The sequence below is a fragment of the Sorangium sp. So ce363 genome, assembly GCF_051520435.1.
Taxonomy (GTDB): Bacteria; Myxococcota_A; Polyangia; order Polyangiales; family Polyangiaceae; genus Sorangium; species Sorangium cellulosum_B.
In genome coordinates this window covers 922,747-1,153,432 of the sequence record NZ_CP150333.1, presented here as the reverse complement: position 1 = coordinate 1,153,432, position 230,686 = coordinate 922,747, and the positions used below count along the sequence as shown (strand labels likewise).

Below are 230,686 nucleotides of genomic sequence, written 5' to 3'. Positions count from 1 at the left end.
GCACAAGGGGAACCCGCTGAGCCCGGCGCTGATGGGGATGTGCCGCGTGCTGGTCTATGTGACCTCGGCGTTCGCGGCGGGGGGGCAGCTCGGAAGCGCGGTGATCGCCGGGGGCGTGGCGCTGCTGTTCTATTTGATCGGGCTGACCGCGATCGCGAAGCAGGAGAACCTGCTGGCGGTGCGCAGCCTGTGGGCGCTCGGCTTCATGGCGGTCCCGTTCCTGGCGACGCTCGGCGCGCCGCTCACAGGGATGATGGGGACGATCGCGTACGGGGCGCTCGCTGGCTGCGTGATCCACGCGGTGAGGTTGCTGCGGGGGACGCGAAAGGACCGGATCCCGCGCGCCGTGGTGACGCTCATCGCAGGGATATCGCTGCTGGATGCGGTGCTCATCGCGAGGAGCGGCGCGCCGGGCGCCGGCGGCGCGGCGGCGCTGGCCATGCTGGGATTTCCGCTGACGCTGGCGATGCAGCGGGTGGTGAGGGGGACGTGAGGGAGACGTGAGAAGGGCCGCGCGCACCTTCACCTTTTCCGGCGAAGAAGCATTCCGGGATTCGGGAGAATACGTCAAGTCATCGGAGACACACGCACATGACATTATACGTTAGAATGGCACGCGCCGGAGTTCTGGCGCTCCTCTTTGCCGGTTCTGGATGCGGACTGATCCTCGGACTTGACGACTTCGAAGACGCATCTCCTTCAGGAGGCCAGACCTCAGGCGACAGCGGCGGTACGGACACATGCCCTCCTGCCATATCGGAGCGATGCTACAGCGGCCCGCCCGGCACTAAGGACGTCGGGCTCTGTAGATCCGGGATGCGGACATGCGACAGCAGCGGTGAGATGTCGGGAACCTGCCAAGACGAGGTGCTGCCGCAGCAAGAGAGCTGCGCCTCTACCGAAGACGAGAACTGCGACGGATTCGACTGCACGATATGGTCCAGAGTAGTCCACGCAACCAACAACGCATCACGCATCACATCGATATCCATCAACAAAGATAACAACATTTTTTCAGCAGGAGAATTCAAAGACACTGTACAATTCGGAACCGAGCCACTCATCAGCGCAAACCGAATCGAAGAATCCAACCTCGACGCATTCATCGCCTCATTCGACAGCACCGGGAATCACCGCTGGAGCCGTCAATTTGGTGACCAAATGAATCAATCATCAACCTCTACATGCGTCGATGGATCGGGCAGCATCATCCTCGCCGGAATCAACAGCGGGACCATAAACCTTGGCGACCGCGACATCGGCCCCGGTATATTCGTCGCGAAGTTCGACGCCAATGGCGTCCATGTATGGAGCCGAGGCGTTCACGGAGCTCCGGAAAGCGAACCCAGCCTTCTTGCAGGGATTCCGAAGGTAAATTGCACCCCGGACGGCGACGTGTTCCTCGCTGGAGGCTTCGCTGGGACCATCCAGTTCGACGACGTTACCTTCAGCACGTACCCCACGGACACATACGACATTTACATCGCGCGGATCGACGGGAGCACTGGCTCCTGGAGCGCAGCAGATGGCGGCTGGTCACGACAATTCGGAGGTCCAGGAGACGAAAGCGTAACTGACTTTGCCGTCCACTCAAGCAAAGGTGCCATCATCACAGGGAATTTCACGCAAGGAATAGAATTTGGCAACTTCTCGTCAACCATCGACAGTGGAATGTACCTCGCCAGTATCGATAACACCGGAAAGCCTACCTGGGTACGCAGCTTCACCAACGCTCGCCCATCTTCTCTGAGCATCGACGCGCTCGGCAATAGCTCGATAACAGGAACTTACGAACATCCTGTCGACTTTGGAGGCGGCGAGCTTCCAGAGTGGAACCGGAATCAGATGACCTTCGCGGCGCAGTTCGACATCTCAGGGATTCACAGATGGAGCCGGGGGCTCCTCGGACAGATCACGATATCAAGCATCAGCGTCGATCCGCTCAACAATGTCACGCTCTTCGGCAATGCGAGTTACAGCTTACGCATCGACGACAACGAGATATTGACCGTACGAGACTTTCCCTCTGCGCTGGCCATCAAGCTGAACCCCGAAGGGAAGACGCTCTGGAAACGGTGGTTTCCGACCGCATCAAGCCACGCAATAACGTCGGTGATCGCAGAAACAGATCTCAGAGGCGAAAACATCATATCAGGACGAGCCATTAACACGGGTAGCTCAACCGCAACAACCATCGACCTCGGAACCGGTCCACAGCGCACAGGCGAATATTCATTATTTATTACAAAGCTCGGAAACTGAGCACAACGTCTCAGCCAAAGACGTGACTCAAAACTATCCCAGCAACATTCGCAGCGTGGACCGTTTCACCCAACACGACTGAGTCAAAACTGGACATGAACACTGGCCCCCGATCGAGGGATTCAAGTAACCGCCCATGAGACCCGCGCACCAACACAGGATCGAGCGGGATCACGTCCATGAGATAGCGAAAACCTAGCTTCTTCTTAAGCAGTCTCCAGGCGATGCGAGCCGTCAGGACGCGTAGCTTGGGGTCAGCGAACAGCTCCACTGGATCGTATCCTGGCTTACGATGAATGTCGACCGTCCTGGCGAACTCTGGCGCTTTTTCGTCATCGAGCCAGTAATAGTAGCTAAACCACCGATCCTCTCGTGACACCGCGACGAGCTCTCCCGATCTAGCATGATCCAGCCCGGCAGAACGCTTGCCTTCACCGTCGAGAACGAAGTCCACTCCAGGCAGCCCTTCGAGCAGCGCCTTCACCGCCCCGACACGCTCCGGACGACGCACGTAGACATGCGCCACCTGGTGGTCCGCCACGGCGAATGCCTCGGACGCGCCGGCGTCGAGCTTCTCAAGCCCACGCTCAACGCGAACGCGCAGGAGGCCCTGCTCTCGGAGCGCCCGGTTGATGTGGACTGCCCCGGACACCCGCGTGATGCCGTACTCGGACAGGACGATCACGCGCGCCCCGTCCTTCCGTACATGCTCGATGAGCTCGCCGCAAACGGCGTCCACAGCGCGGAGGTCATCCGCGATCGCCGGATGATCCGGCCCTAGCCGTTGCAGGTTGTAGTCGAGATGCGGGAGGTAAACCAACGTCAACGTTGGCCGTCGCGTGTCGTATACGTGGCGGGCGCACCGCGCGATCCACTCCGTCGATCGTATATCCGCGTTCGGTCCCCAGAAGTTGAACAGAGGGAACTCACCCAGCCGAAAGACGAGCTCATCGCGCAGCGATGCCGGCTCCGTGTAGATGTCCGGCAGCTTGAGCCCGTCCGCCCAGTAGATCGGCCTCGGCGTCACCGCGTAGTCCGCCGAGCTGTACATGTTGTACCACCAGAACAGCTTGGCACAGGTGAACGTGGGGTCGCGCCGACGCGCAGCCTCCCAGATCTTCTCCCCCGTCACCAGCTGGTTCGCCTGGCGCCACAAGTTCACCTCGGCGATATCGCGAAAGTACCAGCCGTTCGCGACGCAGCCGTGCCCGCTCGGGAGGAGGCCTGTCGTGAACGTCGACTGGACGGTGCATGTGACCGCCGGCAGCACGGTCTGAAGAGGGCGCATCACGCCCTCCTGAGCGAGCCGCTTCAGGTTCGGCGTCGCATCGCCCAGGAGTTCGCCGGTAAGCCCGACGACATTGAGAACGACAGTGCGGTGCATACCTGTTCTATCAGCTCTTCACGACGGGAGCCTGCCCGCGCAAGACCGAGTTGCCCTCGAACAGGGCGCGCTGATCCACCGCCGGCGCCTCGCCGAACTCCGCGAGATCGAGCCGGCCGCTCTGGGAGAAGAAGGTGAGGGGGTTCTTCCACACGATCCGCTCGATCGCCTCGTCCGCGATCCCGTTCTCGCGCATCCGCGCCGCCGTCTTCGGCACCTTGAGCGGATCGCTCACGCCCCAGTCCGCCGCGCTGTTGATGAGGATCCGTTCGGCACCGAACGTCTTGACCAGCGCGACCATCCGGTCCTCGTCCATCTTGGTATTGGGGTAGATGGAGTGGCCGGCCCAGCAGCCGGTCGCGAGCACGAGCGGCAGCGTCTCCTCGTTGTTATGATCGACGAGCACACGCTCTTCAGGGAACCGAAGCTCCCGCACTAGGGCGAGCGTCCGCTCCGTACCCCGCTTTTTGTCGCGGTGCGGCGTATGCACCAGAATCGGAAGATCGTGCTCTCGGGCGAGCTCGACCTGCTGGGCGAAATACTTCTCTTCCTCCGGTGTCATGTCATCGAACCCGATCTCCCCGACCGCGACCACGCCTTCCTTGTCGAGATAGCGCGGCAAGAGATCGATGACGCCTTGCGCTACGCGAGGGTTGTTGGCTTCCTTCGGGTTGAGCCCCAGCGTGCAAAGGTGACGAATGCCGAACTGACTGGCCCGGAAACGCTCCCAGCCGAGCAGGGACGTGAAGTAGTCCTCGAACGTGCCGACATGGGTCCTCGGTTGACCGAGCCAGAACGCCGGCTCGAGGATGGCCACGATGCCGGCCGCGGCCATCGCCTGGTAGTCGTCCGTGGTCCGCGATGTCATGTGGATGTGGGGATCGAATAACTTCAAGAGTCCCTCCGCAGCGCGCCGCTTCACTCGGGGATCCGCGTCGCGCGCTCACGCTCGTGGTCCAGGGAGAGCAAGCCTATGTCGGCCGGGACGCTCCGGCCAGCCGCCCTCCGTTCGCTCGCGAAGTCCTCCGCCATCCTGGCGAGCTCGCCCGATCGCCGTCGGTCGAGCCCGATGATCCGGGCGAGCGCCACGCCCATAAACATGGCCTTGAGGACCAACTGGTTGAAGTTGAGATCGGGAAAATAGGCAGCCGGGTAGGGATTCTCGCAGGCGATCGCTTCGAAGATGGGCAGCTCATTCGTTCGGCACGCCTCGACCGCGAGTGGAACGAAGCGCTCTGCCTCGGTCAAGAACGGCAGTGCCCGCAAGAGCGCCTGCCGCTCCCGGCCATCTCCCTGCTCATAACAAACACGGAGCAGCGATTCGAGCTCCGGTGCGGGCAGGCGCCTCGAAACCTGCGCCAGCATCGTTACCCGGCCGAGCTCATCCAGCGCCCGGCCATCGACCACCCCGGCGACACGGGCAGCCTCCAGGGCATCCCGCTCGTCGGGGTGAAGCCCGAGCTGCCCCCTACCGAGCACGCGTACCGCCGCAGTGAACGTCGCGAGGAAGCGGTCGAGATCGAACCACGTCGACGACTCGCTCTCCCGCGCGTCGGGCGTGCCGCCGAGACCCGCACCGGTCCCGGTCACCCGTTCGACGCGATCCAGCCAGGAGCGCGCCGCCGACGGAATCCGGCGCGATAGAATTCCAAACAGCAGTAGGGAAGCGTCTTGCATTGTAGTCATGCCCGCCGGTTCGGGCGCCTGCCGCAAGATGCCGACGTCGCCAAGCGGTGGAAAGTTATACCAGGGGGCGCGCTGTTCGGATAGTGTCCTACTGCATGATGGACCAGAAGCGTTTCCTTTTTCCTTTTATGCCCATCGCAGCCGCCCTTTTCGGGCTCGGCTTCACCCTGAATGGCTGCGGCGGTAGCGAGAGCGGCGCAGGCGGAGGAGGCGGGGGAGGATCCGGTCCCGGTCCAACGGGCTCCGGCGGCGGCACCTCGACCGGCGCCCCCACAAGCAGCGGAACCGGCTCGGACACCAGCACCAGCACCAGCACCAGCAGCAGTGGCAGCGGCAGCACCAGCGGCCCGGGCACGACCACGAGCAGCGGAGCCGGCGCCGGCCCTGCGACCAGCGCCGGCTCCGGCGCCGGCGGGAGCGGGACGATCGAGTGCGACGAGCCGGGTGGGACGGTGCCGCCGCTCAAACTCACGGAAGTAGCAGGCGGCCTGACTCAGCCGGTGTTCGTGACGAGCGAACCGGAAGATGCCAGTCGGCTCTACGTCGTGGGGCAGCGTGGAACCATTCGCCTCATCAAGGACGGTGAACTGCAGAGCGCTCCGTTCCTCGACATCACCGCAGAGGTCTATCAACCTGACAGCGACAAGGAAGAGCGAGGCCTCCTCGGACTCGCCTTTCACCCGCAGTACGCGACCAACGGAAGATTCTTCGTCTACTACAACACAAGGTCACGAACGATCGCTCTCCGAGAGTTCAGGCGTTCAGAGTCCAATCCGGACCAGGCGCAGCCGCAGGCGGGGCAGGCGGAGCAGCAACGAAACACGCTGTTCTCGTTTCCGGTGCTGGTCGGCAACCACAACGGCGGGATGCTCGCGTTCGGCCCCGATGGAATGCTTTTCGTCGGCGTCGGCGACGGCGGTGGGAGCACCTCCGACCCCGATCCGGACAACAATGGACAAAACATTGAGGTGAAGTACGCCAAGATACTTCGTGTAGACGTCAACAATCACCCGACGGCGCCGGCGGGCAACGTCCCTGGTGGCGACCCGTACGTGTGGGACTACGGCCTGCGCAACCCCTGGCGTTTCAGCTTCGATCGCTGCAGGGGTGATCTCTACATCGGCGATGTCGGTGGGCGCCTCTTCGAGGAAATTAACATCGAGCCGCGCGGCCAGGGCAACAAGAACTACGGGTGGAGCGTCACCGAGGGGGGCACGTGCCTCAAGGATGACCAGCCAACCAGCTGCGACTCGCCGGAGATCACCCGCCCCGTCGTGGCGTACGACCATGACAGCGGCGACGGCTCGGTGACAGGCGGCTATGTCTATCGTGGGAGCAGGATCCCCGCGCTTCGTGGGAAGTACCTGTTCGGCGACTTTGAAACGGACCGAGTCTGGATGCTCACCTGGAAGGACGGTGTCGCCACGCCCAGGAGCTCCCTCAGCCAAGACCTCCAATCTGAGAGCACCATCCAAGGCCTGGCTTCGTTCGGCGAGGATGCGGCGGGCGAGCTGTACATCGTATCCTATGGAGGCAGCATCTTCCGGATCGATCCGGAATAGCTTGGCCCGCAGTCCACAGGGACCAGCGTGGGCGTCCATCGCTGGTCCCTGATTTCCGTAGAGAGCAGCTTACCAGATCTGGGTTCGAGCTATGCAGAAGACGCTGAGACTGGCGGTGGGTTGGGTGCTGGCGCTCGGGCTGCTGAGTCATGATGCGGCGGCCGGGATCGATGACCTCAAGGGCACGACGCCAGACGACATGCCACAACCGAACAACTTGGGCACGGCCGAGCGCTGCGCCGGCTGCCATCGAGCAGAGTTGGAGGATCATCAGGACTACATGCCCACGGACACGTGGGCGGGCACCATGATGGCCAACGCATGGCGCGACCCTGTCTTCAAAGCCGCTCTTGCGATCGCCAACCAGGACGCGCCAGGGGTCGGGACCTTCTGCCTGCGATGCCACTCTCCCGTCGGGTTCCTGAACGGGAGAGCGACGCCCCCGGATGGCTCTGGATTCGACCCCGAGGCGTCGGTAGATGGGAAGATCGTCGATGGTCAGGGTATCAGCTGCAGCGTTTGTCATCGCGCGATGACGACGTCAGACCCTGAAACCACAACATCGTACATCATCGGCAACGCTCAGCTCGTGTTCGACCACACCCCCGCGGCTGCTGGGTTCACAGCTACGCCCTTGGTATATGGACCATATCCGGACGTCGAGTCTGAATCTCACATTGGAGATGCTGCGCCCGCGCTGGGCGAATCGGAATTTTGCGGCCAATGTCATCAAGTCACCAATCCGGAGGTCATGCTGAGGGACGCGAGCGGAACCCCCACCACCATCGAGTTTCCGCTCGACACAACCTACGAAGAGTGGGCCTCCAGTGACTTCCGCAATGGCGGTTCGAGCGCTCAGAAGAGCTGCGTCGATTGCCATATGCAGAGGAGGATCGGCGAGCTGCCTGTCGGCGAGCGCGGACCGCTTCGAACCAATCCGCGCGCCCACCTCCTCGTCGGCGGCAACCACTGGGGCATCCAGGCCGTCATGGCGGCTGACAAGGCCCGCGCCGCGGAGTATCCCGACTCCTTCCAGCTCGCGCTCGACGGTACGCTCAAGAGCCTCACCTCGGCCGCCTCGGTCACCCTCGTCGACGCCCCGCAGGAGGCCGCGCCTGGAGAGGAGATCGCCGTCACCGTCCGGGTCGAGAACCTCACCGGTCACAAGTTCCCGACGGGCTACGCGGAGAGCCGGCGCGCCTGGATCGCCGTGTTCCTCGTCGACGAGAGCGGCGTCGAACGGCCGCTGCTCGGCGGCTACGACGCCGACACCGGCGAGATCCAGCACGAGCCGCCCACCCACGAGTACCGGGCCGTGCACGGGCGATGGGACGGCGAGGCTGGCGTGGGTGAGAAGGAGGAGCACCTCGCGCTCCACGACATGATCATCTCCGATACGCGCATCCCGCCGAAGGGCTTCGTCCCGTCGCGGACCACCCAGCCGACCCAGGAGATCGACTTCGCCGATGGGAACGGCGGATACCGCAACTACGACGAGGCGCGCTTCACGCTCACCGTCCCGGCCGACGCCTTCGGCAGGCAGACGCTCTCGGCGCGCGTGTACTACCAGTCGATGACGAAGGAGTACATCGAGTTCCTGCAGTCCGAGAACCGCACGGACAGCACGGGAGACGACCTCCGGGCCATCTACGAGGAGACCGGCGAGGCGCCGCCCATCCTCGTCGCGGCCGATGACGCGGAAGCTCCGCTCGATCTCGGAGAGCCGCCCGCCAACGCCAGCAGCGGCAACGGCACCGGCGGCGAGAGCTCGACCGGCGGCAACGGTACCGGCGGCGAGAGCTCGACCGGCGGCAGCGTCAGCCGCTCCAGCGACGACGGCGGCTGCGGCTGCCGGATGCCCGGCAACGCCCCCAACGGGTGGCTCCCCGCGGGCCTCGCGGGGCTCGCCCTCGCCGCCGCAGCCAGGCGCCGGCGCACACACCGGCGGCATTGAGCCCAGCCCCACCACGAACCGCCGCAAACGCGCGTCGCAGCGGGCGGACGATCCCCGATCGGCTCCGTCCCGCCGTTTCACCTGGAGACGGCCCCTTTTTCGCTCGCATCGCCCCCCCGGCGCCTTCATAGAGTGAGCCCACCCAGCGCCTCACGGCGAGCCTCGCCTTGCCCATCTCCCGCCTCGTCGATCCCCTGCTCGTGCTCCTCATCGCCGCGGGCGTCGGCCTCGCGCTCTCCGGCGGCGACTGGAGCTTCCGGACACGCGGGGCGAAGTTCGGGCGGGCGCTCGCGTGGAGCGCCTGGCTCGCGCTGTGGCTCCTCTCCACGCCCTGGCTCTCCAGCGCGCTCGTACGCCGGATCAGCACGGTGCCGAGGGACCTGCACGCGGAGCTCGCCGGAAGCTCACCCGAGCGGCGGGTCCTCGTCATCCTCACCGCCGGCATCGACGCCGACGAGTTCGGCGAGCCAGCCATGGAACGGCAGTCGGCGGCAGGCCTCGAGCGCGGCCTCGCCGCCGTGCGGGTCTACCGCGAGCACGGCTTCGGCCACGTCATCGTCTCGGGGAAGGACGTCCGAGGCGCGCCCACCCAGCTCGCCAGCGCCATGGCCGATCTCCTCGTGGAGCTCGGCGTTCCCAGGAAGAAGATCATCCTGGAGACCGAGTCGCGCGATACCCGAGAAAACGCCCTCCACTCCACGCGGATCGCCCGCGGCCTGTCGGCCGACGCCGTCGTGGTCGTGACCAGCGCGCTCCACATGCCGCGCTCCCTCCGCATGTTCGAGCGCGCAGGGCTCGACGTCCTCCCCGCGCCGGTCAGGTTCCAGTCGCTGCCGCCCGAGGGGCCTGAGCGGCTGCTGCCGGAGTCGCTCTCCCTCAGACGGTCGCAGCGCGCCGTTCACGAGCTCGTGGGTCTACTGGAGCCGTAGCCCCGGCGCGCCCCGCGCTACCAGGTGACCTTCTGCGAGCCGCGGAGGTATCGCCAGAGGCCGACCACCGCCGCCGCGTTCAGGACCACGAACGTCCGCGCGAGCGCGCCGAGCTTGCCCGCAGCGCCCCCGAGCGCCGCGAGCAGGTAGAAGGCCACCTGCCCGCCGAACAGCGCGCGCGCCGCGTAGAGCGTCCACGAGGCGTCGCCGCTCATCTCGGCGCCCATCCACGCGACCGTCGACGTGATCAGCAGCGCGACGAGCGCCCAGGGGCACACGAGGCGGAGCAGCTTGTGCGAGAAGATCTCGAACCAGGACGGGTTCCTGAACGGGACGAGGAGCGCCGGGAGCAGCGAAAAGAGCTGATAATTGCCGGCCAGCGTGCGCACCTTGCGGCCGAACTCGCGCTCGTCGCCGAAGGCGTCGTCGTAAGCGATCGCGTCGGGAGCAAACAGGATCGAACGCCCCTCGAGGCGGAGCCGCATCGGCACCCACATGTCGTCGAGGATGACGCCCTCCGGGAGATGGCTCATGTCGGCGCGGCGGATCGCATAGATGGGACCGGTCACGCCCACCATGCTCCTGAACCGCCCCTCCTGGAGGCGGATCCAGTTCTCGTAACGCCAGTAAGCCCCCGACCCCGCCGATCCCTTCAGCACCAGGTTGCCAGAGACACAGCCCGCGTTCGGATCGGCCAGGAGCCGCACGAGCGCGCGCAGCGCCCCAGGCACGAGCGGCTGGCGGATGTCCGTCATCAACAGCACCTCGCCCGTCGCGACCCCGAGCATCGTGTTCACGCCGATTGGCTTGCCACGACGCGCCTCGCTGACGATCACCTTCACCCGAGGATCGCGCTCGGCCAGCTGTCGCGCCACGAGCACGGTGTCGTCCGTCGAGCCGTCCGAGAAGAGCAGGACCTCCAGCTTGTCCTTCGGATAGTCGAGCGCGAGGAGGCTCTCGACCTTCGCCGGGAGATACGACGCCGCGTTGAAGACGGGAATGCACGCCGTCACCGTGGGGACGTAGTCCGGATCCTCCTTCCGCTGCGCAGGCCGGAGGCGCGCCAGGACGCCGATAACGATCGGGTACCCGAAGTAGGTGTACACGAGCACCGCGACGGCCAGAAAGGAGGCAATGACCACGCTAAACTGTAGAGCGCCGGTCGGGGGCGGTTGTCAACCGACATGGATGGGCCACGCCGCGACACCGCCGTTCAAGTTGCATGCGCACGCGCACGCGCGTCACGCGCCGCACAGGAACGATGCGTGGCGCATGTCGCACACTCCGTGAAGCGCGCCGCGTGACGCGCGTCGTGCGCCGCGCGCGCACGCGCGTCACGCGGCGCGCGCAGCGCGCCTCAGGTCGTCACGGGACGCGCACGCCGCGCGCCGCCCGCGATCAGTTCTGCACCTTCACGCTCCGGATGACGTCCCCATCCGCGAGCGCAGCCCACGGCCCGGCGGCGACGCCGACGGCCGCGTACTGGCCGTCGAGATGCGGCGCGCGCGCGTGCATCACGAAGAGCTGGCTCGATCCGGTGTCGCGGCCGGCGAGCGCGACGCCGACCCGCAGCGGCTCGAACGCGACCGGCGACGTCTCGCAGCGCAGCGCCGGCCTGCCGGGCGGACCTCCTGCGCCGTCGCCGAACGGCGCGCCGAACTGGGTGACGAAGCCGGGCACCACGCGATGGACAAGCTTGCCGTCGTAATAGCCGGAGCGCGCGAGATCGACGAAGCGGGTCACCGCGACGGGCGCGAGCGCAGGGTCGAGCGTCATCGTGAGCTCGCCGGCGTCCGTGTCGAAGATCAGCACCGCCGGCGCGCGCACGAGCGCGGAGGCCTCGGCCGGCACCTCGCCGACCGGCGGCGCGACGGCCGGCCGCCCCGCCGCGCCCGCGTCCCCCGGCAGACCGGCGTCGCACGCGATCTTGCGGCCCCTGAGCACGCCGAGCGCCGTCCCGGCGCGCGCCCGCGTCGTGGGGTGGCTCGACCGGCAGAGCTGCTCCAGGCGAGCCTCCGCCGGCTTGAGCGCCAGCGCGCCCACCGCGTCGACGACCGCGCCGATCAGCTCCGGATCGTCGCGCGCACCTGGGCGGTCGAGGATCGCGAGCAGCGCGGCCTCGATCGCCGGCGACGTGACCGCTGCGGGAGCGTCCTTCTCGTCGCTCCGCTTCCTGCGCTTCCGCTTCCCCGGCGCCTCCGACGCGCGCTGGGGCTGCCGCGCGATGACCTCCGCCGCGGCGGCGACGAGGCCCGGCTCCTCCGCGGCGAGCGCCTTCGCGAGCAGGTCGGGCGCGCCGGCGATCTCCTCGTGCGCGGCGATGAGCTCGATCGCGGCCTCCCGCGCGCGTAGATCGCCCGACGCGGCGTACGCGCGGAACGCGGCGAGCCGCGCGCCCGTGATGGCGTCGCGGCCGATCACCTCGACGACCGCCCGGGCGCCGATCGAGCCGCGCACCGGCGCGCCTGCGTCCGGCTTGCTCCCCGGCTCCGCCGGCGCCGTGACGTCACAGCCGAGCAGCAGCGGATCGCGGTAGTCCCCGCCCGCGAGGAGCCGGGCCGCGCCGCAGCGGAGCCACGCGACGCGGCGAAGGATCGCCGCGGGCGCGCTCGGCGGCGGCGGCAGGGCGGCGAGATCGCGGAGCGCCTTGCGCGCGGCGCCCGCAGATCCGAGCGCGTCGAGCGCGGTGAGCAGCACGCCGAAGTCCTCGCTCACGAGGCCCGTGAGCGCGATCGGGTCCGCGCTCGGGGCGAGCGCGGCGACCGCGTCGGCGAGGGCGCGCTGGCCGGGCGGGCCGAGCCGCTTGAGCGCGCGCGCGGCCTCGGCGCGCTCGCTCGCGGTGAACACGCCCTTCGCGGAGAGCACGCGCGCGAGCTCGGAGGCAGCCGCCTCCCCTGCCCGGCCGAGCGCGCGCACCGCGAAGAGCCGCGCGTCGGAGGCCTCCGCGAGCCGCGCGGTCGCGACGTCGCGGATGCGGGGGATGACCGTGAGCGGGACGTGCTCGAGGCGCCCGATCGGGTAGAGCGCCTCGGGGACCGGCGGGCTCGCCGCGCTCCCCGAGGCGAGGTTGAGCAGCGCGACGAGCGTCTCCTCGCGCAGCTTGAGCTTGATCGCGGCGAGATCGCCGAGCGCATAAGCCGCGTGGATCGCGCGCTCGCGCGGGCCGTCGAGCCACGCGACCAGCGTCGGCTCCGACGCCTCCGCGCCGCACCGCCCGATGGCGCGGGCGAGCGCGCCGCCCGCGTCGAGCGGCGGCGCACCCGCAGCGGCGCCGCCGCTCGACGCCGCCGCGGACGCAGCGGCGCTCGCCGCGCCCGCGGGGCTCGGGCGGGCGTCGCGGGCGAGGGCGCGCGCGACGAGCGCCGAGACCGCCTCGACCTCGCGCTCCTTGCACGAGAACCCGAGGCCGTAGGCGGCCCACGCGACCACCTCGTCGTCCTCGTCGGCAAGCGCCCGCGCGAGCCCAGGCCACGCCGCGTCTCCGCCGATGCGCGCGAGGGCCCGCGCGGCGGCGCGCCGCACGCCGACGTCGCGGCTCTGCTGGTCCGCGGGGCTCACCTCCAGGGCGGCGCGGCGCTGCTCGGCCGCGAGGAGGGCATCGAGCCGCCCCGCCGCCCCGGCGCTGGCGGCCGGCGCCGCCGCGGAGCTCCCGGCGTCGGGCGCAGGGCCCGGCGCCGGCTGCCCGGTGCAGGCGGAGAGGGAGAGGAGCAGCGCGAGGACGAGGAGCGGAGAGGAGCGCCTTCTCGGCATGATCACGGTTCACCCTGACGAGCGGTGTCGAGCAGCCAGGCGGCGCTCTCGCTGAGGATCCGCCTGCGGCGCATCGCGCGCGCGTCGAGCCACATCGAGATCACCTCGTGACCGCGCTGCCATGCGCGCGCAACCACCGGCTCGCCCACGCGCGACGCCGGCAGCCCGCAAGCGTCGATCCCGACGTCGTGGAAGTTCTGGAGAGCCCTGGCCATGTGCCAGGAGCAGGTGACGATCGCCGCGCGCCGCGCGCCCACGCGGCGCAGGAGGGCCGCGCTGAAGATCGCGTTCTCGTGCGTCGTCAGCGACCAGAGATCCTGCAGGATCGCGTGCGCCGGCACGCCGGCGCGCCGCAGCTCGGCGGCGAGCACGCGCGCCTCGACCTGCGCGCCCCAGCGGCGCCCGCCGCTGGCGATCACCCACGGCGCGACCCCGGCGCGGTAGGCCTCCGCGGCGCGCGCCGCGCGGCGCGCACCGGGGGCCGCCGGGCGCCCGGAGGGAAACACCCTGCAGCCGAGGACGACGATGGCGTCCGCGTGGAGCGGCATGCGACCGACCATAGCCCATCGGCCGCGACCTTCGCGTGCCCGCTGCGCGCGATCGTCCTGCCCTCCCGCTGCCGCCCGCGGGCCGTGCCGCTCCGATGCCTGCGCCGCCCGCAGGCCGACCTGTGGCCGCCACCTGCGCCCCCCGCCGCCCGCGCCTCTGCCCCGCCTCCGCCCCGCCGCCGCGCGCTCCCGCCCCCCAGCGGCAGGCCGCGCCCGCCGCTGGGCCCGCAACCTATCCCCTGACTACATTGGCGCCTTGGCCCTGCTCCCCCGGCCAGGTCTCCACGTCTGCGACCTTCCTTGCTCCCGGTGCACCAGGCGGCTTGACGCTGCCCGCGCTCGGAATCTAATAGCTCTACCTTGAAACGGGCGGGGTTCAGCGAGCGAGGCAGGATGCGGATCAAGATGTGGGGGGTTCGCGGAAGCATCCCCACGCCCGGTGCAGGCACGGTCGAAGTAGGCGGCAACACGAGCTGCTATGAGATTCGTGCCGGCGAAACGCTGGTCATCCTCGATGGAGGGACGGGGCTCCGTCTCCTCGGCCAGGAGCTGGTCAAGGAGATGCCCTTCGAAGCCTGGATGTTCTTCAGTCATGTGCACTGGGATCACATCCAGGGCTTCCCGTTCTTCACGCCCGCGTTCGTGCGCGGGAACAAGATCCATCTCTACGGTGGCCTCAACGTCTCCCGGACGCTCGAGGAGACGCTGGCCGGGCAGATGGACTACCCGAGCTTCCCGGTGCACCTCACGGAGATGGGCGCGGCGATGACCTTCCGCGACCTCTACGAGGGCGAGGTGGTCACGATCGGCCCGAACGACGATGTGCGCGTGACCAACGCGCGCGGCAACCACCCGAACGGCGTGTACGCGTACCGCGTCGAGCACGAGGGCAAGGTGGTCGTGTACATCACCGACTCCGAGCACTACGCGATCGTGGATCCGAAGCTGAAGAAGCTCGCGATGGGCGCCGACGTGCTGATCTTCGACGCCATGTACACGCCCGAAGAGTACGCGGGCGAGGTCGGCGGCGGCCCGAAGACGGGCTGGGGTCACGCCACGTTCGTCGCGGGCTGCGAGCTCGCGAAGGCGGCGGGCGCCAAGCAGCTCGTCCTGCACCACCACGATCCCAACCAGACCGACGCGATGGTGCGCGAGAAGGAGATGCGCGCCCGCGAGCTCTTCCCGAACACCATCGCCGCGCGCGAAGGCACGGTCATCGAGATCTAGCGCGACGCCTCGCCAGGCTCGAGGCGGCAAGGAGCCGCGCGCGGCCAGACGCGGCGCGCTCCAGCGCCGCGTCTCGCTGCCACAGGCGCCTTAAGCGCTCTTCGCCATCGGCTCTCGGGTGATCTCCTCGATGCGCGCGCGCATCCGCTTCTTGGCGCGCTCCTCGATCTGCCGCACGCGCTCCTTGCTGACGCCGAAGTCGGCGCCGAGCTGCTCGAGCGTCACGGGGCTGTCCGTCAGCCAGCGCTGGTTCATGATGGAGCGCTCGCGGGGCGACAGCTCGTTCACGACCTGGAGCAGCGCGCGCGAGAGCTGCGCGCGCTCATCGGCGTCGCAGGCCTCGTCCTCCGGCGTGTGCGCGCTCGACGCGAGCCGCTCCACCGGAGCTACGCCGTCCTCGGTCGGAGAGCGCTCCAGGCTGACGTCGCGCGCCATGAGCAGCGGCAGCAGCTCGGCCGCCCGTTCCTCCGACAGGCCGCTCAGCTCCGCGAGCACCGCCGGGTCCTTCTCGTGCGTCTTGCGGTAGATGCGCAGCGCGCGCCGCTCGCTCTTCGACGACCCGAGGCGCACGATCCGGTACCCCCGCGCCACGTGCTCGCGGATCTCCGCCCGGATCCAGTAGGCCGCGTACGTCGCCAGGCGGCAGCCGCGGTCCGGATCGAAGCGCTCCGCGGCCTTCAGGAGGCCGATGTTCCCCTCCTGCACGATGTCCTCCATCGGCAGCCCCCAGCGGCGGTACTCGAGAGCGATCGTCATCACGAAGGGCAGACACGCCTCGATGAGGCGCCGGCCAGCGTCCTGGTCACCAGCTCGCCAGCGGAGCGCGAGCTCCCGCTCGGCGTCCGGGCTCAGGGTGGCGTAGTTCGCGAGCTCTGTACGATAAGCCGAGAATGCCGCACGATCCCAGGTGGCGCTCATGATCTCTCCGCTCTCCCACCGCGCGCGCCGATCAAGGAGGGTTGGTTTGCGAGCCCCTACGAGCCGGCGGGCGGCACAGACGCAGATGCAGGCGCGATGCCGGGATAAACCCTAGGAAATCGCCTTTTTTTGCGCTGGAATGCGCAACGTGTTCGGATCCCTCGACGGAAGCGAAAGCTTTGCGGGAAAGCCGAGGAGCACGAATGCGCAGCGCTGAGCCCAGATCCACAGCGCACGAGCGGCGAATGAGGCGGACGATGTGCGCGCCGAGGCCCCAGGCCGCGGGCGACGGCGCCGCCCGAGCGGCGCGCGCGCTCGCTCGCCGCGCGGCCGCCGCCGCGGTCGCCCCTGCCCCCGCGCGCCGCATCGTGATATCCGGGGAGCAGTGAGGACGCGCGTCGCGGGCTCCGTCGCGTGCATCGCCGCAAGCCTGGCGACGCTCGCCTTGCTCTCGCGCGAGGCGGAGATCCCCCTCGCGAGGGCGCGGCGCGGGATCGCGCGGCCCTTGCTCCACACCGTCGCGCCAGACGACGAGGAGATCGACGGCGTCGGCTGTGACCCGAACGCCCTCGACCGCGGCATCGCGGTGCCGACCGGGGCGCCGACGTCGCTCGGCTGCGAGCAGGCCCGCGCCATCGTGGCCCAGGCCCGCACCACGCTGGCCGCTCCGCCGCTCCGCGTCGATCCCGCAAAGTTTGCCGAAGCGACCTCCGACTGGCTGGATCCGCACGGGCTGTGGTCGGTCGCCCCCGACACGCCCGTGGGCGCCTCGCTGCAGCGGGAAGCCGCCGCGCTCCTGGACGAGCTGCAGGCGCCCGTGGGCAGCGGGCCGTGCGCGGCGGCGCTGCGCGTCGGGCAGGAGCTCGCCCGGTGGTCGCGCGAGCTCGATAGGCTCTTCGATGACGGCTACCGGCGCGGCCTGGCCAGCCCGCCCGCGACCCACGCCGCGGCGTGGGAGCTGGTGTCGTCGGCGCCGTTCGAGGACGGCGAGGTGACGCGCAGCGCCCGGGACCTCGCGCGCAAGCTCGGCCGGGAGGTCGGCGGGCTGCGCGCGCATGTCGGGGAGCCGCTCGCCCGGTACGCCGACGCCGTGCGCGAGCGGGCGGCGCCCTCGATGAGCGAGGACGGCTGGGCGCGCACGGTGATCGCCGCCGCGGTGCGCGCCTATGTGCCCCAGCTGGACGCGCACGGCGCCTGGGCGCCGCTCGAGGAGGAGGTCTCCATCTACGATCTCGACCTCGAGGCGCACCCGCCGGCCCGGCTCTGGCAAGAGATGACGCGCACCGCGATCGGGGTGCGCATCGACCGCGGCGCGCTCGCGCCGCTCGAGGACGGGGACGTGGTGATCCGGATCCAGGATCTGCCGATCTCCGGCATGAGCGTCGAGCAGGCCGAGCAGCTCGCCGTGCTGTCCGACGTGCACCCCGGGACGACCGCTCGCGTGGCGCTGCTGCGGCGCGGGGTCGCGGCGCCCCTCGAGCTGACCGTGGCGCCGCACCCGGTCGGACCGCAGCCGGCCGAGGCGGCGCCCTCGGAGCTGCCGCTCGATCTGGTGCGCTACGGGGACGGCAAGGTCGCGGTGATCGCCATCCCCGACGTGCCCGACGACCTCGGGGATCGGGTCGCGGCGGCGCTCCTCCGCGCGCGCGCGCAGGGCGACACGCGGGGCGTGATGCTGGACGTGCGCGCGAACGGAGGCGGCTCGACCGACGGCGCGATCGCCGCGCTAGGGCTGTTCCTGCCGGGCGTACCGCTGTTCCCGATGCGGCGCCGCGACGGCGGCGTCGAGGTGGAGCGCTCGCCCGACGTCCCGGAGGAGCGCGGGTGGAGCGGGCCGCTCGCGGTGCTCGTCGACGGCGACTCCGCGAGCGCGGCGGAGATGATCGCCGGCGCGATCGCCAGCTACCGGCGCGGCGTGATCATCGGCGATCGGACGTACGGCAAGGGGTGCGCTCAGGAATACCTCGACGACGACGCCCACGTCGGCGTGCTGCGGCTCACGACGCTCCTCTACGCGCTCCCCGACGGCGCGCCGGTGCAGAAGGTGGGCATCGTGCCGCAGGTGCAGCTGTCGCTGCCGGCGACGAGCGAGCGAGAGGCGCGCGTGGACCGGGCGCTCGGCCCGTGGCGAGGCCCCGACGTGCGCGATCTGCACCGCGTGCGCGACGTGCCCTGGCCGGCGCACGCAGGGCGGATAGGGCCCTGCCGTGACGAGACGGTCTGCCGCGCGCTGCGGTCGCTCGGCGCGGTGCCCGCGGCAGCGCGCTGACGCGCTGACGCGCGTGCGCTGACGCGCGTCAGCGCTTCCAGAACTTGCCGAGGAGACCGCCCGCGGGCGTCGTATCGCTCGTCGTGCGGCTCCGCATCTCCTGCAGGCGGACCTCGCGGATGGCGTCGAGGTTCTTCGGGTTGAGCTCTGCCGCCAGGCGGAAATCGCCGATCGCCTTGTCGATCCTCCCCGAGCGCTTGAGGAGCATGCCGCGGTAGAAGAGCGCCCGCTCGTAGCGAGGCTCCTTCTCCAGGACGGCATCCAGCGTCTGGATCAGATCGTCGTAGTGCGCGCTCGTGGCCCCCTCCGCGAGCACGGGCGGATCGCCGCGCCGCTGCGCCTGGATCCAGACGAGCAACGTCATGTACTCGGGCTGCTCCGGGTCGGCGTTGAGCGCGCGCCGCGCGCGGGCCTCGGCGCCCGCGAGGTCGTTCTTCTTGAGCAGGATCTCGGCCTTCTGGAACTCGAGCGCGGCGTCGACGGCGCGGGCGATCCGCTGCTCGTCCTCGGCGGGGGGCGGGGCCTCCTTCGGCGCGCTCTGGTACTCGGCGCGCCGCTTCGGATCGCTCAGCGTCTGGTAGGCCTCGCTGATGCGGGCGAACACGCGCGCGACGAGCGGCTTGACGTCCTGGAGCTCCGCCGGCGTCCGGTCGGGGTGCCACCGCTTGGCGAGCGCGAAATAGGCGCTCTGCACGCGCTCCGGAGGGGCGTCCTCCGCGACGCCGAGCATCTCGAAGAAGCTCTCACCGTCGATCGACGCAGCGCGCGCCTCGATCTCCGCGCGGCGCGCGGCGAGCTCGGGGTTCGGCGCGGCGCGCGGCAGCGGGGGGAGATCGGGCGCGAGCGCCGCCGGTCCCTGCGGCTTCGCTGGCTCCGCGGCGCGCGCCGGCGGCACAGGCGACGGCGCCTCGGCGCGCCCCGCCCCTCGCGCAGCCCTGCTGCCCTCCGGGCCGACCGCCGCCATCTTGACGGTGGGCGCCTGCTGGGGCGGCGGCGCAACGCGGGCGCCGGCGAAGGTCGGCGCAGGAGGCGGCCTCAGCGCCTTCGGATCCACGCCGCGGTAACCGCCGCCCGGATCACCGCCGGACGCGCGCGCGTCGAAGGGCGCCGCCGGGCTCGGGGTGGGCGCGCCGCTCCACGACGCCGCCTCCGGCGCCGCGGCCGGGGGTGGCGCCGTGGAGCGGCGCGGGGCGACCGGGACCCCGGCGCGCCTGCTGGACGGCGCGGCGACGTCGTCGGGCTGCCGCTGCGGTGCGCGGCCTTCGGCCTCGCCGCGCGCCGGGCGTGGACCGGGCATCGTCGAGCCCGCGGTGGGGCGCGGCGAGCGCGCCGCCGCGCCGGAGGGCTCGCGCTGGGGCGCTGGCCCCGCCTCGGCCGGGGGCGCGCCAGCGGCCCGCTCCCGGCCGGGCCCGGCGGGACCGCCGACCCCGACAGGGCGCCGGCCCGGCGCGCCGAGATCGAGGTGCCGCGTGATCGCGAGCGCATAGATCATCAGCCGCACGACGCGCTCCTGCGCGACGCCGGCGGCGAGCAGCTCGGCCAGCGTCATGCGCCGCATCCGCAGGAGATCCACGATGGCCGCCTCGTCGCGATGGAGCTGGAACCGCTTCATCTCGGCCTCGACGTGGAGCCCGAGCTGCCGGTTCTGGATCCGGTCCAGGGTCGTGTCGATCAGCGGATCGTCGGCGTGGAGCCGGACGCCCGCCATGATCACCGCGAGGGGCTCGCACCCGATGAGCTCCGGACCGCCGTAGGACGACAGCAGGTTCTGGGCGTCGTAGTAGGCGTAACGCGTCCCGGGCGGGAGATCGTAGAGCGCGACCAGCTTGCGCACGAGCTGCTCGCGCAGCACGCCGAACACCGTCTCCCTGTCGAGCAGGCCCCGGGAGACGAGCAGCCGGCCATGCAGCACCCGTCGCTTGGTGATGTCCCGGAGCGTCTCCCGGAGCGTCGCCTCGTCCAGGAGGCCGAGATCGAGGATCACCCGATCGAGCGGGGCGATGATCGTCCCGGTCCAGATCTTGGCCGGCACGCCTTCGCTGAAGAAGATGCCGTGGCGGACGCCGTCGGGGTCGATGAAGCACGTCGTGCCGGTGAGGCGCCGGTCGAGCATGTACACGAGCAGGTGGACGAGCGGCGTGCGCGCGAGCGTGCCCTCCGCGGTCGGCGGGTCGCCCGGCAACGACAGCACGGCGATCGGACCGGCCATCGCCGACGGAGGCAGATCAGACACGGGGTTGCGCTCGCGCCGCTGCGGCGGATCTCCCCAGCCGCGGGTGCGCACCGACGGCGGCCGCGCGCTCTCCTCGGGGACCTCGTCCGGATCGCTGTCTGTCTGCACCGACCACGACTCCTCTCCATGAGCGCCCGGGGCGGGCGAGGTTGGGTCCGCCACCGCGGCGGGCTCCAGATGCGGTGGATCTGGCCAGCGCGCCGTCGTGCGCCCTGACCGCAAGGGCGGAGACAGCCTGCCGGACGGCGCAGGCGGCAGATCCGCGAGCATCCTGGCGTCCGCGCCGTCGTCCGGCAGCCCCCCGAACGTGGCCTCGGGCGGCGAGGCGGGCCCGCGGGCGGCGTCGCTGGCCCGCGGCTGCGTCCTCCGGCTCGCCGGCGCGTTGGTCATGGGCAGCGTGGGCGACGAGGGCCGCGTGATCTGCTGCTGCGGCGGCATGCGCAGGTTTCCGAGCGGCGACGCCGGCGCGTTGCGGATCGGCGGCGGCTCCGCCGCGAGCACCGGCGAGCGGAGCGACACCTGCGGCGCCTCCTGGATCGCCGCGTGGGCGCGCATCGACGCGGCGGCGGGGTCGTCGCTCGTCGCGACGATCCGGCGGATGTGCCGAGGCGGCTCGCCCTGGCGAGGCCGCTCGGCGAGATCGACCTCGAGCGCGCGCGGGATGGGACCGCCGGCGGCGTCGAGGACCAGCCGGACGCGCGGCTGCGAGTACCGGGCCGGGTGCGTCGGCGTCTGCACGACGAGCGCGACCTCCCCGGTCGAGAGCTCCACGAGCGTGCCGGTCGGAAAGATGCCGAGCGCGCCCACGAGCAGCCGCAGCACCGCGCGGTCCGCCGGATCGGCCGCCTCCTGCTCGAGCTTGGCGATGGCCTCGTCGGCGGAGAGCGGCGCCTCGCCCGGGGCCGGCGTCAGGAGGTCGTTGAAGGCGCGGGCGGTCGCGAGGATCCGCGCCTGGAGCGTCGGCTGGCGGAGGCCGCGGTAGACCGGGCCGAGCGCCGGCTGGCGGCGCACCCAGTGCGCCTCGTAGGCCACGACGGTGCGCATCACGCTCGGCTCGTTGACGAGGCCGAGCGCGGTCAGCACGACCGCCGTGCCCGCCGGGACGTCCGCCTCCTGCTGCTCGCTCAGCTGCGGGACGAGCCCGCCCGAGCCGCTCGTCGCGGCGCCCGTGAGGCGCGGCCGGGCGATGTCGAAGAGCAGCGCCGCCATCGAGAGCCGCTGGAGAAGGACGACGTCGCTCGTGATCTGCCGCGCCATCGCGAGGCTCAGGATCGCGGTGTTCACGGCGCGCCCGGCGTCGTCGTGGTTCTGGTTGCGCAGCGCGGTGACGCCCAGGAAGGCCGGCGTCTCGTTCGCGGAGAGGTCGACGAGGCGCTGCGTGATGCGCTTGACGCCCTGCCGCAGCGTGTACCGGCCGTGCCGCAGGTCGTCGTAGAACCGGCGGATGATCACGATCGCCGTCGCGTAGGTGCGCACGATCGCGGAGGTCTCGTCGCCCTCGCGATCGATCGCCACCTCGCGGCGGAGCACGGCCTCGTCCACGGCGCGCAGGCGGATGCGCGGCGCCGGGCGGTCGGCGAGCGCCGGCTTGCTGCTGCGGAGGGCCTCGGCGAGCGCGGAGGCGAGGGCGTAGAGATCGCTCGCGCGGACGTCCTTGGCGACGCCGATCTCGGAGTAGCCGCAGCGGCTCAGGACGTCGCCGAGCTCGAGCGCGCCCTCGTAGACGGCGCGGTTCGCCTTGAGGAGCTGCCCGGAGACGAACACCGAGCCGCGGGTGAACAGGATCGAGACGTTGTGACCGGAGCGCTGGCCGAAGTCCTGGACCAGCGAGACCGTCTCCTCGACCTGCCGCACCATGGCCTGGTTGTCGATCGCGTGCAGCGTCGAGAGCTTCACCAGCCGGAAGAGGGCCTGCACCACGCTGGCGGCGAGATCGCGCGCCTGCTCGCGGCGGATGTTCTCCGACACGTTCTGGCTGATGACGTCGACCTGGGGCGCCATCACGGGACCTCCCCGGCGGTCGAGATCCGCTTGCCGAGGCGCGCGGCGATGGCCTCGGCGGCGGCGCCCGCGGCGTCGCGCAGCGCCTGGCTGTTCCAGGGCCGCCGCTTCGTGGCGGCGAGCGCGGCGTCGAGCGCCTCCTGCGAGCGCGCCTCGCGGCCGAGCAGCTCCGCCGAGAGGCAGCGGGTCTGCTCCGCCGCGTCGTCCGCGAGGAGGCCGTGCCGCTGGAGCAGCTCGACGGCGACCGACTCGCCGCGCGCCGGGTTGAGCGTGTAGAGCGCGCCGAGGAACTCGCGCCGCTCGTCGAGCGTGAGCTGGTGGAACGAGCTGTCCTGCACGCGGCGGACGAGCAGCGGGCCGGCCGCGCGGACCTGGTGGTGCGCCAGCGTGCGGAGCGCCGCGACGCGCACGTCGGGCGGCGCCGACTCGGCGAGCGAGAGCAGCTCGTCCCGGATCTGCTCGGGGCTCGTCGCGAGGTGCGCGATCGCCTCGCAGCGGAGCGCCGCGTTCGCGCACCCGGAGAGCCGCTTCAGCGCGCCCAGGGCGCCCGGCGTCCGCGACGCGGCGAACATCTTGAGGATCGGGCGGGCCACGTCGAGATCCAGCGTCATGAGCGCGTCCACGACCCCCTCCTCGTGCCCGGGCAGCGTCCGCTCGACGTGGCCGAGCAGCGCGCGGCGCAGCGCCTCGTGGCCGGTGTGCCCCACGACCTCCATCGCGACGGGCAGGGTTTCGCTGCCGAGCTTGTGCAGGATGGGCGCGAGCCGCTGCGCGACCAGATCGAGGTCCACGGGGGCGGGCTGCGCCGCGCCGCCGGGGGCGGCCGTCATGACGACGCGCGTCGCTTCGCGGAGGAGCAGCCGCATCGTGTCGGGCGGGAACATCCCCCGGGCGAGCTCCGTCGCGAGCGCGCCCCCCTGCTGCCTGGGCGCGAGCGCGTCGAGGGCCTTCTCGATGGCGTCGTGCATCCCGAAGAGCACCTCGAAGCGGCGCGCGAGGATGAGATCGCGCGCCGAGGCGGCCATCGGCTCGGTCACGAGCTCGACGTCCTTGTACCGCCTGGCGTTCAGGAAGGCGTCGGCCACGACCTCGACGAAGCGCTCGCTCCAGCGGTCCGGGCTCATGACCAGCTGCGTGCCGAGCGCGCGCTGCGCGACCGGGTCGAGCGCGAGCGCGCTCGCGGCGCGGCGCGCGGCCCGCAGCGCGGCGGCGTCGGTGTCGATGACCATCGCCGCCGCCTCGGCGCGGTTCGCCTTCTCCTCGGCGGCGCGCCGGGCCATGCCCTCGAGGTCGTCGGCCTCGTGCCAGAACTGCTCGCGATCGGCCGCGTCCCCCTCGACGAAGACGCTCACCACGTCGTAGCGCACGTGCTCGAGGCGGCGCTCCCACAGGGCGGCCGCGACGTCGTCCTCGGGGGCGAGGTCGCGCAGCGGATCGAGCAGCAGCACCTCGCAGAGCGCGCGCAGCTCGTCCTCCGTGATGCCAGGGAGCAGCTGGACGCGCCGCACGCCGGCCGCGAAGAGGTTGTACGGGACGAGGTCGAGCGGGTGCGACGGCTCCCACACCGTCCGCCGGCGATGCTCGAAGGCGTACGGCGTCAGCGTCCAGTGGACGAGGCTCCCGTCCGCGCGCAGCGCCTCCACGATCGCCTGGAAGGTCGCGCGGAGCTTGTTGTCCGCGTCCGGATGGGTCCAGCCGTAGTGACGCACCGCCGGGAGCAGCCGCTCCATGCGGCGGAACACCTCGGTGAGCCGCGTGACCGCGGGGTCGTCCGGCTCCGCCTCGCCCGGCTCGTCGTGAGGCGCGGGCTCCTCCGCCGCCCGCATCCCGACGGCCGTGGGCGAGTCGTCCGGCGGGGGGCGCCTCGTGCTCTGCGGCGAGGAGCGGCGGGGCACGGACGCGCCGACCTCCTCGAGGACGCGCAGCACCTCCTGCCGCATGTGCGCGGCCGACTCGAAGCGGTTGCGCTTGTCCCAGGCGAGCGCCTTGTCGACGAGGCCGATGACCGAGGCGGGCAGCTCGGGCGCGATCCGCGCGAGCGACGGCGCCGGCGTCGTCGCCGCGAGGATGAACGCCTCGTTGTCCGAGCGCCCCTGGTGGAGGCGCTGCCCGCTGAGCACGGCGTACAGGGTCGCGCCGATCGAGAAGAGATCCGCCCGCCCGTCGACCCCCTCGGTCAGCCCCATCGCCTGCTCGGGCGCCATGAACGAGGGGGTCCCGAGCGCCGTGCCCGCCTTGGTCTTGTCGCCGGGCGCGCCGCGCATCCTCGCCACGCCGAAGTCGAGCAGCTTCACCACGTTGTCCTTCGTGATGAAGATGTTCGCGGGCTTCAGGTCGCGGTGGACGATGCCCTCCGCGTGGAAGCTCTCGAGCGTGAGGAGCACCTCCCCCGCGATCCAGAGCGCCTCGGCGACGGGGAGCTTCCGGCTCTTGCGCTTCCAGAGCTGCTGGACGGTCTCGCCGTCGAGCAGCTCCATCACGAGGAACGGCTCGTCCTGCTCGGTGATGTCGTCGTCGAGGATCGCGACCCGGCCGGGGTGATCGATCTTGTTGGCGACGTAGCCCTCGCGCAGGAACCGCTCGCGGATGCCGACGTCGCGCGCGAACTCGGCGTGCAGGATCTTCAGCGCGGCGCGCGAGCCGTTCCGGTGGTGGGTGGCGGCGTACACGGAGGCCATGCCGCCCACGCCGAGGAGCGAGTCGATCCGCCACTTGTTCTTGACGGTCATCCCGAGGCGGGCGCGCGCCCGCTGCTTCTCGTCCGGCGTGTCCGTGACTTCCGAGGGCGGAGGGATGACGGACTCGGGGATGACGCCACGTGAGGTCATTCGGCCACCGGAAGGCGGGAAATCGTATCACCTCCCCGCCCGCGCCAGGTTCCGGATTTCACGCGGGAGGGCGGCCGGCCTTACGGTCCCTCGCGCTCCCCCCGCGGGCGCCCCCGGCGACGCCGCGGGAGACTGCGCTCAGGAGGCCCCCCGCGCGGCGAAGATCGCGCGACAGCGCGCGTCGTCGAGCACGGGGCGCACGCCGCGGTTCGACGGAAAGAGCGCGTTGAGGCGCGCGGTGACCGCAGGATCGCCGGTGAAGACGTCGATCTGCCGTCCGACGACCTTGATGCCGCGATCCTCGGCGACGAAGCACCCGTCGTGTCGGCCCCCGCCCGGCAGCGGCAGCCCGACGAGCTCGGGCACGAAGAGGGACGTGCCGAGCGGAATGACGCTCGAGTCGACCGCGACCGTGCGCAGCGGGGTGATCGGGCGCCCGGTCGCGCCGCGGCCATACGGGAACCGCCGCGGATCGAGCCGCTCGAAGCAGACCTGCTGGCCGGTGCGCGGGCAGACATCGGCGCACGCGCAGCCGCGTCGCGCGAAGCTTACCGTGTCACCCGAAGCGAGCCGGCCGCTGCCCTGGACGCAGACCTGGTCGTGGAACGCGCGCGGAACGCTCGCGAGCGGCGCGCAGGCAGCGTCGTAGAGGACCGCATCCTTCGGCCCTCCGCCCTCGCTCGGGAAGTCGTAGTAGGTGTTCCGGAACATCCCGGGTGCGAGCCCCGGCGCCGCCTGTGACGCCGGCGTCGCGCGCGCGGGCCGGCCGTGCTCTCGCACGAGGATCGCGGGGTCGCCCTGCGCGGAGGCCGCGCCCGCGGCGCCGCCCAGATCGGCCTGCGCCGCGCCGGGCGCCTCGCCCGGCGCGCCGTCGACAGCGGCGCTGGCGCGCCGGTCGCGATCGCCGTCGTCCGGGGAGGACTCGTGGAGCCAGCCGCCGCCTCCGCGCGCGATCTGCGGCTCGCTCGAGCCGTCGTGGACCCAGTCGGCGCCCCCCTTGGTCGCGCACCCCGCGGGGAGCGCGAGCAGGAACGCATGGATCCCGCGAAGGACGAGCGCTCGCGCGCGGGCCGCGCTCGTCAAAAGGCGCCTCCGAGCCGGGCGAGCTCCCGGATCGCCGCGGCGGCGACGTCGGCGCGCGCCCAGAACGCGGCGGGTGAGCCGGCGCTCTCGGGCGCGGCGCCGGCCGCGATCACCACGGGCGCGGTGTCGCCCGCGCCCGGCTGGCCAAGGCGGCTCGCGACGAGCCGCAGCGGCTCGACCACCAGCGCGAACGCGATGTCCGAGCCGAGCGGCGCCAGCGCGGTCTTCATGGACGGGACCTCGCCGAGGCGCTCTCCCTGGAGCGCGCCGACCACGCTGCGGAGCCCCGCGCCCGGATCGTTGCCGACGGACGCGAAGAGGCCGTCGTCGCGGACCAGGTAGAGCAGCTCGATCGACGACGGCGGAAGCGACGCTCCCTGCGCGGCGGGCCCGCCCTTTCCGCCCTGCGGCCCCTTGCGCGCCGGCGCCCCTCCCGCGCCAGCGGGCGCGCTCGCCCCCGCGGTCCGCTCGAACCGCACCCGCCGCACGTCGCCGTCGAGCAGCGGAAGCGCCGCCTTGCCCGCGGAGACCCGGAGCCCCTCGCGCTGCAGCGCGGCCTTGAACGGCGGGAGCTCCGCGGTCCCGAGGAGATCCTGGATGGAGGTCTCGAGCTTGGCCCGGTCGCCCACGGCGGCGCGCACGAACGCCGTGGGACCCGCGCCGTCGAAGCGGAGCCCGCCGGCGAACCAGTCGCCGCGCGCGTCCGACGCCGCGCGGATCGCGGCGCCGAGCCGCTCCCGCTCCGCGGCCGGGAGGTCGCCCTCGACGAGCCCAGCGAGGGCGTCGACGAGCCTGGGCACGTTCTCGGCGCGCGTCGCGGCCCGATCGCGGACGAGGATCCCGACGAGCGAGTCGGCTGGCAGATCGAGCAGCGGCTTCACGTCGCCGACGGCGAGATCGGCCGACGCCTTCGACGCCGGGCCACCCCCTGCCTTCGGCGTTCCGGAGACGCGCAGGTGCGCGTTCTCGTCCAGCACCAGCGTGAGGCGCGCTCGCTCGAGATCGCCGAGCATCGCGAGCGCGCTCTCGATCATCGGACCGAGCGGCACCGCGGTGGCGCGCGGCGCGCCGTCGGGCCCGCGCGCCTTGTCCCAGGCGCTCCGAGCCGCCTTGAGCACCGGGCCCTCGAGCGCGGCCCTCGGGATCTCGACCGCGAGATCCTCCTTCGGCACCTGCGCTTGAGGCATCGTCCGCGCGACGTAGGGGCCCAGGGAGATCAGGTCGCCCGGCGTCTCCGCGACGAGCAGGTAGTTGCCGAGGACGCCGAGGGCCACCGGGCTCGCGCCATGGAGCGGCTCGAGCAGCGCGATCGCGGTCGCCGCGTCGGGCTTCGCGCGGAAGCGCGCCCCCTCGCCTCGCGTGAGCTGGTCGACGAAGCGTCCCCCGTCCTTCACGTGGATGCCGAGCGCGGCCCGCGGGCGCGCCCCATCCGCGGCCTCCACGGCCGCGCCGAGCACCGGCACCCCGCCGTCGATCTCGGACGCGACGGTGATGGGCAGGCCGAGCAGCGACGCCGCGAGGGCGCCGGCGCTGCTCGGGAGGAGCGCCGCCGAGCCGCCGACGAGGGCGCGCGCCTTGGCCCACGTGGCGTCTGGCGTCGGGAGGAACGCCTCGGCGACGAGCCCCGCCGGCGCGGGCACGGGGCTCAGGGCCGCGGCGCCGGCGTCGGACGGCGCGCCAGGCGATTTGCAGCCCAGAGCGCCCGCGCTCAGGCCGAGGACGATGGCCAGGAGCACCGCAGCGCCGCGGCGCACGGCAGAGGTCGATCGCACGATCACGACCCGAACGGTAGCGCCTTCCCGCCGCGATCGACCACGAACCTGCAAAATCGCCGCGCGCGCCGGGCGACGCACGTGAGGTCCTCGTCGCCGAGCGACTCGTGCGCGAGGAGGCGCGAGGAGGCGCGAGGAGGCGCGAGGAGGCGCGAGGAGGCGACTCCCGGGCACATCGCATCGACCGAGCGAGGAACCGTCGGGCCGCGGTCGCCGATGGTGAAAGCGCTTGGCTGCAGCCGCGGGTGCACGCCCCGGCCGGACAGCGGCGCGCAGCGTGGCAGCTGCCCCCATCACCCCTGCGCTGGTCCGAGGCGGCCTCAGCGGAAAGCTGCGGAGCAGGCGCACCGCTGCGGTAAGCTCCAGCCGATGCCTCGCCCCGGCTACGACAGCGTGGTGCTCATCACCGGCTTCCCCAAGTTCATCGCGCGGAAGATGCTGCAGCACATCCTCGCGTCGGAGCCGCGCACGCTCGTGTACGCCGTCGTGATCGCGAAGTCGTCGGCGCAGGCCAGCGCGGAGCGGGACGCGCTCCCGGCGGCGGACCGCGAGCGCCTCGTGCTGCTCGAGGGGGACGTCGCGGCGATGGATCTCGGGCTGTCGGGCGCCGAGTTCCGGCAGCTGGCCCGCGAGGTCGACCGGATCCATCACCTCGCGCACGTGGGCCACGCCGGGGCCGCTCCTAGCACCGCGCACGCCGTGAACGTCGTCGGGACGGCCGAGGTGATCGAGCTCGCCCGCGCCTGCACCTCGCTCCAGTGCCTCGTCCATCAATCGACCGCGTTCGTCGCGGGGGACCGGACGGGGATGGTGTACGAGGACGATCTCGAGGCCGGCCAGGCGTTCCGCAACCCCGTGGAGGAGACGCGGATGCGCGCGGAGGTGCTCGTGCGGCGGGCGATGCGCCACGTGCCGGCGGCGGTCGTCCGGCCGACGACGGTGGTGGGCGACGCGACGACCGGGGAGATCGACCGGCTCGACGGCCTGTACCTCCTGGTGCTGCTCATCATGGCAGCGCCGGCCGACATGGCGATCCCGATGCCCGGCCGCGGCGACGTGCCGCTCAACATCGTCCCGATCGACCACGTCGTCCGCGCGACGCACGCGATCGGCCTGAACCGCCTCGCGCCGGGTCGCACGCTCCACGTCACCGATCCGCACCCGCTGTCGGCGCGGCGGGTCTTCGATCTCATCGCGCGGGCGAGCGGCCGCCGCGCCGCGCGCGGTCACATCCCGTCGAACCTCGCCAAGGCGCTGCTCCGTACGCCCGGGATCGAGCGCTTCGTCCGCAGCCCGCGCGCGTTCGTCGAGCAGCTGATGACCCCGGTGCGCTACGACGCCCGGAACGCGGATCTCGTGCTCACGGCCGCGGGGATCGCGTGCCCGCCCTTCGAGTCGTACGTCGACGTGCTCGTCGGCGCCGTCCAGGAGCGCGTCCGCGAGCGGCGCGAGCGCCAGGAGATCGAGGTCAGCGCGGACGCCGAGCCCGACATCGAGGATCCGCTGTCGTGAGGGGCGCAGCCCGCCCCGCAGCCCGCGCGCAGATCCCGGAGCGCCGCGCGGCGTCCTGCCGCGCCCCGCGGCGGCGAGCGCCGGCGCGGCCCCTCTCCGCCGCGTCGCGGCGCGCCCTCGCGGCGCTGCTCGCGGCGCTGCTCGAGGCCGCAGCGCTCGGCTGCAGCGCGACGCGCGAGCACGTCGCGCCGCCCGCGCCCGAGGTGGGATCCGCGCCGCCCGCGCCTTCGCCCCCGCCGCGCCTCGCAGAGGCCTCCGCCCCGGAAACAGCCGCGCCGAGCCCCGCGGAGCCCGCGCCGGCGCGCCCGCCAGAGCTGGATCTGCTGCGCCCCGAGGACGGGGCTTACGCCCACTTCTTCGCGGCGCTCCGCGCGCTCGAGCAGGGTCGCCGCCGGGATCACGTGCGCATCGCCTGGCTCGGTGACTCGCACGCCGCGGCGGACTTCTGGAGCGGCGCGGTCCGCGCCGCGCTGCAGCGGCGCTTCGGCGACGGCGGGCTCGGCTTCGTGCACCTCGGCTATGCCGTCTACCGCCACAACGGCGCGCGGCTCACGGCCGACGGCAAGTGGCGGACCCGCCCGAAATCTCCGGGCGGCTCCACGCCGGCCGACGACGGCGTCTTCGGGCTCGGGGGCATCCTCTTCGGCGCGCAGACGGCGCCGGTGCGCGCGGAGATCTCGCTCACCTCGGCGGCGCCTTCCGCGCGGCTGATCTGGGACGTGTGCTTCCGCCCGAGCGCGCCGACCGACGAGGTCGCGGTGACGATCGAGGGCGGCCCCAGCGAGGTGCTCCGCGCGGCCGCGGGCGAGGCGCCCGGCGCGCTGCAGCACACGCGGCTGGCGAGCGTGGGCGCGGTGAAGCTCGGCGTCGCGCCGTCGGGCGGGGCCGAGCTCTGCGGGCTGGTCGTCGAGCGCGATCCGGAGGCCGGGGCCGGGGTGGTGCTCGACACGCTCGGCATCAACGGCGCCCGCCTGGCGACGCCGCTCCGGTGGAGCGAGCTCGGCTGGGCCGCCGAGTTCGCGCGGCGCTCGCCGGAGCTCGTCGTGATCGAGTACGGCACGAACGAAGCGGGCGACGTCACCACGGATCCCTCCCTCTACGCGAAGCAGCTCGCCGAGCTGCTCGCCCGCGCCCGCAGGGTGGAGCCCGACGTCGACTGCCTGGTGCTCGCGCCGACGGACCGGAGGGACGCGCCGGAGCGCACGCCCGTCGTCCGAGACGTCCTGCGCGACGCCGCGCGGGAGGGCGGCTGCGCGTTCTGGGACACGTACCAGGCGATGGGCGGAAGGGGCTCGATCGAGACCTGGTACCGCGAGCGCCCGCCGCGCGCGTCGCGCGACGGCGTCCACCTGACCTTCCGCGGCTACCAGGAGCTCGGCGTGAAGCTCTCGAACGACATCCTGGAGCGCTATCGCCCCTGACGAGCGTCGCCGCCTCCGGGGTCGGTTCGACGCCGACGGCGGGCGGCCGGCCCGGTGGCCTTGCTCGTGCTTTCCGCTGTCGTTGCTCGATCGGCGTGAAGGCTTCTCACGCGCGATGGGCGAAGGGGGCACATGCTTCATGCCGGGGACGTTGCAGGAGGTCGCTTCCGGCTGATCCGGCAGATCGGCGCGGGTGGGATGTCGAGCGTGTGGTGGGCGCGCCATGAGCTCATCGGCCGGGACGTGGCGCTCAAGCTGTCCCCGGCGCTCCGGGACGAGCAGGTCGTCGGGCGCTTCATCCGGGAGGCGAAGATCATCGGCAAGTTCCAGCACCGGAACATCGTCGGCGTCGTCGACGCCGGCGAGCTACAGGACGAGGGTTACCTGTTCCTGGCCCTGGAGCTCCTGCGGGGCTCGCCGTTCGCTGACCGCCTCCAGCCGAACCGGCCGCTGCCGCCCGAGGAGGTGGTGCCCGTCCTCATCGAGGTGTGCTGCGGGCTCTCGGCCGCTCACGCCGAGGGCGTCGTACACCGCGACATCAAGCCGGAGAACATCATGATGGCGACGGTCCCCGGCGAGGGGATCGTGCCGAAAATCGTCGACTTCGGCATCAGCCAGCTCACGGGCGCGGGCGACGCCATCACCATCGACGGGCAGCTGCTCGGGACGCCCTCGTACATGAGCCCGGAGCAGGTGCTCGGCAAGCGCACCATCGACGCGCGCGCCGATCTCTGGGCGGTCGGCGTCATGCTCTACGAGGCGCTCAGCGGCGCGCAGCCGTTCACGGGAGGCAACCACCACGCGGTCCTCCGGCGCATCCTCGAGACCGAGCCCGCGCCCCTGCCGAGCTCGATCCCGCCGCGCCTCCGGAAGATCGCCGGCCGGTGTCTCGAGAAGGACCCAGCGCGGCGCTACCCGGACGCGGCCTCGCTGCGCGCGGATCTCCAGGCCGCGCTCGACGATCTCGGCGCGAGCGCGCCCGCGCCGATCGTGGTCCTCTCGCCGCCGGCCGCAGGCTCGCGGCCCGGGGAGGTGACGCGAGCCCGCGGCGCGCTCGCCGCGCCCCCGAGGCTCGCCGTTCGCGCCCTCGAGCGGCTCTGGACCCGGGTGCCGCGGGCGCCTCGATGGCGGGAGGCGACGACGATCGGGCGCACGCAGGGCGCCGCCGCCCCGCAGGGCGCGGCGCGCCGCGCGAGGACGATCCTGGCGATCCGTCTCGCGGGCGCCGCGGCGCTCGCGGCGGCGCTCAGCTCGGCCGCGCTGCGGGAGCAGGCGGACGCGGGGCCCGGGAGCGCGGCGCGCGAGAGCCTCCGCCCCGTGCTGGCCACGGCCTTCGCCGGCAGCGGCGCCGCCTGGCGGCGCGGCGCCAGCGCGCCCGAGGCGACGAGAAGCGACGCACCGCCACGGAACGCGGCGAGCCGCGGCGGCGCGCCGGGCTCGCCCGAGCGCGCCGCGAGGGACCCGGGCAGCGACGACGTCTCGTCGGCCTACGAGGACAAGCCCCCGCGCTGGCAAGCGCCGCGCGGGCCATCTCGACCCCGCATCACGAGCCCCGGGTTCTGATGACCAGCGCCGCACCGATCACCGCTCCTCGCCGACGCCGCTGGCGGCGCGCCGCTGCGCTCGGGCTCGTTTGCTGGGCGCTGCTCTCGCCCTCCTGGCTGCATGCGCAGGACGACAGCGCGACGCGCGCGCTGAGGCTCCAGTTCGCGCAGGGGCTGACGCTCGAGATCGCGGGGCGCTGGGCCGACGCGCTGGACAGGTTCGAGGCGATCGCCCGCCGGCGGCCGACGGCGAACGTGACGTACCACATCGGCCTCTGTCACGAGCGGCTCGGCCGGCTGCGCACGGCCGAGCGGACGTACCACAACGCGCGCGCGATCGCAGACGCGGACGCGGACGCGCGGAAGGCGTCGCCGGGGGTGCTCGCCGAGATCGACGCGCGCCTCGAGGACCTCGACGGACGGATGCCGAGGATCGTGCTGAACCTCGCCGGCGCGACCGACGGCGTGACCCTGCTGCTCGACGGCGAGGTGACGCAGCCGTCGCGGGCAATCCGGGTCGATCCGGGCCCCCACGTCGCCGTGGCGCTCCGGCACGGGATCCCCGTCGCCGCGAGCGCCTTCTCGAGCCACGAGCGCCGAACCAGGTTCGTGACGCTGACCGTTCACCCCAGTGCGCTCCGCGTGTCCAGCGTGTCGCGCCCCTGAGCTCGCTGACCTGGACGGCCCACACCGAGCTCCCCACACCCGAGCACCTGTGTGTGAACAGAGGGGCCCGCGCCCCTCGCTCCAGACATGATCGCGCAGCGGTGGCGCGCCTTCGAGGAGCGCCCTCGCCGCGCGGCCCTGCGGCTCGTCGCGGGCGTGTGCCCGGCCGCGCGCGCAGCGCCCACACGCCGGCGAGATCTCGCGAGCACGTGGCATTTCGCCGCACGCGCGGCGCTGGCCCGACCGTCCAGCGCCGGCTTGAATCCCATGCGAGGCCCACCTGACAGGGCGCTCCGGATACGCCCAAACTCGCCGAGTCGTCGGCCGTGAACGCTGGATCCAGCTTCTGACGTCCTGATAGCATGCGAATCCCATGGCGCTCGACAGGCCGCCCGGTGCGGGCTCTGCTTCGCGACTCGGCAACTATGAGCTGCTGAGAGAGCTCTCCGGCGGCGGCATCGGCTCCACGTGGCTGGCGCGGGCGTCCTCCGACGAGGGCGAGGCGAAGAGCGCGCCGCCCGTCACGATCCTGCGCATCTACCGGCACCTCACGAAGAAGGCCGAGACCGCCGACAGCATCCTCCGCGAAGCCGGGATGGCGCAGCAGGTCCGCTTCCCCAACGTGCTCTCGGTGCTCGACGCCCGCATCGCGGACGGCGAGGTCTTCATCGTCTCGGAGTACGTGGAGGGCGAGCCGCTGGGCGCGCTGGTGTCGGCGGCCGGCGCCGAGGGGCTGCCGCCGCCGGTGTCCCTCCGGATCGCGATCGACGTGCTGCGCGCGCTCGCGTCCGCGCACACGGCGCAGGCGGCGCCGCTCGTTCACGGCGAGCTGAACCCGACCCACGTCTCCGTCGGCATCGACGGCGTCACCCGGGTCGGCGGGCTCGGCGTCGCGCGGGCCATCGCCGGGCTCGCGCCCATGGGGACGAGGAACCCCGATCGGCTGGCCTATGCCGCGCCCGAGCGGGTCAAGGCGATGGCAGCGCACGCGGAAGCCCCGCTCGATCCGCGCGCGGATCTCTTCTCGGTCGGCGTGGTCCTCTGGGAGCTGCTCGCGCGGCAGCGGCTGTTCTCGTCGAAGCTGGAGGCTGCGGTCATCCAGAAGGTGCAGTCGGCGCCGATCCCGCAGCTCGCGGGGCTCGCCGGGAGCGCCGTCCCGGCCGAGGTCGTCGATGTCGTCCAGACGGCGCTCGAGCGCGATCCGGCGCGCCGCTTCGAGAGCGCCTCGGCGATGCTCGCGGCGCTGGAGGCCGCGGGAGCAGGGCGGATCGCCGGGGATGAGGACGTGGCCGCGGCGGTAAGCAGGCTGGCCGGCAAGACGATCGAGCCGCGCAGGACGATGATCGCGGCGGCCATGGCGAGCCCCGCTGGCGCGGACGAGCCGCGGCCGCCGCCGCGCGCGCGGGGGATGACGCTGGTGGGCGTGGCGATCCCCGCGGCCGACGGCGCGCTCTCCCCCCGCGGCGACAGCCCGCGTCAGGCGATCACCGCGCCGTCGCCGCGCGCGCGCGCGAACCCGGCGACGCCTGGCGCGCCGCCGGTGGCCGCGGGCGGCGCGATCGCCGCGAGCCAGGTTCGCCCGACGAGCGGCGCGACGGCGACGAAGGACGCCGCCGCGCCAAAGAACGGTCTGGGGGCCAAGCCAGCGGCCGGCGCAGGCGCGTCGAACGGCGCGGGACCCGCGGGCACCGATGCGGTGCACGCCAGCGTCGACACCGGGTGGGGCTCGGTGGACGAGGTCCCCGCCCGCGACCTGCCCGGGCCGCGGCGTCCCGCGCAGACCCTTCCGCGGATCGAGCTGTCGGGCCAGGGGACCGAGGATCGCGCCGCCGCCGGGGCGAGCACCGAGCGCGCCGCAGCGACGGGGGCGGCCACGGCGAAGGAGCAGCCGCCCGCGCGGCCCGCCGCGCCGCGCCCGGGCGATCTGGGCGACCCCCTCGTGGCGGCGCGGGCGACGCCGACACCGGCCGAAGGGACGGCGCCGAAGCCGGCCCCGGGAGGGCCGGCCCCGAGGCCACCTCGCCCGCCGCCGCCGGCTCGCGCGGCATCGCCGGCGCAGCCCGAGACGCACGGCAAGGTCGCCGCTGCAGCGCCTGCCGCCGTCGTGCCAGCGCTCACGCCGAGCCCTCCGACGCCTCGGGTACCTGTGCCGCCACCGGCCGCTGCGACGCGCCGCACGCCCGTGGTGCCCGCCGTGACGCCGGCGCCACGCGCGGCCGCCACGCCCGCGCCGCCGCTGGCGACGGCCACGAGCCGCGCGCCGGCGACACCGGCGGTGCCCCTCCCGCCGGCTGCGCCCGCGTCGGCCGAGCCCTCTCAGCCGCTGCCCCCCGTCGCGCCCGCGTCGGCCACCGCGCCTGCCATCCCTGTCGCAGCGAAGACCCCGCCGCCCCCGCCGGCGGCGGCCGCGCCTCCGGGGGGGGCGCATGCGGTGGCTGCGACGCAGGAGGGCGCGCGCGGCAACGGTCCGGCATCGACCTCCAGCAGGACGGTCGCCACGCCGACCGGGATGCAGGGCCCGAACAAGCTCTGGGGTCGCGCGGCGTCGGCCGTGGACCAGCTGGGCCCGGGGAGCACCCTCGGCCGCTACGAGATCCTCATGCCGGTCGCCAAGGGCGGCATGGCGGCCGTCTGGGCCGCGCGCCTCCAGGGCACCCGCGGCTTCAGGAAGATCGTCGCCATCAAGACGATGCTGCCCGACGTCTCCGACGACCCCGACTTCGAGTCGATGTTCCTCGACGAGGCGCGGGTCGCGGCGCGGATCCGGCACCCCAACGTGGTCGAGATCCTCGACCTCGGCGAGGAGGACGATGTCCTCTACATCGTGATGGAGTGGGTCGACGGCGAGACGGCCGGCACGCTGCAGAAGGCCGCGAAGCGGCTCGGGGGCATCCCGCAGCGGATCGTGCTCCGCATCGCCTCGCAGATCTGCGCGGGGCTCCACAACGCGCACGAGCTCCGCGACGACAGCGGCGTGCTGCTCGACCTCGTCCACCGGGACATCTCGCCGGCGAACGTGCTCATCTCGACCGCCGGGTTCGTGAAGATCGTCGACTTCGGCGTGGCGAAGTCGAAGGGGCGCCTGCACGTCACGCGCGCTGGCGGCATCGTCAAGGGGAAGACGCCGTACCTCTCGCCGGAGCAGCTCGGCGGGCTCCCCATCGATCGCCGGAGCGACATCTTCTCGCTCGGCGCGCTGCTGTACGTGCTCACGACGGGGCTGCACCCCTTCCGCGCCGAGACCGAGCTCGCGACCATCGAGAACATCACCATCAAGAACCCGCTCCCCCCGCGCGAGCTGAACGGAGCGATCCACCCCGAGCTCGACAGGATCATCCTCAAGGCGCTCGAGAAGGACCCCGAGAGCCGCTTCTCGACGTGCGCGGAGATGCAGCGGGCCATCGATCAGGTCGCGTCGACGCTCGGCGAGCCCACGACCGACGAGGACGTGGCGGCCTTCGTGCGGCAGGCGATCGGCGAGATCCAGTCGAAGCGCGCGCAGGAGCTCCGCGACGCGATCGCGGCCGTCGACGCAGGCGCGGCCGTGAACTCGGAGCGTCGGCCCGGGGCCTCTCTGGAGGGCCACGCTGCGCTGGCCGACGTCGGCGCGGGCTCGCGCGAGGGCGCTCCCGCCGCCGCGGCGGGGTCTCCCCCTGCGGCAGCGGCGCCAGCCGGCGCCGGCCCGGCGTCCAGCAGAGGGGCCGCATCACCGACCGCGGAGAAGGACGAGGAGCCGCCGGTCAGCCTGGAGCCGATCTCGTTCGAAGAGATCGCCGTGCCGGCGCAGCCTGCCGGGGTGCCGCCGCGGCTCATCATCGCGCCCGCCCTGCAGGCCGACGTCGCGCCCGGCGAGCCGGCCGAGCCGGCGAGCCCGCGGCCCGCCGCCCGCGAGGGCAAGCCGCTCGGCCCGTCCGCCAAGCGGATCCTCCCGGCGGCCGGCGTGCCCGCCACGAAGGTGCTCGCGGCGGCGGATCCGCCCGCGTCCCGGGCCGCGGCGCTCAGCGAACGCCTCGCGAGGCGCGGCTCGCGGAGCCTCGCCAACGACGTCGGCGAGGTCACGGCGGTCGACCGATCGTTCGAGACCGGGGAGCGGCGCAAGCGGCTCCAGCTGATCGTGGCTGGCGCGGCGATGTTCTGCGTGGCGCTCGGGGCCGTCGCGCTGGTCGTGCGCGGCGGCGACGAGCGCTCGCGTCCGGAGATCGGCAAGGCGCGCGTCGATGCGTTGCCCGCGGCCGCGGCGGCCGACACCACCGCCACCGCGGCTGCAGCGGAGGCCGTCCCGGCTGCGCCCGTTTCGCCGGCGGAGCCTCAGGCGGCGGAGCCGGCGTCGCCGCCCGCTCCCGAGGCGTCGTCGACGCCTCCCGAGGCGGCGCCAGCGCCCTCGCCGACGCCTTCCGCGGCGGAGCCGGCGCCTTCGCAGACGGCCAAGGCGCCCGCGGCAGCGACGGCGCAGCCCATCGCCGCGCCGCAGGCGTCGCGCCCACCGTCGACCGCGCGCCCCCGGACGACGTCCACGCCGGCGAAGCCTGCGCCCAAGCCGGCAACGACCGGCAAACCCACCCCCAAGAAGAAGTACAACCCATCGGGTATCTGAACACCGTGCGATCTCGACCCTGGCTCCGTGCGCTGCTCTTCGGTGCGGCATCTTGCCTGTGCTTGTGCACGCTCCCCGGGCCCGCAGCCGGCGCGGACGGCGCCGCGGCGACGCCCGCGCCGGACGCGGTGGAGAAGGCGCAGAACCACTTCAAGAAGGGCGCTGCCCTCTACGAGAGCAAGCGCCACGCGCTTGCGCTGGAGCAGTTCCGGGCCTCGTACGCCACCGTGCCGAGCCCGAACTCCCGCCTCTACATCGCGCGCTGCCTCGCGGATCTGGGCGATCACATCGAGGCGTACCTCGAGTTCGATCAGGTCGCGGCGGAGGCCGCGTCCCGGGCGAAGGACGAGCCGCGCTATGCCCAGACGGAGCAGACGGCGCAGCTGGAGCGCGACGAGCTCGCGCGCAAGATCGCCCTCGTCACGGTCACGGTCGCGCACCCGGACGCGGCGACTTCGCTCGCGGTGGCCGGCAAGGACGTCCCGCGCGAGCGGTGGGGCAAGCCGTTCCCGGTCAAGCCCGGCAAGACCGAGATCGTCCTGCGCACCAAGCTCACCTCGACGCCGCAGACCGTCGATCTCTCGGCGGGCGAAGCGAAGACCGTCGCGCTCGACGCCGAGCCGAGCGGCCCGACCGAGGCCGGCTCCGGCGCTCCGGCGCTCCTCGACGAGGGCCCGAGCCCGCCCTTCTCGGAAGCGCCCTCGCCGCGTGCGTACCTGCGGCCTTACGCCTACGCCGCTGGCGGCGTGGGTGTTGCGGGGCTCGCGATGTTCACCGTCGCCGGGCTGATGGCGAACAGCACCTACAGCGATCTCGCCGAGACCTGCGGGGGCCCCTGCCCCGCCGATCGCCAGGACGACATCGACGCCGGCAAGACCCAGAAGACGGTCGCGAACATCGGCGTCGTGGTCGGCGCGCTCGGGCTCGTCACGGGCACGACCCTGCTCATCCTGAGCTTCACCGGAGGCGGCGCTGGCGGCTCGCAGAGCGCCACGGCCTCGACGCAGCTGCTCGTCGGCCCCAGCTTCGCCGGTCTACGCGGCACCTTCTAGGCGCGGGGCTCACCCGCTGCGGATACGAGCCCATCTCGACGTTTTCGGTGCTCGGCGTACAGGAGTACGCCTCCGTGCCGAAAACGCCGATCTGGACCCGTCTCCTGTGCGGGTGAGCCCCGCGCGGCGACGGAGACGCCCGTGCTGGCGGCGCTCAGATCGTAGCCACTCAAAAAAAACGGGCAGGGCCGCTGCTGCGACCCTGCCCGCTTCATGTCGATGCGCTCGCGGTTGACGCGGAGCGATCAGCGACCGCCCGGGCCGCCCTTGGCGACCTTGGCCTTCTTGTCCCCGGAGTGGCCGTGGAACGTGCGCGTCGGGGCGAACTCACCCAGCTTGTGGCCGACCATGTTCTCCGTCACGAACACGGGAACGAACTTCCTCCCGTTGTGCACGGCGAAGGTCAGGCCGACCGACTCGGGCAGGATCGTCGAGCGGCGCGACCACGTCTTGATCACCTTCTTGGCATTGGTCGCCTGGGCCGCCTGGATCTTCTCCAGCAGGTGACCGTCAATGAAGGGCCCTTTCTTGATGCTCCTCGGCATGACTAACCCTTGGTCCCGCGCCGCCGGACGATCATCCCGTCGGTGCGCTTGTTGTTCCGCGTCTTGAGGCCCTTCGAGAGCTGACCCCACGGCGAGCACGGATGGCGCCCGCCGCTCGTCCGGCCCTCACCACCGCCCATCGGATGATCGACGGGGTTCATCGTGACACCGCGGTTGTGCGGCCGGCGCCCGAGCCAGCGCGAGCGCCCCGCCTTGCCGAGGCTGATGTTCGCGTGCTCGGAGTTCGACACCTGCCCGATCGTGGCGCGGCAATCGAGGTGCACCTTGCGGATCTCACCGCTCGGGAGGCGGACCTGCGCATAGTCGCCGTCCTTCGCCATGAGCTGCGCAGCCACGCCGGCCGAGCGCACGAGCTGACCGCCCTTGCCCTTCTTGACCTCGACGTTGTGGATCGAGGTGCCGGGCGGGATGAAGCGGAGCGTCAGGCTGTTGCCAGGCTTGATGTCCGCGTTCCGGCTCGCGAGCAGCGTCGCCCCCACCGCGAGGCCGTCGGGCGCCAGGATGTAGCGCTTCTCGCCGTCCACGTAGTGCAGGAGCGCGATGCGCGCCGTCCGGTTCGGGTCGTACTCGATCGCGGCGACCTTCGCCGGGACGCCGATCTTGTCGCGCCGGAAATCGATGATCCGGTAGCGCTGCTTGTGACCACCGCCGCGGAACCGCGACGTGATCCGGCCGTTGTTGTTCCGGCCGCCGGTGGACGTCTGCTGCTCCAGCAGCGACCGCTCGGGCTCGACCTTCGTGATCTCCTTGAAGTCGCTGACCGAGTAGTAACGCCGCGCCGGCGAGGTCGGCTTGAAGGATCTGATTCCCATCGCTATTCCGCCTTCTCGTCGAAGAACTGGATCTCGTCACCCTCCTTGAGGGTGACGATCGCCTTCTTCCAATTGCGCAGCTTCGCGTAGCCGCGCCCCATGCGCTTGTCCTTGCCGCGCATGATCAGCGTGTTGACGTCCACGACGCCCACCTTGAAGAGCGTCTGGATGGCGTCCTTGATCTGGATCTTGTTCGCCTCGCGGCGGACCTCAAAGATGACCTTGTTGCCTTGGTCGCGGAGCCGGCTCGACTTCTCCGTGAGGATGATTGGCCGGCGGATGATCTGCTCGGGCTGCATGTCGGACTCCCCTGACTAGCGAAGGCAACGCGCCTCGAGCGCCTTGGCGGCGTCCCTCGAGACGATGAGGTGGTCGTGCCTGAGGAGGTCGTAGACGTTGACCCCTTCCGGCGGCAGGTACTGGTGGTTCTCCAGGTTGCGGAGGCTCTTCACCAGCTTCTCGTTGCCGGCCGTGTCGACGACCAGCGACTTCCGATCCGCCTGCAGCGTCGTCAGCGTGGCAGAGATCGCCTTGGTCTTGATCTCGGAGACCTCCAGGCTGTCGAGCACGATGAGCCGCCCCTCCTTCGCGAAGAGCGAGAGCGCGCTCTTCAGGGCGCCGATCCGCACCTTGCGGGGCGGACGGTACGACCAGTCCTTCGGCTCCAGGGCGTGCGCCATGCCGCCGCCCGCGTGGTGCGGCGCGCGGATCGAGCCCTGGCGAGCGCGGCCGGTGCCCTTCTGGCGATAGAGCTTCTTCGTGGAGCCGGCGACCGCGCTCCGCTCCTTGGTGGCCTTGGTGCCCGAGCGGCGAGACGCGAGCTGCGCCTTCACGACCTCGTAGAAGAGGTGCTCCTTCACCTCGGTCCCGAAGACCTCGTCCGAGAGGTCGAGTTCGCCGACCTGCTCCCGCTTGAGGTTGTAAACGGTAACCTTCATGGTACCTGGACTCCTAGCTCTTGATCTCAACGTCGACGCCGGCCGAGAGGTCGAGCTTCATCAGCGCGTCGAGGGTCTGCTGTGTCGGCTCGATGATGTCGAGAAGCCGCTTGTGCGTCCGGATCTCGAACTGCTCGCGCGACTTCTTGTCGACGTGGGGCCCCCGCAGGACCGTGTAACGGCGGATCTCGGTGGGCAGCGGGATAGGACCCGCGACGTGCGCCCCGGTCCGCTTCGCCGTCTCGACGATGTCGCTCGTCGACTTGTCGAGCAGCTGGTGGTCGAAGGCCTTGAGGCGAATCCGGATCTTGGTTGTATCAGGCATGGTGCTCTTCCTACGCGAGGATCTTGGTGACGACGCCGGCGCCCACCGTCTTGCCGCCCTCGCGGATGGCGAAGCGCATCTGCTCCTCCAGCGCGACCGGGGCGATGAGCTCGATCGTCATCGTGATGTTGTCGCCCGGCATCACCATCTTCACCCCCTCGGGGAGGTTCACCGTGCCGGTCACGTCCGTCGTCCGGATGTAGAACTGCGGCCGGTAGTTGGTGAAGAACGGCGTGTGGCGCCCGCCCTCCTCCTTCTTGAGGACGTACACCTCACCGGTGAACTTCGTGTGCGGCGTGATCGACCCGGGCTTCGCCAGCACCTGGCCGCGCTCGATCTCTTCCTTCTCCACGCCGCGGAGCAGACACCCGACGTTGTCGCCCGCCTGCCCCTGATCGAGCAGCTTGCGGAACATCTCGACGCCGGTCACGACCGACTTCTTCGTGTCCTTGAAGCCGATGATCTGCACCTCGTCGCCGACCTTGATCACGCCGCGCTCGATGCGGCCCGTGGCCACCGTGCCGCGGCCCTTGATCGAGAACACGTCCTCGATCGCCATCAGGAACGGCTTGTCGATGTCGCGCACCGGCTCGGGGATGTAGCTGTCCAGCGCGCTGAGGAGCTGCTGGATCGTCTCCTCCCACTTCGGGTCGCCCTGAAGCGCCGGCAGCGACGCGCCACGGACCACCGGCGCGTTGTCCCCGTCGAACTTGTACTTCGACAGGAGCTCGCGGACCTCCATCTCGACCAGGTCGAGCATCTCCGGGTCGTCCACCGCGTCGCACTTGTTGAGGAACACGACGATGTGGTTCAGGCCGACCTGCCGGGCGAGCAGCACGTGCTCGCGCGTCTGCGGCATCACGCTGTCGAGCGACGACACGACGAGGATCGCCCCGTCCATCTGCGCCGCGCCGGTGATCATGTTCTTGATGTAGTCGGCGTGCCCGGGGCAGTCGACGTGCGCGTAGTGGCGGTTCGCCGACTCGTACTCCACGTGCGCCGCCGCGATGGTCACCGTCTTGGTCTCGTCACGGACCGTCCCGCCCTTCGCGATGTCGGCGTACGAGATCGCCTTCGCCAGGTTGCGCTTCGACTGCACCTTGACGAGCGCCGCCGTGAGCGTGGTCTTGCCGTGGTCGATGTGACCGATGGTGCCCACGTTCACGTGCGGCTTCGTACGAGTGAATTTCTCCTTGGCCATGGCGTCTTTTTAACCTCGCTGCTTGGCGACGATCTCTTCCTGGATCGCTGCTGGAACCGGTGCGTAATGAGAAAACTGCATCGAATGGGTCGCGCGGCCTTGCGTCTTGGAACGGACGTCGGTCGCGTAACCGAACATGGTGGCGAGCGGGACCTCCGCGCGGATCACCCGGGTGTTCGCGCGCTGCCCCATATCGAGGATGCGGCCGCGCCGCGAGTTGAGGTCTCCGATGACGTCCCCGAGGTAGTTCTCGGGCGACACGACCTCGACGGCCATCATCGGCTCCAGGAGCACGAGCCCCGCCTTCTTGGCGCCGTCCTGGAAGGCCATCGACGCGGCGACCTCGAACGCGGGCCCGGAGGAGTCGACCTCGTGGTAGCTGCCGAAGTGGAGCCGCACCTTGATGTCGACGACGGGGTAGCCCGCGAGCACGCCGCGGCCCATCGCGTCCCGGATGCCCTTCTCGATCGAGGGGATGAACTCCTTCGGGATGATGCCGCCGACGATGTCGTTCTCGAACACGAAGCCCGCGCCGCGCTCCGCCGGCTCGATGTCGATCCTCACGTGACCGAACTGGCCGTGTCCGCCCGACTGCCGGACGAAGCGCCCCTCCACGTCGGTCGCCTTCTTCGAGATGGTCTCGCGGTAGGCGACCTCGGGCTTGCCGACGTTGGCGTCGACCTTGAACTCGCGCTTCAGGCGGTCGACGATGATCTCGAGGTGAAGCTCGCCCATCCCGGCGATGATCGTCTGGCCCGTGTCCTCGTTCGTGTACGTGCGGAACGAGGGGTCCTCGTAGGCGAGCTTCTGCAGGCTGAGCCCGAGCTTGTCGAGATCGACCTTGGTCTTCGGCTCGATGGCGATCGAGATCACCGGGTCGGGGAACTCCATCCGCTCCAGCACGATCGGGTGCTTCTCGTCGCAGAGCGTGTCCCCGGTGCGGGTGTCGCGCAGCCCGACGGCAGCGTAGATGTTGCCCGCGTAGCAGACGTCGATCTCCTCGCGCTTGTTCGCGTGCATGCGGAGGATGCGCCCGAAGCGCTCCCGCTTGCCGCGCGTCGAGTTGAGCACGCTGACGCCGCTCTTCGTCGTCCCGGAGTAGACGCGGAAGAAGGTGAGGTTGCCGAACTGGTCGTTCATGATCTTGAACGCCAGCGCCGAGAACGGCTCGTCGTCGCCCGCCTTGCGCGAGACGACCTTGTCCTTCTTGTCGGGCAGCGTCCCCTCGACGGCCGGGATCTCGACCGGCGACGGCAGGTAGTTCACCACGCTGTCGAGCAGGAGCTGGACCCCCTTGTTCTTGAACGCCGAGCCGCACAGGACCGGGACGATCTTGAAGCCGAGGGTGCCCGCGCGGATGGCCGCGTGGATCTCCTGCTCGGTGATCTGGTCGATCTCACCGGCGATGAACTTCTCCATCACCTTGTCGCTCGCGTCGGCGCACGCCTCGATGAGCTTCTCGCGGAGCTCCTTGCACCGCGGCAGGAGGTCGGCCGGGATCTCCTGCCAGTCGTAGCGCTGGCCCTTCGTCTCCTCGTCGAACACGGCGGCCCGGAGGGTCACGAGGTCGATCACGCCGCGGAACGAGTCCTCCGCGCCGAGCGGGTAGTGGATCGCCACCGGGTTCGCGCCGAGGCGCTCGCGGATGGAGTCGACGCACATGTCGAAGTCGGCGCCGACCTTGTCCATCTTGTTGATGAACGCGATGCGCGGGACGCCGTACTTGTCCGCCTGCCGCCACACCGTCTCGCTCTGCGGCTCGACGCCGTTGCCGCCGTCGAACACCGCCACCGCGCCGTCGAGCACGCGGAGGCTCCGCTCGACCTCGATGGTGAAGTCGACGTGACCGGGCGTGTCGATGATGTTGATCCGGTGAGAGACGCCCTTCTCGGGGCCCTGCTCCGGCGCCCAGAAGCAGTTCGTCGCGGCGGACGTGATGGTGATGCCGCGCTCCTGCTCCTGGACCATCCAGTCCATCGTGGCTGCGCCCTCGTGGACCTCGCCGATCTTGTAGTTGACACCCGAGTAATAAAGGATGCGCTCGGTGACCGTGGTCTTGCCCGCATCGATGTGGGCCATGATCCCGATGTTGCGCGTCCGTTCCAGGCTGTACTCGCGTGCCACTTTTCCTTCTCCGTCGTGTGATGCGTGGGGTGAGGGTTCCGGACTCAGGATGCAAAACACCCTCTCCAGCCCGGCCCGCCTCCGTTATGGCGGGCACTTGAACCTGGAGAGGGTGTCGGGGTACAGCAGCAGCTTTTCTAGGTCCCGCGAGGGCGAGCGCTGTCGCGCTCCCTCGAGAGGACCGGCTCTGTAACCCGATCCTTATGTCAGCCGTGCCATCTCGCTCTACGCGTCTCCTCGCCTGGGGATGGGACCTGAAATGACGAACCAGCGCAGATCCGGGATCTGCGCTGGCCTCGCTGACCTACCAGCGGTAGTGGGCGAACGCCTTGTTGGCCTCCGCCATCTTGTGCGTGTCGTCGCGCTTCTTGACCGCGTTGCCGCGGTTCTGCGCCGCGTCGACGAGCTCGGCGGCGAGCCGCTCGCGCATCGTCTTCTCGCCGCGGCCGCGCGAGTAGGTCACGAGCCACCGCATCGCCAGCGCGACGCGACGCTCGGGGCGGACCTCGACGGGGACCTGGTAGGTCGCGCCGCCGACGCGCCGGCTCTTCACCTCGAGCTTCGGCTTCACGTTGTCGAGCGCCTTGCGGAAGACGTCGATCGGCTCCTCCTTGAAGCGGTCGCGCACGATGTCGAACGCGCCGTAGAGGATCCCCTCGGCGGTCGCCTTCTTGCCCGACTGCATCAGGGAGTTCGTGAACTTGGCGACGAGCTTGTCCTTGTACTTCGGGTCCGGAATGATCTTCCGCTTCGGGACTTCGCGACGACGGGGCATCTTCGTTCCTCTGCTCGGCTTTCGCGCGTTGAGGCTGTCAGGCCTTCGGGCGCTTCACGCCGTACTTCGAGCGCTTGCGGTTGCGGGTCGCTTTGTTGGTGGAGCTAGGCCCGGCAGCGCCGGACGCGTCGAGCGTGCCGCGGACGACGTGGTAGCGCACGCCCGGCAGGTCCTTGACACGGCCGCCGCGGATGAGGACGACCGAGTGCTCCTGCAGGTTGTGGCCTTCGCCCGGGATGTAGCTCGTCACTTCCATCTGGTTGCTCAGCCTGACGCGGCAGACTTTGCGGAGCGCCGAGTTGGGCTTCTTCGGCGTCGTGGTGTAAACACGTACGCACACGCCTCGCCGCTGCGGGCAGGACTTGAGCGCAGGAGAGGCCGTCTTGTAACGAGCGGCCTCGCGGCCTTGGCGGATGAGCTGGCTGATGGTCGGCATAGTGACGCGGATTTCCACCTGAGGGATGGGGACGCGCAGGATACCCAGGAGGCGACCCATGTCAAGCGGGACGACACCCGTTCGTGTTGGATGCGCCAGCGTGCCGTTCGTTCGCGTCGATCCCGTGCGTCGCGCCCGCTGCGTCGGTCGCATCGTTCACGTCGCTGGCGTCGGTCGCGTCGGTCGCGTCGGTCGCGTCGGTCGCGTCCGTTGCGCTGGCCGAGGCGCGGCATCGTTCGTGTCGGGCGCGTCGGTCCCGCCGCGCCTGCGGAGGCCGTGTTCTGCGCGTCCCGGCCCCGCGCGAAGAGCTCGTGGGTCGCGGCGCGCGGCGGGGGCCGTCCGTGCGCGTCTCGTTCGACGGGGCGCTCGGCGTCCGACCGCGGCTCCCGGGACGCGCGGGAGCCTGCGCCCGCCGCACGAGTCGGACGCCGACACGCGCCGCGGGCCCTTGGCGGCCCGCCTGCTGTTCGGTACGGTCGCTGCGTGGCGAAGAAGCTTTCACGCGCCCAGCGTAAAGAAAGCCGGCGCAAGGCGCCGCAGAGCAGCGTTGCGTCGAGGCCTGCGTCCGACGTGGACACGGGGGGCGCGGGGCCCTCGTCGCGCGGCGATCAGGGCGACAGCGCGACAGCGCGAGGCCCCGCGGTAGCGCGCGTCGATCCGACGGCGAGCCGAAGCGGCGACGACCCGCGCGTCGCGCGCACACGCGGCGCCGCCGCGCCGAGCAGCGCGGAGCCCGCGCGGGCGCGCGACGCCGGCGATCGATCCCATCGGAGAGGCGGCGTCGAGGCGCAGCCCGCGCGAGCGCGCGGCGGAAGCGCACAGACGAAGCCAAAGCGAGATCGCGCGCTCCTTGTGTTCCTGGGCCTCGTGGCGCTCGCCGCGGTGATCGTGTTCGCCGCGCAGTCCCCCCGCGCCCCAGAGCGCGCCGCGCCGGAGCCCGCGAGAGCCGCTCCGGCAAAGACACACGCCGCGGAGCCGTCCACCGCGTCCCTCGCCGCGCCGACGGCGACCGACGAGCTGCCGGCTCCACCTCCCGTCGACTCGTCACCGCCAACGATCGTCACCGCCGAACCGCCCGCAGCAGAGACGGCGCGCGCTTCAACCCCGCAGCGTGCTGCAGCCGGCGCCTCGCCAGAGGGGACGGCTGCCAGCGCTTCTCCATCAGGAGCAGCCACCGTAGCAGCCGCAGCCGCCCCGCCGAAGAAGCGCACCAGCGCACCGAAGCCGGCCGCCGCCCCGCCCGTGGCGACACCGACAGCGGGGGCGACGCCGGCAGCGGGGGCGACACCGGCAGCGGGGGCGCCGACAGCGGAGGCGGCGCCTCCGCCGGAGCCGGCGCAAAAGCCTGCCGAGCTTCCACACGAGTGATCGCAACCGCCGTGATGAAAGGACGCCCGAGATGCTTCGCTTGAATGCTTCGCCCGACGCCGCTCGAACGCCGGGCCGCTCGCCGCGCTCCCGCGCGCAGGCGCTCGCCCTGCCGCTCGGCGTCGCGCTGTCCGGCCTGCTCGCCGCGGCGACGGCGGGCGCGCAACCGGCGCCGCCACCCGCTCCGCCGGCTGCCTCCGCGCTGCCCGCTGCTTCGGCGCCGCCCGCTGCCTCGGCGCCGCCCGCTGCCTCCGCGCCGCCCGCTGCCTCCGCGCCGCCGTACCCGGCGGTCCCCTACCCGGCGCCGCCGCAGGAGGCCCCGCGGGCTCCGCCAGGGGCCTCGCCGGGCTATCCGCCGCCTGGTCCCCCGGGCGGCTACGCTCCGTACGGCGGCGCCTACCCTCCGCTCCCGCCGGGCTACCCGGTGACCCCGGCGGAGATCCCGCCTGCTCCGCCCCCGGTTCCCCTGCGCCGGAAGAGCCCGGGCCTCATGCTGGGCGGCATCGCGCTCACCGCCGGCGGCACGATCGCGTTCTTCACCGGGACGGGCCTGCTCGCGTCGGCGAGCAACCGATACGAGATCTACTGCGATTTCGGGGGCTTCACGGGCATCTGCGAGACGCGCTCCGACGGGCGCCGCCAGCTCGCCGGCGCGCTCGTCTCCGTGGCGGGCGGCATCATGATCGCCGTGGGCATCCCGCTCTGGGTCATCGGCGGGAAGAAGGTGCCGATCAGCGACGCGACGCCCAAAGCGTCGGCCCAGACCACGCTCTCGCTCGGCCCCGGCTCCGCCGCGTTGCAGACGCAGTTCTGAAGGGCTCCCCGCGCGCGAGGTCGCGGGGAGGCCTCTACCGCTCCTGCGCGTCGTCGCTCAGGGCAGACCCTTCTTCTTCTTGGCGCCCTTGCGGTGGCGCGGCCCGCCGTCGTCCGTGCCCGCGGGCATGCGGAGGATGTGGAAGCGCCCGCCGCCGCGCGCCAGCGGATCGCTGAGCTTCACCCGCTCGCGCGCGAGCTCGATGAAGCGGTGCTGCGACCGCAGCTGGGGGGCGCCGGCGGGCTGCTGGAGCTTGTGGTAGCTGCCGTCGCTCGCGAGCTCCCAGGTCTTCGCCGTGTCGGACATCACGGTGTTCAGCATGTCCTCCACGCGCGCGCGGGTGGCGGGCTCGATGATCGGGATCATCAGCTCGACGCGGCGATGGAAGTTGCGCGGCATCCAGTCGGCGCTCGACATGTAGATCTCCTCGCTGCCGCCGTTCGCGAACCGGAACAGGCGCTTGTGCTCGAGGAAACGATCGATGATCGCGCGCACCTGGATCCGCTCCGACAGGCCCGGGATCCCCGGCCGGAGGCAGCAGATGCCGCGCACGGCGAGCTTGATGTCGACCCCGGCCTGCGACGCCGAGTAGAGCGCGTCGATGACGTCGACGTCCACGAGCGCGTTCATCTGCGCCACGATCTCCGCCTTGCGCCCGGCCCGCGCGTGGGCCTCCTCGCGCGCGATGAGGCCCAGCACCGCCTCGTGCAGGCCGAGCGGCGCCACGAGGAGGCGGTTCCATTTGGGCGGCGCGCTGTAGCCGGTCAGCAGGTTGAAGAGCGACGTCATGTCCTCGCCGATCTCCCGGTTCGCCGTGAACAGGCCGATGTCGGTGTAGAGCCGCGCGGTCTGCGGGTTGTAGTTGCCCGTCGACAGGTGCACGTAGCGGCGCAGCTTGTCCTTCTCGCGCCGCACCACGAGCAGCGCCTTCGCGTGCGTCTTCAGCCCGAGCAGGCCGTAGATCACCTGCACGCCGCTCTGCTCGAGCGTCCTCGCCCACTGGATGTTGCTCGCCTCGTCGAACCGCGCCTTCAGCTCGACGATGGCCGTCACCTGCTTGCCGCTCTCGGCCGCGCGCGCGAGCGCCTTCAGGATCGGCGAGTCGCCGCCGGTCCGGTAGAGCGTCTGCTTGATCGCGAGCACGTTCGGGTCGTCGGCGGCGCGGGAGACGAACTCCGCGACCGGATCGAACGACTCGTAGGGGTGGTGCAGGAGCACGTCCTGCTCCCGGATGACGGCGAAGATGTCCTCGACGTCCCGGAAGAGCGGCGGGACCTGCGGCGCGAACGGCTCGTCCCGGTACTCGCGGCGCTCGTCGTCCGCGACGATGCCCATGAGGTCGGCGATGTGGAGCGGCCCAGGCACCCGGTAGACGGCGTGCGACGCGTCGACCTTGAGCGCGCGGCAGAGCCGCTGGACCGAGGTGCCGGCGCCCTCGCCGAAGCCGATCTCCAGGCGCACGGCGTTGCCGCGATCGCGCCGGCGGAGCTCGGCCTGGATCGTCTCGAGCAGGTCCTCGCCTTCCTCCTCGTCGATCTCGAGGTCCCAGTTCCGGGTGACGCGGAAGGGGTACGTGCCGCGCAGCCTGCCCGAGGGGAAGAAATCCTTCACGTGCCGGGCGATCACGTCCTCGAGCAGGACGAACGCGCGCGTCGCGCCCTCCACGCGGACCCGCATCAACCGGCTCAGCCCCGGCGGCACCTGGATGACCGCGAAGCCGGGCTCCTGCGCTTCATGCTCCCGGGAGAACATGATCCCGAGGTTGATCATCTTGTTGCGCAGGTGCGGGAACGGGTGCCCCGGATCGATCGCGATCGGCGTGAGGATCGGGAAGATGTCCGTGCGGAACCGCTCGTCGAGCGCGCCGAGCTCGGTCGCGTCGAGCTCATCGGGCCGGACGATCACGATGCCGGCGCGCTGGAGCGCCGGGATCAGATCCGAGTGCCACAGCTGGTAGGCGTCATCGACGAGCGCGTGGACCCGCGCGCTGATCGCGACGAGCTGCTCGTGGGGCGTGAGCCCGTCCGGCGGGACCTCCGCGATCGTGCGCTGCGTCTGCGCCTGGAGGCCGGCGACGCGCACCATGAAGAACTCGTCGAGGTTCGAGAAGAAGATGCTCAGGAACTTGAGGCGCTCGAACAGCGGCACCTCGTGCGACCTAGCCTCCGACAGCACCCGCGCGTTGAACTCGAGCCACGAGAGCTCGCGGTTCAGGTAGTGCGCCGGATCCCCCTCGATCGGGATCACCCCCGTGACGGCCGGTATCGACACCGGGCCGCTGGACGGGGCGGAGCTCCCACCGGACCGCGCGCTGGAGGGGCCATTCGGGCGCGAGACGGGCCCGACGGCCTGAGCTGAATCCACGTCGCCTTCGGAGTCGGGCGCGACGGTGTTGTCTGGGGTGGACGGCGGGTCAACCATGATCGAAGCTCCGGTTTTACCGTACGTCTGATAGGGTTCAATTATGGAGTTTTGGCGACAGCCTGGCGAGCTCAGGGTGGCGTGCGACCGGGCGCGCGCGACTGGACGCCGCGTCGGCCTCGTCCCGACGATGGGCGCGCTCCACGCAGGCCACCTCGCCTTGATCGCGGAGGCGCGGCGGAGGACGGACTTCGTGGCCGTGACCGTCTTCGTCAACCCGACCCAGTTCGGCGCGGGAGAAGACCTGGCGCGCTACCCGCGGACGCTCGAGCGCGACCTCGCCGCCTGCGCGGAGGCCGGCGCCGACGGTGTGTTCGCGCCGGACGTCGCGGCGATGTACCCGCCAGGCGAGGAGACGCGCGTGCGCGTCGGCGCGACCGCGGGCCCGCTCTGCGGCGTCCATCGGCCCGTGCACTTCGAGGGCGTCGCCACCGTGGTGACGAAGCTGCTCTCGCTCGCTGGCCCGTGCGTCGCCGTCTTCGGCCGGAAGGACTACCAGCAGCTCCAGGTCATCCGGCGGCTCGCCGCCGACCTGTTCCTTCCCGTCGAGGTCGTCGGGGCCACGACGGTGCGCGAGCCGGACGGCCTCGCGATGTCGTCGCGGAACGCCTACCTCTCGCCCGAGCAGCGGAGCGCGGCGCGCGCCATCCCGCTCGCCCTCGCCGGCGCGTGCGGCGCCTTCGCCCGCGGCGAGCGGCGCGCCGCGGCGCTCCTCGAGCCCGCGCGCGCGCGCCTCGCGGCCGCCGCGACGAGCATCGATTACGTGGACCTCGCCGATCCGGAGTCCCTGGCGATCTGGAGCGACTCCGCGGCGATCGGCGATCGGGCGCTGCTGGCGGTCGCCGTCCGCGTCGGGACGACGCGGCTCATCGACAACGTCGTGCTCGGGGAGGACGCGCCGCCCGTCGCGGAGTCGAGCGAGGAGGCGAGCTAGATGCCGAAGACGAGAGGCGAGCAAGAGAGCCCCGCGTCGCGCCCGGCGGGGGAGGCCGGCCGTGGCGTCTTCGTGGTGTTCGAGGGCATCGACGGCGCCGGCACGAGCACACAGGCCGAGCGCTACGCGGCGCACCTCAGGGCGGCGCGGCGCATGGTCCACGTCACCCGAGAGCCGAGCGCCGGGCCGGTGGGCGCGCTGCTCCGGCAGGTCCTGACCCACCGGATCTCGCTTCCCGGCGCCCGCCAGGCGGAGGTGATGGCGCTCCTCTTCTCGGCCGATCGCCTCGATCACCTCGGCGCCGAGATCGAGCCGCTCCTCCGTGACGGATACGTCGTGATCTCGGATCGCTACGACCTGTCGAGCCTGGCCTACCAGTCCACGACGGCGGGCGAGGACGGGGCGGGCTCCGGGGCGATCGTCGAATGGATCCGTGAGCTCAACCGCCACGCCCTGAGGCCCGACGTCACGGTGGTGATCGACGTGGCGCCCGAGATCGCCGAGAAGCGCCGCCGCGGCCGCGGGGGGGCGGAGGAGCTGTTCGAGAAGACCGAGCTGCAGGCGCGGCTCGCGGAGGCATACCGCCGGGCGGAGGAGCTCGTCCCGGGGGACAGGGTCATCCATATCGACGGGGATGGCGCGGTCGACGAGGTCTCCCGGGCGATCACGGCGGCGCTCTCGGCCGTCGTGGAGCGGTGAGCCAGGGTCCCCGCTCGAACATCGGAGTCGAGCTGCCGAGGGCGCAAGGTCCCTGAGCCTCCCCGCGCCCCCGTCGCGCGCTCTACGGACAAGCCGCGTTCGCGATCTCCACATCGTCGACGTTCCAGCTCGACACGGTATCGACGAAGGCTTCCCGCCCGATCTCGTAGCCGAAGCGGACGCGCAGGCCGGCGTTCTTGTAGGGCGTCAGGTCATGGACGACCTTCGTCCAGGCCGAGTCGCGGACGCCGGGGTACGCCCCCGACTCGAAGAGCACCTTCCAGCGGACGCCGTCATAGACCTCGACACGGTTCGTCATGTGAGGCGTCTCATCGCTGTTCAGGAGACGCCAGAACGTCAGGTACACGCCGCCCGCGACATCGGCGTTGACGACCGGGCTCGTCAGGTAGAAGTATGGGTGGACCCCGAGGGGCGCGTTCCCTCCGATGACCACGCCGGCCACCCCGTTGTCCGACGTCGCCGTGTGATCGAGCGCCGGATCGGCGTGCCCGTAGGTCTGCCCGGTTGACGCCTTCGCCGCGCCGATCTGCCAGGTCGGACCGAGCTCCCACCCGGCCCCGTCGCTCTCGAACGTATCCCGGAAATAGACCACCGGCGTCCCCGCGGCGGCGCCGCCCTGACAGACACCAGCCAGGCAGGACTCCCCCACGGTGCACGAGTCGCTGTCGACGCAGACCCCGCCGTCGGGAACCGGGCGCGCCGTGCACACCCCGGCCTCGCTGCAGACGCCGCGCGTGCAACCGACCGCCTGCGAGAGGCACGACTCCCCCGGGGTGGGGATGGAAATACAGGCGCCGCTCTCGTCACAGACGCCACGATTGCACTCGTCGGTCCCAGAGAGGCAGGCGCCGCCCGGTCCGATCGGCTCAGCATAGCAATTGCCAGAGCCCGGATCACAGGCGCCATCGTTGCACCCGACGCTCAGCGCGCTGCAGTCCTTCGGGACGCCCCCCTCGCAGCGGCCGCTCTGGCAGGTCTTGCCGACCATGCAGAGATCGCCGGAGTCCGCGCACGGCGCCCCCTCGTTCCCCGGAACCGCCTCGCACGCACCGGTGGCCGGGTCGCACGCACCAACATGACAGGAGTCCGGCACGTGGAAGAAGAAGCAGTCCCGCGGCGTCCCGACGCAGGCGCCGTCCAGGCACGCCGCGTCGAGGATACAGCGGTCTTCCGTCGCGCACGGGGCCCCGTTCGCCCTCGGCTCCACCCCGCAGCGAGGCGCGCCGCCCGCGTCGACGCACGTGACCACGTGACAGGCGTCCGGCGCGAGGCCGCAGTCCTCCTGGGCCCCGCCCTGACAGACACCCTCCTCGCACGTCTCGCCGACCGTGCAGGCGTCCCTGTCGTCACAGGGCTCCCCGCCCGCGCTGGGGACGAGCTCGCAATCGCGCGTCGCCTCGTTGCAGACGGCCATGACACATTGCGAGGTCGGAACGAGCGAGCAGTCTATCCGGCACGGCGCGCCGTCCCCGCCTGCGCCGCCCCCGCCGCTCGAGACAGCCGCCCCAGCGGCGCCGCCGGCCCCCGCCGGGCCCGAGCTGCCCGCGGATGTCGCAGTCGAACAGCCGAGATCCGTCAGGGCGACAGCGGAAAGTACCCATGGAATCCACCTAGTCATGTTCGCCTCTTTCCAGCAAGCGTGACGCACCTCGTGGGAATTACGCGTCCTTCGCGGCTGCGCAAGGAAACATGATGTTCCGGCGCGCGAGCACCCGGAACGGTCGGCGCGCTCAGCGACGAGCAAAGACGCCGAGCCCCGCCGCGCCGGCGCGCGCACGAGACCGCGAGAGCAACGAGAGCTGCAAGAAGCAACGAGAGCTGCGACAAGCGACGAGAGCCGCGACAAGCGACGAAAGAAGAGAGAGCAACGACAGCACGACACGAGCGGGGCTTACAAACCGGAGAGCCCCTATCGCGCCTCGATCGAGAGCTGCATACACTGACGAGATCGTCTCGGAGCTCGGCCACCCCTCGATAGACAGACCACTTCGCGCGTGGAGCCCCGCGGCAGCGAGCCACGTCGCACCCATTTTCAGAGGAGCGCAGAGATGTCCTTCCGACGTCATTTCGTGTTTGCCCCTTTCCTCGTCGCCACCGGGATCGCGGCGCAGTCGGGCGGCTGCGCGGCCACCGAGGACGAGAAGCCCGCGACGATCCCCCCGCCGGATGACGCCGCGAGCGGCGGCGGCGGCTCCTTCGGCGTGAGCAGCGCGAGCGGAGACACGTCGCTCGGCGAGGGGGGAGGGCTCGGCGGCGCCGGCGAGGGCGGCCTCGGGGAGGGGTCCTCCTGCGCCCAGGCGAGCGCGGAGGCCACGCTCCTGCCGCTCGATATGCTCATCCTGCTCGACCGATCCGGCAGCATGCTCGGCTCGAAATGGGTCGGCGTCACGAACGCGCTCTCGGCGTTCGTGACCGACGCCGCCTCGGCCGGGATGAACGTGGGGCTGACCTACTTCCCGCGGAGCAGCAATGGGCAGAGCGACTGCAACCACACGAGCTACGACGAGCTCGCGGTCGCCATCGGCGAGCTGCCGGTGAACACGCCGGAGCTCACCGCCTCCATCCAGAGCACCTCGCCCGGCGGCGGGACGCCCATGCGCCCGGCGCTCCAGGGGGTGCTCACGAACGCGACCGCCTACAAGGACGCGAACCCTTCCCACAAGGTGATCGTCGTGCTCGCGACCGACGGCGATCCCTCGGGCTGCTCCGGAAACACCGTCGCGAGCACCGCGGAGATGGCGCAGAGGGCCCTCCGCTACAACGGCGTCCAGACCTACGTCGTCGCGGTGCAAGGCTCGACGCTCACCAACCTGGACCAGATCGCCGACGCCGGCGGGACGACCCGCGCGTTCGACGTCACGGCGGACATCACGGCGTTCTCGGCGAAGATGGCCGAGATCCGCGCGTCGGCGCTCCCGTGCGAGCTCCTCATCCCCGCGCCGCCCGCGGGCGCGGTCCTCGACACGAGCCGGGTCGCGGTCAGGTTCGCGCCCGAGGGCGCGAGCCCGCTGGAGGTCCCGAAGGCGGACGACGCAGCGGACTGCGGCACGGGGCCGGGGTGGTATTACGACGACGATGTGCTCCCGAAGAAGATCATCCTCTGCCCCGCGTCCTGCACGACGGTGCAACACGAGGTGCGCGCGGAGCTCGACGTGCTCTTCGGGTGCGCGCCGACGCTGAACTGAGCCGCGCGGGCCCCACCCCCGTCGCCCGCGCGGGGCTCACGGCCGCTTCGGCGCCGCCGTCTTCAGAGCGTCGAGCGCGGCGAGGAGCTCGGCCTCGGTGAACGGGAGCCTCGCGAGGGCCGCCTGCTCGTCGGCGAGCGCGAGCTCTATCTCGCGCTGCGCGTCGCGGGCGCGGAGGATCCACGCCGACGACTCCCCGGTGCGGTCGCCGAGGCGCACGGTGCCGGCGAGCATCTTCTGCCCCTTCTCCAGGAGCACGCGGTAGCGCAGCCGCATCGCCCCCTCGAACAGCTGCCTCTCCCTCGGGGTGTCGGCGCTCCGCGGCGGCGGGACCTGCATCACGTCGCGGTGGAGCTCCTTGTAGAGCTGCCCGATGCGGTAACCCGCCATCGCCGACCAGTGGGCGTCGAGGCTGCGCATGGCCTCGGTGTAGGCGCTCTGCGCGTCGAGCAGCCCCTGGCAGCGGCGCTCGAGCGCCTCGGCGAAGCTCGCCGGCACCGGCACGAAGGAGATCGCCTCGCTCCGGCGCCGCCGCACCTCGCCGAGCGCGAAGCTCACCTGCGCGAGCTCGATCGGCGGCTTGCCGGACTCGCCCAGCCGGTGCTCCTCGATGAGATCGCGCGCGAGCGCGACCTGACGCGCCGCCTCCTCCACGAGATCCTGCTCGACCAGGCCGAGCGCGAGCGCGCCGCGCGCCTCGATCGCCTCCAGCACGCTCAGATCGCCGAGGCGGAGCAGGCGGCGCGACACCTCGACGAGCTCGGGCCACCGCTCGAGGGCGGCCGCCGCGCGCGAGAGCCGGAAGAGCGCGCCGCGCGCGACCGCGTGGTCCGGGAAGCGCTGCACGACCTCGCGGTAGCGCTCGGCCGCGAGCGCGCGGTCGCCGAGCGCCTCGTGCGCGAGCCCGGCGTTGAACAGGCTCGGGGGCGCGACCTCGCCGGCCGGCGCGAGGCGGGCGAGCCGCTCGAACAGGGGCGCCGCCTCACGCGCCTTGTCGGCCAGGAGCAGCGCGCGTGCCCGCTCGAACTCCGCCGCGAGCTCGGCATCCGAGTAGGGCGACACGACGACCGGCGCGAGCTCGACCGGCGCGCGCGCCGAGGCCGGCTGCGGCGATCGCGCCCGCGCCGGCACGTTGGCCTCCGAAGTGCATCCGCCCAGGACGACCGCAAGGGCCAGAAGGGCGACCGAGGTGGCGCTGGAGCTCGACATTGCCGGGGAAGAATAGCCCCACGCTCGAGGTTGTTCCGCAACGTGCATGTACGGAGAGTCCGGCCCGGCCGTCCGGGACACCGGTGGATTGCTGTACGCCGTAGGGCAATCCCTGACTACAACGGCTGCTCTGTGAAATTGCAGAATGGCCTCGCCCGACAAAAAGCCTGCATGGATCCGCCATGTTGCGGTAATCTCGCATTCGTTCATCAGGCCGCTGTCTCGGCGTGTAGCTCGGTCGGCGGCGTTCTCCTCTCCAGCGACGATCAGAACGAGGGCTTCTGTTGTGGGCCCTCGAAGGCATCACGGCCCCGTTGTGGGGCCTTGGAGGTGGGCACATGAAGCATCAGATCATCTCTCCTCGCGCGGTGAATGGAATCGGCCCGGAGCAGCGGCTGAGCATGGCGGAAGCGCGTCATCGCGAGCTCGACTCACGCCTCAGGCAGCTGGGTCGACGGGCGTTCCTGACACCGGGGGAGAGAATGGAAGCTGCCCAGCTCAAGAAACGTAAGCTCGCCGCGAAGGACGAGATCGAATCCCTGCGCCGGCGGTTGTCGTAGCGAGCGACCCCTCGCCGACCCTCGATCCTGCGCCACACACGGCGCACCCCCCGCCCCTTTCCGTTCTATTCCAGACATCCCGCGCGCCCACGCAATGGGCCGCTCGCACGCTGCGCGCGCCGCACGGATCTGCGCGCGCTGCTGGGACGCGCGCGCGCCCGATCGCCACGGCGGACGTGCCGGCGGCCGGGGACACGCGCACGCAATGCGCTGCTCGCACCCGATTCGATGCCCGCGAGGCGCGACGAGCGGGGACGTCAGCGCGCGGCGGTCAGAGCGTGGGCGCCGACGGCTCCGACTCCGACGGCGGCTCCTCGGGCGACGCGGGAGCGTCGGTCTGCGGCGCGGCGCCCCCCTCCGGCAGCGTCTCGGCGCCGCCGTACACGTCGCGGTTGAGGTCCGCGAGGGTCTCGGTCAGGCGGTTCTTCTGCTCGCTGGTGATGCCGCCGGGAGCCAGCTTCTCGGTCGCCGCGGCGAGCCCGAGCCAGTGGCGCGCGTTGTCGCGGTAGCCCTTGCGCGGATCGGCGACGCCGGTGCCCTGCGGCGCGAGCTCGGCCAGCCGGTAGTCCGTCATGCCCCGGAGGTAGGCGTACTGCGCCCGCTCCGGGACCGAGAACGAGTCCTGATCGTGCTCGAGCACCCGGAACAGCGCCAGCGCCTGCTCGAACCGGTTCGCCTCGTAGTGGCTGCGGGCGCGATCGAGATCCTGCGTGTAGGTCGCGCAACCCGACGCAAGGGCGAAGGACGAGAGAAGGAGGACGCACGGGACCAGGCGGCGCATGCGCGCAGGGTATCTCCCGTGTCGCCGGGCGATCAAGCACGAAGGCAGCGCGCCACACACCACGCGCCACGCTGGCCGCTGACGCACGGCGCGCCGCCGCACGCCGCTCCGCATCCAGCGGACCGCCGTCAGCGCAGGAGCGTCGCGGCGAGGACGCCGCTCACCGCGAGCAGCGCGACCGCCAGCAGAACGACCGCCCAGACGAGGCCGCGCGCGGGCGCAACAGGGCGCGCGGCCGCGACCGCGCCCGGCCCCGTCGCCGACGACAGGGGGGCGACCGGGGGCTGCGGCGCAGCCGGGGACTGCGGCGCAGCGGCGACCGGCGCCTGGCCGTCGCTGGAGGGCAAGGCCACCGTGTCGGCCGTCTCCCACACCCCGGCAGGGGGGCGCACGGCCGAGGGCGGCTTGCCGTCCGGGAGGCCCGTGGAGGAGCCGCGATCCATCGAGTCGGCGACGCCCGACGCCACCATGAACGCCTCGGAGAGCTCCCGGGCCGAGGCGAAGCGCGCGTCCGGCTCGACGGCGAGCGCCTTCCGCATCCAGGCCTCGACCTCCACCGGGATGCCAGCGCCCGGCGCCGCCGCGGTCAGCGCGGGCGGGGGCGTGCCCAGGATCTTGGCGATGAGCGGCCCGAGCGCCGGGGCGGTGAAAGGACGTTCCCCCGTGAGACACTCGTAGACCACGACGCCTAGGGACCAGAGATCGGACCGGTGATCGACGCTCTTCAGGCCTTTCGCCTGCTCCGGGCTCATGTAGTAGGGCGTCCCGAGGAGCGCCCCCGTGCGCGTGGGATCCATGCCGGTGATGGCGAGCGCGTCTGTCACCTTCGCCACGCCGAAGTCGAGGATCTTGACGATCTCCCCATCATCCTCGCGCGCGATAAAGAGGTTCTCCGGCTTGATGTCGCGATGGACGAGCCCGACCTCGTGAGCGCGCGAGAGGGCGCGGCAGACGTGAGAGACGATCGTCGCCGTCTCCGCCGGCGTCAGGCGCCGGCGCGCGGAGAGGCGATCGCGCAGGCTCTCGCCTGCCAGACACTCCATCGCGATGTACGGTAATCCATCGTCGGTGAGGCCATGGTCGAGCACCTTGACCACATGGGCGCTGCGGATCCGCGCCGCGATCTGCGCCTCACGATCGAAGCGCGCCCGGGCGGTCGCGTTCTTCGCGGCCTCGACGTCGATGAGCTTGATGGCCACCGGCGTGCGCAGCGACAGGTGCTCTGCCAGCCACACCGAGCCCATCCCGCCCCTGCCGAGGAGCCGGGCAAGACGGTACTTCCCGGCGATACGTTGACCTTCCATGGCGCGGGAGCAGGGTAACGCGGGGCGCGCTCGCCGTCAGTACGGGAGTTGGTCGACGATCCCCCGCGCTTGCGTCGCCGGCGCCGGCGGCGGCGGCGGTGTCGCCGATGTCGCCGGTGTCGCCGGCGCCTTCAGCGTGCCAGAGAGCGCGCTCGGTGAGGGCCGCCTGGACGACGACGCCGCGGACGGCGCGACGCCTGCGACCGCAGGCTCGTCCCGAGCGGGAAGGGGCGGAGCGGGCGAGCTCGACATGGATGCTGCAGGCACCGCGACCGCCGCGGGCGGCTCCACCACCGCTTCCGCCGAGGCGGGGACCGGAGCGGCAGGCCCGTCCGGCGGCGGGGGGCGGAGCGCAGCGAACACCGCCACGAAGGCCACCACGAGGAGCGCCGCGAACGCGAACGCCCTCTTCAGCGATCGCGCGCGCACGCCGGAGGCCGCGAGGGCCGGAGGCGCCGCGACGGCTCCCGAGCTCAGAGACGCGGCGAGCGGCGCGAGCGCGCCGACGACCTTGCCTCCCGCGAGCGCGCCCGCCGACGTGGGATCGGTGTAGCGGCCGAGGACCTCGACGAGCGGCGCCAGATCGTCGAGCCGATCCTCACGCCGCTTTTGCAGGCAGCGGTCGAGCACCCCGGCGACGTCCGCGGGCAGGTCGGGCACGGCCGAGCGGATCGACGGCACCTCGCGCTGCAGGAACGCCGTGTACATCTCGCCGAGGTTCTCGAACTCGAGCGGCCTCCGGCCGGTGAGCGCCTCGAAGAGGATGACGCCCATCGCCCAGATGTCCGCGCGATGATCGATGTCCTTCTCGCTCATCGCCTGCTCGAACGACATGTAATGAGGCGTCCCGAGGATCGAGCCGGTGCTGGTGTTGCCTCCCTGCGTCTCCGAGCTGATGGAGGTCGGGTCGAGCACCTTGGCGATCCCGAAGTCCAGCACCTTGGGCACGCACCCGCCGGCCTGCGGCTCCGAGAGGAAGATGTTGTCCGGCTTGAGGTCGCGGTGCACGATCCCCTTCTCGTGCGCGGCGCGGAGCGCGGAGGCGACCGGCACGAGGAGGCGCGCCGCCTCGTACAGCTGCAGGGCGCCCCTGCGCTTGCGCAGCCCGGAGAGCGGCTCGCCGCGGAGCAGCTCCATGACCATCACGGGCGTGTGGTCCTCCTCGAAGACGTCGAGCACCTCGATCACGTTCGGGTGCTGGATCGCGGTCGCCGCCTTGGCCTCGCGGAGGAAGCGCCGGGTCTGCGCGGCGTCGGCGACGCCGCGGATCATCTTGAGCGCGACGTCGCGCCCGGTGCCGACGTTCCTGGCCGCGTACACCTCGCCCATCCCGCCGCGGCCGATGAGGCGCTCGATCCGGAAGCGCCCGGCGATGATCTTGCCGGCCGGGAGGGAGCCCTGGAGATCGTCCGACACGAGCGGCAGCGTACCGTGGTTCCCAGCCGGACGCAGCGGTTCGCGGTCGCCGGCCGGCCCCGATCCGCGGCAGCGCGGTCACATCGGCTGCGCGCAGCGGAAGCCGGTGGCCGGGTTGAACGCCGACGCCCTCTCATGGCTGCGCGCCGTGGCCCGGGCCCCCAGCTTGTAACCCGACCAGGAGCTCCCGCGATAAGAGAAGCCCGGCGCCGCGCCGGGGGCCGGCGCGCGACACACCGGATCGACGAGGAGCGGCCCGCCCGACTGCCAGCAAGGCGCGGCGTAGGGAGCGAAGGTGTCGGCCACCCACTCGGACATGCTCCCGGCGAGGTTCCGGATGCCAAGGGCGGTCACGTCGCTCGGGGCGCCTCCGGCGACAGGCCCCCAGGGCACCGGCGCGTCGAGCGGGCGACAGCCGGAGTTCTCGAACACGTCCTGGTCGACCTCCCCGCCGCCCCGGCCCCTGCCGAGGAGCGCCATCGCGCAGAGATCCCCGCCGTTGCCCCAGGGATAGGCGGTCTCGTCATCGAGGTTGCCGGCCGCGTACTCCCATTCAGCCTCTGTGGGGAGCCGCAATCCCCGCGCGGAACAGGCCTCCTCCGCCAGCGCGTGGGTGACGCAGTTGACGGGCAGCGCGTCGTTCGCGCCGTCGGACACGCCGAGATACGTGCAAGCGCCCAGATCCGACCCCGGCGCGTCGATGTCCCTGGCCACGGGCGCTGATCGGATCTGCCCTGTCGCCACGAGCTCCCGGACCGTGCCCACGGTCACCTCGTCCGCGTCGAGCGCGAACGCGCCGAGCTGCACGAGGCGCTCGGGCTGGCTCAGCTCGTCGAGATCGATGGTGTATCCGGGTCGCGGCGTCCCGAGAAGGAACACCCCTCCGGGCACACACACCATCCCCGCCGGAGCCGGCCCCTGGCAGGGTACCGGGGCCGCGCTCGGCCAGGAGCCGGGCTCGGGCCGGGCCTCGACCTCCGAGAGCAGCGGGAGCACCGGCTCCGGCGCGAGCGCGCCCGCCTCCGGGTCGCAGGTCGCGCGCTGCTCGGGGAGGCTCGGGACACCGAAGCAGCGCATGGACAGATCGAGGGCCACGTGTGTCTCGCCATCGAGCGGCGGGAGCCTGGCCACGGCGTCGATCAAGGCCGGACCGCGGGGAAGGCCGTCGGGGCCCGCCTGCTCGGCCCGGTAGAGCCGCGCGCGGACCCGCACGGCGGCGCCTTCCTCCCGCGGGACAACGCCGAAGCTGACGGGCAGGCTGTCCGGCCCATCCACCCCGATGAGCCGCATGCACCCGGTGCAGATCGCGCCCTCGCCCATCACCTCGAGCAGCAGGTGATCACCGAACCGGGGCGCCGGGGCGTCCGTGGAGACGCTGACGAGCCACTGGCGAGGCTCGGGCTCGCACGCCGAGAGCGCCGAGAGCAGAAACCCGGCGGCCGCGAGCGCCGTCGACAGGCCACGAGCCGTCACGGCGCACCTCCCGCGTAGACGCACCGGAAGCCGTGAAGCGAGTCCAGGACATCGCCTCTCCGGAACGCGGGCCTCGTGTTCGCGGGGCCGCTGGCCCAGTCTCCACCGCGGGCGGCGCGCGCGTTGATGCCTTCATCGTCGCAGCGGGGCTCGACGAAGATCCCCGGCGCGCTCCAGCAGCCCTCTCCGTACGGAACCAGCTTGTCGGCGCACAGCTCGCTCAGGCTCCCGCCGAGGTCCAGGACGCCATCCCTGGAGCTGTCGCCCAGGCCACCGCACGTCGCCGAGGGCCGATGCGAGCCGACCTCCTCCGGCCCCGGATCGCCAGGGCACAGCGTCCCCCGCCCGGCGCTCGCCGTGCAGCACGCGGGAGACGCGTCACCCCAGGGATAGATTCGCCCCTGCCCTCGACCCCGCGCGGCGTGCTCCCACTGCGCCTCCGTCGGCAGATCACCGCCGCTCGCCCTGCACGCCTCCCGGGCAAGGCGCCACGAGATGCAGTTGAGGGGATATCCATCGTTCGCTCCGTCGGCGGCGCCAAGCCAGCGGCAGTCTGCGAGCCCCGCCCTGCTCGGATCAGGCCCGGCGAGGTCATCGGCCTCCGCGTGGAGGAGCCCCTCGTTCAGCAGCGCACGGAGACGGCCGACCGTGAACTCCGTCCTGTCCATGAAGAACGGGCCAACATGCACCGGCCGCGGCGGCACGACCGAGACATAGCTCTGCTCGTCGACGCCGGCGAGCTCGGCCTGGCCGATGACGCTGAATCCGCCGGGGATGCAGGCGGCATCGGCGCCCTCGGGCGCGGCGCCGCAGGGGACCTCCCGCGCGCGCGACCACGTGCCGGCGCGCGTCGCGCCCATCTCTGCCCCTGATCCGACGAGGACACCCTCCGATGGGACCGCCGTCCGCCTGGAGGCATCGATGCATGTGTGCGGCGGCTTGCGCAGCGACGCGGGCACGCCCAGGCAGTCGGCCGAGAGCGTGAGTCGCACCGTCACCACGCCAGACGCGGGGAGCGCGACCTCGATCAGCCGGTCGATGGCGGCCTCTGGCGGAGGATCGATGGTCGAGAACACCCTCCCCTCGATGGAGTCCTTACCCCGCGCCGCGACGGCGCCGCGGAACGCCCGGATGCGCAGGCGGAGCACGGCGCTCCCCTCCTCCGGCGCGGCCACCCCGAAGGAGAACGGCCAGGACGAAGGGTCCGGCAGGACGAAGTTCGCCGTGCAGTCGACGTCATCGATGCAGCCGGGGCGCCACGCGCCGTCGAACCCGTCGATGCGCACCGTATCGATGACCGCCTCCGGCGAGATGGAGGGGTCTGCCAGGAGCTGCGCGGCGACCGGCGCGTCGGTGTCCACGACGACGAGGAGCTGCGGTCGCTCTCGCTCGCCGCAGGCGCCGGAGAGCCCCGCCGCAGCGAGCACGATGAGGATCGAGAGCGCGCGTGTCGGTTCGACCACCTGCCGCCTTTCGCCTTTCCCGTTGCCGCCCGACAGAACCCAGGGGTAGTCTCCTCGCTATCATCGAGGAGGGGCGAGGCCAAGAGGGTTCTTTCGCTTCTTCATCCGAATCCCTCGTCACCCGAATCACCCGAATCACCCGAACATCGCTCTGCCGCTCGCGAGGAGATTGTATGTCGTGGGTCACCCGGCCAGTGCTCGCCGCGCTCTCCGTAGCCACCGCGGCGGCGCTCTCCCCCGCGTGCGACGGCGATTCCCCATCCGGAGATCCGGGAGCGGCGGCGAGCACGGGATCGGGCGCCGGCGGCGGCAACGGCGGTGGCGGCGGTGATGCCACGTACGGCGCGAGCGCGTGCGGTACGTGCGTGGAGCAGACAGCGTGCTTGTCCCAGGTGAACGCGTGCGCGGCCGACCCGGGCTGCGCCGCCTACCTCGACTGCCTCGACGCTTGTCCGCTGGGCCCGAGCGGAGACGCGGACATCGCGTGCGAGCAGGCGTGCCCGCCCGTCACCGGCTCTCTTGGCCAGAGCGCGAAGCAGGCCTTCATCGACTGCCGCCTCGCCGGCCCGGGCGCGGAGTGCGCCGGTTGCGGTCAGATCCCCGCCCCGACAGACCCGGATTTCAACCAGACGTGCTCGCCGTCGACGGATCCGAACACCTGCTACAAGTGCGAGGACGAGCGCTGCTGCGAGACCTACCAGGCTTGCAGAGACGACCAGGATTGCCAGGACCTGGTCACGTGCGTCAAGGCGTGCGCCGAGGACCCGGATGACGCGGCCTTCTCGCCCTGCGAGAGCGCGTGTTACCAGGCGCACGCCGCCGGCTACGTCGCCTACAGCCACCGGATGGCGTGTATGCAGTACTTCTGCTTCGACGACGACGCTTGCGGCAACGAGCCGCTGGACCCCTGCGTCAAGTGCCAGAACCTGCACTGCGCCGATGAGATGGCGGCTTGCCAGCATGAGATCGAGTGTGCGTTGCTGGACAACTGCAAGGTCCCGTGCGACGTCGGGGACCAGGCCTGTCTCATGGGGTGTGACGCGATGTTCCCGGACGCGGTGGCGACCCACGAGGCCGGGCTCGATTGCGCGCTCGCCCACTGCGAGATCGCTTGCGGCGGGACGGACTGAGGGGGCAGCCAGGGACGAGGGGTACGATGCGGACACGATGGATCCTGGGTGGCCTGGTCATGGCGGCGGTCGATCTCTCGACGGCCGGGCGCGCGCGCGCCGAGGCGCCGGCCCCGGCGGAGGCGCCGGCGGTCGATGAGCGCACCGCGCGCGGCAGGGCGGCGTTCCTGCTCGGCGTGCAGCGATCGAAGGACGCGCAGTGGGGCGAGGCGCTCGCCGCCTTCGAGGAGGCGGCGGCGGCGCGGGACGCGCCCATCGTCCAGTACAACATCGGCTTCTGCGAGCGCGCCCTGGGCCGCTACGTCGCCGCGCGCCGCACCTTCCGCCGCGTGCTCGCGGGCACCGAGGGCCTCGCGGCCGCGCAGATCGACGACGCGAGGGCGTTCGTCGCCGAGCTGGATCAGCTCGTGGTCCGGGTGGCGATCACGCTGGATCCCCCGGGCACCCCGCTGACCGTCGACGGGCGCGCGCTCCGGCTGGCCACCGACGATGGGACCCGGGTCTTCGTGACGCTCCCCGGGTCCGCCGAGCGCGCGGCGGCGCCGGTGGAGAAGAGCTTCACCGTGGAGCTCGACCCCGGGGTCCACCTCTTCCGCGCGGCGCGGCCAGGGCGCCAGGATGCGTTCGTCCAGAAGACCTACCGGCCGGGGGAGAAGGCCACGCTCGATCTGCACCTGGACATCCTCCCCGCGCGCGTGGCCGTGCGCGCGGAGCCGGCGCAGGCGCTCGTGCGTGTGGACGGCCGCGAGGCCGGGCTCGCGCCCATCGACCTCGAGCGGCCGCCGGGGAAGTACAGGATCGAGGTGGTGCGGGACGGGTTCGAGACGTACGCGGCGACGCTCGATCTGCACGCGGGGCAGCGGGCGGATCTGACGGCCAAGCTGATCCCGGTGCGGCCGTCGCTGTGGACGCGGTGGTGGTTCTGGACGGGCGCGGCGGCCGTGGTGACGGGAGGCGTGGTGCTGACGTACGCGCTGACGCGGCCGGAGCCGGACTACAACGGGGGGAGCCTGAACTGGGTCGCGGAGCCGGCGGCGATCAGGTGGTGAGCGGCATCGGGCGCGCGAGGCGCCCAGATGCCAGGGCCGCCGTGCTGCGCGAGGCAACCGAGCGGCGCGCGTACGGTGGTGGGGCAGCTAGAAAGGCCCGGCAACGGTGCCCGCACCGTGTCGCTGCGCGAGGTCGACGCGGTTCTCGAGACCACGGCCAGCGAGGCCGCCGAATGACCGGAAGGCGGCTCTACCTACGCGCAGGACGCTATGCGGAAGGTCCGAGTGACTACGACTTTCTCTTGCCGCTCCTCGTTGGGCGGAGAGGAAGAAGGAAAGATTCACAGGGAGGCGGGGAGGCGGGGAGGCGAGAGATGGGGATCAGTCGTTCGAGCCATCAGGCTTGCGACCTGAACGCAGTCAACCCCCAAGCGAGCAGCCTCGAAGAATGGCCCACCTCTCGCCTCTCCACCTTGGTCTATATATATATCTCTCCTCCCCGCCTCCACGTCTCCCTGTGTAATCTCTCTTTCTCTGTCTCCCTCCCAACAAGCCGCTGCTGCCGACCGCGCTTCGCGCGGCGGCACACCGGCAAGACGATCGACTGCTGTCCTCGCTCGCGTTGTCGCTATATTTCCCGGCGCCTGCGATGTCGAGACCGAGGCGCGGATGCTGGTCGACGGCGAGATCTTCCGGACCTTGCTCGGCAGCGGCGCGCAATCAGCTCTTCCCGCCGAGCCAGAGCGCGAGGCCGATCCCAAGCTGACGCTGGGGCGCCTCTTGAAAGAAGGAGGGATGAGACGAAAGCCCGAGCGCCTCTACCGCTTGTTCGGCGAAGAGGTCAGCCTCGAGGCGCTGCGCACACTGCCGGCTTTTCAGCTCTTCGAAGCGGAGCTCGTCGAAGCAATCCGCGCTGTCGCGCGCTCGCAGGGATGGCCCCGATGAGCTCCACCTCTGCTCACCCCCCGAGCCGCCTCCCGAGGAGCCGCGCGGCGAGCTTCCGCAGCCAGTCCGCCCGCCGCGCGTCGGGCGCGACGAGCCGCCCCGTGCGCGCGGCCTCCAGGATCGCCGCCGTCTCCGGCGTCGGGTCGGCGCACGCCTGCAGCACCCGGAAGACCGTCGCGTCCTCGTGCGCGACGCCCGCCTCCTCGACCCAGGCGTCCACCGACGCCGCGAACGCAGGATCCCCGGGGAACGGCTGCTCGACCGCGTTGCTCGGGCCGAGCCCGTTGATGCCGCTGATCACGAGGTCCTTGCGATCCTTGTAGGTCAGCCCCGCGAGCTCCTCGGGCAGCAGCGGGCGGCCGATCCAGATGTCCTGCACGCCCATGCCGAGCGGGAACTCGAGCCGCCGATCGAGCGGCTCCGGCGGCAGCGCGGCGGAGAAGCGCACCGGCACCACCGGGACGCCCACCGCGAGCGCCATGTCGATGAACGAGCCGCTCATCTTGCGCACCGGCGTGCGGCACTCGAGCGACCGCGTGCCCTCGACGTGCACCATCACGCCCTTGCCGGCCCCCTGCATCTCGGCCCCGAGCTCCGCGATGATGCTCCCGAGCGACGCCTTGTCCTCGCGATCGAAGTACGTGATCACCTTCGGATCGCGCGCGCCTGGGTACGCGAAGCAGTGCGCGAGCATCGTGCCGAGCCACGTCGTCCGGTGCTCGGCCTTGGCCAGCGTGACCGTCGAGACCTCCGTCAGGCCGGACACGGCGATGCCGAACAGCAGCGACTCCACGCCGACCTGGTGGTTGCCGAGGTAGAGCAGGCTCCGGCCCTTCACGGCGCGGAACGCCTCGGGATCGACGACGTGCACCCGGCGGATGAACCGCTCGATGAGGCCGAAGTACAGGTCCTCCGCCGGCCACCGGCCGATGCCCATGGCCGCGCCCCAGTATCGGCGGACAGGCTCGATGTCGATCACGGGCGGGCCCGCGTCGCGGACCACGACCTCGGAGCCCTCGCGCGCCACGGTGAACGGCCAGCGCGTGAGCGGCTGCGCCGAGGAGACACCGGCGAGGGACACGGTCGACGGGTGCACGCCCGCGCGCCGCGCGACGTGATCCTTCACCGCCGCCGCCTCGACGAGGTCGCCCGACGCGGCGTAGAGCTGCGCCACGGTGCCGGGCATCCAGTCCATCGTGCGCACGTCGGCGGGGCTGCAGCGCGCCTCGCGCGACGCCGCGTCGACGCGCGAGACAGCGAGGTCGACCGGCGCGCGATCGCGCAGGAACGCCCGGCGGATCCCGGGAGGCGCGCCGCCGATCGGCCCCTGCGGGAGCAGCACCTCGACCAGCCGGAGCTCCAGCCAGACGCGCTCTCCCGCCGCGGCCCCAGCCTCGGCCCCGGCCTGCGCGATGGCCTGCACCCGGAACGAGACGAAGCGATCGTCACGGCCCTCGTAACGCACCTCCACGCGCACCGGCGACCCGGGCGCCGGCCCGTACAGGCGGAGCGACGGGATGCGCGACGGGAACGCGATCTGGGCGGGCGGGCACTCCGGATCCCACAGCGACAGCCGGTCGTGCGGGATGGTGTGGGTCAGCGCGTCGAGCATGCCCTGGTGCAGCGTGCCGGGAGGCACCGAGCCCCTCGCAGGGTCCAGCACCGCCGATGACCCGCGCGCGCCGAGGCGGAGCGCGGTCAGGTACTGGAACGCAGGGCCGTGGAACAGCGTCCCCGCGGCGTACGGATCGTCCGCCTCCGGCGCGTCGAGCGCCGGCTCCGGCGCCGGGGCGGGCGGGTAGTCACGGGCCACCCGCACGCGGCCGGTGCACACGGGCTCGAACCGCGAGAGCGCCGGGTTCGATGCCTCGCGCCACGCGAGCAGCCGGACGTCGAGGACGTCGCCCGATCCGGTCGCCTCGGCCTTGACGCGCACCGGCCCCGGCACGGGCAGCCAGCGCTGCACCACCACGTCCTCCACGGCCACGACCACGCTCCCCGGGCGCGCCCGCAACGCGGCGCCGGCCAGCCGGTCGACCATGCTCATCCCGGGGAGCGCCGGGACCGTCCACGTGGGGCGGTGGTCCGCAACCCACCCGTCCGGGTCGAGCACCTCCTCGACGTCGTCGAGCGCCGGCGCCGGCGCGGCCTTCGCCGCGGGCTGCTCCTGCGGGCGCAGGCGCGGGCTCCCGCCCACGGCGCCCGGGAGCGAGGCGAGGCGGCGCGCGCTCGCGCGCGGGTCGAAGCCGACGTCGCGCCGCGCCCGCGGCGAGGCGCCGTCGACGATCCGCACGCCGAGCGTCGCGCCGTAGATGCGCAGGCCGTCCACCCAGAGGTAGGACTCGGCGATGACGTAGGGCCCGCGATCGTCGCGGCCGATCTCGAGGATGTCGGTGTCGACCGTCACCCGCCGGCTGGCCGGCAGCACCTGGCCCCGGTACCGCCAGGAGTGCTCGTGCCCCGTCATCACGGGCTCGAACCGCGGGTCGCGGAGGCCCGCGTGGAGGTCCTGGTGCAGCATCCAGAACTGGATCGTCTGCAGCATCGCCTCGATGCCGAGCGAGCCTGGCTGCACGGGATCGCCCAGGAAATGAGCCTTGAAGAACCACTCCGACGCGTGCACGTCCCGCCGCGCGCGGAGCCGGCCGAGCCCCTTCCGGCCGCCGGCCTGCCACAGGCCGTCGATCCGGTCGATCATCAGCAGCGACGGCCGCGCGAGCCCGAGCTTGCCGCCGCAGTACCGCGCGGGGCGCTCGCGGAGATCGACCTCGAAATCGGACGGCTCATCGAGCGCGGCGACCTCCTCGGGCCTCGGCGGGATCCCGATCTGCGTCGCGAGCGCGGCCTTCGGGAAGAAGCCGAACACCGTGTCGAGGTCGTACACGCGGGCGCCGCCGAGGCTGCACTCGACCCGGAACGAGAGGATGATCATGCCGCCCGATCGGGACATGTTCGTGAGGCGCGATCGGGTGCGCAGCGCGCCGCCGGCCGGCGCCGGCAGGACCTCGGCGTGCAGCGTGCCCTTGCCGTCGAGGTTGCGGAAGTACAGCGCGCCGTCGGTCGAGAGCGCGCAGCCGGCGTAGCTCGCGAGCCAGCCGCACGTCTGGAGCGCGGCCTCGAGCACCACCGCGAACGGCATCGTGAGGCTCGCGTTCTCGTCGAAGTACCACGCGTCCTCCGGGACGTCGTACTCGACCTCGACCTCGGCGCCGGCCTTCATCGACGCCATGGGGCGCGAGACCGAGAGGACCCGGCTCATGAAGTGGTACGGCGGCCCCGGGAGCCGGGCGACGTGCTGCCCCCCGTCGAACCTGCGGTAGAGCGGGCCGAACGCGTCCGACGGCCTGCCCCAGGCGCACGAGAGCAGGCTCCGGTAATCGAGCGGGAAGCCGCCGGCGTCCGCGCGCCCCGCCGAGACGGCGCCGTCCGGCGGCGGCGCGCCCGTCTCGGACCAGGGGACGCGCGCGACCGGCACCGGCTCGACGTGGCCGTCGAGCAGCTCGGGGGCGCTCGTCAGCGGCCAGTCGGGGCTGAGGCGCAGGCCCACGCGGCGGGCGTGGAACGCCTTGAGGCCGTCGACCGTGCACAGGAAGTCGGCGAACACCGTCGGGCACGGGCCGTCGTGGACCTCCTCGACGAACACCTCGTACGTGAGCACGCGGCTCGTCGGGACCACCTGGCCGCGGCAGCGGAGCAGGTACGGGATCTCCGGCACGGGCTCGAAGCGGAAGCCGTCCGCGTCCACCGTGAAGCCCATGGCCGCCATGTAGAACGCGAGCGCCTGCAGGCAGCCCTCGAACATGAGCGTCCCCGGCATGCAGGGGTCGTCCTTGAAGTGGCCCTCGAAGTACCAGCCGTCCTTCGTGATCGGCAGCGTGGCCCGGAGATAGCCGCGCTTCCACGGGCCGCCCGCCGGGTCGAACACGTCGACGCGATCGAAGAACAGCATGGGCGGGGCGCTGATCCGCGGCGTCCTGACGTGGGTGCTCAGACGATCGAAGCCGGGGCCGAACGCCGCCGCGCCGTCGCCGGCCGCGAACGCGAGGAGGTCGGCCCGGTCGAACGCGGACTTCCCGCACGCGATCCGGGGCGGATCGAGGCGGGCGGTCGTCGCGTGCTCGGCGGTGTCCGCGTCCCAGAGGACGCCGCCGGAGCTCGCGAGCTCCTCGTCGGTGAAGAAGCCGGCCTGGCCCTTGCGCGTCTTCAGGCGCAGCTCGCCGCCGATCCGGCAGTCGTAGTGGAAGAAGAACAGTCGGACGTCGCCGTGCTTCGCGTGCCCGTCGACGTGGATGTCGTAGACGAGCGTGTCGCCCGGGCGCGGCAGGCCGCCGTAGAAGGTGAGCTCGCAGCCGAGCAGGCGGTAGACGCGCTCGCCCTTGTTCTCGAAGTCCGCGCCGAGCCAGCTGATGAGCAGCAGGTCGGCCTGGCCGCTCTCGATCATGACGCCGGCCGGCATCGCGCCGTCGTGCAGGTACCAGGAATCCCACCGCACGTCGGTCTCGGTCCACATCGTGCCGAGCTTCATCGAGCCGGGCTCGGCGTCGATCCCGGTGACCCGATCGGCGAGGAGGAGCGGCGGCATGGGCATGCGCACCTGGCGGCGATAGGCGTCCTGCCGGGCGAAGAGCGGGCCGAACACGTCGGAGATCCGGCCCGAGGCGAGGTGCTCGAGCTGCTCGCGGCTGAACCGGGGGCCGCGGGGCGCAACGGCAGGCGCCGCGGAGAGCACCGGCTGGGCGGAGGGACGCGGCGCAGGCGGCGGCGCGGCGGAGGGGCGCGGCGCCTCGACGACGCGCGGCTCGAACGAGCGCGGCGCCTCGGCGCGGGCGGGCTGCGGTGGCTCGGCGCGGACCGGACGCGGCGCGTCGATCGGCTGCGGCGCAGCGGCAGGGCGCAGCGCCTCGATGCGCGCGAGAGGCGGCGCATCGATCGGCTGCGGCGCAGCGGCGGGACGCGGCACCTCGACCGGGCGCGAGGCCTCGGTACGGACCGGCGCGGCGTGGGGCACCTGCGCCAAGGAGGCCTCGACCACCACCGCGGCCGCGCCCGACGACGCCTGCACGAGCGAGTCCAGCGCGCGCTGCCGCATCTGAAGGAACCGGCGGTGGACCTGGGCCTGCTGCTCCGCCCACTCCTTGTGGATCTGCGCAAGCTGCACGGTGAACGCCGCGGCGCCGGCGATCACGTCGCCCGGGATGTCCACGGCAGCGGCCGCGACGACGGCCGGTCCGACCGGCGGCGGCTCGTCTGCGAGGCTCGCGGCGACGGCCGTGACGACCGCCGGCCCGACCGGCGGCGGCTCGTCCCAGGACGGCGCCCGATCCGCGTCGGCGGCAGAGAACCCCGTGGGGCCGGGGTACAGCGGCGGCAGGTCGTCGAGAGCGGACGGCAGAGGCGGCGCAGGTTCCATGGAGTCTCCGGGGGATGAACAGGAGGCCGCGCCGGGCACGACGATCGCCGGCGGGTGGGCGGGGAGCGTCAGCGTCGGCCCCTCCGCCGATCGCGGCGGCGGGAGCGGCGCGGCGGGGCCGCCGGCCCCGATGCGGACCGACAGCGAGCCGCCGCCGAGGCCGGCGCAGCGGACCTCGGCGATCCGGATCTCGTCGGACCACGGCGCCCCGTCGGGCTTGCGGCCGTGACGGCAGGCGAGCACCGCGGCGGCCACGTGCAGCAGGCCCGAGGCCGCGTGCGCGTGGCCGAACCGCGGCGCGAGATCCGTGGACGACAGGACGAGGCCAGGGTCGGCCGGCTCGTCCACGACCACGGCCAGGACCGGGTGCCGCTCCCGGACGGCGTCGTCGAGGCGCTCGATCACGAGCACCACGGCGGCGTCGCCGGGGGGCAGGCGGACGCCGAGCGCCTCGAGCGCGGCCGCGTGGGCGGCCTCGCACGAGAGATCCACCGCGCCGACGATCGCCGCGTCCACCGTGCCGGCGCGCAGGGCGCGGGACGCGACGCGCAGCGCCCAGGGGCCGGACAGCTCCTCGGCCGCGATCGTGAACGACGGTCCACCGACGTCGAGCTGGCTGTTCAGCCGGTTCGCCGGGATGTTGGGCATGTTCCCGACGACGCCCGCCGCCTGCAGCGCAGGGATGATCGCGTCCTGGAGCGCGCCGACGTCGACCGACGGACCGAGCCGCGCCGGCGCCGTCTCGGCGAGCCGCCATCGCGTCATGTACCGGCACACCTCGGTGTCGGCGCCCATGCCGATCAGCACGGCGGTGCGATCGCGCGGCAGCGCGAGGCCCTCGGTGGCCTCGATCGCCGCCTCGAGCAGCAGCGTCTGCTGGGCGAGCGCCTGCTGCAGATCGCGCGGCGGGAACCGGAGCCGATCCGCGGGCAGCGCGACCGCCGCCCGGCGGGGATCCGCGCCGCGGCCCGAGAGGAGCGGCTCGGCGAAGGCCCGGACGCCGCTGAGCTCACCGACGCACAGGCCCATGGCCACCACGGCCAGGGGGCCTGCCGGCGCGGGATGCGCGGCCGCGACAGCGCGCGAGGCCTCTGCGGCGGGCTGCGGCGCGGCGTGGGCCGCGCGGCCCCTCGGCGAGGACGGCTCGTACGCCTCCACGAGGAGGTGGGCGTTGTTCCCGCCGAACCCGAACGCCGACAGGCCCGCGAGCCGCCGCCCCTCCCACGGCTCGGCGCGCTGCAGCACCCGGAAGGGGCTCGAGGCCGCCGCCTCGCTCAGCGGATCGGCGTGCAGCGTCGGCGGGCGGACGCCGGCGGCCATGGCGCCGAGCAGCTTGAGGAGCCCGGCCGCGCCGGCCGTCGTGACGAGGTGACCGAGGTTCGACTTGAGCGAGCCGAGCGGGACGTCGCGGGAGCCGAACACCTCCTTGAGGGTCGCGATCTCGGTCGCGTCGCCGAGGGGCGTGCCCGTCGCGTGGCACTCGAGCAGCGACACCTCGCGGGGATCGAGGCCCGCCATGGCGTACGCGGCCCGCATCGCGCGCAGCTGGCCCTCGACGGAGGGCGCCAGGAGGCCGCGGCCGCGGCCGTCGTTCGACAGGCCGATCCCGCGGATCACGCCGAGGATCGGCCTGCCCGCGGCCTCCGCGTCCGACAGGCGCTCCAGGACCACGAACGCCGCGCCCTCCGCCGGGACCAGGCCGTCGGCCTCCGACGAGAACGGGCGGCTCTGCCCGGTGCGGCTCATGGCCGACAGCGCGCAGAACCCGATGTGCATGAAGAGGTCGTCCGAGCGGCACACCGCGCCTGCGAGCATCCGGTCGGCCTCGCGGTCCTGCAGCCGCTCGCAGGCGAGCGCGATCGCGTACAGCGACGACGCGCACGCGGCGTCGAGCGCGAACGCCCCGGCCCCGAGGCCGAGCACGTCGGCCAGCAGGTGGGCGGGCAGCCCCGACATGAACCGGTTGCGCGGATCGGGGCGCGGGACGCCGGCGAGATCGCCGAGCCACGTCGACTCGACCCACGCCGACATCGCCGACGACGGGAACGAGAGGTTCCCGAGCACCGCGCCCGCGCGGTCGGACCGGCCCTCGTGCCCCGCCTCGCGCAGCGCCTCGCGGCCCGCGTGGAGCACCCACTGGAAGAGCGGGTCGAGCGCGAGCAGGGACTCGGGCGGCCCGCCCCGCCGCGGGAACGGGTCGCTGGCGAGCACGCGGCGGAAGTGCTCGTCGAACCCGGTGACGTAGCCGCCGCGGTCGCTCCACGCGCGGTCCTTCGCGTCGCGCACGTCGCGCGCGCCGCGCGCGACGTGCGCGAGCGCGCGCTCACGCGAGAGGCGCCAGCGGCCGTCGGGCGCGGCGGACAGGAGGTCCCTGCCGGCGAGCACGTTGTCCCAGAGGGCCGCGGGGTGGAGCGCGCCCGGGAGGACGCACCCGCGGCCGACGATCGCGATGGGCTCGAACACGCTGGCCTCGATCACGCCTGGCCGCGCGCCGTGTCGGGGCGCAGGACGTACTGCACGTCGCGCAGCTCCGCGACGAGCGAGCCGCGGTCGTCGACGAACGCGATGTCAGCCTTCGTGCGATCGCGGGCCACGATCTGCCCGCGCACCACGGCGCGCAGCGGGCCGTCGGACGGCCCCTCGGCGAAGGTGTGCAGCGCGCCCACGGACATCGGGAGCGCCGCGCCGCCGAGCACGTGCTGCGTCCACAGCGTCGCGAGCTGCAGCCCGCCGTCGAGCGCCGCCGGATCGGTCTTCCACGGCTGGGCCACCCAGCCGGCCTCGCGGAGGCCCACGACCGTCCCCGCGATCCCGTCGCGGCTCACGCCGTCGAGCTGCCGGATCACCTGGAAGTCGCGGCCGTGGAAGAGCGTGCGGCCGTCGTACAGCTCGCCGCCGGCGGGCCACGGGCCGAGCTCCGGCGCGGCCGGGCCCTTCGGGGCCACGCGCCCTTCGGGCGGCTGCATCTGGATGGTCGCCGCGTAGTGCAGCGCCCCCTGCGGCCCGCGCAGCTCCGCCGCGAGCACCGCGCCTTGGCCGTTGCTCACCTCGCGGCAGTCGACGCGGAACACCTCGCCGCCGGACTCGTACGCCGCGAGCTTGATCCCGCGCAGGACCCGCACGTCGCGGAGCTCGGTCACGACGAGATCCGGGCGGCACGCGCGCGCGGCGCGGGCGAACCACTCGAGCGCGATCACCACCGGCACCACGGGGACGCCGTTGATGGCGTGATCGCCGAGGTAGGGGTGCGTCGCGCGGTCCGCGCGGACGGCCAGCGCGACCCGGCCGCCGTTGCCCTGGGCCGCGAGCGCCTTCGGCTCCGCGCCGAGCACGAGCTCGACCGCGCCGGGCGGGGCGCCGCCTTGCCCGCGCGCGCCGCGATCGCCGCGATCGCCCGAGGCGTCGCACAGCTCGTCGAGGAGCATCTTCGCGCCCGCGGCGAGCGGGATGAGCGGCACGCCGAGCTGCGCGAAGTGGGCCTCGAGCGCCGCGTTCACCATGCCGCCTTGCCAGGGGCCCCAGCCGAGCGACTTCACCCGGCAGCCCGGGCGGCGGGCTGCCTCGGCGGCCGCGACCTTGTTCAGGACCTCGTTCGCCATCGCGTAGTCGCACTGCCCCTTGTTGCCGCCGCGCGCGGCGATCGAGCTGAAGAGGACGATCGCCTTGAGCGGGTCGCCCGCGGTCGCGCCGAGCAGGGCCCGGAGGCCGTCGACCTTCGTGCTGAACACGCGCTCGAACTGCTCGACCGTCTTCTCGGCGACGAGCTTGTCGGCGAGCACGCCGGCGCCGTGGACGATCGCCGTGACGGGGCCGAGGGCGCCGCGCACGCCGTCGAGCGCCGCGGCCACCGCCCGCGCGTCGTTCACGTCGACAGGGACGTAGAGGGCCTCGCCGCCGGCGGCGCGGATCGCGTCGAGCGTCGCGCGGACCTCGCGGTTCGCGAGGATCTTCGCGACGCTCCGGCCGATCTCCGCCGGGGTCACCCGCTGGCCCGCGGAGGTCGCCGCCTTGACGAGCGCCGCCTTGAGCGCGGCCTCGCCGTCGGCGCCGCGGCAGGCGGCCGGCTCGTCCTCGAGCGCGGTGCGGCCGAGCAGCGCGAACCGCGCGTGGCTGGCCCTGGCGAGCGCGATCAGCGTCGCCGCGGTGACGCCGCGGGCGCCGCCGCTCGCCACGACCACGTCGGACGGCCCGAGGGGGAGCGGCCCGGGCTGCGCGTCCTGCCGGACGCTGCGCGGGGTGGTGCGCCGGCCGTCCGCGCGCAGGCCGATCTCGAGCTCGACGCCGCCGGACAGGAGCTCCGAGGTGATGGCCTCCGAGAGCTCGCCGTCCGAGCGGCCGGCGCGCTCGAGGTCGATCGCGCGGCAGGACGCCTCGGGCCACTCCAGCGCCGCGGTCTTCACGAGCCCCGTCAGCCCGCCGATCCAGGCTCGGTCCGAGCCGGCGAGGCCGAAGTCGCCGCCGGTGTCCTGGACCGTGACGAAGAGGGCCGGCTTCGCCGCGATCGCCTGGGCTGCGAGGAACGCCTCGCGATGGACGGTGAGCGCCTCGTCGGCCGTGGCCAGCTCGCGCAGGCCGCCGAGGAACACGGCGCCGCGCGCGCCGCGGGGCACGGCGGGGGCGTACTCGGCGGCGATCCCGCGCGCCGCGAGGGCCGCCACGAGCGCGGGGCCGATCGCGTCGTGGCCGGTGACCACGAGGGTGCCTGCGTCGAAGAGGCCGGGCATCGTGAGGCCGGCGGCGGGCGCCGGCTCCTCGACGAGCGTCCACCGGCCGAGGGGCGCGGAGGCCGGCTCCTCGGCGGGCGCCGCCGGGGCAGCGCCGGCGGTGACAGCGGCGGGACCGAGGCTCGCGCGGAGGTGGTCGACGACCTGCCCCAGCGTGCGCAGCTGCGCCAGCGCCGACGCGTCGACCTCCGCCAGCCCCGGCGTCCGATCGCGGACCGCCGACAGGATCTCCACCCGCTTGATGCTGTCGATGCCGAGGTCGCTCTCCAGCTCCATCTGCAGCCCCAGCATCTCCGCCGGGTAGCCCGTCGTCTCCGCGACGACCGCCATCACCACCCGCTCCACCTCGGCCGCGCCAGGCGCCGCGCCGGACGCGCCGGCAGGCGCTGCGATAGCAGGCACGGCGGCGGCGGTGGGCGTGACGACTGCCGAGCTTGCGCTGGCGGCCGGCAGCGAGGCGCGGAGGTGGTCGACGACCTGCCCCAGCGTGCGCAGCTGCGCCAGCGCCGAGGCGTCGACCTCCGCCAGCCCCGGCGTCCGGTCGCGGACCGCCGACAGGATCTCCACCCGCTTGATGCTGTCGATGCCGAGATCGCTCTCCAGCTCCATCTGCAGCCCCAGCATCTCCGCCGGGTAGCCCGTCGTCTCCGCGACGACCGCCATCACCACCTGCTCCACCTCAGCCGCGCCAGGCGCAGAGGCGGAAGCGACGGCAGGCGCCGCGACGGCAGACGCCTTCGCGGCGGGCGCGACGGCCGCCGGACTGGCGCTGGCGGCAGGCAGCGAGGCGCGGAGGTGGTCGACGACCTGCCCCAGCGTGCGCAGCTGCGCCAGCGCCGACGCATCGACCTCCGACAGTCCGGGCGTCCGGTCACGGACCGCCGACAGGATCTCCACCCGCTTGATGCTGTCGATGCCGAGATCGCTCTCCAGCTCCATCTGAAGCCCGAGCATCTCCGCCGGATAGCCCGTCGTCTCCGCGACGACCGCCATCACCACCCGCTCCACCTCGGCCGCGCCAGGCGCCGCGCCCGACGAGACGGCAGGCGCCGCGACGACAGGCGCCTTCGCGGCGGACGCGGCGACAGCCGGATTGGCGCTGGCGGCAGGCAGTGAGGCGCGGAGGTGGTCGACGACCTGCCCCAGCGTGCGCAGCTGCGCCAGCGCCGACGCGTCGACCTCCGACAGCCCCGGCGTCCGATCGCGGACCGCCGACAGGATCTCCACCCGCTTGATGCTGTCGATGCCGAGGTCGCTCTCCAGCTCCATCTGAAGCCCGAGCATCTCCGCCGGGTAGCCCGTCGTCTCCGCGACGACCGCCATCACCACCCGCTCCACCTCGGACGCGCCAGGCGCCGCGCCGGAAGCGACGGCAGGCGCCGCGATGGCAGACGCCTTCGCGGCGGGCGCGACGGCCGCCGGACTGGGGCTGGCGGCCGGCCCGGCGGCCGGCAGCGAGGCGCGGAGGTGGTCGACGACCTGCCCCAGCGTGCGCAGCTGCGCCAGCGCCGAGGCATCGACCTCCGACAGCCCAGGCGTCCTGTCACGGACCGAGGACAGGATCTCCACCCGCTTGATGCTGTCGATGCCGAGATCGCTCTCCAGCTCCATCTGCAGCCCGAGCATGGAGACGGGGTATCCCGTCTTGTCCGCGACCACGTCGAGGACCAACCGCTCGATGTCAACACGCGGCGCAGCGGCGACCGCCGCCTGCGTTGCCACGGCGACCGCTGGCGCGGTGACGGCCGTAGACACTGCCATCGCAGGCGTCGCGGCTGCGGTCTTCGCCGCCGCAACAGGCGCCGAGGCGGCCGCTTTTGCGGTCACGGCGGGCGCTGCAACCGCCACCTTCGCTGTCACGGCAGGCGCCGCCTGCGCCGGCAGCGCGACAGGCGTATGGAGCTCCCCGCCGGCACCGTTCAGGCCGTCCAGGGCCACGTTGCTCCTGCCCTCGCCGGAGCGCGCGGTCGGCGCCCCTGCGGGCCGTAGGGATGCCTCCGAGACAGGCCCCACATGCACCGGAGCGAGGAGAACCGGCGGAGGCCGTACCTCGGACACCGTCGTCGGAGCGACCGGGTACGGAGCGCCGGTCGCCAGCGCAGCAAGCCCTGCGAAGGACGCCTCGGCGGCCTGAAGGAAGGCGATGTGGCTCTCGGCCATCGTGCGCTGGTACACGCTGTGGGCTTCCGCCGTGGCGCGCTGCGCCTCCTGGTACGCGGCCAGCCACGACGCGCTCGCCGCCGGCCGCGATGCGCTCACGACAGGCGCCGGCGCGCTCACCACCGCCTGCGGCACGCTCACCACCGCCTGCGGCACGCTCACCACGGGCGCCGACGCGCTCACTGCCGAACGCGACGCGCTCACGATAGGCGCCGACGCGCTCGCCACCGCAGGCGCCGGCGCGCTCACCACAGGCGCCGGCGCGCTCACCACAGGCGCCGGCGCGCTCACTACCGGCCGCGACGCGCTCACCACAGGCGCCGGCGCGCTCACTGCCGAACGCGATGCGCTCACCGCAGGCGCCGGCGCGCTCACCGCAGACGCCGACGCGCCCACCGCCGCCCGCGGCGCGCTCGCCACAGGCTGCAACGCCGCCCGCGCCCCCTCCGGCGCCGGCTTCTGCGCCGCCCGCGGCGGACTCGCCGCCGGCAGCGCCTTCGCGCCCCCCTGCGGCGGGTACGGCTTCCCGTAGTTGCTGCCGTTGATCTGCAGCGCCAGCTTCGGCTTCGGCAGCGCCCGCGGATCGCTCGGCGCCGCGAAGCCTTCCCACAGGACCCGCGCGTCCAGCGGCACCCCGGCCACGGCGAGCCGCGCCACCGCCTCGAGCAGGCTCGTCACGCCGTGTTTGCCCTTGCGGTCGAGCGCCACCGCCCGGTGCGGCCGGCCGCTCAGGATGTCGCCGACCAGGTTCGTCAGCACCGAGCCCGGCCCGACCTCGACGAACGTGCGCGCGCCGTCCGCGTACATCCGCTCGATCTCCTCCACGAACCGCACCGGCTCCGCGAGCTGCCGCGCCAGCCGGTCGCGCGCCGCGTCGCCGCCGCCCGCGTACGGCTCGATCTCCGCGTTGCTGTACACGGGCGCCGCCGGCGCCTCGACCGCGATGCCCGCCAGGAACTCGCGGAGCGGCGCGCTCGCCTCCGCCACGAGCGGCGAGTGGAACGCCGCGGCCACATCGAGGCGCCGCGCCTGGATCCCGACGCCCTTCAGCCGCTCCTCCGCGGCCTCGATCGCCGCGACCGAGCCCGACAGCACCACCTGCTTCGGGCCGTTGTGGTTCGCGATCACCACGCCGCCGAGGCCGAGCGCCCGCACCTCGTCGATCCCCCGCGGGACCGCGATCATCGCGCCCCGCTCCGACGACGCCGCGCCCATCAGCTCGCCGCGCCGCCGCGCCACGCGCAGCAGGTCTGCCGCGGACAGCGCGCCGGCCGCGTGCAGCGCCGTGATCTCGCCGAAGCTGTGGCCCGCGAACGCCTCGGCCCGCACCCCGAGCGCCGCGAGCAGCGCGAGGTGCGCGAGGCTCGTCGCGCCGATCGCCGGCTGCGCCCACCGCGTCTCGCGGAGCCGCGCCTCCTGCGCCGCCCGGTCCTCGTCCGAGAACACCGGCCGCGGGAACACCACCTCGTGCAGCGGCGCGTCCGCGATCGCGACGCCCGCCGCCGCGTCCCAGGCCGCGCGCGCCGGGTCGAACGTCATGAGCGCGTCCGCGCCCATCCCGACGTACTGGCTCCCCTGCCCCGGGAACAGGAACGCCACCCGCCCCGGCGCCTCCCCGCTCGCGCAGTGCACGAGCGGCGCCGAGAGCGCCTGCTCCGGCCTCGCCTCGAGGTGCGCCGCGACCTGCTCGAGCTTCTTCCTGAGATCCGCCTCGTCCGTCGCGCACAGCCCGAGCCGCGCCGGCCTCGACGCGTCGAACGAGAGCACCGACTCCCGCGCCAGGAAGCGCAGGATCTCGGGCACCTCCGCCTCCTTCGCCAGCGCCCGCGCGCGATCCGCGAGCGCCGCCGGCGTGTCCGCCGACAGGAGGAACAGCTCCGCCGGCAAGGCCCGCACCCGCCACGCCTTCGGCGCCGGGCCCGTGTACTCCTCCAGCGCCACGTGGAAGTTCGAGCCGCCGAAGCCGAACGAGCTCACCGACGCCCGCCGCGGGTGGTCCCCCGGCCGGATCCACGGCCGCGCCTGGGTGTTGAGATAAAAAGCGGTCTTTTCTATGTCGAGCTTGGGGTTCGGCTTGTCGACCTTGATGGTCGGCGGGAGCACCTTGTGGTGCAGCGCCATGATCGCCTTGAACAGGCCGGCCGCGCCGGCCGCCGCCTTGGTGTGGCCGATCTGCGACTTCACGCTGCCGAGCGCGCACCACTGGCGGTCTTCGCGCCCCGACTCGTCGAACATCGCGCGCAGGCCCTCGAACTCGGCCGCGTCGCCGGCCTTCGTCCCGGTGCCGTGCGCCTCCATCAGCTCCACGGTCTCGGGGCCGTACCCGGCGGCGGCGTACGTCCGGCGGAGCGCCTTCGCCTGCCCTTCCGGCACCGGCGCGTACACGCTCTTGCTCCGCCCGTCCGAGGACGAGCCGATCCCGCGGATCACCGCGTAGACCCGGTCTCCGTCGCGCTCGGCGTCGTCGAGCCGCTTGAGCGCCACCATCGCGATGCCCTCGCCGAGCAGCGTGCCGTCGGCCTTGTCGGAGAACGGCCGGCAATCGCCCGACTTCGACAGCGCGGGCGTCTTGCTGAAGCACATGTACATGAAGGCGTCGTTCATCGTGTCGCAGCCGCCCGCGATCACGAGATCGGACTGGCCGAGCGCCAGCTCGTTGATGGCCATCGACATCGCCGACAGCGACGACGCGCACGCCGCGTCGGTCACGCAGTTCGTCCCGCCGAGGTCGAGCCGGTTCGCGATGCGCCCGGCCACCACGTTCCCGAGCAGGCCCGGAAAGCTCGACTCCTGCCATGGCACGTAGTTGCCCGCGATCTTGTCGCAGGCGCGCTTCACCTCGTCCTCCGGATACCCGAGATCCCGGAGCGCCTTCGCCCACACCGGCCGCTGGATCCGGCTCACCATCGAGGCGAGCAGCTCCTGCGCGGAGGTGACGCCGAGGATCACGCTCATCCGCTCGCGGCTCATCGACTCGAACTGCCCCTGCGCCGCGTCCTCCAGGACCCGCTTCGCCACGATCAGCGCGAGCAGCTGCGTCGTGTCCGTCGCCGGAACGATCGAGGGCGGGACGCCCCACTCGAGCGGATCGAACGGCACATTCTTGAGAAAGGCGCCGCGCTTCGCATATGTCTTGTCCGGGGCGGACGGGTCGGGATCGTAGTAGTCCTCGACCAGCCAGTGGGTGCTCGGGACATCCGTGATAAGGTCTGTCCCGGACAGGATATCGCGCCAGAAGCCGTGCGCGTCGACCGAGCCGGGGAAGATGGCGCTCACGCCGACGACGGCGATGTGCGGGATACGCGAAGACGAAGGGTGCATGAGGACCTCGGCAGGTGGTCAGGCGCTCAGGCGAGCGGGCGAGGAGTGAAGTGGAATGCGGCGCTCGGCACGGGGACGCCGTACGTCCGGAGCTGCTGCGCGCGCGTGACGACGGCCGCGCCCTCGAGCAGGTTGCGCGCGACCTGGACCGCGGTGCGGCGCGCCGGGTCCTCGAGGAACGACCCCTTGACCCAGCGGTTGAACGCGCCCATGGCCGGGCCGCACCAGATCTGGTAATCGGCGCGGCGCTTCGGGTCCCCGGCGATCGCCCACTTGCTGGACATGCCGAGATACCAGCGGAAGATCAGCGCCATCTTGTGCTTCGGCTCGCGCGCGGCGCGCTCGAGCTCGGCCGGGTCGCGCTCGGCGAAGAACCGCTCGCAGCCCGCCCACACCTCGTCGCACGACATCTGGAACAGCTCCCTCTCGATGCGCGCGCGCACGTCGCTGGGCAGCGACTCGATGGAGTCGTGGGCGACGTAGAGGTCGTAGAGCCGCTGCGCGCGGACACCGAACATCGTGCCGCGCTTGAGCACCTGGACCTGCACGCCGAGCTCGAACATGTCGGCGGCCGGCGTCATCACCACGTCCGGGAGATCGGCCTGGGCCAGCATCTTCTTTCCCTCGTCGGACAGGCCCGACTCGATGCACGACTGGTTGACCGAGCCCGTGAGCACGTACGCCGCCCCGAGCGCGAACGCGGCGGCGACCGACTCCGGCGTGGAGAGGCCGCCGGCGGCGCCGACGCGGATCGGCCGGTGATACCCGTACTTCGCCGCGAGCTCGTCGCGGACGCCGAGGATCACCGGGAACAGCGCGACGAGGGGCTGGTTGTCGGTGTGACCGCCGGAGTCCGCTTCCACGGTGATGTCCTCGGCGACCGGGAGGCTCCGCGCGAGCTCCGCCTCGTCGCGGGTGAGCCACCCGTTGCGAACGCAGGTGTCGAGGATCTCGGCCGGCGCGGGCGACAGGAAGCGCGCGGCGACCTCCGGGCGCGAGATCTTCGCGAACAGGTGGTTCTTCCGGTCGACGCGGCCGTCGGGCAAGCGCTTGACGCCGCTGTAGGCGAACCGCACGACCATCGGGTTCAGGCCCATGTAGGCGGCCGCCTCGGCCCGCCGGACTCCCCTCTTCAGGTAGAGCTCCACCGTGTCGCTCTCCAGCCTGGGCTGGTTCGGAGCGTGGATGAGGTTGCAGCCCCAGGTGGGGCCGTCCGTCCCGAGCGCCGCCGAGATCTCGTCGATCGCCTGCTCGATCCGGTGCAGCCCGAGCCCGGCGGCGCCGAAGAACCCCATCATGCCTGCCTTGGCCATCGCGATCGTGAGCCGCGTGGTGTGGATGCCGTTCGCCATCGCGCCGGCCACGTAGGGGAAGCGCAGGCCGTGGACCTCGACGAAGGAGCGGTCTCCGAGCCACTCCGGGTACAGGGCGGGCAGCGTTCCGAGGAGCGGGAACGTCGGGACCCCGTTGACCTGATCCTCGCGGAGGACAGCGCCGCCCCGGGACACGCCGACGCGCCCATCCGGCGTCTCACGCACCACGTGCACCGGCTCTCGCACGCAGGAGACGGCCTCCCGCAGATCTGTCGATGTGAACGCGGGGAGCCAGGGCCCGCTGCGCCAGATGCCGATCGGCTGGAGGCCGGCGCTGCGGATGACCTGCGGATCCTCAATCATGCTGGGCTGCCTCCTAATGACAAGCACGGCCTCTATAACACCCGTCGTGAGCGGCCCGCGGTAATGGTTCGGTCACGGCGCAACGGCGGGACGGACGCCTTCACCAGGCGATGAAAGCGCTTTCCCTCGGCTCCTGCGGGCCTGACGCGCCCTCGTGACGCACCGCGCCTTTGTTTCGTATCTGTCACACGCGCCGCAGCGCGGCGCTCACCGCACCGGCGACGGGCCCGTCGCTCTAGAGAGAGTAGCCACCATCGCTGACGAGGAGCGCGCCAGTCATGGTGGCAGAGGCGTCGGAGAGCAGGAACGCGATGAGCCCGGCGATCTCGTCGGCGCTCGCGTAGCGGCCCAGGGGCGTCGACATCGCCGCCATCTGATCGAACGCGGCGCGCTCGCTGCCGGCCGTCGTGACGAGCGCCTGGAAGAAGGGCGCCTGGGCCCAGATCGGCGTCTCGACGCCGCCAGGCAGGACGCCGTTCACCCGGATCTTGTCGCGCGCCCCCTCCTTCGCCGCGACGCGGACCAGCTGCGCCGCGCCGGCCTTGGATGCCCCATAAGCACCGATCCCCGGCTCGGCCTTGACCGCCGCGATCGAGGAGACGACGACAGCCGTCCCGCCACGACCGGTCTTCCTGAGCAGACGAAGGCCCGTCCGGAGCGTCAGAAAGACCCCATCGAGGTTCACGGAGAGGACCCGCCGCCAGTCGTCAAACGACGTCTCCTCGATCGGCGCGCCGTGGGCGATACCGGCGTTCGCGACGACATGGTCGAGCCTCCCGAAGCGACCCTCGACAGCCGCCTCGATCTCGACCCACGCGGCGTCGTCCCCCACGTCGGCCTCGCGCAGCAGGAGCTCCGGCCCGCGGAGATCGCCCGCGAGGGCGTCGAGCGCGTCGCGGCGCCGATCGATCAGGACCAGGCCGGATGCGGTCTGCGACAGCTTGCGCGCGGTCGCAGCGCCGATACCCGACGCCGCTCCGGTGATGAGCGCGACTCCCTCCACCATGGGCGTACCTCCTCTCCTGTAGCACGGCGGAGCCGCCGCGCGCAGGCGCCAGTGCAGAGCTTTTGGGGTTCAGGGCCAGTGGGACGAGGCCAGCGACGCGCAGGCCAGCGCCGCCGGGAGGGCTCGACGGGACCGACACCAGGCGCTACCACAGCGCCCAGCGGCGAGGTGAGCGGCGGATCCGACGCGCCAGCCTGCTCGGGCGTCATTTTACACGACCGCACGCGCTCGACCGCGGCGTCCCGGTGCTGAGCAGGTTTGATGTCGCCCGCGCTCGCCTTATGCTCCTGTGACGATACGACGATGAGACGTCTCTACCGCCTCTCTGCCAAGATCAGCAGGCTCCTCACGGCCCGTCGGACGCGCGAAGCACGCGCGCGGACGCCCCGTGTGGCGCCGCCGGACGAGGCCTCGACTGGCACCGCCGCCCAGGAATGGGCGCCGGCGCCCGTCGATCAGCAGCAGGCGGTGCTCAAGTACGTCATCGCCAACGTCCCCCACGCCATCTTCTGGAAAGACCGTCATGGACGGTTTCTCGGGGGAAATCAGAACTTCCTCAACGACACCAACACGAAGGTGCTGGAGAACCTCGTCGGCAAGACCGATTTCGACGTGTGGGGCAGCAAGAACGCAGAGTGCTTCGTGCGCATCGACCGGGAGGTCATGGAGGGCGGCACCCCGGTCCTCGACGTCGAGGAGCCGCTGCTCCGCCCGGACGGCGAGCAGCGGTTCCTGCTCACCAGCAAGGTGCCCATCCGCGACGAGGGGGGCGACGTGACGGGGATCCTCGGGATCTACGCGGACATCACCGAGCGCAAACGGATGGAGATCGAGCTCCAGAAGGCCAAGGAGGCGGCGGACGCCGCGGCCCGCGCCAAGGGAGAGTTCCTCACGGTGATGAGCCACGAGCTACGGACGCCGCTCTCCCTCATCCTCGGACCGCTCGAGTCGCTCCTGTCCAACCGGGACGAACCGCTCTCGCTGCGGGTACGGGCGGACCTCGAGCTCATCCAGCGCAGCGGGCGGCGGCTCCGCCGGCTGGTCGACGATGTCCTCGATCACCAGAAGATCGAGGCCGGCAAGATGCAGATCGACTGGGAGGCCGTCGACGTCGGAGAGCTCGTCTCGGACATCGTGGAGGAGGCTCGCCCGGCGGCGGCGCGCGGCGGGCTCGATCTCTCGATTCACGTGGATCCCGAGCTGCGGAGGGTCCCCGCCGATCGGCGCAAGCTCGAGAAGATCGCGCTCAACCTGCTGGGCAACGCGCTGAAGTTTACCCCGCCTGGCGGGCGCGTCACCGTCGACCTGCGGGCGCTCGATGGTCTGTTCGAGCTCTCGGTCGAGGACACCGGCCCTGGCATCCCGGCGGACAGGAGACACCTGCTCTTTCGACGCTTTCAGCAGATCGACGCCTCGGCGACGCGAAAGCACGAGGGGACGGGGATCGGGCTGTCGCTGGCCAAGGAGCTCACGGAGCTCATGGGCGGCACGGTCGGCGTGGAGAGCGAGCCCGGGGTCGGCTCTCGCTTCTTCGTGCGGCTCCCGCGCGCCGCGGATTTCCTGGCAGCGCGGCGGGCGACCGCCGCGCCCGAGCCGCCGAGATCGCTCAACGGCGCGGGTGCCTTCGAGCCTCCCCCGTCGTCGGTCAACCTCCGCGGCTTCGAGGTGCCTCCGCTGCCCGCCGCGGTCGCGCCCCGCGCCGACGGCGGCGCGGAGGGGCCGCGCGTGCTCGTGGTGGAAGACAACCCGGACATGAGATCGTACCTGGCGGACATCCTGTCGGCCGGACACGAGATCGTCCTGGCGACGAACGGCCGGGAAGCGCTCGAGTCGATCGCGGCGAAGCGGCCCGATGTCATCGTCTCGGACGTGATGATGCCGGAGATGGACGGATTCGAGCTGGTCAGGCGTCTCAAGGGGGATGCCGCGCTCCGGGACATCCCGGTCCTCCTCTTGACGGCCAGGGCGAGCGGCGCGGAGGCCGTGGGGGGGCTCGACGTCGGCGCCGACGAGTACATGAGCAAGCCGTTCGACCCCCTGGAGCTCAGGGCGCGAGTCCGCGCCGCCGAGCGGCTGCACCGCGCCTATCTGGAGCTCGCGGCGAAGAACGGCGAGCTCGCGGCGGCGCTGGAGCGGCTCTCGGAGACGCAGCAGGAGCTCCTCCAGGCGGGCAAGATGGCGGCGATAGGGACGCTGGTGGCGGGGCTGTCGCACGAGATGAACAACCCGGTGTCGGCCATCCTGATGAACGCCCAGCTGCTGCTCAGGCGGCACCGGAAGGGGCACGGCCTGCCCGACGAGGCCTCGCTCCTGAAGGCGCTCAGCACCATCGAGCGGCAGGCGATCCGGTGCTCGGATCTCGTGACGGCGCTGCTCGAGTACGCGCGCGGCAAGCCGATCGGCCGGGAGCCCTGCGACGTGCGCGCGGCGCTCCGCCGCGCGGTCGACCTGTCCGTCCCGCGGGCGCGCGAGCGCAGGGTCCACCTCGAGGCGGACGGCACCTCATCGGAGCTGCCCGAGGTGCTCGTCAACGCATCGCAGCTCGAGTCGGCCTTGCTCAACGTGATAGGCAATGCGCTCGACGCCAGCCCGCACGGCAGCGCCGTGGTGGTCGAGGCTCGCCCGCTGCCGCGCGGGGACATCCACGGCGTGGAGATCGACGTGCACGACCACGGCTGCGGCATCCGCGCCGAGGACCTGAGCCGCATCTTCGAGCCGTTCTTCACGACGAAGCCGCCCGGGCAAGGGACCGGGCTCGGGCTGTCGCTGACGCACCGGTTCATCGAGGAGCACCACGGCAGCATCCGTATCGAGAGCGCGCTGGGCGAGGGCACGACGGTGCGCATGTGGCTGCCCGCGCGGCAAACGGAAGGGGCGGAGTGAGGCGAGGGAGCGCGTCCACGCCGGCCACGCCGGCCACGCGGGGTCAGCTCGCCGGCGAGGCGCGGAGCTCCGCGGCGAGCGCCGCACCCAGCGCGAAGAACGCCGGACGGGCGGGCTCCGGGCCGCCGCCCAGCCGGCGCTCGAGCCGCGCCGGATCCCAGCCGCAGGCATCGTAGGTCTCCAGCGCGTGCCGGTCGCGCCTGGACAGCCGGGCCCTCGCGCCGTGGAGCGCTGCGGCCATGGCCGGCAGCACCGCGGAGAGCGCGAGGCCGGTCTCCCCCCAGTCGTCGAGCGACGATGGGCTCTCCAGCACATCGACGACGAGGCCCGTGAAGAACAGGCCGACGACGGCCTCGCAGAGGCGATCCAGCGCGCCGCGCACGGCGTCATCGCCCATCGTCCAGAGCGCCGGGTCCGGGTTGAAATAGCCCAGGAACGCTTGCAGCATGAGCATCGGCGTCTCGGGCATCAAGAAGCGACGCTCGCCCCGCTCGCGCGACCGCCTGCGGAGCACGCGCATCATCGAGATCATGATCTCGCCGACCGCGAACCCCTGCTGCGCCTGCTCGGCGAGATCGTCGCCCATGTCCACCTCGACGCGGACCCCGGGGGCGAGCCGGGCGACGAACGAGATCCCGAGCGGGTGCACGAACAGCGTCCTCGTGGCGAGCATCTCGACGTCACGGAGGACATCTGCGGGGAGAACCGCCGCATAGGCGACGAGCGCACGCTGGACCGCGCCGGTGATGAGCGGGTCCTCGGGGACGTCGTCGACCAGGTCGCCCAGGCTCATGATCGACTCCGCATGATCGCGGAATAGCACAGCTGGACCTGGACGAGGAGCGGCGCCCGCTTCGCGCCGAACGCTCTCGATGCCGCCGGCGGCAGCGCGACATCGGATCTGTCATTTATTTGCGGCGAGCGATCTGTCATTTATTTGTGACGAGAGATCTCGTCATTTATTGATGACGAAGAGGGAAGGAGGCCACGGCGCCCCGCGACCCCCTCGATCCGACAGCGCACCGCATCAAGCTCGCCCTCGAGCCGGAGCTCGATCTGCGGCGCGCGCGCCGTACGGGCGCCCCTGTGTGGTAGCTTCGGCGCATGACCAGCGCGGGCGCGACGCTGCCAGTCCCGGTCGCGACGCCGCGTCGAGCCGCGTTGCGCGCCCATCTCACCGAGTTCCTGCTCGTCGGGGGCGCGACGCTCGTGCTCTTCCCGCTCGCGTGGCTCGCCCGCAGGGCCGTCGGGCTCGACGCGGCGGAGCTCGCGATCGGCTTCCTGACGTTCCACGCCGCGTCCGTGATCAACGATCCTCACTTCGCGGTGACGTACCTGCTGTTCTACAAGGACGCGAGGCGCCGCGCGTTCGGCGGCGCGTTCGCCCCGGCGCAGCGAGCCCGCTACATCCTGGCCGGCCTCCTGGTCCCGGTCGCGCTGCTCGCGTGGGCGATCGGGGCGCTCTCGACCGGCTCCGCGCGGTCCATGGGCTTCATGATCCAGCTCATGTTCCTCCTGGTGGGCTGGCACTACGTGAAGCAGGGCTTCGGCGTCCTGACGGTGCTCTCGGCGCGGCGTGGGTTCCGGTTCGGCTCCCTGGAGCGCAAGGTGATCCTCGCGCACTGCTTCGCGGCCTGGGCGTACGCGTGGGCGAGCCCGGCGGATCCAGGTAGAGAGGTCGAGGAGAAAGGCGTGGTCTACACGTCGCTCGGGCACCCGCCGGCGCTCGAGCCCGTCACCGGGCTCGCGTTCGGGCTCAGCGCGCTCGCGCTGCTCTGGGTGATCGCGCGCAGGTGGCGAATGGAGCGGCGCCTGCCGCCGCTCGCGCCGCTGGCCGGTTTCCTCATCACGATCTGGCTATGGACGGTCTACTCGAGCCTCGACCGGCTCATGGTGTACGTGATCCCGGCGCTCCACTCCGTTCAGTATCTGTATTTCGTCTGGCTCATGAAGCGGAACGAGGCGCGCGACGCCGAGGGCCCGCCGCTGTTCGGGCGGCCGACCGGCCTGCGCCTCGGGATCCTGGCGGCGACCGCCGTCGGCCTCGGGTGGGTCGTGTTCCGCGGCGCGCCCGCGCTCCTCGACGGCGCGCTGGTGCTGAGCTCGAGCGACGGCGAAGCGATGTCCGACCTGGGCCCGACACCGTACTTCGCAGCCGTCTTCGTGTTCGTGAACATCCACCACTATTTCATGGACAACGTCATCTGGCGCCGGGAGAACCCCGAGACAGCGTATCTGCTGCGACAGGACGACCGAGGCAGCGCGACCGGTTGATCGAGCGACCCGGCGCGGCGGCGCTCCCGCCCCGGCCCTGCGAGGACCGGAGCGCCGGGCGCCCCTCGAGGCCGCTTCACGCCCTCCTCTTCGCGACCGCCCCCGCCGCGCGCGCGGCGAGCCGCGCGGCGGCCGCCGCGGCGCCGAGCGCCGTGGCCGCGACAAGGGAGAGCCGCAGCCACGCAGCGGCGACCTTCTCCGGCCGGTAATCGGGCAGGTACGGCCGGGCGGCGCGCGGCAGCACCCAGGCCTCGCTCCCGGGGCCATCGCCGCCGATCGCGTGCACCGCGCGCGCGAGGCGGGTGCCGGGATACGAGCGGCTCTGCAACCAGGGGATGAACCGGAAGAAAGGGACGTGGCCAGGCGCCTGCCGCTCCATCCAGGCGAGCGCACGCTCCAGCTCGGCGGCCGTCGCGCGAGCGCCGCCGTCGCCTTCGAGGCGGCGCCATTCGCCATGGCCGGGCAGGAGCCACGCGAAGCGGAGGTGGCCAGCGCCCGCCAGCGCGACCAGGCGGCGCACGGAGCGGATCTGACGCTCCCAGTCGTTCCAGCACTGGAGCCGGAACGCCACGATCTGACCGATGCGGCGCGAGTAGGCGAGGTGGTCGCCGGTGAACAGGAAGCGGCCCCGGTACAGCAGGCACATCGAGCCCGCGGTGTGGCCGGGCTGCGAGAGCACGGCGAGCTCGGCGCCGGCGAGATCGCCGTCGGCGAGCGGCGAGCCGTCGAGGGTCATGGGCTCGAGGCGGTCGCTGAGCTTGATCTCCACATCGGAGGTGGCCGGATTGCGCCCGTCGCCGCGCGGGTTCACGTCCGCGGCGCCGAGGACGCGGCGACACCCGGGGAAGCGCGCCGCGAACTCGGCGTGGTGCGCGGTGTGGTCGCGGTGGGTGAGGAAGATCCACCGCACGCCGCCGCGCTCTTCGAGGAAACGGAAGACGGCCTCGGTCGGGCTCGGCAGGTCGACGAGCACGCCGCCGCCGGGGCGCTCGATGAAGTAGGCCGTCGCGCCCGCGTTCTCGCGCGCGGGATGGCCGAGGGCCCAGACGTCCTCTTCGATGCGGCGCGGCCAGGCGCGGAACGGGGCGCCGAGCGCGCCGGGCCGCGCGCGGCATGGCGACGACGATCGGAGGCGCAAGGCGTTGACCGGACAGGCGGCGACCGCCGAGCGCGCCGCCTCGAGGTCGGCCCGGCTCCGGGGCTGGCGCAGGATGCCGGTGAAGGCCCCTTCATCATAGGTGCCCGCGAGCACCGCGGGGCCGCGGCCCCGGACGTCGCCGTCCATGGCTTCCCAGTGCGCGGGCGCGACCTCGCCCAGGAGCTCTGGAGCGAAGTTCCTGCAAACGCCTGCACCACAGCAGGCGCGCGTGACGTGAAGTCGTCCCCAGTCTCCTTCATCGACACCGTCGTCCTGCGCGTTGTCCATAGGCGCGCAGACTACCACGTTGACCGAGAGCAGGCATGTGCGCCGACTCGCCTCGAGCGGCCGGACGCACCGAGGCGGCCCAATGCCATGACGCCATCACCACACCACCCGATCGTCCAAGTTGCACACCACCGTCTCCTGCATCGACGACATTCGCGGCGGTGCAGCGCCGTCACATCGCTCCGGCGGCGGTCGAAGAAGGCAGCGCTGCGGCGCCTTCGAGCGAGCTCACGACGAGCACCCTCACCGCCCCCATGAGCGCGGCCACCGCGCGAGGCTGCCCCGGGCGGAGCTAGCCCACAACCTCATCCGTCCAGACGCGGAAGCTCCGCAACGTGTTCTCGCCGAAGGTCGTGGTGATCGCCACGTCGGCGGCATCGCGCCCGCGGGCGATCAGCACGCGCCCGATGCGAGGCACGTTGTTGCGCGCATCGAACGTATGCCACTCGCCACCGAGATAGGCCTCGAACCAGCCGGAGAAGTCCATCGTCCCGTGGGGAGGAGGTACGCCGATGTCGCCCAGGTAGCCGGTGCAGTAACGAGCCGGAACGTTCAGGCAACGGCAGAGCGCGATCGCGAGGTGCGCATAATCTCTGCAGACGCCTCTCCGATCGTTGAACACCTCCTCCGCCGTCTTGGTAGGGCTCGCAAACTCGTATCCGAAGGCGATGTGCCGATGAACGAAGTCGCAGACGGCCTGCACGCGACCCCAGCCGGTGGGCGACTGGCCGAACAGGTCCCACGCCGCCTCCGACAGGCGATCCGTCTCGCAGTACCGGCTGCCCAGCAAGAACACCAGCGTCTCCTCTGGCAGCGCATCGACGGGGTGTTGCTCGGCCGATGTCACGACCCGGTCCGGCGCGCCCGTGTCGTTCACCACCGCGTCGGAGGAGATCTTCAGCTGACCCGCCGGCGCGACGATACGGCTACACCAGTTGCCGAAGGCATCCCGGTAAGCTCGGACCGGGATCGACGGGCTGGTGAGCATGTGATCGGGCCGCACCAGATCCGATGCACGCGAGTAGTGGACGCTCAGCGTCAGGATCACCGGCGTCGGTCGTGGGAATTCATAGAGCAGCTCGTATCCTACGCGGATCTGCATGCGTGCACCTCGATGTGATCGCGCGGCTCCAGTCACGAGCAGGACGCAGCGAGGCACCCTGTTCCTGCGGCGCACGAGCCGCCGCGCGACGGCCGGCCGCGCCAGCTCCCCGCCGCGATGGAGCGCTCGGACGAGCTATCCCACGTCAAGCTCGATGAGCCCGCACCGCGCGACGCCGCTGCGAACCCCTGGACCCCGAGCGCGACGAATTCTTCGGCACACGCTCGAATGGCTTACTGAAACATTCTGTACGCAGCGCCCATGTATGTCAAGAACGATCCGCCGCCGCTGACGGTCTCAACGTTCGGCTCGTCGTGATAAGGCGGCGTGCGACGTCGCTTGCGTGATGCCGTGATGCGCTATACCTGGAGCGACGCGGCGCCTGTCAGCACAGTATTGTTTCCGGTCGATGAACTCGCCCGTTACGGACTCGCCTCCACGGACGAAATCGCGTGGCGTAAGAACGCGCTCGCACGAGCGACGCGGCAACGGACCTCGCGAATCGTGACCGTGAGCTGACCGCATGTGGGCCCAACCTGGGTGTACAAGCGAGCCATGGAATTCGTCGCCATCCTGATCGCCCATTCGACGCTATCGGTCTTTTTCCAGACCTTCTTCCTGCACCGGTACGCCTCGCATCGGATGTTCACGATGTCGAAGCGCTGGGAACGGATCTTCCATCTCCTCACCTACGTCACGCAGGGCTCCTCGTACCTTGTGCCCCGGGCGTATGCGATTTTGCACCGCATGCACCACGCGTACAGCGACACCCCGAAGGACCCGCACTCGCCACGCTACTACGCGGAGCCAGTCTCCATGATGCTGTCGACCGCGAAGCGCTACGACGCCATCTGCGACGGCACGGCGGAGGTGGAGCCGCGCTTTCTGGGCGGTTACCCCGAGTGGCGCGCGCTCGACCGCATCGGCAACTCGTGGGCCAGCCGCCTCGCATGGGGGACGGGCTACGCGCTCTTCTACATCGCCTTCGCCACGCAATGGTGGCAGTTCCTGTTTGTCCCGCTCCACTGGACGATGGGCCCGCTCCACGGCGCCATCGTGAACTGGTGCGGCCACCGCTACGGTTACCGCAACTTCAACAGCGACGACGACTCGCGCAACACGCTCGCCCTCGACCTCGTGACGCTCGGCGAGCTCTTCCAGAACAACCACCACAAGTACCCGCAGAGCCCGACTTTCGCGGTGCGCTGGTTCGAGATCGACCCGGCCTACCAGGTCATCCGCGTGATCGCCTGGATGGGCATCCTCCAGATGGCCGGCAGGCGCCAGGTCGCCCGGTTGGACACCGGGACCACGGGTGCCGAGGGTTGAGCTCCCCTCCCTGGAAGAGACATCTCTCATGAGGCCCGGGGCGCCGCGCCGCGAAAAAGCATCGTGCCGGTGAAATCGGTGTGTGCTCCGCCGATAAACGTGGTGCAGCGGCCGTCCTTTCTGCTATACATTGTTTGCGCACACGCAGCGCAGTTGTCGGCGATGCCGTCTGGGCCGTCGGTCCTGGAGCGGCAAGCACGGCCGTCAAGCGACGTTCGAGGCAGTTCATGCACAGCCCCGGGATGCACGCGCCTTGCGTGCTTTCCGCCTTCGGGAGAACGTCGAGATGATCCACGTGTTTACGCCCAGCATCACCGCCGCGCCGAGCAGCGCGAGGCCGGGCGACGGCCTCGTGTCGATCTCGCCGTCGCGCGTCGAGCGGACGCCGACCGTCCTGCGCGCGCTCCGGGAAGACCTCCGATCGTGGCCTCGCTTCCTCCCGAGCGCGCTGTTCGCGCTCCGCTGCGCCGGAGGCCCGTCGCCGCTCTCGGGGCAGGACGAGGGCTTGGATGGTGGCGGAGGTCGAGGCCGACGTCAGGGAGGCGCGCGCCCTGGGCGAGGTACGGACGGGAAGGCCGCGCTCGCCGATCCCGCCGCGTCCGTCGCTTCCTCCTCGCGAGCACGCGCGCTGAGCGCAGAGAGCTATAGGCCATGAAAGTGTTGTTGTCGCGGGTCGTGGACGGTGTGGAACAAAGGCTCTGCTGGCGTTTCCAGGTGCATGGGAAGAGCGATGCCATGTACGAGCCGGCGAGCGAGCAGCGCGGTCCATTCGATCGCGACAGGCAGCGGCACCTCAAGGCGGGCGAGACGTTCAAGCGGCTCGACCGCTCGGGCTCTCCCCGGAGGTACGACGGGCTCTCCTGGCAGCCGACGAGCGCGCTCGCCGGCGCAGGCCCGTGATCGCCGGCTCCGCGAGAGCTCGGCCGCCGGGCAGCCCCGGAACGACGCGTCGCACGGGAACTTGCAAGGTCCATCAACGGAGCTGTTCATCACCGCCATGTCCATCCCCCAGAAGCCAGTCGCCTCCTCCCTGTTGCTCTCCACCGCTGCCCACCTCCACTTCCGCGCCACGGCGCGCGACCGAAGCGGCTCGACGCTCGGCGTGCTCATCGACCCGTCGGGCGCTCGGCAGCACCTCGTGATCGAATCGGGCGGCGCGGAGGGCACCTGGACGCTGTCCAGCGCGGTGCCCACCGGTCACTCCTCCTTCCTTCTGTACGAGAGCGCCGCCAACGTGTTGCGCGGCGGAAACATGAGTGAGGACGGGAGCATCTCCTACCAGGGAGCGCTGTACACCATCGAGTCGTCGCTCGACGGGAATACCCGTACAGCGAAGGTGAGCGGCAGCGTGTGAGCGGTGCCATCGCCGGTCCACGGCGGACGCGCCGCGGCGGCGCGGTGATCCGGTCGCCTGGTAGGCGAACGAGGACGAAGGCGCGCGCGGGTCCGGCTGTCCGGCGTGGTGCTCGCCACGGGCCAGCTGCGGGTGGCGGGCGGTAGGAACCGCTTCCGCCGCGACGCATGGATGGGTCGCCACCTCGGCCGCCGAGGCCATGCGCTCAAGCGCGCTCGCTGGATGCAACCCCATCAACGAAGAACCGGTTAAGAACCTGTCCCGGCAGGGCTCCGGGACAGGGCGCGCCGGCGGCAGCCGGCCGAACCTGCCGGCGATGCGCTCGCGGTGAGCCAGCTGCACGGTGACGCACCGCAGCATCGCGCCGAGGGGCGCTCGGGGTGAAATCGGCGCGAAGCCCGGTGCGGCGCACCTCTCCCCTGGTGAGATGGCCGTTGACACTGAACCGATTAACACGCTTTAGTGTCGCCTCGTCACTGGCACCGTTCGCAGGGGAGAACCCATGAATCTTGTCCCGCTCAGTCCACGCGTTTATGCCGCATTCCTCCTGTGCTTGACGGCCGCCTGCGGGTCGTCGGACGAGGACACGCCGCCGGGAGGTACCTCGTCGGGCTCCTCGTCGGGCTCCTCGGGAGGCGCGTCGTCGAGCACCTCGGGAGGCACCTCGGGAGGCGCGTCGTCGAGCACGTCGTCAGGCACGGGAGGCGCGCCGGGAGACACGCCGGAGTTTCCGGACACGCCGAGGGGCGACCTCCTCGAGGACCTCTGGACGTCGTCTCGAGCCGGCAAGTTCCGGTTCGGTTACGAGAACGCCATCACGTGGGGGCTCTACGATCCGGGCACCAAGCAGTTCGTGTCGACCAACGACTGGTTCTCGAGCATGGCGGGCGCCGCCAGCCGCGGCGAGCGGGGCTGGTCGTCGGACGCCGGCGCCACCGTGGGAGAGAACCCCGGGTTGCTCGGCATCTCCCTCGACGCGATGGTCTTCGATCCCGTCCCCTGGAATCGCCGCGACGTCACCGCGGACGCCGCGGCGTACATGCTGGAGCAGCCGGGCGGGATGGTGGCCTTCGACTGGCACACGCCCCCGTGCAACTACGACATCAGCACGTCGGACTTCGCGGACGCCATCGAGACGCCGCTCGCCACCCTCTCGGTCGACGGACAGAGCGTCCCGATTCACGCCCAGGGCGGAGGCACCCCGTTCTACGCCGAGACGTACTATTCGCGATCACTCGGCTCCAGCGCGGACATCCCGGAGAACCTGAAGTGCATCTGCAAGATCGCCAACGACGTGCCGATCGAGCAGGGGACCCACGCCGGGATCTCGGCGCGCGACTGGCTCGTCGCCCACGCGAAGTACGTGGCCCAGTTCTTCCGCGAGCACGGGCTCGACGGCAAGCCGATCGTCCTCCGTCCGTTCCACGAGCACACCGGCGGATGGTTCTGGTGGGGTCAGCCCTACTGGAACTGCCAGGCCCTGCTCGACGACGATCAGGCCGTCACCGGCCCCGCCGCCTACAGCGCCGCGTACCGCACGTTCGCCGAGGCCGTCCGGAGCGAGCCGGGGATGGAGAACGTGATCTTCGCGTACTCGACGGACAAGGTGCGAAAGCTGAGCGACAGCTCGGTGACGCCCGCCGAGGCGAAGGTCAGGGATCCAGAGAGCCTCTCTCGCGACATGCTCCGGGCCCGCCTCGTCGAGGAGCTCACCGAGCTGGGCGCGGCGTACGAGAGCCCGCCCCAGGAGGCGATCGCGGCGCTCGAGAACGACGGCCAGCCGCCGTCCGCGCTGCTGGAGGAGTACTACCTCGAGGCGTACCCTGGCGACGACCTCATCGACATCCTCGGCATCGATCTCTATTACCCGTACGAGCGCGCGGCGTCCCCGGCAGATCTCGAGGACATGAAGGCGATGGCGAGCGCCGTCGCGGCGATCGGCGCGGCCAAGGGCAAGCCTCACGCGCTCACCGAGACGGGCACCTACCGGCTGCACCTCCTCCACCGGGTCAGCAAGCTCGCGGCGGGCGCGTCGCTCACGCTCTACCCGGCAGACCACGTGAGCAAGTGGCACGACACCCTGTTCGATGAGAGCCTGCGGACGGAGTTCCTGGCCAACTACGGCCTCAGCTCGGCGGGCGCCGTCGCGCTCTCTTCCGCCGAGGTGACGAGCCTGTTTCCGGACGCGGGGCAGGGCGCGCTCACCGAGGACTGGTACAACACCCACCTCCTCGATCTCGCCAAGAGCGCCGGCGTCGCTTACGCGCTGACGTGGCAGACCTACTACGACGGCAGCGACTTCGACAACAAGGCCGTCTACTACTACGTTCCCTTCCCGGGCCACCCGGAGGCGGACAACTTCCGTCGCTTCGCGGACGATCCGGCGGTCTGCTTCGGCGCGACAGCCTGCCAGTAGCCCGGCGAGGAGGCGAGGAGCGGAACGCGGACATCCGCTCTAGACGTGAAGGAACCGCCGAGCCCCAGGCCTCGCGGTCAGGTGTCGAGGTTCAGGCGGTTCCAGGCGGCGCAGAGCCGTCGGAGCGAGGGAGCTCCGGCGGCTCTTTCACTGTCATCGTCGCCGCGGCCGAGGGCTCCCTCCCTGGCGCGCGCTGGCCTCGACGACGGCGCTGGAGTAAGGGGAGATCGTTCAGGAGGCACCATGGGCATCTCCATCGCGTACTCGGGCAAGCTCCGCGACCCGATCGTCGTCCCCGAGCTCGTCGCGGATCTCGCCGCCAAGGCCGCGGCCGCCGGCTGGCCCAGCAAGACCATGAAGGAGCTCATCGCCGATCGGCGCGTGACGTGCTCGGGTCTCGAGGGGATCACGCTCTATCCCCACCGCGAATGCGAGCCTCTCCACTTTCACTTCGACGGTGAAGGCACCTTCATCAACCACACGTACCACGCGCTGCTCAGCGACTCGAAGATGGCGGACATGATGCGTCAGGCGCTGGCGGAGTCCGCGGCCATCACGCGCAACCTCACCCGCGCAGCGCAGGAGAAGGCGGGGCGCGGCGGAGGGCCGCGCGTCAGCGTCAGCGTCCCCAGCCTGCCAGAGGCGCCGGGGGTCGAGTTCTTCAAGGAGGGGAGCCGCTACAACTGGACGAAGACGCAGTTCGCCGGCCCCAAGGTCCACGTCGCCGTGTGCGCCATCCTGCGGTACGTGAAGCAGCGCTATGCGCCCGAGCTCGACGTCAAGGACGACAGCGGGTACTTCGTCGACGGGGACTACGAGAAGCTCGAGGGCCAGCTCGCCTACGTCGAGCGCCTCACCTCGCTCGCGTCGCAGGCCATCGAGGCCGCCGCCGCCGCGAGCAAGGGCCCGATGACCCTCGACGCGTTCGTGGACCGGATCAACGAGGAGCTCGCCGAGGCGAAGGACAGGCTGCACTGACGAGCGCCCGCGCCGCCGCCGGCGGCCGCTTCGAAGCCTGCCAATGCAGTTGATGATTGCGTCATCACGACCCCGATGCGATCGACGATCACATCGGCCGCACGGAGGTCCCATGTCCATCGCCCTGTCCGCCCCCGACTTCGACGCCGCCCTCGACGCCGCCTTCGCCGGCGCGGGGGGCGCCTCCACGGGAGCCGCTCGCGGAGCGCGCGCCTTCGATCACCCGATCGACCTCGAGGCCGAGTACGGGTTCACGCCGCTCGCGATCGAGGGGACGCTGCCCGAAGGCCTCGAGGGCACGCTCTTTCGCGTGGGCCCGGCCCGCGCGACCCTCTTCGGCGTCCGCGTGCCGCACGCCTTCGAGGCCGACGGAGGGGTGCTCGCGGTGCGGCTGTCGGGCGGCCGGGCGGAGGGCGCGCACCGCCTCGTGCGCAGCCGCGGCCTGCTGGAGGAGCTCGCGGCCGGGCGGCGGCTCTATGGCTCGACCCTGCCCTGGCCGAAGCGGGTGCTCCACGCGCTGCAGGGCAAGGGCAAGGGCAAGAAGGGCAAGAACGTCGCGAACACGAGCGCCTTCCTCGCCGGCGGCCGGCTGTTCGCGCTCATGGAGGCCGGCAGGCCGACGGAGCTCGATCCCGCGACGCTCGACACGCTCGGCGAGAGCGATCTCGGCGGCGCGCTGGGTTCCACCTTCTCGGCCCACCCGCACCGGGTGGCCGCCAGGAAGACGAGCTACAACTTCGGCGTCCGCTACGGGCGCAGGACCCAGCTCGACCTCTACGCGGTCGACGACGACGGGCGCGCGCGCTCGCTCGGCGCGGTGCCGCTCGCGGCGCCGGTGATGCTCCACGACTTCTGCGCCACCCGCCGGCACCTCGTGTTCTTCGTCTCGCCCGCGATGATCCGGGTGGGGCGCGCGATGCTCCAGTGGGGAGGCTTCGAGTCCTGGGTGCGCTTCGAGCCCCGCCGGGGCACGGAGGTGATCGTCGTCGACATCGACGACGTCTCCCGCGTGCGCCGCTTCGGCGTCGACGCGTTCTTCCAGTGGCATTTCGCGAACGCCTACGACGACGGCGAGGACCTCGTCGTCGACCTCGTCCGTCACAGAACGCTCGCCACGCTCGGCGCGATCGGCAAGGACCCGGATCGGCCCGAGCTCGCCGCCGTCGAGGGGGGCGTCCTCATGCGCCACCGCGTGCGCCCGAGCCGCGAGCAGCTCCTCGTGGAGGACCTCGGCGGCGTCGTCGGCGAATACCCGCGCGCCGACCCGCGGGTCGAGGGGGAGCGGCACGGCGTCGTCTTCCTCGCCACGAAGGGGCGGGCCGACGACCCGCACGGAAACGGCATCGCGCGCGTCGACGTCGACACGGGCGCGATCACCCTGGCGCGCGTCGCACACCACGAGCGCCCCTCGGAGCCGGTCTTCGTGCCGCGCGCGCCCGGCGCCCCCGAGGGCGACGGCCACGTGCTCGCCCTGGTCACCGACGCGAAGGCCGGGAAGAGCGCCATCCACGTCTGGGACGCTGCGCACCTGGACGATGGGCCAGCGGCGCGGGTCCATCTGCCCCACGCCTCGCCCCAGACCTTCCACGGGGCGTTCCTGCCCCGCGCGCGCTGAAGGCCGCTGCTTCCGCCCCGGCTGGCGCGTCGCCGCCAGGCAGCGAGAGGAGGTGGCACCGCGCCGAGCGAGAGGCTCGTCGGGCCTCGAGACCGCGGTGAGACGCGGCGCTAGAGCGACAAACGGGTTGAAACCACGAGAGAAAGCAGGAATTTCACAGGGAGGCGGGGAGGCGGGGAGCGAGAGACGGCAAGAGCGAGAGATTCATTTTTTCTTCCTCCCCGCCTCCCCGCCTCCCTGTGAAAATTCTCCGGGTTTCAACGTGATCGGTAATCTAGAAGATCGGGAGCCCGCTCATTGTCGAGTTGGGCACGGAGCGCCGCGAGTCCCAGTGCTCGACGATGTCGCCGCCCTCGACGCGGAACAGATCGTAGAAGCCAAAGGCGGCGTTGTTGCGCTTCCCTTCCGACAGGGTGAAGACGAAGTTCCCGTCGGCGATGACGTGGTGCACCTTGACGTAGCTGATGCCCTCGTCCTTCACGTACTCGACGAGCGCGGCGGGGCCGCTCGCGTCGGTGTCGCGGTGCTCGACGTAGCTCGCGCCGAGGAACTCCGACGCTCGCGCGTGCGCCCCTCCGATGAGCACGGCGTCGATGAAGCTCAGCACGTGCGCGCGGTTCTGCCCCGTGAGCGCCTCGTCCTCGACGTCCTTCGGGCCGTCCGTCGCCGAGGCCTGGTTCGAGTCGGAGTCCCAGTGCTCCATGATCCTGTCGTCTTTCACGCGGAACATGTCGAAGATCACGCCGGTCTGCGAATAGCGGCCCTGCACGACCACGAGATCGCACTCGCCGAACGTGCGCAGGCGCTGGTAGCTGAACGACCCCGACGTGACGATTCCCCGCATCAGGTTCTTGAGCGTGGCGACGCCGCTCGTCGCGATCGGGTTGTGCTGGAGGTAGGGATCGGCCCAATAGCGATCGATCGCCGAGACGTCCTTCTGGACGAACAGCGCGTCGATGGCCTGCGCGACGAGGGCCTTGTTCGCGCGCGACTCCTCCGGATCGCAGCGGCTCCCGGAGCCTCCGGCGCCGCTGCCCCCGGCGCCGCTGCCGCCGACGCCGGCGCCGCCCTGCGCGCCCCCACCCGAGCCATGCGCGTCGCCGCCCGAGCCCTGCGCGTCACCACCCGAGCCCTGCGCGTCGCCGCCCGAGCCCTGCGCGTCACCACCCGAGCCCTGCGGCTCCCCGCCGCTCCCCGCGGAAGCGGGAAAACCAGCCGAGGACGTCGAGCCCGAGGACGTCGAGCCCGAGGACGACGCATCGCCCCCCGCGCCGCTGCTGCCCGCCGACGCTGCTGTCGTGTTGCCGCCGGTGGTGCCGCCTTGATCGTCAGGCGTATCGCCCGATTCGTCTGAGCACGCCACGAAGAGGCAGACGGCCGCCAGCCCGATCCAAGGAGCGCTCTTCATCCACGCTCCCTATCGCGCCGCGCCCCCGGAGGCAATCCGCGGCGCGCCGGCCGCGGAGCGTTTCAAACATGCTGAAGTTCTGAAGGAGCCTTTCGAATGGCGAGCTCAGCGCCTGCGCCGAGGAGTGGAGCACCACCCCCACGCTCGAACGCTCACCGTCGCGTCGCTCGCTCTTTGGCGATCTCGTCGCGGCCACCCTTCTCGACGAGCGCCGGGAACATCCTGCCGAGGCGCCAGAGGAAGCGTGCGCGCGCGGGGAGCACGATGACGGGCACGTCGTCGGCCGCCGCATCGAGCGCCTCGCGCGCGAGCGCGTCGGCCGGGTAAGGCGGGCCGGCAAGGGCCTCGAGCAGGCGTCTCGCGTTCGGAACCCACGGGATCGCCGGCAAATCGCGGGGGGTCTCGGAGTCCAGGATCGGGGTCTCGACCGCGGCCGGGCAGAGCACGCTGACGTGGACGCCGTATGCCGCCGCCTCGATTCGCAGGCTCGTGCTGAGGCCGACGACGGCGTGCTTGGTCATCGCGTACGGCGTGAAGAGCGGCGCTGGGCCCAGGCCGGCGAGCGAGGCCACGTTGAGGATATGGCCGCTCTTCTGGCGCACCATGATCGGGTAGCCCGCCACGATGCCGTGGAGCACGCCGCGCACGTTGACGTCGAGGACGCGGTTCCAGTGCGGGAGCGGGATCTCGTGCGCCTCGCCGGCGACGCCGATCCCCGCATTGTTGATGAGCAAGTCGAGGCGCCCGCCACGCGCTGCCGTGTCTTCGATGGCCTCGCGCATGCCCGCTTCGTCGCGCACGTCGAGCATGCGCGACGAAGCACCGTTTCCAGCCTCGGCCGCCACCTTCGCAGCGGCGTCGCCGTTCACGTCCGTCACCGTCACGCGCGCTCCGCGCCGCGCGAGCTCCAGGCTGAGCGCTCGACCGATCCCCGAGCCGCCGCCTGTGATGAAGGTGACTGCATCTTTCCACGTTTTTCTCATGGGCTCTCCGAGCAGGACAGGCCATACGATAACCTCACTCGTGTCAAGCTCCTGCTCGGCGCGCCGAGCGCACGCGCTCTTCGCGATGCCGTCGGTCGACGCGTGGACGCTCGGCCACGTGGCCTATGGCGACACGCCCGTACCAGCGTGCCGATCTTCGTGGCGCCGCGCCCGCCCAACGTCTTGCCGGTGTGCCGCCGCGCGAAGCGTGGTCGGCACTAGCGGCTTGTTGGGCGGGAGATAGAGAAAGAGAGAGTACACAGGGAGACGGGGAGACGGGGAGGAGAGAGATATACAGACCAAGGTGGAGAGGCGAGAGGCGGGGACCATTCTTCGAGCCTGCTCGCTTGGGATCGGCTGCTTTTAGGTCGCTCGTTTGCAAGGTGGTTCCCGGCGATAGCGATCTCGCGCAACCAGGGCTGGTCCCGCGTCGACATATAGGCATGAGCATGGATTTGGCACAAGAAGACAGGGAAACGAGAATATTATGGGATCTGTCCGAGCGAGTCATCGGAGCGTGCATCGAGGTGCACCGTCACCTCGGCCCCGGGCTCCTGGAGTCTGCCTACGAACAATGCTTGTGTCATGAACTGTCGCTCATGGGCTTGAGCTTCGCGAGGCAAAGGCCAGCTCCAGTAACCTACAAGGGAGCCACGCTCGACTGTGGTTATCGACTCGACCTTGTCGTCGAGGAGAAGATCGTACTGGAGCTCAAGGCCGTCGATCACCTGCTGCCAGTCCATGAAGCTCAGGTGCTCACATACCTGAAGCTGACGGACCTGGACGTCGGGTTGCTCGTCAACTTCAACACACCGGTGCTCCGCCGCGGGATCCGACGCCTGGTACGCCGCGGTGCAAAGGCTGTCCGGGTCTCCCGATATCGCACCGAAGACGATCACCCTGGCACCACCAGCCGCCCCGCATCGATGCCGCCCGAAGCAGTCGGCGCCGAGCCTGACGGTTCGAACGACTGAGCCCCATCTCTCGCCTCCCCGCCTCCCCGCCTCCCTGTGAATCTTTCTTTCTTCCTCTCCGCCCAACGGATAGTCGACTGGTCAACCGAGGCCGGTGGACCAGCTCTGTCGATTCATGCGCCTTGGGTGATCTCCCGCACGGAAGATCATACGGATCGGCGCTGCACCGCAACCACCGAGCGCTGTCCAGAACCGCAGGGTAGATCCGTCCAACACCGGCGGCAGGCGCCGATTCTCCGTGGTACCAGGGTGCGACGATTCTCTATCGGACCAAGGCCGCGGCCTGCGCGGCCACGGCTTCAGGGCTCGCCGGCGAGCTTCTTCACCGCGGCGAGCAGGAGGTCCGGCTTGAACGGCTTGATGATCCACCCCTTCGCGCCGGCCTTTCGGGCCTTCTCGATGAGCTCCGGCTGCCCCTCGGTGGTGAGCATCAGGATCGGGACGCCCGACGCGAGCCCCTTGTCCCGCAGGCTCTGAATCATCTCGATCCCGTTCATCACGGGCATGTTCACGTCCGCGATGATCATCGCCAGCTCATCCTTGTGGGCGGCGACCGCGGCGACCGCATCTCGGCCGTTGTCCGCTTCCAGCGTGCCATAGCCCGCCCCCGACAGGAGAATGCCGACCTGCTGGCGGACCGTACTCGAATCCTCGACGAGAAGAATTTTCTTGGCCATGTGACGTGTCTCCTCTTGCGTGTACGGCCATCCGGCTCAGAACAGCAGCACTTCGCCCTCGGGCTGCGGATCGGGCATGTTCACTTCCTCGAGCTCCAGCGCGTCGTCGGGCGCGAGCGCGTCGAAGAGCACGACGAGCCGGTCGGGCCCCGCGGCGAACAGGAGCCGTCGGAAGCCCTCGCTCTGCTCCTCCCTGGCGCGCAGGTGCTCGCCGATCGCGGCGCTCGGCGTCGAGAGCACGATGACCAGCCCGAGGTGGCGCAGGCGGTTCTTCACCCGCCCGAGGAGCTGGTTGGCGAGCTCGCTCGCCCAGTCGCACACCATGTCTTCGTCGATCTCGCGCTGCTCCCGCAGCGGGTGGCTGCGCGTGATGAGCGCCACGGGCGCGACGATGGTCAGGCTCCCGCGAAGGTGGTCGCCCGTGAAGCCGATGAAGGAGACCACCGCGTTGCCCGGCGTCGCCTCCGACGTCCCGTCGTCCAGCCGCCGGAGCTCGACGCCGTTGTCGCGAAACAGGTGGACGCACGACGAAGCGAGCTCCTCATGGATGCGGTCCCAGCTCTCCGAGTTCATTCCCCTCTCCTCGATATCTCGCTCTGCATTGTCGATGTGCTCACCGTGTCACGCGCTCCCCGAGGCCATGCCCGGGCTCGATCCGCCCCGCGGAGGAGGAGGCACCAGCGAGCCCCGCCCGCTCGGAGGCGGCAGCGAGGCAGGGAGCGACACCCCCGCGGCGTCGCTCGGATCCCGGGGGAACCGGAAGCGGAAGGTCGTCCCCTGGCCGCGCTCGGTGTCGAGCTCTATCCGGCCCGCGAGCCGCCGGCACTCGTGGAGCGCCACGCCGAGACCGACGCCGCGGCCGGAGACGTCCGTGACCTGCTCGGCCGTGCTGAAGCCGGGCGCGAACAGCGCGGCCTCGAGATCGCGCCGCGTCGCCCCCGAGAGCCCGACGGCCACGGCCTTCTCGCGCACGCGCTCCCAGTCGATGCCCGCGCCGTCGTCGCCGATCTCGATGACGATCTCGTCCGCCGTGATCCGCGAGCGGAGCGTGAGCGTGCCCCTCGACGGCTTGCCCGCCGCCTCGCGCGCCTCCGGCCGCTCGATCCCGTGGTCCATCACGTTGCGCACGACGTGGCCCAGCGCCTGCCACATCCCGGCGAACCGCGACGCGGGCAGCCGGACGCCCCCGGCGTCGATGCGCACCTCGGGCTTCGGCTTGCCGAGCTTCCGGGCCAGCGTCTCGGCCTGGTCCTTCATCCGGCTGAACCGCACCTCGGTCCGCTCGTCGCGGAGGGCCGCGATGGCCCGCTCGATCTCGGCGGGGTCGCGGCGCTGGCGCACCATGGCGAGCAAGGCATCGACCTCTTCATGGCCGACGTCGGCGCGCGAGGACTGCGCCGTCGACGCGAGCAGGACGCTCACGCGCCCCACGAACGCGAGCCACACGTCCCTCAGCGCGTCGATCTGCTCGTCGGACGGCAGCGCGCGCTCCTCGACGACGAAGCTCTCGATCTCGTGCGCCACCCTCGCCACGCTCGTCACGTCCCAGAGCCCGGCGTTCCCCTTGATCGTGTGCACGAGGCGCATCACCTCGTCCACCTCGCCGCTGGACCGCGCGCTCACCGCGTCGACGAGCTTGGTCGTGTCGTTGACGAAGCCGACGAGGCCGAGCCGATCCTTCACGGCCCGCTCGAACACCTGGATATACTCGTGCTGCTGCTCGGCCTCGCGCACGGAGGCGATCGTGGACGTGACGTCCGTGATCACCATCAGCGCCCCGTTGAACTGGCCCTCTCCCGACAGGATCGGCTTGAAGCCGAGCGCGAGGTAGCGGCCCTCGCGGTGCAAGGTCTTCGGGAGCTGGTCGAGGACGACCTCGAGCGGGAGGAAGTCGTCGCAGGCCGCCTCCCACCCCATCCTGAGGAACGCGCTGGCCCGCGGATCGTGGCCGGCGATGCGATCGGCGAAGTGCTCGTCGCGCGCCGGCACGCCGAAGAGGCGCTCGAAGGCGGCGGAGTGCACGGGCTCCATCGTGCCGTCCCGGTGGAGGGTCACGAGGGCCTGATCGACGTTGTCGAGGACGAGGCGCATCTCCCGGTTGCGCTTCTCGAGCTCCGACGTCCGCTCGGCGACCGTGGCCTCGAGGTTCTGCCGGTGGCCCTCGAGGACCTCGTCGCGCGCCTGGATGCCCGCCAGCATCTCGTTGAAGGCGTCCGTGAGCGCCCCGAACTCGTCGTCGGCGGTCTTGCGGGCGCGCGTCGTGTAGTCGCGCGTCCGCCGGACGTGGGCCGCCGCCTCGCCGAGGACCTCGAGCGATCGGGAGATCCCCCGCACGAGGACCAGCGCAAGCGCGACCGACACGAGGAGCACGAACGCCGAGACCGCGACGCCGTCACGCACCGTCCTCCGCGTGTCCGCCACCCTGGCCGCCGCGGCGCGCCTCATCCCGGAGATCGCCTCCTGCTCGATCGCGGCGAGCCCGTCGACGCGCCCCTGCTGCGCCTCGAACCACGCGTCGTGATCGATCGCCAGCGCCTCGTCGGTCGACGCGATCGCGGCGGCGCGCAGCTCGTCGGCGCGCCGCACGCGCGGGTTGGAGCGGGCGGCGTCGTAGAGCGCCCGCGCCGGCTCCGACGCGTTGGCGATGAACTCCTCGTGATAGAGCTGCTCCTCCGTCATCAGCGTCACCAGCGTCTTGAAGGCGCCCGGCTCGAACTGCGTGGACGCGAAGGCGTGCGCGAGCAGCGCGTGCTGGCGGCTGGCGCGCTCGGCGAACTCGTGGACGGCGACGATCGACTGGATGCTGCGCAGGAGCTCGCCTTCGTCGCTCAGCTCGGAGAGGCCGGCGTTGGCCCGGATGAGGCTCACGTTGATGCCGCCGAAGACCCTCAGCACGCTGTCGAGCGACACCGTCTTCGCGTCGGCCTGACCCCGGAACGCGCCGAGCTCGCCGACCTTGGCGCGCCCCTCCGCGAGATCGCGGGCGAGCCGGCGCGGCAGCCCGGAGAGGTCGCGCGCGGCCAGGAACGCGTCGAGCTGGGCGAGGCTCTCGTCGGTCGCCGCCCGCGCGTCCCGGAGCTGGCCACCGGCGCGCAGGAGCTCCGCTGCGCGATTGAGCGGCGGCGCGGCGCGCCGCTCGACCTCGACGTCGGTCGTCTCCGGAGGACGGGCCTCCAGCCCCTCGACCAGCGCGGTCCACGCCCGCTCCTTCTGGAGGGCGTGCAGCGGCTGCGCCATGATCGAGGAGAGCTGCGCGAGGTCCTCGATCGAGCCTATCCCCGCCGCCCTCGCCGCCTGCTGCCGCGCGTCGCCGACGATCATCGCCGCCAGCAGCAGGGCCCCCGCGACGGGGACGCCGGCGAGCGACCACAGCTTCAGTCGAATCGAAGCGCTACGCAATGTCGGCATGCCCCCGTCCCCCCGGCGTGGCCCGCGCGGCGCGGCGCCCGCGCGCATCTCGTGTGCTTCGTGACGAGGGGTCTCGCGCGAACGCCTGTCCCCCCGCGCGGCGCACTCAGCACGAGCCCCGGGCGAGCTGCCCCCCGCGCGCGGCGCGGATGATGCAAGTGATGCAAGTGATGCAAGTGATGCAAATGATGCAAACGACAGTCAACACGTGCACACGTGGAGTCATCATCATCGTTCGCCCGCACACCATGTACGCTCCCCTGATTCACGTTCTTTCCTGTTGTGATGTCTCACCCAGTTGTGGTGCACCGGAGCGTCACGGAGCGCGTCGAGTTCACGCCCGCCCTCGTGGCCGTGTATGCTACGCGTGAAGTTCGCGAGTCCGCAAGAGCGCGTGCGACGTCGGCTGGAGCCGCAACGAAGGCTCTGCGAACGGGGAGAAATCAATGATGATGGGTCGGAGTTCACTGCGGCGAGCGCGGACAGGTCGCCTCGCGCGCGCTTCGAGCGCAGCCATCGGAGCAGTGCTCTTCACGGCATCTCTCGCGCACGCGCAGAGCCCTGGCGCCGGCGTCGCCCCGGCGCCCGCCACGACCGGAGCGCCCGCGCCCGCCACGACCGGGGCGCCCGCCGCCACGCCTGCCGCGACCGGAGCGGCCGCCGCGCCCGCCGCGCCCGCCGCGCCTGCCGCCACCGGAGCGGCCGCGGCGACCCCCGCCGCCACCGGAGCGGCCGCCGCCGAGCCCGCCACCGGAAATGATGCGATGGCCGCGCGGCTCGCCGCTGCAGAGAAGCGATCGGCGGAGCTCGAGAAGCGCCTCGAGGCGCTCGAGGAGGCGCAGGCCCCGCCAGAGCAGGACGACAACAAGGATCTCTTCCGGATCTACGGGTTCGTCGACGTCGGCGTCCAGCGCACATGGGTCCCGGAGAACTCGGGCCTCGCGGCCGCCCTCCCGCAGGCGAACGCCCTGAACTTCGTCGTGGGGAACTTGAACCTCTACCTCGACGCGCAGCCGACCGATCACTTTCGCTTTCTCGGGGAGCTGCGGTTCACGACCGCTCCCGGCGGCTCCCCGGTCCCGGCGGACGCGGCGACGCTGCCGCCCGGCGTGGTGGGCCGGACGACCACGCAGCCGTACGGGACCTTCGACTCGACGGCGATCGCGCTCGGCTCGCCGACCACCTATGGGGGGCTCGTGTCGATCGAGCGCGCCCACATCGACTGGACGCGCTTCAACCTCTTCAAGGTGCGCGTCGGGCAGTTCTTCACCCCGATCGGCATCTACAACGTCGACCACGGGAGCCCGGTGCTCATCACCGCCGCCATCCCCTATTTCATTACATCCCGCCTGTTTCCCACGCGGCAGACCGGGATCATGATCTATGGCAGCACGTTCACGGGCCCGTGGGAGCTCGGGTACAACGCGTACGTGAGCAACGGGCGCAACGAGGACGCGCCGTTCGCCTTCGACGACAACCGCGGGTTCGGCGGCCGCCTGCACGCCAGCTATGAGGACCCCGGCAAGATGACCTTGAAGCTCGGGGCGTCGTTCATCGCGAGCAGCTCCCGCGACTGGGTCGCCGATTACAAGGTCGGAGAGTTCAACCCCGACATCCATGCGACGTGGTCGTTCCAGGAGTACACCGGGGCCGGCGACGTCTCGCTCGACATCGGGACCACCCGCCTGCGCGCGGAGGCGGCGGTCGTCCGCGTGGTCTACGACGAAGGGAAGCGCCAGGGGGGGTTCGGGGTCTACGCGCCGGACGCCTGGAAGACCTCCACGTACGCCGTGGCGGCGCACCGGCTCGATTTCCTGGACATGGAGCCGTTCGTCATCGGCGCCGCCCTGCACGCGCCGTTCTACGGGCACGACACCATGTTTCAGCTGGGCGGCGGCTTGAACTTCTACATCACCCCGGACGTCACACTTCGGACCCAGGTGCTGCGCACGATCATGACCGCCCTGCGCGATCAGCCCCCGGGGGTGCCGGAGATCGAGGACTTCCACACCACGAGCGCGCTCGCGCGTCTGATCCTGGCCTTCTGAGAGAGGTTCGACGCACTATGAAGCGTTACTCCCTGCTGCTCCTCCTGGCCCTGCTCGGCATGACCCCATCGGCCTCGTCCTTCGCGGTGGAGGACGAGATCGTCATCGTAGTCAACCAGACCAACCCCGCGCGGGCGGCGAGCCGCGACACACTCCGCCCGATCTTCCAGACGACGCGCACCGAGTGGTCCGGCAGGTCGATGATGCCGGTGAACCTCCCCGAGGACTCCGCGCTGCGGAAGCGCTTCGACATGGCGGTGCTGGGCCTCGATCCCGAGGGCGTTGCCCGCTACTGGATCGACAGGAAGATCCGCGGCGGCGAGCGGCCGCCGCGCAAGGTTGCGAGTCCGAGCGCCGTGCTCCGCGCCGTGGGCGAGGAGGCGGGCGGTATCGGCTACCTCCTTGCCAGCGACGTGAACCCCACCGTCAAGGTGATCGCGCGCATCCGCGACGGCCAGGTCTTGCCGCCGTGAGTCCGTGGAGAGAGGAACGAACGATGGTCATTCACCCGTCTCGCATCATGCCGCCCACCCGTCGCGGCGCCCTGGTCGTCGCCCTCGGCGCGATCTCCGCGGCGATGCTCGTGGGATGCTGGGATTCCGACCCCTGCGACCCGGGCCAGCAGGTCATCGGAAACGCGTGCTTCGCACCGTTCCCGCCGCCCGGCGCCACGAGCAGCGGCAGCGCCGTCGGCAGCGGCGGCAGCGACGCCACCAGCAGCGGCGCCACCGGCAGCGGCGGTAGCGACGCCACCGGCAGCGGCGGCAACGGCGCCGGCGGCGCCACCGGCAGCGGCGGCGCCACCGCGGGCAGCGGCGGTAGCGGCGACGGTGGCGCTGGCGGCGGCGCCACCGGCAGCGGCGGTACCGGCGGTACCGGCGGCGGCAGCCCCTAGACTGCGCGGCGCGGGCGCCGCGCAAGAGGGCTCAGAACAGGATCACCTTGCCATCGAGCGGAAGCGGGGACGAGTTCGAGAACACCAGCGAGCTCTCGTCGAAGTCGCCGCCCAGCGTGACGACCACCTCGCCCTTCAACGTCCGGAAAGCATAGCAGAACTGCTGTTTGCTGCCCCGGTACCGCCGCGCCACGTCGCTCGCGCGGCGCAGCTGCGGCAGCTCGGCGTGAAGCGCTATCTGGAACCGCGCGAGGCGGCTCTTCACCTTTCCCATGAGCTGATTGACGACCTCACGCATCCAGTCGTCGACGCTGTCGAGCGCGGGCGGCAGCCCCGTCATCGCGCGAAACACGCCAGGGTGCGCCGACAAGGCCAGCAGGCCGGAGAAGCCGGGCGCAGAGAACTCGACCGTGCTCGCGGGATCGCTGTGAACGAGCGCCTCGTCGCGGCTCTCCCCGATGTCCGCAGGCGCTATGGCGACGCCGTAGAAGTGGAAGAGCTCCACGGTCGCGCCCTGAACGAGGACGTCGATGGTCCGCACCTTGCGCGACGAAGCAGACCTTGGAGCAGGCGACGGCTCGCTGGACGGGCCGGAGCGCCCAGGCCCGGAGGATGGCTGCCCGGATCGGGGCGGGGGGAGCGAGTCGCGACGCTCGGCGCCGGGGCGGTCAGGGATGCTGTGCCCCGACCTCATGTCGGACTCACCCTCCGGTGTCGTGCTCCGCCGCCGCATGACAAACGCTCAACTTAGCTCATCTATCCCTCGAGGACCAATGCGGTCCTCGGACAGGACGCACGAGCACGCGACGGCCTATCTATCACATCTGACCACGCCTGACCACGCTTAGCCGCACTTGACCACGCACGTCAACGCTCGGCCACGTGTGAGCACACACACTTTCCCCACTCACCGGACGCCGCGCTTTGCGCTTTACAGGCGTGGCCGGCAGCGCGCGAAGCGGCGGGGTCCACGAGGAGATTGACATCAGCGAAAGTTCCAGGATTCCCTGATCGCCCGATGCTGAAGCGCAGAGATTTCCTTCGAGCCACGCTCGTCACCGCCGGCGCGCTGGTCGTCCCGGCCTGCGGCGATGACCCCGAGACGATCAACCCGCTCGACGACGAGCGCGAGCTCACGGACGGCTCCGAGCACTTCCCCCAGTCGGTCGCCTCCGGCGATCCGCGCCCCGGCAGCGTCGTCCTCTGGACCCGCGTGCAGGACGGCGCAGGGGATCTCGATCTCGAGGTCGAGGTCGCGACCGACGCCGGGTTCGCGCAGCGGGTGGCGCTCGACGCCGGACAGGCGAAGGTGAAGGCGCTCGCGAGGCACGATCACTGCGTGAAGGTGAAGGTCCGCGGCCTCGCGGCGGGCACGGTCTACTACTACCGCTTCATCTACGTGAAGGGCGACACGAGCTACGTGTCTCGCGTGGGGCGCACCAAGACCGCCCCGGCCGAGGAGGCGGACGTCAAAATCCGCTTCGCCTACGTGTCGTGCCAGGATTACGTGGGCCGGTACTACAACACCTACCTGGCGCTCGCCCAGGAGGAGCTCGATTTCTTCGTCCACCTCGGCGATTACATCTACGAGACGGACGGCGATCCGAGCTTCCAGAGCACGACCGGGCGCCGCGTCGTCTTCACCGACATGGCCGGCAGCATCTCCCTCGGTGACGGCGACGGCGCCTACCACGCGGCGAGATCGCTCGATAACTACCGGGAGCTCTACAGGACATACCGCTCCGACGCGAACCTCCAGAAGGTCCACGAGAGCTTCCCGATGATCGCCACGTGGGACGACCACGAGTTCTCGAACGACTGCTTCGGCGCCACGGCCACCTATTTCGACGGCCGGCAGGACGAGACCGACGCGGACCGGCGCAAGGCCGCGAACCAGGCCTGGTTCGAGTACCAGCCCGTCGATTACGGCGACGACGTCGAGCTCGCCCCGGACGCCTCGCTCCCGGACGAATTCCACATCTACCGCGACTTCGTGTTCGGCCGGCACGTCCACCTGGTGATGACCGATCTGCGCAGCTACCGGCCGGATCACCTCATCCCCGAGGACGCTTTCCCCGGCAGGGTCGCGCTCGATCAGCCGAAGCTCGTGGCCGAGCTCGGGGAGGTCCCCGCGGCCGCCCTGCCCTACGTGGACGTGGAGACCTACGGCGACGGCATCTATGCGCCGGTCCTCCTCGGGGCCGCGGAGACCGTGGGCTACGACCCCGCCGAGGTGACGGGGAAGATCAGCGTCGCCTTCATCAACGAGATCGTCGCCGCGGCGAACGAGGACCTGCCCGCGGACATGCAGATCCCGCTCATCGACGCCGCGGAAGCGGGCCTGGAGCGAGGCATCGCCTACGTGGATTTCGGCAAGATCAACGCGTACGGCATGATCGGCAGCCGCTACTTCATGGCCAAGGACACCTTCGATATCTACGCTGCCATCCGCTACAAGGAGACGCAGGGCGCGAGCGAGGACATGATGGGCGCCGAGCAAGAGGCCTGGTTCCTCGACACCATGGAAGGCTCGAAGGCGACCTGGAAGGTCTGGGGTAACGAGTTCTGCCTCGTCCAGCTCGCCGTCGATCTCAGCCCCTATTCCCTCCCCGCCCAGTTCAAGCGCAGCTTCTACACGACCACCGACGCCTGGGACGGCTTCCGCAACAAGCGGGACGAGCTGCTCGAGAGGCTCGTCGGGCTGGGGGGCGTCGTGGCGATCACCGGCGATGTCCACGCCTTCTACGCTGGCACGCCCGGGCCGAGCGGCGATCCCACGAAGAAGATCGTCGAGCTCGTGGGCGGCGCCGTCTCCTCGGCGTCCTTCCGCGAGATCCTGACGAGCCAGGTCGCGAGCGATCCAACGCTGCGCGCGCTCCCCGGCGCCGCGGCGCTCGCCCTCAGCATCGACACGCTGCTCACGTCGCCCGAGACGAAGATCAACCCGCACCTCGCCCACGCCAACAGCAGCGCCCACGGCTATGTGGTGGTCGAGGCGAGCGGGCAAGAGCTCGTCGCCGACATGCGGAGCATCAAGGCCACCGAAGCGCAGACCGACTACTCGGGAAAGATCGGCGACCTGAAGATCAGCAGCAAGCGCTTCCGCACCCTCCCCGGGGAGAGCGAGCTCTACCTGGACGACGACGGCGCCTGGAAGCGCTGGGATCCCACGACGCAAGCGTGGGTCTGACGCCCGGCAGCCCGCGACAGACCGTTCAAGGCATCAGGTGGAGCATCGCCATCATCCCCAGATCCGCGTGGTCGAGGATGTGACAGTGGAACATCCACATGCCGGCCCGGTCGTCGAACGGGATGGCGATCCGCACGGCCTCTCCAGGCACGAGGTTGACGGTATCGCGCCATGCGCGCACGGGCGGCTCGGCGCCGTCGATGTCGAGCACCTGAAAGAAGAACCCGTGCAGGTGGAACGGGTGATCGTAGTTGGTGGTGTTCGTCAGCGTCCAGATCTCGACCGTGTTCGTCTTTGCAGAGAACATGAGAGAGCCGTCCGTCTGGCCGTTGATCCCGAGCACCGCTCCGTCGGAATCGCCCTGCTCCATGAACTCCACCGCCTGTCGTTGCGCGCCCGTGATGTCGATCGAGGCGATCTCGGCCAGACGCTCGGGGAGCGTCGGTGCGCCGCTCCCCGGAGGCTCGTCGGCCAGCTCGAGACGCATGAGGTCCTTGGGATCAGCCTCGTTCGGCAGGTGGAATCGATTCGCGTCGAGGAGCGGGATCACCACCGGCTCGCCCTCGACGGGCAGCATGGTGAGCTCCGCGCGCTCCCCCGGGGCGAGCGTCACCTCGTCCACGGGTAGCGGGCTCTCCGAGAGGCCACCATCTCCGCCGATGAGCACGAGCGGCTGGCCCGGCACGGCGAAGCGGAAGTAGCGGCTGCGCGCGGCGTTGACCACCCGCCAGCGCTGCGGAACCCCCTCCCGCGCCGCGACCGTCGGCAGGATCTTCCCGTTGACCAGGACCGTCCCGCCCTCGCGCCCGAAGTAATCGCCGAACCATCCGCTCTCGTCCGCGGGGGTGAGCGAGCCGTCTTCCTCGACGCCGATGTCGCTCATCACGAGCAGCAGCTCGTCGCCGAGCGTCGCCTCCTCCGCGGCATCCTCGACCACGAACGCGCCGTAGAGGCCCGCACCGACCTGGGCGCTCGAGCGAAGGTGGGGATGGTACCAGAACGTGCCGGCGTCCGGCACCGTGAAGGAGTACTCGAAGCCCTCGCCCGGCTCGATGGGCTTCTGCACGTGCTGCGTCCCATCCATGGCCGCCGGCACGCGCAGACCATGCCAGTGGACCGTCGTCGCCTCGGGAAGGTGGTTCTCGAGCTTCACCACCACGCGGTCGCCCTTCTTCGCGCGGATCGTCGGACCGGGGAGCATCCCGTTGTAGGTCCAGACCTCGGTCGTGAGCCCTGGGACCACCTCGATCGCGGCCACCCTGGCCTCGAGGTGCACCTCGACCACGTCGGGCGCGGGGTCGTGATCCTCGGCATCCGGCAGCCGCAGCGCGTCGTCCCAGCCCGCCGGCTGCCGGAGATCCGGCGGCGCCACTTCCGCGCCGCACCCCGCGAGCAGGGTCATGAGCGATAGGAGTACCGCAATCTCTCCGGCAAAACGTGCCGAGGACACGCACCCTTTGCGCCATGCACGGGGCAAGGCGCATCCGATCCAGCGCATGCGCCGCCCTCTGCAAGGCGCGATCCCTCACGGGCGAGCCGACCTGGGTTGTGTGGGGTGACCCCGCGGGCCGTGGAGTGAGCCTCGCCGCGGGACTGCACGGCGCGGGCTACCGCCCGAACGCGCCGATCGTGAGGGTCGCGCCGTCGTTGCGCGCCTTGGCCTGCTGGTGCGGCGTGTACTGGTGCTCGACCGGCGGGAGGCCGTCGAGCGAGGCGCCAGCGCCGATGAGCGGCGCGCTCGCGGCCGGCATGAAGTCGTGGTCTGCCGCCGACGCGAACGCCGGATCGACGCCGAAGATCGAGTCGTCCAGGCCGTCCACCTGCCCGATCACCTTCACCACCTCCCGGACGGGATCGAACGGCAGCCACCCGTTCGTCACCCAGTTCCCGGACAGGGTGAGGGCCCCGGCGGCCACGCCGTCGCGGTCCCCGAGGAAGGTGACCGCGCGGAGCTCGGTCGGCTCCAGGCTGCTGGCGAACACGTTGTTGCGGGCGTCGATCTGCTCGTCGTTGGTCGAGGCCTCGAACATCGCCGAGCGATCGTAGTCCTCGTAGTTGTCGTTCTTGACGAAGACGGTGTTGGAGAAGAAATGGAGCGTGCCCTTCCTGTAGTACTCGGTCTCCCCGCTGTCCCCGCCGTAGTGGATCATGGACGCTCCGTAGCCGTTGCGCAGGAGCACGTTGCCGTAAATGAACGTCTCGTGGAACGACGGCAACGCGACCGAGTCGGTCGCCTCCTGCGCGTCGACGAGGTCGATCAGGTGGGCGCCGTCCTCGATCCAGTTGTACCGGATTACGACGCCGGCCGAGCGCTCCTTGATGTTGTTGCCGTTCCCGCCGCGCGTGGGGCCGAAGCGGTTGAACTGGTAGATGACGTTCGAGGCCTCGTTGTAGACGTTGTGCTCGTTGTAATCCTCGAGGCTTCCATTGTCGTGGATGTAGTTCGACTCGATGAGCACGTTCGTGGTCAGGATATCCCCGCCGGCCGTGCCGATGAAGAGGCCATTGGCGTTCTCGTGCACCTCGCAGGCGCGGATGGTCACGTGATCGCCGCGCTCCACGAAGATGCCGGCCGCGGGGTCCGAGTAGGCCGCTTCCGAGCCCGACTTGTCGGTGAAGCGGTGGGGGCGCGACGCGTTCTTGATCTCGAGGCCCTCGATCGTGATGTGGGTGGGCTCGAGCTCCCACGGGTCGTCGTGCTTGTGCCCGACGATGATGAGCCCCCTCACCTGGTGGCCGTCGAAGGGGAAATCGAGCTCGGGCCGGGTGGTCGCGTCCTGACCGTCGATCACCGGCAGCTCGCCGTTCGGCCCCGGGACGCCACAGAGCCGGATCGGCTGCTCGGACGTCCCCTGGCCCCCGAGCATGATCTTCTCGTGGTACGCCTCGGCACGCCAGAAGATGCGCACCGTGTCGCCGGCGACGAGCGATTCAAGCGGGACGTCGCCGATCGCCTCGAATTCCTTGCCAGGGCCGACCTGGTAATCCTTGCCGCTTCCGACGTGGCTGCAATCGACGTGAATCGGCGGAATGTTCACGACGGGCGGAGGGAGCGGCGCCGGACCGCCGTCGCCATACGTCGTTCCGCCAAGCTCGCCGGTGCACCCGGCGGCGAGGAGCAATCCGGTCACGCAAGCTCGAACCCTCACAGAATTCTCCACCATATGGGCCATCAAAGCTCCATTGTAATTTTACACATCGCGAGGCCTTCTCGCCTCGGTGAGGCAAGATGACACGCCGATCCACTTTGTCATGCGACCAGACATTGCTGTGGTCGCATCTTCCGCCCCCAAGGTAGCAGGATGTAATCCAGACTCGCGCCGGATGTCGCTTTCGCGAGAGGCTTGCTAACGGGTCGTTCGTTACATCGAACCATCTTCCTTACATCGAACCATCGATGATAACGGCGCTCCTGTGAGAAGAAGTTGAGCCGCCAGGGACGCCAAGAAGGGATTTTTCTCGCGTCTCTGAGGGTTTTTGGGGTCCTGTCGGCTCTCTTCAATCAACGGCCCTCGCGTCATTCGAGACGATGACGTAGGCTATGCACAGGGTGCATGAGCTCCATGCGGCCTGTGAGCTGGATCCCGCCGATGAGTCAGTCAATTATCCACGATGGATAGAAGCCCCGGTTCGGCGATCGCTCGATGCCGATCCCCGGCGGACGGCGAACACGCAGCACAGCGTGGCTCGATAATTCCCGGGAGAATCGAGCTGAGGCCCCTGCGATCCAGCCCGCTGTGTTCAGCGACCGCGCGAGGACTGAAGCCATGAAGCGAATGAAGCCCGACGGCGTGAAACCCCTCGACGTTCTCGATAGATTCACCGCGCCAGGGCGGCGCGCGACGGCGCTCGCCGGCGCGATTGTCCTCGCGGCGTCCCATCTGCTCTCGGGCTGCGTCGGCGACCTCGGAGGCGACCGCGGCGGGTCGCCGAGCGCGAGCGGGCTGGTCGACGTCGCTCCAGCGGGGATGCGCCGGATGACACCGGAGCAGTTCACGAGCTCGATGCGCGACCTGTTCGGCGATCCGGGGCTCGAGCTCGACCTCGACCCGGACGCGGGAGAGGTCGCCTCGCTCCTCGCCGTCGACAAGCTCAATGCCGCGGCGGAGGCGATCGTCGCGCGGCGCGCGTCGTGGGGGACACCGGTGTTCCCGTGCGACACGAGCGGCGCGGACGACGAGGCGTGCGTGGACAGCTTCGTGCGGACGTTCGGGCGCCGCGCCTTCCGGCGCACGCTCGACGAGGCCGAGGTCGCGATGCTCAAGGGCCAGTACGCCCGGGCGCGGAAGGAGCAGTCGTTCGAGGACGCCCTCCTCGTCGTGCTCGAGACCATGATCCAGTCGCCCAACGTCTATTACTTCGTCGAGCTCGGCCGCGACGGGGACGGGAGCGAGCCGCTCGCCTCCGGCGTCCGTCCGCTCACGGGCTGGGAGCGGGCGTCGCGCCTGTCGTATTTCCTCTGGAACACGACGCCGGACGACGCGCTGCTCGACGCCGCGGAGTCCGGTGCGCTCGACACGGCGGAGGGCGTGCGCGCGCAGGCGGAGCGGCTCCTCTCGAACGACCGCGCCCGCGCCACGGCGAGGCGCTTCTTCGCCGATTGGCTGGAGCTCGACGGCACGAACAAGCACGCCTCGCTCGAGAGCGCGCCGAAGAGCCCCGAGATCTATCCCGAGGATTCACCCGCGCTGCGCGCTGCCATGCGCACCGAGCTCGAGGCCCTCGCGGAGCGCGTGCTCTTCGAGGGGGACGGCAGGTTCGAGACGTTGCTCACGACGACGGACGCCTACGTGAACGGGCCCCTCGCCGCGCTCTACGGGGTGGAGGGCCCCGCCGACGAGCGGACGTTCTCGTGGGTCTCCCTCCCCCGCGATCAGCGCGCGGGGATCTTCACGCGGGCGGCCTTCCTGAGCGTGTTCGGCAGCATCGAGGTCAAATCGCCGATCCGCCGCGGCGCGTACATCCTGGAGCAGGTGCTCTGCCGCCCCCTCGGCCCGCCGCCCCCCAACGCGAGCGACGTGCCGGTCAAGGGCGGAGCCGTCGAGGAGAACGGCGAGGTGGTGCACAGGACGATCCGCCAGGACGTCGAGGCCAAGACGTCGAGCGGCGCCTGCGCGAGCTGCCACAGGACCATCAACCCGATCGGCTTCGCGTTCGAGCATTACGACGCGCTCGGGAGGTGGCAGTCGCAGGAGGCGGGCGGGGACGCGCAGGCACCCTACCTGCTCGACATCGACGCACGCGGCAGCCTCCCTGCGCTCCCTCCGGACGAAGAGGGCGTGGAGGTCGACGGCGGCGTCGGGATGTCGGCGGCCCTCGCGGCGAGCCCCGCGGCGCGCGCCTGCCTCACGAAGCGCTTCTTCCAGACGGCGCTCCGGCGCGTCCCGATCGACCAGGATCTCGCGTCGATCGAGGCGGCCACGCCGACGCCCGAGAGCGGCGGCAGCGTGCGTGATCTCATCGTCTCCCTCACGACCAGCAACGCCTTCTTGCACCTGCGCCAGATCGAGGAGTGAACCCATGAGCCGCGCCGCTTTCAGCCGAAGGAATTTCCTCCGCACCGCGACCGGTCTGTGCATCGCCCTGCCGCTGCTCGAGGCAACCCATGGAGACGTCTGGGCCGCGAACGGCAGGGCCAGGCGGTTCATCGTGTTCTTCAGCCACGGCGGCACGATCACGTCTCGCCACTCCTCCGGGGAGAAGGGGGATCCCTGGAAGCCGGGCGCCTGGAGCATGCTCGACCTCTGGGCGCCCGGCGGCGAGGGGTCGGCGCTCGAGGTCCTCGGCGAAGAGATGGCTCCGCTCGAGGCCCACAAGGGCGACCTCACCCTGCTCCGCGGCGTCGACGACGCCGCCGGGATGCTCCAGGGAGACTACGGCGGGCACCACGGCTGCTCCAACGCGACGGTGCTCACCTGCGCCGATACGACCTCGGGAGGCGACGACGCCAGGGCGCTCGGCCCATCGATCGATCAGGTGATCGCGCAGCGGCTCGCCGGCGAGAGCCCGGCGCCGTTCTCGTCGATCGATCTCATGGTCGACGGACACAACTACGGAGAGCCGCTGTACAACGCGGCGGGCGAGCAGGTGTCCAGCGAGAAGGACCCGACGAGCGCCTTCGACCGGCTCTTCCAGGACGTCACGGAGACCGGGGCGGGTCCGACGCCCGAACAGCTCCGGCTCCGCGCCCACCGGAAGAGCGTCCTCGACGGCGTGAGCGAGCACCTCGCTGCCCTGAAGGGGCGCGTGAGCGCGGCCGACAGGCACCTGCTCGACGCGCACGCCGAGCACATCCGGAGCCTGGAGAAGAAGCTCGAGGGCATCTCCAACCTGGCGGCCTGCACGAAGCCGGATGTCGGCGGAGCGCCCGTGTACCAGGGATACGGATCCTACACGGGAGGGGGAATCAAGGAGGCCGCTCCCCTGCTGGTCGACGTCCTCCTGCATGCGTTCCGGTGCGGTCTCACGCAGGTGGCCACCTTCCAGGTGGCCGACGTCCTGACGAGCTGGCTGCCCCAACCCTACAGCACCGACCTCGGCCACAGCCTCGGCCACGCCGCCCTCGACGTCGGCCCGAGCGGCGCGGAGCCCGACAGGCTCGAGGACTGGCGCGCGACCATCCTCGCGAACCGCAACTGGCGTATGGAGCTCTTCGCGCGCCTGCTCGACGGGCTGAAGAGCACCCCCGAGGGCGACGGCACGATGCTCGACAACAGCGTCGTGCTCTTCACGAGCGAGTTCGGGTGCGGCGGCGGGCACTCGCCCCGCGATATCCCCGTCCTGCTCGCCGGCAAGGCAGGCGGCAGGTGGCCGGGCGGCCGCCACGTCAACTACAACAAGCGCGCGAGCGGGGATCCCTCCCAGTCCGACTACGAGACCGACGTCTCGATGCACAACGTCTACACATCGATCCTGCGCGCCTTCGGCTACGAAGACGAGCACTTCGGAAACGACACGGCATACAGGAAGGGCCCGCTCGCGGAGCTGCCGTGAGAGACGTGCGAGGCGCCTTCAGCGCGCCCCGCGGCTGGGAAGCACCGCGGCCCCGGAGAAGGCGGGGTTGTCGCGCCTCGGGGGCAGCTTGCTCATCGCCCGCTCCGCCATGGCAGTGATGGTGAGCGACGGGTTCACGCCCAGGTTCGACGGCACCATCGAGCCGTCGACCACATAGAGGCCCTCGTGGCCGAACACCTGGTTGCGCTCGTCGATCACCCCGCGCTCGGGGCTCTCGGCGATCGCGCAGCCGCCGAGGATATGCGCCGTGGTCGGCACGTTGAGCACCGCTTCGTTGATGGCGTTGCGCGGGGTGCCGTCCATCAGCACGGCCAGCCGCTTGCCGACCTCGTTGGCGACGGGGATGTACGCCGGAGGCTTCGGCTGGTCGGGCGGCCTGCGGGTGGTCATGCCGCCGCGTTTCCAGACGAGCTGCATGTAATTGTCCAGCGTCTGCATCACGAGGAGGATCGTGGAGCGTCTGGCGAATTTGAACGGCAGGAGCCCCGAGATCAGGTCGATGGGGTGGAGCAGCCGCCGCCCCAGCCAGCGCAGCCAGCGCGGCAAGCCCGGCGCGTCGTCGGTGAGCACCGTGCCCAGCGCGCCCATCACGTCCGAGCCGGCGGGGTAACGCACCGGCTCGATGTGCGTGCGCGCGTCGGGGTAGATGCCGCTCGTGATCGCGATGCCGCGGGAGTAATCGACCCGATCGTCGCTGGCCGTCACCCCGAGGATGACCTCGCTGTTGGTGCGCACGTAATGGCCGAGCTGCGGGGAGAGATGGGGTAACCGGCCCTCGGCCCTCGCCTTCAGCAGGAGCTTCACCGTGCCGAGCACGCCGGCGCTGAGCACCACACCGCGCGCCCGGAGCGTGCGGCGGCGCTTCCTGAGCAGCGCGGTCGAGCGCTCCAGGGTGAGCTCGTAGCCGCCGCCCGGGAGCGCGTCGATGGCGGTGACCATCGTCTCGGGCTGGATGGTGCAGCCCTTCTTCTCGGCCAGATAAAGGTAGTTGAGGTCGAGCGTGTTCTTGGCGCCGAAGCGGCAGCCCACCATGCATCCGCCGCAGTGGACGCACGTGGCGCGGTCGGGCCCCTCGCCGGCGAAGAACGGGTCTGGCACGCGCTGCCCTTCCTGCTCGCCCTCCCTCGCGAAGAGGACGCCCACGCTGGCGACGTGGAACGTGTCCCCTCGGCCCATCTCGTCGGCGATCTGCCGGAGCTGCCGGTCGGCCGGCCAGAGCTTCGGGTTCGCGGTCACGCCGAGCATGCGCTTCGCGAGCTCGTAGAAGGGCATCAGCTCGTCGCGCCAGCTGGTGCCGGCCGGCCAGCCTGGGCTGGAGAAGGCCTCGGGCGGGGGCACCAGCAAGGTGTTGGCATAGACCAGCGAGCCGCCGCCCACGCCCGCGCCCGAGAGGATGAGCGTGTCCCTGAGCAGCGTCAGCCGCTGGATGCCGTGACAGAGCAGCCTGGGCGCCCAGAGGAACTTCCGTACATTCCAGTTGGTCTTCGGGAAATCCTCCTTGCGCCAGCGCTTGCCGCACTCGAGCACGGTGACGCTGTAGCCCTTCTCGGTGAGGCGCAGCGCGGAGACGCTGCCGCCGAAGCCCGAACCCACGATGGCGAAGTCGACGTCGAAATCCATGCCACCCACTTCTCGGGGCGGAGTATGGCCCAGCCGGTCTCCAGAGCCCACCGGCGGGCGCGGCTCGGCGTCGCGCCTCGCGCCTCGCGCCTCGTTGACCGCGCGCCCGCGCTCCGACGCCGCCGCCGCCGCGAGCGACGCGCGCCGTCCTGGCGAGGCGCACGCCTCCGCGGGGATCTCGGCGGCCGGAGGACGCTCTCGACGTCCGCGCTGCGCCCAGGTCAGCGCGGGTGCTGGTCGGCTGCTCGCTGCGCAGCAGCGTCGCGCGACGGCGCCCGGCGCAACACCTCCACCCGTGGCTTCCACCGCTGGTACGCCCCGTGCGTAGCGCCACCGCGGACGAGGAGACGCGAACCATGGGCCATCCGACCATTTACCCCACCGGGGTCACCCTCTATGACCCGGACCGGAGCTGGAACGGCTATACGATCTTCCAGGCTGCAGGGCTCGGCGCGCTGCTCATCGACATGAACGGCCGGGAGGTGCAGCTCTGGAGTGGACTGCACGGGTTCCCCAACAAGCTCTTGCCCGGTGGACAGGTGTTCGGCAGCACCGGGGAGCGCGACCCGCGGCACGGGGCGCAGGACCAGCTCGACCTCGTCCAGGTCGACTGGGAAGGCAACGTGGTGTGGCGCTTCGACCGCCTCGAGCACATCCACGATCCCGGCGAGGCGCCGCGCTGGCTTTCGCGCCAGCACCACGACTTCCAGCGGCAGGGCAATCCGGTCGGCTATTACGCGCCCGGCCAGGACCCGCTGGTCGACCGGGGGAGCACGTTCCTGCTCGTGCACGAGAACGTGCAGAATTTCGCCATCTCCGAGCACCCGCTGCTCGATGACAAGATCATCGAGGTGGACTGGAAGGGGAACATCGTATGGGAGTGGCGCGCCCATGAGCACGTCGAGGAGCTGGGCTTCGATGAGGCCGCGCGCGCCGCCCTGCGCCGCGATCCCAGCCTGCGCGCGCCGGGCGGCAGCGTCCTCGGCGCGAGCGCCGCGGCCGGGGGGATCGGCGACTGGTTGCACATCAACTCGCTGTCCCTGCTCGGGCCGAACCGGTGGTACGACGCCGGGGACAAGCGCTTTCACCCCGACAACCTGATCTGGGACGCGCGCGAGGCGAACATCATCGCGATCGTCGACAAGAAGACGGGGCGGATCGTGTGGAAGCTCGGCCCGCGGTACGACGGCAGCGAGGCGGAGCGCCGGCTCGGCTGGATCATCGGCCAGCACCACGCCCACCTCATCCCGCGCGGGCTGCCGGGCGAGGGCAATCTCCTCGTCTTCGACAACGGGGGCTGGGCCGGCTACGGCGCCCCCAACCCGGGCGCGCCGAGGGGCCTCAAGACGGCCCTGCGCGACCACTCGCGGGTGCTGGAGATCGACCCCACCACGCTGGAGATCCGGTGGCAATACACGCCCAGGGAGGCGGGCTTCGTGATGCCGCTCGACGCGGCGCGCTTCTACAGCCCGTTCATCAGCAGCGCCCAGCGGCTGCCCAACGGCAACACGCTCATCACCGAGGGTTCCGACGGCCGCATCTTCGAGGTCACCGCGGGGCACGAGATCGTCTGGGAGTACATCAGCCCTTACTGGCGCAAACCGCCGCTCAGCCTCAACCTGGTGTACCGGGCCTACCGGGCGCCGTACGCCTGGGTGCCCCAGCTCCCGGCGCCCCGGCAGACGCCGGTGCCGCGGCTCGACGTCACGACGTTCCGCGTCCCGGGCGCGGCGCCCCTCGGCCGGGACCGGGTTGTGGAGCTCCGCGGCGCCCAGGGCTACGCCGCCGAGGCGGATTTTTGCGTCGCGCCCACGGAGGGGAGCGAGGCGCAGAGGTGATCGGCGTCAGGCGGACCTGCGCGCGGGCGCCCACGTGCCCGGCGCGCTCCCGTGCGCCTCACGGCGCGGCGAGCTGGCCTCGTCGGTCGCTGCGCGGAGCGAGGAGCGCGCGCTGCTGGTGACCGGCGGGGCGCTCGCGGGGGCGTGGGAGGCGCTGCGCGTGGCGGCCGAGCCCGGAGGCGAGGAGGCGTCGGCGGCCCTTCTGTGGTGGGGTGCGTGGCGGCCTGCTCCCGCCGAGCGCGCGGTCGCCCGCGGCACCGGCGCGGAGCCGAAGCGCCGCGACTCGGCCCCGGTGCGCCGGGAGGGGTGAGCGCCCGGCTCCGTGCCCTCCAGCGGCTGCGCGCCATCCGGAGGCGCGGCGTCCCCCCACCGGTCGTCCCAGGCCTCGATCCTCGCATCCGCCAGCTGGCGCGCGACCACCTCGAAGAGACGATCGAACGCGGAGCGCTGGGTCTGATCGCGGGCCGTGCGGTCCCGCTCCCCCGCAGGATGGGGGAGGAGGAGAATCGAAGCTATCCGGAAGTGAAGGCCAAAGGCGAGCACGACCTCGGATGCCCCAGCCGATCCTCGGCGGGCCGCCCCTCCTCTCGGAAATTCCCCCGAACCCGAGCACGCCGCCGGGGCTGCCGCAGCGACGGCAGCAACCCTCGCAAGAAATAAGGATTCCCGCCTCATACCCGTACGTACCCCGAGCGTTCTCGTTCGGCTCAACGAAAACGCCGCGGCAACCCCGGCGGAAGTTTCTTGTCAGGAGCTCTTCCTTTGTGACGGCGAGGCGGTCCGCGGGAGAAGAGGGGGCGCAGCACGACGATGACATTCCGTGTCTGCCGGAGGTCGTGGACGGCGCAGCCTACGGTACGCGGCTCGTTGAGGCTCATCACACCTCCGATGGATCGACGAACGCCGGAACGGCCCCCTCTTCCGTGTCCTCGACCTCCTGGTTCCGTCCGCCAGAGGTCCGGCCAGGGATCCGGCGAGAGATTTCAACGCAAAGTCGCAAAGACGCAAAAAAAATGCAGACTATGTTATTCTTGCGTCTTTGCGCCCTTGGCGTCTTTGCGTCAAATTCTCGCTTCGTTCGCGAGACAGATCCCTGGGATTTCTGACACGCGGAACTAGCGACAGATACCCGTGACGCAGTTCTGTCCGTCGGTGCAGGCGGTGCCGCACGCTCCGCAGTTGCTCTCATCGTTGCTGAGATTCACGCATCCGTTACCGCAGTACGCCAGCCCCGCATTGCACGTGCACTCGCCAGCGGTGCAGAACGAGCCGCCGCCGCATGTGTTGCCGCACGCCCCGCAGTTGAACTGATCGAGGTTCGTGTTGACGCAAAGCGGATCGCAGTAGGTCTGCCCCGCCAGCGGGCATGTGCAGGCGCCGGCCTGGCAGGTCGAGCCCGCTTTGCAGGTGGTGCCGCAAGCCCCACAGTTCATGCTGTCTGTCTGTGTATCCACGCACAAAAGGTCACAGAACGTCTGGGTCGGGGGACACGGAGGTTCGCTGACCCCACCCTGTCCCCCCGAGCCGTCGAGGCCGCCTTGTCCCCCCGCGCCGCCGGTGCCACCCGCGCCGCCGTCACCGCTCCCGCCTTGCCCTCCGGCCCCCCCGAGCCCGCCCGCGCCGCCGGTGCCCCCCGCGCCGCCGGTGCCCCCCGCGCCGCCATCACCGCTCCCGCCTTGCCCTCCAGCGCCGCCGAGCCCGCCCGTGCCCCCCTGCACGTCTCCACCGCTCCCCCCGTCCCCGCCAGTAGCGCTACCCGTGCTCGTGGTGGTCGAGCCTGACGTGGCGCTCGCCTCCTCCTGGGTGCTCTCGCCGCCGCTACATCCGACCATCGGTACCGAACAGATGCCCACGCCCGCCAGCCAACCCAGGATCCACATGTTCACGCGCGCACGATGCATGTCGTCCTCCAGATGTAAGAGGTAAGTGGAGTCGTGCCAACATCATGACTTGCTCTGGACAGCTTCGACGACTCCCATGGACCGCTGTCGCTGCGGACGGCGCGTGCGGCTCAGCTTTTTCTCATCTCGGTTCCGAAAGAACGACTGCCTCTGTTCGGGGCACCACAGAGAGCCCAGAACGAGCCCTTCACCCGAAGCCTCGCGTCCCCCATCACAGGTGCGCCCGCATCGCTGCAGGACACATGGGCCTCAACACCGGCCGACCGGCCCCGTCCTTCGCAAAGCGTGGAGGCGCTCAGCTCCCACTCTTGCGACGCCACGACGGTATCGGTCCACGACCAGGGTCGGCGACGCACATGCGGCGATGGGCGCTGCGCCTAGCGCAGGCTTGGCTCCCTCTCCCGATTCGACAGCACCGTGGCGGCCACCGTGCGTGCGCGGGCGGAGTTCTTCAGAGCCCGAGCATCGCCCGCTAAGCAGCGGACGGCGCTAATCCTCCTCGTCACTCTCCATCTCGGTGTTCGGCGTCGGCCGAGAGACATCGTCTTCCTGCCGCAGCCCCGAATACACAATGAAGGATCCCGCGACCGGCAATAGCCATATCAGCGCGCTTTGCAGGAGCTTCTGGTCGCGCGAGTACAGCTCGCTCCGCCACAGGCGCACGGTGATGAACGCCTGAGCGAGGATCGCCGCGGCGACTGTTATCCACGCAAGGATCACACGCATGACCTACAGCGTAGCCGCCGTCCGCCACACGCGCCCAGGCCAGCGCTCAGCCGGCGTCTTGGCCGGGATCCAGCGGCGCGCCGCCGGCCGCGCGCGGCCGCCTCCGGTAGAGCAGCCGGCTCACCGGCAGCCCGTCGGCGATCGCGTGGTGCTCGCGGGGGCTCCTCGCGCCGTAGGGGTTCTCGGCGAGGTGCGGCGAGCCGGGCGCGTCGCCCGCCGGCTCGAACGCGGGGTGCGCGCCGATCTGCTCGGCGTAGAGCACACCGCGCTCCTCGACGTCGGTCTGCACGAAGAGCTCGCCGCCGTCCACGAGCAGGCGCGCGAGGCTGTCGAGCAGCGCCGGGCCCATCACGAGGCGCTTCTCGTGGCGCTTCTTCCACCACGGATCCGGGAAGTGCAGGAAAAACCGCGCGATCGACGCGTCGGGGCGGAGCCGCGCGAGCGCCTCGCGCGCGTCGGCGTTGAGCGCCCGCACGCGGCCGCCGAGGCCGCCCTTCCTCAGGCGCCCATCGACGAGCGCCGCCCATTTCAGGCGGATCTCCAGCCCGAGCAGCCGCGCCTCGGGGCTCGCCGCCGCGCGCTCGAACAGGAAGCCGCCGCGGCCGGGGCCGATCTCGATCTCGACGGGGCCGGCGCCCGGGATCAAGGCGTCGATGGAGACGTCGTCGCCGTCAGGGAAGCGAGGCGCGTCGGCGTAGGGGTGGTTCGGGCGCGGCTGGAAGACCATGGAGCCCCGGCGCTCTACCAAATGCCGGCCGCCCCCGCGCGGGAAATCCGCCGGCCACCCGGCGCGCGAAATCGCTGTCCCCGGGCGGCGCGGTGGTATGCGTCGGGCCCCATGGCGGCACCTCCGGCCCCCTCCCGGCTGCGCGCCCTCGCCGCGCGCGCCCTCCCCTATGCGCCCGCCCTCGCCGCGAGCGGCGCGCTCGGCGCGCTCTGCGTCAGGGCGATCCTTGCGCAGGCCGGGCGCCCGGCCCTGCCGCTCGACGACGCGTTCATCCACATGCAATACGCCCGGCGGCTCGCCGAGGGCGGCTTCTTCAGCTTCGTCGCAGGCGACGGCTACTCGAGCGGCGCCACCAGCCTGCTCTGGCCCGTGCTGCTCGCCCCCTTCCACGCGCTCGGCCTGCGCGATCTCTCGCTCGTCTATGCGGTCTGGGCGCTCGGGCTCGTGTTCCACGCCGCGCTCGCCGTCGAGACCACGCGCCTCGCGCGCCCCCTCGCCGGCCCCGCGGCCGCCGCCGGCGCGGGCGCGATGTGCGCCGGGTTCGCCGCGTTCGCGTGGTTCGCCTGGAGCGGGATGGAGACGGTCGCGTTCGCCTGGATCCTCACCCGCACCGCCCGTCTGGCAGCGGCGCTCTGCGAGCCGGCACCGCCAGAGCCCGCCACGGACAGCGCTGCCCCCGCGCAGCCGCCCGGCGCGCCCGCGCAGCCACCCAGCGCGCCCGCGCAGCCACCCAGCGCGCCCGCGCAGCCGCCCAGCGCCTCGATCGCCCGCTCCCTCGCCGTCTGCGGCTTCGTCGCGCCCCTGCTCCGCCCGGAGGGCGCGCTCGCCTCCCTGCTCGCCGCGATCGCGCTCGCCCTCTCGGCGTCACGCTCCGCGCTCCCAGCGCCCCTCCCGGCGCCGCCCCTCTCCGCTCCATCCCCCTCCCGCAGCGGCGCTCTCTGGCACTCCGCGCGCTCCGCCGGGCGCCTGCTCGCCCTCGCGCCGCTCCTCGGTCCGCTCGTCGTCCCGGCCTTGAACCAGCTGCTCGCGGGCCACCCGACCTCATCGACGACGTCCGTCAAGTGGCTGATCGGCAACCCCAACTACGACGGACCGACGCTCAGGGCCGCGCTCCTCGACAACGTCCGGCTGCTCGTGACCGACGTGATCGACGGCGGCCAGTGGACGGCCGTCTTCCTCCCCGAGGGCTCCGCCGCCGTGATCGCCCTCGGCGCCGTCGCGCTCGCCGTGGCAGCGCACCGGAGGGGCCGCCCAGCGCACGCCGCGATCGTGGGCGCCCTCGCGCTCGGCGCGCTGCTGCCCTGCACGTACCTCAGCTTCCTCTGGAACCGCGTGCGGTACGTCTGGCCCTTCGCGCCGGCGTGGATCGTCATGGCCGCCTGCCTCGCGCGCGAGCTCGGCGACGCCGCCCAGCGGCTCCGGCCCTCGCTCCACTACGTGACGCCCCTCCTCGCCGGCGCGTTCGCCGGCGCCCTGGCCGCGCGGCTGCCGTGGGCCATCGGCGACCTCGCCAACTCCGCCCGCGCCATCGATCGGCAGCAGGTCTGGCTCGGCCGCTGGGCCGCGCAGCACCTGCCGGAGGACGCCAGGATCGGCGTCAACGACACGGGCGCGCTCGCCTACTTCAGCGGCCGCAGGACCTTCGACGTCGTGGGCCTGACCACCGAGGGCGAGGCGCGCTACTGGGTGGCCGGCGCCGGCTCCAGGTTCGAGCACTACGAGAAGCTGCCCCCGGAGCGCCGGCCGACCCACTTCATCGTCTACCCGCACTGGATGGCGTGCGCGCCGGTGCTGGGGCGCGCGCTGGTCGACGCCACCGTCGAGGACCAGGCCATCCTCGGCGGCACCACGATGATCGCCTACGAGGCGCGCTGGGACCTCCTCGGCTCAGGGGCGCTGCCGGTGCGGTCCGTGCCCGGCGAGCGGATCCTCGACGAGCTCGACGTCTCGGACCTCGAGTCCGAGGCGGCGCACGCCTATGCGCTCGATCCGCTCGCGGACCAGCGCAACATGGCGATCGCGCTCGCCGCGCCCGAGAGCAGCGCGCCAGGGGAGCTCGACCTCACGCGCACGGAGCTCGCGGACGGCGGCCGCTACCACCGGACAGCCGATCGCTTCGTCGCCCACCTCGCGGCGCTCCCCGCCGAGGCGCACCTCGTGCTCCGGGTGGCCTCGGACGACGGCGCCGAGCTCGCCGTCTCCGTGGCGGGCCAGGCGATCGGCACCATCGACGTGCCGCGCGGACCGTGGGTGGAGCGGGCGCTGCCCCTCCCCGCCGCGCGCCTCTCGACGCCGGCGCCGATCGCGATCACCCTGCGCCGCGGCGCTGGATTCCACGCCTTTCATTACTGGATCACCGGGCGCTGACGCCGGCCCCCCGCGCGGCCCGCCCACCGGGGAACACCACACCTTCTCACATCGACTCCCGTCGAGTCGCGCCCCGGGTGCAACTCCCGCTCCCAAGATGCGCTCTCGAGAGTCGAGAGCGCGCCAGCGGGCTCGCGGCGCTCCACGTCGAGCGTTCAGGACAGCCGTTGACGCATCCGGGTATTCGTGTAACATCGGGATGTTCGCGCAATACAGCAAGTCAGCGAACAGATCCGTTGCAGACTCGTGGGGGAGACCGGGCGGCGCGCGCCCGCTGGCGCCGCCGCGCACCGCCATGGCCGGCGGTCCAGGCGTGCTCCAGGACCTCGGGCCACCGGCACGCCGGCTCGCCCCGATCCTGTGCGCCCTGCCCGGCGCTCGAACGTGGGGAATCGATGCGCAAGTCGGCTTTGCTCCTCTGCTCGCTGCTATGCCCTCTCGGGGCGGCGGGCTCCTCCTGGGCGCAGACCCCGGGGAGCGAGGCGCTGGCCAGCGGCGATGACGGCGGTCAGGGGCAGTTCCTCTCGCTCGATCTCGAGGAGCTGCTCAACGTGAAGGTCTCGTCGACTGGCTTCTTCGAGACCGAGAGCAAGACGTCGACCGGTCAGGCGCGCCTCTATGATGCGCGCACGCTGAAGCTCTACGCCGTCCGCTCGCTCGACGACCTCTTGCAAGCCCACCAGCCCGGCGTCCTGATCGGCGAGCACGAGCGCACCTCGCGCCTCATCGGCGTGCGCGGCGTGCTCATCGACAACAACGCCAAGACGCTCGTCATGGTCGACGGCGTGAACACGAACATGCGCGCCCATTTCGGCGCCATCGGGAGCACGCTGGCCGTGCCCCTCACCGGAGACATCGAGCGGGTCGAGGTGATCCTCGGCCCCGGCGCCATCGTCCACGGCTCCGGCGCGATCAGCGGCTTCGTCAACGTCCTCAGGCCCACGGGGATCACCCGCCCCGGGCTCTGGGGCAAGGCGTCGTATGCCTCCGGCGACACGCGCACCCTGGAGGTCAGCTACGGCGGCCTGCTCAGCGAGAAGCACAACGCCGATTGCTTCCTCTACTTCGGCCACGCCGACAACGAAGGAGAGCTGCCCCAGGCGCCCCGGCCGAACACCGCGGAGCTGTATGGCAAGGCCTACGCAGGCGTCACGACGTCTCCCTTCCTGCGCCACACGCGCGTCAACGCCCTCGGCGAGCCGAGCTACAAGGGCTTCGGCCGCTTCCGCTACGGCTCCGAGCGCAGCCCCGTCAGCGTCGATCTGCGGCTCGACTACGCGCAGACGTCGATGATGGGCAACGCCCCGAACAGGGCCATGACCCGCGAGCAGCTCGCGGGCCAGTGGTCCGACAGCAACACCGGCCATCTGCGACAGAGGACGTTCACCGTCACGCCGGAGATCCACGTCCACCTGTCCAGGCAGCACAAGGTCGAGCTGGTCCCGACCTTCTCGGCCTTCGAGACGGCCCTCGTCCCAGCCGACTGGGTCGCAGACGAGATGGCGAAGGCGTCCAATCCGGTCCCGGGCGCAGGGGTCCTGCCGGTCGGGGGCCTCGGCGAGGAGCACCGGGACATCAAGGCGGTCTACAAGACGACGGCGCTGCCGAACAGCCAGCTCGCGATCGGCGCGTCGGCGAGCCACAAGCGCTTCAGCGGCCAGCGGTCCCGCTGGGGACGGCTCTACGGGACCGCCTTCGAGTCCCCGGAGAGCTTCTCGTGGACCGAGCTCGCCGCCTTCGGCGAGAGCACCGCCACCTTCCGCGATCTCACCATCTCCGCGGGCCTGCGCTTCGATCACACCGAGTTTGGAGAGCTGAACCTCCGCGGGGGCCTCTCGCGCGAGCCCGAGCCGGTGAGCAGCCCCTCCTACCGCGTCGCGGCCGCCTACGCGATCAGCGACACGCAGAACGTCAAGCTGTCCTACCAGAAGGGCTTCCGCTTCCCGGACGCCGCTTACTTCAACTGGCTCGAGCAATTCAACGCCGCCTTCGAGGACGAGCCCATCGCGCCGCTCCCCTCGCTCGTTCCGGAGTCCTCCCACCTCGTGGAGCTCGACTATGTCGTGGGCCTGCTCGACGAGCGCCTCGCCCTCGACGTCGCGGTCTTCTATGAGCGCTACAAGAAACCCCTCGGCTGGGTGTCGTGGGATCAGGTGCGGCCCGAGGACTTCGAGGACCACGTGGCCCACAACCCCAGGCACCCGTCCGCGGGCGGCTGGTGGGGCAGCTTCTCGAACAGCACCGCGGACGTCGACGCCCTCGGCGGCGAGATCGGCGCGATCGGCGACCTCGGCGGCGGGTTCGCGGGGGACCTCTGGTACAGCGTGTCGAAGCCGTTCGGCCCCGAGAGCGACCTCAACATCCTGACCAACTGGGACGGCGAGACCTGGGCCAACTACCCCATCCACCTCGTCAAAGGCCACCTGAGCTACAGCGCCAGCCGGTTCACCGCCGGGCTCGCCGCGACCTTCCGGACTGGCATGAACAGCCACGGCTCCAGGGACGCGCCCGCCCACGACACGGACGATCTGCCGCCCAGAGATCGGATGGCGGCGCGATCGGCGTTCAACCTCGACGCCGCTGTATCCTTCTCGCCGCTCGAGCGCGTCTGGGTCTCCGTGTTCGGCAAGAACCTCACCTTCAACAAGGTCCCTCCACCGTCCTACGCCTCGCACCGGCTGATCATCACCACCGGTCGCCCCTACCTGGGCGCCTCGGTCGAGGCGTCTTACTGACGCCGCCGGCCTGCGCGGGAAGGCGGCCCGCGCGGGAAGGCAGCGCGCACGACAGCGACAGCAGAACCGACATCAGAAATCTCCTGACACCACGCAGCCCGATACGAATGCACCTCCCCGGCGTCTGCCCTTGTGATAAATCGAGGACACCTTGTCCGAAGCAATCAGCCAGGTTCACGATCTGCGCGACGACGCCCCGGACAAGGGCCTGCGCGAGAGGGCCGTTGTCGATTTCCTGCTCTTCGACATGGGCTCGGTGACTTTCGCGCTGAGGGCGCAGCAGGTGGAAGAGGTGATCGCGTGGCGCGCCCCCTTGCCGCTGCCGCGCACAGGCCCCCGGGTGATGGGCATCCTCCAGGACCGGGGGAGGATCATCGTGATCGTGTCGCCCGTCCTCGCGGAGCCGGCGGCTACCCCGCTCCGCATCGTCGTCTGCCGCGCTGCGCGCGGCTACCTGGGATTGCCCGCCGGCAAGACGCGGTGTGTCGCCGCGGTCGAGGTGTTCGGGGAGCCCGTGCCGAACGCTGTCGTCGACACCAGCGAGGGAGCAGTGACCTTCCTCGACGTGACCCACCTGGTCGACGCTTCCGGCGTTGCGCCTCGGCCCTTCGTGGCGACGCGCGAAGCTCAGGGCATCTGGTCGAATCCATGAGCGTTCCGAGCTCCCGATCACCTGCGTCCAGGGCCAGACCGCCGCTCGATTCGGCCGATGAGGCGTCCCCGGCGAGCGCGGCTCCGCTGTCGCGGTCGCCGGCGAGCGCGCCGGCGAGCACGTTGACAAACGCGCCGGCAAACGCGCCTGTGCTCGTGATCGACGACAGCGAGATCGCCCGAGAAGAGGTGTCTCGCGTGCTGCGCTCCGCCGGTTTTCAGGTGCTCGCGCTCCCCTCCCCCATCGGGGCGACGCAGGCCATCGTGCGGCACCAGGTGCGCATCGTCGTCCTCGACGTCTTCATGCCCACCATCCGTGGGGACCGGCTGCTCACCCTGTTCCGGAAGAACCAGCGGCTCGGGCAGCTCAGCGTCATCCTGATGTCCGGACACTCCGAGCGGGAGCTCGAACAGCTGAAGCTGGAGGTCCAGGCGGACGCGGTCCTCTCGAAGCGCCACCTCGATCGTCTGCCGGCCCTGGTCAAGCGGCTCGCCGGCAAGGAACGCTGACGTGGGGACCGCGGTCGCCTGATGCCACGCCCGTCGAGGATCCGTCCGCGATCGTACACAGCTCGCCAGCGGAACATGGTGTCTCCGATCTCGTCGATTCGAATGCTGATGGCCGCGGCGCTCTTCACGACCGTGAGCACCGAGAGCCGCTCTGCCGCCTCCGTCCCCTACGAGCTGCGGGGCGCCATCCTCCTGCGGTCGATCGGCTACGAGAGCGGGTTCGCGAGCCGCGCGGGCACGGCCGTGCTCGCGGTCGTCGGGGCGGAGTCAGGCGCGAGCGCGGAGGACGCGAGCGCGATGGCGGCCGTGCTCTCCAGGCTGGCCGCGAAGACGACCGTGGCCAAGCGGCCGGCGTCCGTCCTGCGCGTGACGTACAGCGGAAGGGCCCAGCTGCAGGAGGCGCTGCGCGCCGCCGGCGCCGAGGTGGTCTATGTGGCGCGGGGGCTCGCCGCGGCCATCCCGGACATCCCGTCGCGCGAGGGAGCCGTCGTCCGCATCGTCGTGTGTGGCGACGGCGACGACACGAAGCGCGGCTGCGCCGTCGCCGTGGGGCTCTCGGGCGCGAAGCCCGAGCTCCTGCTGAACGTGAAGCACGCCAACGCCGTCGGCCTCCGCTTCGACCCGCAGCTCCTCCGGCTCGCCCGCATCGTCGACTGAGGCCCTCGCGACGTCCGTCACCGGACACCGCGCATCGCCGCTCGCAGGTTCACGGCTCACGGTTCACGACTCGCGATCTCCCATCGCCCATCCAGCGCCCCTCGTTCAGCGTCCGCCATCGCCGCCCCTCACCCGCCATGCTCAACTTTCGCTCTATCCGCTGGAAGATCGCCGCCCTCGTCGCGTCGGTGGCCATCGTGCTGTCGGCGCTCGATCTGTGGCTGATCCCCGAGCACGCCGCGCGGGCGAGCGAGGCCGAGCTGCGCGAGCGCGCCGGGATCCTCGCCACCATGCTGAAGGAGCCCATCGGCGTGGCCATGGACCTCGAGCAGCCGCCGGAGACCTTCCCGGACACCCTGCGCACCGCGATGACCGATCCCCTGGTGAGCTGGGTGTCGGTCTACGACGCGAGGGGGCAGCGCATCGCCGCGATCGGCGCGGCGCAGGCGCCCGAGGGCGCGCGGGGCCGGGGCGACGCCGGCGTGGTCGTCAGCGAGGCCCCGATCCGGTCGCGGAACGGCGATCGCCAGCTCGGGACGCTGGCCGTCGGGCTGCGCAGCGACCGGATCGCCGAGCGCCGCGCCGACGCGCGCAGGACCATCGCCCTGCAATCGGCGGGGATCGCGCTGCTCGGCCTGGGCCTCGCCTGGGTCATCTCGGCGCGCATGACGCGCTCGATGGCGCACATCAAGGAGGCGGCGGACCGGATCGCCCGCGGCGACGTCTCGGCCCGGCTGTCCCTCAGGATCTCGGACGACGAGCTCGGGGACATGGCCAGCGCGTTCGAGCGGATGAACACCCAGCTGCGCGAGCTCCAGGAGACGGCCGCGCGGGTCGCGGGCGGCGATTTCACCTGCAAGATCACCGGCGACGGGGAGCTGTTCGCCGCGTTCCGCTCCATGGTGACGAGCCTCCAGGAGCTCGCCTCGCGGATCGGCAACACCTCGGCGGAGGTCGCGTCGGCCGCCGCGGGCATGTTCTCGTCGGTGCGCGAGCAGGAGACGAGCGCGAGCCAGCAGAACGCGGCGCTCGAGGAGATCCGGCGGACCGTCGAGGCCCTGACCGCCAGCGCGGATCATATCGCGAAGGACGCGGCCACCGTGCACGAGACGGCGCAGCGGAGCCTCGTCAGCGTCCAGCACACGGCGGAGCAGACGCGCCTCGTCAGCTCCCACTCGGACCGCATCGGCGAGATCCTGTCCTTGATCCAGAGCATCGCCGACAAGTCGGACCTGCTCGCGCTCAACGCCGCGCTCGAGGGCACGAAGGCCGGCGAGGTGGGGCGCGGGTTCTCGCTCGTGGCCGCCGAGATGCGCCGCCTGTCCGAGCACGTCATGGACTCGGTGCGCGACATCCGGAGGCTCGTGGCGAACATGCACGCGGCCTCCCACGCGTCCGTGCTCGCGACCGAGGACGGGATCAAGCTGGCCCGCGACACGGCCGCGGCCGCCGCGCAGATCTCGGACGCGGTGGACCACCAGCGCGAGGGGACGGCGCGGGTCAAGACGGCGATCGTCAACATCGTCGGGGCGGTGAACGACACGCTGACGAGCAGCGTGGCCGCGACGCGCTCGGCCGAGTCGCTGCTCCAGCTGTCGCACGTGCTCAAGACGACGGCGAAGGCCTTCCGGGTCAAGCCGCTGGGGGCGAGGGCCGGCAAGCCCGAGAGCGCGGAGGCGGACGCGGATGAGGAGCCGGGCTGATCTCGTCGCCGCGTTCCACCGGACCATGCCGGACCGCGTGGCCCAGGCGACGGACCTGTGGCTCGGCTACGAGCAGGGCCAGAGCGGCAACCTGCAGGTGCTGCGCCGGCTCCTGCACACGCTGAAGGGCGAGGCGCACATGCTGGAGCTCGCCGCGTGCGGCGACCTGGCCGAGCTGGCGGAGGACGTCATCGACGCGGTGCGGGGCGGCGCGCGCCCCACGCAGCTCACCGGCGACAGCCTCCTCGGCGCGCTGGAGGGGCTAGGGCTCCTGTCGGCGAGCCCCGGCGACGAGGCCGCGCCCGAGCTCGAGATCGTGAAGGAGACCCTCCGCGCTGCGCGCGCGGAGCTCGGCGGCGGCGGCCCGCCCGACGGCGAGCTCGCGCCGCCGCTCGTATCGGCGCCTGATTCCGTGCACGAGAGCGTCCTGCCGCCGCGGCTGGACCAGCCCGACGCGCCGCCCGACCCCGCCCAGCCGACCGCCCGCGCGGCCCTCGACGCCGAGGCCGTCGGGGCGCTCTTGCAGGAGCTCCAGCGGCTCCACGGCGAGCGGGAGGTCATCCAGCGGCGGCTCCGCGAGTCCCAGCGCATGCTCCGCGCGCTGCTCGTCGAGATCGACCCCCGCGGCGCGGATGTGGATCGATTTGCCGAGCGCATCGCGAAGACGCTCGGCTATGGCGCGGAGATCGAGCGCCTCCTGAGCGCCGTCCGGGCGGACTGGTCCAGCAACGAGTTCGCGGCGGGGCGCGCGCTCGGCGAGCTCGACGAGGTGGTCCGGAGGGCGTCGGTCGTGCGCACCGAGCGCCTGCTGAACCAGGTGTCGCTCGCCGCCCGGAGCGCGGCGCGCATGCTGGGCAAGGACGTCGAGGCGCGGGTCGAGGGGACGGGGCTGCTCGACGCGGCCGTGGAGCGCCGCCTCGAGCCGGCGCTGCTGCACCTCGTGCGCAACGCCATCGACCACGGGATCGAGCCGGCGGACGTCCGGGCGCGCCGCGGCAAGCCCGCGCGCGGGACGGTGGCGGTGACCGTGGTCCAGACCGACGCCGCCGTGCGGGTCGAGGTGAAGGACGACGGCGGCGGGGTCGACTTCGCCCGCCTGCGCGAGGTGCTCGCGCCGTCGGTCCCGGGCGCCTCGACCCTCGACGACGCCGAGCTCATCCCGTACCTGTTCGCGCACGGGCTCACGACGAGCCGCAGCGTCGGCGCGATCTCGGGCCGGGGCGTCGGGCTCGACATCGTGGCGCGCGAGATCGGCGCGCTGGGCGGGCAGGTACGGGTCGACTCGAAGCCCGGGCTCGGCACGACGATCGTGCTCGTGGTGCCGAAGAACCTGCACGGCGAGGAGGTGGTCCCCATCTCCAGCGGGCGCTTCCGGTGCGCGGTGCCGACGCACGCCGTGCACTCCGTCGTGCTGCTGGAGGACGAGGAGCTCCTGCGCGCCCCCGACGGGCCGCGCGTGCGCCTGACCAGCGGCGCCGGCGCGGAGCTCGCGCCGCTGTACGCGCTCGGGGCGGTGCTCGGCGACGGAGGCCTGCCCGAGCCCGGGGACGCGGCGCTCGTGCTGCACCACGCCGCGGGCCTGTTCGCGGTGAGCGTGGACGGCTACGAGAACCCTCGGCTGGTCGCGCTCGTGCGCTCGGAGGAGATGCCCCTCACCTCGCCGCTCGTGCGCGGGGTGGCGCCGACGGCGGACGGCGAGGCGATGCTGCTCCTCGACGTGGAGCGGCTGTTCACGTACGCCCGGCAGGCGCCCCGGGACGCGCCCTTCACCGCCGCCGCCGAGCAGAAGCGGGAGCCGCTCGCGCTGGTCGTGGAGGACGCGCCCGTCGCGCGGGAGCTGCTCTGCGGCATCCTGCGGTCGATGGGGCTGCGCGTGGAGGAGGCGAGCGACGGGCGGGAGGGGCTCGCGCGGGCGCGGGCGGCGCCGCCCGACGTGGTGCTGACCGACCTGGAGATGCCCTACATGAGCGGCCTGGAGATGGTGGCGGAGCTCAGGCGCTCGCCCGGGCTCGCCCGGGTGCCGGTCGTGGTGCTGACGACGGCGGCGCAGGAGCAGAGCGAGGCCGCGCTGCGCGGGCTCGGCGTGCGGGCGGTGCTGTCGAAGCAGCGGTTCGTCGAGGAGGAGCTGCGCCGGATCATCGCGGCCAGCCTGGGGTGCGCGTGACGGCGCGCACGTCCAGCGCCCTCGCGACCGTCACTTGTCCGCGGAGGCCGCCGGCAGCGCGACGGAGATCTCGACGCGCCCCGGAGGCAGCTTGGTCTCCCCGAGCGCGGCGGCCGCGGGGTCGTGCTCGGCGTACCCGACCGCCGACAGCCGGGCCCCTGCCACCGCGCACTTGTCCTGGAGCGTCTGCGTGACGGTCGCCGCCCGGACAGCGGAGAGCTCCCACGGCGTCGGATAGGCGGCCTGCAAGGGGGCCGGCACCGAGGCCGGAGGACCGCTGACCGCGCCGACGCGCAGCGCCGCCTGGCCGCCGCCGCTCGCGGACAGCGCGCCCGAGACCTGGCACAGGAGGGCTTGCCCCTGCGGGCTCACGTCGACCGTGTTGGGGAGGAACACCGCGCCCTCCGAGAGCGCGACGAACGCCTGTCCCTCCGCGACCGCGACCGCCGCGACCCCTTTCTTGACGTGTTTGTCGAGCTTCCCCGCGAGCTCCGCCTTGATCTGCCCGATCCGCTCGACGCCCGACTTCTTCGCGGCCTCGGTCTGCTGCCGCTCCGCCTCGCCCTTCTCGATCTGCGCCGTCTTCGCCTGGAGCTCCCCGCGCACCTGGCTCAGCGTCTGTTCGAGCTCTTTGGCCCTCTGGTTCGACTTCCGCTGCTCCTCCAGCAAGAGCACGTGAGCGCGGTGAAGCGGGACGTAATATGCCGCCACGAACGCGGCGGCCGCGACGAGGAGGAGCGCCGGCATCACGCGCATCCAGCGTCGGAAGCTGGACGATCCAGCGCTGTTGCCGGCCGCGATCGCCTCATCCGCGATGTTCATGACTGCCTCCATGCTCCGCCGCCATCGCCGGCGAGAATACCGGCATGGCGAGGATCCCGCCAGCGCGACGGGTCACACCTCACTCATTGCAAAAATCCGCACCGTCTCGAAAGCACGCGGGGCCTCATGTCGGTGTGTACGGTGCGCTCGCGCCGTGGCATCCTCGGGGACGCAAGGGAGGACTTTGTATGAAACCGCCGCCCCTTCCGGCCAGGCGCCCGGCGCCGCCCGTTCCGGCAACCGATGATCGCGAGAGTCTCTGGCATGTCGCGATCGCGCCTGACGACATCAAGGTGCTCACGTTGGACAAGCTCGACGATCTGTTCCGTCTCGACGTGATCGACGAGACGACGAAGATATGGCGCCCCGGGATGGCCGCCTGGCAGCCGCTCGGCGTCGTGGCGGGAATCGAGCCGACGCCGCCCGAGCCGGCGCAGGTCCAGGGTCCTCCGCCGAGCACGGCGCGCCGGGGCCCGCCTCCGCCGCCCCCGCGCGTCCCTGCGCGGCGGAGCATGGACTCCGACCATCCGACGCCGGTGGCGTCGAACATGTTCTCCACGATGCCGCTCGGCGCCACGATGCCGATCGGAGCGCTGGACGACAGCTCACCTCACCTCGTGACGCGGACCGAGGTGCAGGCGCCGCCTGCGGCGATGCTCGCGGCGTCTCGGCCCACCTCGCCGCCGTGGATGCCGGAGGTGCGGGAGCAGGTGTTGCTGAACGAGTCGCCCTACGCTGCGCCCCGCGCGCGCGACACGGGCCGGGCGCAGCGCCTGACGCTCGCGCTGTCGGTCGTTGCGGGGCTGGTCGTGACGCTCTACCGCAATGACGTCCTCCTCGACGCCGCGCGCTCCTCCGGGCATCAGGGCGTGTATCTGAAGGTCGAGACCGCGCTCGGCGGGCCCGGCTTCGGGACCCCGCGCTCGATCGAGAAGCTCGACGTGTCCGCAGAGCCGGCGCCGGCGAAGTAACCCCACCGAGATCCAGCGCTCCTTCGAGCGCTGCGCGACACGCGACATCGCGAGCTCGGCCGCGCTGCGACGCTCGGCCGTCCTGGCACGGCGACCCGGACACGAAGGCCGCCGAGGCGCAAGCGACGCCACGAGAGTGAGCAGGGCGCGCTCCTCGGCGTCCCGGCGGCTCGCCTTCGTCTCGTAAGAGCACCTCCGCCGCGCCACGCGCTGTCAGCGGTGGATCGCCCCGACGCTCGCCGCAACGCGCGGTGGCGCCTCGCGCTGGGCTTCGAGCCGACCGGAGCAGCCATGTCCGCGCCAGGAACGACACAGTGGCTCGTTCACGCACAATGTCATCCACCGACATCGTAAATCAACGTTGTCAGTGCGAGCGAGCTCCGCATTTGCTATAGTAAAGACCTTACTCTAATCGGGGAGGGCCCTACCGGATGTCTCGCAATCCCCGGTTGTATGCCGAGATTTTCCCAGCGCGTCCGCCACGCCATGGCGCGGTGGGATCGGGTCAGCACCGACACGTGAAAGTCCCTTGATCGAGACAGGGAGGTAGTCCTATGTCGCCCTTTATCTCACGCAACCTGGCTGTTGTTCTGGCTCAAGTTGGTTTGCTCACCACGGCTTCGTGGAGCCTCACCGGATGTGGCCAGGCGGGTCCCCCGGACGAGCCGCTCGAATCCGATGCTCAGGCCATCGTCGCCGAGGAGGCCGAGGATCCCGGTGACGCCGAGGATCCCGGGGATGCCGATGAGGTGTGCTCCGGCGAGGAGCCGACCTTCACGTCGCGCGAAATCGTACGGGATCTCTCGTTTCCGATGCGGATCGTCTGGGGACCGGATGACTATCTGTGGCTCACCGAGCGCACAGGGAAGCGGGTCGTGCGCGTGAGGCCGGAGGACGGCCTTCAGAAGACCGCGATCACCATCCCGGAGGCGTTCCAGTCGGGAGGTCAGGACGGGCTGCTGGCCCTGGCGCTGCACCCGGATCTGCTCAAGCACAAAGGGAAGGACTACGTGTACGTGTCCTTCACCTACAACGTCGCGGCAGATCCAGCGGTGGACCGCAGGACGAAGATCCGCCGCTACACGTACAACCGGGTGACCGAGACCCTCGGGAGCCCTGTCGACGTCATCACGGGCCTGCCGGGGAGCGACGATCACAACTCCGCGCGGCTCCTGTTCGGCCCCGATGGGAAGCTCTATTACACCATCGGGGATCAGGGGAACAACCAGTTCGCCAGGATGTGCAACCCGAACCGCGCGCAGGAGCTGCCGACGGCGGCCGAGGTCGCGGCGCAGGACTGGCAGAAATACGTCGGCAAGATCCTGCGCTTGAACGTCGATGGCTCGATCCCGAAGGACAACCCGAAGATCGACGGGGTCCGCAGCCATATCTACTCGTACGGCCATCGCAACGCGCAGGGCCTCACGTTCGGCCGGGGCGGCAAGCTCTACGCGAACGAGCACGGGCCGAAGAGCGACGACGAGCTGAACCTCATCCAGGCCGGCAACAACTATGGCTGGCCGTACGTCGCCGGCTACCAGGACGACCAGGCGTACACGTACGACAACTGGTCGGCCTCGAGCCCGACGCCGTGCAACGAGCTCTTCTGGAGCGACTGGGCTCCTCCCGAGTCCGTGCCGCGGCAGCTGGAGAGCGCCTTCAGCCATCCGGACTTCAAGGAGCCGCTCCTCACCTTCTACACCGTCCCGAGCGACTACGTCTTCTTCGACTGGGCGTGCGGCTTCAGCCAGTACATCTGCTGGCCGACGATCGCGCCCTCCTCGCTCCACTACTACCCTGCCGGGCACGGCATCCGCGGGTGGGATCACTCTCTCCTGATGACCTCCCTCAAGAAGGGCGCCGTGTACCAGGTGAAGCTGAGCCCGAACGGGAAGACCGTGCAGGGCGAGCCGGTCGTCCTCTTCCAGACCACGAACCGGTACCGCGATCTCGCGATGAGCCCGGACCGCAAGACGTTCTACATCATCACGGACACCACGGGGAACACGAGCGGACCGACCGGCGGCGTGACGACGGTCCTGGACAACCCGGGGGCGATCCTCGAGTTCAAGTACACGACATCGCACTGAGCCAGCACCGGAGCCGCGGGCCTGCGTCGTACCGGCGCAGGCCCGTCAGTTCCAGAGCCGCGCGACGAGGCCGTGGGTGGGAAACGTCTGCCGGGTGCCGGCCACGAGCAGCTTGCCGTCGGTCGAGAGCGTCATCGACTGCACGAAGTCCTCTTCGCCGAGGAAGAGCGCCTGAACGCCCTTGTCGCCGAACGTCGGATCGAGCGCGCCGTCGGGCAGGAAGCGCACGAGGGTGGGCTGGCTGTTCGCGCCCTGCCCCACGTTGCCGGCGACGACGATGCGGCCGTCGGGCATGAGCGCCATGTCGACCGCCTCGCCGCCCGCGAGGCCGGCGAGCGCGAAGCCGTCCTCTCCAAAGGTCGTGTCGAACTGGCCGTCGGCCTCGAGGCGCACAACGAGGAAGTCGCTCGATCCCGCCTCGGTGCTCCGGGCGCCCACGAGGATGCGGCCGTCGGGCTGCACGACCACGGCCACCGGCTCCTGTTGACCGGGCCTCACGATCGTCAGCTCTCCCAGCCCGCTGACCGCGCCGTTCGCGGCGAGCTGCACCAGCACGATGTCCCGATCGCCGCCCTGCTCCGCCCAGCCGGCCACCAGCAAGCCGTCCGGACGTGCCGCCAGCGCCGTGCCCGCGCTCGGGCCGACGCCGAGCGGCGCGATCCACCCCTCCGTGGCGAACTTGTTGTCGAGGTAGCCGTACGTCGGGTTGATCGCCGCGACGAACAGCTGCGCATCGCGCTCGCCGGTCACGAAGAGCTGCTCGGACGCCGACAGATCCATGGCCGCCACGTGCTCGTCGCCGCCGAGATCGATCAGGCCCTTGCCCGTGTTCGCCGAGTCGATGTTGTCCTGCGTCCCGTTGTCCCGATAGCGGAGGAAGGCGATGTCGTCCGTGGCCTCCCCGCTGGCGTAGCCGGCGAGGAAGACGGTGCCGTTGATGAGGCGCGTGATGCCGCGGATCTCCTGGTATTTCGTGCAGCCGCAGAAGGCGCTCGTCACGCGGCCGCCCGCGAACGCGGGGTCGAGCGCGCCGTCGCGGAGCAGGCGGAAGCCCTCGAGCTTCGACCCGCCGAGGCCGCCGATGCTGTTGCCGGCCGTCAGGATCTGCCCCGACGCCGCCTGGCGGATGTCGTGGAGCCCTCCGCCGTCCGAGGCGAGGTTCCACGAGGTGATGCCCGCCGCGCCGAAGCTCTCGTCGAGCGTGCCGGGCTTGCCCGTGACCACGGCGCGCGCGCTGTCGGTGCGCGCCGTCCGGCCGGAGGTCGCGATGAGGTCGAGGTCGAACGCCGTGCCCAGCGTGAGCGCGCCGGAGGCGCCGACCTCCAGCCTGCCCCTGCTGCTGCCCGACGGGATGGTGATCGGGCCCACGACGAGGCCGGCGGGCGGCGCCTGCGCGTCGACCACGACCGGCTCGTCGAAGCCGTCGATGCGGGTGATCGCGACGGTGACGTGGTTGACGCCGTTGTAAGGGACATCGACCCAGTCCGCCAGGATCGCGAACGTGAAGTCGCCCTCGGCCTGGCCCCCCTGCCCGCCGCCTCCGTCGGCCGTCCCCCCGCCGTGCGTCGAGGTCGAGGCGGCCCCGGAACCAGAGGGGGACGAGGACGACGAGGCGCCGCCGCCGGCGCCCGAGTCGAGCGACACGTCCTCGATGCCGAGGAGCGCCTCGCAGCCGAGGAGCGCCGCGGCGCCCCCCAGGAGGGCCGCGCGGGCGGCCACGCGGGCCAGGGCGGCGGTTCTTCGATGGGTTGTGCTGTCCACGGCCCGTCAGGCTAGGTCACCCGCGGGACGACGTCGAGACGGCGGCCGCATCGCGGGCGAGCCCGCGCAGGCGCTCAGGCGCTCGCGGGCGCCCACCTCGGTCTCGCGGACGAAGTGGTCGGGCAGCGGCGGGCTCGCGAGGGCCGCCCGGATGACCTCGGAGAAGTCGCCGCCGCGCACGCGCCGGCCGCCGGGCACCGCGGTGACGCCGGCGGTGAACAGGCGATCGCGGTAGGCCTCCTTCGGGACGAGCACGCAGTTCGAGGTCATCAGGATCGGCCCAGAGAACGCCAGGAACTCGACCTTCTGGTGCTGCCACGCGGAGCCGTAGTGACCGACGAGGTTCGGGTGGCCTGCGAGCTCCGGATACGCGTGCGCCGGCAGCATCTCGCCGTGGGTGTACACCCTCACGCCCGTCCCCTCGCACTGCCGGAGCAGCTCGGCGAGGTCCGAGAGATCGTGCCCCGAGACGAGGATCCCCGGCCCCGCCACGGTGCCTTCCCGGACCATCGCCGGCTGCGGCTCGCCGAAGCGCATGCGGTGGCCCTCGTCGAGCATCCTCATCACAAGGAGGTTCACCTGGCCGCACTCCAGGCAGAGCTCGAGGAGCGCCTCGGGGTCGAAGCTCACGTTGGTCAGCGTGGAGAAGAGCGCCTCCTCGAGGAAGCCGTTCACCCGCTCGTCGCGCATGCCGAGCTTTCGCGCGTGGTGCGCGTAGGCGGCGACGCCCTTCAGGCCGTAGATCAAGAGCTCCTGGAGCGACTGCACGTCCTCGTCCTTGCCGCAGACGCCGGCCGTTGTGCACCCGGTCCCGTGGGATGCTTGCTCGCACTGGTTGCAGAACATGGTCATGACGGACCTCGAGGGTTGTGGACCCACGCGCGCTGCGCGGGCGCCGGCCGGAGAGCGCGCCTGGGCCGCAGCGCGGCCGCGCAGGGCGCGTCCTCGGCGGCCACGGGGCCAATCAACGTTCGTGCCGCCGGCTCGCCCCGGATCCGGAGAGGCCAGAAGGGGACAAGGCCGGGCTCCCGGGCGCCGCCCCGCGCCGGCCGAGGCGCAATCACGGCGCAGGGGTGCAAACGGTGCGCGCGCCCGAAACGGATAGCGCGGCAGCCCTGTGTGTCAGTAGAATGGAGGATCCTTGAACTCTGAATGAGGTCGCAGTGGAAAATCATACCATGGTCAAACGAGGGCGCTTTGCCCGGTTTCACCGCTCCATCTCGCTCGCCCTGATCTCTCTGAGCGTTGCTTGCGGCCAGGGCCAGGCACCGGCTGGCGACGGCAACGGCACCGCGGCGCCGCCCCCGTCCCTGATCGGGGATGTGTCGTTCTCCACGCCTAGCCAGACGTTCAGAGATCAGATCCAGGTGGGGATGTCCACCGCGATCGAGGGGGCAGAGATCCGCTACACGCTGGACGGGCTGCTGCCGACCGCGTCCTCCACGTTGTACACGGGCGAGCCCGTGACCCTCACTGAAACGACGCAGGTCCGCGCGCAAACGTTCGTTGGAGGCGCCGCGAGCGGCGCGGTGAGCACAGGCCTCTACATCGCGCGCACCTTCGACGCGACCTCCGATCTTCCCATCGTGATCATGGACGGTTACGGCATGGGCAAGCCGACCGACAAGGAGGTCTACTTCGACGCGGCGGTGATGATCTGGGAGCCGGTCAACGGCGTCGCGTCGATCGCCTCGCTGCCCACGATGGCGATGCGCGGCGGGTATCACGTGCGCGGTCAGTCGTCGCAGAACTTCCCGCAAACACCGTACAAGCTCGAGCTGTGGGGCAACGACGACAAGGACCTCGACTACCCGGTGCTGGGCATGCCCGCCGACTCGGACTGGGCGCTGATCCCTCCCTACTACGACCGCACGTTGATCCGCAATCCGTTCACCTTCACCCTCGGCCGCGACATGGGGCTCCAGGCGCCACGCGTCGAGTTCGCCGAGGTCTATCTGAACTACGACGCGCGCGTCGTCGGCGAAGCGGATTACCAGGGCATCTACTGGATCTCGGAGACCATCAAGAACAACAAGGTCCGCACCGATCTCAAGGAGCTCAAGGAGACGGACCGGGCACTGCCGGACATCAGCGGCGGCTACATCTTCAAGTTCGACCAGGCGGCCGCCGAGGAGCCGAAGCTCACCTGCACCGGGTCGGATCCCCTCCCGTCGTTCAGCTTCGGCGGCGGCGGGGGTCCCCGCCCCGACGAGGGCGGCACGTGCTGGATCGATCTCGAGGTCGTGGATCCCGACCCCCTGAACGACGAGCAGACGACCTGGCTGACTCAGTACATCCAGCAGTTCCACGACAGCATCCACCAGACGCCGATCGGCGATTACGCGTCGTACATCGACGTGCCGTCGTTCATCGATTACCTGATCATCAGCGAGCTGACGCTCAACGTGGACGCTTACGTACGGAGCGCGTATTACTTCAAGGATCGCGATCAGAAGCTCAAGGCCGGGCCGCTGTGGGACTACAACTTCGCGCTCGGCGGGGTGGGCGCCCAGAGCGCGACACCACAATCGGAGAACGACACCGGCTGGCGCTTCAGCGGCACGAGGAACGTCAACAACTGGTATCAGAAGCTCACCGCGGATCCGAGCTTCATGGCGCAGGTGAAGGCGCGCTACACGGCGCTTCGCCAGACGCACCTGTCCGACGCCGCGATCGAGCAGCGCATGAACGAGCTGAGCGCGCCGCTCTCGCAGGCCGTGGTCCGCGACTTCGCCAAGTGGCCGGTGTCGAGCGTCATCGAGTCGAGCGAGGGTTTCCTCGGCGGCCCCACGGCGCCGACGTGGGAGGGGCAGCTGCAGGGCATGCGCGACTTCCTGCGGGCCCGACTCGCGTGGATGGACGCCAACTTGCCGTGACGCGGCGCGAGCCGCCGCGCAGATCGCGCGGCCCTTCTCGACCGTGCGCGGCGAGGAGCTAGCCGCGCTGCAGCCGGCTCACGGCGAACGCGCCGTCGCCGAGGAGGGCCTGCGCGCCGAGCGCGATCATCAGGAAGGCGACGTACTCCCAGCCGCCCCCCTGGCCGGCGAACATCCAGCCGTTCGGCAGGTGCACGAGCAGCGCGCCGATCATCACCGGCAGGAGCAGGAGCGAGACAAGGCGCGTCCTGAGCCCGGCGAGGAGCGCCGCGCCGCCGAGCAGCTCGGCGAGAAACACCGGATATGCCGTCCAGCCCGGGAAGCCGCTCGCCGCGAAGAACGCGACGGTGCCCGGCAACGTGAACACGAGCGGCTTGGCGAGCGCGTGCGCCAGGAACACGGCGCCCAGCCCGAGGCGCAACATCAGCGCGGCCAGCTCGGCCGAGCGGGGAACGGAGAGGATCGTTTCGACACGGTTCATGGGTGATGCCTCCATGACCCGAGGAGTAAGCCCCGGCGCGGCGCCACGGTAGAGCGCGCCCGGGAACGAATTGTTCTCCGGAGAGAACGATCTGCCGCTACGCCCACGAGATCCCGCGGAATGCGGCCGCCAGGTGCTCGACGAGCCGCCGCACCCGCGCGGGCGGGCGCCGGCCGGCCGCGTGCACCGCGTAGATGCCCATGGGCCGGGGGGCGAACGCGTCGAGCAGCGTGACCAGCCGCCCGGCCGCGAGATCCTCGTCGACCATGAAGCGCGGCAGCACCGCGAGGCCGATCCCGGACACGGCCGCCTCTCGGAGCGCCGTCCCGTTGCTCGCCGTCAGCGGGCCGGAGACGGGGACGGAGATGCGCCCGCCGGCCCCGTAGAAGCGCCACTCGTCCTCGACGCGCAAATGGAGGTAGCGCAGGCAGTCGTGGCGCAGGAGATCCCCCGGCTGCTCGGGCCGCCCCCGCCGCTCGAGGTAGCCCGGCGCGCCGACCACGTGCAGCGCCGTCGTGGCGAGCTGGCGCGCGACAAGGCTCGAGTCCTTGAGCTTCGTGATCCGGATGGCCAGGTCGACGCGCTCCTCCACCAGGTCGACGAGCCGGTCGTTCAGCATGAGCTCGACGTGCGCGCCCGGGCTCGCCCTGAGGAACCGCGCGAGCGGCTCCGCCAGGTACATCTGCGCGAAGCTGACCGGCGCGTTGAGCCGGATGCGGCCCCGGTCGGCGTCGGACGCGCCCCGCACCGCGGCCGCGGCCTCCTCGAGCACACGCGCGCAGCGCGCATAGAGGTTCATGCCGGCGTCCGTGACGGTGAGCTTGCGCGTGGTGCGCACGAGCAGGCGCTCGCCGAGGCGTTCCTCCAGGCGCGCGACCCGGGTGCTCACCATCGACTTCGACACCCCGAGCTCCGCCGCGGCCGCGGTGAACGAGCGGCGCTCCACGACGCGCGCGAAGCACAGCAGGGCGGGCAGATCGTCGAAGAGCGGGTCGACCATGCGCCCACTGTGCGCGGCGGGGAGGATTGTTCGCAACGGCGAACATCCCGGGATCGGCGTCGCCCGCCACGGCCCGGCGAACGCGACGCCGCGCGGCGGGCGGCCGGGCCGCCCGCGGAGCGCGACGTTCATTCAGAGGAGACCAGGCGACAACGCCGCGACGCTCCGCTGGCCGCGTGACGCGGCGCGCGACCGCCGCACGCCTGCTCTCGACGCGCCGGCGCCGCCGGTGGTGGCGTCGCTCCGCGCGCGGGATCCCTGCACGCCAGGGGCAAGCCCCGTGCCCGGGCATGCGAACGGATAGCAACAAGACGGCGTTCGAGCAGGGCCTCCCACACCACGTCGCCGCGATCGCGCGTAGCGCACGGATCAGCGCCCCGCTATAAAGGAACAAACCACGAGGGGGTCCCATGGCCAGTTCATTCGGTTACCTGAGCACGAGCGTCGACGTCTCGTCCGTATCGTTCGACGCGATCAGCAAGTACATGCAAGTGCTCCTCCTGCGGAACATCGCGACGGGGACCTGGGTCTTCAGCAAGGGCGCGATGCAGTCCGTCAAGGGGTGTGTGCTCGCGTCCCCGTCCCTGCCGGACGACAGGGGTCAGACCGACCAGGACTATGTGCACCACTGGATCCGGGACGCGGCCATCTGCATTCCGGAGGCGCTCGACAACCCGGTCTTCACTGCGCGGACCCTCTGCGAGGATTACACGATGTTCTCGGCGCTGTGCCAGGAGAACGCCGAGCGAGCGAGCAGGTTCGCGCTGGCGTGCTTCCACATCGACGGCACCGTGCGCGACAACTGGACATCGCAGACGGATGGCCCGGCGCACCGCATCCTGTCCCTGCTCGCCATCGAGGATCGGCTCTCGCTGCAGGCGCTCGCAACGGCCAGATCCATCATCGAGAAGGACACCCGGTACCTCCTCTCGGCCTACAAGGAGCAGACGCACAACCTCTGGGAGGAGACGGCCGGGTTCAGCTTCTATGCCCGCTCCGTGCAGCGAAAGGCGTTCCTCTCGCTGATCAGCCGCGCCGACGAGCACGGGCTCTCTCCGTACATCAACGACATGTGGGCGGCCGCAGAGTGGCTGGGCAGCCAGATGGCGACGCACCAGGGCACGTACGACGGGCAGCCGTACTACGCGTCCATCACGGGGCCGAACGGCAGGCCCGTCGAAGGCAGGGGAGCGACGCTCAACGTGGATGTCGTCATGTCGGCCGTCTACGGCTCCACGAACTGCGCGGACCCGGTGCTGCTCTCGACGGCCGCGCTGGTGCGCGAGGCGTTCGCCCAGGGCGAGCTGCGGTACCGCATCAACGACGCCGATCGGGCGCTGCCTCGGAGCAGGGGGCCGATGATCGGGCGGTACCCCGAGGATACGTACGACGGCAACCTGTCGGATCACGGTCCGGACGCCGGTCACCCGTGGGCGCTCACGACGTGCAACTTCGCGGAGCTCTACTTCATGCTCGCGGCGAAGATCAAGAGCTCCCCCGGCGCCGTGCTCGTGAACACCACGACGCAGAAGTTCTTCGCGCAGGTGGGCGTGAGCGATCCCGCCGATCCAGACATCGCGGCGAAGCTGATCGACGCGGGCGACAGGATGCTCGAGGCGGTGATCTACCACTCCGATCGCCTCCAGCTGAGCGAGCAGTTCGATCGCGACAACGGGTACGAATGCAGCGTGAGCGATCTGAGCTGGAGTTACGCCGCCTTCCGGAGCGCGGTCAGGGCGCGCGAGGCCGCCGTGGGGGATTTTCCAAGCCGCCACGGGTAGCCAGCGCGCGGCGCGACCGTACGAGAGGTGCCCGGCGGCGAGGCTCGACGCAGGTCAGGTCAGAGTGTTGTCCTGACGGTTGAGCACGGCGTTGAAGACGACCGCCGGCACCCGAAGGCGCTCGTCGCCCTCGTAGAGCTGGCGCAGCTCGGCGAAGCGCGCGTCGGGCGAGCGGGTGATCGCCGCGAGCCGGTCGAACAGCGCGAGCTGGTCGTCCCGCAGCGGCTCGTCGGGTCCGATCATCGCACCCCAGTCGTCCCACGGCAGCATCTCCATGTTGTTGAGCGCCGCGAGATCGCGCAGGACGTTGCCGCTGATGAACCAGAGCCCGCGCATGTCGAACATCCCGAACTTCGACGGATCGGCCTCCCCGGCGCGGCACTGCGCCCAGGCGTCGCCCGCCACCACGAAGCGGTGGCGCGGCACGTCGAGCACATCGAAGTCGGGCTTCAACGCCGCCCGCTGAACGTCGTCGATCTGCGCGTCGACGAGGACCCAGCGCTCCTCGGCGGCGTTCCAGTGCTCGCAGACCCAGTGGTCCACGAAGTCGCCGGCGTGGAAATAGCCGCCGAAGCCGCAGCGGGCGCGGGCAGGGATCCCCTTGGCGCGCAGAAAGGCCACCAGGAGAACCGTGAAGTCACGGCAGGAGCCGACGAGGCGCGTGTCGAGCGGCCGGGCGGCGGAGAGCGGCCGATCGTCGTGGGCGAAAAGGCGATCCAGCATCCGGTCCGTCGGGCGGAGGTGGGACTCGGCGCGGCGCTCGTCCGAGAGCTCCACGCCGTAGGCCTGCGCCCAGTGCACGTGCAGCAAGAGGCCTTGCACGACGCGCACGAGCGAGGCCACGTCGCCCGGCAGCTCGTCGAACCGGGGCGCGTGCGCGCCCCCGGACGTCATCGCCGCGGGGCGCGTGTAGAAATCGAGGATCTCTCCGGTGGTCGTCATCGTTCGTTCTCCACGAGGTAGGCCGTCCAGGGGGATGGTGCCAAATCCTCCTTAGTGTAATCGATGACGCTGTCGGCCCCCAGCGACTTCACCAGCCCCAGGTTCGCGGTGCTGCACACGCCGGTGACCTCCGCCCCGAAGTGCTTGGCGAGCTGCACCGCAGAGGTGCCTATGCTTCCGGAAGCGCCGCCGCCGGCTGCGCGACATCCGCCCGCTCGCCCGGTGCGGCGCTGGACAGCCAGGCGCCGCTCGGGGAACACTCGGGCATATGGGATACGAGGGGGACGACGATAGCGCTCAGCTGGTTCGCCGCCTGGAGGCGATGGAGCAGGAGATGGAATTGCTGCGGGCGGACGCACGCAGATGGCGCGCGCTGATGGCGGCGCGCTGCTTCAGCGTGTCGATCCACCACCCCGTCGGCAGGACCCACGCCGTCAACGCCGGCTGGGAAGCGCTCTGGCGGGCCCCAGCCGAGGCGTTCTTGCAACTGAACTACAACATGCTGGAGGACCCGCAGCTCGTCGAGAACGGGATCATGCCGCACGTCGAGCGGTTCTTTCGCGGCGAGGAGGTCGCGATCCCGCCGATCAGCTACGACACCGACCTTGTCGAGGAGCTCACGGGCAAGAGGGGCGGAGCGGTGTGGGTCTGCTCCTTCGGCGTGCCGGTGCGCGACGCCGGGGACGGCTTCGAGGGCGTGCTGTTCCAGTTCGCCGTCCCGGAGGCGGCCGAGATCCAGCACAAATACGAGGCCCTGATCGAGGACCAGCGGGCGCTCCAGGCGTCGCTGGAGGCGCGCAACCGGGAGCTCGAAGAGACGGTGCGGGTGATCGCGGCGCAGCGGGATGCGATCCAGGCGATGAGCGTCCCGGTGATCCGCGTCGCGGACGGCGTGCTCTGCCTCCCCATCGTGGGCATGATCGACGACGCGCGCGCCAGCGCGCTCCTTGAGCGCCTGCTCGAGGCGATCGCCGCGCAGCAGGCGGCGCAGGTGCTGCTCGACATCACCGGCGTGCCGGCGCTCGACGCCCGGGCCGCCGCGCAGCTCGTCGGGGCGGCGTCGGCAGCGCGGCTGCTCGGCGCGTCCTGCACGCTGGTGGGCGTCTCGCCCGCGCTGGCGCAGACGCTGGTCGAGCTCGGCGTCGACCTCGGCGGCCTCGACACCGCGGCGACGCTGGCCGAGGGGCTGACCCGGGCCCTCGCCGCGCGCCGCGGGGCGGCGCAGCGGAGCGCGGCGGTCGCGGCGCAGCGGAGCGCGACGGTCGCCGCGCGCGCGCCCGAGCGAGGCGAACGTGGAGAGGCGCATCGGCCGGCGGCGCTGCCCCGTGGAGAGGCGCATCGGCCGGCGGCGCTGCCCCGTGGAGAGGCGCATCGGCCGGCGGCGCTGCCCCGTGGAGAGGCTCCGTCCCGCAAGCGGTGAGCGCTCGCCCGGCCACAGCAAACAGCGCGGCGGGCGGACCTATGCCCTGCTGTCCAGCATGAAGCCATCGAGCGCTCGCAGCAGCGCCGTCGCCTGCGCCCCGGCGTGCCCCTCCAGGCCGGCCCGAGGCGACACCACCCGTCCCGACCGATCAGGTCTTCACCGCGCCCGCGGTGAGGCCCTGGACGAGGTAGCGCTGGAGCAGCAGGAACCCGGCCACCACAGGCACGCTGACGACCACCGAGGCGGCCATCATCTGGTTCCAGTAGATAGGAGCTCACCGCCTATCGGAGAGCCGAAGTCGAACGCCGTGCGGTAGTTGGAGAGCCGCGCGAGCACAGGCAGGCTACCGGCGCAAACCACCTCCAGCGCCGGGCGCAGGACGTGCCCAAGGGCGTGCCCCCAAGACCCGCAAGAAGCGCGCGCGAGCACAGCACTTAATCGGTTTATAGTCAACGGCCGTGAGCGGGCGTCGCGCCCCGCCCGACCCGGGATCGCGGGCGTCGAGGCGGCGGGGCGCCGTGGCCGGCGCGGCGAGCCGCGGGGGCGGGCGGCGCTCCTTCGGCTCGCCTCCGGACCCAGGCTCGTGCGACGCGGTCGTGGCGATCTGGCGACGGCATGCACGCCTTGCATGAGGTCCATGATGCATTCGAGTTGGAAGGAGGCTAACCGTCGGCATAAAGACCCTCCGTCGCACCGATACGACGCGGGGGGCGCGAGGCGTCGAGGCCTTCGGGGCGACAGGAGAAGCAACCAGTGCGCTCATCTGTATATGCTTTGCTCTCATTGTGCTTGGCCGCCTGCAGCGTGGAGGGCTACGGCGAGACCTCCGAGGAGATCGGCGCGGCGGACGACGCGCTTATCGGGGGGCAGCCGGCGCTAGAATCGCAGTATCCGTCGACGGTCCTCGGCCCGGGGTGCACCGCCGCGAAGGTCGGACCGCGCCACTTCCTCACCGCGGCTCACTGCGTCGATGACGAGTACGCCGCCACCGTGGCCGCGGGCTACGGGCCGGGCGGCTCGTACTCGGTCAGCGCCGACAACACGCCCCCGATCTCGCCGTACGTCAACCTGACGATCCAGCAGACGTACATCCATCCGAAGTGGCTCGAGGTCTGCGCCGCCGCGCTGGCGGGCGGAGCGACCGATTGCGGGGTCAACGTCCTGAACCCGGGGTACGCGCCCGACCTCGCGGTGGTCGTCGTCAACGAGCTCTCGCCGACGATCCCGGCCGCCGTGGTGGACGGGGCGCCGGTCGCGGTGGGGGATCCCGTCGTGGCGACCGGCTATGGCTGCGAGAACCCCGGCGGCGGGGGCGGCGGGCTCTTCAAGCTCCAGGACCTCAGCGCGTCGCCTGCCTCGATCCTGGATCACCCGGGCTCGTACGTCTCTGGCACCGCCATCAACGATGTCGCCGCGGCCTACGTGCTCACGCCGGGTTATGCCAGCAGCACCACGTACGCCAGCCTGTGCCCCGGCGACTCGGGCGGCCCGCTCTACCGGCAGAGCGCGACCGACCTCGTGGTCGTGGGCGTGAACGCCTATTACACGTTCCCGTCCGGCTGGAGCGGCCCGGCTCCCTCGCAGACCAACTGGCACACGCGGCTCGACACGGCGGCGCGCTACCCGGTGACGACGTGGCTCCAGGGCCTCGGGGTGAGCGTGATCAACGGCGGCGCCGCGCCGACCTGCACCGACGGCGTCAAGAACGGCACCGAGACGGACGTCGACTGCGGCGGCACGTGCGCGGCCGACTGCGCGAACGGCCAGGCGTGCGTCACCGGCGCGGACTGCACGAGCCTGAGCTGCGTGGCCGGCGTCTGCCAGCCCAGCACCGGGACGGCGCCGTGCAGCAGCCTGTGCACGGGCCCCACCGTGTTCTCGAGCGCGAGCTACAGCTCGGGCAGCCTCGGCTCCGGCGCGCGCTGCTTCGAGACCACGGCGAGCCTGAGCGGCGCCAACTGCGGCAACTTCGCGGGCGGCCGCACGTTCGCGGTCAACGGCACGGCGGTGGCGTGCAGCGGCGGCAACATCACCCTGCCCGCGAAGCGCAACGGCGGATACTGCTTCCAGGCCTCCGCCGGAAACGAGGCGTGGGCTTACTTCACCACCTGGTGAAGCGAGACACGCAGCGACCGGACCGCGGCCGCACCCCGGGCGGGGGCGGCCGCGGCCGTTCCATCACCGGGGCGCCGCGTCGTCCTTGGCGGGCGGGGCGCCGAGCCCGAGCTCCTTGAAGAGGAACGCGAACACGTCGGCTTGCTCCTCGATCTCCTCGGAGAGCGGTGTCCCGGCCCCGTGGCCCGTCGAGCCGCTCGCCCGGAGCAGGATGGGCGCCGAGCCCGACGAGGCCGCTTGCATCCGCGCCGCCATCTTGCGCGAGTGCCATGGATCCACCCGCGGGTCGTTGGCGCCGGTCAGGAACAGGGTCGCCGGATAGGCGGTCCCGTCCTTGACGTGGTGATACGGCGAGTAGGCGTAAAGGGCCTTGAACTGCTCGGGGTCCTTCACCGTGCCGAACTCGGTCACGTTGAACGCCCCGTTCGGCGTGAGCTCCACCCGGAGCATGTCGTAGATACCGACGTGCGACACGACCGCCTTGACCATCTCCGGGTGCTGCGTGAGCAGCGCTCCCATCAGCAGACCGCCGTTCGAGCCGCCGCGGATGGCGAGCCGCGCCGGGCTCGTGACGCGCCCGTCGATGAGGTGCTGCGCGCACGCCGCGAAGTCGTCGAAGACGTTCTGCTTCTTCGTCAGGTTGCCGCCGCGGTGCCACGCCTCCCCGAACTCGCCGCCGCCGCGCAGGTTGGCGATCGCGACCACCCCTCCCTGGTCGAACCACAGCCGCCAGAGCGGGTTGAACCCGGGAGCCATGCTCGTCCCGTAGCCGCCGTATCCCGTGAGCAGCGCCGGCGCGGTCCCGTCGAGGGGCGCGCCCTTCCGGCGCAGGATGTTGAGGGGAACCTTGGTCCCATCCTTCGAGGTGCACGCCTCCCGGGCGACCTCCACGTCGGCATAGGAGACAGGGGCCGTCATCGCGAGCGGCGTCTTCATCACCTTGCCGTCCCTGGCCGAGTACGTGAACCAGGCCGCCGGCTCGGTGTAGCTCACGCCGCGAAAGAGCATGTCGTCGCCTTGCGTGCGCACGAGCTGCCGCACCGAGGAGACCTGCGGGATCGGCACCGTCCCGAGCGCCTTGCCCTTCAGATCGAAGACGCGGACCTGCGACGGGCCGCCGAGCAGATCGCGGACGTAGAGCCGCCCTGTCGTGGGCAAGAAGTCCTGGATCACCGCCTCGCTCTCGGGCACCACGAGCTCCGCCCTGGCGAGGTCCAGCTTGCCCGGCGAGAGGCGCAGCACCTTGCCGCGCGGCGCGTCCTTGCGCGACAGGAGGTAGAGCCGGTCGTCGGCGCCGAACACGACCCGGATGACCTTGTCGGGCAGGTCGGCGAAGCGCTTCCACTTGCCCGAAGCGTCGAGGAGATAGTGCCAGTACTCGCCTCCATCGCCGTTCTGCACGCTGGCGAGCACGAGCTTGCCGCTCTCGCTCGTCGTGAGCTCCACCTCGGCGATGCGGGGGAATTCCGTGCCGAGCGCGTACTTGTCGTCCTTGTCCGGCGTACCGAGCTTGTGGAAGTAGATCTGCTGGAAGAAGCCCATGTCCTCTCGCGGGCGCTCCCCGGGCCGAGGGTGCCTTGTGTAGTAAAACCCCTTGCCATCGCCGGTCCACGCCAGGCTGCCGCCCGCGGTGCCGCTGTTCGCGTAAGGAACGGTGTCGCCCGTCTCCTTGCCCGTCGCCACGTCGTAGACGCGCACGGTCCCGCTCTCGGTGCCGCCTTCGGACAGGGAGACAGCCACCTTCTTGCCGTCGCGCGACGGGACGAACCAGTCGATGGCCGTGTGCCCTTTCGGGTCGATGACCTCTGGATCGACGAGGGTCCGCGCGGAGGCGGGGTCGTTCACGGACCTCAGGACGACGAGGAAAGGCTGCTGCTTCGGCGGCTGGTCCTTGAGCGCGAAGATCTGCCCGCCGGCCTCGTCGAGCGCGTAGTGGTTCGCGGAGGTCGCCGACAGGATCTCCTGCACGCGCGCCCGGATCGCGCCGCGCGCCGGCACGGCGTCGAGGGCGCCGCGCGAGAGCTGGTTCTGCTCGGCGACCCAGCGCTCCACCTCGGGGGAGCTCCCGTCCTCCAGCCACTGGTAGTCGTCGACGACCCGGGTGCCATGGTACTCGCTCGCCACGGGCCGCTTCGCGGTCGCCGGATAACGAAGCCGCCCCGGTCCGGAGGGCGCTGCCGGCGCAGCGTGCGGCGGCGGGGTCGCGGCGGCCGGGGACGCGGCCGGCTTGTCCAGCGGCCTCGACGCGGGGGCGCTGCACGCCGCGAGCAGCGGCAGCGCCAGGATGAAGGCGGGGGTCGTACGCAGGCGGTTCATGTCCCCGACGCTAGCCGGCGACAGGGCGGTCACGGAAGTGGGCGAGCGCCGTCGCGATCCTGCAACCGTGCAAGCCGGATCCTCGCAGAATCGAAACCCGCGCGATCGGCGCCCGAGACATAAGTAGGGGAATTTCCGAAGGGTGTACCTGGTACGGAGAATGCTTAGTCTTGGGCCAGCTCCGCCGGCGGCCTCCGCCTAATCCCCCGAGGCGCCCGGCGGCGCTGCTATTTTGTCTGCCTGATTTCGGGCAGCCGCTCTGGTCGCGGCGCCTCGATGGCTGAGGCCGCGGGGCGCCGACGCCCCTGCGTCGATGGCTGAGGCCGCGGGGCGCCGACGCCCCTGCGTCGATGGCAGAGGTCGCCTGGGCCCCCTGGGCCCCCGAGCAGCGCGAGGCGCGGCGCCCTTCCTGCTACCGTGCGTCGCATGGCGACACATGGGAACGAAGGGGCGGCTGCGAAGGGCGAGGTCAGCGAGGTCGACGAGAGCGTCCTGAAAGATCTCGAGTCGAGGTACGCCGAAGTGGCTTGCCCGGTGCACGGCGAGCCGCCGAGCTTCGAGCTCGCGCCCGACGGCTCCGTGGTCGAACGCTTCTGCTGTCCAGCGCTCCTGTCGATCGTCCGCGAGCTCCAGGTCGCCGCGGGCGAGCGCCCTCCGCCTCCAGAAGGCGAGGACGAAGAGGTCAGAAGCTGATCCCCGTCGCGCAACGAGGGGTGCGCATGAAAGCGGGGGGAGGACCGTTCCCGGCCGGCGCGCTTTAAGCTGCGCGCCATGCTGGACATCGATCGCCGCACCTTCATCGCCGGCGCCGCGGCCTCCGGACTGCTCGCCTCGTTTCCCCGCCTCGCCAGGGGCGCGAGCGGCAAGGCCGTCGACCTCTCGCCGGTATACGACAAGATCGCCGAGCAGCGGAGTCAGTCGATCGAGCGCATCCAGCGCTGGATCCAGCAGCCGTCGATCTCGGCGCAGAACGTCGGCATCGCCGAGTGCTGCGACCTGACGATGGATCTCCTGCGCGACGCCGGCTTCGGGACGGTCAAGAAGATGAAGACCGACGGGCATCCGGGCATCTTCGCGACGCTCGACGCCGGCGCGAAGCAGACCATGGGCTTCTACTTCATGTACGACGTCCAGCCGGTGGAGGAGAAGGAATGGTCCTCGCCGCCCTTCGCCGCCAGGCTGGTCGACAAGGCGGACGTCGGCAAGGTCATCCTGGGGCGCGGCGCGGTCAACCAGAAGGGACCGCAGGGGGCGTTCCTGGCGGCGCTGCACGCGGTGCGCGCCGCTGGCCTGAAGCTGCCGGTCAACCTGGTGGTGGTCGCCGAAGGGGAAGAGGAGCTCGGCTCGCCGCATTTCTCGCAGGTGGTGAGGAACGATGACGTGATGAAGGCGCTCGCGAAATGCCAGGGCGTGATGATGCCGGCGGCGAACCAATCGCTGTCGGGCACGGTCAACGTCGTCCTGGGCGCGAAGGGCATCGTCTACGTCGAGCTGGAGGCGAGCGGCGAGGCGTGGGGGCGCGGCCCCCGCGACGGGGAGATCCACTCCAGCATGAAGGTGGTCGTCGACAGCCCGGCCTGGCGGCTGGTGCAGGCGCTCGGCACGCTGGTCTCGGCGGACGGCAACGAGCCGATGATCGACGGCCTCACCGACGCCGTGCGCCCGGTCTCCAGCCAGCAGAAGAGGCTGCTCGACGACCTGTCGGCGCGCTGGGACGACGCCGACTGGAAGAAGGTCTTCGGGGTCGACAGGTGGGTGAACGACCTCGACGAGCGCGCCATGCTCGAGCGCTACGTCTCGCGCCCGTCGGTGAACATCGACGGCCTCTACGCCGGCTACATCGGAGAGGGCTCCAAGACCATCCTGCCGCACCGCGCCTTCGCCAAGATGGATATCCGGCTGGTGCCGGACATGACCGCAACGGACGTGCTCGCCAAGCTGCGCAAGCACCTCGACAGGCGCGGCTACAAGGACATCGCTATCAAGAACATGGGCAGCTACGACCCGACGGACACCGCGCTCGAGGCGCCGCCCATCCAGACCCAGCTCGCCGTCTACAAGGCCGCGGGCCTGAACCCGGTGATCTGGCCGCGCCTCGCCGGCTCCTGGCCCGGCTACCTCTTCACGGGAAAGCCGCTCGAGCTCCCCGCCGGCCACGTCGGCCTCGGCCACGGCTCTGGCGCCCACGCCAAGGACGAATACTTCGTCATCGAGCCCGCCGCCGGCAAGAAGTACCTCGGCCTCGACGGCGCGACCCGCTCCTTCGTGGATTTTCTGTTCGCTCTCTGAAGCGCTCCGAGCTCCTGATAGCGCTACTCGTCGAACGCCGCGCCCGCGATGACGTCGCAGAAGTGGATGGGTCGAAACCCGTCGAGCCTGCGCTCGCCGACGTCGGCCACGACCGGTGAAGTGGCCGCGGCCGCCTCGTTCCGGCGGAGCAGCCCGCAGAACGCGGAGGTCATCGCCTCCTTGAAGCCGAGCCGCGGGTAACGCCCGAGCGCCTCCTCGACGAGCCGGTCGGGCAGGAGCGTCCGGGGCGCGTAGCCGACGTCGATGGCCGCGCCCATCTGGCAAAGGGCGATCTCGGGGCGCTTTCGCTGGGGTATCACCACGGTGGTGTGCAGGGCGATCGCGTCCCAGACGATCTCCTGCTCGCGCGCGCCGACCCCGCGCGCGGCAAGGAAAGCGCTGGCCGCGTCGGCCCCCTCGACCTCGAAGCGCGTCTCGACGGGGGCCGAGTCGGTGAGGCCCAGGTCGTGGAACACACACGCCAGATAGAGCAGCTCGCGGTCGTACGACAGCCCTCTCCTCCGCCCCAGCGCGTCGCCGAAGACGTACGTGCGCGCCACATGGTTGAAGAGGAACGGGGCGCTGACCGCCCTGGCGTGCTCGGTCGCCTCGGCGCAAAGGGCGCTGTCCGGAATCTCGGGTAGCTCGATCGCATTCATTGGCTCCTCCCGGGTTTGCTTGGGCCTGGCTCGGGGCGCGGTGAAGGCAGCGCGGCGCCCGGGCGCGCGGACGGCCCGCCGCCGCGCCGCCGGCGCCTCGCCACAGTGGGTACTGGACGGCGTGTGTGTCCGAAAGGACAATGGAGCCGCAATTTCGGCCACGGCTGCTCCGCTCGATCCGTGGCGAGCGCGGTCCGGTTGCAGCCCGATACTCCGCCGGCAGGAAAGCGAGACCACCCCGCAGGCCGTAGCTCGCGCGCCCCTCCGGTGGGGTCGCTTGAGGCAGCCGCCGCCACGCTCTATCCTGGTCGCCGGCGATGCTGCTCGGACACGACGCGCTCAGGAACCTCTGCCGGGCGCGGGACCTTCTCTCCGAGGTGCGCGAGTCGAGGTTGTCGATCGAGGACGTGGCGCGGGAGGTGGCGATCTCACCCTACCACTTCATCCGGCAGTTCGAGGCGGTGTTCGGCGTGACCCCGCATCAGTACCGCATCCGGCGGCGCCTTGATCTGGCCAAGCAGCTCCTGGCGGCTGGACATCACTCGGTGACCGACGTGTGCATGGAGGTCGGGTTCTCCAGCCTCGGCAGCTTCAGCGCGCTGTTCGCTCAGCGGATCGGCGTGCCGCCGTCGGCGTACCGGCGCCGCGTGCGCGCGATGGTCCAGGTGCCGGGGAGGCTCCCGTGGGAGCTCGTCCCCGGCTGTCTCACCCTGATGGGCCGGCTGCCGCCGGGCGCGTTTCGCAGTTTTCGAGAAGCGTGAGCCGGGCGGCCCTGGCAGAGTCGGCCCGAACCGTCAGCTCAGCGAGGCGATCGATGAGGATCAAGCTCAACAGCATCATGGTCGAGGACCAGACACGCGCGCTCAAGTTCTACACGGAGGTGCTCGGCTTCAAGAAGAAGAGCGATTTCCCGGTCGGAGAGTACCGGTGGATCACCGTGGTCTCGCCGGAGGGCCCCGACGACCTCGAGCTCGTGCTGGAGCCGAACGCCAACCCGGCGGCGAAGACGTTCCAGCAGGCGATGTTCGCGCAGGGCATCCCGCTCACCGCGTTCGAGGTAACGGACCTCAAGGCCGAGTTCGCTCGCCTCAAGGAGCACCAGGTCGCGTTCACCCAGGAGCCCACGCCGATGGGCCCGGTCATGATCGCGGTGTTCTCGGACACCTGCGGGAACCTGATCCAGCTGTATCAGCCGCTCTGATACCACGGCGCCAAGGGCATCCCCGGCCTGATAAGGTGTTGTCGCCCAGGGACGAGCGGCTCGCGAGGCATTGCGCGCGTCACCGCAGCGGCGCTGGCTCGGGCTCGGCCTTGATGTCGCCGTCCGGCTCGGGCCGGTCTCGACGACACGGGCCGAGGTTCTTCAGCAGCTCGACGGGCAGCGCCACGTCGACCGAGAAGCGCTGCTCCTCCGGCTTGCTCGCCCAGGGAGGGCGCCGCGCCTGCGTCTCCACCCGCGCGTGGTCGAGCAGCTCCGCGAGCTCGTCATTGTCTTCGCGCTTCGCGTTGAGCCGCCCCATGGAGAGCGCGGCGCCGAACAGCTTCGACAGGTCCTGCATCTCCTGGCCAGCGGGGCCGGCGACCTCGGCGACGACGGCGACATCCTCCGAGGCGTCGACGTGGATCTCCACCCGCTGGACGGTCTCTCGGATCCGCTCGGCGAGCTGGTCCTGGTCCGACGGCAGCATCTTCGAGAGATCGTCGGGCGAGAGCACTCCATAGACGTCGCTGTAGGCCTGGTATTCCTGAAGGATGGATCCCTGCGCGGGATCGGTCGATTCGAGCCGATCGATCGCGTCCTCGACGAGATCGGGCTCGGCACGCGGGTTCAAGATCAGGACGTCAGGCCCCCACGTCGCGACGCCCCTGCCCGTGTCCTTTTCCTCGTAGAGGACACCTCTCTCCCCGTACGTCCGCGTGGACCATCGCTCACGCTCGAACCTCGCGCCCTCGAACGATCCCTGGAGCACCATGAGCCCCGTGCTCGACGCGGCGATGCGCTCCACGTCCTCCAGCACGTCGATCCCGTATCGGTCCTTCAAGCGCGCGAAGCCGGCGCGCTCGTCGCCGCGCGACAGCATGCAATCGAGCCAGATCTGCATGATCGGCGACTCTTTGAGCGCCTCGATCTCGAACACCATGGCCGAGCGCTTCGGATCGGCGGGCAGGGCGGCGAGCACCGGGTCGCGCTTCCATTGCGGCGTTTCGACGCCGGGCGGCGGGGCGGACAGCGGCGGCAGCGTGCGGCGACGGCTGGCGCGCTCCACCTCGGCCGGCTTCGGATAGCGCGGAAACTCGATCTTCCGGGGCCGGACCGTGGGCTTCTCCTTGTCACCGCGCGACATCAGCCACGCGGCGAGCGCGAGCAGGACCATCGCCGCCGCGAGCCACACGCCCCGGTTCTTCATCGGTCTCATCGGGTCGTCACCCCCGCCCAGGCGCCGCGGAGCTGCCGATGTCGATCGCTCACCGCCTCGTCCAGCATCGCCGCTCCACCCTAGAAATCCTTCTCTTCGAACACGTGGATGCCCACCGCGAGCGCGGCCAGGCCGAAGAGGAGCAGCCCCGCCACCTGGCTGGCGAGCACATCCCCCTTGATCGCCGTCGCCACCGCGAACTCCGCCGACGCGTCGGCGAGCGCCGACACCCGCGGCAGCACGAGCGTCGCCGCGCGGAAGGCCCCGCGGGCCAGGCCAGGCTCGAAGAACGAGTCGAGCTGCTCGCGGTACCCCGCGACGATGCCGATGATGAACAGCGCGATCCCCACCGCCGCGGACAGCGCGGCGCTCCGCACCATCACCGCGGTCGTGAGCATCGCCCCGTAGATGCCGGCGAACGTGACGCTCGCGAGGAGCGCCGCCACGATCGGGCTCGCCATCCACACGCCCGCCCTCAGCCCGAAGATGACCGTGATCCCGAGGGCGCCGTACAGCGTGCTGAGGAGCGAGAGCGCGAGCACGCCGAGGAACGTGCCTAGCAGGAGCTCGAACCGCCGCACGGGCAGCGAGAGCAGGTGCTCGATGCGCCCCGGCGCCAGCAGGCTCGGGCCGAAATCGGCGCAGGAGACGATCCCGAACGCGAGCCCCCCGTAAAACAGCACGTACGCCAGCGCGCGGCCGACGTAGCGGAGCGCGACGTCGACCGAGCGGATGTCGCCGCGGCCGACCTCCTTGCCGAAGAGCCGCGTCGCCGCGAGCGCGCCGTCCACCACCTCGAGCTGCAGCGCGCTCCCGATCACCACGAGCGCCATCGTGACGCCGATCCCGAGGGCGAGGAACCACCGCCGCGACGAGGCTTCGCGCAGGAGGTCGCCGGCGACGCTCAGCGCCGCCCTCACGCCACACCTCCGCGGGCGCCGCCCGCGCCCAGCGCCTCCGCCAGCACGTCCTCCAGATCGCGCAGGTCCCGCGACAGCTCGACGAGCAAGGCGCCGGCCCGCCGCGCCTCGTCGAGCGCCTCGTTGAGCGCCGCGGGGCTCTCGGCCTCCAGGCGCCACCCGCCCTCCCCGTCGACCGGATGGAACCCGAGCGCGGCGAGCCTCGCCGCATCGGCGCCGTCCGCGAACCGCACGCGGTACGCCGTCTCGCTGCCGCACAGCTCGACGAGCGCGCCCTCGCGCACGAGCCGCCCGCCCGCGAGGATGCCGATGCGGTCGCAGATGCGCTCGGTCTCCGACAGGAGGTGCGAGTTCAGGAACAAGGTCGCCCCCCGCGCGCGCTCTTCGCCCAGGATCCTGCGGATCTCGGCGCGGCCGAGCGGATCGACGCCGTCGGTGGGCTCGTCGAGCACGAGCAGCTCCGGCTGCCCGAGCAAGGCCGCGGCGAGCCCGAGGCGCTGCCGCATCCCCTTCGAGAACCCGCCGATCTTGCGGTCCGAGTCGACCCCGAGCCCTACCCTCTCGACCAGCGCGCGCAGCGCGCCCTCGCCCGGCGAGAGGCCCTTCATGCGGGCCACGCTCGCGAGGAACTGCCGCGGCGTGAACGCGCTGGGCAAGAAGAGCCGCTCCGGCAGGTACCCGATCCTGGCGCGCACGCCCGGGTCCTCCGGCTCGCCGCCGAGCACGCGCACGGCGCCGCTCGTGGGGCGCACCACGCCGAGCAGCGTCTTGATGAACGTCGTCTTGCCCGCGCCGTTGAGGCCGATGAGCCCGAACGCGGCGCCGCGCTGGATGGCGATGTCGAGGCCCGCGAGCGCCGTCTGTCCGCCGCTCCGGCGGAAGAAGCCGCGGTAGACCTTCCTCACGGAGGACGCTTCGATGGCCAGCACGGCGGCGTAGTCTGGCCGGCCGACCGCCGCACGCAAGCGGAATGCCCGAGGCGAGGGAGAGCGGGGCAGGAATCCTCCAGTCGCGACGGCGCGACCAGGCGCGCGCCGAGTCGACCTCGAAACACAGGTTCAGAGCAAAACACGTCGTGAGGGAGCGGGAAGTCCAGACGCTCCGGAGGCGTTCCGGCCCCATCCTCCGCCCGCGGGCAGCGTCAAGCGCCAAGGAGCACGTGGTTATGACAGACCATGTCCGACCGGGTCCACGCCTCGATCACACCCCGTCCTCTCCAGTTCTCCACAGGGGTTCTCCACAGGACATCCCCTGGAGAACAGCTGGATTCTGTCGATTACCTTTGCCGCGCGCGCCTCCTCTCGTCATGGCCACTCGCGCGGCCCGGAGCAGCCCCGCGCCGCCGGGTGAACCGCGCCCGGCCACCCGCATAAACATTCGTAATTACAAAACTTTTTCGACCAGCGGCGCATCCGTCCGCCCTCGACAGGTTGGGACAATGTCCGTCCGACCGATCCCTTTCCTGACGGGTCGAAGATGACTATCCATGGTAGACACCAAGGACGCGGCGCGACGGCGTGTCTCTCGTACGACGCGTGTCGATGGCGCGCCGGAATGCTTCGTTTTGCAGGAGACTTCATGGAAAAGATCTCGCTGACGTACTTTGTCGACTTCGTTCTCAAGGCCGGGACGCCCAAGCTGACCGGCGTCAGGGAGTTCAAGGAACGGAAGGACGAGCTCTACACGGACTTTTACAGGCAGGTGCGAGAGGCGATCGTCGACATGCACAGGAGCGGAAAGCCCACCAGCGTGCTCGACGGCTTCCTCGCCGCGCAGCACGACGAGCGGCGCCGCCGCATCTACCCGTCGGTGGTGAATGGATATCGCAAGTTCCTCGCCTCGACGAAGATGACGTGGTTCGAGCCGCCGGCGTCGACGTACCGCCTGGGCGATCTCGAGATCAACGTGAATCCGGAGCTCGGGCTCGTCATCGATGGGACGCCCCACGTGATCAAGATGTATTTCCGCGGCGAGCCGCTGTCGTCCAAGCGCGTCTCGGTCGTGCTGAACCTGCTCATGAACGGGCTCGCCGAGAGCACGCCGGGCGGCGCCTTCGCGGTGCTCGACGTGCGGAACGCCAAGATTCACACCTTCAAGGTGCCGAACCCGCGTCTCAGCCTGCTGCTCCGCGGCGAGGCGGCCTCCTTCGCCACGATCTACACCGGGCTCTGATCGCGGCGGCGCCGCGCGGCGCGAGGCGGCGCCGCGCAGCGCGGACATCACGCCACGTCAGCCGTCGATCACCTTTCCGGGGTTGAGGATGCCGCCCGGGTCGAAGGCGTGTTTGATGCGGCGGTGCAGCGCGAGCGACGCCGCGCCGAGCTGGCGGGTGAGGAGGCCGCGCTTGAGCGTGCCGACGCCGTGCTCGCCGGTAATCGTGCCGCCGAGCTCGAGCGCCTGCGCCATCACCTCGTTGAAGGCCGCGACCGCGCGCGCCTCGGCCGCGGCGTCGCTTCCATCGAACACGACCAGAGGGTGAAGGTTGCCGTCGCCCGCGTGCGCCACCGTGGCGATGGTGGTCTGCGTCGCGGCGGCGATCGCCTCGATTCGACGGAACATCTCCGGCAGCTGCGGCAGCGGCACGGCGACGTCGTCGACGAGCACCGTGCCGAGCTCCGCGAGCGCCGTGAGCGCGAGGCGGCGCGCGGTGAGCATCATCTGCCCCTCGCTCTCGTCCTCGGTGGTGGCGATCACCGTCCCGCCGGCGGCCTCGCAGGCCGCCTGCATGCAGGAGAGCTCGGCGGACCCGGGCGCGTCGCTCTGCGCGATCAGCATCGCGGCAGCCTCGGTGTCGAGGCCGAGCGGGCGGAAGCGCTCGACGGCGCGGAGGGCCGTGCGGTCCATGATCTCGAGCATCGACGCATCGACCGAGCGGACGATCGCCGCGACCGCCCGGCCCGAGGCCTCGAGCGAGGTGAACGTCGCGACGAGCGTGGTCGCCGGCGGGGGCCGCCGCCGCAGACGCAGCGTGATCTCGGTGATCAGCGCGAGGGTGCCCTCGGAGCCGACCAGGAGCCGCGTCAGATCGTAGCCTGCGACGTCCTTGCGGCTCCGGCCGCCCGTGCGGAGCACCGTCCCGTCGGCGAGGACCGCCTCGAGGCCGAGCACGTAATCGGACGTGACACCGTATTTCACGCAGCACAGGCCGCCGGCGTTGGTGGCGACGTTGCCGCCGAGGGTCGAGACGGCGTAGCTCGACGGGTCGGGCGGATACCACAGCCCCCGTTCGTGCGCGGCGGCCTTGAGCTCGCCGTTGAGCGCCCCCGGCTGGACGACGGCGAGCATCGCCGCCTCATCGATCGCGAGGATCCGGTTCATGCGCTCGAAGCTCACCACCACGCAGCCGTCGCTGGCGGTCGCCCCGCCGGCCACCCCGGTCCCGGCGCCGCGCGGCACCAGCGCGGTGCGGTGCCGGGTCGCCCACTGCGCCAGCGCCTGCACCTGGGAGGTCGAGGCAGGCCGCGCCACCGCGACGGGCCAGCCGCCAGGCGCCCAGAGGGCCTGATCGCGGCGATAGCCCTCCAGGATGTCCCGGTCCGTCACCAGGCCGTCGCCCAGGACAAGCGCAAGTTCGTCGAGCGGGGTCATGTGCCGTAGAACTCCGAGAGGTGCGCCCTGAGGAGCGTCGCCGCCGACTTCGCGTTACCGCGCTCGATCGCGCGCAGGAGCGCCCGGTGCTCCTCGACCACCCGCGGGCGGATCGCCGCGAACGAGCGCGGCCTCAGCGCCTCTTCGAGGTGGAGCCGGATGCTGTCCTTGACCGCGACCATCACGAGGGCGAGCGCCTGGTTGCCAGAGGCCGCGACCAGCGCGACGTGGAATGCGATATCGACGTCGTGGAACTCGGTGGGGGAGATCTGCTCCCGCTCCATCGCCTCGAGCGCGGCGCGCGCCTCGTCGAGGTGAGCGGCGACAGGCGCGGCCGCCGAGCGGGTCATCGCGGCGGTCTCGATCGCGACGCGCAGCTCGATGAGGTCCGGGAGCGACACATTCCGGAGCTGGACCACGTGGGTGAGCGCCTCGCAGAAGCGGTCGACCGCCGCGTCAGGGCTCGCGGCCTGCATCGGCGAGGTCCGGCCGCGCGACGCGAGCAGCCCCTGCGCCTGGAGGTGGCGGAGCGCCTCGCGGATCGTCGCGCGGCTGACCCCGAACTGCTGAGCGAGCTCGCGCTCGGGCGGCAGGCGCTCACCTGACGAAAGCGAGCGATTGAGGATCGCGTCGCGGATCTGGTCGGCGACATCGACGTAGATCGCCGAACGGGACACCGTCCGGAAGCGGGGGGAATTGGTCATGTTGTCCGTTGGTCAGACCAACGTACCGGCGGCAATCCTCGCCGTCAAGACAGAATCGGGAATCCATGCCGGTCAGGTGGGGGGCTCCGGAGGGGTTATTGCCCTCGCCTCGGGCCAGGGAAGGAAGAAGCCCAAGGACGAATTTGCGGTGGCGAACCGGCGCGAGCCGTCGGATCCCCGGCGGTTTCGGGGGGACCTGACGACGGATCGGCCCACCTCGGAAGGCATGGCCCCAGCGCGGGCCCCACCGGCGAGCCTCGGGATCGGAGAGCTCGCGCCGGCCGACCCGTCGCCTGACGCCGCCGTGGTCGCCTCGCTGGCCAGCGCCCTCAGCCGCGCCGTCGCCCTCGGGGATCACGTCGCGGCTCGTGTCGTCCACGAGGCGATCGGCCGGCTGCTCGGGCTTCCACCGCCCGTCGACTCCGCTACCCGCCATGATAGAAGCCGCGCCCATGACATCGACTTGCTTCCGCTCTACCGCCCCGTCGCTGCGACGCACCGCCCTGGCCCTCGCCGCCGCTGCCCTGACCCTGACCGGTTGCTCGTCGGGCGGCGACTCGGGCGGCAACTCGCCGGCGCCCGCCGATCCCGTGCCCCTGACCGCGTTCTGCGCCGAATGGTCCGCCGCCCGCTGCGCCGGGGTGCAGCGCTGCTGCACCCAGACGACCGGCAAGTACGCCGACGACGCCGCCTGCGCCGCCGGCGAGACCGCCCTGTGCGAGGCGACGATGCTGCCCGCCCTCGGCAACCCCCAGTACATCTACGACGAACAGGCCGGCGGCGACCTCATCGCCCGCCTGCGCCGGTCCGGCGACGGCTGCCGCGAGCCCGACGGCGGCCTGGACATCACCGCCCTGCTGAAGCCGGCCCTGGAACCGGGCAGCGCCTGCGACCTGGCCGGCGCCGCCGCGCTGGGCGGGAACCCCTGCAAGGGGACCCTCTGCCAACCGGCCAGCTCCGGGTCGACCGCCGGGACGTGCCTGGTGCTGCCCGCCGAGGGTGAGCTCTGCCCCGACCTGCTCTGCGCCGCCGGGCTGGCCTGCACCAGCGAGACGGACGGCCGCCGTTGCCGCCCCGCTCCGCCCTTGCCAGCCGAGGGGAGCCCCTGCGACAGCAACTCTGACCTGTGCGCGCCCGGGCTCCGCTGCATACCGACCACGGCCGCCCTGCGCGCCTACTTCTCCGGCGGGGACTATCCCGAGGAGCACACCTGCCAGCCCCTCCACAAGAACGGCGAGCAGGCCCTGGACCCTGGCGACTGCGCCAGCGGCCTCATGAAGATCACCTCCCAGGCCAGCCTGGCCGCCACCTGCACCGCCTGCCGCAGCCACCAGGACTGCTCCAGCGAGAACACCGACACGTTCGACGGTCTGGTCAGCGTCGACAACTACAGCGGTTACTGCGACCAGGGCGTCTGTCACGACGGCCTGAACGACGTCGCCCCCGGCAGCAAGTCCGAAGGCGCCATCTGCTTCGACGTTGCGGAGTGCCGGTCCCTCAGCTGCGACCGCACCCCCAGCGCCTATGGCCACTGCCAGAAGGCGAATGTCGAGGCGCTGTTCTGCACGGCGCCGTTCACGGGCGGCGGCGCCGCCCCCGACGGGGAGACGGCGCTCACCACCTCCAGCTCGGGGTCCCAACCCGCACCTCGCCCCTGAGGCCGGCGGCGCCGGGGCGGTGACCCGGCGGGGTTTGCGGGACTGCGCCGGGACCTCGCCGCCGCTGCTGATCGGGCGCAGCCCCGCAAACGCCTCTTCGTTGGGGCCGCGTTGGGCAACGCTGGAAGAGGATCCAGCCGCTTGTGCCCGGTCCGATCGGAGATCCCGAGCCGCCGCGTCGGCGGGGCGCGAGGTCAGAACTGCGTGAAGAAGCTCCAGATGGCCGAGCTCGCGAAGCTCGGCGTCTGGTGGTCACCGGCAAACTCGCAGCGGTGCACCGGGTATCCCTCCCGGCACCCTTGATAGGCGACGCACGAGTTGGAGCCTACGGGGCTCGTCTCGGTGCTGCAGCCGTTCTTGCGCACGAAGACGTCGAGCGCCGCCCTTCCGGCCGAGATGGGGACGACGCTGTCGGACAGGCCGTGCGACATCCAGACGGCGACGGGCTGGGTGTTGGACTGGTTGCAGCCGCTGTAGAGGGCGCCGGACATGGGCGCGATGGCTCGGAAGACGTCGGGCATATCACAGCCGAGCGCGTTCGACATCATCCCCCCGAAGCTCCACCCGGTCGAGAAGACGCGGCCCGTGTCGACGCACAGGTTGGCTTTGAGGGAGTCGACCATGGCGCGGGCGAAGGCGATGTCGCGCCCGCCCGTGTTGGCCCAGCCGTTGTCGATGCCGTTCGGCGAGACGAAGATGGCGCTGTTGTTCGCCAGCGCCTTGAGCCCATAGTACCCGTTGTTCACGACGTCGTTGGCCGATCCGCCACGCCAGTGCCAGCCGAACACCAGCCGATACGCCCTGTTCGGGTCGTAGTTCGCCGGAATGTCGAGCACGTACTGGCGCGTGGTGCCGTTGACGTTGATGGTGCGGTTACCGCTGGTGAGGGAGGTGGGAATGCCGCAGCCGGCGCTGCGCGTGCCGGCGGAGCCGCCGCCGCCGGAGCCGCCAGTGCCGCCGGTGCCGCCGGTGCCGCCGGTGCCGCCGGTGCCGCCGGTGCCGCCAGAGCCGCCGGTGCCGCCGGTTCCCGAGCCCACGGGCGTGAGTCGGAATTGCTGATTGGTGCCGCCGTTCGACGCCCATTGAATCACGGCGGTGCCGTCCGCGGTGCCGCGGCCGTAGACGTCCAGGGACTTGCCGCTGTGGCGCGCGGTGAGGCGCACGACGCCGCTGGCGACGTCCGTGAACGACCACTGCTGGTTTGTCCCGGTCCAGCAGGAGTATTGCTGGACGGCGGCGCCGTCGCTGGTGGACGCGCCCGCGACGTCCATGCAACGGTTGCTGTTGACGTTGCGGATGCGATAGTAGCCGCCGCCCGCCGATTCCATGCGGAACTGTTGCCGCGTCGAGCCGTTGCAGCTGGCGATCTGCATGGCCGCTGCATCAGCGGTGCTGCCTCCAGCCACCTGCACGCATTTTCCACTCTGGACGCCGACGATCGTGTAGACCGCGCTCGTATCGATCGTGATGGCGCCCTCGAGCGAGCCTGCCTCCTCGATCTCGGCGTCGTACGCCCCCTCGGGGCCGATGACGCACGACACGGCGAGGACGCCCGTCGCCGCCGCAAGCAAGCTCTGCTTGGTTCCGAATTTCATCTTGTCCTCCTCGTCATATTAAGTAAGTAAAACTGGAATCTTCTCACTGCTCAGCGCTGCCCTTGCGTAGGTCGGGGTCGCTCGCCGCGCGCTCAAGGCATCGAGCAGCTGGCGTTGCCGTACAACACAACCAGAATGTTCATGGTGCATCCCCCCGGAGAGCCTGCTGCTGGGCGGGATACGTCGGGTCGCTTCCGGGGTTCCCGCCGCTGCCGGCTACACCGGAGTCCCACCGCCGCTAAGATCGTTGCTGCAGCCACGGTCACCACTGGCCAGGACCGCGATCCCAGCCGCGAGCAACATGACCGATCGCTACTTCATGACCGTCTCCTGGATGCGCATGACGGCCCATCCGGAGCGAAGCAAAAGCATGACGACCGGCCGATAGTGTGAGCGTTCACATGTCCGGTGTCAACTTCGATCGACCAGCCTGCCGCCCGGCTAGCGAGGTGCGCGCTGCTGTGAACATTCATAATTTCACCCAGCCAGCGCGCTCGCGTGCTGAGCCGCGGCACGCCATCCAGCTCGCCCCTGCTTCCGGGCTCAGCGTGGGCCCGGGCCACTCGGCACGACCCCCGCGCGACGAGGGACGACCTCGGACGTCACAGCGCTACGGCTCTCCGCCGCCGGCGCTCTCCTGGCGCTGCCGGACCGCCCGCGCCCGCCGCTCGCGGTTCCTCGCCACGCGCGCCGCCCGGCTCGCCAGGGGCTCCAGCGGTAAGAACATCCCTGATGCGAAGGAGTGGAGGTGTGCCCTACACGTGACCACCACGAGATTGATGAGCCGCGGCGCCCCGTCGGGCGCACTGCTGCAGGAAGTCGAGAGGATGCCACGACCGAGCCGGCGCTGGCCGGCGAGGCACAGGATGGCAACGGAGGAACCGATGATCCGTAGGACTCGTATCGCGCTGGTGTCTCTCACGCTCGCGCTCCTGCCCGCCTGCGGCGAGGCCACGGCGACGGCCAGCGCGGAGATGGCCCTGAGCGAAGAGCTCGGCGCCGCGGCGCTGGTCGAGGAGCACGACGAGGGGAATGTCGCCTGGCGCATCGACGGCGACGGCCAGGTGAAGGCCGCGATCACCGCCAGCTCCGGTGTGCGCATCAAGGAGGACGTCGGCGGCACGCTCGTCTGGAAGCTGCCGTCCGGAGAGGCGCGGACGATCCCGCTCGCGATCGACGCGAGGACGGGGCTCCTTGTCGCGGCGGGGCCGAAGCTCGAGGCGGACCTGACGGAGATCAGCTACACGCTCACGATCTCGGGCAAGCCGTGGAGCGGCGTGCTGCACGTGCCCGCGGGCGGCACGGCGGAGCTCGTGGCGAGCGCCAGGGTGAGCGCGGAGAGCAAGGTGTCCGAGGTCACGGTGGGCCCCCACGGCGGCTCCGTCCAGGTGGTCGGCGACGACCGGCTCGAGATGGTCGCCAACGAGGCCACGGGAGAGGTGCGCGTCTATGTGCTCGATGCTCACCTCAAGCCGGTCGCCATCGAGGGGCGAACGCTCAAGCTGGGTCTCGTGGCCGAGCGGCCCGAGGTGCTCGTCCTCGCGCCGGCTTCTGCCGGATTCTACTTCGTGGGCAAGCTCGCGGCGGTGGTCAACCCGCTCCGACTGACGGTCGCGCTCGGATTCCGCGGCACGACGCGCGTGGCGCTCTGGGGCTACCGGCCGGGCGTGCGCGTGATCGCGACGGCCGCGCGGGCGCCGCGGGTCAACATCCTCGTGAAGAGCTTCGTCGATGGGCCCGACGTCGACGTGCACGCGGGCGCGCATGCCGACGTGGATGTGAAGGTTCACGGCCATGATCGCGGCGGCGACAAGGTCAAGGTCATGATCCACGACAAGGACCATGGCGGCGGCGACAAGGTCAAGGTCATGATCCACGACAAGGACCATGGCGGCGGTGACAAGGTCAAGGTCATGATCCATGACAAGGGCCATGGCGGCGGCGGCACCAAGGTCATGATCCATGACAAGGACCATGGCGGAGGCGGCACCAAGGTCATGGTCCACAACAAGGACCATGGCGGCGGCGGCAAGGCGAACGCGCATGGGAGCAGCGGCGGCGCGGCAAAGGCAGGCGGCGCCAAGGGCAAGCGCTGAGCTGCGCCGAGCCCGCAGGTGCCGCCGTCGGGGCTTGACGTCTCCGAGGCATTCGGACTTCCCTCCCCCGGCGCTGCCCGAGAAGGATTCGATCGAGGTGAGCTGAACTTCGACATGCTCGGCTCGCCGCGCTGCGCACCGGGCTCATCCAGGCCTCGCGCGCTCACGCGGCCTCACGTGCCGGGCCTATCGCGCGCCGCCCGCTCGATCTCCTCGATGACCTCTTCGGGCCGGACATCCCTCTTCAATTCGTCCAGGGTTGCGTCCTGTCCGCTGGTGACACCGAGATGCCGAGCGATGTCGTCCACGAGGCCGATCAAGCGCGTGACCTCGTGCTCGGCGAGGAGGTTGATGTGGAGATCCAGATCTGCCCGTTTGTCCGCGAGCGCCTGCATCCGGTTCTGGCTGATGAGCACGAAGGTCGACAGGAAGATCGCCTCGACCGATGCGATCATCGCCAGCATCACGAAAGGGAATGGGTCGAAGGGCTGGATCCCGGGGACGACGCCCAAGTTCAACAGGATCCAGCCCCCGAACAGGAGAGCATGGATATAGACGAAAGTCATGCTCCCCGCGAAGCGGGTGATCGCGTCCGCCACCGTCTCTTGATGGGTCTTCCCACGTTCCATCTTCTCTTGTACGGCGATCAGGGTCTCTATGTTGCGCCGGACCAGGTTGTTCAGCTCGCTCGTGTTCGCGTGATGTCGATTCCGCTCCATCGGGGCCATGCGGGATGCAAGTTTCGCCCCCACCGGACGACCCGCGCCCTTCCCGGCGCGGGCCGTACCCGCAGGGGATGACTGGCTGCTGCGCCAGCCCGCCGGGCGTCGGGAGGGTGTGGCCCCAACCCGGGCCCAACCGCCGGCGCCCCGGCCTGGTGCGCGCCAGCGAGCTCCCGCCCTCAGGGCGTGAACATGCCCGTGTACGTCTGTGCCTGGGCCAGCGTCGCTCCTCGGTACTTGAAGGGCGCCTGTCGCGTATGCGTGCCCAGGTACGCGGTGATCTGCACGCTGTAGTACCGCCCGCTCTCGAGCACGCCCTCCGGCACCTTGACCGTGGTCGCCGTGGTGTCGACGCTGAGCACGCTGGTGCGCTGGCTCAGCACCGCGCCGTCCGCGTCCTTGACGTCATCGTAAAGGAAGACGACGACCCGATAGCCGTCCGGCTCGCCCAGGTCCGGCGGCTCGAAGGTGATGGTCGGTGTCGCGCCGGCGCCCTCGGTCACCGTGTCGACTGGCAGGCTCACGCCGTCGATCCGCGGGTCCCGCGGCAAGCCGAGCAGCGGCTCCACCGCCGCGCCGTTCGCGTCCTCGGCGCTCCTGACGACCGAAACGAAGCCGCGCAGGCTCTCCTGGACCTCATCGACGGGATGCATCACCCGCGTGCGGAACGCCACCCTCACGTCGAGCAGCTCCATGCCTCTCTCGGCGTACGGGTTGCCGTACCGGTACGTCGCCGCGTGGTCGCCGGGGTGGAACGTCGTCAAGGCAGCGTTGCACCCATCCGGGCAGAGCTCAGCGTCGCACGTGTCGTCCGTCGAGAAGCAGGTCGGGTCGACCGGCTCCTGGCCGCTCGTGACCTGCGCCTGGAGCAACGTGGGTGTGCTTCCATAGAGGGGCACGCCGGTGCCGGGCTCCTGGTACATCGCCATCGAGGTGACCGTGCTCGAGAGGACGGCCGGCGCGTTCGCCGTCACCTGCGCGATGAACCGCGAACTCCTGATATCGGCCGCGAAGCTCGACAGCTCGAGCGGCGCGAACGAGCCGCCCAAGGCGATCGCCTCCCCGTCTTGCATGTTCACCTCCCGCGTCGAGAACGACGCTTCCGCCGCCTCGTAGGTGAACGAGGACCAGGGATCGTGCGGGTCCGCCTGCTCCGGTGGCGAGCCCGCCTGGTGCTGGACGAGCTGGGTGACGTGCAGCACATCGCCCCGGGAACCATCGACCAGCGGCCGCCCGCCGTCGTGCGACGCCGGGAAGACCTTCGCCCGCCAGTTGAACGCCCAGCCCGAGCAGGCCGTGTCCCCGTCGGCGGGCGCGCCTTTCGTCCCCTCCTCCGGGACGAGCGAGGCGATCGCGTCGACATTGAAGCTGTAGAGCTCGAGCCTGTCCTGGAGCGGCTGGACCACCGCGCCCTCCGCGTCGAAGCTGAGCTGGTGCCAGGGCCTGAGCCCGTCCGCGGTGAGCGCAGCCTCGGTATCCTGCGTCGCATTGCTGTTGTCGGGGCGCCCGGAGTACGCGCGACCGAAATCGACGGTGCGGGCCGTCGCCTGCAGCATCACGCGGCTCTTCGGCGCGTTCGTCGCGCGCTCGTCCGGCGCGGTGGTCGTCACGATCCAGTACTCGCCCTCGGGCACCGCCGGGATCTCCCAGCGCGAGCCGTCGGCCGACAGCGCGCCCGGGAAGGCCTGCACCGCGCCGTCCGCGGCGATCACCTGGGCCTCGACGGACTCGTACTCCGACATGTCCCGGCTCACGGTGATCTCGCCGCCCTCGGTGACGTACCGATCGGTCAGGCCGAGGACCACGCCCTCGAACGTCTCTCCGTCATCTCCACATCCCGGCAGGGCCGCAAGGATCGCTATCACCAGCACGGAAGAGAGATGAGTCCACGTGCGCATCGTCCCAGTAGACGAAAGCGTGCGCAAGCAGCGCAAGCGGAAAATTCCGTTCGACGCGTTTCTCCCGGAGACGCGCTCGCGGCCAGGCGCGCTCGCCGCGGCCGCTCACGCGGCGACGAGCATCCGTTCCCCGTCGCGCCGCGCCGCCGCCCACGTCTCGTCCCAGGCGGCGTCGGCCTCCGCGCGCCGGAGCCGGCCGAAGGCCTGCACCTCCTTCCGCTCGCCCTCGACCTCGGCGTCGTCCGCGGGCGGCGCCGGCGCTGGCCCCGTCATCGCGTCGCCGACCGCCTCGCGCACCTCGCGCCCGCCCTCGGCCAGGCAGTAGGCGAGCACGCGCCACCCGAGCTCGGCGTGCAGCGCCTCGTCGCGCGCGATCTCGCCGAGCGCCACGCGCACGCCCGCGTCCCTCGCCCCCGCGAGCGACCGGCGCGCCCGGGCCGCCGCCGCGCCCTCGCCGAGACAGCCGTCGTGCCACGCCTCGAGCGCCATCCGCACGAGCGCCGCCTGCCGGTCCGCGTCGCGCGCCGCCGGAGGCGGGAGAAGCGCGGGCCTGAGGCGCCACCCCGCGAGCGCGCTCGCGATCTCGCTGCACCGCGCCGTGTGGCGCACCTCGTCGCCGAGCGCGCCGAGCGCCCGCGCCACGAGCGACGCGGGCGCGCCCACAGCCGTGAGATCCCGCGCGAGGGCGAGGAACGCCGGGATCGAGCCGCACTCGGCCCGCGCGCTGTCCAGCCACGCAGCCGCGAGCGCCGCCCGGGTCGCGCGATCGAGCCGCGCCGGGCGCGACACAGCGGGGCCCAGCCCGAGCGCCGGCGGGAGCACCACCCCATCGGCCGTGCGCAGCGGCCGGCCGTCGATGGCAGTGGACCGCTCTCCGAAGATCGGAGCGGCGTGGACGCCCACGCCCAACATCCCCTCGGGGGCGAACGGCTCGCCCGACAGTGGAATGGCCGCGCCCGCCGAGAAATCGACGACCGCCGGGTCGAGCAGGCTGGCCATCACACCGACGTGGAGACCGTGCTGCCCCGGGAGCAGGTCGCGGTAGGGGGTGCGGTACATCCAGCCGAGCTCGCCGTCGATGCTGGCGTCGCGCGACAGATCCCCGCCGCCGTGGGTGCCGATCGCGAAGCGGCCGGCAGAGAAGTTGAGCCATGTCGCCTGCGCGAACGGACCGAATCCCATGTGCCCCGAGTCGAACGCTCCGGGCACGCTGCCCTCCATGAGGAACGTCGCGCGGAGGTCGGCGCCCAGCCCGAAGGCGACGAGCTTCTGGCCGAAGGAGACCGACAGGGAGACCCCGACCGACATGGCAAAAGGCTCGTCGGCGCGCGCCTGGCCGGGCAGCGAGACGAGGGCGGCGACACCGAGGGCGGCGAGCGTGGGCGGGAGCGCGCGGGAACAAGAGGACATGGAACCTCCGTAAGCCAAAAGGGAGACCAGGGATCGGTCTCGGCTCCAAATTTACCAGAGGGCGCGAACCGGCACGGCCGCGGTGGATGACGGAAAACGGCTCTGGAGGGCGGGAGCACGCGCCACGCGCGGTCCGTTCGGAGCTCCATGTCGCCGTGCGACCGGCGGCGAGCGAGCGCGTGGCGGAGAAGATGTGACGCGCAACGGAGCGCGTCATTCCGGGCGGAACATCACACCCAACAGCCCGCGAAAAAAGATTGACTCTCGGTCCCGCGGCGCCGCCACATAGCCATCTGGGTGTTGCAAAAAATTTGCCGAATTGAGAAATTCCCCTCGCCAGGCGGATGGGGCACCAGCACCCTCGGCTGGGTTGTGGGCCCCCTGTCTCTCGCCTGCTCGACCTCGGGGGTGCGGCTGGCAGCAACGCTCCTGCTTAACACGAGAAAGGAAACGGAGACCATGACACGCACTTATCGCCACTTGCTGCTGCCTCTGACCCTCGCGCTCTTCTCGCACGTGGTCGGCTGCTCCGGTTCAGACTCGGAAGCGGACGCCTCGACCAGCGCCTCGTCCACCTCCGGCGGCACCACCTCATCCACCTCCGGCGGCAGCACCACCTCATCCACCTCCGGCGGCGGCACCACCTCATCCACCTCCGGCGGCGACACCACCTCATCCACCTCTGGCGGCGACACCACCTCATCCACTTCGAGCGGCGACACCACCTCATCCACCTCGAGCGGCGACACCACCTCGTCCACCTCGAGCGGCGGGACGACCGAGAAATTCAGCTTTTTCGTGACCAGCCTCGCCGCCATGCGGGAGCTGTCGGGCTCCCAGGACGGCTTCGGGGGCGACCTCCGCTTCGGTGAGACAGGGCCGGGCGCCGGTCTCCGCGGCGCGGACAAGATCTGCGCGACGATCGCCGAGAAGAGCCTCCCGGGCGCAGGAAGCAAGATGTGGCGCGCGTTCCTGAGCGCCACGGCAGGCGAGGACGGGAAGCAGGTCAACGCGATCGACCGGATCGGCGAGGGGCCCTGGTACGACCGGCTCGGCCGGCTGGTCGCGAACGAGAAGGAGGAGCTGCTCAACACGCGCCCCAGCGGGGCCGACGAGGCGATCATGAACGATCTGCCCAACGAGGACGGCGTCCCCAACCATCAGCCCGACCCGGGCCAACCCGAGGTCGACAACCACGACACCCTGACGGGCTCCAACACCCAGGGGCAGCTCCAGGGCGCCACGGCGACGTGCAAGGACTGGACGGCCAAGACGGGAGACAGGGCCGAGGGGGGACCGCAGCTCGGACACTCGTGGCCAAGGGGCGGCGGCGGCGGCCCGGGCGGGGGCGGGGGCGGGTCCCACTGGATAACGTCCCACAATGCACCGGGGTGCGCGCCGGGGGTCAATATCGTGGACTCGGGAGGCCCGGCGCCGGGCTCGAACACCGTCGGCGGCGGCGGCGGCTACGGCGGGATCTACTGCTTCGCCCTGACGCCCTGACGCAGGCAACCCGGCGCGCGCCGCCTCCCGGCCGACAACACCATGCGCCGCCTCGAGCTGCCGGCTGAGCGACGAGCTCATCGAGCTCACCGCGGGGCCGTCGTGCCGGCTCGGGCACCCCTCCTCCCGGCGTCAGCGACCGCCGAAGCCGGGAGCGAACAGGGCCGTCATCCGATCCGGACGGCTGGCGCCGAGGCGGACCATCGCGTCGTCGGCCGTCCGGACGAGCGCGCGGCCCTCGTCGCCGCCTAGCACCTCCCCTAGCCGCCTGCGCGCCGCCGCGGCGCTCAGCGCGACCTCGCTCGCGTCGAACCCGGCGATCGCCGCCTCCAGGTGCGTGCGCGCGAGCGCCGCGTCGCCGCGCGTCCAGGCGACGGCGGCCAGCGTGAGCCACGCCTGGGCGCTCGCCCAGCCCACCCGCTCCCGCAGGAGCACGCCGGCCACGCGCTCGGCGATGCGCAGCAGCGGGGCCGGATCCGCCGCGCTCGCGACCGCGTCGAGCGCCGCCCGCCCGCGCAGCTCGATCGCGCCGATCCGCATCGGGCTCATGCGCAGGTACGTCGAGTCCTCGACCGCCGGCCACGCGGCCGTCAGCCGGCGCCACGCGGCGCCTGGGTCCTCGCAGTACAGATCGATGAGCACGTCCGCAAAGAGCCCGAAGAAGTGCTGAAGCTGGAACCCCTGCTGCCGCCATGCCGCGAGGGCCTCCGCGAGATCCGCGCGCGCCCGCGCCGGATCGTCCGCGGCGAGCGCGACAAGGCTGTGGCCCCCCGTGACCGTGCGCAGCGACGTGACGGCATACCTGTCGCCGCGCGCCTCCGCTTCCTTGATCCACGTGGAGAGGCGCTGGGCGAGCCGCCTCAGATCACCGAGCTTACCGAGCCCGATCATGCAGATGGTCTGCGCCGTGCCGATCTCCCAGGCCACCCCGGTGCACCGCTCGCGGAAGATGCGCTCTGCCTCCTCTGCGTGCATCACCGTCTCTCGAAACGACGTCTCGTGCGCGGCGATCGCCCGCTGGATCCGGAGGACGCCCTCGACGCGCGCGTCGCCGGAGCGCTGGAGGAGCGGCGTCACCGCGGCGATGGCGCGCTCGACGGAGCTGCCCGCCGGCTTGCCGATGATCGACGCGAACAGCGCCATGAACGCGAGCCCGAGCGCGACCCGCCCCGGCTCCCTCGCGGCCAGCGCGAGGAGGATGTGCTGCGCGTGAAAGCCCACCGCGCGCACCGGATCGACCGCGCAGAGCCCGAGAAACGCAGAGAAGCAGACGTCGACGCGGCGCAGCTCGGCGGGATCGATCTGGCTCGCGTCGCGCTCCTTGAACCCGAAGCCGCGCAGGGCGAGCCGCGTCCGGTGAACGAGCGCCGCGGCGAGGGCGCGGCGCTTCGTCTCGGGGTAACGCAGGCCCGTCTCGGAGAGCACCTCCCGGAGCACCGCGACGCCCTCTTCCGTGTGACCGCTCGTCAGGAGCTGCTCGGCCGCGAGGCGCTTGCAGTCGAGGACGACAGAGGGCGCCGCGGCGCCTCGCGCGGCGTCCGCCGCGCCGAGGTAGGCGCGGGCGGCGTCGGCGCCGCGGCCCGCGTTCGCGAGCGCATGGCCGAGCTGCACGAGGAGCCCGTGCCGGCGGCCGCTGCCCGCCGGCGCGCAGTCGAGCGCGAGCTGGTAGAGCCGCGCCGCGTTCTCGAAGGCGAGCGCAGCGGCGGCCCTGTCCGCCGCCTCCGCGGCGTACACGCCCGCCCTGTCGAGATCGCCTGCGCCATGGAAGTGACGCGCGATCTGCTCGGGATCAGCGCGCCCCAGGGCCGCGAGCTCCTCGCCGAGGCGGCGGTGATGGTCCTTGAGCCGCGACGGCTCGATCTGGCCGGACGCCGCCTCGCGCACCCGATCGTGGTACGCCTCGACAGGATCGGCCTCCTCGAGCCCGCCGGTGCGGACCAGGTGCCATGTCCGCAAGGCGTGCAGCGCCGACGCTGCGTCCCCCTGCAACCCGGCGGCCCTGAGCGCGACGCGCTGCTCGATGGGGAGCCCCGCGACGGCGATCACCTCGAGGAGCCGCCGGGCGTCCGCCGGCAGATCCGCGAACCTCGCCAGGAGCAGCGCCTCCAGCGACACAGGCGGCGCCGGGGAACAGGCGTCCTCGTGGCCCGGGTGAACCGGCGCTGCGCGGCCCAGGTGGAGCGCGAGCTCCGCCAGGAAGAAGGGGCTGCCCTCGGACTCGCGGGCGATCTCCGACGCCTTGTGCGAGGGGCCGTGGCCGCCCAGGAGCGAGCGAGCCAGCGACTCCGCTTCTTCAAGAACGAGCGGGCCGAGGCAGAGCTTCCGGTGCTCGGTGGCCCCCGTCCACCTGGGCGCCGGAGCGCCGAAGAGCTCCCGCAGGAATGGACTCGATGCCTCGTCCTCGGACCGATACACGCCGAGCATGAGCATCGAGGGCGGATCGGGCGGGCCGAGGAGGTCGGCGAGGAGCAGCGCGCTGTCGCGGTCGCCCCACTGCAGATCGTCGATGGACACGACGAGCGGCCCCTTGTCGGCGAGCGCCGACAGGAGCTCCTTGAGCGCTCGAAACGCGCGGAACCGGAGCTCCTGGGCGTCGTGGATCTCGAAGGCGCGCCGCGGGACGTCCTCGATGGCCGCGACGACGCGCAGGGCGGGGAACACGCGCACGAGCTCGTGGATCCCGCGCGGCAGGAGGCCCGCGGCCTCGGACCGCGGCAGCCGCTTGAGATGGCGGCTGAGGGCGTCCAGCACGCTGTCAAAGGCCTTGAACGGGACGGACTCGCGCTCATAACACCGGCCCGCCAGGACCACCGCGGCGCGGCGGCCGCGCAAATCGTCGAGGAAATGCTGGACCAGCGCCGACTTGCCCATGCCGGAGCGACCATGGACGTAGACCGCCACCGGGCGGCCAGCGCGCGCCTCGTCGAACGCTTCCTGGAGCGCTCGCAGCGGCTCGCCGCGTCCCATGAACGGCGCGCGAGGGAGCGGCGTCGGCGCCTCGCCGCCTGGCGGCGGAGCGCCGGGCCGGGGAGCGGCGCCCGGCGCTGCCGCGAGGGCGACCGCCGCCTCGCGGAGGACGCGCAGCGCGTCCGCGCCCGTGGCCCGCGCGCGCGGGTCGCGCTGGAGGAGCTGCAGGCACAGATCGCTCAGCGCCCGAGGTGCGTCCGGCGCGATGAGGTGAGGAGGCGGCGGCTCGCCGAACGCCTTTGCCTCGACGATGTCGAAGAGACTGCCGCTGAAAGGCGCGCGGCCGGTGAGCGACTCGTAAAGGATCACGCCGACCGCGTACCAGTCCGCGGCGGCGGACAGCTCTCCACGCATGTGCTCCGGCGCCATGTAGATGGGCGTCCCTGCGATCGGGGCGTCTGTCTCGGCGGTCGCGAGCGCCGTCCTGCGAGCGCCGGTGTCGCGGGCGATGCCGAAGTCCAGCACGACCACCCGTCCGCTCTGGTCCACGAGCACGTTCGAGGGCTTGAGATCCAGGTGCAGCTTGCCCGCGCCGTGCAGCGCCTCGACGGCGTGCACCAGCTGCTCGAGCGCCTGGCAGAGGCGCGCGACGTCGACCTTGGGCTGTGACGCGGGCTCGCCGCCGGAGGCCGTCGGCGCCGCGCCGTCGGCGCGGGGCGAGGGCGCGTGGCCGTGGAGGTTCACCTGACAGGTCGTGGCCGCCGCGGGGGAAGTCCGCTCCGGGACATGCGCCGGCGAGCCCGGGGCGGCGGCCTCGCCCCCGCGGACGTACCTGGTGAAATTCACGCCGGAGACGAGCTCCATCGTGAAGAACCAGCGCCCCTGCGCGGAGATGAGCTCGTAAAGCGTCACCAGGTTCGGATGGGCGATGTCCGCGATGGCGCGGAACTCGCTCTTGAGACGGAGGATGTCGGCGGCCTCCATCCGGAGCAGCGTCTTGAGCGCCACATCGGCGCAGCGAAGCCGATCGTGAGCGTGATAAACGACCCCCATGCCGCCCGCCCCGAGGCGGGCGCGGATCTCGAAGCGGTCCGTGCCGCCGAACCCCTCGGCGGCCGGACCGTCAGCGACGCTGTCCATCTGAGCCGTCCATCTGACCCGTCCCTGCCTCCGCGACGCGCCATCCTAACAGGGCGTTCGCCGCGCGCCAGAGCGCACAACGGCGATGAAGGCAGACGACGCGGCGTGCGCCGTCGGCTCAGCGCTCCGAACGGGCGGGCTGAATCGAGGAGAGAGGGGAGACGCCGTCCGCTGGCGTCTCCGAGGAGCGGGCTCCGCGATCAGTTACACGGCCCGAGGTCGGCCCACTCGGCCGGGCACCAGAAGGTCGGGTTGCTAGGCGGGCACTCCGGGTGCGACCACCAGATCTGCTGGGTCGCCGACCAGAGGTGGCCGCCGTTGGTGACCAGCGTGGAGGGCGTATACACCTGCCCCGACGACCACGCGGGCGTGCTGCTGCAGTCGTTCGCGGGCACGGTCGACGTGCAGGCCTCCCAGGTCGACGGCGACGCGCCGAGGTTCTTGTTCTGGTAGACGTAGGGCTCGGCGTCGTGGAACGACCAGGTGCTCGCGCCCGACATGTTCTGCCAGGCGCCCGAGGTCGTCTTCACCTGCTGGCGAAGCATCTTGATGGGCGCCTCGCAGGAGACCTGCGGCTCGGGGTACTGCGGGCCCACGTCGGCGAAATGCTCGATGTCGTGCGCGTACATCTCGACGGTGCTGCGCGCGTCCTGGGCGAGGAACTGCCAGCCGGCGCCGTCCTTCATGTCGACATAGAGGCAGAGCTGGGCGCCGGTGACGCTCGCGACGCGCTCGGGCGTGCACCACTCGTACTTGAAGACGACCTGCTGCCCGGGCTGCAGGCCGCCGAGCGAGCCGCCGCAGGTGCCCCCCGAGCCCCACTGGGTGTTGCAGCTCGAATGATTCCCCGTGACGCCGTTGTCATCTCCGAAGTAGTAGACGAACCACCCATCCGGGCTGTGGTAAATGCCGGACTCTAGATTGTAGTACCACTGGCCCACCGCGGTCCAGGCCGTGGACGCGTTCAGAAGCTCGGGTACCTGCCACTCGATGAGCCAGCCGCGGGTGTCTCCGACGTTGCCCGTGTAGCTGCTCGTCAGATCGTAAGTTCCGCGCTGGCTCGCGACCCCGAGGCTCTCCTCTTCGTCCGCGCCGGCACCGGCGGTGCATGCAGCGGCGCCGAGGGCGCCGAGAAGCAACAACGCCGCGCCGATTCGCGGCAGAGCAGCGCGTGACGGATGGAGAGAACAGGTATGCATCGACAGAGTGCTCTTCTCGATCATAAGGATTCTCCTGAGAGCGAGGTTTTCCCCCGCGGCGCTGAATAGCGCGGACCGAGGCCGCCCACCGTTAAGTCGTGTTAAGCCGAACGACGTGATTCAGGGGTGGGGCGCTGGGCGCGCGGGGCCGTTCGCGGGGTAGGTCGATGCGCTGGTGGCGACATGGAGGGCTGCTCAGCCCGCGTCTGCGTCGATGATCTGACGCGGCCCGGTCACGGCAGCTCGAGGCCGAGGCCGAGGTCGAGGATCGCCGACACCGGCGACGCACGGAAGACGTCGCGCCGCTCCCCCGCCTCGTCCGTGTAAAAATACACATCGCGCGCGAGCGGCACCGCGATCCCGAGCCCGACGGCCCCGAACAGCGGGCCCACGAAGCGCCGCCGCACGCGCGTGTCGAGGCTCAGATCGAACACGAGCCGCTCGTGCCGGAACCTGCTCCGCACCGCCGGTCCCTCGACGCGCAGCGATCCGACCATCGCGCCGGCGCAGCCCGAGAGCGTCGTCCCGCCGCGCGCGATCTCGACGGGGCACACGGACAGCCTCCCGTACGCGAGCGAGAACGCGGGCGATCCGGGCACCTCGCCCGCGACCGAGCTCTTCCACAGCGCGCCGCCCAGCGCGAACCCCGGCCCGCGCGGCGGCGTCGCGTGCGCGCGGACCCCGACCCCGACGTTCGCGGGCCCAGGCGTGAGCCCGAGCCCGCCCACCGCCTCCACCGCGCCTCCCTCACCCACGCGAGCGACGAGGCGCGCGGCGCCGCACCTGCGGGACGATCGAAGCTGCCCAGCGCGGCCCCGACGAGGAGCGCGAGCGCCGCGGATCTCATGCGGCAGCTTATCCAGGCGATCGCCGACGCCGTCAAGCGCGGGACGCATCGCGTTCGCGAGAGCAAGCGCTGCACAACATCGCTGTCACAAGACACCGAGACAGCAGCTGCCCGGACCTTGGCTTGAAATACCCACCGACGCAGGCGTCGCCGAGCGCCCCAGCGGCCCGATGCGGTCTACCCCCGGGGAGACATCGATTCGGCCGAGAGCCCGCTCATCGGCGCGCCGTCTCCCATTCGGGGCTGCTCAGGAAGTACGTATCGTAGAGCTCCTGCACGTCGCGCAGGGTCTCGGGCGGCTCCTCGCCGTGCGCGATGCGCGTCAACTTGCGAAAGTAATCGAAGCGCTCGACCCCTGGCGTGATGACGACCAGGAGCTCTGCGCCCTTGCCGCGCGCGGCGGCGAACGCGTGGGCGACCCGCGGAGGGACCACGAGGAGGTCGCCCTTCTCGGCCGTCACGATGTCGCTCCCCGAGAGGACCTGCACGGCGCCGTCGAGCACATAGAACATCTCGGCCGAGGCGTCGTGACGATGGGGCCGCGCGCCGTCCGCGTCCTTCGCGAGCGTCACGCGTACGGTGGAGAGGGCTCCGCCCGTCGCGCTGCTGTCCGCGAGGAGCTGGATCCGCGCGGCGGGAGAGCCGACGATCTCAGCGTCAGCGCCGCGGACGACGACCGACCGATCGAAACAAGGCTGGATGATCGACATGCCGCCCAGTGAAGCACCCGCGGGGCGAGCGCTCACCTGGAAAAGCGTACGGAGCGCGCCCGCAGCCGGGGCGCCCCATGCGCTGCGTTCCGCGCCGCCGACGGGAGGCGGCGCCTGCTCAGGTGAGCGGCAGGGCGCCCCCGGTGTTCAAGACGCCCTCGCCGAAGCTCTTGACGTCCTCGAAGCCCATGTAGTGGAAGCAGCTCACGAGCATGTCGGCGAAGGAGCGATCGCCGCGGAAATCCACGAGCCGCCCGCGCCGGAAGTGGTCGTGGGCCTTGCCCGCGAAGACGACCAGGTTGTCCTCGATGCTGTGGCTGTCGCCCTGCCCGAGCTCGTTCCAGTGCACGACGAGCGTATGATCCCAGAGCGTGCCGTCGCCGTCGCTCGTGTTCTTCAAGATCTCGTAGAGCTTCGTGTTCTGCTCCCAGAGGTGCCTGTGGATCTTGCGCACCTTGGCGAACGAGTCGTCGTCGCTGTTGTGCGAGATGTCGTGGTGTCCATCGCTGAAGCCCAGGTTCGAGTAGACGCGGTTGCTGGTGTTGCCGCTCCAGTTGAAATGCACCACGCGCGTCAGATCGCAGGCGAACGCGAGGGCGCTGATCCTGAAGAACAGCTCGCCCATGATCGCGTGGTTCTCGTCGGCGTAGGGGTCGAGCCGCTCGCCCAGCGGGGTCTTCACGCACGCGGCCGCGCCGTTGCCGGCCTGGAGCGCGCGCTCGACGTCGCGCATCGCGTCGAGGTGCTGCTGGATCTTGGCGCGGTCCTCGGCGCCGACCCTGGTGAGGAGGGAGTTGCCCTCTTCGCGCACCAGATCGATGGCCGACTGCTTCTTCGCCAGGCGCCTCAGCACCTCTTGCTGCGCGCCCCCGTCGTCGGGCATGGAGGCGAAGATCCGGGCGTAGGCCTCGTACGGGTCGGTCTCCGGCGGGATCGGGTTCTGCTCGCCCGCGGGCCCCGCGTGGGAGTGCGTGTTCCAGATGTCGTTCCACTTGTCCCCGACGCGGTACACGAGGTGCCGGTGGGCGATGCTCTCGTTGGCTTCCAGCACGCGACCGCCGATCGCGTAGTCGGCGCTCGGCCCCTCCACGTAACCGATGGTGCTCTCGGTGCCGCCGATGGGGAACGACCCGGTGCCGGACTTCCACGGAGCGAGCGAGCTGCCGCCCTGCTGGTGGTTGTCGGCCCGCTCGGACTCAGGCAGATCGTAGAAGCGCTTGTGCAGGTTGTTGAGAAAGAGGAGATCCTCGCGGTACGGCTCGAGCGGGGCGAGGAATTCGCCGAGCTGAAAGGTCGTCTCACCGCGGGCGTCGAAGCGCCTCTCCGTCTCGTCGCCGTTCGCCTGGAACACGAACATGATACGGCGCGGGGACGGCGCCGTCTGGGCTCGCGCGCGACTCGAACGCATCGCATCGAGGAACGGGAGCGCGAGCGCAACTCCGGATGCGCCACGCAGGAAGGTACGGCGGCTCAGAGGTTTCATTGTTTCTCCGGGACGATGACGGGGCGGTAGCGGAAGGCGTCGGTCTGCGTGAGCGCGACCAGGAGCTCGGACAGGCTGTAACCGCTGTCCTTGAACGCGAGCGAGAGCGACGCCATCGAGCAGCGATCGGCGTCCGTCTTGTCGCGACCGTAGAAGAAGCGGAAATTTTGCAGCACGTAGCAGGCGCGCGCCTCCTCGCTCTGCGCGAGGCGCTGGCCCAGCTCGGCGGCGTTCGCCACAGGGCCGTTGACGTCGCGCGTGCTCGAGATGGCGCTCGAGGTGTCGATCGGCCTGCCGGCCTCGTCCGTGGTGCGGGGGCGGCCCACGGCGTCGAACGACTCGAACACCACGCCGATGGGATCCATCAGCGCGTGGCACCCCGCGCAGCTCGGCTCGGTGCGGTGGAGCTCGAGGCGCTCGCGCTGCGAGAGCCCCTCTCCCAGGCCCTCGAGATCGAGCTTCACGTCGTTGGGCGGCGCGGGCACGATCTGACACAGGAGATCGGTGCGCACCTTGAGGCCGCGGCGGACGATCGAGGTGCGCGTCGCCTTGTCGCGCGTGAGCATCATGCCCTGGGTCAGCACGCCCGAGCGGCCAGGCATGTCGACCTTGATGAAATCGTCGCCGCTCACCCCGCTCACGCCGTAGTGCTGCGCGAGCGCGCCGTTCACGAAGCTGTAGTCGGCGGCGAAGAGGTCGTCGAGCGAGCCGCTCGGGCTCGCGAACAGGTCCTTCACGAACGTGCGCGTCTCCGCTCGCAGCAAGGCGGGCAGGTCGCGCGAGAGGTCCGGATACACCTCCGGATCGCGGTTCATGCTGCCCAGGATGTCGGTGTCGAGCCACTGGTCGAAGTACTCCAGCAAGCGCTCGGCCCTGGGATCGGCCAGCATGCGCCGCACCTGGGCTTCGAGCTGCTCTGGCGTGCCGAGCTCGTCCGCCTCCGCCGCCCGCGTGAGCTCCTCGTCCGGCTGCGACTGCCAGACCAGGTACGAGAGCCGCGAGGCCATCTCGTACGGCGTGGGCTCGGTGACGTCCCCCGTGCTCGCCTGGCCGAGCTCGACGCGATAGAGCACGTTCGGCGACTGCAGCATGCTGAAGACGACCCACTCGATGCCGTCGTCGAAGGTGTACCCGTCCGATCCTGCGGTGAAGCGCTCCTCGTAACTCTGGACCTCGGCTTCCGTGAGCGGCCGGCGGTACGCCCTGGCGCCGAAGGTGCGGATGAAGTCGCGCGCGCACTCGATCTCACCGATCTCCTCCGGATCGCAGGAGACGAGGCCCGAGGCGTGGGCCGCGACAGCGGCGACCTCCTCCGCGGCGTCGAGGAACTTCTGCGCGACGAGCGAGCCGACGTTCAAGAAGCTCGCGTTGTTGCGGAAGCCGAGCGACTCGGACTCGTTCGGAAATGTGGCGACCACCTTGTCGACGGTGGAGGCCACGCCCGGGACGCCGGAGAAGAGATCCTTCACCGTGTTGGCGTACTCGTAATTGCTGAGGCGGCGGAGCGGCGCCGTACCGGGCCTCGGCGTCTGGCAGAACGCCGAATCCAGCACGTCTTCCGGGGGCTCTACGATCCCAGGCTCGTCCCCGCCGGGGCCCGTGCCAGACCCCGTGGACTGGCCGGACCCGCCGATCTGGCCGTTACAAGCCGCGACGAGCGCGAGCAAGAGCGGCGCAGCGTACCTGAGTTGTGAGCCGAAAAGCTCGAGAGGCCAGCGATGCGTGTGTTGCTCGGGGTTCACCGTGTTCTCCACGCCGCGCCCGACGAAAGGCACGAGTTGGTGCGAGCGCCGACCACATGGATCGGCACCTGCACGGGTTCCCGACGCTGCGACTCAACAGCGCCGATTTGACATGATGTACCAGAACCTGTCCCGTCCGGCTCACGGCAGAGGTCGATCACGAACACTTTTGTGCCCCAACGACCCACCAACCCACCCATTTTATCTACTGACGTCGCGTTTTTGAACCTCGACGGTAGCGGCGCGCGACACCTCACGAAACATCACTGCTGACAGCAAATACTTCAACTACCAACGATTTCGACGGCTGGACGTGGGGACGTGGGCACGTGGAGCCGCCGGAATCGCGCTGGAGGAGCAGGCCCCTTCCTTCCGTCATGAGGTCGTGGCACCATCGCCACGCCAGGCGCCGTTCGAATCAACAGGCGCTCGCGGAGGTGCGGCCGATGGGGGTCAAGGTTCTCTTCATCGTCAAGGAGATAGAGGGGGCCGAGCCGCTCGGCGCCCTGTACGTGGCGGGCTGTCTGGAGCAAGCAGGCCACGAGTGCAAGTTCATCGGCACCCGCGGCAACGATGTCCTCGCCGAGGTGCGGCGGTACGGGCCGGACGTCATCGCCTTCGGGGCGACGACCGGGCTCCATCGCTATTATCTCGGGCTCAATCACCACATCAAGCAGCATTACCCGAAGGCGGTGTCGCTGATGGGCGGGCCGCACGCGACCTATTACCCGGAGGTCATCCAGACGCCGGGGCTCGACGTGGTGTGCCAGGGCGAGGGCGAGGACGCCGCCGTCGAGCTGTGCGACGCGCTGGCGCGCGGCGACGATCACCGCGGTATCCGGGACCTCTGGGTCAAGTCGGAGGGGAAAATCTACAGGAATCCAGCGCGCGGGCTGCGCCGCGACCTCGACGCGATCCCCTTCCCTCCGCGGCGTCTGCTCTACGAGTACGACGACAGCCTGCGGCGGCGCCCCCTCAAGTCGTTCACCACGAACCGGGGGTGCCCCTTCCCCTGCAGCTACTGCTTCAACCCGTCGCTGGTCGAGCACTACGGCTCGAGCTGGAAGAAGGTGCGCGTCCGTAGCCCCGAGAACGTCGTGGCCGAGCTCGTCCACGTGATGAAGCAAGGCCCGCTCCAGTTCGTCGGCTTTCGCGAGAGCATCTTCGTGTACGACGCCGAGTGGCTGAGGCAGTTCGGAGAGCTCTACCGTCGTGAGGTGAAGCTGCCTTATTACTGCCACCTGCGCGCTGACATGATGACCGAGGAAATGGTGGATCTCCTCGCCTGGTCTGGCTGTTACACCGTCAACGTCGGCATAGAGACCGCGAACCCCGAGCTCGCGAACGGCGTCTTGCGGCGCCAGATCCGGATGGACCGGCTCGTCCACGGGATCCGCCTCCTCAAGAGCGCGGGGATCGTGGTCTTCGCCGACAACATCCTCGGCATCCCGGGCGGGACGCTCGCCGACGATCTGGCGACGCTGGAGCTCAACATCGAGCTCGACGTGGACTACGCCGCCGCCACCTTGTGCACGCCCTATCCGGGGACAGGCATCGCTGCGTATGCGGTCGAGCATGGCCATTTCAGCGGGGACTTCGACCTCATCGATGACAGCTATTACACCGAGTCGGTGCTGCGCTTCTCGTCCGACGAGGAAAAGCGGCAGATCGAGAACCTGCACAAGGTGTTCGCGGTCACGGCCGCCATTCCTGCGCTGCTGCCGCTCATGAAGCGGCTCATCAGGCTCCCGCCGAACGATTTCTTCTATGCGATGTTCCGCGCCTGGTACCTCGTTTGCCACATGACGGACGTGATGCCGCGCCGGCTCGAGCTCGCCGAGCTCTTCCACAGCGCGTTATCGATCTTCGGGGTGTACCGGGGCGCCGACGAGAACCGGTATCCCGCCCCGGCCCCCGCAGCGTTGCCCATCGCGGCGCCGCCGGCGCAGGCTGCCTGCGGGGACACGAGGACCATCCAGCTGAGGCGCCGCCCGCGGATCGCGGCGGAGAGCGAGGAGGCGCCGGATGTTCGCTGATCCGAAGAAGGTCGGGCTGCGGCGGCTGAAGCGGCGGCTCAAGGCGGGCGCGTCGATCGCGATCGCCATGGCCGCCGGGGCGTTCCTTGCCTGCAAGGGCGGCGCGAGCGACCCGGGCGCGTCACCGAGCGGCCCCGACGCGCGGACCGGCCCTGACGGGCGGGGCGCGGCCGGCCGGAGCAGCGGCCAGAGCGCGCCCGCCCCGCCCAGCGGCTCCGTGAGCGGGGGCGCCTCCGACGGCGGCGATGGGATGGGTGCCACGGCCCCTGCGGACGCGGAGACCGGCGAGGCCATCGTGGTCCGCGACGCCGGCGCCCCCGCGGACGCCGGCGCAGGCGGGGCGATGATGGTCCCGAGCGGCAAGCCTGCCGCCGGCGTGAAGCCCCGCGCGCCGCACGTGGACAAGGAAGAGCACCGCAAGGGGATGCCGGTGCGGGACAACCTCCTCGAATGATCCCGGGGCGCGCGGCCCCGAGATGCGCCGCGCTTGCGGAAAAGGAGCGTGTCTGCCGGCGCGGAGGTCACCCGCGCGCCGTCGCGCCGCCGCACTCGGGCCTCGCGGACGGGCGCGCGCCCGCGAGGTAGGCCCGCGGCGTCACCCCGAGCAGCGATCGGAACTCGGCCGTGAGGTGGGCCTGGTCGTAGAAGCCGGTCTCGAGGGCGAGCCGCGCGAGGCTCGTCGTGGCGAGGCGCTCGGCGGCGCGACGGATGCGCGCGATGCGCGCGTAGCGCTTCGGCGATATGCCGATCTCCTCGTGGAAGAGCGCGCGCAGCGTCCGCTCTGCGACGCGGAGGTGCCGCGCGAGCGCGGGGATGGAGGCGTCCGAGTCGGGTGCCAGCGCGGAGGCGTCGAGGGCATCGACGGCGCGGCGCAGGAGCGCCCGGCGCGCGGAGGCGTCGGCCCTCGCGCCGACCGCGCGGCAGAGGGCGTCCTCGAGCAGGCGCACCGCCGTGGCCGGGTCCCCGCCGGCGCGAGTGAGCGCATGGCGAAGCTCGCGCGCGCGTGCGCCCCAGAGGTCGTCGAGCGGGACGACGCGATCGACGAGCTCGTGGGCGGCGACGCCGAGGACGGGCCGCGCGCCCCCGGGGTGGAACGAGAGGCGAGCATAGAGAGGCACCGCGCCCGAGGGCTTGAACGTGGCGCGCTGAAGCGGCCCCACCGCGGCCACGACCGGCTCGCCGCCGGTCCAGCACGCGACGAGCGACGTGGTCCCGCTCGGCAGCCGCGTCCACCCCGCGGGCGGCGAGGGGACGGCGCTCATCACGTGGACGTCGGAGAACAAGGAACGGAGCGGCGCGCGCGGCGAGAGATCGCGGCTGTCCGAGCGGGAGGGCGGTAGCAAGGGCGCAAGCACGAAGGCATTGTAGCGCGCGCCGCCTCGGCCGCCTCGGCCGTTGCGCGCCGGTGGGCCCGCACGTCGTGCCGGAATCTCCAAGAGACGGCTTCGCCGAGACAGCAGGCTTCGCGCTCGAAACGGAGGTGTTCATGATCCTTGTTGCTGGTGCGACAGGCACCATCGGTCGCGCGCTGATCCCACAGCTGCTCGCCGCCCGGGCCGACGTTCGGGTGCTCACCCGCGATCCCGCCCGCGCGCGTGCGCTCTGGGGAAACGACGTCGAGGTGGCCTGCGGAGACTTCACGGATGCGCCGTCGCTCGGGCGCTCGCTCGAAGGCGTCGACCGCGTCTTCTTGCTCACGGCGCCCGGGCCGACGGTGGCCGACCACGACCGCGCGATGGCCGCGGCGGTGATGCGCTCGCGGGTCGAGCAGATCGTCAAGCTCTCGGCTTACGGCGCCGAGCAAGAGGACCTCATCGCGTCCAGCTGGCATCGGGCAGGAGAAGAAGCGGTGATCGCGACGGGGCGCCACTTCACGCTGCTCCGGCCGGCGGGGTTCCACTCGAACGTGCTCGCGTGGGCCGCGAACGTGCGCGCCGGCGCCCCGATCGAGGTCTCGACCGGCACAGGCAAGCACGCGGTCGTCGACCCGCGCGACGTCGCGGCCGTCGCCGCCCGGGCGCTCACGTCGAACGATCACGACGGGCGGGCGTATACGCTCACGGGGCCCGCCGGCCTCGACGCACACGAGCAGATCGCGATCCTCGCCGAGGCGCTCGGGCGCCCGATCGCCGCCGAGGACGTCACCGTCGAGCATGCGACGGCGAAGATGCGGGCGGCCGGCGCCCCGGAAGCGTTCGTCACGGCGGTCCTCCAGGGCCTCACGTTCCTGCGCGACGGGCGCGCGTCGGCGCCGACGGATGACGTCGCCGCCGTCCTCGGCCGCCCGCCGCGGCCCTTCGCGGCGTGGGTCCGGGATCACCTCGACGCATTTCGCTGAGCGCTCGCAGCGCCGCGGCTGAGCCCTTGGATCGGCGATCGGCTCGGCCGCGCGCGGCGAGCGCCTCCGGAGCCACGCCGCGAGCGTTGGACCATGGTTTCGACGGCGCGTGATGTGCTCGACGTCCAGGGCTGTCTGCATACGCGGGACCTGCATCGCGGCGCGCTCAAGGGTGGCTGCGACAAAGGCGAAGAACTGAGCAGCACAAGCGGTCGGTCCCGAGCGCTGCTCCTCGGACCGAACCGGTGCAAGACGCATCCGTCCGACAGCGCGCATGAAGCGGAACGTCGCAGGCACGGCGCGCGATGCCTTGGAGCATTGCTGGTGGTGCCCGCGCTCTACTCAGCAAGAGATCAGCAACACGCATGCCACAAACCGTCCAGTCGGACGGTTTGCCTTCACCGAAGTCAATGATACTCTCCTTTCCAGGGCTCTCGCATTCCAGGTTCGACCTGCGCGTCCGGGGGTGGAGAGCCGCTGTTCGACCTGGCCGATCGCACGAGGGCATCCGCCACGTCATGGGCTCGCTCTCGACGTGAGGCCGTGGGAACGAGGACGCCAGTTCGCGTGAAACAAGCAGTGAGGTGGACCCATGGCAATCTCTTCGAATGCCGGCTTCTATGTCTCAGCCATCATGATCTCGCTCCCCGCTGCTGCAGGCTGCGGAGGCGACGCCGAGATGGCAGCGTTCGGAGAGGTCGGGGAAGCGCTCTCGGCGTCCTCTCACCCCAACAACCCGAACCCTGGCCTCGTCGTGAATCCAGGCGCCCGCGGCGAGCTGTACAGCAAGCTGGCTGCGCGTTGGTGGCAGTGGATTTACTCCATCGAGGGCACCAGGAATCCCTTGTTCGATGCCACAGGCGAGCACGCGCTCGAGGGACAGACGAGGCCCGTGTACTTTCTCGCGGGGGTGTTCTGCATCATCCAGCCCGACGGAAGCTGTGCCCCTGTGGAGGACACGGTCGTCCGTCGCATCCAGATCCCGCCCGGCGTCCGGCTGTTCTTTCCGATCGTGAACACCGAGATCGACGACTTCAACCTTCCCGCTTTCCTCCCGCCGCAATGTATAGAATTCTACGATCCCGAGACCAACACCATCACCGACAAACCTGCGTGTGCGACGGCGGTAACGGATCAGTTCAGCTTCGCGTCCGCGACGATCGACGGTGTAGAGATCGCTGGGCTGAATCCGCCAGGGGATTCGATTTACCGCGTCCAATCTGGCGAGTTCAGCTACACCGTGCCGGATGACAACGTCTTCGACGTCCTCGGCGTGGAAGCGGACGCGATGACCGTCGGGCCGGCGATCACCGAAGGCATCTACCTGCTCCTGAATCCGCTGCCGCCGGGCGAGCACACCCTGCACTTCGAGGGCGCGAGCGAGGAGCTCGGCTTCAGCTTGTCGATCACGTACATCATCGAGGTCACCCGCGGCCGCTGAGGGGCCCGGCCTCAGGCGATCATTTGTAGAAGCCGACATCGTCGATATAGACGTCGAAATCCTCCACTTCCGTGAACCCGAACTCGATCGCGAAGAGCCCCGTGAGGTCGATGCCCTCGCCGGTTGGTTCGGCGTCCCCGCCGCCGCGCGCGAACAGCTCGAAGGGGATCACGACCGGCGCCCACGCCGTGCCGAGGCGCGCGGTGAACGACCAGTCGTCGAAGCACGGATTGGCCACATCCTCTCCCGATTCATCGCAGATGCCGCCCGCGGGATCCGAGGTCTTGTCCGTGATGTTGACCTTCATCGCCGTCGCCGCGCCCGCGTCGCCGAGCCTGGCCCAGAACACGATACCGCTGTACGCCGACGCGTCGTAGGCGAGCAGGCCCCCGTCGGGGCCGTTCAGGGCGAAGCCGAACCCGGCGCCCCACTCGGTGAAGCCGGATCCGAACGTGTGCATCGCCATCGTGCTCTCGCCGCGCGGCTCCGCGAGCTCCTCCGGGATGAACCCGACGGGATTCTCTTCCGTGTAGACCGGGGGAGTCTGCGTGCCCGTCCCATCATTGAAGCTGTACCAGTAGCCGACCCTGCCACCCGCCTCTTCGATGGCGCTGTCGCCGTCTTCCATGTCGTCGATCAGCTCGACGTCGGTGGGGACGACCACCTCGCCCCCGCCCGCCCCCGCGCCGGCCTCGCCCCCCGCGCCTGCGCCGGCCTCGCCCCCCGCGCCTGCGCCGGCCTCGCCGCCCGCTCCGTCCACCAGGTGGTAGCTGTCGTCCAGCCCCACGAGCGTGGTGCATCCACCGGCTGTGAGCGTCCACGCCGCGCACATCCATGCTGCACGCCTCTTCGCCATATCTTCTCCTACCACCACCGCGTGGGCACGGTCCACCGCGGGCCCACCGCGCCCACGGCACCCAGGAGAGGCAGCGACGACCGCCGGCGTTGGACGGATCTGCCCTGCGGTGCTGGACGACACCCGGGACTTGCGGCGCAGCGCCGATCCGTGAGACCTTCTGTGCGTGAGGTCCCCCAGAGCGCCTGAATCGACAGACCTGGTCCGGCGGCTTCGGTTGACCAGCCCATTATTCGTTGGGCGGACGAAATGACGGTTGAAGACATAAGGCGCGGCCTGGACGCCGCCCGCGAGGAGCTGTCGGCTGCAGCCGCTGCGCTCTCCGGAAAACGCGGAGACGGGGGATGGGCCCGTTACCAAACCGCGCACGACAAGTGCATCTCGCTCGAGCGAGATCTCGCCCGCGCAACCGGGGAGGAGTGCGCCGTCGAGATCCCCTGGCAGCATCCTTGGGATGTCGGCGCCCCACTCCCGCATGTTTTCTCCTCGGGCTCCAGGACTCTCGTCGTCTACAACATGCGCGAACCTGACCCCACGTGGGATGGATCGTATGCGACCGTGGTCGATCCCGCCAGCGCCGACCTGCGCCTGATCGCCATCGTCGAATTCGAGCGATGCCTCGCCCACAAGCTCGGTCCGCCGAATGACGAGGTTCTCCACGGACATCCCCTGCACGGCCGCGGGTTGGTCGGGTATGCTGCGCACGTCGTGGAGAGGTCTCGATGGCTCGCCGAGCTGATGAAGATCAACTCGGTTCACAGCCAGTACAATCCAGATGGGTGGAAGCAGTATCGACACTACTTGCTTGCCTTCCACGACGAGACGTTCGAGTGCATCGCCCGGAGTCATTCACTCAAGCAGACGATGTCGTCGTTCCCCGAAGCGCTCCACTCGTGCACCAAGAGCCTCCTGGCGTGACGCCGCCGCCCAACAAGCTGTTGAAGCAAGCGGCCGCACGCCAGTCGTTGGGCATGACGAAGCAGAAATGGCTACGGAATTCCATCCAGGGCGTTCGAGGGTCCCGGAGGAGATCGTGCACCGACCCAAATACGGACAATACGCATATTATGGAGTTCTGTTGATCTCTTCGCTGGCCGACGGTGAGCCGTTACAACCGTGAGGTGTGAGCGCTACACTGAGCTCAGCCCATATGCCCGTCCATGCCATCCGAATCGAAGAGCGCCTCTGGTCGAGCGCGTCGCCGCTCCGCAGACAGGAGTGGCGCACGATCACGACCGATATCGTCTCCGGCGAGCCGCCCTGGCCCTCGCGCGAGCCCTGCACCCTCGTCGCTGGTTGCGACGACAGAGACCTTCACTTCGTCTTCACCGGGAGCGCCGTCTCGGCAGACACCCTCGCCCTCGCGCGGGCGGAGGTCGCGCCGCTCGTGGGCGAGTACGTGGGCCTCATCCGAAAGCTCTCCGGGGGCGACCTCTACCCCGCCCACATCGAGCCCATCGATATGGCCAAGCGCGTCCTCCACGACGCCGGCGCAAGGCAGATAGGCGCCCTCCTCCCCGACCTGAGCCCGAGCTTCGAGACGCGCCGCCGCTTCTTCTCGCTCGTCGTCTCGCTCCTCGTCGACACGACGCGGCTCGGCCCGCTCCCAGCACATCAGCATGATCCGAGGCGCGTGCGGTAGCCGGGCGCCAGCCAGAAACAACGACGAGCGGCGGTCACCCGCAGCGGGTGCCCGCCGCTCGGATCAGCGGGCGCCCAGGAAGTCTAGCTTGCCGATCTCGAGCCCGTTGTGGCGCAAGATCGCGTAGGCGGTCGTCACGTGGAAATAGAAGTTGGGCAGCACGAAGTGCAGCAGGTAAACCAGGCCCTTGAATTGCAGCGGCTGATCGCGCGTCGGGATGGTGATATCGCGGTCCTCGGAGCCGTCGATCTGCTCGGGCCGGAGGCTGTTCAGGAACGCGACGGTCTTGGTGATACGGGCCTCTAGCTCCTGGAAGCTGGCCTCGTTGTCCTCGTACTTCGGCAGGTCGGCGGCCGCCAGCCGCGCCCCACAGCCCTTGGCCATGTCGGTGGCGATCTGCACCTGGCGCGTGAACGAGAGCATGTCCGGGGCGAGGCGCGCGTCGAGCAGGACGCGAGGCTCGATCTTCTTCGCCTCGGCGTACGCGGCGGCCTTGGTGAGGATCGCCGAGAGGTTGCCGAGCATCCTGACGAGCACCGGGACCGAGGCCTGATACATCGAGATCGTCATCTTCTCATCTCCTTGCTATCGCACGGTTCAGGCAGCGCGTTCCCCGCACGGCGCACGCGGCGCGGCGCCGACGCACCCCCCGGCGGGGACGCGAGCAGGCGCGAACATAGGGCATCCTGCTCGCCAGGCAAGCTCGCCTTCTCACGCAGGGGCCGCCCGCGACCCCCGGGCGCCCGAGCACGGCGCTCGTTCACGCTGATCCACGGACTCCAGCGCTGAGGACACGCCCGCCGGGCGCTCCGCGTCATGACGCGCTCGTGAAGTAATGTAAAGAGCATTGACGAACGAGATCCGATGACGGGGTGCCGCGGCGCGAGGCTCCGTGCCGGGGAGGGAGCGCGACGGAGCGCGCCGTGATGGCCCTCGACGGCCGCGGGGGCGGCGCGTTATAGGGGGCGCCGATGCGACACATCCTTTTCCTCAGCTTGTTCACGGCTGCGCTGGCGACCGCATGCGGCTCCTCGACGACCGATCCGGAGCCGACCGGGAGCGGCGGGTCGTCCGCCAGCTCGACGAGCGAAAGCTCGACGAGCGCCAGTTCGACGACCTCCAGCTCGGCCACGGGCGCAACCTGCACTCCTGGAGAGACCATGTCCTGCACCTGTCACGCCGCCAGCGCGCCGGGCGTCGCGACGTGCCTCGCCGACGGCAGCGGCTACGGGCCGTGCATGGAGCAAGGCGGCGGCGCCTGCCGCTGTCCCCTCGGGCGCAGCGACGGCTGCTGCCCTGGCGACGGTATCTGCTGCGCGTGCGTGCAAGGCTGCGATCCGAGCACGGATCCCCTGCAAGATCCCGAGACGGACGCGCTCATCGCCTGCGTCTGCGCGGCGGGTGTGTGCGCCGACGAGTGCGAGAGGGAGTGCGCCGGCCAGGGCATCGCGGCGGACTGCAGGGCGTGCGTGCAGCAGGCGGGCGCGGACGCGTGCAAGGCGGAGTACGAGGCCTGCGGCGGGACGTGAGCCCGCGCCGCGCATCGCGCGGCGCGCGGCGCGCGGCGCGCGGCCAATGACGCGCAGGAGGCCGGCGCCGATTCCCCCCTTCCTGACCGGCGCCGATTCCCCCCTTCCCCGCCCCGGCCCGCCGCTACATCCTCTCGGGCTCTGCCGCTCTCGCCTGCAGCAGCGCCTCGATCCGCCGGAGCAGCTCCGCCGGGTCGATCGGCTTCGGCAGGACGCGTCCCCCGTGAGCCGAGAGGAACCGCCTGCTCACCTCGCTCGTGCCCCCTCCGGTCATGAACAGCACCCGGTCGACGAGCGCCGGCAGCTCCGCCTCGAGCCACTCGTGGAGCTCTATCCCCGTGCCCTCCTGCATCACGATATCGCAGAGCACGACATCGAAGTTTGCGTCCAGCCGGAGCGTCCTCTGGGCCTCTCTGCCCGAGCGCGCGCAAACGACCTCGTGCGACGCCTCGAGGAGCCCGCGCAGCGCGCGCAGGAGGAGGGGCTCGTCGTCCACGATGAGGATCCGGGCGCGCCGCGCCGGCTCCTCATCCCGCGCGGGCGCGGGCGGCGCGCGACGAGGGGTGAGCTCGGCGCTCGACCAGGCGGGCAGCCGGACGCGGACGCAGGTGCCGACGCCGGCCTCGCTGCTGACGCCGATGGTGCCGCCGCACGACTCGACGATGTTGCGGCATATCGCGAGTCCGAGCCCCGTCCCCTCCCCCGCGCGCTTCGTGGTGAAGAACGGCTCGAACAGCCTGTGCATGTGCTCTTCGGGCACGCCGCAGCCGGAGTCCACGATCTCCGCGACGACCTCCCGGCCCTGATCGCGGGTCCGCACCTCGACGATGTTGTCGGCGACGCGCCCCTCCCGGATCGACTGCGCCGCGTTGATGAGCAGGTTGACGAACACCTGCGTCAGGCGCCCCTCCGCGCCGCTCACGGGCGCGACCGAGGCGAGCTCACGCACGACCCGCGCGCGGTGCTTCATCTGGGGATGCACGATGTTGAGCGCGCTCTCGATCACCGCGTTGACGTCGGTCGGCCCGATCGCCTCGTTCGCCTCCGCGCGCGCGAACACCCCGAGATCCCCGACGATGTCCACCACCCGCGCAGCGCCGTGGCGGGCGTCCGCGAGCGGCTGGGCGAGGTGCTCGGTGGCGACGCCCTTGTCGGCAAGCCGCCGCACCTCGCGGGCGAGCAGCTCGAGGTTGGCCACCACGTACGCGAGAGGATTGTTGATCTCGTGGGCCACGCCCGCCGCGAGCTGGCCGACCGCGGCCAGCCGCTCGCTGCGCTCGAGCCGTGACCTCAGCTCCTCGGCCCGGCGCCGCCCGGTCACGTCGCGCAGGAGCGCCATGCGCGAGGGGCGCCCCTGCCAGTCCACGCCGACCCAGCGAACGTCGATGACGACCTGCTGCCCTCCGATCTCCAGGCTCGTCTCGCCGGCGCAGAGCGCCGCCGGGCAGCCCCGCCCGGCGACGGGGCGCCCGTCGCCCAGCAGCGACTCTGCAGCGGGGTTCGCGAAGAGCACCGTCCCGGAGGGATCCAGCACGATCACCCCATCGGCGCTCCGGGCGATGAGCTGGTGCAGGTTGGCCTCGTTCTCGCGGGCTTCGGCCATCGCCCGCGCGAGCTGCGTCAGGAGCTGCTGGCGGCTGACCGCATAGCGGATGGCTCGCCACAACGTGTCCGCGTCGAGGCCCCGCTTCACGAGGTAATCCTGCACCGAGGCGCCGAGCGCGCGCTCCGCGAGGCGGACGTCGTCGTGGCCCGTCAGCACGACGATGGGCACATGGGGGTCCACCGCCCGCACCCGCTCGACCACCTCGAGGCCCTCGCCATCGGGCAAGGAGAGGTCGAGGAGGACGACATCCCACCCCTCGTTCACGCGCGCGAGCCCGGCGGCGAGCGTCTCCGCGTGCGCGAGCTCGGCGCGCTGCCACGGCACGGCGTCGAGGTGGCTTTGCACGACGGAGGCCGCGATGGCGCTGTCCTCGATCAGCAGGAGGCGAAAGCAAGGCGCAGGCGGCGCCCGGCTGGGTTCAGCGGACATGGTGACCCCCTGATGGCTAAGGAACTCCAACGCTTTCCCGGAATCAAGCGCCTCGCGCCCTCGCCGCCGCCGCGCCGGCGGCTCGCAGCGCGGGCGGAGCGGGATTGCCGCGCTCCTCCGCAGCGGACGACGCAACGCACCATCCCGGCGTCGGTGGTGGTGGTCAACTTTGCCCGAGAAAGATCACAGGGAGACGGGGAGACAGGGAGATTCATTGAGTTTTTTCTCCTGCCTCCCCGCCTCCCTGTCCAAATTCGACCAGCACGCCGGCGTCCGCGGACCGGCCGCGCCATCGGCGCTATCGTCGCCGGAACCGGAGATGGAGTTCCTCCCCTTCCCGAAGATGCCGTGCCTCGGCGCGAGCGACGCTCCGACCTGGGTCGCGCTCGAGAAGATCCACGGCGCGCAGCTCGTGATCGGCGTGGACGCGGCCGGCGTCCATTTCGGCAAGCGCAAGGAGTGGCTCCGGGACGAGGACCCCTTCTTCGGCTGGCAGCTGCTCCGCGCGTCGCTCCGGGACGCCGCCCGCGCGGCGTACGCGGCGGTCGGCGCGGCGCGGCTCGTCGTCTACGGCGAGCTCTTCGGCGGCGGCTACCCGCATTCTGACGTGCCCTCGGGCGGCGTGAGCGCGGTGCAGACCGGGGTCTGGTACGCGCCCGACCTGCGGTGGGCGCCCTTCGAGCTCCGCGCGGTCGACGGCGGCGAGGACGCCTTCCTGGCCTGGAGCGAGGCAGCCCCGGTCGCCGCCGCGGCGGGGCTCATGATGCCCCCGCTGCTCGCCCGGGGGCGCAAGGCGGAGATCGCCGCCGTGCCCGAGCGCTTCCCGTCGCGCGTCGCGTCCGCCTTGGGGCTGCCGCCCCTCGGCCCGGAGAACCTCGCGGAGGGCCTGGTGGCCAAGCCCGACGTCCGCATGCCGGCCGGGGCGTACATGGCCTTGAAGCGCAAGATCGCCGAGATGCGCGAGGACCGCTTCGACGAGAGCGCGCCGTGGGACCCGGAGCGCCCGGTCGACCTCGCGACGCTGATCCGCTGGGGGGAGCGGCTCGTGAACGGCCCGCGCCTCGCGTCCGCCGCGTCGAAGGTGGGGCGCCACGATCGGGCGGCCGTCGACGAGGAGGCGGCCCTCGACGTGCTCGTGGACCTCGAGGCGGCGTTCCCCGGCGCGATGCGCGCCCTCGCGCCCGAGGACGGCGAGGCGCTGGAGCGCGCCGTCAGGGCCGCCGTCGCGGCAGAGCGGCTCTGAGCCGCGGGGCCGGGCGCTCGCGCGCGCGACGCCGGCCGCGCGCTATCCTCGGCTCGATGCTGCCCCACCCGCCGCGCGTCGTTCGACTGGTCCTCATCACCGCGAGGGGTGAGCTCGTGGGCGCGCTGCCGTCCTATCCGGTCGCGACGCCCTGGTGGCAGGACGCGCGCTCGGTCGTCAAGGGTGCCCGCGAGCGCTTCGGCCTCCAGGTGACGGTCCTCCGGATGCTCGCCGCCGAGCTCCCGATCCCCCACGGCGGGACGGTCACCTACCTCGCGGAGGCGGAGATCGACGCGCCGCCGCCCGGCGTCGAGCCCTGGCGCGGGGCGCTCGACGACCACCCGCTCCGGCAGCCGTGGGCGCGGCCGGGCGGGCCTGCAGACGACCTCGCGTGGGCGGACGCCGTCCTGCGCGATCGGGGCCTCGCGCGGACGGCGCCCGCCGAGCAGATGCGGTCGTGGAACCTGTCGAGCCTGTGGCGGCTCCGTGCTGGCGACCAGACGGTCTGGCTGAAGCACGTCCCTCCGTTCTTCGGGCACGAGGGGGCTGTGATCGCGCGGCTCGCGGGCGGGCCCGTGCCGGCGCTCCTCGGCCACGACGACCGGCGGATCCTGATGCTGGAGATCCCGGGCAAGGATCTCTACGAGGCCGAGCTACCTATCCGGGAGAGGCTGGTCTCGTTGCTTGTCGGGCTGCAGCGCGACGCGTGCCAGCAGCTCAACGAGCTCCTTTCGCTGGGGCTGCCGGACTGGCGCGCGCCGGCCCTGCTCCAGCTCATCACGGACGTGGTGGCTCGGACGCCCGAGCTGTCCGCCGGGGATCGGGCGACCCTCGACAGCTTCGTCGATGGCCTGCCCGAGCGCTTCGCTCGCCTGGCCGAGGCCGGGCTGCCCGACACGCTGGTTCACGGCGACTTTCACCCCGGCAACGCCCGCGGTGACGAGACGTCGGCCGTCCTGCTGGACTGGGGCGACAGCGGCGTCGGGCATCCGCTGCTCGATCAGCCAGCGTTCCTCGACGGGGCCCCGCCCGGCGCGGTCGAGCCGCTCCGGAGCTCCTGGAGCCGCGCGTGGCGCGCCGCGATCCCGGGCTCCGACCCCGAGCGCGCCGCCGAGCTGCTCGCGCCCGTCGCCGCGGCCCGCCAGGCGATCATCTACCGCAAGTTCCTCGACAACATCGAGCCGTCGGAGCACCCCTACCACGCGAGAGATCCCGTGGCGTGGCTCGCGCGGACAGCCGCGGTGGTGCGCTCTCGATCCTGCTAGCTAGGTGAGCACCGCTGCCACCTAGCTCTCGGACGATCGACGACGCGCGCTCGCGATGAAGCTGCAGGCGTGGGAGCAGGCGAACCACGAGGGCCTGTCGCCCACGCAGGGGCAGATCCTCGCGACCCTCTCGCTCGAGGGGCCGCTCAGCGGGAGCGAGCTCTCGCATCGCCTGGGCGTCACGCTGGCGACCATCAGCGATTCGGGCCGAACGCTCGTGGACAAGGGAGCTGTCGTCAAGCGCCCGGACCCGCGCCACCCGCGGGCGAGCCTGATCGGGCTCACGCCGCACGGGGCGCGCGCTCGCGCAGAAAGTGACGACGTTGCCCGACGCCATCGTGTCCGCGGTGGGAGCGCTCTCGGCGCTGGAGCAAGAGGCGTTCCTGGCTGGCGTCGTGAAGATCATCCGGTCCTTGCAGCTCAGCGGGCATATCCCGGTGAGCCGCATGTGCGTCAGCTGCAAGTACTTCCGGCCGAACGCGCATGAAGGGGCGCTGCCCCACCACTGTGCTTTCGTCGACGCGCCGATGGCGGGCCGACACCTGAGGATCGATTGCGGCGAACACGAGCAGGCTGAAGAGCAGCAGCGCGAAGACGCGTGGAGGCGCTTCGCCCAGCCCGAGTAGAGCGGTGCTCATCCCCGCGAGATGAGGGGATAGCTTTCCCGAGGCCTGTCGCTGGCTCCTCGCTCCGGGCCTGCGCTCCCGCGATCTCGGAGCGCAGCCGGCTCGCGCGCCGGCCCTGTCGTGAGGAATCGAGGCCGAGCTTCGGCGGAGCGACCTACCGGCCCGTCGCCGTCGCGACGACCGTTTCGACGCCCCGAGCACGTCGCTCGGGGTGAGCGCCGCGTCAAGAAGAACAAGACGGACGGGGCGCCGTCGACCGACCTGGTGCCGTTTCGAAACCTCTTCGCGCTCATCTTCCCGGTGACGTTCACCCTGAAGCCGTTCCTCGCCAGGAAGGGCCACTCCGCCGAGGAGGTCGAGAGGATGCACGCGGCGTGGGTCAAATCCTGCCTGCTGCAGGTGACGCTGTGGAGCTACCCCTACGTGAAGGAGGGAGACTTCTGACGCGCTGGCCGCCCTGCGCCGCTGCGCGTGCTCTGCGCCGCGCCTCGAGGCGCCCGGACCCCCTCTGCGCGTCAGGCGCCCTTCGGATGGGGTCTGTGGACCAGCACCCCATCGCCCGCTCGCCGGTGTGGTAGACAGGGGCTGGATTTCCTCGCTCAGGGGTGACCTATGGCCCGTGTCTTCCCGTTCATCCGCCGCGTGTCGCCGGTCGGCAGGAGCGACAGCAGCGCTTGCCGGGCCTCCGCCTCGCGAGCGATCGGCCTGTGCAGTTCCGGCAAGTCACCATGTTCCGAGGCCCCGTGTCCCTCGATGTCGCCTGGGACGTCAAGGATCAGGGATCGAGCGCGTGAGGAACGTGCGGAAACGCAGGTGAGCTGGTGAGCGCGCTGCTACCCTGTCCTGCCGCGGTGGCGGAGAGGTTGAATGTATCCCGTCAAGCCGGGACAGGTGGCGCGGTCGGGGATTGACATCTCCGAGGCGTTCGGATCTCATCCTCGCGCATGATGCGCGAAAAATTCGGACACGTCGGAGGATCGGGCGCCAGGCCCAAGCTGGGTTTCATTCTGGGGCTCCTCCTCGTCGCGGCCTGCGGACAGAAGGTGCGAACGTTCGAGTCGTCGTCGAGCTCCAGCGACGTGGGGAGCGGCGGAGGCGGCGGTCATGCGGGCAGCGTCGGCAGCGCGACAGGCAGCGACGGGACCGGAGGCGACGGAGCGGGTGGCGGCGCGGCAGGCGGCGACGGAGCGGGCGGTGACGGGACCGGGGGCGAAGCCCCCCCGCCTCACTGGGATACGTTCGAGCGCGTCGGTCATGACGATCTCGCCAATCAGATCTCGAATTTCCTTCCGCAGGTCGCGGTCTCGGCCAACGGCGATGCGCTGCTCGTGTTTTATGATCAGGACACCGTCTGGGCGCGCCGCTATGTCAAGAAGAGCGACAGCTGGGACCCGCTGCTGCAGATCAACGACGCGGCCACGAGGGGCGTGAACGCCAGGGTTGCCATCGACGCCGATGGCAACGGGGTGGTCGTCTGGTATTCGGCCTCGGTGGGTGGCGCCGTGTTCGGCAAGCGGTTCACGGCATCGCTCGGATGGCCCGCCGGGTGGGGCACGGTCGAGACGATCGCCGAGGGCACCTCGGGGGTCTCGAAACATTCGACGACGGTCGCGATGACCCCCGCCGGCCATATCGCCGTGGGGATCGACGTGAACACCGCCGACACGTCGGCGCGTGAGGGATACCTGGCCATTTACGAGGGCGGGCAGGGCTGGCAGACACCGGTGAAGGTGTCGGGGAGCACGACCAGCTGCAACGGCACGGCTGTCGGCGTCTCGACCGTGGGCACGACGCTGCGCGCGGTGGCCGCGTGGTACCAGTCGGACGGCGGGCGTCTCAACGTGCTGGGCAACGTGGTTACGTACGATCTGATGACGCACAAGGGCAGCGCGGCAGGCCCGAAGCCGCTGGAAGCGGATGACACGCTCGACCATTTGAGCCCACGCGTCGTGATGGACGGCAACGGGAACGCGATGGTCGTCTTCCTCCAGCGCGACTCGACCTCCTCGGTGTCGCACGTGATCGCCAATTCCTATTCAGGGGGCGTGTGGGCCGGAGCCACCGGCGTGGATACCGCGGGCCAACGAGCGACTGACTACTCCGTCGCGATGAACGCGGAGGGTGACGGGGGCGTGGTGTTCCGTCAGTGCGGCGCCGGCTGCGCGATCTGGGCGCGGCGCTTCTCGGGGACGACGTTCCAGCCAGCCGACAAGCTCTCGGCCGACGAAGATAGTGTGAGTGGTCCCGAGATCGCCGTGGATGGGGCCGGGCGAGCGCTCGCGGTGTGGACCCAGAAAGCCGCCGCCCTCCGGTCGATCTTTGCCAGCGAGCTCTCGCCCGCGCAGGGATGGACGGAGGCCCACGCGCTGGAGGACGACAACGCCGCCGAACACGGGGAGCCGACGGTGGGCTTCGGCCCGAACGGGACGGGGATCGCCGCGTGGGTGCGCGAGACGACGACGAACGACATCATGCGTCGCTCGATCTTCGCCGATGTTTACAAATACTGAGGACGGCGCTGGGCGCCCGCTCCACGAACATCTGAGTCCAGGCGTCCACGGTCCTGGTGGGCCCTCAGCGGGGCTTTAAGAGCTTTTACGCGCTCATCCGCAGGCCGGCGCACGCAGAGGGGCTCAGGGCGGGGGCACGTTGATCAGGCGGGCCGCACACCGGCCGCCCTGGCAGAGGCAGCCGCCGCCGCAGTCCATCGTTCCGGGCCGGCACTCCTGCGTGCACATCAGGCCGCGATCACACATCGGCGCGGTGGCCTTCGCGATGCACGCGGCCGCGTGGCACGCGCACACGGGCACACAGTCTGCGTCGCTCTTGCACGGATCGCTGCCCACGACGATCCGCTCGCCCATCGGGGCGGCTGCCGGAGGCGCGGCGGGCTCTTCCGCCGGAGGCGCGGCGGGCTCTTCCGCCGGAGGCGCGTTCGTGCCGGGAGGCGCGTTCATGCCGGGAGGATCGTGCGCGGACGCCCTGCACGCAGCGCTGCAGAGCCCCGCGGCCAGGATGACCCCCATCGACCCATCGAGGATGTGTCTCATGCGCGTGCTCTCTCACGGATCGCCACGACGTTCCACCCGGCCCGCGAGCTCATCGTCGCCCGGCGCCGCCCCGGGGCGGCGGCCGGCGGACCACGGCGGCCGCCCGGCGGGCTGCCGCCCCGCCCCCCTCGGCCGCCCCGGCGACCCGGGAGCCCGGCCGCCCCGGTGGGTCGAAAAAAAATCGTCGACCCCATGTCGAGCCGGCGCACCGTGCTCCGACATCCAGGCAAAGCGCGGTCGCGGTGACCGCGCCGCCCTCACCTCACCGCCGGGCCCGACCCCGGCCAGGAGCCCCGATCATGACCACCACGCAGAAGATCAAGACGTGCCTCTGGTTCAGCAACAACGCCGAGGAGGCGGTGCAGTACTACCTGTCCATCTTCAAGGGCTCGCGGATCCTCTCGGAGCTCCGCTCGGGAGACGCGGGTCCGGGGCCCAAGGGCTCGCTCGTGATGGCCGAGTTCGAGCTGAACGGCCAGCGTCTCATGGCCCTGAACGGCGCCCACCAGAAGTTCAACGAGACGTTCTCGCTCGTCGTCACCTGCGAGACGCAGGAGGAGGTCGACGAGCTCTGGAGCAAGCTCACGGCCGACGGCGGCGCCGAGAGCCAGTGCGGGTGGCTCAAGGACAGGTTCGGCGTGTCCTGGCAGATCGTCCCGTCCGTCTTGATCCGGCTCATCCAGCACCCGGACCCGGCCAAGGCGGGGCGGGTCATGCAGGCGATGATGCAGATGAAGAAGATCGACATCGCGCGCATCGAGGAGGCCGCCCGATAGGCGCCCTCGTCCGGCCCACCAGAGGTCCGGCCATGGCTCGCCGGACCGGGCCCCTCACGCGAGCGCGCGGATCGCGCGCAGCACCGCGTCGACGTCCGCCTCGGAGTTGAGCAGGCTCGGCGCGACGCGGACATACGAGGTCGCGTACGGCGACGTCGAGGCGATGATCTTCCTCTCGCGGAGCCTCCCCACGGCGGTCTCCGGCGTCATCCCCGCCACCTCGAAGCACACGATCCCCGCGGAGAGCGCGTCGTCGAGCGGCGTGTGCAGGGTGACATGGCCCATCCCCTTGAGCCCTTCCTTGCACTGCCGGTTCAAGGCGTGGATCCGGGCCGCGACCCTGGCCTTGCCGATGCCCCGGTGGAACGCGAACGCCGCGGGCAGCGCCCACCGGTGCTCGAAGGAGTGGAACCCTCCGGGAGACATCATGTCCGCGGTCGTGGGCGGCGGCGGCTGCTGCCGGAGCCAGGCTTCGTATGCAGCCCTTCCGAAGGGCGGGATGCTCGGGCGCAGCATCGGCCAGAGCTCCCGCCTGCCCCAGAGCACGCCGGTGCCCCGCGGCCCGAACATCCATTTGTGACAACCCGCGGCGAAGAAATCGCAGCCGAGCTCGGCCATCGTGGCGTCCTCGACCCCGAAGCCGTGCACGCCGTCCACACAGCAGACGACGCGCTTCGCCGGCGCCCGGCCCTGGTTCGCCCTGGCGACGACCTCGGCGATGGCGCGCACCGGCGTCTTCACGCCCGAGCTCGAGTGCACCCACGTGATCGCCACGACCCGCGTGGCCGGGGTGAGCGCCGCCTCGATCGCCCCCGCCATCGCCGTCGCCGTCGCCGTCGCGGCGCTGCTCCTCCCATAGAGCGCGATCTTCCGCACCACCGCGCCCGTCCGCTCCGCGGCGAGCCGGAGCGACTCGTGCGTGGAATAGTGATCGTGCTCCGTCGTGAGCACCTCGTCGCCGGCCTCGAGCGGCAGGCCGAGGTACAGCGACGCGAGCCCCATCGTGGTGCTGTCCGTGAGCGCGATCTCCTCGGCCCCGGCGCCCATGTACGCCGCGGCCGCCTCCCGCACCGGCGCCGGATCCTCGCGCGCGTGGAGCGCGTCCACCGGGTTCTCGTCGAGCTCCCTCCGCAGCCGCTCGATCGCCTCGCGGACGGGCCGCGGGTGCGAGGCGAGCAGGAAGGCCGTCATGTGGATCCACGCCGGCGACAGATCGAACTCGTCCCGAACGCTCTGCCACGGATCGGCCGGCGCCTTCCGGCGAGCGCTCGCGGTCGTCATCGCCCCCGAGCCCGCACAGCCCGCGGCGCCCATCACCAGCAGGCCAGCGAGCAGGCTCCGCCTGGGTAGCTTGGTCGTCATCTGATCCCCCTCCGTGCCGGCGCGGCGGCTGCCCACCGGCGCCGCAGCATCGCTCGCCCGGGAGCGCCGCGCTCCCGCGAACCGAGGGGATCGGACCGCGCCGCCCCGGGCGAGCGGCGCCGCCGGGGCCGGCGAGATCAGGGCGCCGGGTTCGGGTACCGGGCGTGGATCTGCTCGATCTCGGCGAGCACCTCCGCGCCGAGCACCACGCCCGCGCTCTTCACGTTCTCCTCGAGCTGATCGAGCGTGGTCGCCCCGAGGATGGTGCTCGCCACGAACCAGCGGCTGCGCACGAAGGCGAGCGCGAGCGACGCCGGGCTCAGGCCGTGGGCGCGCGCGAGCTTGACGTAGGCCTGCACCGCCTCGTCCACGTTGGGCTTCCTGTAGCGCTGGCCGAAGGTCTCGAACCGGGCGAAGCGCGAGCCCGGCGGCGGCCCGCCCAGGTGCTTGCCCGTGAGCAGGCCGAACGCGAGCGGGCTATAGGCGAGCAGCGGCACGTCCTCGCGGCGCGAGGCCTCCGCGAGCGCGGAGTCGAACGTGCGGTTGACGAGGCTGTAGGCGTTCTGGATCGACACCGGCCTGGGGAGCCCGAGCTGCGCCGCGACGCGGCTCCACTGCGCCACCCCCCAGGCGGTCTCGTTGCTGAGCCCGAAATACCGGACCTTGCCGTCTCGGATCACCTCCGCGAGCGCCGCGAGCTGCTCGGCGATCGGCGTGCTCGAGCGCTCGTTCGCCGGATCGTAGGCGGTCGCGCCGAACTGCGGCACGTACCGATCGGGCCAGTGGATCTGGTAGAGATCGACGTAATCGGTCCTGAGGCGCCGCAGGCTGTCCTCGACCGCGCGCCGGACGTTGGCGCGGTTGATCGCGAGGGAGCCGCCGCGGACCCACGGGATCGGGCGGCCCGGCCCCGCGATCTTCGTCGCGACGATCACCTTGTCGCGCGGCCGCTGGCTCAGCCACTCGCCCACGTAGCTCTCCGTGCGCCCCTGCGTCTCGGCGCGGGTCGGCACCGGATACATCTCGGCCGCGTCGATGAAGTTGATCCCCGCGTCGAACGCGTAGTCGAGCTGCGCTCTGGCGTCCTCGAGCGTGTTCTGCTCGCCGAACGTCATCGTCCCAAGGCAGAGCTCCGAGACCCGGAGCTCGCTGTCACCCAGCTGTCGGTAGTGCATGGCTGTCCCGTCCGTTGGATACCCAGTACCACGGGGCAGCGCCGACGTCCACTATAACGGACAACATTTCTTTTATAACGGACCAACGCCTCTCCGCGCTCGACCGCGCCCGGAGACCTGGAGCTCGCCTCCCGCGGCGGGGGTCACCGGTCGCTGCCGCCTCGCAGAGGAGAGTCCTCGCGCCGAGGAGCGGCGTCTCCGGAGGCGGCCTTGCGAGGGATCAGGGCATTCCCAAGCAGTAGCGAGGCCCTTCGAAGCTTCGTATGGATTGACCATCCTCGCTGACGTTGAGCGTGAAGTAGCTATAGGCGGACCCCTCCTCGCATTGCGCTCCGTACTCTTGCGGACCAGCCGTCGTTCCGCCGATGGGATCGAGCCATTGTTCGACGCTGGGCGTCGACGATTTCCATACCTCGGGCGTCGAACAACCAAGCTGGACCTGGTACACATGCTCCGCGTCGTACGTATACCTGAACGCCACGACATTCCTGGGGTAGTCGCAGAATTTGGAGACGTGCGAGCCCGTCATGCTGCCGGTCACGGGGCCGGCATCGTACCCGTCCCCCGTGTGACCGTCGCTCTGAAAGTCGGCGCAATGAAGGACGAACCCGTTGAGCCACGCGTCACCCCAGACGCGGGCGCCCACGGCAACCCCCTCGCCGGGCACGCACTCTTGGACCATCACGTCGCCGCCCATTGCGCCGCCGCCCGTGCCACCCCCCGCTTCGCCGCCGCCGCCGCCGCCGGCGCCGCCCGCCTCGCCGCCTCCCGCTTCGGCGGCGCCGCCGCCGGCATCGCCGCTTCCGCCAGCTCCTCCAGCGGCCTCACCGTTGAACTCGAGTGTTCCTACTCCCGAGACCAGCGTGCATCCCGCGGTCGCGGCGAATCCTGCGACCAGAACACCCATCCTCGCAATTCGCATGCGTTGCATATCCATTGTTCCTTCCTGCGTCAGAAGCTGCCTCGCGCTCCGCAAGCAGGTGACGCTGTCCTACGAGCCGCCCCCGGACGGCACCTTCTGGCCAGAAGCTCATCCTACGTCGCCGCGGCTCACTCGGCCCTGAAGGCCGGAGGCTCCTCGATGAGCGCCATCAATCGATCGATCTGGATGGGCTTGACGAGGTGTGTTTCGAACCCCGCCCGCTCCGAGCGCCGGAAATCCGACTCTTGCCCGTAACCGGTGATCGCGATCAGGCGAACCCGCTCGCCCGCCGGCTGCTCGCGGAGGCGCCGCGCGAGCTCGTAGCCGTCCATCACCGGTAGCCCGATGTCGAGCAGCGCGACGTCGGGCGCGAACTCCTCCGCGATCCGGATCGCGGACGGGCCGTCGGAGGCGACGCGCATCGTGTAGCCCATGGCGCCCAGCGACTCGGCCAGGAGCTCGGCGGCATCGAAGTTGTCGTCCACGAGCAGGATGCGGCGCTGGCCGGCCGGAGACGGCGTCCGCTGCGCCCCGGGCGGAAGGAGCGCCGGCGCGGCCTCGGGCGAGCGCACGGTCGCCGCGGCCGGCAGCTGGATGGTGAACTCGCTCCCGCGCCCGCGGCCCTCGCTGTGCGCGCTCACGCGGCCGCCGTGCATCGCGACGAGGTTGTGAACGATGGCGAGGCCCAGGCCCAGGCCGCCCTGCGATCGGTCGAGCGCCTGCCGCTCCTGCACGAAGCGCTCGAAGACGCTCGGCAGCATCTCGGGGGCGATGCCGATGCCGTTGTCGCGCACGGAGAGGACGACCTCGCCCTCCACGCGCCCGGCCCGGACGGCGATCTCGCCGCCGCTCTCGGTGTACTTCGCGGCGTTCGTGAGCAGGTTCGAGACCACCTGGGCGAGCCGCATGACGTCGCCGTCCACGGCGAGGCCGGCAGAAGGGACAGCGATAGTGAGGTGGTGCCGCCGCTGCTCGAGCAGCGGGCTCGCCAGCTCGACCGCCTTGGCCACGACCTCCGCGATCTCGATCCGCTGCTTCTTCAGCTCGACCTTGCCCCGCGTGATGCGGGAGACGTCGAGCAGGTCGTCGACGAGCGCCGTCAGGTGCTTGATCTGGCGCTCGATGACGAGCCGCTCGCGCTCGGCATGCCCCCCGGCCCGCAGGCGCATCAGGTGGAGCGCCGTGACGATCGGGGCGAGCGGATTCCGCAGCTCGTGGCCGAGCATCGCCAGGAACTCGTCCTTCGCGCGGTTCGCCCGCTCCGCGTCGCGCCGCGCGTCCTCCGCGCGGCGCAGCAGCTCCTCGCGCTCCCGCGCCGCCGCCTCGAGCTTCTTTCGCGCCCGCACGTACTCGGTGACGTCGAGCGCGACGACCAGGATCCGGGCGACGGCAGCGCCCGGGTCCCGCATGGGGAGCAGGTTGAAGCTCCAGTACGACTCTTCCAGCACGCCGCGCCCGCGATCGAGGTCGAACCGGTAGTCGTGGGTGACGAACGGCTCGCCCGTCGCATAGGCCCGGTAGAAGACCTCGAGGAACGACGAGCCGACGACCTCAGGGAAGGCCTCCTGCAACGAGCGTCCGAGCACGTCACGGCCCACCATGGCCACAAAGTGGGGGTTCGCTACCTCGATGATGTGCTCGGGGCCACGGTAGACGGCGATCCCGACGGGCGCCTGCTCGAACAGCGCGAACAGCTGCTCGCGCTCCCGCTCCGCGGCGCGCCGGTGCGCTGCGAGCTGGAGGTGGGTCGCGACGCGCGCGACGAGCTCGCGCGCCGAGAACGGCTTCACGAGGTAATCGTCGGCGCCAGCCGCCAGCCCCTCGACGCGGGACTCCTCGCCCGCGCGCGCCGAGAGCATGATGACTGGCACGCCCCGCGTCGCCGGATCGGCGCGCAGCGCCCGGAGCAGGCCGAAGCCGTCGAGGCCCGGCATCATCACGTCGGCGATGACGAGATCCGGCGGCGAGCGCCGGGCGATCTCGAGCGCGGCGGCGCCGTCGCTCACGGCCTCGACGGTCCACCGCTCCTCGAGGATGCGCCGCACGTACATGCGCATGTCGGCGTTGTCGTCGGCGAGGAGAACGCGCGCGCTCGGGTCGAACGGCGCCGAGACGTGGCCGGGCCCGGCGGGATCGGTCGAGGCGAGCGCCAGGGCGGGCGCCTCGTCGACGAGCTGCCACCGCAGCGCCTCCTCGACGTAGGGCGCGGCGCCGGTCGCCGTCGACGAGAGCATCTTCTCGGCGCGGATACGCTCCGGCGGGAGGTGCGCGGACCCGCGCGGGATCGCGACCGTGAACGCCGTCCCCTCGCCCACGCGGCTCCCCGCCTGGACGCTTCCGCCGTGCAGGCGCACCAGCTCGTGCACCAGCGCGAGCCCGATCCCGGAACCCTCGTGCGTGCGCGCGCGCGCTCCCTGGACGCGATGGAAGCGCTCGAAGAGGTGCGGCAGCTCGTGCTCGGGTACACCGGTGCCCGTGTCGCGCACCACGAGCTCGACGTGGTCCCCGCAAAGGCGCAGCGACATGACGATCTCGCCCTCAAACGTGAACTTCAGGGCGTTGGACAGCAGGTTCAGCACGATCTTCTCCCACATGTCCCGGTCGACGAAGACCGGCTCCGGGAGCTCCGGGCAGTCCACCTTGAACGCGACCCCTGCTCGCTCTATCGCGGAGCGGAACGCGCTCGCGAGATCGGCGGTGAAGCCCGCGAGGTCCGTCGGCTCGTAGGACGCCTGCGCACGGTTCATCTCGAGGCGGGAGAAGTCGAGCAGCGCGTTGACCAGCTTGAGCAGGCGCAGCGCGTTGCGGTAGGCGAGCGAGAGGTGCTCGCCGCAGAGCGCGCGCTCCGGCGACGCGAGCGCGTCCTCCAGGGGGCCGAGCATCAGCGTCAGCGGCGTCCGGAACTCGTGGCTGACGTTGCTGAAGAACAGCGTCTTCGCGCTGTCGATCGCGGCGAGCTCCTCGGCGCGCCTGCGCTCCTCCTCGTAAGCGCGCGCGTTCCCGATGGCGGTCACCACCTGATCGGTGATCAGCCGGAACAGCCCGCGATACGGCTCGTCGAGCAGGCGGCGCGGGCTCACGCCGCCGATGAGGAAGCCATACGGACGAGGCTGCCCCGGCCGCGAGAGGGGCAGGACGATCGCCTGCTCCGGCGCGCTGCCCCAGCGGCCGAGTGGCAAGGCGCCGAAGCGGGCCGCGAGATCGCAAACGAGGAGCTCGCCAGAGGCGCGCGCCGCCTCCGCGAGCGGCCAGGCCGAGGCCTCGCCGCCTCGGTCGTGGAGGGAGATGCGCGCCGGCTTCGCCGCCCCCTCGTAGCCGTCGAGCCCGCTCGCGCCGGCGAGGCGCGCATGGCCCGTATCGCCGTCCAGGAGGTAAAGCAGCGAGAACGGAAGATCGGCGACGTTCGCCGCGAAGATCTCCGCCGCTGTGGAGCACGCCTCCTCGGCAGACTTCGCATGGGCGGAGCGCGTCGCGAGATCGCGCAGCATGCGGAGCTGGCGCGCGTCGAGCACTTGCTCCGTGGTCTCCTGCACCGTGATGAGGACGCCGGCGACCCGCTGGTCGTTGCCGGGTATCGGGCTGAAGGAGAGCGTGAAGTACGTCTCCTCGACGAAGCCTCGCCGTTGCAGCGGGAGCAGGAGGTGCTCGCTCCACGTCGCGGGCCCCCCGTCGAGCACGGTCTGCGTCATCGGGCCGACGACGTCCCAGACCTCGGCCCAGACCTCGCGCGCCGGGGCGAGCACCGACGCAGGGTGCTTCATGCCCAGGATAGGCCGATAGGCATCGTTGTAGATCTGCAGCATCTCCGGCCCGACCAGCATGATCATGGGAAACCGATTGCCCAGCACGAGGCCGACGACGGTCTTCAGGCTGATCGGCCATGTCGCGACGGGGCCGAGCTTCGTCTTCGCCCAGTCGATCGAGCGCAGCAGGGCGCCCATCTCGCCGCCGCCGGCGAGGCAGCCCTCGGCGCTCGCGTCGAGGGCGCGGCCATCGGGCGAGGGCTCGACGACATCTGGAGACTTCTTCCGTATGCCGGTTGGCCGCATGCAGCGCCATCGTGGATGAAATCCACGGCTTTCGCCACCGGGACAGGGCGCATGCGGCTCTGGCGCCGCCGGCCTCGAGGCGCCCCGGCGGCCAGGACACGGGCGAGCGCGGCGGCCTCCGGGGACGGCGCGGCGGCGCGGAACGGCAGAGCGTGATCGCCTGAGAGGGGTGGGGCGAGCGGCGAAGCCTGCCAGTCCGCCGAGGTCGCTACTCGACGATCACGCTCACGACCGCGGTGGGCAGATCGACGGGCGCCGTGACGGACCACGAGTCGGTGGCGGTGAGGGTGTCTTCGTCATAGCCGACCATGAAGGTGGCTGACAGCTCGTGCGCTCCGTTCACGACGAGCTGGGTGAGCCCGCATGTCGTGTCGGGCTCACCCAGCTTCATCCGCGGTCGTGCTCTCGGGCGCCGCGAGGCGGCGTCACTCGCGGAGCCGCGTATCCGTGTTGTAGCCGCGCGGCGCGAGCGGCGAGAGCCTCTCCAGCCAGATCTGCTCGAGCAGCGTGAGCTCGTCCGCCACGGAGAACCCCGGCTCGTCCTTCTGCTGCACGACCTCGAGCACCTCGAACGTGAAGGCGTCGGCGCCGTGCTGCTGCCAGTCCCGCTGGAGAGCCTGGTTCTGGTGCGCGCCGATGGACAGCGCGAAACGGTGCTTGTTGAGCGGCCCATGGAGGTTCGTGCTGCTGCCGAGCAGGACCTTGCCGTTCACCGTGTTCTTGACCTGGAAGATGCCCGCCTGCTTCGGGGTCTCGAGGTACTTCCGCTTCAGCTCCTTGCGCGTTTCCATCGTGCTCGCTCTCGCCTTCTTCGTCCCTGACCCGGGCGTCGTGTTCTCCGCCTCGGGTGTCGTGTCCTTCGCCCCGGGTGTCCTGGTCTGTTCCGCGATCAGCTCGTAGTGCAGGCCGTCGCGCGTCATGTATCCCTCGTCGACGAGCATGCGCCGGATCGTGCAGTGGTCGGGATACAGGGTCTGGATGATCTCGTTCACCTCCTGCTCGCGGTAGCGCCGGCCCGCCTGGAACTTGCCCAGGAACTGCTCGAGCACGATGCGCCGCTTGCGCCATTGCTTCGGCATCTGGACCAGCACGCCCCCGCGGAAGAAGGCGCGCATCACCTGGCTCCGGGCTCGCTCCGCGCGCCGCCGCGCAGCGCCGTCGGCGGCGGAGGGCAGCGAGACGAGCTCCTTCAGCGTGAGGCGGAGCAGATCGTCGCGCAGCGCATAGACCAGGTAGTACTGGGTCTTCTGCTTCGTCACCAGCCCGGCCTCGTCGAGCTTCCGGAGGTGGAACGAGACCGTGGAAGGCGCGCGACCCAGCCGCTCGGCCAGCTCCTCGGCGCAGTGCGGCCGCTCGATCAGGGCGTTCACCACCTGGAGCCGCGACGCGTCGGCGAGCGCCTTGAGCACGCCGATGCGCGCCTCGACGCCCAGCTCACGCGCCGGGGGATCTGCTTCGATGGTCATCAAAGTGAATCTAGGCGGCGCGGGGGCGCCGTCAATCTGTTTCGACAGTCATCGAACCGAAACCTCGCGGGACGAGCGTCGCTCGTTCAAGCGTCACCGTCGAGAGCACAGCCGGGCTCGGGCGTGGGCGGGATGCCGGCGGGATGCGGGCGGGATGGGGTGGGAGATGAGGAGCGCCGAGCCCGCAGGGGCGGCGGGCGCCGCCTGGGGACCCCACGTCAGGAGATCACGGCGAGCGGTGCTGCGTCGCGGTCATGGACGGGCGCTGGCCGACGACGTCGAACCAGCGCGAAAGGCCGCTCCGGCCGCTTCGCCACGCCCGATCCGGCCAGCGGAAGTCGAGGTAGCCGAGCGCGCAGGCGACCGAGATCGCGCCGATGTCCGCGAGCGCTCCCGACAGCGTACCGGCGTCGCGCTCCAGCCTGTCGAGGCTGGCCTCGATGGCAGCCGCCTGGCGCTGCATGACGCTGCTCGATCGCTCGTCGGATGGGCGATGCTCGTCGGCGAAGAGGCGCCCGGCAGCAGCGCTGATACCGTCCGCGACGCCCTGCCGGAGCAAGGCGCTCCACCGCGCCTCTCCCGGCGCTGGATACAGCCCGCCAGCCGCGAGGTGATCCAGGTATTCGCAGAGGAGCGCCGACTCGAAGAGCACCTGTCCGTCCCCCAGCACCAGCGTCGGGACCTTGGCCAACGGGTTCAGCGACCGCAGCGCCGCGTCCGACCAGGGATTGACCAGCACAAGCTCGATCCGGTCTCCCAGCTGCAGCTCATGCGCGGTGACCCGCACCTTGCGAGCAAAGGGGGATGTGGAAGCGTAGAAGAGCCTCATGGAGAACAGCTCCTGACAAATCCACTCATTTGTTGGTATCTCAGCAAAGAGAACTTGAACAGGGAGGCGGGGAGACGGGGAGATTGCTGGGATTTTAAGGCGGCGGCCAGCGGACGCCGAGCCCCTGGTGCGGCGAGTCGGCGCTCAACCGGACGTCGTCCGCAGGGGCCGGCAGCGCGCGCCACACGTCGGGGTGCTGATCGGGCTGCTTGCCCTGGCTCTCCGCGAGCGCCTCGTAGAGCGCGCCCTGGTGGAGGACGTGGGCTCCCTTGGGGTACGTCACGGCGCGCTCGTCCGGGCTGAGCGTCGCGCGGTCGGTCCACCACTCCAGGCGCCGGTAGTCCTCGTCGAGGCCGCTTCCCATGAAGTCTCGGAAGCGGACCCGCTCCACCGCGACCGTCGGATTGTCCTCGGCCTGCACGCTGTCGAAGAGCCACTTGATGAACGGATAGGGCCCGTCCACCCGGTTGCCCTTCAGGATGTGCGGGTTCGGCGCGTTGCTGCCCACCGCGAAGACCTGCACCGGCTCGTCCGCGTCGGGGTACACCTCGCCATAGTTGAAGTGGAAACCGAGGAAGACGTTGCGCTCGAAGCGTATCGTGGCGCCGGTGTCCACCGCGTGCGTGTACACCCCGCTCAGCGACGTGTCGGCGAAGTAGTTGTCCGTGAACGAGATCGTGTCCGACGGCGAGCGCGGATCGCCGTCCACGCGCGTCGGGAACAGCTCGACGAAGAGGTCGCCCGTCCCGATCACGAGGTTGTGGTGGAAGCTCGAGCTGCCGTAGCGCTGGCCGAACTGCACGTTGCCGTCCTGGTAATGGTCGAACGCCGACCGCCACCGGACCGCGCCCGGTCCTATGACGTTGTGGTGGATCTCGCAGTCCGAGCCGAGCTGCCCGACCTGCAGCGCCTCGGTGCCGGTGCGCAGGAACCGGTTGTCGTACACCTCGAGGCGCTCGAACGCATGCTGCGGCTGCGCCTGGGTGCTGCCGAAGTAGATCCCCTCCGAGCCGACGTCGTGCACGTAGAGGTCGTGGATCTTCACGTTGCGCATCGTGGCCTGCCCGTCGTCGTCGGTCTTGGCGACGATGCCGGCGAACTCGGCGCGCGCGACCTCGAGGGTATCCAGCTCGAAATCCGACGCTCCTCCGCCGATGGCCAGCCCCGAGAGGCCCTCTTTGCTGAACGCGTCGTCGATGAAGATGCCGTACGTCCCCTGGCCATGGGCGAACGCGCCCTCGGCGTGCCCCCGGAACCCCTCGTCTCCGGTCTTCGAGACAGGGTCGTGGCGGCCCGTCAAAATCCAGCCCTTTCCGCCCTTGATCACGAACACGTAGTTGGCGGCGTCGCCCCCGACCTCGACCTGTCCGCCGAGGTTCGTGATCACGAGCGGGCGCTCCGCGCTCCGCTCGGGCAGGCCGCCGAGCAGGATGCTCCGGTAGTGGCCAGCCGGAATGTAGAGCCGGTCGAGCGCGCTCCAGTCGACCTCCGGGAACGACCCGGCGAGATCGGGATAGGCGATCTCGGGGAGCTCACCCTCCCTCGGGGCCGGCTCCGGCAGCGTGAAGGTGGTCGTGGGCTGACCGAAACGGCCGTAGGCCGGGACGCCCGGCGTGGAGCCCCCCGCGCCAGGCGAGGAACCACCGGCGGCGCCCGCGCCCGACGTGGAGCCTCCGGCGGCGCCCGCGCCCGGCGCGGCGCCTCCGGCGCCAGCGGTGGACTCCGCATCATCGCCATCGCCGCCGCACGCCGCCATCGCGACGAGCAGGACACCTATCCTCGCGCCTTGCCGCATCCGCAGGAGGATACGGCATCCGCTGGGCGGGCCGCGCCGAAAGCCACGCACCGCGCGCCGGCGCGTGGGAGCTGGTGCTCAGATCCGGGTGGACATGATACCAGCTGCGCCGCAGAGCAGCGCTTCCCTCTCGTCAACCTGCGCGTCCGACGGTGTGCGCGCCGTCGTGCTCTCGCCGCCTCGCCTGCCGGTAGCCGAGGGGGCTCACGCCGTGGGCGCGCGCGAAGGCGCGCCCGAACGCGGGCTCGCTGTCGTAGCCGACGCGGGCGGCGACGAGCTTCACCGGGAGCGTCGTCTCGCCGAGCAGGACCGCGGCGCGCTCGAGGCGCAGCCGGCGCACGTGATGGCCGAGCGGCTCGCCGAGCAGCGCCGTCGCGCGCGCCGCGAACGCGGATCGCGAGAGCCCGGCCGCTCGCGCGAGGTCCCCGAGCTCCCACGCGCGCTCGGGCGAGGCGCGCACCCGCGCGAGCGCGGCCGCGATGGGCTCGTCCCGGAGCGCGTCCCGCCGCGGCAGCGACGCCGCGGGGTCGCGCAGCGCGCTCGCGAAGAGCGCGTGCGCCCACGCCTCGCCGACGGAGCGGCGCAGCGCCGCCGACAGGGCCGGCGGGCCGGCGAGCAGCGCGAGCGTGTCGTTGAGCCAGCGCGCGAGCCCCGGCGTCGCGCCCGCGACGTGCACCGCCGGCGGCAGCAGGGCGACCCACGGGGCGCCCGCCGCGTCGACGTGCAGGTCGACGACGACGAGGCGCGTCTCCGGCGGCGCCTCCGTGGCCAGGGCGTCGTCGGCCACGGCGCGCATCCCGCGGCAGAGGGCCTCCGGGTGCGCGAGCGAGGTCGTCGGCCGATCGCGGATGGCGTGCTCCTCGGCGCGCGGCAGGAACACGAGCTCTCCCGCGCCGAGCGCGAGCCGCCGGCGCGCGACGTCGATCCACCCGCCGCCGCCGAGCGCCGCGTACACCCGGGCGGAGGCGCGCTGCGCCGGCTGCCGCTTGCCCCAGCGATCGCCGAGCGCGAAGCGCCTCACCTCGGCCTCGCGGAGCACGACGCTCCGGGCCAGCTCGTCGAACGCGGCGGACATGGCGCGATCGACTCTACATCACGCGGCGGGCCGCGCCACGCCGGCGCGCGCGACCCGCCACGCGGGCGGCGCCGGCCGTGGACCGTGGACGCGCGGATCGTGGAGCTGGACGCGCGGCAACCGCGGCGCCCCTACGCTGGCCTCGTCGACACGAAAGGAAAGGACATCCCATGACGCCCCCCCTGCCGCATTCCCGTCCGCTCGACGCCGCGCAGGCGCTCGACGCGCTCCTCGATCTCATCGGTCGTGACCTGGAGCGCTGGCTCGACCTCTTCGCCGACGACGCAACCGTCGAGTTCCCGTATGCGCCGGCGCTCGGCGCGCCGGCGCGCCTCGAGGGGAAGGCGGCCATCCGGCGCCATTTCGAGGGCATCCTCCAGAGCTTCCACGGGCTCGAGCTCCGCGACGTGCGGCGGTATCCGACGACCGATCCCGACGTCGCGCTCGCCGAGGTGCACGGCTCGGCGACCATCGGGCCCGCGCGCAAACGCTACGAGCAGGACTATGTGATGATCGTCGCGACGAGGAACGGCCGAGTCGTGCGCTACCGCGAGTACTGGAATCCAGCGCCCGTCCTCGAGGCCTTCGGCGGCGAGCTCGACGCCCATCGCGAGGGGGCGTCATGAGGGCGCGCGCAGGGAGCGATGGGCCGCTCGTCCTGATCACCGGCGGGACGGGCACCACCGGGCGAGCCGTCGCCGCGCGGCTCGCGGCCGGCGGCGCGCGCGTCCGCACCGCGAGCCGCGCGGCGCCCGCCGCCCGCGACGGCGTGGAGCACGCCCGCTTCGACTGGGCCGACGCCGCGACGCACGACGAGGCGCTCCGCGGCGCCGATCGCGTGTACCTCGTGGCGCCCGCGATGGTCGAGGATCCCTCGGCGCTCATGCTGCCCTTCGTCGAGCGCGCGCTCGCGCGCGGGGCTCGCCGCCTCGTCCTGCTCAGCGCGTCGCCCGTGGCGGAGGGCAGCCCCGGGCTCGGCCTCGTCCACCGCGCGCTCCGCGAGCGCGCTCCAGAGTGGACCGTCCTCCGACCGTCGTGGTTCATGCAGAACTTCATCGACCCGCGCCACCCGCACGCAGCGGCGATCGCCGGGCGAGGCGAGCTCACGACCGCGACGGGCGGCGGCCGCGTCGGCTTCGTCGACGCCGACGATATCGCGGAGGTCGCCGCGCGCGCGCTCCTCGACGGCGCGCCGCACAACACATCTCACGTCATCACCGGCCCGGAGGCGCTCAGCTACGATGACGTGGCGGCCATCGTGTCCCGCATCGCCGGCCGGGCGATACGCCACGTCCGCGCCGGCGAGGAGGACGCTCGGGCGTACCTCGTCCGGGCGGGTATCCCATCGCCCTACGCCGCGTTCCTTGTGAGCCTCGATCTCGCCATCCGCGACGGGGCCGAGGACCGCGTCACCGACGTCGTTCAGCGCGTGACAGGCCGCGCGCCCCGCGCCTTCGGCGACCTCGCGCGCGCCCACGCGCACGTCTTCCGTGGGGAGCCCAGCGCGCACCGAGGCGGCCCGGCCGCGTAGCGACGTCGAGCCGCTGAGCCCGCCGCATCCAGCCGACAAGCGAGCTCCACGACGACTCGCCTTCACGCTCTCCCGATGTGCCCGACCCCACCGCGACGACCACACCGCTCGTCCAGCTCCTCGTTCTCCTGTAACCTGAGCAGCTGCGGGCAGGCAGCGCCTTCGCGGACACCGCACCTCAGGCGCTCATCGGGCCGGACAAGTCAAGGTCGAAGCACGACCGGGGGAGATAGGCGATGGGGACGAAGGACCGCGTGGAAGACTGGCATGATGTCCTGGACAACGCTTCGCTGGGCGTCCATCTGGTGGGCGCGAACGGCAAGATCCTGTGGGCGAACAAGCTCGAGCTCGAGCTCCTCGGTTATGCGCGCGAGGAGTACATCAATCGACATGTCACCGACTTCCACGTCGACAAGGACGTGATAGACCAGATCCTCTGCTCGCTCGCGGGCACCGGCAAGCTGGCCTCCTACCCGGCCCGCCTCCGCGCCAAGGACGGCAGCATGAAGCACGTGCTGATCAACTCCAACGTCTTCAAGCGGGACGGCCAGTTCGTCCACACGCGCTGCTTCACGAGCTGTATCTCGGAGACGGTCTATGAGCAGCTCAAGAGCGAGATGCTCCGGGGGCGTCGTGCCGGGTGAGCGGGCGCAGGCGATCCTACGCTACATCGAGCAGCTCAAGGAGGGAGACGCGGACGCAGCCTTCGCCGAGGGATCGGACCCTGGCGACGATCTCGGCGCGATCGCGGCGGCGCTGGGGGAGCTCGGGGATGCGCTGAGGGAGCGGGAGGAGCTCGTCCAGATCGCCCAGGCGGTCGCGGCGAGCGACCTGAGGCGGCTCGACGACCTCGCGCAGGAGCTCTCGCGCACGAGGGCCCTCAACGCGGAACAGCAGGCGACGATCCGCGCGCTGTCGACGCCGATCATCCAGGTCTGGGAGGGCGTGTTGATGATGCCGGTGCTCGGCGCGGTCGATCACTGCCGGGCCGACCAGATGATGCAGGGGCTCCTCGGCGCGGTCTCGAACACCCATTGCAGGGTGGTGATCATCGATCTGACCGGCGTCGACTCCATCGACGCCTCGCTCGGGAACATCCTTCTGTCGCTGGTCCGAGCGGTGGAGCTCCTCGGGGCGAAAGGGATCATCGTGGGCATCCGGCCCGACGTGGCGCGCGGCCTGCTCGTGGACGGCGTGGACATGTCGCGGGTATCCACCTTCGCGCGGCTCCGCGACGCGCTCGTCCTCTGCATGAAGCAGGCGCCGCGGCGCGCGGGCCAGCTCAACTGACGCGCCGAGCAGCGCGCTGGAGGATGCCCGGCGAGGCACGGGGCATTACCCGCGCCAGAGCTCCTTCGCGCCGTCGGCCATGAACTGGACGGCGATGGCGGCCAGGATGAGGCCCATGACGCGCTCGAGCACGGCCACGCCGGACGCCTTGAGCGCCCGCTGCACGAGCCCCGCGCCGCGCAGCACGAAGTAGGAGGCCACGAAGGTGATCGCCACGCCGGCGAGCACCAGCGCCATGGCCACGAGGTCGCTGCCCCCGCGCGCCATCAGCACCATGACGGTGGCGATGGCGCCCGGCCCGGCCAGGAGCGGCATCGCCAGGGGCACCAGCGCCACGTCCTCCTTGGCGATGCCCTCCTGCTCCTCCGACGGGGTGGTGCGCGTCGCCGAGGAGCGGGCGCGCAGCATGTCGAGCGCCGTGACCAGCAGCAAGAGCCCGCCCGCCACCCGGAACGCGGCCAGCGAGACGCCGAAGACCTTGAAGACGACGCCGCCGAAGAGGGCGAAGAACACCATGAGCCCGCCGGCGACAGCGCACGCCCGCCGCGCCGTGCTGCGGACCTTCTCCGGCGGATCGCCCGCGGTCATCGTCAGGAACAGCGGCACGATGCCGATCGGATCCACGACGAAGAAGATCGCCGACAGCGACACGAGAAAGACCGAGACGTAATGGGCCATGCTCATCGGATGCGTCGCGGCCCCCGCGGGCCAGGCCCATCTCCCACATCCCGGGCGGCCGCGCCAGAACAGCGTCGCGGAGGGACGACGGTGCGGCAGCGAACCGGCGTGATCCGTCGGATGCCCCGACGGGTGGAGATAACCTCCCCTGCTGGGTCCAGCTTGACCAGGGTTTTTTGGGGGATTCACAGGGAGTCGGGGAGACGGGGAGTAAAATCCCACAAATCTCCCCGTCTCCCCGTCTCCCTGTTCAATTCCCGCTAAAAATGCCAATAGCGAGCGATTTGTCAGCGTCTTCTCCTGATCTCCGCGCTGCTCAGTCGAGCGGCACAGGCGAGGACGCCGAGGCGACCAGGTAATCGCGCGCGAAGGCCCCGCGCTCCTTCGCGAGGGCGAGCGGGACAGGCCGGTAGAGCAGCGTGGCGGTGACGTTCGCGGTCGCCGAGCAGCCCGCGGGGATCGCGAAGCCGTGCGACGTCACCGCGACGCCCCCCGGCGCGATGCGGTTGTCGCTGGCGATATCGACGGCGCGGTGCTGCGGCGCGTGCCGCGCGCCCGCCGGATCGACGAGCACCTTGGCGAAGGTGTAGCCCGCGGCGCCGGCGAACGCGGCCGCGGGCTGGCCGTCGGCGGGCGCCGCGGCGAGGGGCGCGCCGAGGTAGACGATATCCCCGTCCTGCGCGGGGATCGCGCCGCTCAGGGTGATCGCGCCGCCGCCCGCGGCGACCACCCGCGCCTCGCCGACCGGCGCGCGGACCTCGAGGCCCTTGTCCGCGGCGTCGAGCGACGGGTCCGCGAAGCGGCCGATGCCGGTGTAATCGTCGTAGACGCCGGTCGGGCGGACGATCCGCACCACATCGCCCGCCCTCGCGCGCGTCGCGCCCTCCTCCCAGGCGAGCTGGGCGCCCGTCAGGGCCGCGCCCTGGCCCACGCGCGCCTCCGCGAGCGCGCCGCCGGTGTCGTTCACCGTCATGCCGCTCGACGGCGAAAGGGGCGCGCCGCACGCCTCCGCCGCGACGAGGAGCACGAGCGCGCGCATCGGCTCCCCGGTCGGAACGGCGTGGCCCGCCGCGCCTCCGGCCAGGGAGACCGTGACCGCGAGCTCGCCCGGCGCCGCCGAGGCGTCGATGCGGACCTCGACCGCGCCCTGGATGAGCCGCGGGGACCCCTCCAGCGGGCCGCGGAAAATATGGGAGCGGACCGTCCCCGCCGGGCGGACGAAGCCGAGCGAGACGCTCGCGTTCGCCTCGTTCGTCACGTCGAGGCTGCTCTTCAGCGAGAGGACCCCTGGCATGTGGCAGGCCTGGCATTGCGTGGCCGGGCGGTTCCAGGAGCTCGCGGCCCACTCGGAGAACGTCTGATGGATCGGGAGCCCGTCTGGCCAGCGGACCGGATCGAGCGCCGCGCCCGGCAGGAGCGCCGCCTGCTTCTGCTCGTGGCAGCCGCCGCAGAACTCCGAGGCCGAGAACTTCGGCTGGTAGCTGCCGCCCATGAACCTGTTCGGCACGTCCGGCCGCGGGCCGAACATCACCTCCAGGAGCCTCGACGAGGGATCGGGGGAGCTCCTCTCCTGCGGGCGCTGGACGATCAGGGCGCCGGCGACCCCGGGCGGCTTGCTCAGATCGACGTCGCGGATCTTGTGGCAAGCGTCGCAGTGGTCGCCCTTCTCGAACGCGATGCCGGTGGCCTCGAGGAGGTCTCGCCCGCCCGCGGGGCCGTCGATCCCCGCGGCGTGGCAGTCGGCGCACGCGCCGAACGCCGCCGGGCGCACCGCCTCGGGCAGCGCGGGATCGTCGCACGAGGGCTGCGCTCCCCCGCCGCAGGACGGGTTGAGATCCGGCAGCACGCCGCTCCCGAGATAACACCGCATCGCGGCGCCCCCCTCGCTCCCAGGGACGCGGCCGGCCTTCCATCGCCCGCCCGCGGCGCCGCACGAGGCCTCGTCCGTGTGGGCCATCGAGACCCCGGCGTAGATGGCCTGGAGGAGCGGACTCCTGGCCGACCGCGCGTGCCCCGACTCGAGGAACTGGGCCACGAGCGTCGTGTGGCAGTGATCGCAGAACCGCGTCGAGTTGTGCGGGTCGCCGTCGCCCGGATCGCCGTAGGTGTAGCCGAGCGCGTTGTCCGGCGGCGACGCGCGGCGAAGTGCGATCTCCACCGGCCCGTCGGGGACGACCTCGAATTCGATGCCGTCCGTCCGGTATCCGATCTTCGCCGCGACAACGGTCGGCTGGCCCGGGATGTCCCGCGTGATCTCGATGGAGAACGCGCCGTCCGGGCCGGTCACGAGGGCCGGCTCCCCGCCGGCCTGCATCACGATGGCGCCCTCGAGCGGCGCCGCGCCGTCGGTGACGACGCCGGTCACCGTGAACACGCGCGGCAGCTCCTCCAGGGCGCCTCCAAAGCCCGTGGCCACGCTCACGTACGTGGTCGTCGTCACCGGGTGCGCGCCCGCGCCCTGGCCACCACCGCCGTGGCCGCCCGGCGGCGCCTCCGAGCACGCGCCGCCGAGCACGCAGGCGGCGAGCGCCGCCGGAAGCGTGGATGTCCGCAGCCGGGTCAGGGGTCGCGCCGCCGTTCGCATCCCGGGGATCGCCACCGTAAACCCGGCTCGACCGCCTGTCGATGGCGAGAGGCTACCGCGACAGCAGGAGCTCCGAGGACGGAGACTCCGGCGCTCCGGCCTTCGAGGGCTGCGCTACCGGTCGCTGCGGCGACGGCGAGGACGGCGGGACGACCCCCCACGACATCGGCCCCCGCGACGGCGGGGGCGCCGGCGGCGGGGGCGCCGGCAGCAGGGGCTGCCCCGGCAGATCACCCAGCTCGGCCGCGCTGAGCTGCTGCGTGCTGCCGTCCCCGGACAGCGTTGTCTCCGTCGCGGCCGCGTAGGCCTCGGCTTGCTCGAGGACCCGCACGAAGTTCCCGCCCAGCAGGCGGAGGATGTCCGCATCCGAGTACCCGCGACGGATGAGCTCCAGCGTGATGTTCGGGGCCCCGGCGCTGCCTGCGAGCCCCTCCTTGAGCGCCTCGCTCCCCTCGAAGACGGAGCCGAGGGCGACATGCTCGATCCCCGCGATCTTCACCACGTGGTCGATATGGTCGACGATCCGCCACAGCGGCGGCGTCTTCTCCCCTTCCTGGGTCCTGAGCTTCTCGATCTCCTCGCGGAGCGCCTTCGTGTCGCCCGGGAGCCTCTCGCCGAGCTCCTTGAGGTGCGCCCCGTACTTCTGCGCGAAGCGCGCCGACTGCTCGGCATACGCCTCGTCCAGGAAGAGCGCCCACGAGTTCACCATGACGAGGCCGCCGTTCTCCGCGACCGCGCGCAGCATGTAATCGTCGAGGTTGCGGCGGCGGTGGCCGGCGGCGGGCATCGTGGAAGAGGTGATGATCGGCGCCTTGGCCACCTTCATGACGCCCTGGAACGTGCTGTCCGATCCATGCGAGACGTCGACCAGCATGCCGATCCGTTGCATCTCGCGGACCACGGCCTCACCGAAGGGGGAGAGGCCGCGGTCGCGGACGTACCCGGGATCGAGCGCGCCTCCCGCGGAGCCTGCCCACTCGTTCGTGGTCATGTGCGTGAGCGCCATGGTGCGGACGCCGAGGCGGTAGAACGAGCGCAGCGCAGGCAGGGAGTTCTCGATGGCGTGCCCGCCCTCGATGCCCATGATCACGGCGATCCGGCCGTCGCGCTCGGCGCGGCGCATGTCTTTCGCGTTGCGCACGAGCATCAGCGCCTCGCGGTGGCGCTCGACCTGCCGGTGGGTCGCTTCGATGAGATCGAGCGCGCGGCGCGCGGCGCTGCCGCCGAGCCTCGAGGACGAAGGCGGCGCGGACGGGCCGACGTGGATCGGGAAGAACGCGCCGGTGACGCCCGCCGCCTTGATCCTGGCGACCTCCGCGGCCATCAGCTCGTCGTCCGAGCTCACCTGAGCGAACGAGCCGCCGAGGAGCAGCGAGGGCACGCCGCTGTGGCCATCCACGAGGATCGCCCTGGCTTGCAGCCGCGCGGCCCGCTGCTCCGGTGCCTCGAGCCCCGGTGGGATCGCCGTGAGATCGGGCGCCGACGTGTACCAGGGCCCGACGTCGGCGGCGGACGGCGCGAAGACATCGGGCGCCGCAGCGGGCGCAGGGGAACGAACGCAGGCCGCGAGCGACGCGGCGGCGAGCAGCGCGAGCATTGGCGAAGTGCGCATGACCGGATCGTACCATGCGAGCTCGGCAGGAAAGCCAGCCATGAAGGCGGCAGGATCGTGCGCCGGAGCGGCGAGGCAGCACCGCCGCTGGGCGCCGACATATCGGCACAGGTGGCCCCCAATGCCGCAACGGCCCCCATGGGACGCCACCGTGGCATAAAGATGGCGCCGCCAGCGGGCGTCGTCTTGCTCTCTCTTGCCTCGTCGACGCGGGCGCCCCGCAGCTCGACCCCCCAACGGGAGCCCGGCCGGCCGGCGAGGACCATCGCGCCGGCCTCCTCTTCAGCCCTCGAAAGGGCCCCGAGGAGAGCGTTGATCATCGGCTCGGACACGGGGTTCGCCCTGCCATCGTCCACGCGCACAACCACGGTCGTGCCTTCGAGCGTGGTTGTCAGCAGCTCAGTTGCCATGGCGACCACGCCAACGCGAACACCCACCAGCAACCCGAGCCAGCGCAACGTGAACAAGCTTACACGAACAGGCGGACTCGCTGTGCGACGAAGGCGGCCCCGCTCGGCCACGAGGGTGCGACGCCGCCGTTCCGGCCGAATGCGTGCGACGAGTCGGTCTCCAGCCATAGAATGCATATGAAAAGCATCTTTGTTACGAGCTCTATCAATCGCGCGTTCGCCTCGGTGCCCAATCGGGATCTCGACATCGCGCCCCAGACACGCTGCCGCGCCATCTCGGCGGCATGTCACTTGACAAGAAGAGACATCTTGTAATGCTAGAAAGCATGTACGGACCGCTATTTCGACATGTTCTGTTCCCGTTGTACGAAACCCACATACGGAGACGGGCAACCCTGACGCGACTGCGTGAGATCGAACAATCGCAGTGGCGCCCGGAGCGCGAAATTCGAGAGCTGTCCTTTCGAAGGATGCTCGACGCGCTCCGCTTCGCCGAGCAGAAGGTGCCTTTCTATCGGCGCCGCTTCGCCGAGCATGGGGTACGTGTAGCAGACGTGAAGGCACCAGAGGATCTCGTGCGGTTCCCCGTTCTGACCAAGGCAGATATCCTCGCCCACGGGCGCGAGCTGCTCGCCGAGGGCTACACGGGCAAACTGATCGCGAGCGCGACGGGCGGCTCCACCGGGGAGTCGCTGCGGTTCTACCTGGACCACGGCACCTACGAGCATCGGATCGCCGCGGCGATGCGGTCGGACGGCTGGGCTGGGGCGAAGGTGGGGGAGAAGGAGCTCCACATCTGGGGGACACCCATCCTCCAGGAGAGCCGCCTCAAGAAGGGGAAGCGCGAGCTGCACGAGGCCATCCTCCGCAAGAAATACGTGAGCGCGTTCGACCTGTCCGAGCAACGGCTCGCCGCCGTCGTGGACGACATCGTACGCTACCGACCTAACTTGATCATCGGCTATACGAACCCGCTCTACCACACGGCGCGCTTCGCCCTCGAGACGGGCCGCAAGCTGCCGGCGCCCAGAGGCCTCGTGTGCTCCGCCGAGCGGCTCTTCGAGCACCAGCGCAGGACCATCGAGCGCGCCTTCGACGCACCCCTGTTCAACCGATATGGATGCAGGGAGGTGATGCTGCTCGCCTCGGAGTGCGACCGGCACGAAGGGCTGCACATCAACATGGAGGGGGTCTACCTGGAGCTGGTGCACGATGGCCGGCACGCAACGCCTGGCCAGCCTGGCGAGGTGATCGTGAGCGACTTTATCTCCCGGTCGATGCCGCTGCTCCGCTACAAGAACGAGGACATCGCCATCGGGTCCGCGTCGGCGTGCTCGTGTGGGCGAGGTCTGCCGCTCCTCGCCTCGGTCGAAGGGCGGGTGCTCGACATGATCGTGGGACCGGACGGACGGCTCTTGGCGGGCGAGTTTTTCCCCCACCTGCTCAAGGACTACCCGTCGGTGAAGCGCTACCAGGTCCACCAGGATCGGAGCGGGGCCATCACAATCAAGATCGTCCCGGCGAAGGATTACCAGGACGAGCACGCGCGCCTCATCGAGCAAGCCATCCGCAAACAGCTCGGCGACCGAGCCGTCATTCGGACTCGCGTGGTCGACGATATCGCGCTCACCCGCGGCGGCAAGCACCGCGTGACGATCTCCGACGTTCCGAGCAGGCTCGACGCGCGGAGGGATCCACCGCAAGCGAGCACGCTGGCGGCCTCCGCGGGGAGCGGCTTGGAACACCACTCCAACTGATCGACTTTCTTCGGCGCCTCAGCCAGTCAGGCCTTGTGTTCTCATGCAGGACGACAGGGCGCACATCAAGAGCGACGACCGGTTCGCGCGGGTCGTGAGCCGGGCGTGCAGCTCCAGCACGTCCCTCATCCGCCGCCATGGTCCAGCGCGCCCGCCATTCAGACGGCGGACCGCAGACCAGCGCGATGAGCGCGGTGGTCTGTACGCTAGCTGAGCGTGGTCGTCTGTAGGTTATCGAGGAGCGCGGAGCGGAGCGTCAAGATGGGGGCGCGGAGCGGGTCGCGAAGGTGTCCCG

At 71.1% G+C, this 230,686-nt stretch carries 165 protein-coding genes and 4 pseudogenes (1 of these 169 cut by a window edge); 78 read left to right on the top strand and 91 right to left on the bottom strand.

The window, feature by feature from the left end; translation table 11 throughout:
* Positions 1-493, top strand: the 3' portion of a protein-coding gene (locus WMF12_RS04330; RefSeq protein ID WP_437866164.1) for a UbiA family prenyltransferase. The gene continues 389 nt to the left of window position 1, outside the view; the window shows 493 of its 882 coding nt (coding positions 390-882); its start codon lies beyond the left edge, outside the window; its stop codon occupies positions 491-493.
* A 350-nt stretch (positions 494-843) separates the two neighbouring features.
* Complete coding sequence (locus WMF12_RS04325; RefSeq protein WP_437866163.1) at positions 844-2,262, top strand: hypothetical protein; 1,419 nt, start codon at positions 844-846, stop codon at positions 2,260-2,262.
* Positions 2,263-2,272: 10 nt separating this feature from the next.
* On the opposite strand, the gene WMF12_RS04320 is transcribed toward WMF12_RS04325, so the two are convergent.
* From WMF12_RS04320 to WMF12_RS04310, 3 genes are read right to left on the bottom strand one after another with little or no spacing between them, the layout of a single operon-like run.
* Complete coding sequence (locus tag WMF12_RS04320; protein WP_437866162.1) at positions 2,273-3,646, bottom strand: alkaline phosphatase family protein; 1,374 nt, start codon at positions 3,644-3,646, stop codon at positions 2,273-2,275.
* Between the two features lie 10 nt (positions 3,647-3,656).
* On the bottom strand, positions 3,657-4,541 hold the full coding sequence (locus WMF12_RS04315; RefSeq protein WP_437866161.1) for a TatD family hydrolase: 885 nt from the start codon (positions 4,539-4,541) through the stop codon (positions 3,657-3,659).
* 23 nt (positions 4,542-4,564) lie between these two features.
* Entirely contained in the window at positions 4,565-5,323 is a 759-nt protein-coding gene (locus WMF12_RS04310) for an EboA domain-containing protein (RefSeq protein WP_437866160.1), read from the bottom strand.
* Positions 5,324-5,427: 104 nt separating this feature from the next.
* Here WMF12_RS04310 and WMF12_RS04305 point away from each other — a divergent pair, with 104 nt between their 5' ends.
* The 3 genes from WMF12_RS04305 (at position 5,428) to WMF12_RS04295 (ending at position 9,777) form a co-directional block, all read left to right on the top strand.
* Positions 5,428-6,894, top strand: a complete 1,467-nt coding sequence (locus WMF12_RS04305) for a PQQ-dependent sugar dehydrogenase (RefSeq protein WP_437866158.1) — start codon at positions 5,428-5,430, stop codon at positions 6,892-6,894.
* Positions 6,895-6,985: 91 nt separating this feature from the next.
* Complete coding sequence (locus WMF12_RS04300; RefSeq protein ID WP_437866155.1) at positions 6,986-8,848, top strand: MYXO-CTERM sorting domain-containing protein; 1,863 nt, start codon at positions 6,986-6,988, stop codon at positions 8,846-8,848.
* A gap of 167 nt (positions 8,849-9,015) precedes the next feature.
* Complete coding sequence (locus WMF12_RS04295) at positions 9,016-9,777, top strand: YdcF family protein (protein ID WP_437866154.1); 762 nt, start codon at positions 9,016-9,018, stop codon at positions 9,775-9,777.
* Positions 9,778-9,794: 17 nt separating this feature from the next.
* Here the strand turns inward: WMF12_RS04295 and WMF12_RS04290 are convergent, their stop codons facing one another.
* The 3 genes from WMF12_RS04290 to WMF12_RS04280 all read right to left on the bottom strand — a co-directional run bounded on the left by WMF12_RS04290 (position 9,795) and on the right by WMF12_RS04280 (position 14,075).
* Positions 9,795-10,919: a glycosyltransferase family 2 protein gene (locus tag WMF12_RS04290; RefSeq protein WP_437297930.1), complete on the bottom strand. Its 1,125-nt coding sequence runs from the start codon at positions 10,917-10,919 to the stop codon at positions 9,795-9,797.
* Positions 10,920-11,175: 256 nt separating this feature from the next.
* A complete protein-coding gene (locus WMF12_RS04285) occupies positions 11,176-13,527 on the bottom strand; it encodes a peptidylprolyl isomerase (RefSeq protein WP_437866153.1) in 2,352 nt (783 codons plus the stop codon).
* A gap of 2 nt (positions 13,528-13,529) precedes the next feature.
* Positions 13,530-14,075, bottom strand: coding sequence for a YdcF family protein (locus WMF12_RS04280; RefSeq protein ID WP_437744347.1), 546 nt, complete (start codon positions 14,073-14,075; stop codon positions 13,530-13,532).
* A 393-nt stretch (positions 14,076-14,468) separates the two neighbouring features.
* On the opposite strand from WMF12_RS04280, the gene WMF12_RS04275 reads away from it, so the two are divergent.
* A complete protein-coding gene (locus tag WMF12_RS04275; protein ID WP_020733205.1) occupies positions 14,469-15,302 on the top strand; it encodes an MBL fold metallo-hydrolase in 834 nt (277 codons plus the stop codon).
* Positions 15,303-15,392: 90 nt separating this feature from the next.
* Here the strand turns inward: WMF12_RS04275 and WMF12_RS04270 are convergent, their stop codons facing one another.
* Positions 15,393-16,220: a sigma-70 family RNA polymerase sigma factor gene (locus tag WMF12_RS04270; protein WP_437744346.1), complete on the bottom strand. Its 828-nt coding sequence runs from the start codon at positions 16,218-16,220 to the stop codon at positions 15,393-15,395.
* Positions 16,221-16,605: 385 nt separating this feature from the next.
* Here WMF12_RS04270 and WMF12_RS04265 point away from each other — a divergent pair, with 385 nt between their 5' ends.
* Positions 16,606-18,489: a S41 family peptidase gene (locus WMF12_RS04265; RefSeq protein WP_437866152.1), complete on the top strand. Its 1,884-nt coding sequence runs from the start codon at positions 16,606-16,608 to the stop codon at positions 18,487-18,489.
* A 28-nt stretch (positions 18,490-18,517) separates the two neighbouring features.
* Here WMF12_RS04265 and WMF12_RS04260 read toward each other — a convergent pair whose 3' ends face one another.
* The 4 genes from WMF12_RS04260 to WMF12_RS04245 all read right to left on the bottom strand — a co-directional run bounded on the left by WMF12_RS04260 (position 18,518) and on the right by WMF12_RS04245 (position 28,406).
* Positions 18,518-22,723 (bottom strand): DnaJ domain-containing protein, encoded by a 4,206-nt coding sequence (locus tag WMF12_RS04260; protein WP_437866151.1) that lies wholly within the window; start codon positions 22,721-22,723, stop codon positions 18,518-18,520.
* Complete coding sequence (locus WMF12_RS04255; RefSeq protein ID WP_437866150.1) at positions 22,723-25,551, bottom strand: protein kinase domain-containing protein; 2,829 nt, start codon at positions 25,549-25,551, stop codon at positions 22,723-22,725. Before WMF12_RS04255 ends, WMF12_RS04260 begins: the two co-directional genes overlap by 1 nt.
* A gap of 138 nt (positions 25,552-25,689) precedes the next feature.
* The gene (locus WMF12_RS04250) at positions 25,690-26,634 is read right to left on the bottom strand and encodes a 3D domain-containing protein (protein WP_437866148.1); all 945 of its coding nucleotides are present in this window, start codon (positions 26,632-26,634) and stop codon (positions 25,690-25,692) included.
* Positions 26,631-28,406, bottom strand: a complete 1,776-nt coding sequence (locus tag WMF12_RS04245; protein ID WP_437866147.1) for a hypothetical protein — start codon at positions 28,404-28,406, stop codon at positions 26,631-26,633. Before WMF12_RS04245 ends, WMF12_RS04250 begins: the two co-directional genes overlap by 4 nt.
* A gap of 369 nt (positions 28,407-28,775) precedes the next feature.
* Here WMF12_RS04245 and WMF12_RS04240 point away from each other — a divergent pair, with 369 nt between their 5' ends.
* The 6 genes from WMF12_RS04240 to WMF12_RS04215 all read left to right on the top strand — a co-directional run bounded on the left by WMF12_RS04240 (position 28,776) and on the right by WMF12_RS04215 (position 39,195).
* Entirely contained in the window at positions 28,776-29,918 is a 1,143-nt protein-coding gene (locus WMF12_RS04240) for an SDR family oxidoreductase (RefSeq protein ID WP_437866146.1), read from the top strand.
* The gene (locus WMF12_RS04235; RefSeq protein ID WP_437866144.1) at positions 29,915-31,339 is read left to right on the top strand and encodes a GDSL-type esterase/lipase family protein; all 1,425 of its coding nucleotides are present in this window, start codon (positions 29,915-29,917) and stop codon (positions 31,337-31,339) included. Before WMF12_RS04240 ends, WMF12_RS04235 begins: the two co-directional genes overlap by 4 nt.
* Positions 31,340-31,471: 132 nt before the next feature.
* Complete coding sequence (locus WMF12_RS04230; RefSeq protein WP_437866143.1) at positions 31,472-32,902, top strand: protein kinase domain-containing protein; 1,431 nt, start codon at positions 31,472-31,474, stop codon at positions 32,900-32,902.
* Positions 32,902-33,549, top strand: a complete 648-nt coding sequence (locus tag WMF12_RS04225) for a tetratricopeptide repeat protein (protein WP_437866141.1) — start codon at positions 32,902-32,904, stop codon at positions 33,547-33,549. The genes WMF12_RS04230 and WMF12_RS04225 overlap by 1 nt, the downstream gene beginning before the upstream one ends.
* 373 nt (positions 33,550-33,922) lie before the next feature.
* On the top strand, positions 33,923-38,143 hold the full coding sequence (locus tag WMF12_RS04220; protein WP_437866140.1) for a protein kinase domain-containing protein: 4,221 nt from the start codon (positions 33,923-33,925) through the stop codon (positions 38,141-38,143).
* A gap of 5 nt (positions 38,144-38,148) precedes the next feature.
* Positions 38,149-39,195 carry a tetratricopeptide repeat protein gene (locus tag WMF12_RS04215; RefSeq protein WP_437866139.1) on the top strand — a complete coding sequence of 349 codons (1,047 nt, stop codon included), beginning with the start codon at positions 38,149-38,151 and terminating at the stop codon, positions 39,193-39,195.
* A 245-nt stretch (positions 39,196-39,440) separates the two neighbouring features.
* Here WMF12_RS04215 and rpsS read toward each other — a convergent pair whose 3' ends face one another.
* From rpsS to rpsL, 9 genes are all read right to left on the bottom strand, one after another.
* Complete coding sequence (rpsS, locus tag WMF12_RS04210; RefSeq protein WP_012233480.1) at positions 39,441-39,740, bottom strand: 30S ribosomal protein S19; 300 nt, start codon at positions 39,738-39,740, stop codon at positions 39,441-39,443.
* A gap of 2 nt (positions 39,741-39,742) precedes the next feature.
* On the bottom strand, positions 39,743-40,573 hold the full coding sequence (rplB, locus tag WMF12_RS04205) for a 50S ribosomal protein L2 (protein ID WP_437279857.1): 831 nt from the start codon (positions 40,571-40,573) through the stop codon (positions 39,743-39,745).
* Positions 40,574-40,575: 2 nt separating this feature from the next.
* Positions 40,576-40,872: a 50S ribosomal protein L23 gene (locus WMF12_RS04200; protein WP_012233478.1), complete on the bottom strand. Its 297-nt coding sequence runs from the start codon at positions 40,870-40,872 to the stop codon at positions 40,576-40,578.
* A 15-nt stretch (positions 40,873-40,887) separates the two neighbouring features.
* A complete protein-coding gene (gene rplD / locus WMF12_RS04195; protein WP_437744333.1) occupies positions 40,888-41,511 on the bottom strand; it encodes a 50S ribosomal protein L4 in 624 nt (207 codons plus the stop codon).
* 13 nt (positions 41,512-41,524) lie between these two features.
* A complete protein-coding gene (gene rpsJ, locus WMF12_RS04190) occupies positions 41,525-41,836 on the bottom strand; it encodes a 30S ribosomal protein S10 (protein WP_272100105.1) in 312 nt (103 codons plus the stop codon).
* 10 nt (positions 41,837-41,846) lie between these two features.
* Complete coding sequence (gene tuf / locus WMF12_RS04185; protein ID WP_012233037.1) at positions 41,847-43,037, bottom strand: elongation factor Tu; 1,191 nt, start codon at positions 43,035-43,037, stop codon at positions 41,847-41,849.
* A gap of 9 nt (positions 43,038-43,046) precedes the next feature.
* Positions 43,047-45,161, bottom strand: a complete 2,115-nt coding sequence (fusA, locus tag WMF12_RS04180; protein ID WP_437744332.1) for an elongation factor G — start codon at positions 45,159-45,161, stop codon at positions 43,047-43,049.
* A gap of 304 nt (positions 45,162-45,465) precedes the next feature.
* Entirely contained in the window at positions 45,466-45,936 is a 471-nt protein-coding gene (gene rpsG, locus WMF12_RS04175) for a 30S ribosomal protein S7 (protein WP_012233474.1), read from the bottom strand.
* 37 nt (positions 45,937-45,973) lie between these two features.
* Positions 45,974-46,372, bottom strand: a complete 399-nt coding sequence (gene rpsL, locus WMF12_RS04170; protein WP_012233473.1) for a 30S ribosomal protein S12 — start codon at positions 46,370-46,372, stop codon at positions 45,974-45,976.
* Positions 46,373-47,771: 1,399 nt separating this feature from the next.
* Between rpsL and WMF12_RS04165 the strand changes: the two genes are divergently transcribed.
* Positions 47,772-48,554: a hypothetical protein gene (locus WMF12_RS04165; protein ID WP_437866133.1), complete on the top strand. Its 783-nt coding sequence runs from the start codon at positions 47,772-47,774 to the stop codon at positions 48,552-48,554.
* A gap of 57 nt (positions 48,555-48,611) precedes the next feature.
* Here WMF12_RS04165 and ppk1 read toward each other — a convergent pair whose 3' ends face one another.
* Positions 48,612-50,975 (bottom strand): polyphosphate kinase 1, encoded by a 2,364-nt coding sequence (gene ppk1, locus WMF12_RS04160; RefSeq protein WP_437866129.1) that lies wholly within the window; start codon positions 50,973-50,975, stop codon positions 48,612-48,614.
* 43 nt (positions 50,976-51,018) lie between these two features.
* On the opposite strand from ppk1, the gene panC reads away from it, so the two are divergent.
* Together panC and tmk are read left to right on the top strand one after the other, a co-directional pair.
* Positions 51,019-51,909, top strand: coding sequence for a pantoate--beta-alanine ligase (panC, locus tag WMF12_RS04155; protein WP_437866118.1), 891 nt, complete (start codon positions 51,019-51,021; stop codon positions 51,907-51,909).
* The gene (gene tmk, locus WMF12_RS04150; protein ID WP_437866110.1) at positions 51,910-52,608 is read left to right on the top strand and encodes a dTMP kinase; all 699 of its coding nucleotides are present in this window, start codon (positions 51,910-51,912) and stop codon (positions 52,606-52,608) included.
* A gap of 82 nt (positions 52,609-52,690) precedes the next feature.
* Here the strand turns inward: tmk and WMF12_RS04145 are convergent, their stop codons facing one another.
* Positions 52,691-54,043, bottom strand: a complete 1,353-nt coding sequence (locus WMF12_RS04145; protein WP_437866101.1) for a hypothetical protein — start codon at positions 54,041-54,043, stop codon at positions 52,691-52,693.
* Between the two features lie 634 nt (positions 54,044-54,677).
* Here WMF12_RS04145 and WMF12_RS04140 point away from each other — a divergent pair.
* Entirely contained in the window at positions 54,678-55,814 is a 1,137-nt protein-coding gene (locus WMF12_RS04140) for a vWA domain-containing protein (protein WP_437866095.1), read from the top strand.
* Positions 55,815-55,850: 36 nt separating this feature from the next.
* Here WMF12_RS04140 and WMF12_RS04135 read toward each other — a convergent pair whose 3' ends face one another.
* A complete protein-coding gene (locus tag WMF12_RS04135; protein ID WP_437866081.1) occupies positions 55,851-57,023 on the bottom strand; it encodes a tetratricopeptide repeat protein in 1,173 nt (390 codons plus the stop codon).
* A 338-nt stretch (positions 57,024-57,361) separates the two neighbouring features.
* Here WMF12_RS04135 and WMF12_RS04130 point away from each other — a divergent pair, with 338 nt between their 5' ends.
* Entirely contained in the window at positions 57,362-57,583 is a 222-nt protein-coding gene (locus WMF12_RS04130) for a DUF465 domain-containing protein (RefSeq protein WP_437866069.1), read from the top strand.
* Positions 57,584-57,854: 271 nt separating this feature from the next.
* Here WMF12_RS04130 and WMF12_RS04125 read toward each other — a convergent pair whose 3' ends face one another.
* The 5 genes from WMF12_RS04125 to WMF12_RS04105 all read right to left on the bottom strand — a co-directional run bounded on the left by WMF12_RS04125 (position 57,855) and on the right by WMF12_RS04105 (position 64,020).
* A complete protein-coding gene (locus WMF12_RS04125) occupies positions 57,855-58,364 on the bottom strand; it encodes a hypothetical protein (protein WP_437866063.1) in 510 nt (169 codons plus the stop codon).
* A gap of 128 nt (positions 58,365-58,492) precedes the next feature.
* A complete protein-coding gene (locus tag WMF12_RS04120) occupies positions 58,493-59,668 on the bottom strand; it encodes a serine/threonine-protein kinase (protein WP_437866060.1) in 1,176 nt (391 codons plus the stop codon).
* Positions 59,669-59,704: 36 nt separating this feature from the next.
* Positions 59,705-61,084: a serine/threonine-protein kinase gene (locus WMF12_RS04115; RefSeq protein WP_437866055.1), complete on the bottom strand. Its 1,380-nt coding sequence runs from the start codon at positions 61,082-61,084 to the stop codon at positions 59,705-59,707.
* Positions 61,085-61,162: 78 nt separating this feature from the next.
* Positions 61,163-62,557 (bottom strand): formylglycine-generating enzyme family protein, encoded by a 1,395-nt coding sequence (locus tag WMF12_RS04110; protein WP_437866048.1) that lies wholly within the window; start codon positions 62,555-62,557, stop codon positions 61,163-61,165.
* Complete coding sequence (locus WMF12_RS04105; protein WP_437866040.1) at positions 62,554-64,020, bottom strand: formylglycine-generating enzyme family protein; 1,467 nt, start codon at positions 64,018-64,020, stop codon at positions 62,554-62,556. The genes WMF12_RS04110 and WMF12_RS04105 overlap by 4 nt, the downstream gene beginning before the upstream one ends.
* 173 nt (positions 64,021-64,193) lie before the next feature.
* On the opposite strand from WMF12_RS04105, the gene WMF12_RS04100 reads away from it, so the two are divergent.
* The 3 genes from WMF12_RS04100 (at position 64,194) to WMF12_RS04090 (ending at position 67,084) form a co-directional block, all read left to right on the top strand.
* Positions 64,194-65,150, top strand: coding sequence for a hypothetical protein (locus tag WMF12_RS04100; protein ID WP_437866029.1), 957 nt, complete (start codon positions 64,194-64,196; stop codon positions 65,148-65,150).
* Between the two features lie 26 nt (positions 65,151-65,176).
* Complete coding sequence (locus WMF12_RS04095; protein WP_437866024.1) at positions 65,177-66,199, top strand: PEGA domain-containing protein; 1,023 nt, start codon at positions 65,177-65,179, stop codon at positions 66,197-66,199.
* Between the two features lie 609 nt (positions 66,200-66,808).
* Positions 66,809-67,084, top strand: coding sequence for a hypothetical protein (locus tag WMF12_RS04090; RefSeq protein ID WP_437866019.1), 276 nt, complete (start codon positions 66,809-66,811; stop codon positions 67,082-67,084).
* A 13-nt stretch (positions 67,085-67,097) separates the two neighbouring features.
* Here the strand turns inward: WMF12_RS04090 and WMF12_RS04085 are convergent, their stop codons facing one another.
* The 4 genes from WMF12_RS04085 to WMF12_RS04070 all read right to left on the bottom strand — a co-directional run bounded on the left by WMF12_RS04085 (position 67,098) and on the right by WMF12_RS04070 (position 85,381).
* A complete protein-coding gene (locus WMF12_RS04085; RefSeq protein ID WP_437866014.1) occupies positions 67,098-74,957 on the bottom strand; it encodes a beta-ketoacyl synthase N-terminal-like domain-containing protein in 7,860 nt (2,619 codons plus the stop codon).
* A gap of 11 nt (positions 74,958-74,968) precedes the next feature.
* Positions 74,969-82,699, bottom strand: coding sequence for an SDR family NAD(P)-dependent oxidoreductase (locus WMF12_RS04080; protein WP_437866006.1), 7,731 nt, complete (start codon positions 82,697-82,699; stop codon positions 74,969-74,971).
* Between the two features lie 26 nt (positions 82,700-82,725).
* A complete protein-coding gene (locus WMF12_RS04075; RefSeq protein WP_437744313.1) occupies positions 82,726-84,375 on the bottom strand; it encodes a PfaD family polyunsaturated fatty acid/polyketide biosynthesis protein in 1,650 nt (549 codons plus the stop codon).
* A gap of 235 nt (positions 84,376-84,610) precedes the next feature.
* Positions 84,611-85,381: an SDR family NAD(P)-dependent oxidoreductase gene (locus tag WMF12_RS04070; RefSeq protein WP_437865992.1), complete on the bottom strand. Its 771-nt coding sequence runs from the start codon at positions 85,379-85,381 to the stop codon at positions 84,611-84,613.
* Positions 85,382-85,684: 303 nt separating this feature from the next.
* On the opposite strand from WMF12_RS04070, the gene WMF12_RS04065 reads away from it, so the two are divergent.
* Entirely contained in the window at positions 85,685-88,264 is a 2,580-nt protein-coding gene (locus WMF12_RS04065) for an ATP-binding protein (protein WP_437865980.1), read from the top strand.
* 43 nt (positions 88,265-88,307) lie between these two features.
* Here the strand turns inward: WMF12_RS04065 and WMF12_RS04060 are convergent, their stop codons facing one another.
* A complete protein-coding gene (locus tag WMF12_RS04060; protein WP_437865964.1) occupies positions 88,308-89,057 on the bottom strand; it encodes a hypothetical protein in 750 nt (249 codons plus the stop codon).
* A 311-nt stretch (positions 89,058-89,368) separates the two neighbouring features.
* Here WMF12_RS04060 and WMF12_RS04055 point away from each other — a divergent pair, with 311 nt between their 5' ends.
* Complete coding sequence (locus WMF12_RS04055) at positions 89,369-90,538, top strand: hypothetical protein (protein ID WP_437865960.1); 1,170 nt, start codon at positions 89,369-89,371, stop codon at positions 90,536-90,538.
* Between the two features lie 76 nt (positions 90,539-90,614).
* Here the strand turns inward: WMF12_RS04055 and WMF12_RS04050 are convergent, their stop codons facing one another.
* Positions 90,615-91,964 (bottom strand): MBL fold metallo-hydrolase, encoded by a 1,350-nt coding sequence (locus WMF12_RS04050; RefSeq protein WP_437865955.1) that lies wholly within the window; start codon positions 91,962-91,964, stop codon positions 90,615-90,617.
* A gap of 292 nt (positions 91,965-92,256) precedes the next feature.
* Entirely contained in the window at positions 92,257-93,066 is an 810-nt protein-coding gene (locus WMF12_RS04045; protein WP_437865948.1) for a transglutaminase-like domain-containing protein, read from the bottom strand.
* Positions 93,067-93,621: 555 nt separating this feature from the next.
* Here WMF12_RS04045 and WMF12_RS04040 point away from each other — a divergent pair.
* The 6 genes from WMF12_RS04040 (at position 93,622) to WMF12_RS04015 (ending at position 100,758) form a co-directional block, all read left to right on the top strand.
* The gene (locus WMF12_RS04040) at positions 93,622-94,395 is read left to right on the top strand and encodes an acyl-CoA desaturase (RefSeq protein WP_437865940.1); all 774 of its coding nucleotides are present in this window, start codon (positions 93,622-93,624) and stop codon (positions 94,393-94,395) included.
* 651 nt (positions 94,396-95,046) lie between these two features.
* The gene (locus tag WMF12_RS04035; RefSeq protein WP_437865931.1) at positions 95,047-95,295 is read left to right on the top strand and encodes a hypothetical protein; all 249 of its coding nucleotides are present in this window, start codon (positions 95,047-95,049) and stop codon (positions 95,293-95,295) included.
* A gap of 97 nt (positions 95,296-95,392) precedes the next feature.
* Complete coding sequence (locus WMF12_RS04030) at positions 95,393-95,749, top strand: hypothetical protein (RefSeq protein ID WP_437744303.1); 357 nt, start codon at positions 95,393-95,395, stop codon at positions 95,747-95,749.
* Positions 95,750-96,251: 502 nt separating this feature from the next.
* The gene (locus WMF12_RS04025) at positions 96,252-98,165 is read left to right on the top strand and encodes a glycosyl hydrolase (RefSeq protein WP_437865926.1); all 1,914 of its coding nucleotides are present in this window, start codon (positions 96,252-96,254) and stop codon (positions 98,163-98,165) included.
* Between the two features lie 243 nt (positions 98,166-98,408).
* Positions 98,409-99,143: a hypothetical protein gene (locus WMF12_RS04020; RefSeq protein WP_437865921.1), complete on the top strand. Its 735-nt coding sequence runs from the start codon at positions 98,409-98,411 to the stop codon at positions 99,141-99,143.
* Positions 99,144-99,255: 112 nt separating this feature from the next.
* Positions 99,256-100,758: a carotenoid oxygenase family protein gene (locus WMF12_RS04015; protein WP_437865916.1), complete on the top strand. Its 1,503-nt coding sequence runs from the start codon at positions 99,256-99,258 to the stop codon at positions 100,756-100,758.
* Between the two features lie 274 nt (positions 100,759-101,032).
* Here the strand turns inward: WMF12_RS04015 and WMF12_RS04010 are convergent, their stop codons facing one another.
* Positions 101,033-102,166, bottom strand: a complete 1,134-nt coding sequence (locus WMF12_RS04010) for a nuclear transport factor 2 family protein (protein ID WP_437865901.1) — start codon at positions 102,164-102,166, stop codon at positions 101,033-101,035.
* Positions 102,167-102,318: 152 nt separating this feature from the next.
* Positions 102,319-103,149, bottom strand: coding sequence for an SDR family NAD(P)-dependent oxidoreductase (locus tag WMF12_RS04005; RefSeq protein WP_437865894.1), 831 nt, complete (start codon positions 103,147-103,149; stop codon positions 102,319-102,321).
* A 449-nt stretch (positions 103,150-103,598) separates the two neighbouring features.
* Between WMF12_RS04005 and WMF12_RS04000 the strand changes: the two genes are divergently transcribed.
* Entirely contained in the window at positions 103,599-104,123 is a 525-nt protein-coding gene (locus tag WMF12_RS04000) for a GxxExxY protein (RefSeq protein ID WP_437865877.1), read from the top strand.
* A 299-nt stretch (positions 104,124-104,422) separates the two neighbouring features.
* Here WMF12_RS04000 and WMF12_RS03995 read toward each other — a convergent pair whose 3' ends face one another.
* Genes WMF12_RS03995 through WMF12_RS03985 form a run of 3 tightly spaced genes read right to left on the bottom strand, consistent with a single transcriptional unit; the run spans position 104,423 to position 108,208 of the window.
* Positions 104,423-104,800, bottom strand: a complete 378-nt coding sequence (locus WMF12_RS03995) for a response regulator (protein ID WP_437744299.1) — start codon at positions 104,798-104,800, stop codon at positions 104,423-104,425.
* A 36-nt stretch (positions 104,801-104,836) separates the two neighbouring features.
* Positions 104,837-105,373 carry a chemotaxis protein CheX gene (locus WMF12_RS03990; protein WP_437865865.1) on the bottom strand — a complete coding sequence of 179 codons (537 nt, stop codon included), beginning with the start codon at positions 105,371-105,373 and terminating at the stop codon, positions 104,837-104,839.
* A gap of 48 nt (positions 105,374-105,421) precedes the next feature.
* Positions 105,422-108,208, bottom strand: a complete 2,787-nt coding sequence (locus WMF12_RS03985; protein WP_437865858.1) for a nitrate- and nitrite sensing domain-containing protein — start codon at positions 108,206-108,208, stop codon at positions 105,422-105,424.
* 524 nt (positions 108,209-108,732) lie between these two features.
* Between WMF12_RS03985 and WMF12_RS03980 the strand changes: the two genes are divergently transcribed.
* From WMF12_RS03980 to WMF12_RS03970, 3 genes are read left to right on the top strand one after another with little or no spacing between them, the layout of a single operon-like run.
* Positions 108,733-110,256: a hypothetical protein gene (locus WMF12_RS03980; RefSeq protein WP_437865850.1), complete on the top strand. Its 1,524-nt coding sequence runs from the start codon at positions 108,733-108,735 to the stop codon at positions 110,254-110,256.
* Positions 110,257-110,273: 17 nt separating this feature from the next.
* On the top strand, positions 110,274-110,729 hold the full coding sequence (locus tag WMF12_RS03975; RefSeq protein WP_437744295.1) for a hypothetical protein: 456 nt from the start codon (positions 110,274-110,276) through the stop codon (positions 110,727-110,729).
* Between the two features lie 23 nt (positions 110,730-110,752).
* Positions 110,753-111,151, top strand: coding sequence for a hypothetical protein (locus WMF12_RS03970; protein ID WP_437865843.1), 399 nt, complete (start codon positions 110,753-110,755; stop codon positions 111,149-111,151).
* Positions 111,152-111,182: 31 nt separating this feature from the next.
* Here the strand turns inward: WMF12_RS03970 and WMF12_RS03965 are convergent, their stop codons facing one another.
* Positions 111,183-111,692 (bottom strand): chemotaxis protein CheX, encoded by a 510-nt coding sequence (locus WMF12_RS03965; RefSeq protein WP_437297878.1) that lies wholly within the window; start codon positions 111,690-111,692, stop codon positions 111,183-111,185.
* A 477-nt stretch (positions 111,693-112,169) separates the two neighbouring features.
* Between WMF12_RS03965 and WMF12_RS03960 the strand changes: the two genes are divergently transcribed.
* The gene (locus WMF12_RS03960) at positions 112,170-114,341 is read left to right on the top strand and encodes an alkaline phosphatase D family protein (RefSeq protein WP_437865836.1); all 2,172 of its coding nucleotides are present in this window, start codon (positions 112,170-112,172) and stop codon (positions 114,339-114,341) included.
* Between the two features lie 25 nt (positions 114,342-114,366).
* Here the strand turns inward: WMF12_RS03960 and WMF12_RS03955 are convergent, their stop codons facing one another.
* Complete coding sequence (locus tag WMF12_RS03955; protein ID WP_437865827.1) at positions 114,367-115,743, bottom strand: multicopper oxidase family protein; 1,377 nt, start codon at positions 115,741-115,743, stop codon at positions 114,367-114,369.
* A 205-nt stretch (positions 115,744-115,948) separates the two neighbouring features.
* Positions 115,949-117,472 carry a right-handed parallel beta-helix repeat-containing protein gene (locus WMF12_RS03950; RefSeq protein WP_437865816.1) on the bottom strand — a complete coding sequence of 508 codons (1,524 nt, stop codon included), beginning with the start codon at positions 117,470-117,472 and terminating at the stop codon, positions 115,949-115,951.
* Positions 117,473-118,108: 636 nt separating this feature from the next.
* Here WMF12_RS03950 and WMF12_RS03945 point away from each other — a divergent pair.
* Together WMF12_RS03945 and WMF12_RS03940 are read left to right on the top strand one after the other, a co-directional pair.
* Complete coding sequence (locus WMF12_RS03945; RefSeq protein WP_437865810.1) at positions 118,109-119,857, top strand: DUF1592 domain-containing protein; 1,749 nt, start codon at positions 118,109-118,111, stop codon at positions 119,855-119,857.
* A gap of 4 nt (positions 119,858-119,861) precedes the next feature.
* Positions 119,862-121,334, top strand: a complete 1,473-nt coding sequence (locus WMF12_RS03940; protein ID WP_437865803.1) for a DUF1552 domain-containing protein — start codon at positions 119,862-119,864, stop codon at positions 121,332-121,334.
* A gap of 18 nt (positions 121,335-121,352) precedes the next feature.
* Here WMF12_RS03940 and WMF12_RS03935 read toward each other — a convergent pair whose 3' ends face one another.
* A complete protein-coding gene (locus WMF12_RS03935; RefSeq protein WP_437865796.1) occupies positions 121,353-122,975 on the bottom strand; it encodes a GMC oxidoreductase in 1,623 nt (540 codons plus the stop codon).
* Between the two features lie 356 nt (positions 122,976-123,331).
* Between WMF12_RS03935 and WMF12_RS03930 the strand changes: the two genes are divergently transcribed.
* Positions 123,332-124,813 (top strand): aryl-sulfate sulfotransferase, encoded by a 1,482-nt coding sequence (locus tag WMF12_RS03930; RefSeq protein WP_437865790.1) that lies wholly within the window; start codon positions 123,332-123,334, stop codon positions 124,811-124,813.
* A gap of 34 nt (positions 124,814-124,847) precedes the next feature.
* The gene (locus WMF12_RS03925; RefSeq protein ID WP_437865780.1) at positions 124,848-125,123 is read left to right on the top strand and encodes a hypothetical protein; all 276 of its coding nucleotides are present in this window, start codon (positions 124,848-124,850) and stop codon (positions 125,121-125,123) included.
* 805 nt (positions 125,124-125,928) lie between these two features.
* Here WMF12_RS03925 and WMF12_RS03920 read toward each other — a convergent pair.
* The 3 genes from WMF12_RS03920 to trmB all read right to left on the bottom strand — a co-directional run bounded on the left by WMF12_RS03920 (position 125,929) and on the right by trmB (position 128,167).
* A complete protein-coding gene (locus tag WMF12_RS03920) occupies positions 125,929-126,714 on the bottom strand; it encodes an MXAN_6577-like cysteine-rich protein (RefSeq protein WP_437865776.1) in 786 nt (261 codons plus the stop codon).
* A gap of 489 nt (positions 126,715-127,203) precedes the next feature.
* Positions 127,204-127,440: a hypothetical protein gene (locus WMF12_RS03915; RefSeq protein WP_437744282.1), complete on the bottom strand. Its 237-nt coding sequence runs from the start codon at positions 127,438-127,440 to the stop codon at positions 127,204-127,206.
* A gap of 46 nt (positions 127,441-127,486) precedes the next feature.
* Entirely contained in the window at positions 127,487-128,167 is a 681-nt protein-coding gene (trmB, locus tag WMF12_RS03910; protein ID WP_437865768.1) for a tRNA (guanine(46)-N(7))-methyltransferase TrmB, read from the bottom strand.
* A 111-nt stretch (positions 128,168-128,278) separates the two neighbouring features.
* Here trmB and WMF12_RS03905 point away from each other — a divergent pair, with 111 nt between their 5' ends.
* The 7 genes from WMF12_RS03905 to WMF12_RS03875 all read left to right on the top strand — a co-directional run bounded on the left by WMF12_RS03905 (position 128,279) and on the right by WMF12_RS03875 (position 138,954).
* The gene (locus WMF12_RS03905; protein WP_437865756.1) at positions 128,279-130,534 is read left to right on the top strand and encodes a hypothetical protein; all 2,256 of its coding nucleotides are present in this window, start codon (positions 128,279-128,281) and stop codon (positions 130,532-130,534) included.
* A gap of 395 nt (positions 130,535-130,929) precedes the next feature.
* Positions 130,930-133,269: a TonB-dependent receptor gene (locus WMF12_RS03900; RefSeq protein ID WP_437865752.1), complete on the top strand. Its 2,340-nt coding sequence runs from the start codon at positions 130,930-130,932 to the stop codon at positions 133,267-133,269.
* 151 nt (positions 133,270-133,420) lie between these two features.
* A complete protein-coding gene (locus WMF12_RS03895) occupies positions 133,421-133,921 on the top strand; it encodes a chemotaxis protein CheW (protein WP_437865743.1) in 501 nt (166 codons plus the stop codon).
* 155 nt (positions 133,922-134,076) lie between these two features.
* Positions 134,077-134,430, top strand: a complete 354-nt coding sequence (locus WMF12_RS03890; RefSeq protein WP_437865734.1) for a response regulator — start codon at positions 134,077-134,079, stop codon at positions 134,428-134,430.
* A 75-nt stretch (positions 134,431-134,505) separates the two neighbouring features.
* Complete coding sequence (locus WMF12_RS03885; RefSeq protein ID WP_437744277.1) at positions 134,506-135,087, top strand: YfiR family protein; 582 nt, start codon at positions 134,506-134,508, stop codon at positions 135,085-135,087.
* 137 nt (positions 135,088-135,224) lie between these two features.
* On the top strand, positions 135,225-136,790 hold the full coding sequence (locus WMF12_RS03880) for a methyl-accepting chemotaxis protein (protein WP_437744276.1): 1,566 nt from the start codon (positions 135,225-135,227) through the stop codon (positions 136,788-136,790).
* The gene (locus WMF12_RS03875; protein ID WP_437865711.1) at positions 136,774-138,954 is read left to right on the top strand and encodes a hybrid sensor histidine kinase/response regulator; all 2,181 of its coding nucleotides are present in this window, start codon (positions 136,774-136,776) and stop codon (positions 138,952-138,954) included. The genes WMF12_RS03880 and WMF12_RS03875 overlap by 17 nt, the downstream gene beginning before the upstream one ends.
* 30 nt (positions 138,955-138,984) lie before the next feature.
* On the opposite strand, the gene WMF12_RS03870 is transcribed toward WMF12_RS03875, so the two are convergent.
* Positions 138,985-139,776 carry an OmpA/MotB family protein gene (locus WMF12_RS03870; RefSeq protein ID WP_437865691.1) on the bottom strand — a complete coding sequence of 264 codons (792 nt, stop codon included), beginning with the start codon at positions 139,774-139,776 and terminating at the stop codon, positions 138,985-138,987.
* A 302-nt stretch (positions 139,777-140,078) separates the two neighbouring features.
* On the opposite strand from WMF12_RS03870, the gene WMF12_RS03865 reads away from it, so the two are divergent.
* Both WMF12_RS03865 and WMF12_RS03860 read left to right on the top strand, forming a co-directional pair.
* Positions 140,079-140,747 carry a hypothetical protein gene (locus WMF12_RS03865; protein ID WP_437865680.1) on the top strand — a complete coding sequence of 223 codons (669 nt, stop codon included), beginning with the start codon at positions 140,079-140,081 and terminating at the stop codon, positions 140,745-140,747.
* A gap of 605 nt (positions 140,748-141,352) precedes the next feature.
* The gene (locus WMF12_RS03860) at positions 141,353-142,837 is read left to right on the top strand and encodes a glucose/sorbosone family PQQ-dependent dehydrogenase (RefSeq protein ID WP_437865674.1); all 1,485 of its coding nucleotides are present in this window, start codon (positions 141,353-141,355) and stop codon (positions 142,835-142,837) included.
* Between the two features lie 45 nt (positions 142,838-142,882).
* Here the strand turns inward: WMF12_RS03860 and WMF12_RS03855 are convergent, their stop codons facing one another.
* Complete coding sequence (locus WMF12_RS03855) at positions 142,883-144,598, bottom strand: delta-60 repeat domain-containing protein (RefSeq protein WP_437865662.1); 1,716 nt, start codon at positions 144,596-144,598, stop codon at positions 142,883-142,885.
* Positions 144,599-144,604: 6 nt separating this feature from the next.
* Positions 144,605-145,450: a hypothetical protein gene (locus WMF12_RS03850; protein WP_437865659.1), complete on the bottom strand. Its 846-nt coding sequence runs from the start codon at positions 145,448-145,450 to the stop codon at positions 144,605-144,607.
* A gap of 326 nt (positions 145,451-145,776) precedes the next feature.
* Here WMF12_RS03850 and WMF12_RS03845 point away from each other — a divergent pair, with 326 nt between their 5' ends.
* A complete protein-coding gene (locus WMF12_RS03845; protein WP_437865653.1) occupies positions 145,777-147,474 on the top strand; it encodes a CotH kinase family protein in 1,698 nt (565 codons plus the stop codon).
* A 58-nt stretch (positions 147,475-147,532) separates the two neighbouring features.
* On the opposite strand, the gene WMF12_RS03840 is transcribed toward WMF12_RS03845, so the two are convergent.
* Both WMF12_RS03840 and WMF12_RS03835 read right to left on the bottom strand, forming a co-directional pair.
* Complete coding sequence (locus WMF12_RS03840) at positions 147,533-147,955, bottom strand: DoxX family protein (protein ID WP_437744270.1); 423 nt, start codon at positions 147,953-147,955, stop codon at positions 147,533-147,535.
* A gap of 97 nt (positions 147,956-148,052) precedes the next feature.
* The gene (locus WMF12_RS03835) at positions 148,053-148,955 is read right to left on the bottom strand and encodes a LysR family transcriptional regulator (protein WP_437865638.1); all 903 of its coding nucleotides are present in this window, start codon (positions 148,953-148,955) and stop codon (positions 148,053-148,055) included.
* Positions 148,956-149,365: 410 nt separating this feature from the next.
* Here WMF12_RS03835 and WMF12_RS03830 point away from each other — a divergent pair, with 410 nt between their 5' ends.
* The gene (locus WMF12_RS03830) at positions 149,366-150,736 is read left to right on the top strand and encodes a glycoside hydrolase family 15 protein (RefSeq protein ID WP_437865629.1); all 1,371 of its coding nucleotides are present in this window, start codon (positions 149,366-149,368) and stop codon (positions 150,734-150,736) included.
* Positions 150,737-150,790: 54 nt separating this feature from the next.
* Here the strand turns inward: WMF12_RS03830 and WMF12_RS03825 are convergent, their stop codons facing one another.
* The gene (locus WMF12_RS03825; protein ID WP_437865624.1) at positions 150,791-151,678 is read right to left on the bottom strand and encodes a transglutaminase-like domain-containing protein; all 888 of its coding nucleotides are present in this window, start codon (positions 151,676-151,678) and stop codon (positions 150,791-150,793) included.
* Between the two features lie 32 nt (positions 151,679-151,710).
* A pseudogene (locus WMF12_RS03820) lies at positions 151,711-151,866 on the bottom strand (zinc-binding dehydrogenase); the annotation flags it as partial.
* Positions 151,867-152,012: 146 nt separating this feature from the next.
* On the opposite strand from WMF12_RS03820, the gene WMF12_RS03815 reads away from it, so the two are divergent.
* On the top strand, positions 152,013-153,098 hold the full coding sequence (locus tag WMF12_RS03815; RefSeq protein ID WP_437865620.1) for an STAS domain-containing protein: 1,086 nt from the start codon (positions 152,013-152,015) through the stop codon (positions 153,096-153,098).
* A 151-nt stretch (positions 153,099-153,249) separates the two neighbouring features.
* Here WMF12_RS03815 and WMF12_RS03810 read toward each other — a convergent pair.
* Positions 153,250-153,369: pseudogene (locus tag WMF12_RS03810) on the bottom strand (carbohydrate ABC transporter permease); the annotation flags it as partial.
* A gap of 521 nt (positions 153,370-153,890) precedes the next feature.
* On the opposite strand from WMF12_RS03810, the gene WMF12_RS03805 reads away from it, so the two are divergent.
* Positions 153,891-155,216 carry a trypsin-like serine protease gene (locus WMF12_RS03805; protein WP_437865611.1) on the top strand — a complete coding sequence of 442 codons (1,326 nt, stop codon included), beginning with the start codon at positions 153,891-153,893 and terminating at the stop codon, positions 155,214-155,216.
* 63 nt (positions 155,217-155,279) lie between these two features.
* Here the strand turns inward: WMF12_RS03805 and WMF12_RS03800 are convergent, their stop codons facing one another.
* Positions 155,280-157,532 carry a prolyl oligopeptidase family serine peptidase gene (locus tag WMF12_RS03800; RefSeq protein WP_437865601.1) on the bottom strand — a complete coding sequence of 751 codons (2,253 nt, stop codon included), beginning with the start codon at positions 157,530-157,532 and terminating at the stop codon, positions 155,280-155,282.
* A 426-nt stretch (positions 157,533-157,958) separates the two neighbouring features.
* Between WMF12_RS03800 and WMF12_RS03795 the strand changes: the two genes are divergently transcribed.
* Both WMF12_RS03795 and WMF12_RS03790 read left to right on the top strand, forming a co-directional pair.
* Positions 157,959-158,225: a hypothetical protein gene (locus WMF12_RS03795; protein WP_437865588.1), complete on the top strand. Its 267-nt coding sequence runs from the start codon at positions 157,959-157,961 to the stop codon at positions 158,223-158,225.
* 78 nt (positions 158,226-158,303) lie between these two features.
* On the top strand, positions 158,304-159,821 hold the full coding sequence (locus WMF12_RS03790) for a M20/M25/M40 family metallo-hydrolase (protein ID WP_437865584.1): 1,518 nt from the start codon (positions 158,304-158,306) through the stop codon (positions 159,819-159,821).
* Between the two features lie 23 nt (positions 159,822-159,844).
* Here the strand turns inward: WMF12_RS03790 and WMF12_RS03785 are convergent, their stop codons facing one another.
* Positions 159,845-160,480: an HD domain-containing protein gene (locus WMF12_RS03785; RefSeq protein WP_437865577.1), complete on the bottom strand. Its 636-nt coding sequence runs from the start codon at positions 160,478-160,480 to the stop codon at positions 159,845-159,847.
* Between the two features lie 317 nt (positions 160,481-160,797).
* Here WMF12_RS03785 and WMF12_RS03780 point away from each other — a divergent pair, with 317 nt between their 5' ends.
* Together WMF12_RS03780 and WMF12_RS03775 are read left to right on the top strand one after the other, a co-directional pair.
* Positions 160,798-161,241 (top strand): helix-turn-helix transcriptional regulator, encoded by a 444-nt coding sequence (locus WMF12_RS03780; RefSeq protein ID WP_012233393.1) that lies wholly within the window; start codon positions 160,798-160,800, stop codon positions 161,239-161,241.
* A 53-nt stretch (positions 161,242-161,294) separates the two neighbouring features.
* Positions 161,295-161,681 carry a VOC family protein gene (locus WMF12_RS03775; protein WP_437865560.1) on the top strand — a complete coding sequence of 129 codons (387 nt, stop codon included), beginning with the start codon at positions 161,295-161,297 and terminating at the stop codon, positions 161,679-161,681.
* Positions 161,682-161,760: 79 nt separating this feature from the next.
* Here WMF12_RS03775 and WMF12_RS03770 read toward each other — a convergent pair whose 3' ends face one another.
* The 3 genes from WMF12_RS03770 to WMF12_RS03760 all read right to left on the bottom strand — a co-directional run bounded on the left by WMF12_RS03770 (position 161,761) and on the right by WMF12_RS03760 (position 164,746).
* Positions 161,761-162,888: a hypothetical protein gene (locus WMF12_RS03770; protein ID WP_437865555.1), complete on the bottom strand. Its 1,128-nt coding sequence runs from the start codon at positions 162,886-162,888 to the stop codon at positions 161,761-161,763.
* A gap of 89 nt (positions 162,889-162,977) precedes the next feature.
* Complete coding sequence (locus WMF12_RS03765; RefSeq protein WP_437865550.1) at positions 162,978-163,817, bottom strand: hypothetical protein; 840 nt, start codon at positions 163,815-163,817, stop codon at positions 162,978-162,980.
* Positions 163,814-164,746, bottom strand: a complete 933-nt coding sequence (locus WMF12_RS03760; RefSeq protein WP_437865547.1) for an ABC transporter ATP-binding protein — start codon at positions 164,744-164,746, stop codon at positions 163,814-163,816. Before WMF12_RS03760 ends, WMF12_RS03765 begins: the two co-directional genes overlap by 4 nt.
* A 649-nt stretch (positions 164,747-165,395) precedes the next feature.
* Between WMF12_RS03760 and WMF12_RS03755 the strand changes: the two genes are divergently transcribed.
* Positions 165,396-165,989: a hypothetical protein gene (locus WMF12_RS03755; protein WP_272093450.1), complete on the top strand. Its 594-nt coding sequence runs from the start codon at positions 165,396-165,398 to the stop codon at positions 165,987-165,989.
* A 57-nt stretch (positions 165,990-166,046) separates the two neighbouring features.
* Here WMF12_RS03755 and WMF12_RS03750 read toward each other — a convergent pair whose 3' ends face one another.
* Positions 166,047-167,405 carry an FAD-binding oxidoreductase gene (locus WMF12_RS03750; protein ID WP_437865533.1) on the bottom strand — a complete coding sequence of 453 codons (1,359 nt, stop codon included), beginning with the start codon at positions 167,403-167,405 and terminating at the stop codon, positions 166,047-166,049.
* The gene (locus tag WMF12_RS03745) at positions 167,402-168,109 is read right to left on the bottom strand and encodes a FadR/GntR family transcriptional regulator (RefSeq protein ID WP_437865526.1); all 708 of its coding nucleotides are present in this window, start codon (positions 168,107-168,109) and stop codon (positions 167,402-167,404) included. The genes WMF12_RS03750 and WMF12_RS03745 overlap by 4 nt, the downstream gene beginning before the upstream one ends.
* Before the next feature lie 452 nt (positions 168,110-168,561).
* On the opposite strand from WMF12_RS03745, the gene WMF12_RS03740 reads away from it, so the two are divergent.
* Entirely contained in the window at positions 168,562-169,767 is a 1,206-nt protein-coding gene (locus tag WMF12_RS03740) for a hypothetical protein (RefSeq protein ID WP_437865519.1), read from the top strand.
* A gap of 194 nt (positions 169,768-169,961) precedes the next feature.
* On the opposite strand, the gene WMF12_RS03735 is transcribed toward WMF12_RS03740, so the two are convergent.
* A complete protein-coding gene (locus WMF12_RS03735) occupies positions 169,962-171,362 on the bottom strand; it encodes an RICIN domain-containing protein (protein ID WP_437865514.1) in 1,401 nt (466 codons plus the stop codon).
* Between the two features lie 884 nt (positions 171,363-172,246).
* On the opposite strand from WMF12_RS03735, the gene WMF12_RS03730 reads away from it, so the two are divergent.
* Positions 172,247-173,458: a hypothetical protein gene (locus WMF12_RS03730; protein ID WP_437865509.1), complete on the top strand. Its 1,212-nt coding sequence runs from the start codon at positions 172,247-172,249 to the stop codon at positions 173,456-173,458.
* A gap of 173 nt (positions 173,459-173,631) precedes the next feature.
* Here the strand turns inward: WMF12_RS03730 and WMF12_RS03725 are convergent, their stop codons facing one another.
* The 4 genes from WMF12_RS03725 to WMF12_RS03710 form a co-directional block, all read right to left on the bottom strand.
* Positions 173,632-174,186: a DUF1003 domain-containing protein gene (locus WMF12_RS03725; RefSeq protein ID WP_437865504.1), complete on the bottom strand. Its 555-nt coding sequence runs from the start codon at positions 174,184-174,186 to the stop codon at positions 173,632-173,634.
* Positions 174,187-174,359: 173 nt separating this feature from the next.
* Entirely contained in the window at positions 174,360-176,078 is a 1,719-nt protein-coding gene (locus WMF12_RS03720) for a hypothetical protein (RefSeq protein ID WP_437865497.1), read from the bottom strand.
* A 105-nt stretch (positions 176,079-176,183) separates the two neighbouring features.
* Positions 176,184-177,488: a hypothetical protein gene (locus tag WMF12_RS03715; protein ID WP_437865491.1), complete on the bottom strand. Its 1,305-nt coding sequence runs from the start codon at positions 177,486-177,488 to the stop codon at positions 176,184-176,186.
* Positions 177,489-177,958: 470 nt separating this feature from the next.
* Positions 177,959-178,306, bottom strand: a complete 348-nt coding sequence (locus WMF12_RS03710) for a hypothetical protein (protein ID WP_437865485.1) — start codon at positions 178,304-178,306, stop codon at positions 177,959-177,961.
* On the opposite strand from WMF12_RS03710, the gene WMF12_RS03705 reads away from it, so the two are divergent.
* Entirely contained in the window at positions 178,305-178,991 is a 687-nt protein-coding gene (locus WMF12_RS03705; protein WP_437865480.1) for a hypothetical protein, read from the top strand. The genes WMF12_RS03710 and WMF12_RS03705 overlap by 2 nt on opposite strands.
* Positions 178,992-179,123: 132 nt before the next feature.
* On the opposite strand, the gene WMF12_RS03700 is transcribed toward WMF12_RS03705, so the two are convergent.
* The 6 genes from WMF12_RS03700 to WMF12_RS03675 all read right to left on the bottom strand — a co-directional run bounded on the left by WMF12_RS03700 (position 179,124) and on the right by WMF12_RS03675 (position 188,830).
* Positions 179,124-183,038: a serine/threonine-protein kinase gene (locus tag WMF12_RS03700; RefSeq protein ID WP_437865470.1), complete on the bottom strand. Its 3,915-nt coding sequence runs from the start codon at positions 183,036-183,038 to the stop codon at positions 179,124-179,126.
* Between the two features lie 200 nt (positions 183,039-183,238).
* A complete protein-coding gene (locus WMF12_RS03695) occupies positions 183,239-184,180 on the bottom strand; it encodes a hypothetical protein (protein ID WP_437865401.1) in 942 nt (313 codons plus the stop codon).
* A gap of 290 nt (positions 184,181-184,470) precedes the next feature.
* Positions 184,471-184,974, bottom strand: a complete 504-nt coding sequence (locus tag WMF12_RS03690; RefSeq protein ID WP_437865394.1) for a hypothetical protein — start codon at positions 184,972-184,974, stop codon at positions 184,471-184,473.
* 325 nt (positions 184,975-185,299) lie between these two features.
* On the bottom strand, positions 185,300-185,794 hold the full coding sequence (locus tag WMF12_RS03685) for a cupin domain-containing protein (RefSeq protein ID WP_437865387.1): 495 nt from the start codon (positions 185,792-185,794) through the stop codon (positions 185,300-185,302).
* Between the two features lie 118 nt (positions 185,795-185,912).
* Positions 185,913-187,202 carry a DUF1552 domain-containing protein gene (locus tag WMF12_RS03680; protein ID WP_437865373.1) on the bottom strand — a complete coding sequence of 430 codons (1,290 nt, stop codon included), beginning with the start codon at positions 187,200-187,202 and terminating at the stop codon, positions 185,913-185,915.
* A 71-nt stretch (positions 187,203-187,273) separates the two neighbouring features.
* Entirely contained in the window at positions 187,274-188,830 is a 1,557-nt protein-coding gene (locus tag WMF12_RS03675) for a DUF1592 domain-containing protein (protein ID WP_437865362.1), read from the bottom strand.
* Between the two features lie 635 nt (positions 188,831-189,465).
* On the opposite strand from WMF12_RS03675, the gene WMF12_RS03670 reads away from it, so the two are divergent.
* Both WMF12_RS03670 and WMF12_RS03665 read left to right on the top strand, forming a co-directional pair.
* Entirely contained in the window at positions 189,466-191,055 is a 1,590-nt protein-coding gene (locus WMF12_RS03670; protein ID WP_437865352.1) for a B12-binding domain-containing radical SAM protein, read from the top strand.
* On the top strand, positions 191,045-191,509 hold the full coding sequence (locus tag WMF12_RS03665) for a hypothetical protein (RefSeq protein WP_437865331.1): 465 nt from the start codon (positions 191,045-191,047) through the stop codon (positions 191,507-191,509). Before WMF12_RS03670 ends, WMF12_RS03665 begins: the two co-directional genes overlap by 11 nt.
* Positions 191,510-191,576: 67 nt before the next feature.
* Here WMF12_RS03665 and WMF12_RS03660 read toward each other — a convergent pair whose 3' ends face one another.
* Complete coding sequence (locus WMF12_RS03660) at positions 191,577-192,410, bottom strand: helix-turn-helix domain-containing protein (protein WP_437865321.1); 834 nt, start codon at positions 192,408-192,410, stop codon at positions 191,577-191,579.
* A gap of 131 nt (positions 192,411-192,541) precedes the next feature.
* Between WMF12_RS03660 and WMF12_RS03655 the strand changes: the two genes are divergently transcribed.
* Positions 192,542-193,393 carry an NAD(P)H-binding protein gene (locus WMF12_RS03655; RefSeq protein WP_437865304.1) on the top strand — a complete coding sequence of 284 codons (852 nt, stop codon included), beginning with the start codon at positions 192,542-192,544 and terminating at the stop codon, positions 193,391-193,393.
* 592 nt (positions 193,394-193,985) lie between these two features.
* A complete protein-coding gene (locus WMF12_RS03650) occupies positions 193,986-194,834 on the top strand; it encodes a hypothetical protein (protein ID WP_437865292.1) in 849 nt (282 codons plus the stop codon).
* A gap of 19 nt (positions 194,835-194,853) precedes the next feature.
* Here the strand turns inward: WMF12_RS03650 and WMF12_RS03645 are convergent, their stop codons facing one another.
* Entirely contained in the window at positions 194,854-195,690 is an 837-nt protein-coding gene (locus WMF12_RS03645; protein ID WP_437865281.1) for a hypothetical protein, read from the bottom strand.
* Between the two features lie 249 nt (positions 195,691-195,939).
* On the opposite strand from WMF12_RS03645, the gene WMF12_RS03640 reads away from it, so the two are divergent.
* Both WMF12_RS03640 and WMF12_RS03635 read left to right on the top strand, forming a co-directional pair.
* Positions 195,940-196,608, top strand: a complete 669-nt coding sequence (locus WMF12_RS03640) for a hypothetical protein (protein ID WP_437865271.1) — start codon at positions 195,940-195,942, stop codon at positions 196,606-196,608.
* A gap of 232 nt (positions 196,609-196,840) precedes the next feature.
* Positions 196,841-197,332 carry a UPF0262 family protein gene (locus tag WMF12_RS03635; protein WP_437865263.1) on the top strand — a complete coding sequence of 164 codons (492 nt, stop codon included), beginning with the start codon at positions 196,841-196,843 and terminating at the stop codon, positions 197,330-197,332.
* Between the two features lie 63 nt (positions 197,333-197,395).
* Here WMF12_RS03635 and WMF12_RS03630 read toward each other — a convergent pair whose 3' ends face one another.
* Both WMF12_RS03630 and WMF12_RS03625 read right to left on the bottom strand, forming a co-directional pair.
* A complete protein-coding gene (locus WMF12_RS03630) occupies positions 197,396-197,902 on the bottom strand; it encodes a DUF1993 domain-containing protein (RefSeq protein ID WP_437865252.1) in 507 nt (168 codons plus the stop codon).
* A 244-nt stretch (positions 197,903-198,146) separates the two neighbouring features.
* On the bottom strand, positions 198,147-198,494 hold the full coding sequence (locus WMF12_RS03625; protein ID WP_437865239.1) for a hypothetical protein: 348 nt from the start codon (positions 198,492-198,494) through the stop codon (positions 198,147-198,149).
* On the opposite strand from WMF12_RS03625, the gene WMF12_RS03620 reads away from it, so the two are divergent.
* Positions 198,493-198,861: a hypothetical protein gene (locus tag WMF12_RS03620; RefSeq protein ID WP_437865227.1), complete on the top strand. Its 369-nt coding sequence runs from the start codon at positions 198,493-198,495 to the stop codon at positions 198,859-198,861. The two genes, WMF12_RS03625 and WMF12_RS03620, sit on opposite strands and share 2 nt — an antisense overlap.
* Positions 198,862-198,985: 124 nt before the next feature.
* On the opposite strand, the gene WMF12_RS03615 is transcribed toward WMF12_RS03620, so the two are convergent.
* Positions 198,986-200,896 (bottom strand): response regulator, encoded by a 1,911-nt coding sequence (locus WMF12_RS03615; RefSeq protein WP_437865220.1) that lies wholly within the window; start codon positions 200,894-200,896, stop codon positions 198,986-198,988.
* A gap of 319 nt (positions 200,897-201,215) precedes the next feature.
* Here WMF12_RS03615 and WMF12_RS03610 point away from each other — a divergent pair, with 319 nt between their 5' ends.
* From WMF12_RS03610 to WMF12_RS03585, 6 genes and pseudogenes are all read left to right on the top strand, one after another.
* Positions 201,216-202,139, top strand: a complete 924-nt coding sequence (locus tag WMF12_RS03610) for an RNA ligase family protein (protein WP_437865207.1) — start codon at positions 201,216-201,218, stop codon at positions 202,137-202,139.
* Positions 202,140-202,195: 56 nt separating this feature from the next.
* Positions 202,196-203,404 (top strand): aminoglycoside phosphotransferase family protein, encoded by a 1,209-nt coding sequence (locus WMF12_RS03605; protein ID WP_437865191.1) that lies wholly within the window; start codon positions 202,196-202,198, stop codon positions 203,402-203,404.
* 55 nt (positions 203,405-203,459) lie between these two features.
* Positions 203,460-203,609: pseudogene (locus WMF12_RS03600) on the top strand (MarR family winged helix-turn-helix transcriptional regulator); the annotation flags it as partial.
* A 118-nt stretch (positions 203,610-203,727) separates the two neighbouring features.
* Positions 203,728-204,030, top strand: coding sequence for a hypothetical protein (locus WMF12_RS03595; RefSeq protein WP_437873983.1), 303 nt, complete (start codon positions 203,728-203,730; stop codon positions 204,028-204,030).
* A gap of 219 nt (positions 204,031-204,249) precedes the next feature.
* Positions 204,250-204,474 (top strand): annotated as a pseudogene (locus WMF12_RS03590) (protoglobin domain-containing protein); the annotation flags it as partial.
* Between the two features lie 500 nt (positions 204,475-204,974).
* Positions 204,975-206,540: a hypothetical protein gene (locus tag WMF12_RS03585; protein ID WP_437865178.1), complete on the top strand. Its 1,566-nt coding sequence runs from the start codon at positions 204,975-204,977 to the stop codon at positions 206,538-206,540.
* 123 nt (positions 206,541-206,663) lie between these two features.
* Here WMF12_RS03585 and WMF12_RS03580 read toward each other — a convergent pair whose 3' ends face one another.
* The gene (locus WMF12_RS03580) at positions 206,664-207,080 is read right to left on the bottom strand and encodes a hypothetical protein (RefSeq protein ID WP_437865171.1); all 417 of its coding nucleotides are present in this window, start codon (positions 207,078-207,080) and stop codon (positions 206,664-206,666) included.
* Positions 207,081-207,379: 299 nt separating this feature from the next.
* Between WMF12_RS03580 and WMF12_RS03575 the strand changes: the two genes are divergently transcribed.
* Positions 207,380-207,856 (top strand): VOC family protein, encoded by a 477-nt coding sequence (locus WMF12_RS03575; protein ID WP_437865163.1) that lies wholly within the window; start codon positions 207,380-207,382, stop codon positions 207,854-207,856.
* A 54-nt stretch (positions 207,857-207,910) separates the two neighbouring features.
* On the opposite strand, the gene WMF12_RS03570 is transcribed toward WMF12_RS03575, so the two are convergent.
* The 9 genes from WMF12_RS03570 to WMF12_RS03530 form a co-directional block, all read right to left on the bottom strand.
* Positions 207,911-209,218 carry an aminotransferase class V-fold PLP-dependent enzyme gene (locus tag WMF12_RS03570; RefSeq protein ID WP_437865148.1) on the bottom strand — a complete coding sequence of 436 codons (1,308 nt, stop codon included), beginning with the start codon at positions 209,216-209,218 and terminating at the stop codon, positions 207,911-207,913.
* Positions 209,219-209,355: 137 nt separating this feature from the next.
* Positions 209,356-210,393, bottom strand: a complete 1,038-nt coding sequence (locus tag WMF12_RS03565; protein ID WP_437865128.1) for an NADP(H)-dependent aldo-keto reductase — start codon at positions 210,391-210,393, stop codon at positions 209,356-209,358.
* 220 nt (positions 210,394-210,613) lie between these two features.
* Positions 210,614-211,315, bottom strand: coding sequence for a hypothetical protein (locus tag WMF12_RS03560; protein ID WP_437865106.1), 702 nt, complete (start codon positions 211,313-211,315; stop codon positions 210,614-210,616).
* Positions 211,316-211,443: 128 nt separating this feature from the next.
* A complete protein-coding gene (locus WMF12_RS03555) occupies positions 211,444-215,364 on the bottom strand; it encodes an ATP-binding protein (protein ID WP_437865097.1) in 3,921 nt (1,306 codons plus the stop codon).
* Between the two features lie 208 nt (positions 215,365-215,572).
* Complete coding sequence (locus WMF12_RS03550; protein WP_437865072.1) at positions 215,573-215,755, bottom strand: hypothetical protein; 183 nt, start codon at positions 215,753-215,755, stop codon at positions 215,573-215,575.
* A gap of 34 nt (positions 215,756-215,789) precedes the next feature.
* Positions 215,790-216,830, bottom strand: coding sequence for a metalloregulator ArsR/SmtB family transcription factor (locus WMF12_RS03545; protein WP_437865064.1), 1,041 nt, complete (start codon positions 216,828-216,830; stop codon positions 215,790-215,792).
* A 226-nt stretch (positions 216,831-217,056) separates the two neighbouring features.
* A complete protein-coding gene (locus WMF12_RS03540; RefSeq protein ID WP_437865046.1) occupies positions 217,057-217,659 on the bottom strand; it encodes a glutathione S-transferase N-terminal domain-containing protein in 603 nt (200 codons plus the stop codon).
* Positions 217,660-217,753: 94 nt separating this feature from the next.
* The gene (locus WMF12_RS03535; protein WP_437865039.1) at positions 217,754-219,454 is read right to left on the bottom strand and encodes a right-handed parallel beta-helix repeat-containing protein; all 1,701 of its coding nucleotides are present in this window, start codon (positions 219,452-219,454) and stop codon (positions 217,754-217,756) included.
* A gap of 133 nt (positions 219,455-219,587) precedes the next feature.
* Positions 219,588-220,529 carry a helix-turn-helix domain-containing protein gene (locus WMF12_RS03530; protein ID WP_437744203.1) on the bottom strand — a complete coding sequence of 314 codons (942 nt, stop codon included), beginning with the start codon at positions 220,527-220,529 and terminating at the stop codon, positions 219,588-219,590.
* 170 nt (positions 220,530-220,699) lie between these two features.
* Here WMF12_RS03530 and WMF12_RS03525 point away from each other — a divergent pair, with 170 nt between their 5' ends.
* From WMF12_RS03525 to WMF12_RS03510, 4 genes are all read left to right on the top strand, one after another.
* Positions 220,700-221,155: a nuclear transport factor 2 family protein gene (locus WMF12_RS03525; RefSeq protein ID WP_437865028.1), complete on the top strand. Its 456-nt coding sequence runs from the start codon at positions 220,700-220,702 to the stop codon at positions 221,153-221,155.
* Positions 221,152-222,060 (top strand): NmrA family NAD(P)-binding protein, encoded by a 909-nt coding sequence (locus WMF12_RS03520; RefSeq protein ID WP_437865024.1) that lies wholly within the window; start codon positions 221,152-221,154, stop codon positions 222,058-222,060. Before WMF12_RS03525 ends, WMF12_RS03520 begins: the two co-directional genes overlap by 4 nt.
* 236 nt (positions 222,061-222,296) lie before the next feature.
* On the top strand, positions 222,297-222,704 hold the full coding sequence (locus WMF12_RS03515; RefSeq protein ID WP_437744200.1) for a PAS domain S-box protein: 408 nt from the start codon (positions 222,297-222,299) through the stop codon (positions 222,702-222,704).
* The gene (locus WMF12_RS03510; protein ID WP_437865003.1) at positions 222,658-223,350 is read left to right on the top strand and encodes an STAS domain-containing protein; all 693 of its coding nucleotides are present in this window, start codon (positions 222,658-222,660) and stop codon (positions 223,348-223,350) included. Before WMF12_RS03515 ends, WMF12_RS03510 begins: the two co-directional genes overlap by 47 nt.
* Positions 223,351-223,395: 45 nt before the next feature.
* Here WMF12_RS03510 and WMF12_RS03505 read toward each other — a convergent pair whose 3' ends face one another.
* From WMF12_RS03505 to WMF12_RS03495, 3 genes are all read right to left on the bottom strand, one after another.
* A complete protein-coding gene (locus WMF12_RS03505) occupies positions 223,396-224,028 on the bottom strand; it encodes a MarC family protein (RefSeq protein WP_437864991.1) in 633 nt (210 codons plus the stop codon).
* A gap of 316 nt (positions 224,029-224,344) precedes the next feature.
* Entirely contained in the window at positions 224,345-226,612 is a 2,268-nt protein-coding gene (locus WMF12_RS03500) for a hypothetical protein (RefSeq protein ID WP_437864984.1), read from the bottom strand.
* A gap of 52 nt (positions 226,613-226,664) precedes the next feature.
* Complete coding sequence (locus WMF12_RS03495) at positions 226,665-228,224, bottom strand: dipeptidase (protein ID WP_437864979.1); 1,560 nt, start codon at positions 228,222-228,224, stop codon at positions 226,665-226,667.
* Between the two features lie 880 nt (positions 228,225-229,104).
* On the opposite strand from WMF12_RS03495, the gene WMF12_RS03490 reads away from it, so the two are divergent.
* Positions 229,105-230,391: a phenylacetate--CoA ligase family protein gene (locus WMF12_RS03490; RefSeq protein ID WP_437864970.1), complete on the top strand. Its 1,287-nt coding sequence runs from the start codon at positions 229,105-229,107 to the stop codon at positions 230,389-230,391.
* The last annotated feature ends 295 nt before the right edge of the window (positions 230,392-230,686 follow it).

Bases quoted from the DNA above. Each gene is read 5' to 3' on its own strand.
- WMF12_RS04090 (WP_437866019.1), top strand. From the start codon at position 66,809: ATGCTGGTCGACGGCGAGATCTTCCGGACCTTGCTCGGCAGCGGCGCG.
- WMF12_RS03500 (WP_437864984.1), bottom strand. From the start codon at position 226,612: ATGCGAACGGCGGCGCGACCCCTGACCCGGCTGCGGACATCCACGCTT.
- WMF12_RS04095 (WP_437866024.1), top strand. From the start codon at position 65,177: ATGCGGACACGATGGATCCTGGGTGGCCTGGTCATGGCGGCGGTCGAT.
- WMF12_RS04240 (WP_437866146.1), top strand. From the start codon at position 28,776: ATGCCTCGCCCCGGCTACGACAGCGTGGTGCTCATCACCGGCTTCCCC.
- WMF12_RS03510 (WP_437865003.1), top strand. From the start codon at position 222,658: ATGAGCAGCTCAAGAGCGAGATGCTCCGGGGGCGTCGTGCCGGGTGAG.
- WMF12_RS03635 (WP_437865263.1), top strand. From the start codon at position 196,841: ATGCCCGTCCATGCCATCCGAATCGAAGAGCGCCTCTGGTCGAGCGCG.
- WMF12_RS04005 (WP_437865894.1), bottom strand. From the start codon at position 103,149: ATGAGAAAAACGTGGAAAGATGCAGTCACCTTCATCACAGGCGGCGGC.
- WMF12_RS04140 (WP_437866095.1), top strand. From the start codon at position 54,678: ATGTCCTTCCGACGTCATTTCGTGTTTGCCCCTTTCCTCGTCGCCACC.
- WMF12_RS03845 (WP_437865653.1), top strand. From the start codon at position 145,777: ATGGTCAAACGAGGGCGCTTTGCCCGGTTTCACCGCTCCATCTCGCTC.
- WMF12_RS03565 (WP_437865128.1), bottom strand. From the start codon at position 210,393: ATGCACTACCGACAGCTGGGTGACAGCGAGCTCCGGGTCTCGGAGCTC.
- WMF12_RS04075 (WP_437744313.1), bottom strand. From the start codon at position 84,375: ATGATTGAGGATCCGCAGGTCATCCGCAGCGCCGGCCTCCAGCCGATC.
- WMF12_RS03730 (WP_437865509.1), top strand. From the start codon at position 172,247: ATGATCCGTAGGACTCGTATCGCGCTGGTGTCTCTCACGCTCGCGCTC.
- WMF12_RS04300 (WP_437866155.1), top strand. From the start codon at position 6,986: ATGCAGAAGACGCTGAGACTGGCGGTGGGTTGGGTGCTGGCGCTCGGG.
- WMF12_RS03710 (WP_437865485.1), bottom strand. From the start codon at position 178,306: ATGGCGGCGAGGCTGGTCACGAAAAAGCTGAATTTCTCGGTCGTCCCG.
- WMF12_RS03775 (WP_437865560.1), top strand. From the start codon at position 161,295: ATGAGGATCAAGCTCAACAGCATCATGGTCGAGGACCAGACACGCGCG.
- WMF12_RS03700 (WP_437865470.1), bottom strand. From the start codon at position 183,038: ATGGACAGCGTCGCTGACGGTCCGGCCGCCGAGGGGTTCGGCGGCACG.
- WMF12_RS03505 (WP_437864991.1), bottom strand. From the start codon at position 224,028: ATGGCCCATTACGTCTCGGTCTTTCTCGTGTCGCTGTCGGCGATCTTC.
- WMF12_RS03905 (WP_437865756.1), top strand. From the start codon at position 128,279: ATGGCGGCACCTCCGGCCCCCTCCCGGCTGCGCGCCCTCGCCGCGCGC.
- WMF12_RS04225 (WP_437866141.1), top strand. From the start codon at position 32,902: ATGACCAGCGCCGCACCGATCACCGCTCCTCGCCGACGCCGCTGGCGG.
- WMF12_RS03650 (WP_437865292.1), top strand. From the start codon at position 193,986: ATGGCAATCTCTTCGAATGCCGGCTTCTATGTCTCAGCCATCATGATC.
- WMF12_RS03625 (WP_437865239.1), bottom strand. From the start codon at position 198,494: ATGGTCTCTCCAGGAGTGCAGGTTGCGCCCGTGGCCGAGCTGGAGGTC.
- WMF12_RS04025 (WP_437865926.1), top strand. From the start codon at position 96,252: ATGAATCTTGTCCCGCTCAGTCCACGCGTTTATGCCGCATTCCTCCTG.
- WMF12_RS03570 (WP_437865148.1), bottom strand. From the start codon at position 209,218: ATGACGACCAAGCTACCCAGGCGGAGCCTGCTCGCTGGCCTGCTGGTG.
- WMF12_RS03535 (WP_437865039.1), bottom strand. From the start codon at position 219,454: ATGCGGCAAGGCGCGAGGATAGGTGTCCTGCTCGTCGCGATGGCGGCG.
- WMF12_RS03755 (WP_272093450.1), top strand. From the start codon at position 165,396: ATGGAAAAGATCTCGCTGACGTACTTTGTCGACTTCGTTCTCAAGGCC.
- WMF12_RS03880 (WP_437744276.1), top strand. From the start codon at position 135,225: ATGCTCAACTTTCGCTCTATCCGCTGGAAGATCGCCGCCCTCGTCGCG.
- rplB (WP_437279857.1), bottom strand. From the start codon at position 40,573: ATGGGAATCAGATCCTTCAAGCCGACCTCGCCGGCGCGGCGTTACTAC.
- WMF12_RS04020 (WP_437865921.1), top strand. From the start codon at position 98,409: ATGGGCATCTCCATCGCGTACTCGGGCAAGCTCCGCGACCCGATCGTC.
- WMF12_RS03850 (WP_437865659.1), bottom strand. From the start codon at position 145,450: ATGACCATGTTCTGCAACCAGTGCGAGCAAGCATCCCACGGGACCGGG.
- rplD (WP_437744333.1), bottom strand. From the start codon at position 41,511: ATGAAGGTTACCGTTTACAACCTCAAGCGGGAGCAGGTCGGCGAACTC.
- WMF12_RS04165 (WP_437866133.1), top strand. From the start codon at position 47,772: ATGCTTCGCTTGAATGCTTCGCCCGACGCCGCTCGAACGCCGGGCCGC.
- WMF12_RS03560 (WP_437865106.1), bottom strand. From the start codon at position 211,315: ATGCGAATTGCGAGGATGGGTGTTCTGGTCGCAGGATTCGCCGCGACC.
- WMF12_RS03680 (WP_437865373.1), bottom strand. From the start codon at position 187,202: ATGCGTTCGAGTCGCGCGCGAGCCCAGACGGCGCCGTCCCCGCGCCGT.
- WMF12_RS03935 (WP_437865796.1), bottom strand. From the start codon at position 122,975: ATGGATTTCGACGTCGACTTCGCCATCGTGGGTTCGGGCTTCGGCGGC.
- panC (WP_437866118.1), top strand. From the start codon at position 51,019: ATGGAGTTTTGGCGACAGCCTGGCGAGCTCAGGGTGGCGTGCGACCGG.
- WMF12_RS03975 (WP_437744295.1), top strand. From the start codon at position 110,274: ATGAAGCGTTACTCCCTGCTGCTCCTCCTGGCCCTGCTCGGCATGACC.
- WMF12_RS03830 (WP_437865629.1), top strand. From the start codon at position 149,366: ATGGCCAGTTCATTCGGTTACCTGAGCACGAGCGTCGACGTCTCGTCC.
- WMF12_RS03900 (WP_437865752.1), top strand. From the start codon at position 130,930: ATGCGCAAGTCGGCTTTGCTCCTCTGCTCGCTGCTATGCCCTCTCGGG.
- WMF12_RS03705 (WP_437865480.1), top strand. From the start codon at position 178,305: ATGCGGGAGCTGTCGGGCTCCCAGGACGGCTTCGGGGGCGACCTCCGC.
- WMF12_RS04275 (WP_020733205.1), top strand. From the start codon at position 14,469: ATGCGGATCAAGATGTGGGGGGTTCGCGGAAGCATCCCCACGCCCGGT.
- WMF12_RS03995 (WP_437744299.1), bottom strand. From the start codon at position 104,800: ATGGCCAAGAAAATTCTTCTCGTCGAGGATTCGAGTACGGTCCGCCAG.
- WMF12_RS03790 (WP_437865584.1), top strand. From the start codon at position 158,304: ATGCTGGACATCGATCGCCGCACCTTCATCGCCGGCGCCGCGGCCTCC.
- rpsL (WP_012233473.1), bottom strand. From the start codon at position 46,372: ATGCCGACCATCAGCCAGCTCATCCGCCAAGGCCGCGAGGCCGCTCGT.
- WMF12_RS04080 (WP_437866006.1), bottom strand. From the start codon at position 82,699: ATGCACCCTTCGTCTTCGCGTATCCCGCACATCGCCGTCGTCGGCGTG.
- WMF12_RS03875 (WP_437865711.1), top strand. From the start codon at position 136,774: ATGAGGAGCCGGGCTGATCTCGTCGCCGCGTTCCACCGGACCATGCCG.
- WMF12_RS03555 (WP_437865097.1), bottom strand. From the start codon at position 215,364: ATGCGGCCAACCGGCATACGGAAGAAGTCTCCAGATGTCGTCGAGCCC.
- WMF12_RS04065 (WP_437865980.1), top strand. From the start codon at position 85,685: ATGAGACGTCTCTACCGCCTCTCTGCCAAGATCAGCAGGCTCCTCACG.
- WMF12_RS04040 (WP_437865940.1), top strand. From the start codon at position 93,622: ATGGAATTCGTCGCCATCCTGATCGCCCATTCGACGCTATCGGTCTTT.
- WMF12_RS03795 (WP_437865588.1), top strand. From the start codon at position 157,959: ATGGCGACACATGGGAACGAAGGGGCGGCTGCGAAGGGCGAGGTCAGC.
- WMF12_RS04310 (WP_437866160.1), bottom strand. From the start codon at position 5,323: ATGCAAGACGCTTCCCTACTGCTGTTTGGAATTCTATCGCGCCGGATT.
- WMF12_RS03825 (WP_437865624.1), bottom strand. From the start codon at position 151,678: ATGACGACCACCGGAGAGATCCTCGATTTCTACACGCGCCCCGCGGCG.
- WMF12_RS03585 (WP_437865178.1), top strand. From the start codon at position 204,975: ATGATGCGCGAAAAATTCGGACACGTCGGAGGATCGGGCGCCAGGCCC.
- WMF12_RS03750 (WP_437865533.1), bottom strand. From the start codon at position 167,405: ATGACCCCGCTCGACGAACTTGCGCTTGTCCTGGGCGACGGCCTGGTG.
- WMF12_RS04145 (WP_437866101.1), bottom strand. From the start codon at position 54,043: ATGGCCGTCTGCAACGAGGCGACGCGCGATTGCGAGCTCGTCCCCAGC.
- ppk1 (WP_437866129.1), bottom strand. From the start codon at position 50,975: ATGGTTGACCCGCCGTCCACCCCAGACAACACCGTCGCGCCCGACTCC.
- WMF12_RS03945 (WP_437865810.1), top strand. From the start codon at position 118,109: ATGAAGCGAATGAAGCCCGACGGCGTGAAACCCCTCGACGTTCTCGAT.
- WMF12_RS04280 (WP_437744347.1), bottom strand. From the start codon at position 14,075: ATGCCGCTCCACGCGGACGCCATCGTCGTCCTCGGCTGCAGGGTGTTT.
- WMF12_RS04130 (WP_437866069.1), top strand. From the start codon at position 57,362: ATGAAGCATCAGATCATCTCTCCTCGCGCGGTGAATGGAATCGGCCCG.
- WMF12_RS03525 (WP_437865028.1), top strand. From the start codon at position 220,700: ATGACGCCCCCCCTGCCGCATTCCCGTCCGCTCGACGCCGCGCAGGCG.
- rpsS (WP_012233480.1), bottom strand. From the start codon at position 39,740: ATGCCGAGGAGCATCAAGAAAGGGCCCTTCATTGACGGTCACCTGCTG.
- WMF12_RS03615 (WP_437865220.1), bottom strand. From the start codon at position 200,896: ATGTCCGCTGAACCCAGCCGGGCGCCGCCTGCGCCTTGCTTTCGCCTC.
- WMF12_RS04100 (WP_437866029.1), top strand. From the start codon at position 64,194: ATGTCGTGGGTCACCCGGCCAGTGCTCGCCGCGCTCTCCGTAGCCACC.
- WMF12_RS04270 (WP_437744346.1), bottom strand. From the start codon at position 16,220: ATGAGCGCCACCTGGGATCGTGCGGCATTCTCGGCTTATCGTACAGAG.
- WMF12_RS03915 (WP_437744282.1), bottom strand. From the start codon at position 127,440: ATGCGTGTGATCCTTGCGTGGATAACAGTCGCCGCGGCGATCCTCGCT.
- WMF12_RS04055 (WP_437865960.1), top strand. From the start codon at position 89,369: ATGACCAGCGCGGGCGCGACGCTGCCAGTCCCGGTCGCGACGCCGCGT.
- rpsJ (WP_272100105.1), bottom strand. From the start codon at position 41,836: ATGCCTGATACAACCAAGATCCGGATTCGCCTCAAGGCCTTCGACCAC.
- WMF12_RS03885 (WP_437744277.1), top strand. From the start codon at position 134,506: ATGGTGTCTCCGATCTCGTCGATTCGAATGCTGATGGCCGCGGCGCTC.
- WMF12_RS03740 (WP_437865519.1), top strand. From the start codon at position 168,562: ATGACATCGACTTGCTTCCGCTCTACCGCCCCGTCGCTGCGACGCACC.
- WMF12_RS04260 (WP_437866151.1), bottom strand. From the start codon at position 22,723: ATGGCGCCCCAGGTCGACGTCATCAGCCAGAACGTGTCGGAGAACATC.
- WMF12_RS04135 (WP_437866081.1), bottom strand. From the start codon at position 57,023: ATGTCGAGCTCCAGCGCCACCTCGGTCGCCCTTCTGGCCCTTGCGGTC.
- WMF12_RS03815 (WP_437865620.1), top strand. From the start codon at position 152,013: ATGGAATTGCTGCGGGCGGACGCACGCAGATGGCGCGCGCTGATGGCG.
- WMF12_RS03670 (WP_437865352.1), top strand. From the start codon at position 189,466: ATGGGGGTCAAGGTTCTCTTCATCGTCAAGGAGATAGAGGGGGCCGAG.
- WMF12_RS04035 (WP_437865931.1), top strand. From the start codon at position 95,047: ATGAAAGTGTTGTTGTCGCGGGTCGTGGACGGTGTGGAACAAAGGCTC.
- WMF12_RS03990 (WP_437865865.1), bottom strand. From the start codon at position 105,373: ATGAACTCGGAGAGCTGGGACCGCATCCATGAGGAGCTCGCTTCGTCG.
- WMF12_RS04230 (WP_437866143.1), top strand. From the start codon at position 31,472: ATGCTTCATGCCGGGGACGTTGCAGGAGGTCGCTTCCGGCTGATCCGG.
- WMF12_RS03520 (WP_437865024.1), top strand. From the start codon at position 221,152: ATGAGGGCGCGCGCAGGGAGCGATGGGCCGCTCGTCCTGATCACCGGC.
- WMF12_RS04010 (WP_437865901.1), bottom strand. From the start codon at position 102,166: ATGAAGAGCGCTCCTTGGATCGGGCTGGCGGCCGTCTGCCTCTTCGTG.
- WMF12_RS03840 (WP_437744270.1), bottom strand. From the start codon at position 147,955: ATGAACCGTGTCGAAACGATCCTCTCCGTTCCCCGCTCGGCCGAGCTG.
- WMF12_RS03835 (WP_437865638.1), bottom strand. From the start codon at position 148,955: ATGGTCGACCCGCTCTTCGACGATCTGCCCGCCCTGCTGTGCTTCGCG.
- WMF12_RS03930 (WP_437865790.1), top strand. From the start codon at position 123,332: ATGGGCCATCCGACCATTTACCCCACCGGGGTCACCCTCTATGACCCG.
- WMF12_RS03545 (WP_437865064.1), bottom strand. From the start codon at position 216,830: ATGACCATCGAAGCAGATCCCCCGGCGCGTGAGCTGGGCGTCGAGGCG.
- WMF12_RS03515 (WP_437744200.1), top strand. From the start codon at position 222,297: ATGGGGACGAAGGACCGCGTGGAAGACTGGCATGATGTCCTGGACAAC.
- WMF12_RS04325 (WP_437866163.1), top strand. From the start codon at position 844: ATGTCGGGAACCTGCCAAGACGAGGTGCTGCCGCAGCAAGAGAGCTGC.
- WMF12_RS03540 (WP_437865046.1), bottom strand. From the start codon at position 217,659: ATGAGGCTCTTCTACGCTTCCACATCCCCCTTTGCTCGCAAGGTGCGG.
- WMF12_RS04305 (WP_437866158.1), top strand. From the start codon at position 5,428: ATGATGGACCAGAAGCGTTTCCTTTTTCCTTTTATGCCCATCGCAGCC.
- WMF12_RS03800 (WP_437865601.1), bottom strand. From the start codon at position 157,532: ATGAACCGCCTGCGTACGACCCCCGCCTTCATCCTGGCGCTGCCGCTG.
- WMF12_RS03605 (WP_437865191.1), top strand. From the start codon at position 202,196: ATGCTGCCCCACCCGCCGCGCGTCGTTCGACTGGTCCTCATCACCGCG.
- WMF12_RS03685 (WP_437865387.1), bottom strand. From the start codon at position 185,794: ATGTCGATCATCCAGCCTTGTTTCGATCGGTCGGTCGTCGTCCGCGGC.
- WMF12_RS03785 (WP_437865577.1), bottom strand. From the start codon at position 160,480: ATGAATGCGATCGAGCTACCCGAGATTCCGGACAGCGCCCTTTGCGCC.
- WMF12_RS03490 (WP_437864970.1), top strand. From the start codon at position 229,105: ATGCTCGACGCGCTCCGCTTCGCCGAGCAGAAGGTGCCTTTCTATCGG.
- WMF12_RS04070 (WP_437865992.1), bottom strand. From the start codon at position 85,381: ATGGTGGAGGGAGTCGCGCTCATCACCGGAGCGGCGTCGGGTATCGGC.
- WMF12_RS04285 (WP_437866153.1), bottom strand. From the start codon at position 13,527: ATGCCGAGAAGGCGCTCCTCTCCGCTCCTCGTCCTCGCGCTGCTCCTC.
- WMF12_RS03665 (WP_437865331.1), top strand. From the start codon at position 191,045: ATGTTCGCTGATCCGAAGAAGGTCGGGCTGCGGCGGCTGAAGCGGCGG.
- WMF12_RS04120 (WP_437866060.1), bottom strand. From the start codon at position 59,668: ATGGAAGGTCAACGTATCGCCGGGAAGTACCGTCTTGCCCGGCTCCTC.
- WMF12_RS03610 (WP_437865207.1), top strand. From the start codon at position 201,216: ATGGAGTTCCTCCCCTTCCCGAAGATGCCGTGCCTCGGCGCGAGCGAC.
- WMF12_RS03720 (WP_437865497.1), bottom strand. From the start codon at position 176,078: ATGCGCACGTGGACTCATCTCTCTTCCGTGCTGGTGATAGCGATCCTT.
- WMF12_RS03640 (WP_437865271.1), top strand. From the start codon at position 195,940: ATGACGGTTGAAGACATAAGGCGCGGCCTGGACGCCGCCCGCGAGGAG.
- WMF12_RS04320 (WP_437866162.1), bottom strand. From the start codon at position 3,646: ATGCACCGCACTGTCGTTCTCAATGTCGTCGGGCTTACCGGCGAACTC.
- WMF12_RS04050 (WP_437865955.1), bottom strand. From the start codon at position 91,964: ATGGACAACGCGCAGGACGACGGTGTCGATGAAGGAGACTGGGGACGA.
- WMF12_RS03955 (WP_437865827.1), bottom strand. From the start codon at position 115,743: ATGACCCTGCTCGCGGGGTGCGGCGCGGAAGTGGCGCCGCCGGATCTC.
- WMF12_RS03655 (WP_437865304.1), top strand. From the start codon at position 192,542: ATGATCCTTGTTGCTGGTGCGACAGGCACCATCGGTCGCGCGCTGATC.
- WMF12_RS03630 (WP_437865252.1), bottom strand. From the start codon at position 197,902: ATGACGATCTCGATGTATCAGGCCTCGGTCCCGGTGCTCGTCAGGATG.
- WMF12_RS04200 (WP_012233478.1), bottom strand. From the start codon at position 40,872: ATGCAGCCCGAGCAGATCATCCGCCGGCCAATCATCCTCACGGAGAAG.
- trmB (WP_437865768.1), bottom strand. From the start codon at position 128,167: ATGGTCTTCCAGCCGCGCCCGAACCACCCCTACGCCGACGCGCCTCGC.
- WMF12_RS03645 (WP_437865281.1), bottom strand. From the start codon at position 195,690: ATGGCGAAGAGGCGTGCAGCATGGATGTGCGCGGCGTGGACGCTCACA.
- WMF12_RS03550 (WP_437865072.1), bottom strand. From the start codon at position 215,755: ATGAAGCTGGGTGAGCCCGACACGACATGCGGGCTCACCCAGCTCGTC.
- WMF12_RS03725 (WP_437865504.1), bottom strand. From the start codon at position 174,186: ATGGCCCCGATGGAGCGGAATCGACATCACGCGAACACGAGCGAGCTG.
- WMF12_RS03745 (WP_437865526.1), bottom strand. From the start codon at position 168,109: ATGACCAATTCCCCCCGCTTCCGGACGGTGTCCCGTTCGGCGATCTAC.
- WMF12_RS03620 (WP_437865227.1), top strand. From the start codon at position 198,493: ATGTCCTGCACCTGTCACGCCGCCAGCGCGCCGGGCGTCGCGACGTGC.
- WMF12_RS03870 (WP_437865691.1), bottom strand. From the start codon at position 139,776: ATGAACATCGCGGATGAGGCGATCGCGGCCGGCAACAGCGCTGGATCG.
- WMF12_RS03780 (WP_012233393.1), top strand. From the start codon at position 160,798: ATGCTGCTCGGACACGACGCGCTCAGGAACCTCTGCCGGGCGCGGGAC.
- WMF12_RS03735 (WP_437865514.1), bottom strand. From the start codon at position 171,362: ATGAAATTCGGAACCAAGCAGAGCTTGCTTGCGGCGGCGACGGGCGTC.
- WMF12_RS04030 (WP_437744303.1), top strand. From the start codon at position 95,393: ATGTCCATCCCCCAGAAGCCAGTCGCCTCCTCCCTGTTGCTCTCCACC.
- WMF12_RS04255 (WP_437866150.1), bottom strand. From the start codon at position 25,551: ATGACCTCACGTGGCGTCATCCCCGAGTCCGTCATCCCTCCGCCCTCG.
- WMF12_RS04000 (WP_437865877.1), top strand. From the start codon at position 103,599: ATGGATTTGGCACAAGAAGACAGGGAAACGAGAATATTATGGGATCTG.
- rpsG (WP_012233474.1), bottom strand. From the start codon at position 45,936: ATGCCCCGTCGTCGCGAAGTCCCGAAGCGGAAGATCATTCCGGACCCG.
- WMF12_RS03495 (WP_437864979.1), bottom strand. From the start codon at position 228,224: ATGCGCACTTCGCCAATGCTCGCGCTGCTCGCCGCCGCGTCGCTCGCG.
- WMF12_RS03575 (WP_437865163.1), top strand. From the start codon at position 207,380: ATGACCACCACGCAGAAGATCAAGACGTGCCTCTGGTTCAGCAACAAC.
- WMF12_RS03940 (WP_437865803.1), top strand. From the start codon at position 119,862: ATGAGCCGCGCCGCTTTCAGCCGAAGGAATTTCCTCCGCACCGCGACC.
- WMF12_RS04045 (WP_437865948.1), bottom strand. From the start codon at position 93,066: ATGCAGATCCGCGTAGGATACGAGCTGCTCTATGAATTCCCACGACCG.
- WMF12_RS03530 (WP_437744203.1), bottom strand. From the start codon at position 220,529: ATGTCCGCCGCGTTCGACGAGCTGGCCCGGAGCGTCGTGCTCCGCGAG.
- WMF12_RS04125 (WP_437866063.1), bottom strand. From the start codon at position 58,364: ATGCGCCGCCTGGTCCCGTGCGTCCTCCTTCTCTCGTCCTTCGCCCTT.
- WMF12_RS03985 (WP_437865858.1), bottom strand. From the start codon at position 108,208: ATGCCGACATTGCGTAGCGCTTCGATTCGACTGAAGCTGTGGTCGCTC.
- WMF12_RS03580 (WP_437865171.1), bottom strand. From the start codon at position 207,080: ATGAGACACATCCTCGATGGGTCGATGGGGGTCATCCTGGCCGCGGGG.
- WMF12_RS04060 (WP_437865964.1), bottom strand. From the start codon at position 89,057: ATGAGCCTGGGCGACCTGGTCGACGACGTCCCCGAGGACCCGCTCATC.
- WMF12_RS03960 (WP_437865836.1), top strand. From the start codon at position 112,170: ATGCTGAAGCGCAGAGATTTCCTTCGAGCCACGCTCGTCACCGCCGGC.
- WMF12_RS03970 (WP_437865843.1), top strand. From the start codon at position 110,753: ATGGTCATTCACCCGTCTCGCATCATGCCGCCCACCCGTCGCGGCGCC.
- WMF12_RS03715 (WP_437865491.1), bottom strand. From the start codon at position 177,488: ATGTCCTCTTGTTCCCGCGCGCTCCCGCCCACGCTCGCCGCCCTCGGT.
- WMF12_RS04015 (WP_437865916.1), top strand. From the start codon at position 99,256: ATGTCCATCGCCCTGTCCGCCCCCGACTTCGACGCCGCCCTCGACGCC.
- WMF12_RS03920 (WP_437865776.1), bottom strand. From the start codon at position 126,714: ATGCATCGTGCGCGCGTGAACATGTGGATCCTGGGTTGGCTGGCGGGC.
- WMF12_RS03770 (WP_437865555.1), bottom strand. From the start codon at position 162,888: ATGAAGAACCGGGGCGTGTGGCTCGCGGCGGCGATGGTCCTGCTCGCG.
- tmk (WP_437866110.1), top strand. From the start codon at position 51,910: ATGCCGAAGACGAGAGGCGAGCAAGAGAGCCCCGCGTCGCGCCCGGCG.
- tuf (WP_012233037.1), bottom strand. From the start codon at position 43,037: ATGGCCAAGGAGAAATTCACTCGTACGAAGCCGCACGTGAACGTGGGC.
- WMF12_RS04220 (WP_437866140.1), top strand. From the start codon at position 33,923: ATGGCGCTCGACAGGCCGCCCGGTGCGGGCTCTGCTTCGCGACTCGGC.